This window comes from Bacillus arachidis (assembly GCF_030285945.1).
In the GTDB taxonomy this organism is placed as follows: Bacteria; Bacillota; Bacilli; order Bacillales; family Bacillaceae_G; genus Bacillus_A; species Bacillus_A arachidis.
Genome location: NZ_CP127376.1, coordinates 1385755 through 1616440 on the forward strand (window position 1 = coordinate 1385755; position 230686 = coordinate 1616440).

Here is a 230686-nt window from a genome sequence, read left to right on the forward strand (position 1 = left end):
ACTAGAGTTTTATTCATGGCCAGGAAATGTAAGAGAATTGCAGAATATGATTGAACGTTTAGTAGTATCTGCAGATGATTCAGTCATTGATGCTGAATTTGTTAGTAAATTCCTTAATCCTGGATATGATTTTAAAAAATCAAAACCAGTGATCACAAGGGTTTTGCCATTACAAGAAGCACTGCATTCTGTAGAAGAACAATTAATTTTACTTGCAATGAAGCAGTATAAAACGACAACAAAGGCAGCAAAAGCTCTTGGGATAAGCCAGTCTTCTGTAAGTCGTAAATATCAAAAAATCATGAATGAAAAGGAAATAGCAATTGATACAATTTCATATTTTTAAAGGGGAAAGGGGGAGTCTACATAGACTACCCCTTCTCTTTGGTGTAATTATGCGAAATATCATAACCTATGCAAATATGCATAATTTTGTGTAGGTTATTTAAGGAAATCATCAATTTTTGTATGGTTGCTTCGTATTTTAAATATTGGCACAATTCTTGCTTATATAATATATGAATGATTTACAAAGGGGGACTATATACAGTGCTAGATTTAAAAATGTATCTAAACGGTGAATGGAGAGATTCTAGTAATCAAGAGAAAAGATCGATTATTAACCCTGCGAATGGCAAGGTTATCGCATATGCACCTGAAGGAACAATCGAGGATGCAAAATACGCGATTGAAGTGGCACGAGCTACTTTTGATAGCGGAATTTGGTCAGAAACATCCGCTGCGGAAAGAGCATCTTATTTATTTAAAATAGCAGATGAAATTGATAAAAATTTAAAAGAACTTGCGCAACTTGAAACAATGGACAATGGAAAAACATATCGAGAGGCAGAAGGAGATATTGGAGATGCGGCAGCCTGTTTCCGCTATTATGCGGGGCTTATTACAAAACCAGACGGACAAACGTATCATGTAGCTGATCCGATGCAAGCTATGGTAGTGAGAGAGCCAGTTGGTGTTTGTGGTTTAATAGTTCCTTGGAATTATCCGTTACTAATGAGTGTTTGGAAAATTGCACCTGCTTTAGCAGCTGGAAACACAATTGTATTTAAGCCTTCTGAGGTTACACCAATCACTGCAACAAAATTATTTGAAATAATGGAAAAAGTAGAATTGCCAAAAGGTGTTGCCAATATGGTAATGGGAGCTGGAACAATAGTAGGAAATGAGATTGCAGCAAGTAATAAAGTTGATATGATTTCTTTTACAGGTGGAACAAAAACAGGAAAGCACATTATGAGAACAGCGGCAGATAATATGAAGAAGATTTCGTTAGAACTTGGTGGGAAATCTCCAAATATTATTTTTGCAGATGCAGATTTTGAAACAGCTGTTGATTATGCTCTGTTTGGTATTTATGCAGGTACTGGACAAGTATGTTCAGCAGGATCAAGGATTCTTGTAGAAGAAAGCGTTTACGATAAATTTGTTAATTGTTTTGTAGAACGAGCGAACCAAATTAATGTTGGACCTGGTGATAATCCGGAATCAGAGATGGGGCCACTTGTAAGTCAAGAGCATATGGAAAAAGTATTACGCTATATAGAGATTGGAAAAGATGAAGGAGCAGAAATTGCTTGCGGAGGAAAGCGTATAATGGCGGATGGGAAAGGTGACGGTTTCTTTATTGAACCAACGGCCTTTGTCAATGTGAAACCTGATATGCGTATTGTACAGGAAGAAATTTTTGGACCGGTTGTAGTAATCCAGAAGTTTAAGAATGAACAAGAAGCGATTGAGCTAGCAAATGGTACAGATTACGGCTTAGCCGGAGGTGTATTTACAGTTGATGGTGCCAAAGCGATGCGTGTAATCCGCAAGCTTCGCGCAGGAATTACGTGGATTAATAGTTATCACCCAACATACAACGAAGCACCTTGGGGTGGGTATAAGCAAAGTGGTATCGGTCGTAGTTTAGGAACGTTTGGTTTAGAGGAATTTCAAGAAATTAAGCAGATTAATATAAATCTAGAAGTAGAACCAATTGGTTGGTTTGCAAATAAAAAAACTATAGAGGTGAAATAGATGGGAACGAATGTGAAAAGTAAATCAAATGAGCAAGATGTGAACAATACAAGTGTAAATGAGTATATTACGAAAGTACTGCAATTAATTGAAAAAGATAAAGTGTCCGAGGAAGAAGCAAGCTGGATTACAAAAGAAACGGTAGATGGGTTCCGTGAACATGTAAACCCAGGCTTCCTTGCATATAGAAAAACGGTAACAAAAGATGGACAGTTCGCGGCAGTAGAATGGTCTGATGAAGGGTCTTGCTTCATGGATATCAATGGTAAAAAATATATTGATTGTTTAGGTGGATTCGGGATTTATAATGTTGGACACCGTAATCCAAAAGTGGTAAAGGCTGTAACGGATCAATTAAAGCGTCAAGCATTGCATAGTCAAGACTTATTAGATCCACTTCGTGCAATTCTTGCAAAGATTTTAGCGGATATTACACCGGGAGATTTGAAATATGCATTCTTTACAAATAGCGGGACAGAAAGTGTAGAGGCAGCATTAAAACTAGCAAAAATGTATAGTGAGCGAACAACTTTTATTGCAACAACGCGCGCCTTCCATGGTAAGAGCCTTGGTTCATTATCTGGAACAGCAAAAGGAATGTTCCGTAAGCCGTTCTTACCATTAATTCCAGGCTTCCGTCACGTTCCATTTGGTGATATCGAGATGATGAGAAAAACATTTGAAACGTGTGCTTTAGTAGGAGAAGATGTTGCAGCTGTTATCTTAGAACCAATTCAAGGCGAGGGTGGTATTATTTTACCTCCAGAAAACTACTTGAAACAAGTAAGAGAACTTTGTGATGAATTCGGATCACTACTTATTTTTGATGAAGTACAAACTGGAATGGGACGCACTGGGAAAATGTTTGCTGCGGAATTATACGATGTAGTACCAGATATTATTTGTCTTGCGAAAGCATTTGGCGGAGGGGTAATGCCAGCAGGTGCAATTGTGGCGAAAGAAAAAGTATTTAAAAGTTGGTTTGATAATCCATTCATGCATACAACAACGTTTGGTGGGAACCCACTTGCATGTGCAGCTGCAATCGCAACCATTCATGTGTTATTGGAAGATAAATTACCAGAACGAGCTGCGGAAGTTGGAGAGTATTTCTTAAATGGATTGAAAAAAGCAGCGGAAGGACATGAGGACAAAGTTTTTGAAATTCGTGGTCAAGGCTTAATGATTGGGATTGAATTCCATAAAGATGAAATTGGCTATGAAGTATCGAAGGCAATGTTTGATCAAGGTATTCTTGTTGCCGGAACACTAATTAACTCAAAAACAATTCGTATTGAGCCATCGCTAACAATTAGTTATGAAGAAGTAGATACAGTAATCAATGCATTTAAATCCGTGTTATCACAAGTGAAAGCACAATAATTCTTTTACACAATAACTTTTAAATACAAGCCAGTAAAACCACCATGCCGCTTTTCTTTCTAATTGGTTTTACTGGTTTTTACTATAGGAGGATAAGGAGTGGAAGGAGCACTACAAGGGATTACAATTATTGATTTATCTCGGGTTCTTGCTGGTCCTTTTTGTACGATGATTCTTGGTGATTTAGGAGCCAAAGTGATAAAAGTTGAAAATGTAGGAAATGGTGATGATACGAGAGGGTGGGGGCCCCCTTTTGTAGGAGGAGAAAGTGCGTATTTTCTTTGTGCAAATCGTAATAAAGAATCTATTACATTAAATTTAAAATCAGAAATGGGAAAGGAAGTTTTGACAAAGCTTATTTCTCATGCGGATATCGTTGTGCAAAATTTTAAGCCTGGAACACTTGAGCGAATGGGACTTGGGTATGAAGTATTAAAAAAGATGAGGGAAGATATTATTCTCGCCTCTATTAGTGGATTTGGTCAAAGTGGTCCTACTTCCCAACTTCCTGGCTATGATTATATGATTCAAGCAATGAGTGGACTTATGAGCATAACCGGAGGTAGAGATGAAGAGCCTGCAAAAGTAGGGGTTGCCATTTCAGATGTACTCACAGGGCTTTTTACGTGTATCGGAATTTTAGCCGCTTTGCAGCACCGAAATAGAACGGGAGAAGGACAAGAAATTGATATTTCATTATTTGATTCACAGTTAGCAGCATTAGTAAATGTAGCGAGCAATTATTTATGTACAGGTGAATTACCAGAGAGACTGGGCAATCAGCATCCGAATATTGTTCCGTATCAAGTATTTGAAGCGGAGGATGGTGATCTTGTTGTTGCGGTCGGAAACGATGAGCAGTTTTATAAGTTCTGTTTGTTGTTAGGTAGACAAGATTTATCCAGCCTAGAACGTTATAAAACAAATGCAAGCCGTCTTCAGCATAAAGATGAGCTCGTCAATATGATTGCAAATGAAATGAAGAAGAAAAAGAAAAAAGAATGGAAACAACTTTTGGATGAAGCGGGGATTCCAAATGGACCAATCCTCAATGTGAAAGAAGCGCTAGAAACAGAGCAGGCAGTGGCGCGAGGTATGACAATTCATATGGACCATCCGACAATCGAAAACCTTAAACTTGTAGGTTCACCACTAAAGCTTTCAAAGTCACCAGTTCAGATGCAGAAACATCCGCCACTCCATGGGGAACATACAGAAAAGATTTTGCAAAGCCTTGGATATTCACAGGAAATCATTATGGAAATGACAAAAAATCAATACATATAAGGAGGCAGTACAAATGAATTTTTCATTAACAGAAGAACAACAAAGTGTTAGAAAAGTAGTGAGATCGTTTGTGGATAATGAAATTATTCCATACATTAAAGAATGGGATGAAAAAGGACATTTTGAACAAAAAATCTTGAAGCGTTTAGCAGAATTACAATTTATGGGCGTTTGTATCCCAGAACAATATGGCGGAGTGGGCATGGACTATAATACACTAGCTATTATTTGTGAAGAATTAGAACGTGGTGATACTGCTTTTCGTACAGCTGTATCTGTACATACGGGGCTAAATAGCATGACACTTCTTCAATGGGGAACAGAAGAGCAGAAACAAAAGTATCTTGTTCCACAAGCGAAAGGTGAAAAGATTGGGGCGTTCGGTTTAACGGAACCAAATGCAGGATCGGATGTCGTTGCTATGCAGACTACAGCAGTAAAACAAGGCGGTTACTACGTATTAAATGGATCTAAAACATGGATTTCGTTATGTGATGTTGCAGATCACTTCTTAATATTTGCAAAAACAAATCCGGAATTGAAGCACCGAGGTATTTCTTGTTTTATTGTAGAACGAACATTTCCAGGAGTATCAACAAAAGCAATAAAAGGAAAGCTTGGTATTAGAGCTGGAAATACAGGTGAAGTGTTTTTAGATGATGTAAAAGTACCGATAGAGAATCTCCTTGGAGAAGAAGGGGAAGGATTTAAAATTGCTATGTCTTCATTAGATAACGGACGCTTTACAGTAGCTGCAGGTGCATGTGGACTTATTCAAGCAAGTCTGGAAGCAAGTGTAAAGTATTGTGAAGAGCGTCAAACATTCGGAAAAGAAATTGGAAAACATCAGCTTGTACAACAAATGATTGCGAAAATGTCTGCAAATCTTGAAATATCACGTTTATTGGTTTATAAAGCAGGGTGGTTGAAAAACGAAGGGAAACGTAATACGCGTGAAACGTCTTTAGCAAAATGGATCGCTTGTGACGCTGCATTTGAAGCGGCAAATGATGCAGTGCAGGTGCACGGGGCATATGGATATTCAAATGAATTTCCAGTAGAACGATATTTACGAAATGCAAAGGCTCCAGTTATTTACGAAGGAACACGTGAGATTCATACCATTATGCAAGCGGAATACGCACTTGGTTATCGCTCTGATAAGGAACTTCGTAATATGTTACCGAAGTGGCCTTTTGAAGAAAGTGAGGCAGAAATGGTAACGAAATAAAATAGGAAGGCAGTGCAACGAAGGTTGCACTGCCTTTTTTGTTATCTTTTCAACTTACAAGTATTTACATATATTTTGTCTTAGTGTACTATTTAACTAGTACACTAAGACAAAAGGAGGGGGGAAATGAAAATTGAGTTTTCTCCTAACATACCGATTTATATTCAGGTGATGGAATACATAAAAAAAGAAATTGTAACAGGTCATTTATTACCTGGTGAAAAAATTCCTTCTGTACGCGAATTAGCGAGTGAGTTACAAGTCAATCCAAATACAATTCAGCGTACATTTCAAGAACTAGAGAGAGAAGGTATCGTTGTAACACGCAGAGGAATGGGAAGATATGTAACGAGCGAAGGAGAGAAAATTATGGAGCTGCGCAAAGGTATGGCGAAAGAGTTGCTTCATTCTTTTATAAATGGAATGGATAATTTAGGATTTTCAGAAGAGGAAATTCTCTCGATTCTTCGTTCTTCATTGGAAGAGAAAAGGGAGGAGAAATGATGATGAACTTGCTCGAAATTAAGGGATTATGGAAGCGATATGGGTTAAAGGCAGTCATTCGCGATGTAAATCTAGTGATTACAGAAGGGAAAATCATTGGTCTTGTTGGCGATAACGGCAGTGGTAAGACAACATTATTAAAAATGATTGCAGGTTTGCAGCATCCTTCAGAAGGGAATATCAAAATTGCAAGAGAGAATGTAGGCTTAGAAACAAAAAAAATTGTTTCATTTATGCCAGATCGACCAGTATTTGATGAATGGATGACTGTAAAGGATGCTTTATTTTTCTATCGTGACTTTTATCCAGATTTTGATATTCAAAAGGCGGTTGATAAGGTCGCTGAATTTAAAATACCGCTGGAGGAAAAAATTACAGCTTTGTCAAAAGGAATGGTTGAAAAACTGCAGCTTATTTTAACATTTTCAAGAAAAGCGAAACTATATATATTAGATGAACCGCTTGGCGGGATTGATCCTGTTTCACGGGAGCATGTGCTAGAACTTATTTTGCAGTTTTATCGTGAGGATAGTACGATTTTAATTTCTACTCATTTAATTGGTGAAATTGAAAATATTTTTGATGAAGTTATTTTTTTGAAGGATGGAGAGATTGTACTACATGAGAATGTAGAAGAACTTCGTTTTAAAAGAGGGAAAGCGGTGACTGAATTGTTTAAGGATGTGTTTGGAAAATGAGTCAAACCCTTCGATATTTATACAATTGTAATAAAAAGAAGATATGGGCGATTTATTTTGGATTTATTACTATTTCATTAATTCTATTATTTAATATGAAGGGATGTACGGGAGTAAGGTTTTCAAGTAGACAAGATATAACATTAATCATATTTATATTCTTATTTTGTATAACTGCATTTTCTATCTTCTTACTAGCGCTTTCTTCTTTCCGACAAATAGTAAGAGGCTCTATGATTTGGTATGCAGCAATTCCATCAAAGAAATATATATACGCGAATTTGTTATTATTTGTAATCATGTTTAGCTTGTTGTCTTTAATAGGAATTGCTTTTTTACATTTTCTTTCCATAAACATATATGGGAATAAAGCAAATGGAGAGGTACAGCAAGCCATTAGTAGCTTATACAATTATGGCTTATTACACCACCTGTTCTCCCTCTTCTTATGGATTATAGATTTAGTAAGTACATTAGTTTCTCTGTATTTCATAATCATAGTTGTAAAACTATTTAATTTGAAATCTTCATTAAATAAAATGTTATTTATCATTTTATTTGTTGTTTTCGGTGGAATTCAGTTTTTTATAACTAATATGATAGATAAAATAAATATATATGTGTTTTCGATAAAAAATGTTGGGGTAATAGATAAAAATGGCTTTTTTGAAACATCTTTTTATTTGAGTGATACTTCAAATATTTCTTATCTAATTTTTAATTTATTATCAATTTATTTATTGGTGGTAATAACAAGTCATATCATCGATAAAAAACTAGAAGTCTAAAGGGGGAACAATCATTGGGAAACGTAGTAGTAAAATTAGAGAATGTCCATAAAAAAATAGGGAAAAACGAAATTATTCGTGGTCTTTCGTTTGAGGTATGTGAAGGGGAAGTATACGGATTTCTTGGTCCAAATGGGAGTGGGAAAACGACGACAATTCGGATGATGACCGGTCTTATTGCAATGACAGAAGGAGATATTACAATTTGTGGTCATAGCATTCGTACAGAACGTGAGAAGGCGTTAGAGCACATTGGGGCTATTGTCGAAAATCCGGAATTATATGATTATATGACAGGGATGCAAAATGTAAAGCATTTTGCGAATATGGCAATTAAGCCGATTAGTAAAGAACGTATTACTGAAATTGTAAAACTTGTGGAGTTAGAGCATGCCATTCATAAAAAGGTAAAGACATATTCACTTGGAATGAAGCAACGTCTTGGAATTGCGCAAGCACTTCTTCATAATCCGAAAGTTCTTATCCTAGATGAACCAACAAACGGATTAGATCCAGCTGGTATTCGTCAAATTCGTGATTATTTACAACGATTAGCGAAAGAGGAAAATATCGCTGTCATCGTATCGAGTCATTTATTAAGCGAGATTGAACTGATGTGTGATCGTGTTGTTATCATTAAGAATGGTCAATTTGTACAAGCATATAACTTACATGAACAAGCGAAGAATGATGAAACGGTTGCTGTAACTTTTGAGGTGAATCAGATTCAGCGTGCAAATGAAGTGATTAAAGGTAAAGTGCAAGAAAATGTTGTTGTTGTCTCCGTAATGAAAGAAGAAATTCCGCAGATTGTGAAACAACTTGTGCATTTGGATATTCTCGTATATGGCGTTACAGTGCAAAATAAAACGTTAGAAGATGAGTTCTTAGCGATTACCGGGGGAGTGAAAGCATAATGTTAAAATTAATTCAAAATGAATTATTAAAGTTACATGCGAAAAAAGGGATGTATATATTGATAGGTGTGATTGCTACGTTAGAAATCCTTGGTGCTTTTGTAATGGTGAAATGGGGGGAAGCGAAAGATCTTAAAGGAACCTATCTAGATTATGCGATGACAGATACAGGTATAGTTATTTTATTTGTAACAATCTTTGGTATTACCATTGCATCGCGAACGATTACTGATGAATTCCAAAAAGGGACAATTAAGCAGCTGTTAATTCGCCCAAGAAAAAGGATTATGATTTTATTTTCTAAATATGTTTCGGTTTTATTAACGATGCTTTTTGTTATCGTTACAGGTACCTTAATTACAATGGTTATGGGTGCAATCGTTATGGATGGTGGTAAAACAGAATTAACGCTAGGGGTATTGTTTAAAGCGCTCTCATATAAACTTGTGTCTCCATTCTTCTTTGCAACACTTTCCTTCTTCTTGGCAAATGTTTTTCGAAAATCAGTATTACCATTAATCATTGCACTGTTTCTATTCTTCTTGCAAGGAGCAATTAGCATGATGCTCATGATGTTTGTTAAAGGAGTAGCTAAGTTTGTTGTATTCTCGCATTTAGATTTAAGTATATATGATGGTAATAAACTAATTAGCGGTGGTGCTACACCACCATTTACAGAATTCACTTTTACAACATCATTACTGCTCGTACTTGCTTATTTTGTAGTGTTACTTGTTTCATCAAGCGTACTATTTCAAAAACGTGATGTATTATAAACTTCTAATATATAGGAGCAGGTAAATGGAATCAATGTAATGTTTGTTACGACAACAGGTGCATAATCCTCTTTATTCCTATTATAATAATATATTTTGGGAAAATAGGTATAAAAAAACGACATTTAACATTAAAACAGAAAATCTGATAAAGAAGAAATTCCGAAAAACAGATTTCGTATTATGTAGTTTAATAGATATATTATGTAAGAGTAAACTGAGAAAAATAGGAAGAATTTTGATGATATTCATATTACAATGTAACTATGAATATCATCTTGGGGGTGTTTTATATTCAGTACGCATTTTCACGTATACGACTTCGGAGTTTTTTTGCATGGATGATTTTAGGGATGTTAGTAACGGTGCTGCCGCTGGACATTATGGGAGCTTCAGATAGTGTCATGGATGTTGCGGTGCAAATTTCGGTGTTTTTTGTATTTCCACTATTATGGTTATATTTTAAAACAAGAAAAAACAATATTATATTTACTAGTTTCTTTGATAAATCTTCACGATTAAACTGGAAGTTGATTGTAATTGCCACTGCAATGGGAATGATTTTTTCATTCGGTGTATCTTTTATTCAATTTTACATACTAGCACATATTTTTCCTAATTTCTTGGTTGATATGTTGAACGATAATGGTGTGATTGATATGAGCAGTATTTCCACACAGATATTCGGTTTCATTTCAGCATGTATTTTTGCACCAATCATGGAAGAAGTCATTTTTCGAGGTTTCTTCTTACAGCGTATGACGTTTAAATGGGGAATAAAACGAGCTGTGATTGTGTCCTCTCTTATTTTTGGTTTAGGTCATTTTGATATCGTTGGTGCTTTTGTATTCGGTGTTGTGATGTGCCTTCTTTACATTAAAACGAAAAATATATGGACGAATATTGCTGTTCATGCATTGAATAATTGTATTGCAACCACCATCCAATTAACTAGTGGAGAAGGAACAGACGATGCTATTTCGATTGCTGAATTACAAGGACAAAGTAATTTATGGATTGGACTTATTGTGATTCTTATCAGTTTACTATGGTTAGTACCATTTATTCGAAAAAATTGGCGAACTGTAAAAGAAGTAGGAGTACCGTCTCTTCGTTTCATCAATGAAGATAAGGCCTCTATACCATTACAGAAAAATGAAACATATAGTCAAGTCATTGTAACAGATCGACTCATGGCGGTAGAATTGCCGGATGAAGCCGTGAATCAGTTAGCACTAGAACAGAATGATTATGTAACGGTTACGGTAGAGGATAATCAAATTATTATAAGAAAAGCAAAATAGTAATAAAAGTATGAGAAACGAAAAGGCAGCTCTCCAATATTACTAAGGAGAGCTACTATTTTAATGGATAACAATTTCAACGTGAAAGTTGTTACCGTTTTTTACATATTTAATATCTGTGACTGTACGAACTGTTTTTAAAATTTCCACCTTTTCCCCAATTCGAGGGATGGTGGGAACATTGTCCCAAATGCCAAGTAGATCATCTACTTGAGTTGTTTTTTCGTAAAACCAAATTTTCAATGTAATGCCCCTTTCTCGAATATTATGCATTTTAATACATAATAAATCATTTTTATTCTTTTTGTAAGGGGTTTTTTATGGAATTTTGAATAAAAATTAATTTTATTCTTCTGGAAAAATGTGTTCGATGTCAGGAGTAAGGGATACTTCTGATAATACGATATGAGAAACGGTTGTTGCATATGAAGAAACAGCATTAATAAATTCTTCAAGTTCAACTAATGACGGGACAGAAATTTTAACGATATAACAAAGGCTTCCTGTTACGCGATAGCAAAAGCTTGCGGATGGATACGATTGAATAAATTGTTGCATGCGCGTTGTATCACCATTTTTTAAGGTTATTTCTAAAATACAGTCTAAAACGAGTCCAGCTTTTTTATAATCAATATCAATTGTATACTTTTGAATGACGCCTTCACTCTCTAATTTACGAACACGTTCTGCAGTAGAAGGTGCGGATAAATTTACTCGTTTTGATAATTCCCGCATAGAGAGACGACTATCATTATATAATTCATTTAAAATTTTACGATCAATACGATCTAATTGCATTTGTAAATATACCTCCAATAAACTAATAATTTTTGTAAAGAAAATATATAAATTAAGATTCATATGAAATGTAAAACGGGTCCATTTTATTTTACAATAAAATAGAAAGGAATAGGGGGAGAAATGATGGAGAGAATTTCATTATCAGATGCAGGAGAAACAAAGTTTCAAAAATTATTAGGGCATAGCCCAGCTATATTACAATCTTGGAGTACACTTGAAAGTACTTTATATGAAAAGGGAAGTCTTTCTGAAGAGTTAAAGGAGCAAGTACGGAGAACACTTGCGTTTGGAAATGAATGTATGTATTGTATGGCAAAGGGAAAACCAGATGATGTACAAAAAATAGAGGAGATTAGCACCGCTGTTACTTTTGCATATGTATTTGTACATAATCGTTCAGCGATAGATGATAAGATGTTTGATGTGTTAAAACAGTATTGGAGTGAGGTAGAGATTGTAGAACTCTGTGCATATATTTGCTTTATTACAGCTTCACAACAACTTGGATTTTTATTTCAATTACAGCCAGGAGAATAGGAGGAGAAGTAGTGAATCAACCAGCACTAATTATAATTGATGTACAAAAAGCGTTTAATCTCTCGTACTGGGGAGAGCGAAATAACCCTTTAGCAGAAGAAAATATGAAGCGTTTATTAGAAGAGTGGAGAAGAAGGAGGCTACCAATATTTCATATTCAGCATGTGAATAAAGAAAATGTAGAGTCGATGTTTTATCTAAGTGCAGAAACCGTTCACTTTAAAGAAGAAGTCCAGCCATTACCAGGTGAAATTGTTATTCAAAAGAGTGTGAACAGTGCATTCATTGGAACTGATTTAGAAAAGCAATTAAACGAAAAAAACTGCGAGTCGATTGTTATTGTTGGATTAACGACGAATCACTGTGTCGAGACAACAACTCGGATGGCTGGAAACTTAGGATTTTCAACGTACTTAGTAAGTGATGCGACAGCTACATTTAACCGAAAAGGACCAGATGGAGTAAAATATTGTGCTGACGAAATTCATAATATGACACTAGTGAATCTGCATGAAGAGTTTGCTACTATTATTACAACATTGGAGACAGTAGAGAAGATAAGGTTGAGTCAGTTAAATTGATACTATTTTAATAAAATATTTGAATAATTATGTAGAAAAAAATAAGAATATTTTGTATAATCAAAGTACAATTATTTTGAAACAGGGGTGGCAGCATATGGAGCAAATTCCAGTAAAGAAAATAGAAACAGTACTTGTTTTAGCAGAAGAGGATAAACAAAAACAAAAGGAATTTTATGAATTGTTGCTAACAACTCATTTTTATGTTGCTGGATCTATAGAGGCGGATGATTCTGCATCAGAAGGAACACTTCGTTTGCGTTATTTCCAAGGAGAGGGTAGATGGATTGTACCATTCTTTACACAATTAGAATTTGTGAAAGAAGTGTTGCCGGAAGAAACGCCCCTTATTACGATACGTGGAAAAGAATTGTTTGAAAATCTAGATAAAGAAGCAACAGCGGTATTGAATGTTGGTACGGAGATTAGTAAAACATTTATTCCAGAAGAAATTGCGGATATAGCATCTGGAATAATTTTCAATTATTATCAATAAAAGAGTAAGTGTTGACATTACTTTTTTGCAATTAACACAGCATAAAAAAAAGGAAAAGCGGTACATACTTTTCCTTTTTTTGTGTAAATAAAAAATTGCATCGAACACTTCTATTTATCGCAATATTGGTCAGTAACAAGGCTAATAATTAATGAAGGGGAAGAAAAACATTACGGATTAAAAGTTCATTTTATATGCATGTTACACCAGAAGGAATAGAAAATGTATTTTTTTCCGTATTTATTGTAGCAGTCACACCGAGTGGTATTCCGACATTTGGTTGTACATGCCCAATAGGAAGACCGAATAATACAGGAATATTGTATGGTGCGAGATAGTCATACAATATGTTTTGTAATGATAGGGACTGCTTTGAGGTAATACAGTTATGGCAGCTTGTGAATACAATCCCTGCACACTCATTCAATTTTCCTGCTAAATGTAATTGGTTGAACATGCGATCAATACGATACGGCTCTTCTCCAACATCTTCAAGTAATACAATTTTATTTGCTGTATAGATTTCATAGGATGTACCTAGTGTACTTACCAATACGGTTAAATTGCCTCCAGTTAATGGTGCAGAAACAATGCAGGTAGATGTGGCATTGATACATTCTGCTGCTTGTAAAATAGTAGAATACGGATGGAATAGTTGATTGAAAGAGGAGAATGAGAGAGAATCAATTCCTCTGCCTAACTCCTCAATCATCGGTCCATGGAAGGTAACAAGTCCTGTATATTGTGAAAAAGCAATATGCAAAGAAGTAATATCGCTATACCCCCAAAAAATTTTGGGGGTATTTTGAATGAGTTCATATTGAATATAAGGGAGAAGACGACCGCTCCCATATCCACCTCTTGCGCAAAAAACAGCTTTCACTTTAGGGTTTGCAAATGCTTCGTGTATATCATGAAGGCGGATTGCATTATTTCCAGCTAGATAGCCGTATTTCTCGTAAACACTTTGGCCAATTATTACGGATAGACCCATTTTTTCCAATACTTTTTTTCCTGTAAGGACCTGTTCTATTACTGGTGGTCCTGCTGGAGCAATAATCATTACCGTATCGCCTTGTTGTAAGGCAGTTGGTTGAATCATGTAAATCTCCTCCTTCACTTTCAATATATTCGTTTATAGCCAGTTCAATCCTATTAAAAGAAGGAAAAACTTGTTGAAACAAGAAGGTATAAGAGGGGATAGGAAGGGAGAAGAATGATGTTTACAAGCAGAGTAACTGATATATTACAAATAAAATATCCAATTATTCAAGCGGGCATGGCGGGAGCAATTACGACACCAGAACTTGTTGCGGCTGTAAGTAATAGTGGGGGATTAGGAACACTTGGGGCTGGCTATATGAGTCCAGAACAAATTCGTCAATCTATTTATAAAATACGAGAGTTAACAGATAAGCCGTTCGCAGTCAATCTGTTGCTTACGAAGGAAATACAAATTGAAGAAGAAAAAGTACAAACAGCTAGAATTTTATTAGAGTCGATACGAAAAGAATTAGATATTGATGAGTATAATCAACCCTTGCAACTTCCGAAAAGTTATAAAGAACAACTACAAGTGTTAAGGGAAGAAAAAGTTCCAGTTGTCAGCTTTGCATTTCACACGTTAGAACAAGAGGAAATGGCATTATTGAAGAAAGAGAACATAAAGATAATTGGCACAGCTACAAATGTAGCAGAAGCGAAGGTGCTTGCTGAATTAGAGGTAGATGTAATTGTTGGACAAGGTAGCGAAGCTGGGGGACACCGTGGGACATTTATTGGAAATGAGCAAGATTCTATGATTGGTACATTTGCATTAATTCCACAAATGGTAGCCGCAGTACCACATATCCCAATTATAGCGGCAGGTGGTATTATGAATGGACAAGGTGTTGTTGCAGCTTATGTATTAGGTGCAGAAGGCGTTCAAATGGGATCTGCCTTTTTAACAAGCGAAGAGAGTATTACACACGATGTGCATAAAGAAGCAGTATTTCAAAGTACAGATACAAGTACAACTGTAACAAGGGCATTTTCTGGGAAATACGCAAGAGGTATTCGAAATATATTTATAGATCGGCATGAGGGAAAAGAAGGCGGTCTCCCCATGTATCCAGTGCAAAATGTATTAACTTCGAAAATACGTCAAGAAGCAGCAAAACAAAATAAAGGGGAATATATGTCACTTTGGGCTGGACAAGCTTCCTCATTAGCAAGAAAAGACTCAGCAGAGCAAATTGTTAAACAGGTGATTGAAGAAGTAGAAGTAACGGTAAACAAATTGCAAGATGCATACACAAAAAGACCACTTGAATAAATCAAGCGGTCTTTTTGTTAGTTTGCTTTATAAAATTGCTGGATGGCTTGGTCGATGTATACCCAACCTTTCCAGCCTAAGTGCATATGATCTTTTAAGAAGTACTTGTCATACTCATGGTTTGAGAAGTCAGCAATTGGATAGCCAGCTTGCTGAATTTGCTCATGAACTTTCTTATAGTATAATTCGCGTCGTTCTTTCGGGAATCCAGCATAATCATACCAAGGACCTTTTACAGGAACAGAAATGAAGAGTGGTTTTGCACCGGATTGTTTTAATAAATCAAGCGCAATTTGTAAATCTTCATATTCTGGAGAGTTTTCATAAGAATCATGTTTTAAGTAACCTTTGCGTTGTTTCAATTTCTGTTTAATTTTGCTATTGAAATAACCATCCTCGATACCATATTCATTTGATTGAGATTCTAATTTACCAGTTTGATCTGCCTGTTTACGTACTTCTTCCCAGTTCATTTGTTTCAATGAAGGATCAAGCTTTTCTTTATGCGGTTTAATATCGAACATTGCTGTAAATATGTCCTTACGATCTAATATATTGCGGTAAAGATAAGCGAAAGGTTTCGCAGCAATTGCTTTTATTTGATGCTTCGTATCATCATAGACAATACCTTCTAAAGATGTTTTTAATAGCGTTTCTTTCTTTACAATTTCAAAGTTCAATAAACGCTTTGCAATCTTCTTTTTCATTTCAGGCTTTAAATCATTGTTAAAAATGAGGTGGTAGCCTTGTTGTTTTGAAAAGTTAGGTGCAAAGTGTGTTTCATCAATTCCCTGTGGTACAAACCACTGTGGTGAAAGGACAAAAATCATTTTTTTATCTTTTAATTGATCCATTGTAGATGCAAAGTTTAGCACATGGACAAGGTCCTGTGTTCCGCCACGACCAAGAAGGAATGGCGTGAATCCTGCGGGTTTTACTTTAAAGTAATTGGATGGGTGAAAAGCATCCATTCTTGCAAATTCCGATGAACCATACATCGGAAGGTATTTCGGATCTTCTAACATTTTTTGCTGTAAAACCATACTTTGTATTTTCTCTGGTTTTAGAGAAGTTGCCGCTTCCTCTACTTTTTTATCACTTACAAGTGGAAGGAGAAAGCGTGTTGGAATAAGTAAGAATACAGCAAAAAGGGCCAATGCTAAGAGCATCGGTCCAAAAGTTGCTTTTTTCATCGGATTTCTTCCAATTTTTTGATAATCATGTTTGGTGTTGCCCACTCATCACGATCAAAATCAGAAATAGATACTTCGATATCTAGACGTTCTTGGAATTCTACTAATAAAGATACTGTACCGAAAGAATCAAGGATACCTTCTTCAAATAATTGTACATCTGGATTTTCTTTTACAATATCATTTTCACAAACTTCTTCTAAAATATCTAATACTTGATCTTTAAATTCTGCCATTTTTAAAATCTCCTTTATATCCGAAATATATTATGTGTAACTTCTTAGCTGTAAGAAAAGAAGTTATTCATTAAAAGTATCTGTTAAGGTGACCAGAGAAGATTAGGAAACCGAAACATACGAAATGGAACGTAATTACAATTGCAAGGACATGCATGAATTTATTATTTGGCCAAAACTTATGCTTTTTGTTTTTTCGTTCAAAAATATCAAACAAAATAAACAGAGCTGCATGATATAGGCCGTAAATAATGTATTGATATACATGTTCACCTAAAATGTGCCATACGCCCATAATGAAAAAGTTTAAGAATGCGCCGATATATGAAATCGTATATCGATTTTTAATTAACTTTTTCTTTGTTGCAAAAAAGACAAAGCGCATATAAATAAAGTCACGGAACCAGAAAGATAGGCTCATGTGCCAACGGTTCCAGAAATCTTTAATGTTGCGACTGATGAACGGTTTATTAAAGTTTTCTGGCGTTTTAATACCCATCATATAACTTACACCGATTACGAATGCACTATAACCAGCAAAATCGAAGAATAGGTATAAACTATAACTATACATATAAATAACATTAGATAAAAACGTATCTTGATTTGCAAATACTGCATCAACAAAATGCTTCTGTAGTAAATAAGCAATTATAAATTTATACAGAAACCCTTGGAAAATACGGTTCATCCCTGTGTATAGTAACTGTTGATATTCTTCAGCACTTGGCGGTTTTTGAATATCCTTTTGGAATCTTCGATAACGATCGATAGGTCCAGTTGAGATCGCTGGGAAGAACAGAACGAATTCCCAGAAGTTAAAGAATGTGAATTCTTTAATTAAACCATCACGAACTTCAAACACCATTTGTACGGCCCTAAATGTCACATAAGACATACCAAGGAAAACAATGAACTTTAGTTCAGGTACGAATGGTGCGATTTTTGCTAACACTAGTGGCAAAATCGATAAAATAACAGCCATGCAAAACATGAACGTATTATTATTTTGTTTTCGTAATAGTAAATAGCCTTTAATCAGGATGTATTGCCAAATGATAAATACTGCCAACATCAACGCTTGCTTTGGTTTATCAGAGAAGATAATTGCAAGCATAACTAATGTTAGAACAGCATTATATTTGCGCAACATTTTACCTTTTAATCCAGCTATAATAGTAGGTATTAATAAAATGCCCACTATGGCGAAAAAATAAAATGATCCGTATGCGGTCATGCTGTAACCTCACTCAATAATTTTTTGCGATCTACCTTTCCATTTGGTGTCATTGGAATAGAAGATTGATACATGAATTTTCTTGGAATCATGTAATTTGGTAATCGCTCATTGAGTTCTTTTTTGATTGCAGATGTTAATTTGAATTCTTTTTCAAATGAATGCTCTCCTGGAACAACAACCGCTAATAAGTAATCGTATTTCTCACCTTTTTTAATGGGAATTACGACAGCTCCTTCTACATAAGAGCAACCGCGAAGGTGATGTTCGATTTCTTCTAATTCCATTCGATAACCATGTAATTTAATTTGGAAATCAAGACGACCATTATAGAAAAGAAGACCATTTTCTACATAGCCAGCATCACCTGTTTTGTAGGCACGTTCGCCATCAATAACCGTGAATGCTTTGTCTGTTAATTCAGGGCTTCCTAAATATCCAACACTTACGCTTGGACCAACGATTACGATTTCACCTTTCTCACCATCTGGCGCAATCGTACCATCTTCTTGCATAATAAGAATACGGCAATCAGATTTACAATAGCCAACTGGAAGTGATTGATAGGTATCAACGACTTCTTGTGTAACATGAATACCTGTTACAGCTACAGTTGCTTCTGTTGGACCGTACGTATTCATAATTGTTGCTTTTGGGAAACGTTCAATTAGTTTTCTTGCGACGTCATTTGATAATACTTCACCGCAGAATAAGAATGTTTTCATGTTTGGTAGCATACTTTCAGAGAAAGATGGCTCCATTAAACACATTTCTGCAAAAGATGGTGTGGATGTCCATACTTGTACATCAGATTGTTCTAAAGAAGCAAACAAGTCTTTTGGACGTGCAATCATATCTTTATCAATTGCCCAAAGCGTACCACCTGTTACTAACGATGGATAAACATCCATCACAGATAAATCGAATGAGAAAGGTGCTTGGTTTAAGAAAACTTGCCCTGTTTGTAAGTTGAAATCTTCGACCGCCCATTTTGTAAAACTTACAAGACAATTATACGTAATTTGTACACCTTTTGGATTACCTGTGCTCCCTGATGTGTAAATAATGTAGAAGTTTTCATCATCTTTTACCGCATGAGTAAGGTTTGGTGTTTCTCCTTTATGAGTAAAGAGAATATCTTTTAAGTCGTTTTCAGATATGATGCGAACTGGTAAATCAGTTACTGTTACTTCTACCGGTGATAGAAGTAATTTCGCACCAGAACTTTCAGCAATACGTTGTACACGATCAGCTGGAATAGATAAATCTACTGGAATGTAAGCATGTCCAGCTTTGACACACCCTAAAAAGCTAGTGATCATCTCTGGCTGCATATGGCCATAAACCATAATTGGTGAGCGATCATCAGCATACTCAGAAGAAATCCAATGGGCTAGTGCATCGGAGTCTTCCTTTAATTGTCTGTACGTAATTTTCGCATCTCGCCAAACGAAAGCGGTTTGGTCTGGAGTTTCAACTGCCCACTTTTCGATTTGTTCTAATAACTTCATAACGTTCCCACCCTAAAATTCATTGTAAATAAATGTGCTTGTGTTCGTATCATGGAAACCATACAACCAAAGCAAAGCAAATAAAATTGCAAGGTAATAAAAAGTTTTTGCAAACCATTGTGTGAGTGGTCGAGACCATATCTCTTTTAATCTTTCCATGTCTTTCCCTCTCTTATGAAATAGTAACTGTATGTAGATATCATATCCTACATTGTTGTGAAAAAAACAAAATTCCACATTTTAGGTAAATATAAGACAAAAAGGCTCTTTTTTGATAGTAGCACTAAATACTAAAAAAGAAAATCCCTAACTTAGCAATTATATTACATTCTATATGAATTTGTAATGGATTTGTCTTTTTTTAAATAAGCAGGGAATAAATAAAGCGTTTTTATAAATGAAAATCTTACAAGAAAATTGAATTATCACAGTGAAATAAGAAATGTGAACAATAAAAAAGGAGGTCGTCAGGAATGGAGCGTGTGAATAAAGGATGGCCGACATACGTGTCAGAGGAAAATATTATAAAGTGGCGGAGGCATCTTCACCAATTTCCTGAGCTATCATTCTATGAAGAAAAAACTTCACAATTTATATATGATACATTGTGTTCATTTTCAGCTTTCGAGGTGACAAGACCGACGCCATACAGTGTGATGGCAAAGAAAAAAGGGCATAAGACTGGAAAAGTTGTAGCAATTCGTGCAGATATGGATGCATTGCCAATTCAGGAAGAGACGTATAAAGCATACGCATCACTTACTCCAGGAGTTATGCATGCATGTGGGCATGATGCCCATACTGCTATTTTATTAGGCACAGCAGAAGCAATAGGGAACATGGATGAGGAGTGGGAAGGAGAAATTCGCCTTTTATTTCAGCATGCTGAAGAAGTGTATCCTGGCGGGGGACAGGAAATGGTGAAAGCAGGTGTCATGAACGGGGTAGATTATATTATCGGTTTGCATGTTATGTCTGGATTAGAAACGGGAAAGATTGGGATTGTATATGGACCGATGATGGCTGCCCCCGATGTATTTACAATAGAGGTAAAAGGAAGAGGAGGGCATGCTGCTAGGCCAGAAGAAACGGTAGATCCGATAGCAGTTGGTGCACAAATTATTACGAATTTACAGCATATTGTCTCTAGAAATACAGGTGCTTTTATGCAAAGAGTTGTTTCAATAACACAATTTCATGGGGGAACAGCGGATAATATTGTTCCTGATACAGCATATTTGATGGGCACAGTTCGCTCTTTCGATCAAGCATTGAGAAAAGAAGCAGAGGAGAGGATTGAGCAAATTGCTAAGGGAATTACAGAGGCACATGGTGCAACGTATACGTACGCATATCGTTATGGATATGACCCGGTAATCAATGATGCGTTTATTACAAAAATAGTAGAAGAAAGCGCGATAGAGTTGTTTGGAAAAGAGAGAATTGTAAAACTTGCTCCTTCAATGGGAGGAGAAGATTTCTCTGCATATTTAAAAGAAGCACCAGGCTGCTTTATTAAATTAGGAACTGGAAATGAGAAAACAAACACTTGTTATCCCCACCATCATCCAAAATTTGATGTGGATGAATCAGCTTTAATTAGTGGGGCAGAGCTATTTTTACGGGCGACAATGAATTTACTAAAAACTTAAAAATAAAAAAGGGCAACTGCAATTACTGCAGTTGCTTCTATTTCTTTCCGTTAGAGAGGGCTGAGAAAGAACTATGCTCATTTATAGTATATGAACTGTTACCGGACAAGCTTGTACTTTTTCATTATTTTTTCAAAAAAAACATTGACTTTGATAATCGTTTTCAATTAATCTAAATGCATAGTTGGAATTGATAATTATTATCAATTAATTAACAGGCGGTAGAATGGATGAGAGAAATGAAATAATATTCCGCTTTCGACAATGGGAAATGAAAGATAAAGATATAGTATGGCAACGGCGAATAATCCGTGCTGAATATGTAGATGAGAAAAACAAATAACACAGAAAAAATAGATATAATCAAGGGAGAGAGCCAGTTGGGTAAATGTGTAATGATTTTTGCAAGTATGAGTGGAAATACAGAGGAAATGGCTGATCATATAGCTGGAGCCATTCGGGAAACAGGAAATGAAATCGAAGTCATTGACATTATGACGACGCCAGAGGCTTTTATATTAGAAGAATATGATGGAATCATTTTAGGAGCATACACGTGGGGAGACGGTGAACTTCCTGATGATTTCTTAGATTTTTATGATGAAATGGAAGAAATTCATTTAACTGGTAAAAAAGCAGCGGTATTTGGATCTTGTGACTCTGCTTATCCGAAATACGGAGCAGCTGTTGACATTTTAGAAGAAAAATTACGAGAGCGCGGTGCTGAAGTTGTAATGGAAGGGCTAAAAATAGAATTAACGCCAGAAGATGAGGATGTAGAGAAATGTCTTCAGTTTGGTGCTGAATTCATAAAACACCTTTTTTAATGGCGAGAGGGAGATGAAGATGGGTGCAGGGGAAAATATCAATTAAAACGATGACAGATTATCATTTATATGATTTTATGCGTTGTCCGCATAAGTTTTATTTTCGCCATATAAAAAGAAGAGAACCTTCTTCATTTGAATGGCAACAAATGGTTCAAGCGATTGTAAATCAAATTATTATTGATTACTACACATCACCCGTAGAAAAACAAACAACAATGCTTCTGTTAGAACGATTAGAGAGACATTGGGGGAATGTGCGTATTGATATGTTTTCTTCTAAAGCGGAATATTATATTGTTCTCGCAAAGTTAACGGACCATTTACTACAGTTTGTGAAGAATGACGCAAGTAAAATACCACCTTTATTTTTATATGAGAAGTTACAAACCTATATGGAAGAGCTAGGGGTGCATATTTCATTAACGTTTGAAGTGGGGGAATGGTCTACAAAATCGTTTGTAATTAAAAAGTATGTTGTTGATGCAAATGAAGAGATGCTAGCTCTTTTTCAAAAGCTTACAGCAGTGTTTAGTTACAAAGCCTTTGGAATTCTTGCTGAAAGAATTGAAATTGTTAATTTAATAGAAGGAACTAGGTATGAATATGTTCCAAAAGAGAGATATTGTGGACGGAATGAAGGATTTATATCGAATGAAAGAGATATTACAGCAACCGGAGCTGTACACAGAACGTACAGTTCGTTCTGAATGTATTGGATGTGCTCTTCGTAATGAATGTAAAGTAGACGAGGTACAACATCTACCAGTTCGAAAAAATTCTATATTTCATTAAAAAAGGGTGCAAAATTGCATCCCTTTTTTGTTATTGACATGAAAAGCTTTTCATCATTTACGGTATAGATGTAGGGGAACTTGTGAAGGGAGAAATGATCAATGAAAAATGAAGCGAGAGTATTTCAGTGGTTACAAGAACAACAGGCTCCTTTTTGGATCCAATTGCAGATTTTGCAGGCGTTTCAAATGTATAAATTAATTATAGAAATGGATAAAAAATTAATAATCTATGAGGAAAAGGCGAATAGGGAAAGAAATGAATTCATTCCCTAAAGTATAGTTTGTAAATGTCTTCGATTTTTCTGTACCTCTTGTTCATTATTTGTTTCAAAGCTGTAAACAAGTTTATGGAGTAATGGGCTATATTGATAAAATTGCATGACACGCCTAAAGAAAGTTGAATCATGGTGGGGAGTGAGAGCACAGTATTGTTTATAGATGTCATTTGTAAATTTACTACCAAAATCACTATATAATCCAGCAAAGTCAAAGGCAGGATCTCCAATTTGAGCATCACCAAAATCGATAATACCAGCAATGCTTCTTTTCTCCTCATCAAATAAAATGTGATGATGTGTAAAGTCAGCATGGATCATTGCTTTTTGGAAAACAGATGCATGCATAAGTTCAAAAAAATCCTCAAATAAACAATCAAAAGCTTTTCTTTCTAACGATGTAAGTGTGTGTGCAAGATAATCGTGTAATTTCGTTTGAATCTCTCGCCAATATGAGATAGGCTTCTCGATATCAAACTCCCATTTTATAGCATGTTCTATTGGGATAGTATGTAAAGAAGCAAGAAAGGTAGCAAGTTGTGTGATTACTGTTTCACGTTCTTTTACAGTTAATCTTTCTATTGTTTTTACTGTTAGTGGTTCTCCGTGAATGAGTTTATAGTAACTACAAAATGGAATTAAATCTGATTTGTTTTTATATAAAACATGGTAGTTAGGAACTTCTACCTCTTGTAATGATTGAGAAAGTCTCTTGCACAGCTCTTTTTCGCGAGGTATTCGCCATGCATACTGGGGATTACGTGGAAAACGAAAGAGCCATTCCTTGTTAATAATAATGGCTACATTATCCCAGCCATTATCATTTTGTTCATAAGAGTGTATGGTGATACTTGGTAGCGCTTGTTCTATATGTGTCCTGTAAGAGTACATATAACTTTCCTCATTTCTCTCCTTGATTCGTTCGTTTTATTTTATAATAACAGAATTTTCTTTCTTTGTGATAAGATAATATAAATGATGGAATAGAGAGGGTATATGATGCGAAAGAAAAACAAAAAGATGGCAATGTGGATATTGTTCGTTTGTGTTTTGTTTTTAGGAATGTATAAAATTCAAGCTTTTGCGAAATTTAAGCAGAAAAGTGAGTATCAGATATCTGAGGAATTAAAGAGAAAAGAAGTAAAACAGCTAACTTTTGATGAAAAGAAAAAGATCGGTGAGTATTTTATTACAGCACAATTATCTGTTTTTGCGATTCAGGATAAAGAGGAGATAAAAAAGATAGGGATGGAAATATTTTCGGAAGATCATATAGAGAGCGGTTATGGACAATTAATGAGAAATTATTATCCAAATCGTTTTCATACTTTAGAGTATAAATTTTCTAATGAAGAAATATGTGAAGAATCTGATGAAAGTTTTACTTACCGTGCCATAGCTTATGTTTCAGGTATTGAGAATGGTAAGAGAGATGAAATGAGTTTAAACTATGAAATGAAGATTGTAAAAGAAAAGCATACATTCAAGATCGCAGAGCAGCGGCAATATGTAGAATGAAACATCCTCAGAAACTGAGGATGTTTTCGGTTTTTACAGTATTCTAAAAGAAGTCTCTTTCCTTAAACACTTGCAAGAAAGGGGACATTCATAGGTTCTCGTTTTGTTGTCCAATTTCTTTTTTGGCGATTTCTAGATTGCCTTGTTCGACTTGCTTATGCACATTTACAGAATCACCAGCATAACCTTTTTGTGTTTTTACAACTCTTTTAGAGAAAGTTGAGGATTGCTTTGTCATAATATAGTTCTCCCTTCATTAAAAGTAGACAAAAATAATAAGTACAAGTAATATTGCTCCGAAAATACCAATTCCAATTAAAAACGAAGTGGAAGTGTTTTTATATTGAGGTGGCTCATGAATATCTTGCCTATATCCAGGTGAGATTTCAGGAGCAAATTCTTCATCATAGAGCTGCTGTTTTTTCTTTTCATCCATAGATTTACACCTTTCTTTTTCATTATGTTACACGTTTAAAGAGGAACTATGCATGATGAAAAAAGTCGCTACGATTAGCGACTTTTTTGTGATGTATATTTATGTTGTACTTGAAAGAGACGAACAAGAAGAAAGGTAGCGCCAAATGCTAGCCCTATAATAAGACCAATCCAATAACCTTTAGCTGCCCAAGAGGTATAGGTTGCTAATATATAACCGAGTGGCAGACCGATGATCCAGTAGGCAATTAGTGTCATTATTAAAGCAACATTTACATCTTTATAACCACGGAGAGCACCTTGCACGGGAGTAGCGATTGCATCGGAAATTTGAAATAAAATCGCAAAAATAAGGAACTCTTTTGCTAAATCATGAACAGCAATATCTGTTGTATAAATAGATGCAATTTGATCGTCAAAGAAAAAGAGTAGAATAGAATATAATAAGGCAAAAGTGAGCGCCAAACTAATTCCGATAAAACTGTATTGCTTTGCATTTTCAGAGCGGTTTGCTCCAACTTCAAAGCCAACTGTAATTGTCAGGGCCATCGCTAAACTTAAAGGTGTCATATATAGAAGCGAAGCAAAGTTCATCGCCGCTTGATGTGCAGCAATTGTTGTTGTACTAAAATTACTCATCATAAGTGTAACGGCGGCGAAAATGCTCGTTTCAAAAAAGATGGCAAACCCGATAGGTACTCCAAGCTTTAATAATTCTTTCCAACTTGAAAGAGAAAGGAGGTATAAGCGCCTAAAGATACCGAAAGATGCAAATGGTTCTTTCGTACTGATAATAATAATGGTAATAAATAAAATGCACCAATATGTTGCGGTAGAAGCAATTGCTGCACCAACGCCTCCTAGTTTCGGAAAGCCAAAATTCCCAAAAATAAATACATAATTTAAAATGACGTTAATCGGTAAGGAAAGTAATGTAATCATCATCGTTGTACGTGTTTTCCCTAATGCATCAATAAATCCACGCAATACAGTATAGACAAATAAAGGAATGATACCAATTGCAATAATACTTAAAAATTGAGAAGCGATGTGTTCAACCGGCGGTTCTAAATGCATGCCTTTTAAAATGGGTGAAACGGCAAAGAAGCCGATGAGAATAACGAGTAAACTTACTCCAATTGCTAAATATACGGCTTGTATTACGATATGAGGAACAGCTTTTTTTTGTTTTGAGCCAACAAGCTGAGCAATAATAGGAGTAGTAGCCATTAAGATTCCTGTTAGTCCAGTACTAATCGGAATCCATACGCTTGTTCCAATTGCAACCCCGGCTAAATCAGTAGCGCTTGCGTGTCCGGACATTGTAGTATCAAAAAAGCTCATTGCAAATAAAGACATTTGCGTTATAAAAATCGGGAAAAATAGTAATACAAATTGTTTTATTTTTTGTAAGAATGAATGTGTTTCTTTCATAAAAGCTCCTTTCTACGCGAGACCAAACTCTTTCTATCATACAATTTAATAAGAAAATAGAAAAGAAATACACATATGTGAACGTATTGTTATATTTTGAACGGTTGAAAAAAAAGATGCACTTTGAAAATGGATGAGGTATTATGATAAGGTGTGAAAAAAGTATATATAAGGTATTAAGGAGGCACTATCCGTGGCTGATTGGTTAATTGGTTTAATCATGGGAGCTGTTGAAGGGTTAACGGAGTTTTTACCCGTTTCATCAACAGGACACATGATTTTAACAGGACATTTAATAGGGTTTGATGATGATAGAGCAAAAGTATTTGAAGTTGTCATCCAATTGGGATCGATTTTAGCAGTTGTTGTTGTATTTTGGAAACGTTTATGGTCATTAGTTGGAATTGGAAAGGTAACACAAGGGCCATCTTTAAATTTATTACATATCATTATCGGTATGATTCCAGCAGGTGTACTAGGTGTTTTATTCCATAGTAAAATTAAAGAAGTTTTATTTGGACCAGGACCCGTTGTTGTCAGTTTAATCGTTGGTGGTATTTTAATGATTGTGGCTGAGAAGTTTTCACGACCAAGTACAGCAAAGACATTGGACGAGATTACGTATAAACAAGCATTCACAATTGGCATGTTCCAATGTTTAGCGTTATGGCCAGGATTTTCACGTTCTGGATCTACAATAAGTGGTGGATTATTAGCTCGTGTATCTCATACAGCAGCAGCTGAATATACATTTATTTTAGCGGTACCGATGATGGTTGCAGCATCAGGATTAGATTTAATTAAAAGCTGGGACGTATTAAGTTCAGCAGATATCACATTATTTGCAACTGGTTTTATTACAGCTTTCCTTGTAGCAATGCTTGCGATTGTTTCATTCTTAAAATTATTAGCTCGTGTAAAGTTAACACCATTTGCTTATTATCGTTTTGTGTTAGCTGCGGTGTTCTATTATTTCTTTATTATGTAATAAAAAAAACTGCCATTGGCAGTTTTTTTATTTTACAATTTTTTCGATCATACTATCCATCACATGTGCCCAAAGTGATGTGTCATCAGCTAATGTAGCGCGGAAATTCGCATACATTTCTTTCTGTTTTTCTTCAAATTGTGGATCGTCTTTTTCAGGTAATGTAGCACGCATAGAAGTAACTAATTCTTGTACTTTTGGAGCGCGTGGTCCCCAAACAGCTTGTTCCTTTCCATCCTTATCAATAAAAATAAAGATTGGAATGGCACGTGCTGTTCCATTCGTTAAATATTGATCCATTAGTTCTAAATTTTCATCACGGATGAGTAATTTCATTTCAATATTGGAAACCTCACAAATACGTTTCATAACAGGTACGCAAAGAAGGGCGTCTCCGCACCAATCAGCGGTTAGTACAATAACGCGCCAGCCGTCATTTTGGCGTTCTTCTAAAACAGGAAGTAATTCGTTTGGAATTAAAAAGTTATTATAAATATGTAGTAATTCATATTGATTCACAGTCATGTTATTTACGTATGTATTAAAGGATATACCTTTATTGGCCCATTGTTGTAATGTCATATGTAACACCCCTTCAATATATTTTGCTTTTATTGTATCAATTTTTATAGAGAAAAGCTTGTAATCTTACTCTTTCTTTTTGTTATCAGTAGGCCATAATTTATCTAACATAAAAAAGACAAGGACAATGAGCAGTTCAGCTCTATTTGAAATTGTAATGCTTTCCATCCAATCATCTGCAGTGTGAATAACGAGCCAATCAAGTGAGATTTCGATGATAGAAAGCAGAAAAAAGGTGAGCCATTTTGGCATTTGTTTCAGTATTGGTTGTAAAAGTGCTTTAAAAAATAACATAAAAAAATGACTAACGCCATCCAAAAATAGGAGTAAAATAAAAAAGAAAAATAGTGCAGTTCGTGATGTATATTCAACACCGATGAGGCGAAAAACTCCAACATGTATAAAGAAGATAAGGGAAAAAACAATCATTATAAGAAGGGTAATACTACTAATAGCAATCGTTTTATCTTTGCTATTTAAATCTGAAAACTTCTCTTTATCTAGATTCATACTACACCTCCAAATAATTCGGGTTGCGGGATGGAAAATATTTCATAATCCATTATAGCATGAATATTTAATAAGAAACCAAAACAAAAAGGGGTGCGATTTATCGCATCCCTTTTTGTGGCTGATGTGAGCTTCAGCATGTTAGAAAAGCAACCTGTATCATTTATTTCCAAATGGATATTAAACGATACGTACTTTGATAAATAAAGAATAATTTTAACGGTGTCAATATGTATATAGATGAATTGTATAGGAAAAAAGGTGACAAAATGTAAAATATGAGGTAATATAATTCATAAAGTTTTTATTTAACTATATGAATTAAAAGGAGATGTAAGCGGTGTCTCATAATCGTGAACAATTAATGGAGGATCTATCTGCAAATGTTTTCGCTATGTTTCGTTCATTGCGTAATGATATCGGAAAAATTTTTGGAGATTACATACCATGGAATGAGTTTCTCGTACTCCGTATATTAAATCGTAATGAAAAAGAAATGGTTTCTCGTGTAGCAAATGAACTACATGTATCAAACAGTCATATTACAGCTGTTACAGAAAAGTTAATTCATAAAGGTTTTGTGACGCGTTCACGTTCTACATCTGATCGTCGAGTTGTATATTTGGAAATTACGGAACAAGGAAAAGAGTTAGTTGAAAAAATGGAATTGGCAAAAAAGCAGTATTTAAAAGAAAGGTTTTCAGCACTATCTGAAGAAGAAATGCATGTAATGGTATCTATTTCAAAAAAACTTATATAGAAAAAGCCATATGAATTATAGCTAATAGAGGATCCTTCCATGTTTTGGGCAGGATTTTTTTATTTAATCGGTGAGTGCCTCAACAACCATTGATTATCAGACTTCACTAGTCGGGATAAAATGAAAAGTTGAAACTTGTTATATAGAAGCACGCTATGAGTATGATTATGAGAAGAAAGCCATACTAACAATAATGGAAGAAGAAAGGGGGGGCAAGATGACGAATCGCAATGGGAGTCAAGGAAGTGGAAACCAAGGTTCACCGAAAACAGGACAGTTCCAACAAGAGTTTAGTTCTGAGTTTTCAACTGGTAATGATAATAAAGGGAAAGAATATCGTTCGAAAAAAGGAAGTAAATCAAAAAAGGAGTGAGGATTCTCACTCCTTTTTTTGTTCGGAAATTTGAATTGTATTTTAAGGTAAAAAATAGGCCATCTTGTCGGTACAAGATGGCCAGGGAAGGGGACAATTTATGTCAATTTTAATTGGGTATGGAAAGCTGTTCAAGACACTGGGGAATGCCTCGTTATTAGGGAGGAACAGCTTTGATAGTTATAATATAAATGATAGATGTGACTTCAATGTGAATCTGAAGTGAAAGGTATGAGGATTTTAAAATAATTGTTTCATATTTTTTGATAAATAGAAGAAGGATAGAAAGTAGTTAGGTAATCTATAGATGAATAATTTGTCGTTAATGGATAAGGGGATTATTTAGTAGTAGGTGATAAAAAATAGGCCATCTTGTCGGTACAAGATGGCCAGGGAAGGGGACAATTTATGTCAATTTTAATTAGGGATGGAAAGCTGTTCGAGACACTGGGGAATGTCTCATTATTAGGGAGGAACAGCTTCGATAGTTATAATATAAAAGATAGATGTGACTTCAATGTGAACTTGAAGTGAAAGGTATGGGGAATTTAAAATAATTGTTTTATATTTTTTTGATAAATAGAAGAAGGATAGAAGGTAGTTAGGTAATCTATAGATGAATAATTTGTCGTTAATGGATAAGGGGATTATTTAGTAGTAGGTGATAAAAAAATAGACCATCTCGTTCATACAAGATGGTCAGGGAAGGGGACAATTTATGTCAATTTTAATTAGGGATAGAAAGCTGTTCGAGACACTGGGGAATGTCTCATTATTAGGGAGGAACAGCTTCGATAGTTATAATATAAAAGATAGATGTGATTTCAATGTGAACTTGGAGTGAAAGATAAGGGGATTTCAGAGGTATGTTTAATTTTTTTTGAATGATAGATGGAGAATAAAAAAGTAGTTAGGTATTCTCTTAGAAAAAAGTAAGGATTATCATGAGCATATTTAGGCAGAATGAGAGTGAAGAACGAGAATGATTGTAAAACTCTGTTTTAGTAAGATGGTTCTAATAGGTAGAATGGGTGCGTTAAGTGAATGAATACTTGTTATACTGCCTGTGAAAATAAAAGTTGAAATCTATGGAAAAAAGGATTATGCTCAACTATATTATGAGGGTATAAAGATTAATCCGCACTAATGAGTTCACTCTAAAAGTATGAGGAATTGAAAAAGTTAGGTGGAGAATTACTTTCTATGAGATTTTGTTCAAGTGAAATAAGCTATCAGTCTACGGATAGATGTTTTACTTTATTAAGGGAGTTAGTGATATGGAAGCAACAAAAAAACAAGGATTTTATAATCGTCTTATACGATTAAGTCCGCCGCAAATTTTAGCAATGGGCTTTTTTTGTTTAATTGTTGTCGGGGGAATGTTATTGAAACTACCATTCGCGACAAAAGAATCAATTAGTTGGGTGGATGCGTTTTTTACAGCAACATCGGCAGCGACAGTAACGGGGTTAGGAGTTGTAGATACTGCTAGTACTTTTACAACATTTGGCCAAATTATCATTATGTTATTAATTCAAACAGGTGGACTGGGATTAATGACAATTGCAATTTTAATTGTTTGGGTACTAGGAAAGAAAATTGGACTTCGCCACCGATTATTAATTGGAGAGGCATTTAATCAAACGAATATAGGTGGGCTTGTAAAGTTAGTGAAGCGAGTCTTTATTTTTTCTATTTGTATTGAGTTAGTGGGAGTTGTTTTTCTATCCATTCGATTTATTCCAGAATTCGGTTTTGGTAAAGGTTTATATTATAGTATCTTTCATGTTATCGCCTCGTACAATAATGCGGGATTTGCCTTATGGCCAGATAATTTAACAAGATATGTAGGGGATCCTATTATTAATATTGGGATCTGTTCTTTAATCGTTATAGGTGGTTTAGGATTTACTGTATTAATTGATATATGGTATAGCCGTAGTTTTCGGAAACTATCACTTCATTCGAAAATTATGATTATCGGAACAGTAGCGCTTAATGTTATTGCGATGATTGTAATTTTTATATTGGAGTATAACAATGTGGAAACATTAGGACCTTTATCTTTAAATGAGAAGTTATGGGCCTCATTCTTCCAAGGAATTACACCAAGGACTGCAGGGTTTAATACAGTTGACTATGGAGGAATGGAAGAGTCATCCATACTGTTTACAATGATTTTAATGTTTATAGGTGCAGGAAGTGTTTCAACAGGTGGAGGAATTAAGTTAACGACTTTTGTAATTTTAATTACATCGGTTATTTCCTTTTTTAGAAAGAAGGAAGACTTTGTTTTATTCCAGCGTACAATCAGAATGGCAACGGTAACAAGAGCGTTAGCGATTGTGGTTGCTAGTCAAATTCTTATTTTTACAGCAGTATTTTTATTAATGCTTACAGAAAACTTTAGTTTTATTCAACTTTTATTCGAAACAATTTCAGCGTTTGGGACAGTTGGATTAACGATGGGAATTACTGCTAAATTATCAGCTGTTGGAAAATGTATCATCATGTTTGTTATGTTTTGTGGATTAATTGGTCCGTTAACGCTTGTATTTTCACTGGCGCGACCAGCGAAGCAAAAAATTCGATATCCATCAGAAGATGTTTTCACAGGATAAGGTATCTCGCTAAAAGCGAGATACCTTCTTTCTTTAAAAGAGTGAGAAAAATAAACCAATAATTGCAGCTCGGAATATGAGAGCGACAATTGCAGCAATACCACCGATAATAGCTGCGATACTACCGGTTACAGTAGCACCACGATTATAGGCGTAAATGCCAAGTAAAACGGAAACAAGTCCAAAAAGTGTCGGGAATGTAAAGAGAGATAATACGGCAAGAGCAAGTGCGATGAAACCAGCTGTTGAACCCGCTGTTTTTGACTTTACTTCATCTTTATCGTTATAGTTGACATGCTGAGGGGCAACCTCTGCCGCGTACTCTTCTTTATAGTCCCCTTCTTCAGTTCTATGTTGTTCATCAAATTTATCAGTCAAAGCAATGTCTCCTTTCATAACAAGGTTCATTAGTAGTATGTATATCTTTTTCTTTTTTTATCCCGTAAGAAATAGATAGTCGATTTACATTTCGCTTAATCAAGTTGAAGAAAGTTGATAATAGAGCAGTGTTGTTTATGAATTGTAAAACTTGGTATGAGTTTCTCTATTTTGGAAAGCATAAAAAAGAATTAAGAGGAAAAAGGTGGTTGAAATGATGGAACATCCAATTGAAAATTTAATGAAAACCGCAATGACAAATTTAAAAGAGATGGTTGATGTAAATACAATTGTCGGAAGTCCTGTTTCAACAGCGGACGGACATGTTGTTTTAACTGTCTCAAAAGTTGCTTTTGGGTTTGGGGCAGGGGGTAGTGATTTTAAAGGAGAAAGGTCTATAGGAAAAAGTGTGACTGGACAAGGACAGCAAAAAGAGTTGAAACAAGGGCACCCGTTTGGAGGCGGAAGTGGTGCAGGAGTTTCAATTGACCCGGTTGCGTTTTTAGTAGTAGGATCTGGTGGTGTGCAAGTGTTACATTTACATAGTGGTACACATTTGATTGAAAAGGCTTTGAATGCGGTTCCAAGTACAGTGGATAAGTTTGTAAATGGTCGTTAAAAAGTAAAGTTGCATTTTTTAGGAATTGTGATATATTAGAAAAAGTGTGCTTCAGGATAATGAATATAATTGAAATGTAAATATATATGATTTATAAAATAAGGGAGAGGTAGTTATGATTAACATCAAGAATTTTACCGTCGGTTTATGTATGTTAGTAAGCGGATTTGTTGTGTATGTAGTAAAAGAAAAGGCTCCATTCTAAAACAGACAGATTACGATGTCTGTTTTTATTTTGTTAAAATAAATATTGACGAATTTATTATGAAGTGTTAAAATTACATTTCGTGTCTCGGTTACAGCTAGTATATATTGGATATTTTTTATAAATGCGACATGAAAAATTCGCGAAGGATCGGGTAATTTTACCAACAACTTTTGTGAATAAACCCAAAAAGTTGTATTTGTAAGCTTATACACATACTAGTGTATCAAGGAGCGGTCAGAGGAACCGTGTTGATGAGAGAGAGGTAGGGCTTTCATCCAGTATATGTTACTTTCCCGTTAGGTGAATATAAAAAGAAAAGTCTCCTTGAATAGGAGACTTTTCTTTTTATAAATTTTTGCATTTTGTAGTCATATCATTTTTTAAAGTCGACTTTCGACTTGTTGACAAATTTCATCAGTTGTTAAGCCACTTGCTTCAATGACAGATCCTTTCATCGTTACATTACTAATTCCCATCACATTAGAATCTTGTCCAGTTACAACACAACAATCACAGTTTTGCGCATCGTTTTCAGATTGCAGTGAAATAACTTCATGTCCTTGTTGTTTCAATGCTTGTTGAACATCTGTTAATGAATTTTCAACACCAATTTTCGCCATTTCCTTCACCTCCTACCATCTAGTAATATGCACTGTTTTTTGGAAAATATTTATGTTTGTAAGAAAAAGATGGTAGAAAAAGGAGAGCTGCTTGCGGTAGCAAGATCCCCCACCTTGAGACGTAGAAGTAGGTAGGGGATAATTGTCTATAAAAGCACGATCAGTGCTCCTTGAAGTTTTAATCATATATTAGTCGTTGTACACACCTGTAAGCATTTGACTGACGAACTGATCATTTAATTGATCTTGAGCAGAAGCATCATTGGATTGAATATCAATTGAGGCGATGAAGTTGTTATTTTGTTTTTCATTTGGATACACCTCTACGTAATTGTCGAATTTACAAAAACCTTTCGTATCCATTAAATCAAATAGTTGTAACATTTCTACTACCTCTTGTCTTGTTCCTTTAATTTGTACACACGCCATATTATTTTCCTCCTTCATTTGACAATTTGTTTTTTTAAAATAGGCTTATGAAAGCTGCGTGAAAAATATGATTGTTACTTTTATACAATTTTATTTTGAATGTATTCCTCCTTTTTAATTAAAAGTCGTTTTTATTGCCGAATATATGAAATCGGACGTCCGTTTATTGAATACAATAGATTCGCATTATTTGACAAAAATCCTTCTTCTAAACAAATATTTTTTTTGATGAAAAATGACGAAAAAAATTTTTGACATTTTGTAAACGTTAACAATGTTGATAAATCAATATAAATGAGCATGTCTATAAATTAAAAATTTAAAATTTTCTAAAAATTATCTTGATTTATTTAAAAAGGAGAGTAAACTAGGAAACAATAAAAAATTCACAGAACATAGGAGGCGCTTTTAAGTGAATGAGCAATGGATTTTCTTAAATGGAGAATTTGTTCCAAAAGACGAAGCAAAAGTTTCAGTATATGATCATGGTTATTTATATGGCGATGGGGTGTTTGAAGGGATTCGTGTCTACAGTGGCAATGTCTTTAGACTTAAAGAACATCTTATTCGTTTATATGAGTCAGCAAAATCCATTATGTTGGAAATTCCATATACGTTAGATGAAGTGATAGATATTGTTGTTGAGACGATTCGTCAAAATAAGCTATCTAACGGATACATTCGTTTAGTTGTATCACGAGGTGCTGGGAACCTTGGATTAGATCCTGATTCTTGCTCGAAACCGAATGTAGTCGTAATTGCGGAACAGTTATCACTATTTCCGTCGGAATATTACGAAAAAGGAATACCGGTTGTGACAGTTGCCACACGTCGAAATCGTCCAGATGTATTAACACCGCAAGTAAAGTCTTTAAACTATTTAAATAATATTTTAGTTCGAATTGAAGCGAAGCTTGCTGGTGTACAAGAAGCCCTTATGTTAAATGAACAAGGTTATGTTGCAGAAGGATCTGGTGATAATGTGTTCATTGTAAAAGGCAATAAATTAATTACACCACCAAGTTCTGCAGGGGCATTAGAAGGTATTACAAGAAATTCCATTTTAGAAATTGGAGAAAAACTCGGGTATGACGTAAGAGAAGAATTATTTACAAGACACGATGTATATGTAGCAGATGAAGTATTTTTAACAGGAACTGCTGCTGAAGTTATTGCAGTGACAACAGTTGACGGAAGAACGATTGGGGACGGAAAAACGGGTCCGCATACAAATTGTTTATTAGAAGAGTTTCGTAAATTAGTTATAGAAGATGGAGAGAAAGTTTACGAAGAAAATAAAGTTTAATGATAGCAGTGTAATAAATGATAAATTTGTAAAGCGTTGATAGGGAGGAGTAGTTGATTGTGAAGCCTCACAGAGAGTCGGTGGTTGCTGGAAACCGATGGTTCACGTCGACGAACATCGCCTTTGAGTGCTAAACTGAAGCGTTTGCCTAGGTTTAGACGGTAGCTCCGTTATTAGCTAGACTCATTCCCTGAGTCACTGAGGCAAGAAGTATTCTTGCGAAGAAGGGTGGTACCGCGAAATCTTTCGTCCCTTCAGCACATAGCTGGAGTGTGGACGTAGGATTTTTTTATTGTAAAAAAACAATTTTAAAGGAGGTTCATAAGAAAAATGCCTTCAAAAACGGAAGATAAAATGGCAACTGGTGCACAACTATTGTTAGAAGCGTTAGGAAAGGAAGACGTAGAAGTTATTTTTGGTTATCCAGGAGGTGCTGTTCTACCGCTCTATGATGCAATATATGATTGCGAAATTCCTCATATTTTAACAAGACATGAACAAGGAGCGATTCATGCAGCTGAGGGGTATGCACGAGTTACAGGAAAACCTGGTGTTGTTATTGCGACAAGTGGTCCTGGTGCGACAAATGTAATTACGGGTCTTGCAGATGCAATGATTGACTCATTACCGCTTGTTGTTTTCACTGGTCAAGTAGCTACAACGCTGATTGGAAGTGATGCTTTCCAAGAAGCGGATATTATGGGGCTTACAATGCCAGTAACAAAACATAATTATCAAGTGCGCAGGGCATCAGATTTACCAAGAATTATTAAAGAGGCCTTTCATATTGCGAAAACAGGTCGACCAGGACCGGTAGTTATCGATCTTCCTAAAAACATGGTAGTAGAAAAAGGAGAGCGATGTAGTAACGTACAAATGGATTTGCCAGGATATCAACCAAACTATGAACCTAATTTATTGCAAATTAACAAATTATTACAAGCGATTGATGTTGCTGAGAAGCCGTTGATTTTAGCTGGAGCAGGCGTATTGCATGCAAAAGCTGCACAAGAATTAACAGATTTTGCACAAATGTATCGTATACCTGTGGTTCATACACTTCTTGGATTAGGTGGATTTCCTCCTCATGATGAGTTGTTTCTAGGAATGGGAGGGATGCACGGTTCGTATACAGCAAACATGGCGTTATATGAGTGTGATTTACTCATAAATCTCGGTGCGAGATTCGATGATCGTCTCACAGGAAATCTGGAATATTTTGCGAAAGAGGCTATAGTCGCACATATTGATATTGATCCAGCAGAAATTGGAAAGAATGTCCCTACAGAAATTCCGATTGTAGCAAGTGCAAAGCATGCTTTGGAGGCACTTCTTGTTTCTAAAGGGAAAAAAGAGAATCATAGTGCATGGTTATCACTTTTGAAAAGTAGAAAAGAACAATATCCTTTTTCTTACGATCAAGATTCTGATGAGATTAAACCACAATCGGCAATTGATATGCTATACGAAATCACAAAAGGAAAGGCGATTATTACAACAGATGTTGGACAGCACCAAATGTGGGCAGCTCAATATTATCCGCTTAAAGATCCAGATAAGTGGGTAACATCTGGAGGGCTTGGGACGATGGGATTTGGATTTCCAGCTGCTATTGGTGCACAAATTGCAAAGCCAAATGAGTTAGTTGTTGCAATTGTTGGGGATGCTGGTTTTCAAATGACATTACAAGAATTAGGTGTATTAAAAGAACATTCCTTGCCGGTTAAAGTTTTGATTTTAAATAATGAAGCTTTAGGCATGGTAAGACAATGGCAAGATGAATTTTATAATCAAAGATATTCTCATTCTTTGCTTTCTTGTCAACCGGATTTTGTAGCACTTGCACAGGCGTATGGGCTAAAAGGGATTCGCATTGAAAATCCATTATTAGCAAAGGAACAGTTAAAAGAGGCAATTGCTTTACAAGAACCAGTTGTAATTGATTGCAGGGTACTACAGTCCGAAAAAGTGATGCCGATGGTTGCTCCTGGAAAAGGGGTTCATCAAATGGAGGGGGTGGAAAAGTGATGAAAAGGATTGTTACGGCAACCGTTCGAAATCAAAGCGGCGTATTAAACCGAATTACCGGTGTTATGACGAGGAGGCATTTTAATATTGAAAGTATTTCTGTTGGGCATACAGAATCGTCTGATATTTCACGGATGACATTTGTTGTTCATGTTGAAAGCGAACAACAAGTGGAACAGCTCATTAAGCAACTGCATAAACAAATCGATGTGTTAAAAGTATCTGATATAACGGAAGAGGCGATGATTGCAAGGGAACTGGCTCTCATTAAAGTAGCAACAACAAGTGTATCAAGAGCCGAATTGTATAGCTTAATTGAACCGTTTCGAGCCACTGTAATAGATATTGGAAAGGATTCCATCGTGGTGCAAGTAACAGGTACACAAGAAAAGGTAGAAGCGTTAATTGAGCTCTTGCGCCCATATGGCTTAAAAGAAATTGCAAGAACAGGTGTCACAGCATTCACGCGTAGCATGAAAAAACAAGATAAACAAATTATGTTAATTCAGTAATCATTTAAATATAGGGGGAGAAAGAATATGGCAAAAGTTTATTATGAGAAAGATGTAGCAGTAAATGTATTAAAGGGAAAGAAAGTAGCAATTGTTGGATATGGATCACAAGGTCATGCTCATGCACAAAACTTACGTGATAACAATTTTGAAGTAGTAGTTGGATTAAGGCCAGGAAAGTCATGGGAAAAGGCGGAAGGGGATGGCTTTGCTGTATATTCAGTGGCAGAGGCAACAAAGTTTGCGGATGTAGTAATGATTCTATTACCTGATGAACTACAGCCAGAGGTATATGAAGCAGAAATCGAACCGAATTTACAAGCTGGAAATTCACTCGTGTTTGCACATGGGTTTAACGTTCATTTTAATCAAATTACACCACCAGAAGATGTAGATGTCTTTCTAGTTGCACCAAAAGGGCCAGGGCATTTAGTACGTCGTACATTTACCGAAGGCGGAGCAGTTCCGGCATTATTTGCTGTATATCAAGACGCAACAGGAGCAGCAACTGAAAAAGCATTATCCTATGCAGATGGAATCGGAGCAACGAGGGCTGGAGTATTAGAAACGACATTTAAAGAAGAAACAGAAACAGATTTATTTGGAGAACAGGCTGTACTTTGCGGAGGGGTTACTGCACTTGTAAAGGCAGGATTTGAAACATTAGTAGATGCTGGTTATCAACCAGAACTTGCCTATTTCGAATGTTTACATGAACTAAAGCTTATTGTTGATCTTATGTATGAAGGTGGACTTGAAAATATGAGATATTCTGTTTCTGATACAGCGCAGTGGGGGGATTTTGTATCAGGGCCACGTATTGTAACAGAACATACGAAGAAAGCGATGGATGAAGTGTTGAAAGAAATTCAAGATGGCACATTCGCAAGAGGATGGATTGCAGAGCATAAAGCAGGAAGACCACATTTCCATGCAACGAACGCTAAGGAGAATGGACATCAAATTGAGGTTGTTGGACGTAAATTACGTGAAATGATGCCGTTTGTACAACCGAAAGTAAAGGCGGAGGTTAAATAATATGAAACAGATTTTGTTCATGGATACGACGCTTCGTGATGGCGAACAATCACCCGGAGTCAATTTAAATGAACAAGAAAAGTTACAGATTGCCAAACAGTTAGAAAAACTAGGAATCAATGTGATGGAAGCAGGATTTGCAGCAGCTTCTGAAGGTGATTTTCGCTCAGTAAAACGTATTGCAGAAACGATTCAAAACGCTTCCGTTATGAGTCTAGCAAGAGCGAGGGAAAGTGATATTCAAAGAGCATATGAAGCTTTAAAACATGCAGCATCTCCAAGGTTACACGTCTTTTTGGCAACGAGTGATATTCATATGAAATATAAGCTTTGTATGTCAAAAGAAGATGTATTAGATAGTATTCATCGCTCTGTAACTTTAGGGAAATCGTTATTTCCCACAGTACAATTTTCAGCAGAAGATGCAACGAGAACGGCTCGTGCATTTTTAGCAGAAGCTGTGGAAGTTGCGATTCGTGCTGGAGCGGATGTTGTTAATATTCCGGATACAGTTGGTTATACCAATCCAGAAGAATACTACTCTCTTTTTAAATACTTACAAGAGTCCGTTCCTTCTTATGAAAAAGCTATTTTCTCTTGCCATTGCCATGACGATCTTGGAATGGCGGTAGCAAATTCATTAGCGGCGATTGAAGGCGGGGCCCTCCAAATAGAGGGAACAATTAATGGAATTGGAGAGCGCGCAGGTAATGCAGCTTTAGAAGAGGTAGCGGTAGCTTTGCATATTCGAAAAGACTATTATGAAGCCGATCCTTCTATGGTATTGAAAGAGATTAAGGCAACAAGTACATTAGTGAGTCGTTTAACAGGAATGGTTGTACCGAAAAATAAAGCGATTGTTGGAGCGAATGCGTTTGCTCATGAATCAGGTATTCATCAAGATGGTGTATTAAAAGAAGTAACGACATATGAAATTATTGAACCAGAGCTCATTGGTGAAGCGCAAAATTTGTTTGTACTTGGAAAGCATTCTGGTCGCCATGCGTTTACTGAAAAAATGAAGGAACTTGGCTATGAGTTTACGGAAGCAGAGCGAGATATAGCATTCAGCGCATTTAAGAGATTAGCGGATCGAAAAAAAGAGATTACAGAAGAAGATTTACGTGCATTAGTACTGGGAGAAACAGCATTTTCAACCCAGCAGTATAAAATTAAACAATTACAAGTACATTTTGTATCAAATAGTACGCAATGTGCAACAGTTGCACTAACAGATGAGGCAGGTAATGTGTACGAAGATGCAGCAACAGGAGCAGGGAGTATTGAAGCGATTTACAATGCAATTCAAAGGATTTTGGGACTTGAGTGTGAGTTAGCTGATTATCGCATTCAATCTATTACACAAGGTCAAGATGCACTTGCTCATGTTCATGTTGAATTGAAAGAAGGAACTCATCAAGTTACAGGTTTTGGTGTGGCGCAAGATGTATTAGAAGCATCAGCTAGAGCTTATGTACATGCAGCTGGAAAGTTACAGGCTTTGTTATTGCTTGCAAAGTAATGTTTGATAAGTGGGGGAATACCCCCCACTTCACTTAATTAAATTCAGAATAATCAGTAAAAACAAAAAGGGGTGCTGATCATTGGAAAAACGTATTGTTTGCTTAGCGGGTGATGGTGTTGGACCAGAAATTATGGAGAGTGCGAAGGAAGTACTGCACATGATAGAAAGGTTATATGGTCACCATTTTTATTTACAAGATGAACAATTTGGAGGAGCTGCGATTGATTCGTTTGGGCAACCATTGCCACCTCGAACATTAGCGGCATGTTTAGCAAGTGATGCGGTATTACTAGGTTCGGTTGGCGGACCGCGCTGGGACGACGCGAAAGAAAGACCGGAAAAAGGATTGCTTGCACTTCGAAAAGGGCTTGGTGTATTTGCTAATGTTCGTCCTGTCACTGTAGATGCAGCGACTGCTCATTTATCTCCATTGAAGGCTGCTGATAAGGTGGATTTTGTTGTTGTTCGTGAATTAACGGGTGGTATTTATTTCTCTTTTCCAAAAGAAAGAACAGAAGAAGTAGCTACAGATACGCTTACTTATCATCGTCATGAAATTGAGCGCATTGTTTCTTACGCTTTTCAATTAGCGAGTAAACGTCGTAAAAAAGTTACTTCTATTGATAAAGCAAATGTTTTAGAGTCGAGTAAACTTTGGAGGGAAGTAACAAAAGAAGTGGCACTTCGCTATCCTAATATTGAACTTGAACATATTTTAGTAGATGCAGCGGCTATGGAATTGATTCGCAACCCAGGCAGGTTTGATGTTGTTGTAACAGAAAATTTATTTGGTGATATTTTAAGTGATGAGGCCTCTGTATTAGCTGGGTCACTAGGGATGCTTCCTTCGGCAGGTCACGCAGAGAATGGGCCTTCACTTTATGAACCAATTCATGGATCAGCACCAGACATTGCAGGGAAGAATAAAGTGAATCCAATTGCGATGATGCGTTCAGTTGCGATGATGCTTGGACAGTCTTTTGAACTAAGAAGAGAGGGAGAAGCGATTGAAGAAGCAATTTCTTCAGTTCTTCGCTCTGGGAAATGTACAGTTGATATCGGCGGAAATGAAACAACAACTTCGTTTACAAAGGCTGTACTTCAAGAAATGGAAGAACAAGCGTTAGTAGGGAGAGGAAGATAATGGCTAAAAGGTTACTGGATAAGTTGTGGGAGAGACATGTTGTTGCGACAAATGAAAATGGATTAGATTTATTATATATCGATCTTCATCTCGTACATGAAGTAACATCGCCGCAAGCGTTTGAAGGCTTGCGGCTCGCAAATCGGAACGTTCGGAGGCCGGATTTAACATTTGCAACGATGGATCATAATATTCCAACAAAGGATGTTTGGAACATTACGGATCGTATTGCTAAGCAACAATTAGATACACTTCGTGAAAATTGTAAGCAATTTAATATTCCATTAGCGGATATTGATGATGAAAATCAAGGGATTGTTCATGTTATTGGACCGGAACTGGGACTTACACAACCGGGAAAGACCATTGTATGTGGTGATAGTCATACGGCAACACATGGAGCCTTTGGAGCGTTGTCATTTGGAATTGGTACAAGTGAAGTTGAACATGTATTAGCGACGCAAACATTATGGCAGCGAAAGCCAAAGGCAATGGGGATTGAATTAAAGGGGAAATTGCCTAAAGGAGTATACGCAAAAGATATTATTTTACACCTCCTAGCTATGCATGGGATAGCAGTTGGAACGGGATATGTGATGGAGTTTTACGGAGAAACAATTGTAAATATGGAAATGGAAGAGCGAATGACGCTTTGTAACATGGCAATCGAGGGCGGAGCAAAAGCAGGAATTATTGCGCCAGATGAAAAAACATTTGCTTATGTAAAAGGACGTGAGTATGCACCGGAAGAATTTGATTTGGCAGTAGCAAAGTGGAAGGAACTTTATACTGAGCCAGATGCAATATACGATACTTATATTTCAGTAGATGTTGCTAAACTAGTACCATATGTAACATGGGGAACAAATCCAAGTATGGGTATGCGTATTGATGAGAAGCTTCCAGAAACACATGATAAAAATGATGAACGAGCTTTAGCGTATATGGGGCTTCAGCCGGGACAGAGTGTATTTGATATTCCTGTTCAGCATGTATTTATTGGTTCTTGCACAAATTCTCGTTTATCAGATTTAGAAATCGCCGCGGCTGTTGTGAAGGGAAAAAAGGTAAAAGAAGGGGTACGAGCGCTTGTTGTACCAGGGTCTAAAAGAGTACGAAAAGCAGCAATGGAAAAAGGATTGCACCGTATATTTGAAGAGGCGGGATTTGAATGGAGAGAACCTGGGTGTTCTATGTGTCTTGGGATGAATCCAGACCAAGTGCCTGAAGGAGAACATTGTGCATCTACTTCCAATCGGAATTTTGAAGGACGGCAAGGGAAGGGTGCAAGAACACATTTAGTCAGTCCTGCTATGGCAGCCGCCGCAGCACTTTATGGTCATTTCGTTGATGTAAGAAAGGAGAGTTATGATGGAGCCGTTTCGTATTCATAAAGGTACTGTTGCCGTACTAATGAACGATAATATTGATACAGATCAAATTATTCCAAAACAATATTTAAAGAGGATTGAACGAACGGGTTTTGGGCAATTTTTATTTGATGAATGGCGTTATGGGAATGACAGGCAAGAGAATCCAGATTTTCCATTAAATGCACCTGAGCGAAAAGGTGCAAGTATACTCATTACAGGTGAAAATTTTGGCTGTGGTTCATCACGAGAACATGCGCCATGGGCACTCGCTGACTATGGATTTCGTGTTATTGTTGCGGGGGGATTTGCAGATATTTTTTATATGAATTGTACGAAAAATGGCATGCTGCCAATCGTTATGGAAAAAGAAATGCGTGAAAAGCTAGCAGCTGTTGATCCAAGAGATGTCATCGAAGTTGATCTAGAGAATGAAGTGATTACAACCTCGCTACATCGTTTTCATTTTACAATTGAAAACATGTGGAAAGAAAAATTATTAAATGGTTTAGATGAAATCGGAATCACACTTCAATATGAGCAACGAATTCAAGAATATGAACGAAATACAGCTCGCTAATTTGTTTAGCGAGCTGTAATAAAATATAAACAAGGTTTGAATTTTGTTTACATTCTGAATTTTGTGTTATATACTATGTGAAAATAAGAGGAGAAAGGGAGTAAGGATAATGTTTACATTACAATCTATTAATATGCTTACACAACTACATCATCATACATAAACCCTTGAACCTAGCGTGAACAACGTGTAGGTACAAGGGTTAGTCCCGTTGTACCTACACCCTATGAAAGGGCCTTGTAGGTATTTTTTCTACAAGGCCCTTTTTATTTTGTTCATGATTGCTATGGTGGGCATATATTAAAAGGGGAAATTTACTGATGAGAGCTTAAAGGAGTGTGAATCGGTATGACAAAATGGAAGCGAGCAAATCCAGATGGAACAAGAGATTATGTATTTGAAGAGTGTACGCTAATAGAAGAAGTTGAACAAAAATTACGACGTACTTTTTTAGAAAGAGGCTATGAGGAAATCCGAACGCCTACGATTGAATTTTATGATGTCTTTTCTTTTCGGAATCGTCCGATAGATGAAGAGAAAATGTATAAGTTCTTTGACCAGCAAGGACGCATTATCGTGTTAAGACCTGATATGACAATCCCACTTGCAAGAGTAATAGGAACTCATGGTGAGGAAGCACCAGTGAAATTAACATATAGTGGGAATGTGTTTCGAGCGAACGAGTCGCTAGCTGGAAAATACAATGAAATCATTCAAACAGGTATTGAAATAATTGGGATAGATAATATACGTGCTGAAATTGAATGTATCGTAAGCGCAATTCACGCTCTTCAAGCTGTGGGGATTCAATCTTTTACAATAGAATTAGGGCAAGTTCAGTTATACAAGTGTATCGTTAAAAAGCTGTCATTTGGAGAAGAGGAGGAGTCGCTTTTACGTACGTATATTGAAAGTAAAAATTATGCAGAACTATCCCGTTTTTTACAAGAAAGGAACTTAGATCGACGTGATGAAACTGTACAGTTACTTGAAAAGTTACCAAGATTATTCGGAAAACTTGAAGTAATTGAAGAAGCGGAAAAACTTGCTTCGAATTATGAGATGAAGCAAGCGATTGCGCGGGTTAAAGAAATTTATAAAACGATTGAAAAATTAGGATATGCTTCGTATATCTCGATTGACCTTGGAATGATTCAACATTTGCATTATTATACAGGAATTATTTTTAGAGGATATATATATGATGTTGGAGGAGAAATCGTTAGTGGCGGAAGATATGATGAATTGCTTGGTAATTTTGGGGAACCGATGCCAGCAGTTGGATTGGCTGTACAAGTAAATCAAATTGTCCGGATATTACAAGAACAGCAAAAACAATTCAAACGAAAAAAATTAGATATGATCATTCATTATTCTTTGGATCGGATAGCAGAAGCAGAAAGACTATGTGGTTTACTTCAGAAAGATGGTTGGAAAGTGGAGTTATCTATGTTTGAGAATTTGCAAGATACATTTCAGTTTGCGAAGAAGAATGGGATTACAAAAGTGATTGAAGCGACTGGAAAAGCATTAGTGGAATATATGTGGAAAGAAAAATGGGTGATACAGAAAGAAGGAGAGACTTCATGCGTAACATTCAAATTGCGTTAACGAAAGGAAGATTGGAGGAACATACTATCCCGCTTTTTGAAAAAATCGGTATAGATTGTTCGGAGCTGAAAGATAAAGGAAGAAGACTTGTTTTTCAAAGTGAAAATGCTAATATTTCGTTCATTCTTGTTAAAGCGGTTGATGTTGCAACATATGTAGAACATGGTGTTGCAGACATAGGTATTGTTGGAAAAGATATTTTAATGGAATATGAGAAAGATATATATGAAATGGTTGATTTAGAAGTAGGATGTTGTAAGTTTTGTGTCGCTTCTATTCCGACATATAATCCGAAAGGCTATCGAAAAAAGAGAATTGCTACAAAATATCCGCATATTACTTCCGGTTATTTTCGAGATAAGGGAGAAGATGTAGAAATTATTAAAATAGAAGGTTCAGTAGAAATCGCTCCACTTCTTGGATTAGCAGATGCGATTGTTGATATTGTAGAGACGGGAAAAACATTACAAGAAAATGGATTGATTGTATTTGAAGAAATGTATTCAATATCAGCTCGCATGATTGTAAATAAAGCTGCTTTAAAAACAAAAAAAGACGAAATATTCAATATTATAAATAAAATGGAGCGTGTCATCACTGCAGATAAATAAGGGGGACTCTGGGTGGAAGTAATATCTGAAAACTACACGGAAGCGTTGAAGAGAATAAAACAGTTAAGAGAACAAGCTAATATAATAGAAGAAACTGTACAGATACGCGTAAGGGAAATTGTTGAGGGTGTGAGAAAAGGGAAAGATGAGGCGCTATTTTCTTATACAAAAACTTTTGATGGAATTGAATTACAAAAATTACGTGTTGCAAAAGAAGAAGTTGAAAAAGCGAGTAAATATGTGGAATCTTCATTTCTAGAAGCATTGCAATGCGCAAAGGAAAACATCATCTCTTACCATGAAAAACAAAAAAGACAATCCTTTTTAGATTGTGAAAATGAGGGTGTGATTCGTGGGCAACTGATTAGACCATTGCAAACAGTTGGTGTATATGTACCAGGAGGAACTGCATCGTATCCGTCATCTGTACTTATGAATGTATTACCTGCTAAAATTGCCGGTGTTCAGAAGGTTGTAATGGTAACACCGCCAGGGAAAGCGGGAATAGATCCACATATTTTAGCAGCTGCTGAAATTGCCGGTATAGATGAAATCTATACAGTAGGTGGTGCACAAGCGATAGGAGCATTAGCATATGGGACAGAATCGATTCCGAAAGTTGATAAAATTGTCGGTCCAGGGAATATATATGTGGCTCTTGCAAAACGTGAGGTATTTGGAGTTGTTCATATCGATATGATTGCTGGACCATCTGAGATCGTTGTAATTGCTGACAAAACTGGAAATGCGTCTTTTATCGCAGCGGACTTATTATCTCAAGCTGAGCATGATGTGAGAGCAACTGCGATTTGTATTACAACTTGTGTAGAACTTGCTAAAGAGATAGAAAGAGAAATAAAGCAGCAACTTCGGGAATTGCCAAGAAGTGAAATAGCTTGTGAATCAATAGAAAGGAACGGAGCAATTCTCGTTGTTCCTTCGCTAGAGCACGCGTTTCAATTGTCTAATGAAATAGCACCGGAGCATTTAGAGTTGCACATAAAAGAGCCGATGAACGCTTTGGCATATATTCAGCATGCGGGTTCGATTTTTATTGGTCCGTATGCACCAGAGCCACTTGGAGATTATTTTGCAGGACCCAATCATGTACTGCCAACAAGCGGAACGGCGCGTTTCTTTTCACCGTTATCGGTTGATGATTTTGTGAAAAAATCGAGCTTTGTATCCTATACAAAAGAAGCGTTACAAAACGTTCAACATCATATTACAACGCTCGCTGATAAAGAGGGACTACACGCGCATGCAAGAGCAATACAAATTCGATTTGAGGAGGAGAAATAATGCGTGAGGCAAGTCAAGTACGAGGAACGACAGAAACAAAAATCAAACTGAGTTTACAACTAGATGAAAGTACAAATGTTGCGATTCAAACAGGTGTGGGGTTTTTTGATCATATGTTAACTTTGTTTGCAAGACATGGACGATTTGGTTTGCAAATCGAAGCAGAAGGTGATGTGTTTGTTGACGCTCATCATACTGTTGAAGATGTTGGTATTGTACTTGGAAATTGTTTGAAAGAGGCACTGCAAAATAAAGAAGGGATTAATCGTTACGGAGCGGCATATGTACCAATGGATGAAGCATTAGGCTTTGTAGCAATTGATATAAGCGGAAGGTCTTATCTTGTCTTTCAAGGTGAATTGAAAAATCCTAAGTTAGGAGATTTTGATACAGAGCTGACAGAGGAGTTTTTTAGAGCGGTTGCCCACGCTGCCAATATCACACTACATGCTCGAATATTATATGGAAGTAATACCCATCACAAAATTGAAGCATTATTTAAAGCGTTTGGACGTGCACTGCGTGAAGCGGTGGACAAAAATGACAAAATTGTTGGGGTAAACTCTACGAAAGGACTGTTGTAATTGATTGCAATTGTAGATTATGGAATGGGGAATATTCGCAGTGTTGAACAGGCGTTAACACGTATTGGGGCTAAGCATATTGTAACAGATGATAAAGAGAAGATATTACAAAGTGACGGTGTGATCTTACCAGGAGTTGGAGCTTTTCCAAAAGCAATGATTGCTTTGCAGGAAAAAGATCTCGTTTCAGTAATTCAAGAAATTGGAGCACAAGGAAAACCACTACTTGGTATTTGTTTAGGGATGCAGATTTTATTTGAAGAAAGTGAAGAAATAGAGAGAACAAAAGGATTAGGTTTGTTGCCAGGAGTAGTTCGAAAGCTGAAAGTCCCTTATAAGATACCGCATATGGGCTGGAATCAATTAAAGAAGAAACGGGAAATGGAGCTGTGGAATGGAGTAGAAAATGGTTCATTTGTGTATTATGTTCATTCCTATTATGTAGATTGTCCAAGTGAGGTTGTATGTGGTAGTAGTGACTATAAGATTGATATTCCAGGGATTGTTGCGAAAGGGAATATATTTGGAGCGCAGTTTCACCCTGAAAAAAGCGGTGATATCGGAATACAAATGTTAAGAAACTTTAAAGGAGTGGTAGAATCATGGAAATCTTCCCAGCTATCGATTTAAAACAAGGGCGGTGTGTTAGGCTTTATCAAGGAGAATTTAATAAGGAAAAAGTTATGAATGAAAATCCAGTTGCTCAAGCATTATTATTTGAAAAATTAGGTGCAAGAACATTACACATTGTTGATTTAGACGGGGCGGTTGCAGGTCAATCAATGAATCTTTCTGTAATTGAGGATATATGTAAAGCAGTTCGAATTCCGGTTCAAGTAGGCGGAGGAATACGCTCTCTTAAAACGATTGAAAAGTTACTGTCAGTAGGAGTAGAAAAAGTTATTTTAGGAACGGCAGCATTGTATGATCGTCCTTTTTTAGAAGAAGCAGTTCGTTTATATGGAGAAAATATTATTGTTGGTATTGATGCGAAAAATGGTTTTGTTGCAACGAGAGGCTGGTTAGATGTGTCTGAAATTTCTTATATTGACCTTGCGAAGAAAATGGAAAGTGCCGGCGTGCAAACAATCATTTTTACAGATATTGCAAAAGATGGTACGTTAGAGGGTCCGAACTTCGAGCAATTGCAATTACTACAGAAAGCGGTGGCGATCCGTATTGTTGCATCAGGCGGCGTATGCTCATTGCAAGATATACAGAAGTTAAACGATATGAATGTCTATGGCGTTATTATCGGAAAAGCGTTATATGAAAAAACAATTGATTTAGAAGAGGCATTGCAGGTGACAAAGATATGTTAACGAAGCGAATCATTCCATGTTTAGATGTGAAAGATGGCCGTGTTGTAAAGGGTGTGAATTTTGTAGGATTACAAGATGTTGGTGATCCTGTTGAAATAGCTGATTTGTATAATAAAGCAGGTGCAGATGAAATTGTTTTTTTAGATATTACGGCGACGCATGAGGGGAGAAAAACAATTATAGATGTTGTAGAGAGAGCGGCGTCAAAGGTGTTTATTCCGCTTACAGTTGGGGGTGGGATTTCCACTATTCAAGATATGTATGCCCTGCTAAGAGCAGGTGCGGACAAAGTTTCACTTAACTCAGCGGCAGTACGAAATCCAAAATTAGTTGGGGAAGGAGCCGAACATTTTGGTTCCCAATGTATTGTTGTCGCAATTGATGCAAGGGAAGTAAAAGAAAATAAATGGAACGTATATGTAAATGGTGGACGGATTGATACAGGAATTGATGCTGTACAATGGGCAAAGCAGGTAGAACAGTTAGGGGCTGGCGAGATTTTACTTACGAGTATGGATGCAGATGGGACGAAGGATGGCTATGATATTCGTTTGACTAAAACAATTTCAGAAGCTGTTTCGCTTCCAGTTATTGCATCAGGAGGATGTGGAAGCGCGGAACATATTGTAAAGGTGTTTCAAAAAACATCGGTAAATGCAGCATTAGCAGCCTCTATTTTTCACTATGGTGAGGCAACAGTGCAAGAGGTGAAGCAAAAATTACAAGAAGCGAAAATTGAGGTGAGAATATGACGCCTGATTTCTCAAAGGGATTGTTGCCAGCTATTGTGGTAGAAGAAGAAACAAAAGAAGTTTTGATGTTAGCATATATGAATGAAGAAGCATATAAAAAAACGTTAGAGACGAAGAAAACATGGTTTTATTCACGCTCGCGGCAAGCGTTATGGAATAAAGGAGAAACGTCTGGGCACATGCAGTATGTTCAATCTCTGTATTTAGATTGTGATCAAGATTCGATTGTAATTATGGTTAAGCAAGTAGGACCAGCTTGTCATACAGGAGAGAAAACATGCTTTCATTATAAAATCATATAGGGGGATCTGAGGATGGAAGACGTACTGAAGTCTTTATATGAAACTATTGAGCAGCGTAAAGAAAGTCCAATTTCGGAATCATATACAAGTTATTTATTTACAAAAGGTGAAGATAAGATTTTAAAAAAAATAGGGGAAGAGTGTATAGAAGTTGTGATCGCTGCAAAAAACGATGATAAAGAAGAACTTATAAAAGAAATGGTCGATGTGATTTATCACTGCTTTGTTTTACTAGCCACAAAAAATATTCCATTAGAAGATGTGTTAGAAGAAGTGAAAGAGAGACAAGGAAAGCTCTCAAAAACAGGGGAACGAAAAGAAATTGATACATTATAAGGGGGGAAGAGTATGAAAGTAGATTATCACCTTCATTTAGAAGAAGGTCCGTATTCAATAGGATGGTTGGCGAGAATAAATGAATCGCTAGAACATTTTCAACCACTCAAAGAAGAAAAGCACTCTATTGAATGGCTCATGAAAACACAAGAACGTTTGCAAAAGCGTGTGCAAGACGGTCCGTTTACAGCGGAATGGATTGATTTATATTTAGAAGAAGCGCTGCAAAAAGGAATAAAAGAAGTGGGGATTGTTGATCATCTCTATCGCTTTTATGAGGCAAAAGAGTATTACGAAAAATATGTAGACATTAGTGATTCAAAGCTCGGTCGACTGCAGAAAGAATGGCTAGATCAAGTGCGGGTAGCTTCCATTTCTGATTTTACAAAAGCAATTCAAGAGGCAAAGGAGCGTTGGAGAAAAAGAGGAGTAGTGCTGCGCCTTGGGATTGAAGCTGATTATTTTATTGATGGAGAGAGAGAGCTAGAAGATTTGTTAGCATTAGGAGATTGGGATTATGTAATTGGTTCTGTCCATTTTATTGATGGATGGGGATTTGATAACCCGGATACGAAAGAATATTTCGAAAATCATCAGCTAAATACATTGTATGGTGCCTTTTTTACAACAGTAGAAAAGGCAGTTCGTTCGAGATTATTTGATATTGTAGCGCACCTTGATAATATAAAAGTATTTAATTATCGATTAGATGAAAATGTACAGATTCCATATTACGAAAGAATTGCTAAGGCATTAATAGAAACAAATACAGCAACGGAAGTAAATGCTGGATTATATTATCGTTATCCTGTTCGAGAGATGTGTCCAAGTCCGCTTTATTTACAAGCGTTAGCGCAGCATAAAGTACCGATTACTCTTTCATCAGATGCTCATTACCCAAATGACTTAGGAAATTATATCCGGGAAAATGTGAAAACATTACGTAATCATGGTATTTCTCATGTTGCTACATTTGAAAAACGGGTGAGGAAGATGAAGCTGCTTGAAGAAGAATCGGTAACTGTTTCAAAGTAAAAATGATTTTGTGATGAAAACCTTTCTTTTTGCTCAAAATAAAAAAGAATGATAAAGGAGGGTTTGAAATGACAAAACAAAACAACAAACAGAACATGAAAGTGACGAATCAAAGTTATGCTTCCAAAACGAACGAGGAAGTTGATTCTGTAGTGCAAGAACAAATTAGTGATACGGTAGCAGAAGGAACGATTGATGTAAAGCTTGGAAAACAATCTAGTGAAGAGCAATAAATAAAAGAGGAGATATCGATCTCCTCTTTTATTATGTGGAAAAGTGTCAGTTTTCGGAACTGTAATCAAATTTCTTGGCTTTTTTGATATAGATTTCTTACAATAAAATATAAAGGAGTTTTCATTTTTAAATAGAAGAGGTGCTTATTAGTGGCGAAAATATTAGTGGCAGGAAAAATTCCAGAAATCGGACTACAATTATTACAAAATCATGATGTGGAAATGTATGATAAGGAAGGATTAATTAGTGTAGAGGAACTAGCAGAACGAGTAAAGGAAAAAGATGCACTGTTAAGTTTACTTTCAACAAAGGTAACAAAGGAAGTAATTGATGTAGCACCTGATTTGAAAATCATTGCCAACTATGGTGCAGGTTACGATAATATCGATTATATGTATGCTGCAGAAAAAGGAATTACAGTTACAAATACACCAAAAGTTTCAACAGAAGCAACAGCAGAGTTAACATTTGCCCTTCTCTTAGCAGCTGCAAGACGAATTCCAGAAGGAGATACATTATGTCGTACTGTAGGATTTAATGGCTGGGCACCACTCTTTTTCCTAGGCCGAGAAGTATATGGGAAAACAATTGGAATCATCGGCCTTGGTGAAATTGGAAAAGCAGTTGCGAAACGTGCAAAAGCATTTGGAATGAATGTGATTTATACAGGCCCAAACCGTAAGGATGAGGCAGAAAGTGAATTAGAAGCAATATATGTAACATTAGAAGAACTATTACAAACAGCAGACTTTATTACAATTAATTGTGCGTATAATCCAAGTCTTCATCATATGATTGATGAAGAACAATTTAAAATGATGAAGAAAACAGCATATATCATAAATGCAGCACGTGGTCCAATTATGAATGAACTAGCGCTTGCTCATGCGTTAGAGACAAATGAAATTGAAGGGGCGGCTCTTGATGTATTTGAGTTTGAACCGAAAATTACAGAGAGATTAAAGGGGCTGAAAAATGTTGTTCTTACTCCGCATGTTGGAAACGCAACGTTTGAAACACGTGACGCTATGGCTGAAATGGCAGTACGTAACATTTTAGCTGTATTAGAAGGAGAGGAACCATTAACACCTGTGAAACAAAAAGTATTAGTTACAAAATAGCAAGAACCCTTCCGAATTCGGAAGGGTTCTTGCTATTTTTCTTTATTTGCTCGTTTTTTATGAGATGGCCTTTGTCTAAGAAATTGAGATAACATAAACAAAATATAAAGTGGAATAGCAATGAATAGAAATACTGAAATGTTGCCAAAACTCGTTTTATACATTGTATAAATACTACCAATTAAAAATAGCGTAACAATAATGCTGTAACGTGGAATTGGTACATCTTTTAAACTTGGGATTCGAATGCGACTTACCATTAAAAATGCAAACGTTACAAATACCGTAATGAGGACGATTTTTGGAATGGTATTTGAAAACAATGTTAAGAAGGCAACAAGTCCTCCTGCTGCAGTAATAGGAACACCAGTGAAATACTTCATAGAAGTAGAGGATGGCGTTACATTGAACCTTGCTAAGCGATATGCTCCGAATAGGGGGAATAGTCCTGCTATGTATAGTCCGATAATTCCGTAATTGGAAAAGGAGGTGTAGTACATTAAAACCGCAGGCGCAGCACCGAATGTTACAACATCTGCTAGTGAATCAAGTTCTTTTCCCATTTGTGAATCAACACGCAATAAACGAGCAACCCGACCATCAAGACTATCTAACATCATCCCGATTAGTACTAAAATAGCAGCTGGTTTATAATACCCTAAAGATGCATAGCCGATTGATAAAAATCCACTGTATAAATTTCCGAGCGTAAATAAGTTTGGAATTGCTGCTCTATACAAAATCTGATCCCTTGCTTTCTGTAATAAATTCTTAATTAGTGTATGAAAGTTTACTTATTTTATCATAACATAAATTTCTTTCGACGTACGAAAAAATTCCCATTTTGTGAAAGATTTCATAACGTGAAACCCTCATTTAGCTTAATGGTGGGATTCGATAAAGTGAGGGTTGAGCTAAGGGAGAGAGAGGGGTGCTAGATAAGATCGTCATGTTTATGAAAGAGTAAAGATTTAATTAAGAAAAAAGAAACCTCAAGTTGTTATCATTTGAGGTTTCTTTGAAATTTATTCAAATTTAGTTATCATTGATCCTGTTTTATATGTATTGTTAGGATCAAATCGTAATAAATCTCCATATATAAGTTTATCGGAATAATTTAATTCTGTTTTTGCTTTTTCAATATATGGCTGGCAAATTGCTGAATCAATAGGTTCACCTGTGCTTTTTTTATAGCACATATTTTTTGTATAAACATAATCGTTTGTTACGAAGCTACCATCACGCATAATCATAAGTGGATCTTCATTTTTTATAAATAAATCAGTACCAAATTCAATGGATTGGTTTGTTTTGATACCAAGTAAATGGAGCAATGTTGGTTTTAAATCGATTTGTCCAGATACTTTGGAAATGATTTTTCCTTCTTGACCAGGAACGTGAATAATAAGTGGTACACGTTGCAGCTGCATTGAATCAAATGGAGTTATGGATTCTTTACCGAGAAACTGTGCCATCGCAGTATTATGGTTTTCAGAAATACCATAATGATCTCCATAAATAACTATAACTGAATTATCATATAGCCCCTCTTCTTTTAATCGATTGATAAATAGTTTAAGAGCTTCGTCTGTATAGCGAACGGTTGGGAAATAACGATTGAATACACCACTCTCAGAATTATACTCATTAATATATTGATCTTCTGGATTTAAAAGAAATGGGAAATGATTTGTTAATGTAATAAATTTTGTGTAAAACGGTTGTGGCAAGGATTTAAGCTTTGAAATCGATTGTTCAAAGAACTCTTTATCTTTTAGTCCCCAACCAACAGACATTTGTTCTGTTCCTGTATAATCATTGAGGTTAAAATAACGATCGTATCCGAGTGCTGGATACATTACATCCCGATTCCAAAAGGTTTTATCATTTGAATGGAATACAGCGGAATAATATCCGTATTTTTTTAACTGTTCAGGAGTTGCTGTGTATTCATTTTTTGCATGCGTAAAGAATACAGAGCCGCGGTCTAATGGGTATAATGAATTTTCTACAATAAATTCGGCATCGGATGTTTTTCCTTGTCCAGTTTGATGATAAAAGTTATCGAAGTAATAACTATCTTTTATAAATTGATTTAAAAATGGAGTAATTTCTTTTCCATTTATTTTTTTGTTGATAACAAAATTTTGTGTGGATTCCATTGAAATTAAAATGACGTTCTTTCCTTTTGCAGCCCCGAATAAATTTTTATCAACTTGTTTATCTTTTGAATTCACATAGTTTTTAATTTCAGAAAAACCGTCTCCACTTGCAAATACACGCTCTGCAGAAGATTTAGACTGAAGTGTAATGTCAAATAGGTGATACGTGTATAAACCTAGATTTTTCACAACAGTTTGACGATCAAAAGAGTGTGAAAATAACTGTGGCTTATGAATGACAGAAACAATAACTTGCAATGCTAATAGAGCTGTTACACCACTAAAAAAGGTTCGTTTTTCAGAGCGGGACAGTGGTGTGTTATCACAAAAGTTCGGGAACTTACGTGAAATAAAAATTAAGATCATCGCATCTGCAAATAGAAGTAATGTTTTGTACGTAAATAGTTCTTTAATACTTGTTCCTAAATCAGCCATGTTATTTGTTTGGAATAGAACAGGAAATGTGACAAAGTCATTATAAAATCCATAAAACATTGCATTTCCAAATAAAATAAATGACAGCAAAAAGCTTATTCCAATAATAATTCGATTTCGATATTTTGATGCTAATAAAGCTAGACCAAAAAATAAAAGCAATGAAGCAATTGGATTAAACAAAAGCATCATTTCTTCGAAGAAGCTATCAATTTTAATATCGAAGGCTAGCTTGTACACAATATATGTTTTGATCCATAATAAAACGACTGCAACAAGTGCAAATCGTAATTTTGGGAACAAATGTTGTAACATAATATACTCCTCTCCTATACTTATGACAGTTATAGTGATTGTACCTTACTGAATAGAAGTTTCACTATATATACGAACAGCCCTATATGATTATGATTATTATACTATGTGTACTATTATACGAGAACAAAGCGGATTGTGGATGATTTTTGTAATAATCGAGTAGAAAAAGAGAAGTGGGAGAAAATAAAATGAAACTTTAATTCATGGATGCTGATCCATTGATTAAAATAATGGGATGAAAACGTTGCGTAAGGATATGGAGGTTGTAATGAAAAAGTTACTTTGTTTAGCGTTATGTAGTGTTTTTATATTATTTTCTTCTCCAGCAGCGATTGCGGCACAATATGATGTACCTTTAATGGAGGATGCACTCTATTCTGTATTGTTTCCAAAAATAAATGCTGCGATTGAAAAGAATTATGGAAAACTAAAGCCATATGATTGTCCCAAAATCGTGAGTTTAAAAAAAATTTATAGTGGTACATATGTATTTCAAGCTGTAATTGAAGTGACAAAATATGAAGTTAAAAGGGGAAAGGTGCTTCCGCCATTTGAAAAAATAAGAATTACGTTTGATAATGATGAGGGAGAATGGACTGTGAAAAAAATAGATATAAAGCGCTTGCCGAATGATACGAAATTAAATTGTAAAAAATTAATGTAAAAAATTGTTTGACAAATAAATTATTCGTTTGGTATTGTTAATACCAATATAAGCTGTTTGAAAATTAAATAGTATTACCTCATCTACTCTCAAAGGTAGAGGCCGCGATAGGAAAGAGTAAGCTATGGGAGATTTAGTGGAATCTGTGATCATAGATTGAAAGGGACTATTGCCGAAATATAAGATTGACCACATCATTCATATATTGGGACTACATTGAATAAATGTAGTACTGTCATAAAATTTTATTTTATGGAGAGCTATTTGGAGATGTTGATGCGGTTTCTTATTTGAGAAGATAACAACTCGTTTATTTTTTCATGATATATGATTCCTAATAAGAAACGCGTGTGAACATTGTTCCGCGCGTTTTTTGTTTATCCAAAAGCGTGCTGCAATGAATAGAAGACTGGGGTTATAAGTTGTAGAGGGAATAAGGGAGGAATTCAAATGTATTTACACGGCACAAGCCGAATCAATGAGCAAGGACACTTAGAAATTGGAGGATGCGATACAACGCAACTAGCTAAACAATATGGAACACCACTTTATGTATACGATGAGGCTTCTATTCGTGAAAAATGTCACGCGTTTCATCGTGCTTTCCAGGAAAGTGGATTCTCTTATCAAGTAGCGTATGCAAGTAAAGCGTTCTTGTGCATGGAGATGTGCCGAGTAGCTCGTGAAGAAAATATGTCGTTAGATGTTGTTTCTGGCGGTGAATTGTATACTGCTCTGCAGGCGGGCTTTCCTGCATCGCGCATTCATTTTCATGGTAATAATAAGACGGAAGAAGAAATCATAATGGCACTACAAGCAGATATTGGATGCTTTGTAGTAGACAATTTCTTTGAAATGGAAGTATTACATGATTTAGCACAGCAGTATGGAAAAATTGTAAATATATTAATTCGAGTTACACCTGGGGTAGAGGCACATACGCATGAATATATTACAACAGGGCAAGATGATTCGAAATTTGGTTTTGGGGTTTCTACTGGCCAGGCAATGCAGGCAATTCAAATAGCGTTAGGAAAATCAAATTATAATGTGTTAGGCATTCATTCGCATATTGGGTCACAAATTTTTGAAACAGCAGGATTTGTTCGGGCGATTGAAGTATTGTATAACTTTTTAGAAGAAATAAGAGAACAGACTGGTTATGTTGTAACGGTGTTAAACGTCGGTGGAGGTTTTGGGATTCGATATACGGAAGCTGATACACCACTTACACTTGAAACATATGTGCATGCTGTCACTGATGCAGTGAGAGAACAATTTACACGAAATAATTATCCCCTTCCTGAAATATGGATTGAACCAGGTCGTAGTATCGTTGGGGATACGGGAACAACAATTTATACAGTAGGAGCTGTAAAAAATATTCCTGGTATTCGTAAATATGTGTCAGTCGATGGTGGAATGACAGATAATTTAAGACCAGCTTTATATGGAGCGCGTTATGAGGCGATGTTAGCAAATCGAGGGAAAGCAGCGGCTGAAGAAGTTGTTTCGATTGCTGGAAAGTGTTGTGAGAGTGGGGATATGCTTATTTGGGATATAGAATTGCCGCAAGTTGCTCCAGGAGATCTGTTAGCAATTTCTTGTACAGGAGCATATGGATATTCTATGGCGAACAATTATAATCGCATTCGTAGACCAGCTGTAGTATTTGCAAAAGATGGAGCGTCGCAAGTTGTTGTTGAACGTGAAACATATGAAAATATAATTGGGAACGATCGCATACACATAAAAGAGCTTGTGTAATCAATAAGAAGGAGTTGCTTAGACTGAGCAACTCCTTTAAAAAAGAAAAAATATAAAATATATCGGAAAACTAGGATTGAAAAAAATCAGAATTATGATAAAATACAGATACAAAGCTTATCAAGAGAAGCGGAGGGAACTGGCCCTACGAAGCTCAGCAACCTGCTTATGAAAGCAAGGTGCTAAGTCCAGCAAAATGGCATCCATTTTGAAAGATAAGGTAAAATATATTACCGAACAGTCTTTTCGAAATGGAAAAGATTTTTTTTATGAATAAAAAGGGGGGCTGTTCGTGGGAGTACGTGGACATTTTGACGAAGTAGCTGAGAAAATTCAAACGATGCTTGCAGGTATGAAATATGGTTCCATTACAATTGTTGTGCAAGATGGAAAAGTGATTCAGCTTGAGAAAAGTGAAAAAGTACGCTTAAAGTAAAAAGCGCTGACTAGAAAAACTAGAGGCGGTTTTAATCTATTTTATTAGGTTAAAACCGTCTTTTTGTGTTATAGGGGGAAATAACATGCTGACGTATGAAACGTGGAAAGAGGATTTCGTTTCTTTTTCTGAGGAAGATGAAACGAAGGGAGCATTACAAGTATTAGAATGGGCTTATAAACATTATGAGGATGATATTGTATACGCATGTAGCTTTGGTGTAGAGGGGATGGTGTTACTACATCTTATAAATCAAGTAAATCCATCTGCAAACGTTGTATTTTTGGATACAAACGTTCATTTTCAAGAAACATACGATTTAATTAAGCGAGTGCGCGAAAGGTTTCCAAATCTCAAAATTACTGAAAAACAACCCTCGCTAACGCTTGAAGAGCAAGCAAAGGAGCATGGGGATAATCTGTGGGAGCATAATCCCAATCTTTGTTGTAAATTAAGAAAAGTTTTACCGCTGGAAGAGTCTTTATCAAGTGGGAAATCTTGGATATCAGGACTAAGAAGGGAACAATCTGAAACACGTAAACATACAAGATTTATCAATCAAGATCATCGCTTTCAATCTATTAAAATTTGTCCACTCATTCATTGGACGTGGAAGGAAGTGTGGCGTTACGTATTTAAGCATCATTTACCGTATAATCCGCTGCACGACGTTGGGTATCCAAGTATAGGTTGTGAAAAATGTACATTGCCTATTGGAGAAGGAGCAGATTCCAGGGACGGACGATGGGCTGGAAAGTCGAAAACGGAATGTGGCCTTCATTATCAATAAGAATTTAAGCACTTTTAAATATATGTGAAAGAGGCGGACAGGAAAATGAGTAAAACAAACATATTAGTAAATCGCTTTGATGAATCCTATGAAATCAAGGGAGTTACAAAAGAAATTGAATTAGACCAAATGGCTTTAAGTGATTTAGAGCTTCTTGCAGTAGGTGGTTATAGCCCCCTTACAGGATTTTTAGGGAAAGAGGATTATCAATCTGTAATAGAAACAATGCGCCTAGTAAACGGGAGTGTATGGAGTATCCCTATCACACTACCAATAACGGAAGCAAAGGCGAAGCAATTAAAAATTGGTGAAGAGGTTCGTCTTGTCAAAGAGGGAATCACGTATGGTTCCATTCAAATAGAAGATATTTTTACACCGGATAAAGAGCAAGAAGCGTTGCTTGTCTATAAAACCACTGATATTGCCCATCCAGGTGTGAAAAAATTATATGATAGACCGAATATTTATGTTGGAGGAACAATCACGCTTGTAAAGCGTTTTAAAAATGATAAGTTTGCTTCTTATCACTTAGATCCAAGCGAAACTCGTGCAGAATTTAAAAAGCGAGGTTGGAAAACGGTAGTAGGTTTTCAAACAAGAAACCCTGTCCACCGTGCACATGAGTATATTCAAAAGTCTGCACTGGAAATTGTAGACGGCTTATTTTTGAATCCGCTTGTTGGTGAAACGAAATCAGATGATATTCCAGCTGATGTGCGTATGGAAAGTTATGAAGTGCTGTTGAAAAATTATTATCCGAGTGATCGTGTCTTTTTAAGTGTTTTTCCAGCGGCAATGCGTTATGCGGGACCACGTGAAGCGATATTTCATGCGCTAGTTAGAAAAAACTTTGGCTGTACACACTTTATTGTCGGACGTGATCATGCGGGGGTAGGTAATTATTATGGCACGTACGAAGCGCAAGAGATTTTTGCGAACTTTACAGTAGATGAGATAGGGATTACACCACTCTTTTTTGAACATAGTTTTTACTGTACCAAATGTGAAGCGATGGCTTCTACGAAAACGTGTCCACATAGTAAAGATGACCATGTTATTTTATCTGGTACAAAAGTACGAGAGATGTTACGAAATAGAGAAATTCCGCCAAGTACATTTAGCCGTAAAGAGGTGATAGAAATATTAATTCGTGGTTTGCAAAAAGAAGTCGTTACAAAATAAGGAGAGAGTAAGATGGGAAGAAATATTACTTGGCATACAGCATCTGTTTCAAAAAAAGAAAGACGGAAGAAAAGTGATCACCACAGTTTTGTGCTCTGGTTCACTGGATTATCAGCTTCTGGAAAATCAACAGTAGCCAATGTGGTTGCTAGGAAGTTGTTCGAAAGAAATATAGGGAATTATGTGCTCGATGGCGATAATATTCGTCATGGTTTAAATAAAGATTTGGGCTTTTCCGAAAGTGATCGGACAGAAAACATTCGTCGTATTGGTGAAGTGGCGAAGTTATTTGTAGATCAAGGGACAATTGTATTAACAGCATTTATTTCACCATTCCGAGTGGATCGTCAGCAAGTACGCGATATTCTTGAAACGGACGAATTTATCGAAGTGTTTGTAAAGTGTCCAATAGAAGAATGTGAGAAACGTGATCCGAAAGGACTCTATAAAAAAGCGAGGCAAGGCGATATTAAGCAATTTACTGGTATTGATTCGCCGTATGAGGAGCCTGTAGAGGCAGAAGTGGTAGTAGAAACACATCTTTATTCAATCGAACAATGTGCAGAACAAATTATTGGTTACTTACAAGAGCGTAGCTTTATATAGGGGGAATAAAAATGAGTTATGAAAAAGTGTGGGCAAACAATGAAAAGTTAAATGCTACAGAGAAAAAGAAATTAGAAAAAGACGGGTTAGAAATTTTTAAAGCGATTCCGTATTATGCTGAACATGGATTTGATTCTATTCCAAAAGAAGAATGGGATTCATTTAAATGGGCGGGGTTATATTTACAGCGGCCAAAAGAAGCGGGATATTTTATGATGCGCGTGAATATTCCTTCTGGTATTTTAACGAATGAACAAGTGGAGGTATTGGCTTCGATTGCGGAAGATTATGGTCGTGATGTTCTGGATATTACTACAAGGCAGGCGATCCAATTCCATTGGCTTGAAATTGGTCAAATACCAGATATTTTTGACCGATTAGAAAAAGTAGGATTATCATCAGCTGGAGCTTGCGGTGATATTACAAGAAATATCATTGGGAATCCTCTTGCTGGTATTGATGGTGACGAATTATTTGATACAGCACCAATTGTAAAAGAAGTGTATGAGTTCTTCCAACATAATGAAGAATTCTCGAATTTACCTCGGAAATTTAAAATGTCAATCAGCACAAATGTATATAATGCAGCAAATGCTGAAATTAACTGTGCTGCCTTTATTCCAGCTACAAAAGAGATTGATGGAAAAACAGTGGAAGGATTTCATTTACGAGTAGGCGGAGGATTATCTGCCCGTCCGTATTTAGCGCAAGAGCTAGATTTGTTCATCCTTCCTGAGCAAGTGAAAACAGTGGCGATTGCAATTGCTACAGTTTTCCGTGATTTCGGATATCGTGAAAAACGACATTTAGCACGTTTGAAATTCTTAGTTGCCGATTGGGGACCGGAAAAATTTAAAGCCAAATTATTAGAATATACAGGGCCTTTACATGATAAAGGAAAAGATGCTTTAAAAGGGTGGAACGCGGGTTATTTCTACGGTGTTCATAAGCAAAAACAAGGTGATTTATCATACGTTGGTTTTAACGTACCTGTTGGACGTTTACATTCTGAGGAGTTCTTTGAAATTGCTAGAATTGCGAAGCAGTACGGAAATGGCGAGATTCGTACATGTAATTCTCAAAATTTCATCATTCCGAATATTCCGAAAGAAAATGTGGAGGGACTGTTAAAAGAACCTTTATTTGAATCTATTTCTGCAAGTCCAAAATCTTTCATAGGATATGCAGTATCGTGTACAGGGATTGAATATTGTAACCTTGCATTAGTGGAAACGAAAGAAAGACTACGTAATATTGCAGATTATTTAGATACGCAGCTTGTTTTAGATGTTCCGGTTCGTATTCATATGGTAGGGTGTCCAAATTCATGTGGGCAAAGACAAATTGCAGACATTGGTTTGCAAGGGGTGAAATTGAAAACGAAAGAAAAAGGAATTGTGGAAGCGTTTGAAATTTATGTAGGTGGTACGTTATTAGATGGTGGCGTCTATAACCAAAAATTAAAAGGGAAAATTGATGGGGAAGACCTTCCAAATGTTCTTGTATCATTTTTAACATATTTTAAAGAGTATAAACTGCCAGCTGAAACATTTTATGAGTTTGTTGGACGCATTGGTATAGAAGATTTACAATCCGCGTTAAATGTTATTTTAGAAGAAGTGATTGCATCATAGGGGGGAGGACAATATGGATTTATATCGTTTTGAAGCAGTATTGGAAAATGGTGTTATTCCTGTAGTAGTTGTTGCACAAAGTGAAGAACAGGCATTTAGACTTGTGGAAGTAGAATTAGAGAAGTATTTTTTACCGCTGCCAGAAGTTAAGGAAATCTCTCTATATGAAAAAAAGAAAATTCGAAAAGGGGCAGCATTTGTCATTCATGAGCAAGAGACGTTGTAATACAAAATATTGGAAAGTTGGTAGGAAACGAGTGGGAATCCCCCTTTGTTCTTTATAGTCATGACGTAAATGTCAGTAAATCAAAATGGGTATATATTGTAACTTCCATTCGTAATAGGGATGGAAGTTTCACTTTATAGTAGAAATGAGGAGAGATGATGGGAAAAGTATATATTGTTGGCGCAGGGCCGGGAGATCCAGATTTAATTTCTGTAAAAGGAGTTAAGTGTATCAAGCAAGCAGATGTCATTTTATATGATCGTCTTGTGAATAAAGAATTACTTTCTTATGCAAAGCCAAATGCAGATTTAATATATTGCGGGAAGCTCCCAAACTATCACACGATGAAACAAGAAACAATTCATGCGTTTCTTGTTAAATATGCGAAAAAAGGGAAAATTGTAACGCGCTTAAAAGGTGGGGATCCATTTGTATTTGGAAGAGGGGGAGAAGAAGCAGAAGCATTAGCGAAGCAAGGTATTCCATTTGAAATTGTACCTGGTATTACAGCTGGGATTGCTGCTTCAGCATATGCAGGTATTCCTGTTACTCATCGAGACGCGAGCGCGAGTTTTGCTGTTGTGACAGGGCATCGAAAAGATGGTGCTGAAGAAGAAGTGAAGTGGGAAAACTTAGCGAAAGGTGTTGACACGCTTGCTGTTTATATGGGAGTAAGTAATCTTCCTTATATATGTGAACAACTTTTGAAACATGGAAAAGAGGAAGATACACCTGTTGCTATTGTGGAGTGGGGAACTACATCATCTCAGCGAACTATTACAGGAACGTTGGGAACAATTGTAACGATTGCCGGAAATGAGCAGATTCAAAATCCGAGTATGATTGTGATTGGGGAAGTTGTTCGTTTTCGTGAAAAAATTCATTGGTTTGAACAACAGGCTGATATTACGTATCCAGTAAGCGGAGTGTTATAAAATGAAAGCTGTATTATATATATGCCATGGAAGTAGGCTCCGAGAGGCGAAAGAGGAAGCGATAGATTTTGTTTCTTCTTGTATGAATCGTGTGTCAGCTCCTATTCAAGAGCTGTGCTTTTTAGAGTTAACAAGGCCTTCTATTTCAGAAGGGTTTGCCGCTTGTGTAAGAAGAGGAGCAACAGAAGTTGTTGTTGTTCCTGTTTTTTTATTAGCAGCAGGGCATGTGAAAGAAGATATTCCAAATGAATTGAAAAAACTGCAAAATAAATATCCGCACATTGCAATTACTTACGGAAATCCGTTTGGTGTTTCAGAACCCCTTGTATCAGCTACGTACGAGGGAAGTGGCATTAAAGTTTCTGAAAGCGAAGTGACCTTATTACTTGTCGCAAGAGGAAGTAGTGATCCTAGGGCATTAGAAGATATGAAACGTATTGCTTCTTTGTTTGAAAAAGAAGAGAAAGTTAAAAAGGTAGAAGTATGTTATTTAGCTGCAGCAGAACCGCGATTTGAAGAAAAGTTAAAAGAAGTTGTAAAACGAGCTAATGAGAACATCGTCGTTCTTCCTTATTTATTATTTACAGGATTGCTAATGAAACATATTGAACGAGAAGTTCGCAATTATAGTTATTTGAATATATATGTAAGTCCTTATTTGGGAAGAAATCATGTGTTTCAAGAGGTATTGATCCAAAAGACGGAAGAAATTTTAAGGGGAGATGAACGTGTATCCACTTACAGTTCGAATTACAAATAAACGAGTTATTGTCATTGGTGGTGGACGAGTAGCGTCATATAAAATAGCTCCTTTACTAAAAGAAGGAGCGGATATAGTTGTAGTGAGTCATGATTTAGATCCGAGCTTAGTGAAGCTTGTAGAATCAAAGCAAATTCGTTGGTTTCAAAAGGACTATGAAAAAAGTGATTTAGAAGATGCATTTTTAGTAGTAGCAGCTACAAGTGATGCGATATTAAATGAACATATTGCACAAGATGCATCATTAAACCAGCTTGTTAATGTAATTACTAACCCTGAAAGTGGAAATGTTCATTTTCCAGCGACTATTCATCGAGGGAAGCTCAATGTTGCTGTTTCTACTGGAGGTGCAAGTCCAAAACTTGCGAAAAAAATTCGAGATGATATTGCGGAAAAATATGATGAGGTGTATGAAGGGTACCTTGATTTTTTATATGAGGCGAGAATGAAGGTGAAGAAATTGTCTCTAGAAAAAAGAAGACAGCACATTTTATTACAAGAAGTGTTGAAGTCTGAGTACATTCAAAATCCGCAAAAAAGGGAAAGATTTTTACAAGAGTTAGATGAAAGGGTATATAAAAGAATAGATTAAATACTTCTTTACAAATATAGCAATCTACTCTATAATCACTAGTAACTTCAATATATGAAATCGATGAGCAAGAAGAGTACGTATATTTGATGCGTTCAGAGAGCTGGGATAAGGTGTGAGCCCGGTACGATAAAATATACAGAATGGGCTTGCGAGAGGTATGCTGAACATTTTAGTAGGCAGCCCGGGTTCCGCCGTTAAAAGGATAGGGTATCGGATGTTTCCTGTACCTGAACAAGTGGGATTGTTTAATCCAATTGAGGTGGTACCACGGTATTCTATTACATATATCGTCCTCTACATGCATAGTAGCGTGTAGGGGACTTTTTTATTTTCTAAAGGAGGTGTGCGAGTATGAAATGAAAGTGTATAATTAATAAAAGTGTAAATATTCAGAAAAGGGGATTTTATCATGAAAGAAACACAGCAATGGACTTCGAAAATAGGTTTTGTACTCGCAGCAGCCGGAGCCGCAGTAGGACTTGGAGCGATATGGAAATTTCCATACGTTGCAGGTAATGGTGGAGGAGGAGCATTTTTCCTAGTCTTCTTATTATTAACTTTGTTTATTGGTATGCCTCTTCTTATAGCCGAGTTTGTTATAGGTCGTAGTACACAAAAAGAAGCGGTTACTGCATATAAATTGTTAGTACCAAATAGTAAATTATATCCATGGATTGGTCGTATGGGCGTTGTTACTTGTTTTAGTGTATTATCCTTTTATAGCGTCGTAGGTGGATGGATTTTATTATATCTATATTATAGTGTGACAGGGGATTTTTGGAGCGGGGCAGTTGAATATGGAAAATTGTTTGAACAAACAATTTCGAATCCTGCTAGTGCAGTAGGCGCTCAGCTGATCTTTATGCTTTGTACTATTTTCGTTGTAAGTAAAGGTGTAGAAAAAGGAATCGAAAAAGCAAGTAAGTATATGATGCCGCTATTATTTATTTTGTTTATTGCTATTATTATCCGTTCTCTTACACTTGATGGCGCATGGGCCGGGGTAGAGTTTTTCTTAAAACCTGATTTTTCAAAGTTAACAGCAGATACGATTTTATATGCGATGGGACAATCTTTCTTCTCGTTAACGGTAGGAGCCTCTGTGATGGTAACGTATAGTTCGTACTTAAAGAAGGAGGAGCATTTAGCGAAATCAGCAACATCCATCGTAAGTTTAACTGTTTTTATTACAGTACTTGCAGGTTTAGCGATTTTCCCGGCGATCTTTGCGTTGGGGGTTAAACCAACAGAAGGACCGGGATTACTGTTTATCGTTCTTCCTGCTGTATTTGCGAAAATACCATTCGGACAATTTTTCTTTATTATGTTTTTAATTTTATTCTTCTTTGCAACTTTAACTTCTGCAATCTCGATGCTTGAAATTGTTGTCGCGTCTGTAGCGAAAGATAATGAGAAGAAACGTCCTTCAGCATCATTTATTATCGGATTACTCATTTTTGCCGTTGGAATTCCATGTGCTCTATCATTTGGTGTTATGAGTGATGTGAAAATCTTTGGAAAAACATTTTTTGACTTAGTAGATTTTACGGTAAGTAATGTATTGCTGCCGTTAGGAGTACTAGCGATTTCATTGTTTGTGCCAAATAAAATGAGTAAAGATTTATTAATGAAGGAGTTAGAAGTTACAGAAACAAAAGGAAAAACATTATTTAACGTGTGGTTTTTCTTGTTACGCTATATTATTCCAGTAACAGTAGTAATTGTATTTTTGAATGCAATTGGAGTGTTTAAAATGTTTACAAAATAAAAAGGCGAGGGGGATTCCCTGCCTTTTTATTTTATCCCGCTATTCGCGGACAGTAATACTCTCGTTGGTTAAAGTTTCACTTTATTGTGATGTAGATGTTTGTAATAAACGAGTATATGTCTTATAAGCTGTAGCAATTGATATAACGGAACCAATTAAAAATAGGATCGCACTACCAAGCGTAAATAATCGGCCAACATATGTTTCTTTGGCTTCTTGTAGTTCTGCTTGTTGTTCTATATTCATGTGTATCCCCCCAGATGAATAGGCATTTTGTTTTAGTTTATGTAAAATGCCTATAAAGTGTTAAAAACAAAGGGGCTTATAATAAAGAATATAATTTGGACATAAATAAAAAAACTCGGTATGAACCGAGTTTTTTTATTTATAATCCAATATAAGGAGAAGGATCAACGGCATTTGTTTTACCTACATTCCATTCACCGATATGAAGTTCGAAATGTAAATGCTGTCCGAAAGATTGGCCAGTGTTTCCCATAAATCCTAATTGTTCGCCTTGCTTTACAGTTTGTCCGTTCGATACAGAACGACTGCTCATATGAGCGTATACTGTTGTATAAGTTTTACCATTGATACGATGTGATAAATACACGACATTTCCGTAACTGGATGACATCTCGGAACGAATGACAACGCCATCAGCAGCTGCAATAATTGGAACTGTTCCGGAAGCAGCGATATCAATTCCTTTATGGTTATCTAAAGAACGTGCGCCGAATCCAGATGTTTTTGAACCGGCTGCTGGCTTAATAAATCCACCTTTGTTTGTATCTTGTGGTGTTGGAGCAGCTTCTGAAGATGTAGTAGCTTGTTTCCGAGCTTCCTCTACCTTACGTGCCTCTTCAGCTTTCCGAGCTTCTTCTGCGCGTTTTTCTTCTTCAATCGCCTTTTGAACAGCTTGACGCTGATTTTCTAAAATACTTTTTGATTCTTCTAATCCTTCAATCTCAGAATCTACTTTTGATACTTTGGTATGTAAATCGTTAATAAGTGTCTGTTGTTCTTGTTGGTTTTTCTGAAGTTCTTGTTGTTTTTGCTCCAATTGTTGCTCGGATTCTTTTAGTTGTTGTTCTATTTTTTCAACGGCCTCTTTTTCTGCCTTTACAGTTTCTTGATCAGTTGTTTGCTTTTTTACGATGTCTGTGTCGTTATTTAAAATTAAACTAACGGAATACACATTATCGACAAGGTCGGCAAAATTGTTTGAGTTCATCAATACTTCAGTTATGATGTTTGTTCGTGGTTTCTCTTGCATAGATTGTAGTCGTTGTTTAATGACATCTTGGCGAGTGTCAATATTAGTTTGTAATTGCTCAATATGTTTCTTTTTTTCAGCAATTGTTTGTTGTGTTTTACTAATTTCTTTTTTTGTATCGTTTAATTCAGTTTCGTTTTTATTAATAGAAGTCGTTAAATCATCGATTTTTTTCTGTAATTCTTGTATTTCTTTTTCAATTTGTTCTTTCTCTGCTGATTTGTCCTGTAATTCTTGTTGATTGCCTTCTAACTCGGCTTGAATATTAGATAATTTATCTTGACTTGTTTCTGCATATGCTGGTGATAGCAAAGGAGAAACAAAAATAGTCCCTGCGGCTAAAACGCTGAAAGCTGCAAATTTCTTCTTCATTGTTGTCTAGCTCCCTTCTCTATGAATGTATATATCATAAGGAGAAGAAGAGTGTCTATTGTTGTAATCATAATGTAAAGGAAATTTTATAAAATTGCTAAGATTTGTCGGAATTTAGCATGATTTGGAGGAGTTTGTCATCAGTTTGAAACTATGTAACGGGATCCCAAATCGGATTTTAAAATTTTTGTGATGTGAAACGAGTGAGAAATGTTGGCATTTTTCATAATGAAATCGTTTTTTTGAAACCTATAAATCATCAGTGAGGAATCGTTCTCATGTTAGGTTTTCTGACATGGGTTTTGTTTTTGTCAAGAAAATTATTTGTATTCATGCAAAGTTATTTTGTTGTCAGATTTAATTTTATGATTTATCATTTTAAACAGGGACAAATGTAGTGAATTGTCGAATAATATGTAATACTCTTAATTTCACTGTTTCATAACAAACGAGAAAAATAGAGTAAAAGCATCTAAGAAGGGGGTTGCAGCAAGTATGAAAAGAATTGGACTTGCATGGCAAATTTTAATAGGTCTTGCGCTGGGTATTGCGGTAGGGGCGATTTTTTATGGCAATACAGCAGTTGTAGGATACTTACAACCAATTGGTGATATTTTCATTCGATTAATTAAAATGATTGTTGTACCAATTGTCGTAGCGAGCATCGTTGTTGGTGTTGCTGGCGTAGGTGATGTAAAGAAGCTTGGACGATTAGGTGGAAAAACAATTATTTATTTTGAAATCATTACAACAATTGCAATCGTTGTAGGCCTACTGGTAGCGAATATTTTCCAACCAGGACAAGGCGTAGATATGAGCAAATTAACAAAGACAGATATTTCTAAATATACACACACGACAGAACAAGTACAGAGTCACTCTTTTGCAGATACATTTGTAAACATTGTTCCGACAAATATTGTGAAATCTCTAGCTGATGGTGATATGCTTGCTATCATTTTCTTCTCTGTACTATTTGGTTTAGGCGTTGCAGCAATTGGTGAAAGAGGAAGACCAGTTCTTCAATTTTTCCAAGGTGTGGCAGATGCGATGTTTTATGTAACGAACCAAGTTATGAAATTTGCACCGTTTGGTGTATTTGCTTTAATTGGTGTTACAGTTTCTACATTTGGTCTATCGTCATTAATCCCATTAGGGAAATTGCTCATTGTCGTATATGGAGCAATGATTTTCTTCGTTGTCGTTGTATTAGGCTTGACAGCGAAAATATTCGGAATTAATATTTTCCAATTCTTCAAGATTTTGAAAGATGAACTTATTTTAGCGTATTCTACTGCAAGTTCAGAAACGGTTTTACCGAAAATTATGGAGAAAATGGAGAAGTTTGGTTGTCCAAAAGCAATTACTTCTTTCGTTATTCCGACAGGTTATTCGTTTAACTTAGATGGATCTACATTATATCAAGCAATTGCAGCAATTTTCTTAGCGCAAATGTATGGTATTGATTTATCAATTTCGCAGCAAATTACATTATTGCTTGTATTAATGGTGACATCTAAAGGGATTGCGGGTGTACCAGGCGTATCATTCGTTGTATTGTTAGCAACACTTGGCACAGTAGGTATTCCGCCGGAAGGCTTAGCATTTATCGCAGGTATTGACCGTATTTTAGATATGGCTCGTACAGCAGTTAACGTAGTTGGTAACTCTTTAGCAGCTGTTGTTATGTCTAAGTGGGAAGGTCAATATGATGAAGCAAAAGGACAAGCTTATCTAAAAGAACTTTCAGAGAAGCGAGCAGCTTAATTGGTAATGAATAAAGCCCTCACAATAGAGTGAGGGCTTTTCTGCATAGAGAATGGAGAGGGAATAATGAAAAGAAAGTATGGGGATGGTTCTTCTTGGAATCGGTTAATAGAGAAAACATATGAAGTAAAGGCAATAGAGCAAGGTATGTTAGGTATATTGCGTATACAAAAGGTAAAAGAGCCGAGCTATAAGAAATATAATGATCGAGAGCTTTGTATTGTAGATGCAGGTTATACGTGGGTGCAGTATTTTATAAACGATAAGAACTTTGCCATCACAGCTATGTTAAATGAAAAAAGGGAATTAGTGCAGTATTATATTGATGTGGCTAAAGAATATAAAATAGATGAGCGAGGTATGCCATATTTTGATGATTTATATTTGGATGTAGTGTTATTACCTAATGGGGATATATATTTGCTTGATGAAGACGAATTAGAAGAGGCATATAGAGATGGAGATATTTCTAAAGAGGAATATAATGAATCGGTGGATACAGCAAAATGGCTTATCGAAGTAATTGAAAAAGAAAAATTCCCTTGGATTACAATTTTAGAAAAAGAAATTCAAAAATTAAAATGAATATTTTTCGTTTGTAATGCTTGATTTATTCGTACTTTTGTATAAATATCAAAAAATACCAACTATTTTTATACAAATAATAATTGACTTTTGATTAGTAAGCGGGTAAAGTTAGGGAAGAAATTATTATTAAAAAATAAAATATGAAACCTTCTTATAAAGAGAGGCGGAGGGACTGGCCCTACGATGCCTCGGCAGCGGACTCACGATAGAGTGCTGTGCCAAATCCAGCAAGCATGTGCTTGAAAGATGAGGAGAGTGTTTCTTATAGATGTATAAGACCTCTTCTCTTTGGAAGAGGTCTTTTGTTATTGGATAGAAAAGGTTTAGAATTAGGGGAGAGATGTTATTTTGAAACAAACGAGAGGAAATGGCTTAGCATTATTACCACTTGGAATATTTTTAGCACTATTTATTGGTTCTGGAATCATTACAGGTGATTTTTATAAATTGCCGATACTAGTAGCGATTTTAATTGCTGTAGGAATTGCATTAGCGATGAATAGAAAAGAAAGTTTTACAGCAAAAGTAGAACGGTTTGCCAAAGGGGCTGGTAATCCGGATATTATGATTATGGTGTTAATCTTTGTACTTGCAGGTGCGTTTTCTGAAACAGCAAAAGGAATGGGTGGAGTTGATTCTACAGTTAATTTAGCGCTGTCTATTTTACCGCAAGGATTTATCGTTGCTGGAATTTTTGTTATAGGGTCCTTTATTTCATTAGCAATGGGAACTTCAATGGGAACGATTGCTGCATTAGCACCAATTGCAGTCGGTATTAGCCAACAAACAGATATTTCTATTGCACTAGTAATGGCAACAGTTGTTGGCGGAGCGATGTTTGGTGATAATTTATCATTTATTTCTGATACAACAATTGCAGCGGTTCGCTCGCAAGGTACGGAAATGAAGGATAAGTTTAAAACAAACTTTTTAATTGTATTACCAGCTGCTGTTATTACCATCGTATTATTGGTTGTGCTTACACTTGGAAATGATACAGAAATAAAAGCTCATGCATTCGATTGGGTGAAAATTTTACCGTATGCGGGTGTGTTAATAACCGCGTTACTTGGTTGGAATGTACTTATTGTATTAACGGGCGGAACGGTTTTATCAGGTATTATTGGTCTTATTGATGGGAGTTACACATTGGCAAGCTTCTTTAAAAGTGTAACAACAGGAATTAATGGTATGATGGAGCTAGTACTTTTATCGATTTTAATCGGAGGAATGGTTGAAATTATTCAATATAATGGTGGTATTCAGTATTTAATGGACGTATTAACACGTAATATTCGTTCGAAAAAAGGTGCTGAATTTGGAATTGCTGGTTTAGTAAGCATGACAAATATGTGCACAGCGAATAACACGATTTCTATCATATTTACTGGCCCTCTTGCAAAAAACATTGCGGATCAATATGAAATTGATCCACGAAAATCAGCAAGTGTATTGGATCTTTTCTCATGTTGTATACAAGGGTTGATTCCGTATGGTGCTCAAATGTTAACGGCAGCAGGATTTGCAGCATTGTCACCGGTTGAATTGTTACCATATGCGTTTTATCCAATTTTGGTTGGGGTTTGTGGTGTGATTTCTATCCTAATAGGCTTTCCGCGATTTTCAAAAGTAGCAGAAAAAAAGCAATATCATAAAACAGCTTGACCTTAATGTGAATCGTATAGAATATAAAAACGCTCAGCCAATAAATGCTGGGCGTTTTTTGTTACTTATAAATCCTTCTTTAAATAGTAATGCTTATAGTCTCTTCCAACATTATCAAGAATACCAAATTCTTGATAACCGTGCTTTTTATAAAAGTCTAAGGCTTGAAAGCTTAAAGTATCAACTTTTATAAAATCACAACTTCTCTCTAAAGCAATTTTTTCTACTTCTAACAACAATTTGGATCCATATCCTAATTTGCGGATGTCTTCGTCAATCAAAAGAGTATGAATCTCTAACCAGTTCCAGCAAACTTCACCTAATAGTCCCCCGCGGACCTTGTCATTTTCATCTTTAAGAAATAAATGAATTTCTGAGTATCTTCCTCTTAAATCTGGTGGGAAATGTTTTAAATTATATTCGTAAAGAGCATTGTTGATATAGTTTTTATCGGCAGTATTCATTTCTTTTACAATATGAAAATTCATAATATAAGTCTCCCTTTATTTGGATATAGCCTTCTTCCTCATTTTAACATGTTTTCCAAAGGTAATTTCTAAAAATTTTGATTTTGTGTAAACTTCACTATATTTAACTTTAAAGTGAATATTATCATTCAAAGTGGCAAAAAAGTCTTTGTTTATATATATATATATATATATGAGATTTGTAAAGGGCTGAATGCGACTCAGTCTTAAGTCCGAGATGAAAACGGTTCTTAAGCTCGTTATGGAAAAACGAAAAAATAGTTAAGATAAGAGTATCAAATCGAAGGGAGGCAAGCACAAGATGAAACAATTTCTAGCGTTTATCGCAGCTGGTATTTTGGCTTTAATTGCTCTTGGAAGTCTTGCTGGTATAGTAGGATTCGCAATTGGAGCAGGAATTGTGTATTGGAGCTATAAATCATTTGTGCGGGCACAATCATTTTTTGGGAAATTAGCTTGGGGTATTGGTGGTTTAATCGGCTTGTCAATCGCCCTATCTCATTCACCGGCATTAATCGGTATTGCGGCATTAGTAGTTCTATACTACGGATACCGTGAGTGGAAAAAAGAAAAACATGTAGTAGTTGATTCTGCTTCAGAAGGTTCTAAACCATATAGTAACTTTGAAGATGAATGGAATAAGTTAATGAAAAACTAATATAAAACAACTTAAATCATAAAATAAAAGAGAGGAAGATTTATAATGAAACAATCTTTATTCGGACGTGTACGCGATGCAATTTTAGCAGATTTTCATAATGTATTAGATGAGAAAGAAAGAAAGAATCCAATCGCTATGTTAAACCAATATTTACGCGATAGTGAGCGTGAAGTAACAAAAATTGAAAAGTTAATCCAACGTCATAAAACATTAAAATCTAACTTTGCTCGTGAACTTGAACAGGCTCGTTACTTCGTAAATAAGAGATCAAAGCAAGCTGTAATTGCGCAAGAAGCAGGAGAAATGCAATTGCATGAACGTGCATTAGAAGAAGTAGCATACTACGAAGGGCAAGTAGCTCGACTAGAAGAAATGTATGCAGGTGTAGTGGAGCAAATTGATGAATTAGAACGCCGTCTTTCTGAAATGAAAAATAAGCTAAAAGAAATGAATGCAAAGCGTATGGAATTAATGGCACGCGAAAATATGGCTCATGCGAACCGTCGTATGAATACAGCTCTTCATAAAATGGATGAGAATAATCCGTTCTTACGATTTGAAGAAATTGAAGATCACATTCGTGATTTAGAGCTTCGTATGAATGAGGATCATGAGCGTGATACATTTGATATGAAAATTGCAAAACTTGAACGCGAAATGAAAGAAAAAAATGAAGTATCTTTAGACAAAGAAGTAATAAAATAATTGTAGTATATTATAAAATGAGCTTATGATATAGTGGTAGAAGAAAAGGTGTTGGAAAGCAATACCTTTTTCTTCTATTTATATGTAACAAGGAGGGGGGAGCTGAAATGAAGAAACAATTTTCAAAAACACAATTATTGGGGATGCTCCTCATCGTATTTGGATTTGGTCTTTTTCTTGATATGGTTCTCGGACATTTTGAACCAGGGGCCCTTATTTTTGCGTTTATTATGATTATGTTCGGAAGGCATTATCGGAAAAAGAATCGTTATGTGAGAGGGAATGTGTTTTTATTTGTTGGGGGGATTGTTTTTTTATTCTTCCTGTTTTCATCAGCGGCCTTCGTGCTAGTTGTATTTGCTTGCATAGCTTTTATTGGTTATCAACTTATTCAAGGACAGCAGAAACCAAAAACTATACAAGTTGAAATTAAGGAAAAAGGATATATAGATGAAGAAAAACAAATCTATCGCACAGAACCATACCTTAAGAATATAATGGTTGGTAACATAAGAATGATGGACCATATTTATGAGTTAGAAGATATTAATGTCCAGTACGGAGTCGGTGATGTTGAAATTGATTTGACAACGGCAATGATTCCCGAAGGAGAAACGGTCATTGTTATTCGTGGTGTTATTGGGAACATTCGTTTATATGTTCCGTATGATATCGAACTATCTTTAAACCATTCTGTCATCATGGGAAGAGTTTCGCTTCCGGGGCATGAAGAAACAGGTTTTAATCGAAATGTGACGTTTAGGACAGAACAGTACAAAGAAACTCCTCGCCGAATTAAAATTATTTCTTCGCTTGTCGTAGGCGATACGGAAGTGAGGAAAGTATAATGAAAAAGCAAGGAAATATTTCATGGATGTACATTCGTTATTCTATGTTATCTTCTGTTAGTATTGCACTTATTTGTACAGTTGTATATGTATGGAAAAGCGGACAGGATGTATATGATTTATTATGGAAAGAATCCATTGCTTCTGTTCCAATCGGCTTGTTAATTATAAGTACAAGTCTTCTTATGGGTGGAATTGTAGGATATGCGATTGGTTATTATATGCAGCAGCGTATTCAAGGCTTGAATACTTTCTTGTTTGAAGTAGAGCGTGGGAACTTTCCAAAGGATGTTTCGTTTACTGCAGAAGATGAATTTCATGAAGTAGAGCGAAAAGTAATTGCGCTTGCTCGAAGATTAGAGGAACAAGCTGGGTTATTTCAAAAGGTAACGAATGAACGAGCTCATTGGAATGAAGAAATGAGACAAGAAGCGATTTCTCAGGAAAGGCATCGACTAGCAAGGGAACTGCATGATTCAGTGAGTCAGCAGCTTTTTGCAATGTCTATGATGATGTCAGCGATTAATGAACAAGTAGATCATATGCCAGAAACAACGAAAAAACAATTACAACTTGTAGAAAATATGGTTGTCAATGCGCAATCGGAAATGAGAGCATTACTTCTTCATTTACGTCCTGTACAACTTGAAGGTAAAAAGTTAACAGAGGGTATAGAGGAGTTGTTAACAGAACTTTCTAGAAAACAACATATGAAAATTGAATGGTTGATTGAACCGATTCAATTAAAAAAAGGTGTAGAAGATCATTTATTCCGTATTGTACAAGAGGCATTGTCTAATACATTACGACATGCCAAAGCGAAGAAAACGGAGGTACGCCTTCGCCAAATTGATCAATATGCGATTTTGAAAATCATTGATGATGGTGTTGGATTTGAAGTAGGTGTCAATAAAGCTGGATCATATGGTCTAAGGTCCATTCAAGAGCGTGTTCATGAAATTGGTGGAACATTAAAGGTGCTAAGTTTTCCGAATAAAGGTACACAAATTGAAGTGAAAGTACCAATTATGATAGAGAGAGAGGAAGAGTAGCATGATTAAAGTATTGCTTGTTGATGATCATGAAATGGTGCGGATGGGTGTATCAGCATATTTATCCACTCAGCCGGATATTGAAGTTGTTGGGGAAGCTGAAAATGGAAGAAAAGGTTCAGAATTAGCATTAGCATTAAAGCCAGATATTATTTTAATGGACCTTGTTATGGATGAAATGGATGGTGTGGAGGCAACGCGTACGATTATTCAAGAATGGCCAGAAGCAAAAATTGTTGTCGTGACAAGCTTTTTAGACGATGAAAAACTATATCCTGTCATTGAAGCAGGGGCAACGAGCTATTTATTAAAAACATCAAGAGCGAGCGATATCGCAGATGCAGTACGAGCGACTTATGATGGAGAAACAGTACTTGAGCCGAAAGTTACTGGAAAAATGATGTCTCGTATGCGTCAAAAGAAAGAACAGCCACTTCATGAAGATTTAACGGAACGAGAGTTTGAAATCTTATTATTAATTGCAGAAGGAAAAAGTAATCAAGAAATAGCAGATGAGCTATTTATTGCACTAAAAACTGTGAAGACACATGTAAGTAATATATTAAATAAATTGAATGTAAGTGATCGTACGCAGGCGGTTATTTATGCTTTTAGACATCAGTTAACGAAATAAGATGGAGCTTCCACTGGATATGACTGGTTTCATTAGTGGAAGTTTTTTATCTTATGATTGGTGGGCAGAAAGATCTCCACTTCCCACCGATTAAAGTTTCACTTTATTGACGAATTCATTTGAAAGCGCTATCATTTGATTAGAAACGAGTAAAAAAGAAAAGTTAGGAAATTACGTGAATGTATTGCAAGCACTTAAGGAACAATATGATATTGTAAAAGTGGAAACAGTTGATACGAACATTGAGTATTATACAAAAGCATATAAAATAAGTAGTTTCAATCATACGTCTTATCAAATAAAAAAAACTCCCGTTTAAGGGAGTTTTTTTTATTTACCCGCGATACCACCCTAGTTCATACATATAGAAATACATTTATATGTATGAGGCTTTGCAACGTACAACATGATACGTGTTCTTCGTAACGGGGGACGACAGGTAAGAACTTGCTACATCGTTCGGTTCTACTTCTTAGAGATGATTTTCGGTTACGCACTGAGCATTGCCTTTCAGCAAGATGCCTACTCTTTGGGGAACAGCTGTATAACGTACACGTTCTCGTCGATGAATTTTGTTTAAGTATTCTGAAAGGACTTTCATATGTCTTATTTATAAAGTCAATATGTTTTTTGAATAGAATTTTGAGGAATTGTATCAATATGAGAAATGGAACGAATATAATTTGCAAAAGCTTCTTGATCTGTCGGGCCTTCTATACGATTTCTTCCTGATTTGAAAGTTATAAATTTATCTCCTCCGTTTGCTAAAAAAGAGTTGGCCACAACAGAGTATGTTTGATTATCTTGCAGAGGAGTTCCATTTTCTAATGAAATAGATTGGATTAAATTATTTTTCCAGCTATAACGAAGGCCAGAAATTTGTAGCATGCGAGTTTCTTCTTTCCATTGTTCTTGCAAGACGTTTCGAATTTCTTTTCCTGACAACTCCATCTTGATTAATGGGTTACCGAATGGTTGTATGAGGAAGGCATCTTCCCACGTAATTGTTCCTTTTTGTAAATCGTGCCGAATGCTCCCGGGATTTACAAAAGCAATATCCGTTTGCATAGTTTGACGTTGAGCTATAGCAAGAAGGGCGCCTAATTTTGATTCGCCATGTTCGTTTCGATCACGGGTTAATTCGTAGGTTGCTATTCCTAATTGTTCTTCTATTTTAGAATGGATTTTCTCATATAAGAATCTATCCATTTTCTTATATGAGAATCAGGAGAAAGCGTATTTTGGTAGACTGGGACAATAGTTGCATCTTTTCTTATAATGTCTTTGGTTTTACGATTTAATGTAACAGTGACGTTTGAAAAAGCTTTTCCATATGAATAAGCTTGCACAAGGAGTTTCCCGTTTACGTTTCCATTTACATAAGAATGAGTATGTCCACCAAAGATAATATCGACGTCAGTATCTAGGTTATTTGCTAAATTAACTAGAGCTCCAGTGGTATTATCACCGGTTGTATTACCACCAAGATGAGCAAGAATTATAAATGCATGAATGCCTTTCTTTTGTAGTTGATGTACATAGGAATTAATGGAAGTAGCTTCATCCAAAAAGAGGACAGAAGACATATTGGTATGCATTGTTAGAAATGGAGTATCTTTTGTGACGACACCAATGAATGCAATGGGAATACCATCGATCCATTTAATTGTATAGGGAGGAAAGAGTGCCTTTTTTGTTTTACTATCTAAAGCATTTGCACATACATAGGGGAATGAACTGCCTGAAAACGAATTTATTTGTGCAGTAGATTCACCACTAATGAGTTGCTGCAGAGCAACTGGTCCTCTATCAAATTCATGGTTTCCAATTGTACCAACATCAACTTGAAGCTTATTTAAAAATTCCATCGTTGGTTCATCATGAAACAGTGCCGAAATCGGAGGACTCCCGCCAATCATATCTCCTGTATGAACAAGTAAGGTGTTGGGGTTTTTATCGCGGTAGGATTGAATGTAGGCGGATATGTAATCGGCGCGTCCTACAGCTTTACCATGCAATGTTGAAGTGGTATTTAATTGGCCGTGCAAATCATTGAGGCCAAGGATTTGCACGGATATGTCGGTAGGTAGAGAAGGAGAGAATAGCACGGGAAAAATCAGTTTGATAAGAAAGGGGAATAATATGAAATAGTTCATATTGACACTCCTCTATTAAACATATTTTAGGATGTGGAAGTTTCACTTTATTGTATGAGGAGTGAAAGGGAATCTTTTGTAAAAAAATCGTAAAGTATAGAGGGAATGTAAATTTTTTGAGAAATATGACAATTGAGATGGAAAGGCAGGAATCTTTTTTATCAATAGCGAATAATACTACAATCCACTTACGGAAAAGAACAGACCAAAAAGAGGTGACGGAAATGCTTGCGATGGGTATATTGTTTGGAATTGTAGTAATTTGTGGTTTCATATGGTTATATTATTCGCGTTCGTTTAAACAAGCAGAAGTGTTGCTCTTTCAAAAAGGAAGTTTGTTGACCAATCAATCTAGATATTTAGTGTGTCCAAAGTGTGGAAGTGCACAGGCTAGAAGTGGAGGATATCAAGAGTGTTGCAAAATTAGGTTATGAAAGGAGAAAGCCTCACAAAATTATGTGAGGCTTTCTTAAGATTTTGTGGCACTCCAAATGGTCCAACGATCTTGTTCGACAATGGGAGCTATGTTGTGTAGCTCAGAGCGGATATGGTGGAGTAATTGAGAAAGTTCTTCGTCTGTTAATTCGTATAAAATAGATCGGCCTGTCCGTGGTGATAAATCTTGTAGTAATGTTTCAATGGAATCATGGATTTTTCGAACTTCCCAAATTGTTTGAAGGGGAAGTGGATGCATACCGTTTTGTGTAATTAATTGCTGTATATAGGTTGCTTTTGGTCTTCGCTTTTCCTCTATTGGAATGAGCTTAGGATAGATGGAGAAGAAATACCCACGAATATGTTCTGGGCTTCCTAGAATTATACAATCTTCAATGGTACGATCTTGAAGAATAAGCATGCCATTTTTCTTTAAGATACGTGAGGCCTCTTGTAAAAACTTTGGGACGTCTTGTAAATGATGAACAACAGCACGAGAAATTACAATATCAAAAGTTTCATTAGCAAATGGCATATGGTGGGCATCACCGTGAATGAATGAGATGTTTTGGATGGAAGCGCAATTTTCTATTGCTGCTTGTAGCATTTTTTTTGAGAAATCGAAACCAACGACATTGCTAGCTCCCATGAGAGCCAGTTCTTTCGTATAAATACCACCACCGCATCCAATATCAATTATGCTTTTACCTTTTACATCAATTATATTTTGGATTATTTCACACCAAGAAATATCTGCTTTTCGTGTGGCATAAGTGTACTTATTATTGGCATCATGAAAATTAATGGACATGTAAAAGCCTCCTTTCGTGTATAGTATATCTCATTTCATCATACATAGCGTTTTTGTTTCATTTTCAAGGACAATAAGCTTTTCTTATTGTTCTATATAGGAGGGCGCGGAGTGAGTAAAAAATATTTGCTAATTATATTCATTTTTTTATTAGCATCGTGTAGTCAGTTTGAACAAAAAAAGGAGAAAAAACAAGTAGAAAAGACGGTGAATTCTGTGCAGGAAAGTATACAAGTAACAGTTATACAAAAAGGAAAGCTCGAGAAGGTTTTAAGCCAAGAGGAAGCAAAAGAAGTAGTGGAGATTATTAATAAGGCTGAGAAACAACAAATAACAGGGAGTTTTGGAGAGCCAGAGTATGAAATACAAGTTGAGAAAAATGGAAAGAAGAAAACATATCGTGCATGGTTAAGAGGAGAAGATCGACGTGGTTGGTTACAAGATGAAAAGGATACGTATATGCTCACAAAATCTGATACAGAACAACTGTTATCTATACTTCCGACTGTGCCTGAATCAACAAGTGATGATACGAAAGTAAATACATTAACAGAAGTGACAAAAAAGGATTTACAAATTACTGCTTTTCACATTAAAACAAATGAAAAAAGCATAAATTATAAAGTATTTTATACGATTTCGGATTCTTTATATAAAACGTTGGAAAAAGATAGGGAGTACTATTTTCAATTGACGTTTCCTTCTAAAGTACAACAAGTGATTGGAAAGAAAACAAGTGAAATCATGCAAGGTGAGAAAGTGAAAGAGGGGTATAAACAATATGAAGTGAGTATCGTTGTACCAGTAGAGCATGTATCAACTTCTCAAATAAAAGCATTAGAAACTTATTACGATGAGTATGATTTACAAGTATTAAATTACAAAAAAGAAAAAGTAGGAGCGTTTCAAAATATTATTCAGATTGTAAAAGATTATGGTGAAAAAATGAATTTGCAAAGATAGCTAAACTCTTTCCTAGGAAATGAAAAATAGAGTGAACTAAAAGGTTCACTCTATTATTTTGTTTTTGCAGAGGGTTCGTTCATTGATTTTCGTGTAATAAGATAGGAAATCATAAGAGCAGAAAGGACAATAAGAGTGATAAACAAATGATTGGGTAACCAATCTAATAATAGTAAATAGCCAACTGTATAAAAAATTAGTGTTGAGGCTAAAAAGGATAAAGTGCCAATCATGAGAGATTGTAATGACATTTTATGTCTACCTCCTTCCGTTATTTTTCTGTTCTCAAGCAATCAATCTTAGTATTGTATTGAAGAAAAAGAAGAATAACTGCTTGGAACATATTCTTTTCTTATTTTTGGCTAATTTTGGATTATATAAACGTCATTTCTGATAAAAGAAAAAATATGACATACATAGAAAGAGGGAGAGATAGGAATCATCTAGTGTAGAGGTTTCAAAAACGAGAACCGTTTTTAAAAGATATAATACGGAAATAAAAAAGAAGCAGATAAAACAAGATGTAAGGCGAAGTTTAAGGTTTGAAAAAGGGGATAGAAGTCAGGAAGAGTGAATACGTCGTTTATGCTCATCGTGTTTACCACGACTTAATAGTATTATAAACAAATATACAGGTGAAACAAATATATGGGAATATACTGAGTTTGGGAACGGAAAAGGTATACAAGTAATCGAATAATCTCTTCAAGCCTAGTCTTAAGTTAGGTAATTTTGGTTAGTTTGTTTTCTTTTAGGAAAGATAGGATGGGATATAAAGCAAAAATTTGTTTGGTTTAGCAGAAAATAACAGGATAAATCTAAATCGTTCATACATTTTTCACAAAAACACCGTGTTTATAGTGATTAAAATCACAACATCCAGTGAACATTTCATTTACACTAACAATAGTTAAAGAAATAAAGGAGTAGGATACAATGTTAAGTGCAAAAACAATTGAAAGTGTAAAATCAACAGTACCATTATTACAAGAAAAAGGCGTTGAAATTACGACACGTTTTTATCAAATTATGTTCTCGGAACATCCGGAATTATTAAATATTTTTAACCATACAAATCAGAAAAAAGGAAGACAGCAACAGGCGTTAGCAAGTGCAGTGTATGCAGCCGCTGCATATATTGATAATTTAGAAGCTATTATTCCTGCTGTAAAACAAATTGGTCATAAGCATAGAAGTTTAGGAATTAAAGCAGAACACTACCCAATCGTCGGAAAATGTTTATTACAAGCGATTAAAGAGGTAGCAAATGCGCCACAAGAAGTGTTAGATGCTTGGGGAGAAGCGTATGGTGTAATTGCTGATGCATTTATTAGTATCGAAGCAGAAATGTATGATGAAGCGGCAAAAAAAGAAGGCGGTTGGAAAGATTTCCGTAACTTTGTTGTTGTGAAAAAAGAGAAAGAGAGCGACGTAATTACATCGTTTTATTTCAAACCAGAAGATGGTGGAGAATTGTCAACATTCTTACCTGGTCAATATGTAACGATTCAATTAAATATAGAAGGTGAAACATATACACATAATCGTCAGTATAGCTTATCAAACGCTCCTGGAAAAGGCTACTATCGTATTAGTGTGAAACGAGAAACAGCTGCAGAAACACCTGATGGAAAGGTATCTAATTATTTACACGATCATGTTCAAGAGGGAGATATCTTGCCACTAAGTGCACCGGCGGGGGATTTTGTATTAAATATGGATTCAAATTTACCGATTGTGTTAATCAGTGGCGGCGTTGGTATTACGCCGATGATGAGTATGTTAAATACATTAATTGAGCGAGATTCGAACCGCAAGGTATACTTTATTCACGCAGCATTAAATAGCAAAGTGCATGCGATGAAAGAACATGTGCAGCAAGTAGAGAACGACCATGAACAAGTAGAAGTATACACTTGCTATTCTTCACCAACAGAACAAGATTTACAAGCGAAAAACTTTGATAAAGAAGGTTTCATTGATTTAGATTGGTTACAATCAATTATTCCTACAAATAAAGCGGACTTTTATTTCTGTGGCCCGGTACCATTTATGAAGCATATTAATAAGGATTTAGTAGAATGGGGCGTTTCACCTGAACACATTCATTATGAATTTTTTGGGCCGGCAGCAAGTTTATCATAAGGCAAACAAAAAACGAGGTGTTAGTTCCCCTCGTTTTTTACTTGTTCTCGTAACAAGCGATTTACTGTTTCACGACGTACACCGATTAGTTGTCCGATTTCTGTTTGTGTTAATATTTCATAGATTGGAATTTCCCCTAAATATAGTGAGAACCACTCTTGTAAACGGTAGAGACGTTCTTTCGGAGAAACAGTTGTTAATTGATCGATTCGCTGCTGCATCATTCGTAATTTTGTTTGTAGTTGCATGGCGATATCAGCGTATAATTCTGGATTCTCCTGTAGTTTTTCGTACCATGTATTACATACAATGGGCTGGACCTCTGTTTTAATTAAAGCAATTGCTGTACCATGATACTCCTTTGGTGAAATTAAAGAATGGTGAGGGATTGTCTCACCTGGAACAATAATGTTAAATAAAAATGGTGTTCCGTCTTCTTGTAATCGAATAACTTTTAATAGTCCCGTTTTAATAAAATATAAGGGACCTTCTTCACCTTGACGAAATAATGTATCCCCTTTATGTAGAATCAATGTTAGCACCTCATTTAATCATTTCTATTCGTTCATTGTACCCGATTTATAGTCTGTTTGTATTAAAAAATAGATGAATAAAAGAAGATAAGCTTACAAAACAGCAATTTAATTGACGGAATGTATGCTATTACAGTAGTATACTATTTAGTGTGTAATAGTACTAGCAATAAATACGCTGTAGGGGGTTTACTATATTGTTAGATGCGAAAATGACTGATATGAAAATTCCAGCTAATGCTGTAATACATGTGGAAGAGATGAAAGGTGGAGTCGTTCTATCAGTTGAAATAGATGGTCAAATTATCTATACAATGGCTTATGATGAAGAAACGGATAGCTACGCTGAATTGTATGATAGGAATGATAAACGAGCACGTCAAGTACATGAAGATTTTATGGGATGGTCACTCCTTCACTAAAAAGATGTCAATATGACATCTTTTTTTGTTGAATCGATAGATTATATAAGCAGATGCAATAAACTGATAAAATTTGTAATAATTGCTTTTACATTGTTAGCGCTTTGTAACAGCACACCCTCTGTTTTTTCGCTATCATAAAGGTAATAGTCACAGCTATAGAAGTGGAGTGATCAACTTGGGTAAATTGCATATTTCAAATTTGACGTTGTTGTGTATGTGTACGGTATTATGTTTTATTTTTGGGGTGTTTTTGTATTCCTGCGTATAAAAAAACGCATTCTAAAAAGAACGCGTTACAAAAAAGAAATGATAATTAATCTAGTTCCAAGAATAATTAATGTGACACGCAATAATTTGATAATCGCATTACCGCTTAATTTTGTATTGATGAAAGCTCCAATTTTCCCGCCAATCCAAGCGCCTGGAATAAGAATCAATGCATAAATCCAGCTAACATTGCCAAGAGAAATATGAGTCATAGAACTTACGATTGCTGATAAAAAGACAATAAACATGGAAGTTGCGACAGCAATTTGTGCAGGGAATGCAAAAAGAAGCATCATCGCTGGAACGAGTAATGCACCGCCACCAATGCCAAATAATCCAGATATAAAACCAACTACAAATGCGATAATAATCGAAAGAAACGGTGGGAATTGATAATGAACGGTGTTACCTTCAGCATCTGTGAAAGATCGTTTAATAACATTTGCATTTGAGAGGGAAAGAGGTTTCAATTTATCGCGTAACATGAGAAGGATAGATACGAAAATAAGGAAAATTCCAAAGTATAATGAGAAAGAATCCTGATTCAAAAATTTGTTTGCCCACGATCCAATAATACCTCCAGGGCCGCTCCCTATAAATAAAATAAGTCCACTTTTATAATCTACTCGCTTATGTTTCATATAAGTAAGAGTAGAGGAGAGACCAGTGAAAACTACGGTCACCATTGATGTACCAACTGCGAGTTGTGGTGATAAACTATGCAACCCAATCAGTAAGGGGACGATAATAATTCCTCCACCAAGTCCTACTAAACTTCCGACTGTTCCTGCGATTAATCCAATGAAAAGTAACATGATGTATTCCAAAATTGCCAACTCCTCTGTATCACTAATACAACATTTATTATACATGCTTTTTGAAAAGAAATAAGATTGTTCACAAAAAAGTCGCCTTCCTAGAAAAATAAGGAAGGCGACTTTGTATTAGAAAATAAAATGTAATAGGTAATAGAATAAGGCTGCTAATGAAGCAGAAATTGGAAGTGTAATTACCCATGTAATTAACATACGTTGCGCAGTTCCCCATTTTACACCTTTTACACGATGGGAAGCACCTACCCCTAAAATAGAAGAAGAGATAACGTGCGTTGTACTAACTGGCAAATGAATAAATGTAGCACCAAAAATAACAAGTGATGATGATAAATCGGCAGCTACCCCATTTACAGGACGAATTTTCATAATTTGTCCACCAACAGTTTTAATAATTTTCCATCCACCGACAGAAGTACCAAGACCCATTGCAAGAGCACATGAGAACTGAACCCAGAAAGGAATATCTCCAGAACTATGAAGGCCATTTGTCATTAAGGCCATTGTAATAATACCCATTGCTTTTTGAGCATCGTTTGTACCATGTGTATAAGCTTGTAGTGCGGCTGTAAACACTTGGAATAAACGGAAGTTTTGATTCGTTTTCGTTAAATTAAAGTTTTTAAAGACAACTTTAAAAATACTATATACGATAAACCCAATAACAAATGCAACGATTGGCGAAATAATTAAAGCTTCAAGAATTTTAATAAATCCTTTGAAATTAATTGAACTTAATCCAGCAGCAGCAATTGCAGCACCTGCGATTGCACCAATAATTGCATGCGAAGAACTACTTGGGATTCCATAGTACCAAGTAATTAAGTTCCAAGCAATTGCAGCAAGCAGAGCGGCTAAAATAACATATGATCCATGTTCTAAAGCAAATGGGTCAACAATGTCTTTTGTAATTGTTTTTGCTACACCTGTAAATGTCATTGCACCTAAAAAGTTCATAATAGCTGCCATAATTATAGCTTGTCTCGGCTTTAATGCCTTCGTTGAAACAGCCGTTGCAATCGCGTTTGCTGTGTCGTGAAATCCGTTAATAAAGTCGAAAGCTAAAGCACAAATGACTATTAAAACAGTCAATATCAAGAGTGTATCCATGATCAAACTCCTTATGCGTTCTTCATAATAATTGTTTCTAATACGTTTGCAACGCTTTGACAGCTATCAGCTACTTCTTCTAGCTCTTCATAGATCTCTTTGAATTGAATGATCTTAATTGGATCTTTTTCACGAGAGAATAAGTTCTTAATAGCATGGCGACGGATATCATCACACTGTGATTCGTAATCCTTAATTTTAATTGCATTTGTGCGAATATCCACTAATTTCTTATTCGACATAAGTTCAACGGAATTTGCAATCTCAATTGCACATTGATTAATTGCCTCCACAAATTTAATCATGTATTCATCTGCTTCTGTAATAGAATACATTTCGAATAAACCTGCACTGTGGTCTAATCCATCAAGTACATCATCCATGCTCATCGCAAGTTGCAGGATGTCTTCACGTTCAATAGGAGTAATAAACGCTTTGTTTAGCTCCATAATGATTTCGTGAATAAATGAGTCACCTTTTGACTCGTATTCTTTCATGCGCATAGAAAATTCTTTTAGATCGCTGGCATTTCTAATTTTATACTCCACGAAAAATTGCGCGCCTTCTTTTAAATTTTCGGAAACATTCATTAACATTTCGGAAAATTTATCTTTTTTAGATTTAAAGACCATTATTGTTACCCCCACGAAAAGTAATATATGTAAAATATATTGGCTAGTCAATTCTAACAAAAAACTGTCGTTTTTTAAAACATTTTATCGAAAAGTTTACAAAAACTTAACATAACTCACATTGATGTATTAATAATATTAATAATCAATAATGAATATCTTACTTGTAGAATGTCCTTTTCTTGTAAAAAGTATGAATGTAAAAGAAATGCTTTACACTTGAGGAACTAATACGTTATTATAATAAATTCAAAAAGAGGACATTTTTTCCTTTTTTAATCGAAAGTGTAAACTAATGGAGGAAGTGAATAAATGAAATTGAACAACACTCATTTCAAGAAAATGCTTGAGTGGTTCAACAAGAGGAAGAAATTGCGCAACATATTATTAATTTTTTTCAGTTTTTTTGTTACCCTATTTATTGCAGTAAATATAATGATCTCCATTCAAGACATATCTGCATTAAAACAAGCTGTTCCGCAGCCGACACTTATTTATGATGCTAATAAAGAAGTGGCAGCAAAGTTATCTTCTTCCAAGGCGGAAGGAATCAAAAGAAAAGATATTCCTGATATTATGATTCAAGCAGTTGTAGCAGTAGAGGATAAAGAATTTTTTAGCCATCATGGTATTGACTATAGTGGGATTATGAGTGCCTTGTTAAAAAATATTACTGCTGGAGAAGTAGTAGCTGGTGGGAGTACAATTACACAACAGCTTGCGAAAAATGTATTTTTAACACAAGAACGTACATTTTCACGGAAGTTTAAAGAATATTTTTTAACAAAAAAGATAGAGCGTACGTATACAAAAGATGAAATTATTGAGATGTATATGAATCAAATTTATTTTGGTGAAGGAGCTTGGGGTGTAAAAAAAGCGGCTAAATCATATTTCAATAAAGAAGTAAAGGATTTAACAATAGCAGAAGCTGCGACAATTGCAGGGTTAATTAAGGGGCCATCAATTTATTCACCATATAAAAATTTTAATAAATCAATCGAAAGACGTAACGTTGTTTTAGCATTAATGAAAGAGCAAGGATATATTTCAGAAGAACAGTACAGCAATGAGAAAGAAAAGGGCCTTGTATTACGCCGTGGCGTTGATGATAAGTATAAGGGCAAATACTCACAATATGTAGATTACATTGTCAGAGAAGCGATGGAGAAATATGAATTGACACAAAATGAAATTTTAGCTGGTGGATATCGTATTTATACAGAACTTGATCCGAAAAAACAACAAGCAGTGGAAGATGTTGTGAATAATGATAGTTATTTTCAAGGGAGTAATGCTGATCAACTTATGCAAACGGGCATTGTTCTGATGGATCCGAAAACTGGTGGTGTACCCGCACTAGTTGGCGGGAGGGGAACGTATCAATTTTTACAATTTAATCATGCAACACAATTAAAAAGACAGCCTGGCTCGACATTAAAGCCTCTCGCAGTATATGTACCTGCATTAGAACAGGGATATGAAGTATATGATGTTTTAAAGGACGAGCCACTTCATATAAAGGATTATACGCCTCAAAATAGTGATCATACTTTTCATGGCGATGTGACAATGTATGAAGCAATTGCTAAGTCTTATAATGTTTCAGCAGTTTGGTTGTTAGAACAAATTGGATTAGACAAAGGGTTGAAGTCATTAGAACGTTTTGGTATTCCATTGCAAGAGGAAGATCGTACCCTTCCTATTGCTTTAGGGGGAATGCATACGGGAACTTCACCATTCATAATGGCTCAAGCTTATGCAACTTTTGCAAATGATGGAGTACAAGTTGAAGGGCATGCAATTCGTGAAATACAGAATGCTGAAGGAGAAATAGTAGGAAAGTGGTATAAAAAAGAAACACGTGTAACAAGTGAAGAGGTTGCTCAAAAAATGACGTATTTATTAAAAGGCGTTGTTGAAAAAGGAACAGGTGAAAAAGCAAAGGTAAAAAATATAGATACGGCTGGTAAAACAGGAACTACTCAGCTTGTAGACGGTCCGAGTAGCGGAGCGAAAGACTCATGGTTTGTTGGTTATACACCTGACCTTGTCGGTGCAATTTGGGTAGGGTATGATAAAACGGATAGAGAGCACTATATTCCAGGCGGTAGTCAAATTACAACAACAATGTTTCGAGATATTATGAAAAAAGCTGATGCCAACCCTAGTCAAAAAGCATTTCAATTATCACTAATATCAGAGACTGACTATGCAAAACAATTAAAGAAAATTGAAGAAGAAAAAAGAAGAAAAGAGGAAGAAAAAAAGCGTCAAGAACAACAAAAAGAGTGGATTGATAAAGTAAAAGAGTGGATTCCATTTTTGTAAGAATAAAAAGAGACGAATGATTATTATATTCGTCTCTTTTTTATATGAATTGAAAAATTTTTTCAGCGGATGTATTTACTGTTCAGTGAGGCGAATAATGACGTTAGAATGGGATTGTGAATTATAAAAAATTGAAATTGTTCCTTTGCTAATTGGCTCAAAAGGTAAGTCATCTTCATATTTTCCAGTATTTTTATTGTGAATGGATAATGTAATTTCATCGATTTTTTGGTTATTATATTGTTCTTTAATTCTTTTTGCAATCTGATTCAGGTCATGATGGGAAGAAGCTTCTGTAATAATCATTCCTTTAATAACTCTTTTTTCTTTAGATAAAGAAGATGAGAGAGGTACTATATTTTGGTTTGCGTATAGCAGTTCGTATGAAGCAATGTTACTGTTTTCTGCTGCTTTTGATGCAGAGGTGCATTCTAAAGTCAAAAAGAGTCCTGAACATAAAATTATACATGACATAAGGACGATCCCAAAGCGTATTGACGATAAGGTGTTCATTTTCATCCCTCTTTCATATCATTGTCTTTGTTCTCTATCATACAGAAGAAGCGTTAAGGTAGAGTAAATTTGAAGTAAAGAAACGTAAAGAAGGACATCTAACATTTAAGATGGGAAGAATAGCCTCGAGTTCATTCTTACCGGAGTGTGTTGAGTTTGGAATGAAAGAAGAGACATTGAACTCATTAAGTTTTGTGGTATTTCTATATGAAAGAGGAAAAAATATAGAACACATGTGGACTAAGAGATTGAGTAGTGAAGAACTTGGGGCATGTGAAAAAAACATAAAATTGTATATTTCGAATATATTTACGTAGTTATATCAGTGGGGCTTTATCCCCACTGATTCTTTTTTAGAAGATGCTATAAGCCCGCTTCTTTTTGTGCCAATGGAATTGAGATGATAAATGTTGTTCCATTTTCATTACTAGAAACTTTTAGAGTTCCATTGTGATTTTGAATGATTTTTTTTGTTACTGATAATCCGAGGCCAGTTCCGGTATCTTTTGTAGAAAAGAATGGATCAAATATATATTCTTGAATCGATGAAGGAATACCAAATCCATTGTCTTGGAAAGTGACGCGAGCAAAATTATCCAAACGATGACTAGTGATTTGAATGGATAAAGGTCTATCACTTTTTGCATCCACAGCATTTTGGAATAAGTTTAGGAAAACTTGAACGAGCTCATATCGATCAATATTCACTAATATGTTTTCTAAATCGGAAGATAAATTATATTCAATAGAAATGTTATGCAAAAATACTTCACTAGCTAGTAGCTGTTGGATATATTCACGTAAAAAAGTATTGATGGGAAATGGTTCTCTTTTAAATTCGTGTGCTTTTGAAATAGATAAAAATTTAGTGATGATACTATTTGCGCGATCTAATTCAGGAATGAGCAGATTTTGAAAGAGTTCTTTATTAGAAGGTGAAACGCTTTCTTGTAAAAATTGTAAATAACCACGTACTGTTGTAAGTGGATTACGAACTTCGTGTGCAATTCCAGCTGCAATTCGACCAGCTAATGCAAGTTTTTCAGCATCACGCTCGGTATTTAAATAATGAAAAACACTGATAACACGGAAAATTTCTCCATTATAATCACGAATAATGCGATTGTTTATAATACCATAGTTTAAGTCTAATACTTCTTCATTGTAAATTTCTTGCCCGCTGTGTAATGTTTCTAAAGCTTTAATTTTTTCTTCTGGTAAGTTTAATAACTTTTGGATTGGTTCACCAATTATATCATTTCGTAATACGCCAAGATCGTCTGCTGCAGATTGGTTGCATAATGTAATGATACCTTTATTGTCAATGAAAGTGACATGATGTGAAAATGCATCAAAAATATGAACAAAGTACTTTTCAAGTTGCTCAAATAGAAATAAGGAATCGCAAGTTAGTACAAGATTTGATTCTATATCTTCTTTTGGGATGTGATGAATGAAATGAGAAGTTCCTTTTTTATGTAATTGTAAACCTAGTTGTGAATTTTCGTATGTGAAATGATGGGGTAATTGATTTACCAACTGTTCATAAAACTGCACTTTTTTTTCTAATTCTTTTATTTGATTTTCATGAGATAAAGTAGTATCCTCTTGAATCATAAATAAATAACTCCTCAATTTAAAAATTCTTCCATCTAGTATATCATATTTTTATAAGGATGCTCTTGAGGAAAGCTGAAACTTTTTTAGCAGGCTGAACTATTTGTTTTCGTTAATTCAGTATGTATGGATTGACAAAAATAGGATAAGGAGGGATAAGGGTGATTTCTATTGGATTAACAGGATGGGGAGATCACGATTCTTTATATACGGATTCCTATGGAAATAGAAATAAATTGCGAACATATAGTGAGTATTTTCCCATTGTAGAAGTAGATAGTTCGTTCTATGCGATGCAACCAGTTAAGAATTATATGAAATGGGCCGGAGAAACACCAAAAGATTTTTCATTTGTTGTCAAAGCCTATCAGGGGATGACAGGACATATGCAGGGAGAGATTCCATTCTCTAATTTCGATGAGATGTTTGAAATATTTAGACAATCTATTGTTCCGCTTCAAGAGGCACATAAATTAAAGGCGATATTATTTCAATATCCACCTTGGTTTGATTGTCAGAAGAAAAATGTCGATTTACTCCGTTATACAAAAGAAAAAATGGAAGGATTACCGTGTGCTATAGAGTTCCGAAATCAAACATGGTTTAATCCACATATGCATGATAAAACATTACAATTTTTAGAGCAGGAAAAGTGGATCCATACGATTTGTGATGAACCACAAGCTGGAATTGGTTCAGTTCCAATTGTATTAGAAGCGACTCATTCTGAAGTGACATTAATACGCTTTCATGGCCGCAATTTTCATGGATGGCTTGATAAAGGAGAAAATTGGCGAGCTGTGCGTTGTTTATATCGTTATAATAAAAAAGAGTTAGAAGAATGGGTAGAAAGGTTACAGGTATTGCAGAAAAAGACGAAGAACATATATGTGTTATTTAATAATAATTCCGGCGGGGATGCTGCTGATAATGCAAAACAGCTTATGACGATGATGCACATTACATACGGCGAACCAAAACCGGAACAACTCAATTTATTTGAATAAAATTAAAAAAGAAAAACACTGTACAAACAGGGGGAATGTACAGTGTTTTTCTATATGAAAAAGAGGGGTAACAATGTTACTGAGCGTTTGTTTGATTCATCAATTGTTGGCTTCGTAATAAATGATAATGGTTATCATTATCATTGTCAATACTTTTCTTAATATTTTTTGTGGAAAATTTAAAGTTTACAAAAAATTAATTTAATAATATAATGAAAACGTTTATTTGATAATAATTATCAATGTTAATTAAGGGAGCGGGAATGAATGAAAAAGCCATGGAAAGTCATGACGACAGTTGCTGTTGTTTCTTCACTTCTACTATCAGTAGGGTGTGCAGGAAAAAAAGAAGAAACGTCAAAAGAAAAAAATACATATCGTATACCAGTAACTGATTATTCGTTTGATACAGCAGCAAATATGTTTGCATATACGGAATTTGAATTGTCTGGGGAACCATTAGCAGAAGGACTTGGATTAGATTTAGACATATTGGATGCACAAAAACGAAATAAACCAACGAAATTTGATTACATGGCTGGAATTGAATCTTATGAGTACTCAGAAGAAGCAATGTATGAGGTTGTTGAGAAATCCGGTCTTGGACTGCATTTACTGCACGCACCAATTGTACAAAAAATGACAAAAGCAGAAAATAAAGATGTTCCTACTTGGTTAGAGAGTCGATTTTATACATTAGCTGATAGTGTAGGGTATCCACGTAAAGAAATATTTACAAATATGTACCCGACATTTATGGAATATGCTGGCGGTGATCCGCATTATACACAAAAGGTGGATACTTCTGTATATGCAGAAAACGATGATAAAACATATGTACCAGCGTACCAAATGGATTTTAAAACATTACGCTGGGATCGTACGAAAATGAATAAAACGTTAACACCAGCAGCGTACGGTTCAACGTTTTTAAAACAAACATTATGGGCTGGGGACTTTTTAGGTGGTTTCCATACATTAGATAAAGATGAAGAGTTAGAGGCAACATCAAGCACACAAGATAAAGATGCAAATATTCGCCTTGGAAAAAGTAGTGCAGATGGTATGCAAGGAGTGATTTTAACAGAAGAAATTTGGAATAAGCTTGCATATATTCGTGATGGATTATTTTATGATGCGAATGCAAAACAATTAACGAGCGGAATTGGAAGTAAATATAATCCAGATAACGGTCTTGTTTATTTACCACATGAGATTAAAGTAAATGAAGAAGAAAAAGGCGGAATTGCAAAAGCTGGCGGATTAGAAGTGAAAGATGCACGCAGTATGCTTCGTGATCAGTGGATGATGTTATGGCCAACAGCAGAATTTTTCGGAATGACGGATCAACGTCCCGATAATAAAAATGTAAATCCAGCCTTCCAAGCGACATTCGATGGTGCGCCATTTGCCAAAGCGGTAGCAGAAAATACAGATTTTGATGTAGTGAATGATGTAAAAGCAGATGACCCATATTCTTTAAATCGTGATGTAATGCTACATGTATTTAAAAATATTGAAGCGATGCACTACAATAAAGAAACAGGAGCATTTGTTGCGGAGCATAGCGGAACAGAGCAAGGAAAACGAATTGATACATTTGATGCAAGTTATATGGTAGAAGCACTTCGTATGTTCCAGCGTGCGATTGATGGAATGCCAGTGGGATATGCCAGTGGTGCAGAGGCACAAGGGTTACAAACAGAAGAAGGAAAACGTGCACTTACTATGATTAAGACACAAGCAGACTTCTTGTTAAAAAATATGAAAACAAAAGATGGTTTCATAGCAAATGGCTATACAATCGGTAAAGGGGTAGATGAGGAACCTGTAACACTAGAAGCACAACTAGGAGCAATTCGGGGGTTAACAGCGGCCTTTCTAGCAACGAAAGATGAAACGTATCGCGTGGAAGCACGTAAACTATATGATTTAGTTGATCGTAAAATGTGGAATAAAGAAGCACGTGCATATGAAACGAAAAAAGGTGAAATGAAATATACACCATATACAGCTGGTAGCGTATCAGCAGTTTTACGCGTTGCATTACAAAACTTAAGTAACACAGATGCAGATAAAACGAAATATGATTCATTGGAACAAAAAGTAATTACTTCTCGTTATGTTGATTTTTATGAGCAAGTAATCAATGGACCATCATTAAAAGAAGGAATGCAAACAAGTGAATTTTGGGATACTGGAGATGTTTATATAAAAGGAAAGCTTGGAAATGCTGATAAGGATAACGTACCGCAAATTCAAGCTGGGCATGGTAAGAATGGTATTGCTCCGGTTCTTGTAAATGTTGAAGTGAAAAAAGAGAAATAAGAAAAACAAGAAAAAGCAATTCATGGTAGTATTAAGACCGAACAAGTGTAGAAACTTGTTCGGTTTTTGTGAAGTAAGGGTGTAGTAAGATGATACATTCATTGATGAGATTTTATAGACTAGTATCCACCAGTTTAATTGTCAATTTTTAAGTGGTAGGAATGTTGTCTAATGAGGGATAAGAAGGAAGGGTCAGATGATGAAGCGCTTGTTTATTGCGGTTGTGTTGCTTCTATGCATTGGGGTGTTTACGAGTTGCGAAGTGAAAATGTCAGGAAAAGAAGTAAAACGCGACGAAGCTGTTCATAGTAATAATATTATAGTAAGCAAAGATGGAAAATGGATTTATACTGCAAATATTGATGTAAATACTGTAACGGTGACAGATGTAAAAAGTAGAAAAGTAGTATCGGAGATTCCAGTTGGAAAAGAACCGAGACAATTAACAATAAGTCCAGATGAAAAGACATTATATGTTTCTTGTATGTATGATAATAAGATAGATGTTGTATCATTAGAAAAGAAAAAAGTGATTGATCGAATTGTAACAGAAATAGAGCCATTTGGTATTGTTACAAATCCAGATGGGACAAAGTTGTACGTATCAAATTTCCGTTCAGGGAATGTATCAGTTATTGATATTGATAAGAAAAAAACAATTCAAAATATTCAAATTGGCGACCGTCCACGAACGTTAGCGATGACAAAAGACGGGAAAAAATTGTATGTGCCACATTATTTAGAGGGGAAAATTAGTGTTGTAGATACAGAGAGTAATAAAGTAAAGAAAGTAATTACGCTTGCTCCTTCCCCAGACAAAGAAGACCATAAAAAGAGTCAAGGGGTTCCCAATACATTAGAGCAATTTGTAATTGCACCAGATGGTAAGACAGCTTGGGTGCCACACATGCTGACGAATACCGATACACCAATTCAATTTGAGGAAACTGTGTTTCCAGCTGTTTCAATTATCGATTTAGAAAAAGATGAAGAAGTTACAAAACAACGTAAGCAATTATTTGAAGCGATGAATGTGAAAGATACAAAGAATGAAACAATGATTGTGTCTAATCCATACGATGTAGTTTTTAATGAAAAAGGGACGAAAGTATTTGTTGTTATGTCAGGTAGTGAAGATCTTGTCATGTTTGATCTAACTCGCGGTGGCAATGCGACACAAATTGTAAGACGCATTCCAGGAAGTAACCCGCGGGGGATTATTTTACTTCCAAAAGAAAACACGTTGGCTGTTCATAATGCAATGAGTCATGACCTGGCATTTCTACAAACAGGTGGCGATGATTCATACGCAAAGGTGAAAGCTGATAAGAAGACAGTTAAATTAATTGAAAAAGATTCTTTACCAAAACTAGTACGCGAAGGGAAAGAAATTTTTTATAGTGCAAATAGTGATAAGTATGCAACAACAATAACCGGAAACAACTGGATGAGTTGTGTGACGTGTCATAGTGATGGAGAAATTAATGGGTTATCATTGATGACACCAAAAGGCAAACGAAATGTACCAAGTAATGTTTTAACTACTCAAACAGGTTTATTTATGTGGGATGGATCACGTGATGATTTCACAGATTATATTCATACTGTACAAGGTGAAATGGGGGGGATGATGGAATTGGATCCAGGAAAAGAGATTCCAAAAGATGCCCAGCATATGTATGATGCGCTGCAGGCATTTTTAGATGATCCTAATTCATTCCCAGTACCAAAGAGCCCGTATCGTCAAGCTGATGGCTCGTTAACTCCTACGGCCAAAGACGGAGAGCAATTGTTTAAAGGAAAGGCAAATTGCTTAACATGCCACGGCGGAGAGAATTTGACCAATAGTACAAAAGCGATAGATGAAAATGGAAAGTTGACAACGAATAATACAAATTTCCTTTATAATATTGGAACTGCGAATGAAACAGATACAGGCTATGAGGGTGACGCACGCGGTAGTTTTCAAAATAAGCGGCAAAAAGGATTTTTTGATCCACCAACACTTCGTGGTGTAGGGGCAACAGCACCATATTTACATGATGGTAGTGCAAAAACAATTGAGGAAGCAGTAGAGAAGCATCAATATGAAGAAAAGCCGCAGTTATCTAAACAGGAAGTTCATGCAATTGCAGAATATGTAAAAGCGATTCAATAGAAAAAGAACAGCTTAGCGCTGTTCTTTTTCATTTACATATTGTTGTAAATCAAATGGAGTTATTTCTTGAATAAACTCTCTTGAGATAAGTGATTGAACAAGAGTGCTTTCTGAAATTGTAGCACCTGTTTTCTTTTGATATGCTTGTTTTAATAAGCCGAGTTTTTCTGCTGTTTCTTTTGGTAATTCAATTGTTAGTGTGTTCATAATTTCTCCCCCTTATTACTAGAGTACCACTACGAAATAAGAGAAACAAGAAAAGAGAAAATGAAACATAAAAAAGGTTACCAAGTTTAAAGTTGGCAACCTTTTTTATGTATAAGAACCATGTTTGTTTTTATGCAATACCGATATATTTTAAAGTTTTTGATGGGGTACTGTGATCAAAGAAGTGTTGTAAGAATGCAATATCAACACCAGATTTGTATGCACAATATCCCCAAGTTTTTCGCAGTGTATGTGAGCTAATCCCTTCTAAACCAACTTCTTTTGCAGCTTTGTTTAAAATATACCATGCATGCTGTCTTGTAATGGATTTTGTTCCTTTTTGCGATTTTAATAATGGTTCATTTCGCTTCCATATTTTACGCTCTCTCATATAATCTTCGATTGCATGCTGTAAATCTTCATTTACAGCAAACCATTTATGTTTTTTTACTTTTTCATTGTAAAATAAAATGGAGTGACGAACATTTTCATTTTCATCGATGACATCACCGACTTTTAATTGTAAAATCTCACTTACTTTTAGACCGGAATTTACAGCTAGTACGAATAGTAAGCCATCACGTTTCGAAGATTGTAAAAGTATATTTTTGATTTTTTCTAATTGTGTTTCGTTTTGAATAGGTTGTCCTGCTTGTTTCATTTCACGCACTCTCCTCTGTTATGTGTGTAAAGGAAAGGATTAACTTGTTTATAACTATAAAGGGAGAGTGTGAATTTCATGTGAACTCCTGGTGAAGTTAAGACAAATTATTTGACTTCTTTTATTTTTTGTAAATCAAAATAAAAAACGACGCTATCATTAGTATTATACACACCGTATTCAGCATGATGAAGTTCTAAGATGTTTTTTACGATTGATAGACCAAGTCCAGTTCCTCCAGTATGGCGGCTACGGGAAGCATCTAGACGATAGAAGCGATCCCATATTTTTTCTAAACTTTCATTTGGGATTGGATTACCAGTGTTTTCAATTTCCACTTTTACTTTTTCTTCATTTTCTATGATGCGAATACGAATCTCTTTACCATCAGGTGTATAGCGAATTGCGTTACTGAGTAAATTTACAACAACTTGCTCAATTCGATTGCGATTTGCTTCAACATGTATAGAAGGATTTGCATCAATTTCTACTTGTAAGTGTTTTTCCTCCATACTAAATAATAGCTTTGTATACACTTGGTGAACAAGTTCACCGATTGAAAAAGTATTCATTTCTAGTTTATACGTACCAGATTCTAGTTTTGCTAATTCTAACATTTCGACGATGAGTCGATTCATGTTTTCTGTTTCCTCTAAAATCACATCTGTATAGTAAGTAGTATCTTTGCTGACACCATCTTTAATTCCTTCAGCAAAGCTTCTAATCACACTAAGTGGCGTTTTTAATTCATGAGATACACCAGAAATGAATTCTTTTCTCGTCTTTTCTAATTGACGTTCTCGCTCGATGTCTTGCTGTAATTTTGTATTTGCAACGTTTAATCGATCTATTCGATCTTTTAGGTTTACGGATAACGTATTAATACTACTAGATAAACCAGCGATTTCATCATCCGCTGAAACAGGTAATTTTTCACTGAAATCGAAGTTAGCCATTTTTTTGGTCACTCGATTTATTTTAATAAGCGGTTTGACAATCATCTTTGAATAATAAAAAGATAATAAAATAATAACGAGAAATACGATAATTAATGCATAGACATAATAATCTTTTAAAACAAGCATTGCTTCATTTACAGGTTGTAAGGAGGTCGTTGCAAAAGCAAATTCTTTAATTTTACCGTTTTCCATGACTGGCTTTACAAAAATTTGGCTTTTTCCATTCTCCTCTTCTCCGATTGTAAATGTTGTCAATTCATTGGAATTGGTTTTACCTAGTATTACAGATAATTCCCAATGTTGAATCCCTTGTAATGTCTCTAAATTATTTGCGAGACGAAGGTCGTTTTTAGAAGGAAGATGTATTTTTGATACAATTCCTTCAAATGTATGAATGCCAAGTCTTGTGTCTTTTGCGTATTTGTTTTTCTTAGCGTTTGTCCAATCAATATTGAATAATTTAAAGTCAGAAATGATATTATCATTTTTCCATGAATTATAACGAGTCGTAATCGTTACCGGTATAATTACGTCTTTTTTTAAAATTCCATCTATGAGAATAACATCATTATTTTTTAACTGTAAATTCATAAACTTGGTATATTCATCAATTGTTAAAATATTGTTGAGTGGAATGGAATACGTTTTATTGGATTTATCGACAATCTCAATATAGTAATTATTTTCATCTTTTATAATTCCATTTGGATCTAATAAAACGACATCAGCGTTTGTTTTTTCGTGAAAGTCTTGTTTGAGCTTCCTTATTTCCTCAAATGTCCTGTCACTTTTTTCATAATTTGATAAAAACTTTTCAAAAGCAGTTTGAACGGTTTGAACTTTTTTATTAATATAAAATTTTTCTAAAAACAACGATTGCCCAAGGAAAAAAAGGAGGAAGGTAACAGTAAATAATGTTGATGTTAATAAAAATAGTTTAAAGACAATACTTCTCTTTTTCACTTCTTCACCTCACAAAAGAATACTCGTATAAATATTTTCTTTAGTATAACAAACGAAAAAAGAAAGAAGAGACTAAAAATCTGTCTCTCTTTGAAGCAGTTTTTTTAAAAAAGTCATATAAAGTAATTCTTTAATTTAGAAAATGACAAAAAAGAACTCGCCAGACGTATGACAAGTTCTTTTTGCATTATTATTGAATCGCCGCGTCTAAAGCAATTTCAATCATTTCGTTAAATGTAGTTTGACGTTCTTCAGATGTTGTTTCTTCTCCAGTGAAGATGTGGTCACTTACTGTTAATACAGATAATGCATTTACACCGTATTTCGCCGCTAATGTATAAAGTGCAGTTGTTTCCATTTCTACAGCTAATACGCCGTATTCACCAAGTTTTTTTACCATGTCCATGCTCTCACGGTAGAACACATCTGCTGTTAAAACATTACCAACGCGAACGTGTAATCCCTTTTCTGTTCCAGCATCATATGCTTTCTTTAAAAGATCGAAGTTTGCAGCTGGTGCAAAGTCAAATCCAGGGAATGTTAAACGATTCATGTTAGAGTCTGTACAAGCCGTCATTGCAATAATTACGTCGCGAACTTTTACATCTTTTTGAATCGCACCACATGTACCTACGCGAATTAAGTTTTTCACTCCATAGCTTTGGATTAATTCGTTAACATAAATAGAAATAGAAGGTACACCCATGCCTGTTCCTTGAACAGAGACAGGTTTCCCTTTGTAAGTTCCCGTGAATCCTAACATACCACGTACATTGTTATAGCAAGTTACATCTTCTAGAAATGTTTCTGCGATATATTTTGCACGTAATGGATCACCAGGTAGTAAAATAGACTCAGCAATTTCACCCTGTGTTGCTTCAATATGAACGCTCATAAAAATCCTCCTTGTTATGTATCGATATAAATCAACATCATTTGCATTATATACTAGGAATTCTATCAAGTGAACTAATCGCCACGCTAATGCGTAAAGTTGGGAGTTTCTCAGTTCCAAGCCGAAAGTAACCTTTTATCTGCTTAAGCGCTACTTTCCGTAGTCTCTACGGTAGATAACTGACGATTGGAGATTCTTTCTGGTGCCTGGATTATTTCACGAGTAGAAGCGTTCGCTTTTTTTCGCATTTTATTTGTCCACTTAACTGTATATAATCAATTGTCAAAGAACACTTCATAATTAGAGTATAACAATAAAAGATATGCTTTGCTACGTAAAAAGTCAATACATCCTCCGTCTATTTGTTTGGATAATGCACCTTCACATGAGTTACAGAAGAAGACTTTAAGTTTGTTGAAAAATTTTACTTGTTTGTAGTATATAAGATACCCTATTTTCAATAATTGGCTATGTAATTTGCAATTTGGCGATATTTTTCTTCTAATAGGAACTTTATTGTATTTCATAGAGGATTTTTATAAAAAAAATAGAATGAATTTTTTTATAATATTCTGTTCAGAAAGATAGTTGTATGAATTGCGTCACGATTTATAAAATAGTATGGCAGGTGATTGTTTGAAAAATCTTGTCATTGGGCTAATTGCTTTACTACTTATTGTAGCTGGTGGATTCTACATGCAAAAGTATAAAGGAACGAAAGAAACAGCAGGAGACATTCGAGAAGTAAAATGGGATATAAAAAATGGAGAGGGAACTGAAAAGGTAGATATTACATTTCAATTGTTTAATAAGAATAACAACGAAATTCGTGGAGTAAATGATCGTATTCGGGCTATTATTGTAGATGAGCAGTTAAAGGGAATTCAGCACATTAAACCTGCATTTGCTGGAAATGGCTCTTATAAGCTATCGGCAAGTGGAGCGAAAGGTAAAGCTTATACGGTTTTCTTATATGAGGATCATAGTAAAACAGAACAGTCCTTTTCTAAGAAAAATTTTGGGGGAGAGGAAAAAGAGAAGAAACAAAAGGATTTAATAGAAGACACAGTACTTACAAAAAAAATTGGTGACTACCAAATGTCACTTTTATTTGAAGCGTTACACCCAAATGAAGCTGCTACACTGACATTTCAGCTGCAAATGAAAAAAGGAGAAAGTGTGAAATTTAGTTCAGGTACTGGAGAAAATGCTGCACTTTATATCGTAGATGAAAAACGTGAACATTTCTTATATGCATTCCCTGTAAATGAAGAAGAGCAACTGCAATATCGTATTACATTTCCAGAAGAAGGGACATATAAAATGTGGGGCACATTTTATATAAATGGAAAAAAGTATGAAAAGGAATTTATAATAAGAGTTCAGAAACGAAAAAACAGCTAGTATCTCTAGCTGTTTTTTCGTTTTCCTATTAATTTTGTTACGGCAAGCATTGTAATTGGTAAGGAATGATTTTTTCGGAATGCTAAATATTTCCCACTCCAAGTTGGTTTGTATTTCTCTTTAAAATGTCGTAATCCACTAAAGCTATACGTATAACGAACATTATTGAAAATTGCTGCAGCGACACGTTCAGACCAAAAGGATTGTGTAGATAAACCAACATTAGAAAGTGGAGCCATACCAATGTTAAAGGAATGATAATCGTTTTCTTTTGCCCATTGGAATAAATGGATAAAGATTGTATCCATAATCCCTCCAGGTGCATCAGGGTAATAGCGCATTAAATCAACAGAAAGTTTACCAGGTTGGTAAACGGGCATAAACGTTGTAAATGCAATGATTTTTCCCTCAGTATCAGATAAAGTTGCAATAGGGGCACGATTTATATACTCACGATCAAAGTATCCAAGAGAAAAGCCCTTTTCTTTTTTTCCTCCAAGCCAAGCGTCTGAAACTATTTTTAATTCCTCATATAACTCATCTGAAAATGGTGGTTGATGGATGGAAAATGTATAACCTTCCCGTTCAAAACGGTTAAAAGTTGCACGTAATCCAGCACGTTTTTTCCCTGATATAGTAAACGTATTTAAATCAACAACAGCCTCTTCACCAAGTTTAAAGAAGTTATAGCCAAAATCATGATATAAGCTCATCCATTTGCTTTCAATTTGATAGAAAACGCAAATATATCCGAATCGATCTGCTTCAGCTAAAAATTCTTGTAGTACTATGCGGAATGAAGACGGATCCCCAATTGGATCGCCAAGTACAACAAGTCTTTTCCCTGTTGTTGAAAATAAAAGAAGTGCTTTTCCATCACTACTAAAGAAGAATTGCTTGTCTCCTAGAAAACCGAGGTGACTTAGTACATTTCCGCCATATTCATCTAAGAAGTTTTGCAAACGTTTATCGCTTGCTGGTTGCCCAGGAAATACACTACGGTACCGATTCGCGATAAGGGAAGCAATGAGTAAAAAGGTTGGAACAAAGAAAGCAGCTGCAAGTGCACTTCGCTTTACTTGTGTAATGTTACGAACGACAAAATCAGGTTTGAAAGCTTCTTTTGCTCCTGCAAATAGGATACCTAAATTTTTATATAAGTATAATGTTAGCAGTAAAAATATAAATACTTTTACTACATCAGAAAGTGAAACTTCCATTTTCTCACGCACAAATCTTTTGCGAAGCATATATAATACGGCAAGTACGATTAGTAAAATAAAAGTCTCTTCAATGTCGATTCCTTTTAGCGTATTAAAAATGGCTGCTCCAATTAAAGAAATAATCGTCATATAGTAGGAACGTTTTGTCCCATAATAAATACCTCTTGATAGAATAAGGAGTAGAATTCCAAATGTTAATGATAAGCTAAAAGAAAATTGAATGAGATATTTTGGAGCTAAAATATGTAATGCATGAGCACGATTTACACTCGTCGGTAAAATGGTTGATAAGATAACCATTAAGCCAGCAAAAACTGTTAAAGCAGCGGATGCCCATGAGCCTAGCTTTCCTAAAAAATCACGTTGCAATGTCCAAATGACACCCGTTGTTTCCAGGGCAGGTGCAATAAATGGTTTATCTTCAATCTTTTTTAGAGCAGCTCCAGTCATTTCGAAAGCCGCAAAAATTAAACCGAGGCAAAATGGTAAAATATAGTATACAAGTCGGTATAATAACATGGCAGGTAAAAGTACGCCTGTATCAATACCATATTGACCCATCCCAGATAGAAAGACAAGGTCAAATGAACCGAGACCACCTGGTACAAGACTGACCACCCCTGCTAATGCAGCAATAACATAAACACCTAAAAACTTTCGGAAATCAATGTCAATTCCAAATAAAATTAAAATAACATACATGACGATGCCGGCAGAAACCCATTCCATTAACGAAACAAGTGAATATAGAACGGTTGGATTCTTTTCCTTTGTTTCTTCTTGTCCTTCTATGTGTTGCTTTTTTCGATTTTTAATTTTGGAGAACCCAATATAAAGCGGTACAAAAAGAGCAAAAAAGATGAGGACAGGCCATAGCCAAGGTTTTTCATGTAATATAAAGGTTGTATCTAGTATTCCTATAAGACCGAGGAATGAGAGAAGGGATAATCCATTTATAAAAGCAGTTGTCATCCAAGCAATGCTTTTGATAAGTTTACCATTCTCTTTTACGTGAGGGCGATATAACATTGTCCGTATACCTGCTCCAACAAGTCCACCAAAACCGATAAATCCATTTAAGGTGTTAGCAATCCAAGAAACACGGAAGATCTTTTGAACAGGCACATCTGCTTTTAAATAGCGGAGCATAACAAAGTCATAAAAGAACATTGTTGAAACAGCAAATGCACCGAGCGTAATAGCTAAAAAGACTCCTCCAGTCGGAATGTTTTTAATTGTTTCAATTGCTTCTTGAAATGAAATACCTGACAATTCTTTCTTAGCTTGAAAGAATACAATTGTCAAGACAACAAATGGGAAAATGATTTTTCCAATTTGTAAGAAACGTTTCCACGAAAACGACATAAATACAACTCTCCTTGCATAAGAAAACTGAGACAATATTCTTATTATGACAAACTTCATGGAAAATAAAAAGGTAAATTGCAGGATATATAAACTATTTTTTATATAAATATAAAAAATAGTTTATATTTTTTACTAAGAATGAATAACGGATTGAAATTTGTTTATTCAGAAAAATAAGTTAAAATGAAACAAAATAAGGAAGAGAGGGAAAGTGGATGGTTATTATAGGTTACGCAGGCTATGAGCTAGAAAAAGCACAACCTAATACATCAGAAGATTTCTTTAATCGATCTGAAGTAACGTATATTTTGGGTGAACAAGAAAAAACATTTTCTGTCTTATATGTGCGTTATTTTGAAGAAATTTTGCAAGAAATTACTCCGTTTGAAGGAAATCCAGTTTTTAAAATAGAAGAACAAGACATATATTTACGTGATATCGTTGCTTTAGCTTGCTTTATTAAGAATAAAGAACTTCGTGGACAAAAGCGTGTATATATTAATGGAATAGAGGAGTTTCAAAAATATTTTGATGATGAAACAGTGGTAAAAGTACAAGACATAATGATTCAGTTACATAAAAATAAAAAAGTAGAAATAGCGTAAAATGGCAAAGGAGAGAAAAGGATATGTCTAATTCAATGGTTGAAAATCAAACGCATCAAGTTTCTGAATTTTTAGAAGAAGTTGTTGATTTAATGACGGATTTTGTTAATTATCATACATTACCTTCTTTATTAGAAGAGTCACCAGAAGGGAATAAACATTATTATGAAGGTTTATTATCATCATTAAGACGACTCCTTGTATTTTGTGAAGAAGGCTTGGATGCGTGTCTTGTTTTATTGAGTAGTCAACCATTTCGAAAAATGGCTGCCGAGAAAACATTATATAAAATTTATCATCAAGTAATTGCTGAATTCTTTTCACCAAAAAGTGATCAGTGGTATGAAAATAGTCGGTCGGCATATACAGGGAAAAATTCCATTGCATTTCAACAAGTACCACCTCGCTCAATTGAAAAAGTAATGCAAGAATTAGAAAGTAAGTTCCAAACAATGCGTGAGGAGCTGGAATATTACGAAACGGACTATCAAACAAAGATGTTACACAAGTATTAGTATAAGATTGGAAGAAAATTATTTTTATTAGGTGGGAGAGAGGATTTGGCCATGGATAGAGGCGGTCAGATCCTTTTTCAGCCTTATCCGAAGTGAGAACAAAAGAAGAACATCAGTAGGGCTTTCTTTTTATCTACATAGCAGTGATTTGCAGGTAGAAAGCATTTCTGAATTGACGAACTGATAGAAAATTATTTTTTAGATGGGGGTTGGGCTGAACGTAAACATTCGATTGGTGAGGGTTGATTAAGGTTTTTATTTACATAAGTATTAGAGAATGCTAAAAGAAGCTAGCGAAAGACTAGCTTCTTTTACTTTTTTGTACGGTATATACAATGCGGACGCTGAATATAGTTAAAGTGGATAGCGTTGAGGGGGTGTCGTATGAATCAGCAAGAGGTATTTACGGATTACTTTTATGAAGTAGAAAGTTGGTGTGAAAGTGTGTTACATGTATTAGATAGTCGTGCAACTGAAGTGTATGACGTCCATATGCTTGCTTATAAAATTCAAACGCTGCTAGATCGTATGAAAGAAAATGAGTATGAAACAGATGCTGAATTACTGTATGAGATAAGTGATGATGTGGAACATATTCAAAATCATTTACAAGAAGTATTTATGCAAGAAAGTGAACAATATGAATTGCATGAAAGAACGTATGCTGAACGATCTGTTCCAATAGGGGGTCACACGCTTCCGCCACTACCCTATCCATACAATGCACTAGAACCATATATTTCTCGAGAAATTATGATGTTACATCATGATAAACATCATCGGAGTTATGTGGAAGGGCTGAATAAAGCGGAAAAAATGATGGAAGAAGCAAGGAAAACAAACCAATTTGATTTAATAAAGCATTGGGAAAGAGAAGCGGCTTTTCACGGTTCAGGCCATTATTTACACACGATATTTTGGAATAACATGAAAAAAGATGGGGGCGGAGGTCCAAGAGGGGCATTATCTCGAGAAATCGAGAATAATTTTGGAAGCTTTTTACGTTTTCAGAAGCACTTTACAGAAGCTGCATCGAAGGTAGAAGGATCTGGGTGGGCTATTCTTGTATGGGTTCCTCGTGCGGGAAGGTTAGAAATTCTACAAAGTACCCTTCATCAATTATTCACACAGTGGGATACAATACCGTTACTTGTGCTTGATGTATGGGAACACGCATATTACTTGCAGTACCAAAATCGAAAAGATGAGTACATTAAAAATTGGTGGAATGTTGTAAATTGGCCGGATGTGGAAAAGCGCTATGAAAGTGCAAAACAGCTTGAGTGGACACCGTATTAGACGCATATTTGTGCGTCTTTTTTTGCTGGTAAAAAAGAATATTTCGTTCATATTTTAAAGGGCCAAGCATACACTTGTACAAAAAGTGTCAAAAGGACGTGGTGGGGAATATGAGACGAATTTGGATTGTAATTGCACTTGTTTTAATGGGTGCAAGTATTATACCGGTTCATACATATGCACAAATGAATGATGTAAGCGCCCATAATGCCGTATTGATGGAAGAACATTCAGGACGTGTTTTATATGGAAAGCTAGAACATGAACCACAAAAGATTGCTAGCATTACAAAAATTATGACTGCCTTACTTGCTGCTGAATCAGGAAGAATGAAAGAGGCTGTACCTATTAGCGATAAGGCTGTTCGAGTAGAGGGTTCGGCCATTTATTTAAAACCTGGAAATAAAGTACCGTTAGAGGATTTAGTGTATGGCCTAATGCTTCGTTCAGGTAATGATGCGGCACAAGCAATTGCTGAAAATGTTGGAGGGAGTATAGAAGGATTTGTTTATTTGATGAATGAAAAAGCGGAACAAATCGGAATGAAAGATACACATTTTTCAAATCCACATGGTTTAGATGGGGATGGTACGCACTTTTCATCTGCATATGATATGGCGCTTTTAACACGTTATGCAATGGGAAATGAAACGTTTCGGAAAATTTTCGGAACAAAAACATATCAATCGAAAGCATGGGATTATCCATGGAAAAACAAGCATAAACTTGTAACTTCTTATTATGAATTTGCAACAGGAGGAAAGACGGGATTTACAAAGAAAGCTGGTCGTACACTTGTTACAACAGCTTCGAAAGATGGTTTAGACTTAATTGTAGTGACGCTTAATGCATCTAATGATTGGGACGACCATATGTCGTTATTTAATCAAGGATTTGAACAGTACGAGTTAACGAAAGTTCTAGGAAAAGGGGCGCTTCCTGGACTACAGGAAAAGAAATATATAAATCATGTTTATATAAAAAATGATTTCTCAGTGCCGCTAAGGAAAGAGGAGAAGAAGCAAGTTAGGCTAGAGCTTGAACTTGATAGAAATGCAACATTAGTAGATGGAGAAAAAGTGGGTAAGACAATTGTGTATATTAATGAAGAGAAAGTAGGAGAGCGTAACTTATTTTATAGCAAGCGCAAGTTGGTTGCTACAACCGGGGTATATTGGAATGACGTGAGAGAAATCTTTTCTCATATGTTAGGTGTTGGAACAGATGGTTAACATCGTATGGGTAGCAATGGCGGTTATTGGGATCATATATGCGATGGTGAACGGTACGATGGAGGAAGTAAATAAAGCGGTCTTTGAAGGGGCGAAAGATGCGGTAACAATTTGTATTGGGCTGATTAGTGTTTTAGTCTTTTGGCTAGGTTTAATGAAGATTGCTGAAGAGGCTGGCTTATTAAAGAAATTGGTTTCGTTTTTTATGCCAGTTGTAAAGAGACTATTTCCAGAAATACCAAAGGATCATCCCTCGATGGGATTTATTTTATCAAATATGATGGCAAACTTTTTTGGACTAGGAAATGCAGCGACACCACTTGGTATTAAGGCTATGGAACAGCTCAAGGAATTAAATGGAGGAAAGGATTCTGCAAGCCGTTCTATGGTAACGTTTCTGGCGTTAAATACATCTGCCATTACATTAATCCCAACTACTGTAATTTCAATTCGGATGACGTATGAATCGGCAAACCCGACAGAAATTGTTGGGGTTACGTTTATCGCACAAGTATTATCGATGATTGGAGCGATTTGGATTGACCGCTATTTTTACCGAAGACGGAGTAGAAAGGGGCGGAAAAAGTGAGCGTTGTGAATACAATTTCATTATGGGTGATTCCGTGTGTTATTGGTTTTATTTTATTATATGGAACGATAAAAAAAGTTCCAACGTACGAATCGTTTGTAGAAGGTGGAAAAGAAGGGATTCAAATTGCTGTCTCTATTCTACCATTTATGGTAGGAATGCTTGTATCTATTTCTATTTTTAGATCATCAGGTGCACTAGATGCGATGATATCAGTAATGAAGCCGATGTTAGATATGATTCATGTACCAGCAGAAATTGTCCCGCTCGCACTTATACGCCCGATTTCTGGGTCGGCCGGTCTAAGTATTACGACAGATTTAATCGCTACATATGGACCGGATTCATTTATTGGAAGGTTAGCGTCTACGATGCAAGGTAGCACAGATACAACATTTTATATTTTAACGGTATATTTCGGCGCTGTTGGAATTCGTAAAATGGGAGATGCATTAAAGGTTGGATTATTTGCAGATTTAATAGGTATCATTTGTTCAATCGTATTTGTTTCCCTATTGTTTCGTTAAACCTATTCATTTTTTGCTTTCATTCGCTTATAATACGTATACGACCACTATTAAGGTGTAGCTTAATAGTGGTTTTTTTGTGGGGTGTTTTTGACAAAATAATGAACTTTTGTTGTAAGCAGTGAGTAGCAGGTAAACAATAATAAAGGATAAAAGTAGCATTTGACCTTTAAAAGTTTGCACTATAGCTATGTGGTTTACGGTGGAAGAGGAAAAACGCTGTAAACCTTAGGCGGTTGCCAACTCTTTCTAATGAAGGTAAGATAAATTTGAGGTGAATTAAGGAAATGGAACGATTACAAAAAGTGATTGCGCAAGCTGGAATTGCGTCAAGAAGAAAAGCTGAAGAACTTATTCAGCAAGGAAAAGTGAAAGTTAACGGTAAAGTAGTGTCTGAGTTAGGAACGAAGGTAACTCCTCAAGATAAAGTAGAAGTAAATAATATCCCTCTTGAAAAAGAAGAACCGATTTATTTCTTACTATATAAACCAACTGGTGTTATTTCGAGTGTATCAGATGACAAAGGAAGAAAAGTTGTCACAGACTTTTTCCCTGAAATTACGCAACGTCTATTCCCAATTGGTCGTTTAGATTATGATACGTCTGGCGTACTCCTTATGACAAACGATGGAGAGTTTGCAAATATATTAATGCATCCGAAATATAAAGTTGAGAAAACATACGTTGCGAAGGTGAAAGGTCCATTAACAGGAGAGAAAATTCGCATGTTAGAAAAAGGTGTTGTATTAGAAGATGGAAAGACAGCGCCAGCACGTGTGAAAATCCTTTCTTGGGATAAACGTAAAGAGATGGCAATTGTGCAATTAACAATCCATGAAGGACGTAATCGTCAAGTTCGTCGCATGTTTGAAGCGCTTGGCTGTAAAGTAATGAAATTAAAACGTGAACGTTATGCTTTCTTAGAAGCAGGAAGCCTACGCCCAGGTGATGCAAGAGAGCTATCACCTCATGAAGTGAAACAATTACGTGCGCTTGCCTCTACAAAACCGAGATAAGCGATAAAGTGAAACTCCCATCCGTGGGGTACTTTATATCCCTCGGATGGTTAATTAAATCGCCCGTTTTGGTGAGTGGTTATGGCAACATAAATACTAAAGTGAACGAAGGACAAGTCATTAGTTACAGAAATTGTTTACATATAAATTCATCAAAGAGAGGAGAGAGAGTATGAAGAAGAATCGCTTAATATTCCGTATTTTCATTTTGCTTATTTTGAGCGTGGCGGTAGGATTTACACTCTATCAAGGTTTTTTTGTTGATAAGGAAAAAATGCAAATCGGGAAACAAGCGCCTAACTTTGTTGTTTCAGATTTAGAAGGAAAGAAAATCGAGTTACATGATCTAAAGGGAAAAGGTGTGTTTTTAAACTTTTGGGGAACATGGTGCAAACCGTGTGAAAAAGAGATGCCTTATATGAATGAGTTATACCCTAAATATAAAGAAAAGGGCGTTGAAATCATTGCATTAGATGCCGATGAAACGAATATTGCAGTGAAAAATTTTGTGAATCAATATGGATTAAAGTTCCCTGTTGCAATTGATAAAGGGCAAGAAATAATCGGTACATATGGCGTTGGGCCACTCCCGACAACATTTTTAATTGATAAAGAAGGAAATGTAATCGAGAAAATTACTGGTACGCAAACGAAGGAGCAAATGGAGGAATACTTAAAGAAAATTACTCCTTAATAAAGAAAGTTTTTATATAATGTGATAGTAAGTTTGATAGATGAAGGTGCTTTGCTTCGTCTTAGCGCCTGCTTTGAAAATTCTGAGTATTGAGGTAACTTATGCTTTGACGGTACAATAGAAACAAGAGGCGGTGAGGATGTTGGAACAAATTAAGTGTGAATGTGGGCACGTAAATCCAATAGGCACAATTTTTTGTGAAGCTTGTGGGAAACCTTTTGAAAACAAAGAAGGTACAAGATTATTAGATATGCGATATGAGGGGAGTGCTAGGCGCTCTATTACTCATACAAAAACGATAGTCGATAAAGTTTGGAGTTTTTTTTCTTCTGTCAAAGTAGGGGTATGGCTCATTGTTATCACTCTGTTAGCATCAGCAGTTGGAACTATATTTCCACAAGAAATGTACATACCTCCGGGTGTTACGCCGAGTGAATATTATGAACAGGAATATGGTTTTCTAGGACAACTATATTACCAATTAGGCTTTAATAAGTTATATAGCTCATGGTGGTATATGATTTTAATTGCTTCAATTGGTGTATCACTTGTGATATGTAGTTTAGATCGAGTAATTCCACTTTATAAAGCTTTAAAAAAGCAGGGAGTAAAAAGACACCCAAGTTTTTTAAAGAGACAAAGGTTGTATGGGACAGGTTCTCCGAAAGAGGGGGATCTAGAACAGCTTCAAACTAATTTAAAGAAGAGAAATTATAATGTAAGAGTCGAAGGCGAAAATATTTTAGCGGAAAAAGGAAGATTTTCTCGTTGGGGTCCATATGTGAATCATATTGGTCTTATTATTTTTTTATTTGGAGCAATGCTACGATTTCTTCCAAGTATGTATGTGGATGAATCGCTATGGCTACGTGATGGAGAAACAAAAGAAATACCAGGAACAGATGGGAAATATTATTTGAAGAATGAAAAGTTTATAAAAGAGGTTTATGACAAAGGTAAAGATGATAAAGTATTCAATGATGCAATTGATCGTGTAGGCGATAAAATGATTGCTAAAAACTATCAAACAAATGCCGTATTATATAAAACGGTAGGAGAAAATGTTGCAGGGCAGAAACCAAAGTTAGAAAAGGTAAAAGAAAGTGAAATTAGAGTAAATGAACCACTCAAATTTGATCAGTTTGCTATATACCAACTTGATTTTAAAGAGAATGAGTTTAGTAGCATGTCGTTTACTCTGCAGAAAAAAGATAATAATCAAAAGCGGGGACCTATTAAAGTTAACTTAGAAAATCCAAAAGAAACCTATGATTTAGGGGATGGATATTCTATAAAATTATTAAGTTATTTTCCTGATTTTTATTTTGATGAGAATGGTCAGCCAAATACAAAAACAAAGATTCCAAACAACCCAGCTTTCGTTTTTAAAATGTTTACACCAGAGACGCCAGAAGGAGAAGTGAGTTTTGTAGGTATACAACAAAATATAGAACCTGAAGGAAATAATCAATATAAAATGACCTTTGCAGGAGTAGAAATGAGAAATGCAACAGGGCTTATCGTAAGAAAAGATTTGACACTGTGGATTCTTGGGGTTGGCGGATTTATCTTCATGATTGGTGTGATTCAAGGAATGTATTGGAATCATCGTCGTATCTGGATACAACGTGTTAAAGATGAATGGTGGATTGCTGGCCACACAAATAAAAATTGGTTTGGCTTGCGGAAAGATATTGAAAAAGTACTTGAAGGAACAACAATTCCACAACCATACGACAAAGTAAATGATCAAAAAATTAGTTAAGGTGGGGAGAATATATGGTGCAAATAAGTAGTAATTTCCTATTTGCTGCTTTCATCTTGTATTTAATTGCAACACTGTTCTTCGGGGGAGCAATTAAAGAAAAAGGCCGGAAGTGGGCGAATATAGGTATAACGATAACAATTTTAGGATTTGCCGCTCAGATTGTATACTTTGTAACGAGATGGATCGCTTCAGGGCATGCGCCAGTAAGTAATTTCTTTGAGTTTGGTACATTCTTCGGCATGATGCTTGTTGGTGCTTTTATTGTTATGTATTTCATGTATCGTGTAAGTATAGTGGGATTATTCGCTTTACCAGTGGCACTTTTATTAATCGCATATGCAAGTATGTTTCCGAGAGAAATTTCACCGCTTATTCCGTCGTTGAAAAGTAACTGGCTACATATTCATGTAACAACAGCGGCAGCTGGACAAGCTATTTTAGCAATTAGTTTTATTACAGGTGTCATGTATCTGCTTAAAAATGTAGATCAGTCAAAAAGGACTAAACGAACATTTTGGCTAGAAACAGTTGTGTTTACGCTCGTTTGTACTGTCGGGTTCATAGCGATAACAACAGTTTATTCGGCAACGAAATATGAAGCGACGTTTCAATGGGTGGATAAAAATGAACAAAAAGCCGAGATGAAATATAACCTTCCTGCGCTTGTTGGACCTCATGAAGGGAAGTTAATAACTACCGGAAAACTTGAACCTATCGCAGAAATGCCAGCTATCATTAATGCAAAGAAATTAAATACAGTAATCTGGTCACTACTTATTGGGACGGGATTATATATTGTATTAAGATTAATTTTACGAAAAAGAGTATCAGCCGCACTTCAGCCAGTGGTTAAAAATGTTAACAGTGATTTGCTTGATGAAATTGGATACCGATCTATTGCAATTGGATTCCCAGTCTTTACGTTAGGAGCCTTAATTTTTGCAATGATTTGGGCGCAAATTGCATGGACGCGCTTTTGGGGATGGGATCCAAAAGAGGTATGGGCACTCATTACATGGCTCTTTTACGCTGCTGTTTTACATTTACGGTTATCTAAAGGTTGGCATGGCGAAAAATCGGCATGGCTTGCAGTAATTGGATTTGCTATTATCATGTTTAACTTTATAGCCGTGAATTTAATCATTGCTGGTTTACACTCATATGCGTAAGGTATTATCTCTATTTTAGAAGAGACATACTGTTTAGTTGCACATGATAAAATAGGAAAGTGGTTGTCACTTTCCTATTTTATTTTTGTCAATTTCTTTTCTTTTTTGAGAAAAACATGGCAAAATAAAGGTTGGTTTTGTAAAATGATGTCGAGGCCTAAATGCCCTGGTCAAAAAAAATACATATTTTTGGAAAAGAAATGAACAAACTTTATTATTCTTGTGAAGTATAATTGTTAAAGTGGAAATTTAACACTTTAGAATTGTCTATTATGAGATAAGAGTAAAAACAGTATTATATTGTAGAAAGGTAGGTGTGAACCGTTGTCATGTTTTTGAGGCAGCGGGAAACAATGGAAAATGAACCGAGAATTTTAATTGTGGATGACGAAGATCGTATTCGTCGTTTATTGAAAATGTATTTAGAAAGAGAACAATATACAATCGATGAGGCTGATAATGGTGATACAGCTTTAGAAAAAGCATTACAAAATGACTATGATTTAATCTTATTAGATATCATGATGCCTGGAATAGATGGAATTGAAGTGTGTAAAGGGATTCGTGAGAAAAAAGCAACACCAATTATTATGCTTACAGCTAAAGGTGAAGAAGTAAACAGGGTGCAAGGATTTGAAGTTGGCTCGGATGATTATATCGTAAAGCCGTTTAGTCCACGCGAAGTGGTTCTTCGTGTAAAAGCGGTCCTGCGACGTTCTGTGCCAACAACATTCTTTACACAAGATACAACAACAAAAGATGTTATTGTATTCCCGCATTTAACAATTGATAACGATGCACATCGCGTTACAGCTGATGGTGATGAAGTCAATTTAACACCAAAAGAATATGAATTGTTACTATTTTTAGCGAAGGCTCCTGATAAAGTATTTGATCGTGAGCAATTGTTAAAAGAGGTATGGCAATATGAATTCTTTGGAGATTTACGTACAGTAGATACGCATGTAAAGCGTTTACGAGAAAAATTAAGTAAAAAATCATCTGATGCAGCAAAAATGATCGTAACTGTATGGGGTGTTGGTTATAAGTTTGAGGTTGTGAACGACTGATGCTTTGGAGAAGTGTAGTAGGAAAGCTATGGATGACAATATTGCTTCTTGTTTCATTTGTTCTAGGTTTTGTTTCCATTTTGCTTTCACAGTTTTTTGATAATTACTATATTGAAATGAGTGAAACAAGGCTTACAAAAGTAGCGACAAGCGTTTCGGAATTAATTGAAGAAGGTGCAGACGAAAAGACGATTGAGAATATCGCATATAAGTTTGCCGATCCACTCTCCCGTATTATTGTTGTGAAAGAGGATCGTGAAGCTTCTTCTTCACCGAAACAAGAAGGATTAGTAGATCTTACAATAGAGGACTTGAAAAAAGATAAAGATTTGGCTGCAGTTTTTATAGATAAAAAAGAAAATAAAGAAAAAATAAAAAAAATGTCTGATAACAAAACGAATAAAAATTCCGAAAATGATATTATGATTGTTGGCAAACCACTGCAATCATCAAAGCATAGTGCGGTGTTCGTGTATCAGTCATTGCAAGTTCCGAAACAAGGTATGGAAAAAGCGACAGATTTTATTTTTCTATCAGCGGGAATTGCAATTATTTTAACAACGTTCTTTGCATTTTTCTTATCGACACGAATCACAGCCCCACTTCGTAAAATGCGTGAAGTGGCGTTTGAAGTAGCGCGTGGGAAATTTGATACGAAAGCCCCTATGGTTTCACAAGATGAAATAGGGGAGCTAGCAACGGCCTTAAATCAAATGGGGAAACAATTAAAGTTTAATATTAATGCACTGCAGCAAGAAAAAGAGCAACTTTCTAGTATTTTAAGTAGTATGGCTGACGGGGTTGTAACGCTGAATCAAGAGGGTGAGGTTGTTGTTATCAATCCGCCGGCAGAACATTTTTTACAAGTTTGGCAAGAAGAAAAAGAATTAGAATTAAGTAGGAATTTACCACCTGAACTTGTAGAGTTGTTCCACCTTGTAGTAGAAAGTGAGCAACAGCAAGTTATTGAAATTAACTTACAAAAGGGTAATTACGTTGTCCTTATGACACCGCTATATAATCAAACGAAAATTCGTGGTGCTGTGGCGGTACTTCGAGATATGACAGAAGAACGTCGTCTTGAAAAAATGCGTAAAGATTTTATTGCGAACGTGTCTCATGAATTGCGCACACCGATGGTTATGCTACAAGGGTATAGTGAGGCAATCTTAGATGATGTTGTTCAGTCGAAAGAAGAAATAAACGAGTTTGTACAAATTATTTATGATGAGTCCGTTCGTTTAGGTCGTCTTGTGAATGAACTTTTAGATTTAGCCCGAATGGAAAGTGGTCATGTAGAGCTGCATATATCTGAAGTGGATATTCATCCATTTGTTGAGAAAATTGGGCGGAAATTTCAAGGGATTGCGCAGGATAAAGAAGTGCAGTTAACGGTTGAGTTCCGTAATCCAATTGTAGAGCATCCGTTTGATCCAGATCGTATGGAACAAGTATTAACAAACTTAATTGATAATGCGATTAGACATACAAATGCAGGTGGTCATGTTAAGCTTGTAATTGATACGAAAAATAATGGTTTAGTCTTTGAAGTACAAGATTCAGGTGCTGGTATTCCGAAAGAAGATATTCCGTTCTTGTTTGATCGTTTCTATAAAGCTGATAAAGCAAGAACACGTGGGAAAACAGGTGGGACTGGTCTAGGTCTTGCGATTGCTAAAAACATTGTTCAAGGTCATGATGGGAAAATCTCTATATCAAGTACCGTTGGAGAAGGGACAACATTCTCCGTATATTTACCAGGTCAATCAATATAAATGATATTGTTATGAGTGAATATTGAAGTTCTAGTATTTTTTATTCTTTTTGAGTTTATAATATTTTCTCAATGGAATGAAGAATATTAGAGCTTTTTGTTTTATTGTGCTATTTGTAGATGATAGTCTCTTTATGAAAGTTGATTGAAGGATACATAGAATAAAGAATAAATCCATGTTGATTTGCTGGCATATCAGTCGCGGCTATGAAAATAAAAGGAGATTATTACTTATTTACTCCTGTTGTTTCACATGGCATGGTGCTGAAAAAAGGATTTGACCGTTTCTATACAGGTCGGATGCTCTCTTCCATCAAAAAGAAAGGTTTAGGTCGTTTTTTCAATGTATACTTGCATTTGTGATGGAATAAAAGTTGAAAAGAGAGGTGTAGAATATTTGAAACTATATACAAAAACAGGAGATAAAGGACAAACGAGTATTATTGGTGGGCGAGTTGATAAAGATCATATTCGTGTAGAAGCATATGGAACCATTGATGAGGCGAACTCTTATATTGGATATGCGATGACTATGATTCAAGAAGAACGCTTTCAAGACATATGTGATGAGCTTGAAAAGATTCAGCATGAGTTGTTTGATTGCGGTGGGGATTTAGCAATTGTACAGCAAAAAATACCGTATACAGTAACGGAAGAGATGGTGGTGTATTTAGAAGAACGAATTGATCGCTACATAGAAGAGGCTCCGCCACTAGAGCGTTTTATTTTGCCCGGCGGGAGCCCGGCATCCGCCATGATTCATGTTGCACGTACAGTAACGAGAAGAGCTGAGCGTCATATTGTATCGTTAGGAAAGCAAGAAGAAATAAATGAAATTGTATTGCGATATGTTAATCGATTATCCGATTATCTATTTGCAATTGCTAGAGTGATAAACGCCCGACTTAATGTGAACGACGTCGAATATAAACGAAGTGCAATTGTTTTTCGTAGTAAGGAAGAGGAGGAAGTGGAGTAATTCACTTTCTTTTTTTGTATACTTTTTTCCGAGATATACAACAATAGAGAAAGTGTGACGGTTATTAAAAAATGGAGGATGTATATGAAAGGCTTAAAAATCGTGGTACTTGTCTTTGGATTGTTTTTTAGTTCTCAAGCATATGCTTATGCCGAGGATGGGAGATGGATATGGCCTGTAGACGGAAGAATTAGTGACTATTTTGGAACAAGAAATGGAAAACACTATGGTATTGATATAGCAGCTTCAATCGGTACGCCGGTTGCAGCGATTCGAGGTGGAACGGTAACAAAATCCTATTTTTCCAATAGTTATGGACATGTAGTGTTTATTAAACATGGAGAATATGAGGCTGTGTACGCTCATCTAAATAAGAGATATGTATTTCAAGGAGATCAGATTGCAAGAGGTGAGATAATTGGTGAAGTGGGAAACACAGGTGAATCACGCGGGGCACATCTGCATTTAGAAGTTCATAAAGGTACTTGGACATTTGGGAAAAGAAACGCAATGAATCCATTGCTTGTTTTAAATGAAGAAAGAGATCAAGTAGCCTCAGTATCAATGTATATTGTACAAAAAGGGGATACATTGGTCAGTATCGCACGGAAGTTTGGCATGACTGTTCATGAGATAAAAGTGAAAAACACACTGCAACAAGATAAAATTTATCCAAATCAAAAGTTATATATGAATTAAAAAAGAGCTAGCAAAACTAGCTCCTTTTTTACCAAAAAATAAAGACACATATAAATCCGGAAATGACTAAATAGCTATAATAATAAAAGACCTTTGTCCTCGTTTTTTCCTTCGTTCGAAATAATACAATAGTTGGTTCGATTAGTCCAATTGTAAAGCAAAGTAGACCAAGGAGCATACAACCGATAGAAAAAGAATACAAGGCAACTTGTATTTTGTGGAATGGAATAATCCATTTTAATAAAAATGCAATAAGTACGGTATAACATATGCTACCAATGTATTTGTTTAAAGTTGTATTAGAACGAAAACCAGGAAGCTTTTTCAAAAAGGATCGGGAAACAACTTCTGTCTGTAAAGAAGTATGCTCTTCTATTATTTTTTGTGCTTCTTTTCCTTTATGAAAGAGAGAAAGAATCCAATTACGCTTTCCTTGGAAAATAAATTGCGATGTTGTTAAATAGTGATCAATTTTCACTTTATCCCAACTGCTCCATGGATGACGCTCACATAGCTTTAGTTTACTTTCTGTTGTTTTATCATACTGATAAACACTAATTCCTTCTTCATCAAAAGTAGCATAGTATGTTTCTCTTGAAAGTGCGCCTAAATCAATTGGACAGTAGAAAAGTAACTCCTTTTTTAAATAAAAGTATTCTTTTCTAAGGTTTTTTTTCATCGTTTCTTGAATAGAGTGTCTTTTTTCTTTTTTCATGACATTTCCTCCGTATTAAGAAAATGCTCTTATCTTAACAATTCAACATCTTATCATTTTTCTGTATAGATGACTAGGGAGTAGCGTAGGAAAAAGTCGGATTGTAAAAAATATGGTTTAAGTTGTCAAATAATTCGACGGATGCTTTATCCTAAAATTTGTAGGCAGTAAGGCTCGATTGGTAAGGGTTAATAATCAGTAGGATGAAGAATAAACCTACTGAGTAAATTCTCACTTTATATGGTCTTCAAAATAAAAAATACACTTACTATTTGTAAGTTATAAACGTTTTTGTTCACAATTGTATGATGTTGTTGTATAATAGTGAAGAAAATAGAATATCGGTCTATCTTCGGGGCAGGGTGAAAATCCCGACCGGCGGTGATGAACAGTTGTTTTTCGTTCTAAGCCCGCGAGCCGTTAAGGCAGGATTTGGTGAGATTCCAAAGCCGACAGTACAGTCTGGATGGGAGAAGATGGAGGTTCAAGCGTTCAAAAAAGATAGTTCTTTGAACGTCTGTTTGATGTGCCTAAAAATTCTCCCTTTGTGTAAAACACAAAGGGTTTTTTCATGAGATGAAAAAATAGGCATAGCAGAACCTTTCCACTTTCCATGAGATGATCGATGGAAAAGGAGAGAGAAGGATGAAACAAAAAAACAGTGTAGTACAAATGGTGAGCGTAGCAATGCTTAGTAGTATTGCATACTTACTTATAATGTTGGATTTCCCATTTCCAGGACTTCCGCCGTTTTTAAAAATTGACTTTAGTGATGTGCCAGCTTTAATTGCAGCGATTATTTTTAGTCCGATTGCAGGTGTAATTGTAGAAGCAATAAAAAATATTCTTCACTACGGAATTCAGGGGAGTTTAACGGGGGTTCCAGTTGGAGAAATAGCGAACTTTATTGCGGGATGTTTATTTATTGGACCAGCAGCTTTCTTATTCCGAAAGTATCGTACAGTAAAAAGCTTAACAACAGGGTTAATGTTAGGGACGGTTACAATGGCGGTAATTATGAGTGTGTTAAATTATTTTATCATTTTACCAGCTTACACTTGGTTTTTAAATCAGCCTGCTATGTCTAGTAGTGGTATGCGACAAATGATTGTAGCGGCAATTCTACCATTTAATTTAATTAAGGGAATTGTTGTAACAGTTGTATTTGTAGCACTGTTTTCACGTTTGAAAGTGTGGGTATTTGCAAAAATGAAAAATGCATAGAAACTTTAGCCATCAGCGGGAGCGTACCGCTGATGGTCTTTTTATTTGTGAGTTAGATGAATAACAAAAAATCCCCCTCATTTTATGAGGGGGGATTTTTTGAAGTTAATAAAAAGACTATTCGAATTTTAAAGCGTCGCCATCGAATGATTCGTCAGCAACTTTAATTGAGTCAGTTGGGCAACCTTCAAATGCGTCCATCATGTCATCAATTAATACATCTGGAATTTCAACGATACCTTGGTTATCATCTAATGTTACAAATGCAATACCTTCATCATCGTAGTCATAAATATCTGGTGCAGCAGCTCCACAAGCTCCGCATGCGATGCAAGTGTCTTTATCAACGATTGTATATTTTGCCATATTTTTTTCCCTCCTGATAATATGTATGTGAAAATAGTCGCCATAAAAATTATAACCTTATTGTAAAACGGTTTTTCGAACTTTTCAACATAAAATTATAATGATAATGCTTATCAATTAGAGTGTCAACTTATTTTTGATTTATTTCACAAGATTTTCAAAATGCCTAAATGGTGTACAGTTTGATACAATAGACAATATAAAGTAAAGCTTCCATCAATGGAAGCTTTTCATCCCTAGCTGATGGGGAACCTTCACCAATTAGGCTGTTACTGTCAGCGCATAACAAGATAAATGTAATTGAAAGGTGGAAGCGGTGATGCAGTTACAATATACTTTATTGTATTGTATAAAACAATTAGATGGTGAACGAACTGTTTCTTCCATTTATCACCTTTTAAAAGGAAAACGTTCTTCACAAACGTTACAAGACGGAAATATATTTCACATTTCTTTTTTATTTGGAATATACAAATCATTACAACGTTCTGATTATGATCAGGAAATTGAAAATGTATTACATAAGGGCTGGATCCAAATTGTAAATGAAAATACATACATATTAACTAATGCTGGGAAGAACCAACTAGGAATTTTGGGAAAAACACTTCCTTTTCCGCAGTATTTACACGGTTTGAACTATGGAGATATTGGTGAAATCTTTTGGAAACGACTTTCATTAATTATCCAAACTGTGTCAAACTTACAACAACAGAATGCGAAATTTCTTCCAATTCAACAAGATACAGAGGTAATGATGTGGGTCAAGCAGTTTCTCACCAAGATACCATATGCAAGAAGTAAACTTGCGGAAGGTTTATGGAAAGAGGTACATATGCTGTTGAAAGATACCTTGCCAATAGAAGCAACAATTTTTACATATCGACTAACAGGATATGAACGAATTGGATATACAGTAAAACAACTTGCAGAAATTACAAACCAAGATGTATTTCGTGTATATCTTTTATTTTGGGGTACCATTCATTTCTTTATTCAATCCGTTCGAGATAATGAAAAAGATTTTCCATTATTAACAAAGATTATTTCTTATCCGAATGAAAGGGCAGATTTGTTTAGTTTATCAACAAAGAAAACATATCAGCTTTGGAGACAAGGGCGTTCTTTAGACGAGATTGCAACAATTAGAAATTTAAAGGTTGCAACAATAGAAGATCATTTTGTTGAAATTGCATTAAGAGAAAGAGACTTTTCTATTGAAATATTTATGGAAAAAAATAAAATCAAGCATGTACAGCGCATTATTGAGACATTGCAAACACGTAAGTTACGTGTATTAAAGCAAGCTGTAGGAGAAGAGATTTCTTATTTTGAGATCCGTCTTGTGTTAGCGCAAATGGAGGTTGTAAATGAGTCTTGAGGATTATCTGTATAAGTGGTTTGGTTATAGCGAATTTCGGCCTGGGCAGAAAGAAGTGATTGCAGATTTATTGCAAGGAAAAGATGTTGTAGCGATGCTTCCAACTGGAAGAGGAAAATCAATGTGTTACCAGCTGCCTGGTCTGATGCAAGATGGAACAGTACTAATTGTTTCTCCATTACTGTCCTTAATGGAAGATCAGGTAGCACAGCTGAAATATGTAGTAAAGAATCATGTGATTGCGCTTAATAGTTTTCGCACATTAAACGAAAAAAAGGAAGCGCTAAGGAAATTATCTACTTATAAATTTGTCTTTGTCTCACCTGAAATGTTGCAATCTGAAGTAATAGTAAGAGAACTAAGAAGGATTCATATTTCGCTATTTGTCGTAGATGAAGCACATTGTATTTCCCAATGGGGTTATGATTTTCGAACGGACTATAAAAAACTAGATCAAGTTATAGTGGCTATTGGACATCCTCCGGTATTAGCATTAACAGCTACTGCAACAAAAGAAGTATTACAAGATATTATAAAAACTTTAAAACTTACGAATGTAGCAGAGCATTTGTATTCGATTGATCGCCCCAATATTGCAATGGAAGTACAATTTGTACAAACGATAGAGGAAAAAAAGGAAGCACTTCTCACTCAAGTGATTAATTTACAAGGACCAGGAATCATTTATTGCTCTAGCAGGGCTTGGACGGAGCGCTTAACAGAATATTTAGGGAGTAAAGGTATAGCGGATGTTGCATTTTATCATGGTGGAATGGAACATGAAGAGCGAATGCTAATTCAACAGCAATTTATGAATGATCAACTGCAACTTGTTATATGTACAAGTGCATTTGGTATGGGGGTAAACAAGCCAAATACAAGGTATATTATTCATTTTCATTATCCAACAAATATTGCTTCTTATTTGCAAGAGATTGGTAGGGCGGGAAGAGATGAAGAGGCCAGTATTGCGATTCTACTTTGTAGTCCAATGGATCATGATCTACCAGTTTCTATTATTGAGGATGAATTACCAAATAAACAGCAAATTCAATTTTTGTTTTCCTTACTACAAGAAAAGATGTACCAAACGAAAGTCTTGCCAATAGAAGATGTGAAAGAAATTTGTTATAATGCTGCAAGGTTTAGCGAACAACATTGGCGTTTTGTACGATATCATTTAGAAAAGATGAAAATCATACAAGGGAAGAAGCTCATTATGGAATCCTTGTCAGATGAGATAATGAAAAGATTAATGTTAGAAGTGGAAGGGCGTCTTCGGAATAAATATAGTCAATTAGAAAATATGAAATCCTGGATACAGTTTAAAGGGTGTAGACGAGAAAAAATGCTACAGCAATTTGGTTATAGGAAGGAATTTGAGATAAAAAACTGTTGTGACTATTGTGGTATTTCAAAAGAAGAGTATAAAAAAAGACGAGCAAGACAACCAATTTTCGACTATAATTGGGAAGCAGAGTTACAGTTGCTCTTTGGTATGAGAGAACGGAGGAATGATGAACATTCAAAGGCGTAGTATTGAAGACATAGGTCCGAAAGAAATACGGCTTAATCTCTATATAACACAATTAATAATTATAGGTGTTGGCTGCGCGTTGGCCTATATACTATTTCCAAATAGGAATGAATTTTATGATTTGTGGAAATGGGATCCTGTTTCCATTTTCGTAATAGGCAGTGTGGTTGCAGGCGGTGTTGTCCTACTTGATTATATTGCAATGCAAATACTACCAGAATCCTGGTTTGATGATGGTGGAATTAATGATCGAATGTTCAAAGGAATTTCTGTAATACAATTATTCGTTATTACGTTTGTTATTGGCTTTGCTGAAGAGTTTTTATTTCGAGGGGTATTGCAGACTCATTTTGGACTTGTAATTGCAAGTGTTATTTTTGCTGTGTTACATGTTCGGTATGTGAAGAAGCCATTTTTATTTTGCTTTGTATGTATGATCAGTTTTGTGTTTGGGTATGTGTTTCAATGGACAGGAAATTTGTTTATAACAATCTTTGCACATTTTCTTGTTGATTTTATAATGGGTCTTCAATTAAGGAGATAAATGGAAGGTGGGGTGAACAGCATGAGAAAACAAATTCCTGATTTTGAAGAAGAACTTGAAGAAACGTTAGAAGACGAGCAGACGGAAGAAGGTTTACCGCCGCGAAGTGAAATTCATCAAAATAAAGAAAAGAAAAAATCTAAATTTAAGATTAACCATTTTTTTGTTCGGGTTTTAACATTTCTATTTATTTTATTGCCACTTAGTATTTTATGGTATACGGATAAGTATATCGAGGTAAAAAGTGCAAAAGAGAATAATGCCCCTGGAAAAAATGCATTTGATGTGATTTTTTTCGATTCAAATAAACATGGAGAAGGAGAAAAGAAGCACTCAGAAAAATTTGAAACGCATATTGTAAAGAAAGGCGAGACATTCGAAAGTATTGGGAAACAGTATTTTCCGAATAAAGATGGGGCTACAATCATTAAAAATTATAATAATATACAAGATAATCAGTTAGAAGTGGGAAAAGAATTAAAAATTCCTATTAAAGAAAAGAACGGGAAAGAATAGAGGTAAAACAGTTTTAATATGAGTGAATTGAAAAAATGAATGAAGCATTCAATTTTATAGCAATATGATTTAAAGAGATTCTATTACATTTTGTTGAGAGGGAAGTATATGGTATGGATTTTAGGTGGTATGTTCATATGTATAGGCTTTATTTGTCTTTTTATGATGTATAGAGAAGCATTACGTGATACATTGCTAGAACACACTTTATCATTTATGAATTTCCCAGAAAGCTTTGGAAAAGTTAGGATATTCTTTATTTCAGACATTCATAGGAGAGTTGTTTCTCCTTCTTTAATTGAAAATGTAAAAGGAAAAGCTGATCTTGTTATTATTGGTGGGGATTTAGCAGAGAAAGGTGTATCGTTATCACAAATTGCGGCTAATGTTCAAACGTTAAGTGAAATTGGTCCCGTATATTTTGTATGGGGAAATAACGATTATGAAATTGACTATCATGAATTAGATGCGTTATTACTAGAACATGGTGTCAAAATTTTAGATAATACAAGAGTACTATTTGAATCAGATTGTGGCGACAAGCTTTGTCTATTAGGAGTGGATGATGTTGGATTAGAAAGGGATCGTTTAGACTTGGCGCTAGCAGATTGTCAAGAAAATGGCTTTCGTATTCTTATTAGCCACAATCCTGATATTGTGAACAAAATGTCTGGACAAGAACAAATTTCGCTCGTATTAAGTGGTCATACACATGGAGGACAAATTCGTATATTTCATTCTAAACGTTATTTAAAAGGTGGTGTGTATGAGTATCCGAATACAACTTTGTTTGTGAGTAACGGATATGGAACGACATTTATACCGCTACGTTTTCGGGCTCCATCTCAAACGCACTTAATTACGTTGCAAGGGGAAATTAGGAGATGCTCGGTTTAAAGGATAGAACATACGCCAACTTTAAAAGGGAAATATAAAAGTTGTTTCGAATATGCACGGAATTCAGCCAAGTACGCTGTGAGCTTGGGAGAGGTCATATCATATTATCGGTCAAGCAGTCCAGCTATCAGAGAACAATCGGTTGCAAAATCATAATTTAGTTGAGATGGCGTACAGTCAAGAAGTGTTTTTAGTAGACGATATCCTACAGTATTTGCTAGAATTTGATGAAATACATGCCCGTGAATTATTAAACGAGGCATTTGTTATTTATACAATAAAAAATGAAATAGGTGGTTAAAACTGTCGGAATAGTTGTTCGAAAAGAACCATCTATTTTCTATTTCATATAATAAAAATTAGATACAATGGTTACGTAGGGAGGTTACAAGATGAGGCTGGAACGTTTGAATTATAATAAAATCAAAATTTTCATAACGTTTGATGATTTATCTGAGCGAGGGTTGACGAAGGAGGATTTGTGGAAAAATGCTCCAAAAGTGCAACAGTTATTTCGCGATATGATGCAAGAAGCAAATAAAGAACTTGGGTTTGAAGCAGATGGTCCAATTGCAGTTGAAGTATTTTCTTTACAGGCGCAAGGAATGGTTGTGATTGTTACAAAAGAAAATCATGAAACAGATACAGAAGATGAGTTTAGTGATGAGTATATTGAGATGCAAGTAACTCTAGATGAGAGTGAACATATATTATATGAATTTGCAACGTTTGAAGATGTGATTACTTTGGCAAAACGTTTGTATCATCTCGGAGTAACCGGAGGCAAACTTTACACATGGGATGGACGTTTTTATCTTTGGATGGAAGAGGAAACACCATTATTAAAGGCAGATATCATTGCGATTTTAGCGGAATATGGTAATTCTTCAACGGTGACAATTTATCGCATTATGGAATATGGAAAAGAGTTAATGGATTCTCAAGCAATTCAGCAAATATACAAGTATTTTGTCTCAAAACAAAACCTCAGCTAATATAAATAGCTTGAGGTTTTATTAGTATTTTGTGATATTGGAGAGACTAAAATACAGTATGGTATAAAAAACATTTAAATATTTAAGTATTTTACTTTTCTAAAAGCAATAAAAGGACTATAATAATAGTGAAAACGCTTGCAACAAAAAATAGTTTGTATACATTTGTTAGCGTTTTCTATTGCATTCCAAATTTAACGGTGTATACTAGGCAATGAAGGTTTACTAAACAAGTGAAATTACAGGGGGTTTACTTACTATGGTAGCCGAAAAGGGAGCTCAAACACAAACACAACAGAGGGAACAACATTTTGAATTATTAAATTCAACACAAATTGTTATTAATGAAGCCCTAGAAAAGTTGGGTTATCCAAACGAGGTATATGAATTACTTAAAGAACCAATTCGTATGATGACAGTGAAAATTCCAGTTCGTATGGATGACGGGACTGTTAAAATATTTACAGGATATCGCGCGCAGCACAATGATGCTGTTGGTCCAACGAAAGGTGGAATTCGCTTCCATCCAAACGTAACAGAAAACGAAGTGAAAGCACTTTCTATTTGGATGAGTTTAAAATGTGGTATTGTAGATTTACCATACGGTGGAGGTAAAGGTGGTATCGTTTGTGATCCGCGAGAAATGTCTTTCCGTGAATTAGAAAGATTAAGTCGTGGGTATGTACGAGCAATTAGCCAGATTGTTGGTCCAACAAAAGATATTCCTGCTCCAGATGTATTTACAAACTCGCAAATTATGGCATGGATGATGGATGAATATAGCCGCATCGATGAATTTAATTCACCTGGATTTATTACAGGTAAACCGCTTGTATTAGGTGGATCTCATGGGCGTGAAACAGCGACTGCGAAAGGTGTAACAATCTGTATTCGCGAAGCTGCGAAAAAACGTGGCATCGAAATTAAGGGCGCTCGCGTTGTTGTTCAAGGATTTGGGAACGCGGGTAGTTTCCTAGCTAAATTTATGCATGATGCTGGTGCGAAAGTAATTGCAATTTCTGATGCTTACGGTGCATTACATGATCCAAATGGATTGGACATCGACTACTTGCTAGATCGCCGCGACAGCTTCGGAACGGTAACGAAATTGTTTAATAATACAATTTCAAACAAAGAGCTGTTAGAACTTGATTGTGATATTTTAGTTCCAGCTGCAATTGAGAACCAAATTACAGAAGAGAACGCTGCAGATATTAAAGCGAAAATTGTTGTAGAAGCAGCAAATGGTCCAACTACATTAGAAGCAACTAAGATTTTAACAGAACGTGGTATTTTACTTGTTCCTGACGTATTAGCAAGTGCTGGTGGTGTTACTGTATCATACTTCGAATGGGTACAAAATAACCAAGGTTACTACTGGTCAGAAGAAGAAGTAGAACAACGTTTAGAAAAAGTAATGGTAAGATCATTCGATTCTATTTATGAAACATCACAAGTTCGTAAAGTGAACATGCGTTTAGCAGCGTATATGGTTGGTGTACGCAAAATGGCAGAAGCTAGCCGCTTTAGAGGTTGGGTATAATAGAACAGAAAGTTTAGAGAGAACGTGGTTTCCTTTTGAGGGAACCACGTTTTTTATTGAAATATATAATAGGGATTAAAATATTATTTTCAAAATGGATGTACGATTATAAAAAATAAAAAAGAACACTTGTTCCTACAGAACATTTGTGCTATAATTCCCTTAGATAAACAAAACGGAAACAAAATAAGGAGAGATAAATAATGAAAATGATAGCAGACCAAAGACTTATGATGCCAACAGATGTTATGAAACGGGTAGAGGTTTTACGAAAAAAAGATGTGAAACGTTCATCTTTGTTACAATCTGTGAATAAATTTTTCGGTTTAGATACTAAAGAAGATCGTGTTTGGTTTTATGGGTTTTATGGAACAGCTGTAAGTATTTTATTATTTATGGTGTTTACTTCAAACATTTTTGATTTTCTCTTTGCGTAAAGAAATGTGCTATATAGATATTGAGGTCGAATACATATATAAGGAAGAAAGGTAATTTTCTAGAGCGGAGTTGATAGACATGGTTATGTTCCCTATAGAGCGGAATTATATTGGGTACGGAAGCTCACGGCCAGGAATTCGCCTTTCGAAGGTGAAATTTATTGTAAGTCATGATACGGGGAATCCTGGGAGCAACGCGATAGGAAATCGTGATTACTTTAACGAAGTACAACCAAAGGCATCGGCGCATACTTTTGTAGATGATAGGACTATTTTAGAAATTATCCCAATTGATGAGGTAGCGTATCACGTAAGATATAGTGTACCAACGGATAATGATTTGTTTGGTTATGATGCGAACAAAGCAGCGATTGGTGTTGAAATGTGTTATGGGGGTAATGTTAATTTTTGGGATTCTTACACGCGGTTTACATGGTACCATGCCTATTTATGTCATACATTCAATCTAAATCCTAAAAAGGATATTGTATCTCATAAAACACTTGATCCTACGAGAAAAATTGATCCAGAAAATGTATTAGGGCAACAAGGAATAAGTTTTAGACAGTTTTTAGCGGACGTCTATCGAATGTACGTATCGTATAGATGACAAATATATGAAAAATGAATACAATGAAGATAGGTGCCTACTGCTGAAAGTAGGTTTTTTCTTGTTTTATAATAAATAGAGATTGAAGCAGAAGACTAGGAGTGAACCGGGTATGCAAAAAGAAACAGCTATTATAATCGGGGGCGGACCGTGTGGATTAGCAGCAGCGATTTCACTGCAGCAAGAGGGAATCAATCCACTAGTAATTGAAAAAGGAAATATTGTGAATGCAATTTATCATTATCCAACTCACCAAACTTTTTTTTCTTCTAGTGAAAAACTAGAAATTGGTGATGTTGCTTTTATTACAGAAAATCGTAAGCCAGTTCGTAATCAAGCGCTTGCTTATTATCGCGAAGTGGTAAAGCGTAAAGGAGTACGGGTAAATGCCTTTGAACGCGTAGAACAAGTGCGAAAAGATGGGAACTTTTTTAGAGTAAATACGACGAAGCGTGATGGGAACAAGGAGATATATACCGCAAAATATATTGTAGTGGCAACAGGGTATTATGATAATCCAAACTATATGAACGTTCCTGGAGAAAACTTAGATAAAGTTTCCCATTATTTTAAAGAGGCGCATCCATATTTTGATCGTGATGTAGTTGTAATAGGAGGGAAAAACTCAAGTATAGATGCAGCGCTAGAACTTGTAAAAGCTGGAGCGCGTGTAACGGTGTTGTATCGTGGGGGGGAATATTCACCGAGTATTAAGCCGTGGATATTACCTGAATTTGAAGCATTAGTACGTAATGGTACAATTCAAATGCAGTTCCATGCTCACGTGAAAGAAATTACCGAACATACACTTACGTATACAAGTAAAGGAGAGGCATTTACAATTCAAAATGATTTTGTATTTGCGATGACGGGATACCACCCAGATCATAGTTTCCTAACAAAAATGGGAGTAGAAATTGATAAAGAAACAGGGCGTCCGATATTTACAGAAGAAACAATGGAAACGAATGTTGAGAATATCTTTATTGCGGGTGTTATTGCAGCTGGCAATAATGCAAATGAAATTTTTATTGAGAATGGAAGATTTCATGGTGGAGCAATTACACAAACAGTTGTATCAAGAGAACAAAAATAAGCTGTCGAATTTGAAGTGACCCCTAAAAGTTAGACACGGTTATTTCATTAGGCAGCTTGATAAAAGTGAGTCCGGTATTGCACCGGGCTCATTTTTAATTTTGCCTTTATCCGTTTCGTATTATAGTAATCTATATATTTTTCTAATTCTATTTTAAAATGCTCTACACTTTCAAACTCTTTTATGTAGAGGAATTCCGACTTCATGATCCCAAAGAAATTCTCCATTACTGCGTTGTCGTAACAGTTTCCTTTTCGAGACATACTCTGCACAATACCTCTTGATTCAAGTGTACGGACATATTGTTTCATTTGATAATGCCACCCTTGATCTGAATGCATCAGTAGCTGGTGATTTTCAGGTAAACGTTCTAATGCTTTCTCTAACATTTCTGAAACAAGTGAATACGTCGGTCTAGAGCCAATTGTATATGTAATAATTTCACTGTTATACAAGTCTAATACAGGTGATAAATAAAGTTTCTCTCCAAACAATTTAAACTCTGTGATGTCTGTTACCCATTTTTGATTCGGGGCATTTGCATTAAAATTGCGCTCTAAAATATTTGGTGCAATTTTACCGAATTTCCCCTTATAAGACTTATATTTTTTCATACGCACAACACACTTTAATCCAAGCTCTTTCATAATGCGCTGAACCTTCTTGTGATTCACTTTCTGACCACGATTCGTTAACTCATCACGAATGCGACGGTAGCCATAAAGCCCTTCATTTTCCTCATAAATCGCTTTAATCTCAGCTTTCAAATCGGTATCTAGATCCGGACGATTCATTTTCTTCACTAAATCATAATACGTGCTTCGTGGAATATCAGCTAGCTCCACGAGTGCCTTCACCGAATATTTATGCCTTAATTCATAGACTACTTGCGCTTTGTCCTGTTTAGTGACTTTTCCTTGTTTTGAACTAAGGCATTCAACTTTTTTAAGTACTCATTTTCCATTTCAAGCTGTTTAATACGTGCTTCAAGTGCTTCGACTGATCCTTCAACTGGTGCTTGTCTTGATTGTTTATTTGACACTTTTTTCATGGATGGACGCCCCTTTTTCTTTGATTGAAGGGCATCAATTCCTTGTGTTTCGAGTTGTTTTTTCCAAACAATAATCGTTGAAGGGGCAGGAATGTTAAAGATAGCTGCCGTTTCAATTAAGGACGTACCGTTTTCAATCATAAAATTTAGTACGTCTAGTTTAAATTGTTGTGTGTAATTTGTATACCGTTTTAGGAAAGCTTCCACACCATTCTGCTTATATTGGTTTACCCAATTCAAAATTACTGTGTCTCTTATGCCGATCGCTTTACCAATTTCTCGATAACTTTCATTTCCGTTCAAATAACGTAGAACGATGTGTATTTTTTCATCAGCCGTAAATTTAGCCATAGAAAAACTGCACCTCCAATTGTTAGATTATGTGTCTAACAATTGGGGTGCAGTTCAATTTCGACAGCTTATTTTTTAATCCTGCATAAACATTTGTTGGATTTTGTCTTTAGAATGAGTACATTCTAAAGCAACAAGTAGTTTAATACGAGCTTTTTGGGCGTTTAAACCATATGTGAAAACAATACCCATATCTTTTAACTGTTTTCCCCCACCCTCATAGGAATATACATCTTGGACAATTCCGTTAAAGCATCGGGAAACAAGAACAATTGGAATTCCTTTATTTATTAAGCGTTGCAAACTAGAGAGCGTTCGTGGTGGTAAATTACCTTGACCAAGTGCTTCAATTATGATCCCATCTACCGGTAGGCTTTCAATTGCTGTTAATAATGTATCATCCATACCAGCGTAAGCTTTTAACACAACGACATTTTTAGAAACTTGTCCGACTTCGTATGTTTCATGATGTACGAGAGCGTGATGGAAGACAACCCCGCGCTTTGTCACCATACCGATTGGTCCGTATTGAGGGCTTTGGAATGTTGCGACATTACTTGTATGTGTTTTTGTTACATTTGTTGCACAGTGGATTTCGTCGTTCAACACGACAAGAACACCTTTTCCAAGTGCTTCGCTACTACTTGCAACCTTTACAGCGGATAAAAAGTTATATAAACCGTCAGCGCCTAATTCGTTGCTAGAGCGCATTGCCCCCGTTACAACAATTGGAATGTTCGCTTGTACAGTTAAATCTAAAAAATATGCAGTCTCTTCTAATGTATCTGTACCATGTGTAATGACAACACCATGGATGTCTTCATTTTTTACTCTTTCGTCAATGATGACTTGTAATTGTAACATCTCACTAGGAGTCATATGAGGTGATGGAAGATGAAAGACATCTTCAACAATTAAATCAATATTACCCTCTAAATCAGGAATGAACTTTAAAAGAGGATTTTGTTTTCCAGGTTGTACAACCCCAGTTTCTTTATCTTCTTCCATTGCAATTGTTCCACCTGTGTGTAAAACTAGGATTTTTTTCAATGTTTATACCCCTTTCTAGTCGAAAAATACATTAAGAACATACCATGTTTTTGCTAGATTCGACAATGGAAATGTATAAAAGTTTGTATTAAAAATGAAAATAAAGTTAGCTACTTTATATTTGAGATATATAGAAGTGAGAGGATTTTTAGTTTTGTATTGTAGGTTGTTGAAATGAATAAAAAAATGAGAAGAGGACATTTTTTGAAAAAAATTGAGGAAGTTCTAATTCGTATAGTATTAGTTCAATTTATTTGTCTTTGCATTATTCAATTGCTTTTTATGCAAGAATCTACAGTGAAATATTTATCGAAAATTGTTTATTATGAAGGTGTTGTAGATAAAGGTATAACGAATGTTTTACAAGTGAATAAGTAGTTTTCATTTTCTTCTAGTAAGGATTGTGCTACAATAATTGAGGATTTAATCGACATGAAACAAGCGCAGAGAAGCAGGGGATTTGTACCTGCTTTTCATTTTGTTTTACAAGTGAAAAAATGAGGTGTTACAATGGATAAACGAATTTCAATTGCGATAGATGGTCCAGCGGCTGCTGGAAAGAGTACAGTTGCAAAGATTGTTGCGAAAGAACTTTCTTATGTGTATATTGACACAGGTGCAATGTATCGTACACTTACATACGCTGCTCTTCAGCAAAATGTAGATATTGAGAATGAAGAAAGTTTAATGGAAGTTTTAAAAAATGTAAATATAGAGTTTCAACAAGGTGAAAATACACAGCTAGTTTTCTTAAACAACCAGGATGTATCCGACGCGATTCGTACACCGGACGTAACAAATCGCGTATCAATTGTTGCTAAGCATCGTCTTGTTCGTGAAGAGATGGTACGTCGTCAACAAGCTCTAGCAGAAAAGGGCGGCGTAGTAATGGACGGGCGTGATATTGGTACGCATGTGCTACCTAATGCGGAAGTGAAAATTTTTATGCTTGCTTCTGTTCAAGAAAGAGCGGAGCGGAGACATCTTGAAAACACGAAGAAAGGTTTCGCTTCTAGTTTAGAGCAACTGAAAAAAGAGATTGCTGAGCGCGATAAGTTGGATTCAGAGCGTGAAGTTTCTCCACTGAAAAAAGCGGATGATGCATTGGAATTAGATACAACTTCTTTATCAATTGAAGAAGTTGTCCGAGAAATCATGGATATTGTTTCTGTAGCATTTGCAAAATAAAGAAAGGGGGAATCCTCTTTCTTTTTTATTTTGAAAATATCAGTATAGTGAGACGCTTTCCTTGACAAATAAGTCAATTTGTAAGAAGTTAGTAAAAGAAGAGGAACTGTCAGAATATATTCGCTATTTTATTTTAAAACATACTTTATTCAAGGTGATTTTGCTGTATACTATTTATATAGGTTACTATATCTTCTATAAAGTGTAGGATAAACAATAGATTGTTGCATGTATTAGAAGCGAGTATATGCTAAAACATTCTTATAACATGCAAATGAAAGCATTTGTTTTCATTTCGTATATACATAAAAAAGCTTTGTCAATTCTGTAGGGAGGTATTTCCATGGTAGAGAAAATGAATGAAGAAGTTATGGATTCAAAAGTATTACAAGTGGGTGACGTTGTTACGGGTTCTGTAACAAAGGTTGAAGAAAAACAAGTTCTTGTAAATGTTGGATACAAAACAGATGGCGTTATTCCGATTAGTGAATTAGCTAACGTTCATATTGAAAAAGCGAGCGATGTTGTAGAATTAGACCAAACTCTGGAATTAAAAGTTATTAAATTAGAAGATGATGATCTTGTGTTATCGAAACGTGCTATTGATGCAGAAAAAGCATGGGTAGAGTTGCAAGAGAAATTCACTTCAGGTGAAGTGTTTGATGTTACTGTGAAAGATATTGTGAATGGTGGTTTAGTTGTGGACCTTGGTGTCCGTGGATTTATTCCAGCTTCACTTGTAGAAATGCACTATGTAGAAGATTTTACTGATTATAAAGGAAAAACATTAGCGGTGAAAATCGTTGAATTAGATCGTGAAAAGAATCGTGTTATTCTTTCACATAAAGCAGTTGTCGAACAAGAATTAGATTCGAAGAAAAAAGAAGCAATTTCTTCTTTAAAAGAGGGGGACGTTGTGGAAGGTACAGTTCAACGATTAACTGACTTCGGTGCTTTTGTGAATGTTGGTGGCGTAGATGGTTTGGTACACATTTCACAAATTTCTCATGATCGTGTTGCACAGCCTTCTGATGTGTTAACACAAGGACAAGGTGTTAAAGTTAAAGTGTTATCAGTTGATGCAGATACGCAGCGTATTTCTTTATCGATTAAAGCAGCACAGCCAGGACCTTGGGAAAACGTTTCTGCTGAAGTTAAAGCAGGTGATATTCGAGAAGGTGTAGTGAAGAGAATTGTTACATTCGGTGCTTTCGTTGAAATTTTACCAGGTGTAGAAGGCCTTGTGCATGTATCACAAATTGCAAATCGTCATGTGAAAAACCCAAATGAAGTACTGGAAATGGGACAACAAGTGAAAGTGAAAGTACTTGAAGTGCATGCGGCAGAAAAACGAATTTCTTTAAGTATAAAAGAAGCTATTGAAGAAAATAATGAAACAGAAGATTATAGCCAATATGAGCCGACTTCTGAATCTGCAACTTTCCAATTTAGTGATATTATTGGTGAACAACTGAAAAAATTAAAAAAATAAAGAGGGATACAAGTGGTAAGGGCGAAACGAAAATTAGAACATATTGAATATGCTCTTTCCACCGGACAGTCTCGTATACATGGCTTTCATGACATTGCTTTTGTCCATCAAAGCTTGCCAAATTCAAGTTATGAAAGCATTACATTTGAAACAAAAATCGGCGAACTTTCATTAAGTTCGCCGATTTTTATCAATGCAATGACTGGTGGTGGGGGAGATCGCACATTACATATTAATGAGCAGTTAGCACACGTGGCAAAGTATCACAATCTTACGATGGCTGTTGGTTCTCAAATGGCTGCTTTAAAAGATGAAACAGAAGCCTCCTCTTATCGAATTGTTCGAAAGGTGAATCCAAATGGAATCATTTTTGCAAATTTGGGTAGTGAAGCAAGCGTTGAGCAGGCGAGGCGTGCAGTTGATATGATTGAAGCAAATGCGTTGCAAATACATTTGAATGTCATTCAAGAATTAACGATGCCAGAAGGCGACCGAGATTTTACAGGCGTATTGGAGCGAATTGAAAAAATCGTAATAAGTTCACCGGTTCCAGTTATAGTAAAAGAAGTAGGGTTTGGTATGAGTAAAGAAACGGTACAACAACTAGTTAATGTTGGCGTTACAGCTGTAGATATTGGTGGTTATGGTGGCACAAACTTTGCCGCAGTTGAAAATGAACGAAGGCAGCGAATGCTTTCTTATTTTAATGATTGGGGCATTCAGGTGGCTACCTCAATAATAGAAGCGTCCTCTACAAATAACACCCTCTCCCTTATTGCATCTGGTGGTATACAAACGGCACTTGATGTAGCAAAAGCAATCGCGCTAGGTGCGCAAGCGACGGCTTTTGCTGGTTATTTTTTACGTATATTAATGAATGATGGTGTAGACAAGTTAATCGAAGAAATAGAACTTTTACATACAGATTTACAATTTATTATGACGGCCCTTGGAGCGAGAACGATTTCGGAGCTTCAGCGAGTGCCACTTATTGTGAAAGGTGATACGTATCATTGGTTAGCACAACGTGGAATTGATACTACATGTTATAGTCAGAGATAATACACTCTTACATCAGGATTTTTCCATGGGCTATTTGTTAATTATAAGGTGAAATAATTAATATATACACGAAACTTCGAGTTTCTAATCGTGTAGAAGCAATTAAGAAAGCGATGGAAATTGGTTTAATAACATAATGAACTTTGAGACGATGAAATGAAAAAACAGCCAACATTGGCTGTTTTTTCATTTCATTTTGTTTAATGCTGATTTTGTTTACGAGCTTGTTCTGGTGTATCAAGACCAGTTGCACCAGGATATTGCAATGATTGGTCACGATCTGATTCAACACGGCGTGATTGTTTTAACTTCTTTTCTTGGCGGTCTTTTCCCATTGTTGTATACACCTCCTTAATAGAAAGTGTTGCTGTTATAAGAAAAACTATGCAAAAAGAAGAAAAGGATTAGTTTTCATAAAAAGTTCCCATAATGGAAATGATAGGAGGGAAAAATATGGAGGGAAGTTATTTTTATTTCGTAGCATGGATGGGTTGGATTGTTACAACATTTTTTTTGAGAAAAGATGAAATTCGTTGGAAAGTCAGTGCTGTTATATTAATGTTTATTATTTGTTCCCAGATAACCGTATCTATTGCTTCTTTCACTATATCAGTAAATGCTCTTATACTTGGTGTTATTTCTTTTTTGGGGGTTGCCCTATATTCTATATGGAAAAAAATGTATGCTTTATTGTCGGCACTTATTATTGCTATGTTATACACGAGTTTTCATTTATTAGAGGTGTACGACCCGATTTGGATTGTTATTGATCGAACCTTTATGTTAAGTGGTACTCTTGTGTATGCATCGATTTTATTACATAGAGATCGTTTATTGCGTCTATGTTCCTTGTATGCCGGAGCGCTACAAGGAGAAATATTGGTAACATTTATTTTTCGCAGGCTTCATTTTCCATACGAATTTGGTAGTTTGACATTTTTTGATATCATTGCTGTTTCTACGCTACTTGTAATGCTGATGTTTTATATCGTAAAAATATCGGCGTATAGAGGACTGTTTAGGAAAAAACATGTAAAAGAAAGGCAAGGGTAATACATGACTGAATATACATCAGCCATTTTATGTGGCGTCATAGCTGGAACGCTAACACGAATTTTGATGCTTCGTACAGATACGAGGCAGTATCCGACACGTTTACATGGAAAAATCATTCACGTTGCTATGGGGCTAATTGCAGCAGCTTTAGGAGCGATTGCTATTCCGTCTATTTTGAAGAAGGACTTTTCAGCAATCACCTTTTTGACGTTAGCTGCGTCTCAATTTCGAGATGTTCGAAATATGGAAAGGAATACGCTGCAGCAATTAGATGGATATGAGCTTGTACCACGTGGAAATACGTATATTGAGGGGATAGCCCTTGTGTTTGAAAGTCGCAACTATTTAGCGATGTTAACAGCGTTTGTGACAACATTTACATATATAGGATTTCATTCATGGATTGCTGGTGTAGTTGCTGGCTTAGTGGGATTCTTTATTGCAAAAACATTGATGTCTGGTAAAAGGTTACGTGATCTTGTAGACATTGAACATGCTCCTCTCCGTTTTGAAGGAGCAGGACTATATATTGATAATATTTATATTATGAATATTGGATTGCCAGCAAGACAAGAAGAAATTATGAAGTATGGAATGGGCTTTATTTTAAAGCCTAAGTCTATTGACGCAAGGGTAACGATTTCCAATCTTGGACAACGACAAGCAATCTTGCATGATGTTTCGGTTGCATTAGGCGTATTTAGAGATTCTGGAACTCCAGCGTTAGTCCCATTGGCTAAACGTGATTTAGAAGATGGAAGGGTAGGGTTATTTGTACTCCCACAAGACCAAGATGTAAAAAAAGCGATTGCAGTAATAGGAAGTGTGCCAACGTTAGAAAGTGCTGTTCACATGTCATCAGAGGCCCCGAAAGGAAGGGGAGATATGAGATGAGGTTAGAAAGTTATATTCTTGCTGTAATTACAACAACGCCAGAAAAGTTCGCTGGTGGAGCGCCTTTATTTATGTGTGATTCAAAAGAAGAAATGGAATTTGTAGCAAATAATTTAGAAGCGATTTTAGACGGCATTGCACACCGCCTACAAGAGAATGTATATATTATTGTGAAACATTAGTAACGTGTGATATAATATGAGGTGTTTTGATACGATGAGAAATATTCTGGAATGCAAATCCCTTCTTGCACAAAGAAGGGTTTTTTACATAATAAACAGAAGCAAGTTGAAAGGATGAAATGATATGCCGAAACCAGTAGTGGCAATAGTAGGACGCCCGAACGTAGGGAAATCTACTATTTTCAATAGAATTGTTGGAGAGAGAGTTTCAATTGTAGAAGATATCCCAGGGGTAACGAGAGATCGTATTTACAGTGCGGGAGAATGGTTAAATCATGAATTTAACATTATAGATACAGGTGGAATTGATATTGGAGATGAGCCGTTTTTGACACAAATTCGTCAACAAGCAGAAGTTGCGATTGATGAAGCGGATGTTATCATTTTTATGACAAATGGCCGCGATGGTGTAACAGCTGCGGATGAAGAAGTAGCAAAGATTTTATATCGTTCTAAAAAGCCGGTTGTACTAGCGGTGAATAAAGTTGATAATCCAGAGATGCGTAATGATATTTATGATTTCTATGCATTAGGATTTGGTGAACCATTCCCAATTTCAGGTACACATGGATTAGGTTTAGGTGATTTATTAGACGAAGCAGCAAATCATTTTCCAAAAATTGAAGAGGAAGCATATGATGACGATACAATTCGTTTCTCGCTAATTGGTCGCCCAAACGTAGGGAAATCTTCACTAGTAAATGCATTGCTTGGTCAAGAGCGTGTAATCGTAAGTAATGTAGCAGGAACAACACGTGATGCTGTCGATACACCATATAGTAAAGATGGCCAAGATTACGTTATCATTGATACAGCTGGTATGCGTAAAAAGGGAAAAGTATACGAGAGCACTGAAAAATATAGTGTACTTCGTGCACTAAGAGCGATTGAACGCTCTGACGTTGTCTTAGTTGTTTTAGACGGCGAAGAAGGAATTATTGAGCAAGATAAAAAAATTGCTGGCTATGCACATGATTCAGGACGAGCTGTTATTATCGTTGTGAATAAATGGGATGCAGTTAAAAAAGACGAAAAGACAATGAAAGCATTTGAAGAAAATATTCGTGCGCATTTCCAATTCTTGGATTATGCACCGATCGTATTCTTATCTGCGAAAACGAAAAAACGTACACAGACATTATTACCAGTTATTAATGAAGTCAATGAAAGTCATAGCATTCGCGTACAAACGAATGTACTAAATGATGTAATTATGGATGCGGTGGCAATGAATCCAACACCAACACATAATGGTAGTCGCTTGAAAATTTTCTATGCAACACAAGTTGCAGTGAAACCACCAACATTTGTTGTGTTTGTAAATGATCCAGAACTAATGCATTTTTCATATGAACGTTTCTTGAAAAATCGTTTGCGTGAGTCGTTTGGCTTCGTAGGAACGCCAATCCGAATTATTTCTAGAGCAAGAGACTAATGGAGAGGATGTGATTTTATGAAAAAAATCACAGTAGTAGGAGCAGGTAGCTGGGGAACAGCGTTAGCGATGGTATTAGCTGACAATGGTCATGATGTACGTATTTGGGGGAATCGTTCAGAGCTTATGGATGAAATTAATATGAAACATGAGAATAGTCGATACCTTCCAGGAATTACATTGCCAAGCACAATCGTAGCCTACTCTTCTTTAGAGGAATCGTTAGTAGATGTAGATACGGTACTTTTAGTTGTACCGACGAAAGCTTATCGCGAAGTATTAAGAAATATGAAAGATATTGTTTCACAGCCAATTACTTGGATTCATGCAAGTAAAGGAATTGAACCAGGTACTTCAAAACGTATTTCAGAAATGATTGAAGAAGAAATTCCAGCGCATCTTATTCGTGATGTTGTTGTTTTATCAGGGCCAAGCCACGCGGAAGAAGTAGGGCTTCGTCAAGCGACGACGGTGACTGCTGCTGCGAAGCGAATGGAAGCGGCTGAAGAAGTACAAGATTTATTTATGAATAGTTATTTCCGAGTGTATACGAATCCTGATATTGTTGGAGTAGAGCTCGGTGGAGCGTTAAAGAATATTATCGCATTAGCCGCTGGTATAACAGATGGCCTTGGGTTAGGTGATAATGCAAAAGCCGCTCTTATGACGCGTGGCTTAACGGAAATTGCCCGTTTAGGAAGAAAGATGGGTGGTAATCCGTTAACATTTGCTGGTTTAACAGGAATGGGTGACTTGATTGTAACTTGTACAAGCGTGCATAGCCGAAATTGGCGTGCAGGGAATATGCTTGGAAAAGGATATTCATTAGAAGAAGTACTCGATAGTATGGGTATGGTAGTTGAAGGTGTACGAACAACGAAAGCGGCATACGAAATGGCTGAGAAAATGGAAGTTGAAATGCCGATTACGTCAGTTTTATATGATGTACTATTCAATGGGAATAATGTGAAAGATGCAGTAGGATCATTGATGGGACGTGTTCGTAAACACGAAGTTGAAGCGATACCTGATTTATTATAGGTAAAAGCTGTATACGTGCAGAAAAGCGCGTATACAGCTTTTTGTTTTTCTGGGTCTTTTCACCATTTGTTTCTTTTTGCATACGATGGATTGTAACTTGAAGAGAGGGTGAAGGGAATGGATAATAACATTTTCAGTAATATTGAGAAAGAAGCAAAAGTAAATAAAGACGATATTTTTAAATTAGCGTCATCTGTACAAAATGCAAATTTACGCGATGAGAAAGTACTACGTCAATTAATCCATCAAGTCGCAGTAATGGCAGGGCGAGAGGTACCAAAAGAACAAGAAGATCAAATTGTAAAAGCGATTATTAATAATAACATGCCGACAGACTTTAGCTCGTTAAGTAAAATGTTTAAAAAATAAAGTATGGGAAACAAAGGGCTTAAGGATTGCATACGATAGCTATGAAGAAACGGGGTTAGAGCTGTTTGTGGGCATATTTGGTCAACCGAGGCGAAGGGGATATATTCGCTTCGGTTTTATTTTTGTTTTTTTACGATTGGCTGTGAGCGGTAATATTTTGTCTTAAAGCTTAACTGAAAGTAAAGGAGTGAGAGAAAAAGGGATTTTCATTAATGGAAGCTTACTTTTATTGATTGTATAGAAATCTATTTTGATTTTTAGATATACAAGTTACTGCTACGAAAAATAAAAGGTGGCCCGTACTCATATACTCTCTTTGCCTTTATATGGCATGGGACTGCTCTCTCCCACCTAAAAAAGAATGGTCTTATATTATTTTTCTATTTGTTTAAAATTTTTAATTTGTTAAAATAATATAAAAATAGATTAATAATTAAGGGGTGTACATATGTCTGAAGGACTTATCAAAATGTGGTTTTCTTTAGGGGCTATGGGGTTTATGTTTATTGCTGTGGTTTTCATTTTATTAAGCAGACATAAAATGAAGAATAAAATTTTGAAAGGGATTACAGCGAGTATTGCCTATACACTTATGATTGTATCCGGGATTGTTATTTTCCTTGTAGTGTTTAGTGGACCGGTTGAACAATAAGAATGAATCATCACCACTCTTTGTTTTCAAATAGATTGTGAGGAGGTAGGTGCAGATGTGTAAACAAATTTTAATGGATGTGAGTGAGAAAATAAAGGATGGATTGTCTGTGAAAAAAACTTATATTATTTTAATATTTTGTTGTATAAGCCTTTTATCGGGGTGTATGTATCCTAAAGAAAATTTGAAACAAAATGCTGTCCCTTATGAAGATCAATTGCAAGCTGTTCAAAAGGCAGTTAATACATATAAGGAACAAAATAGTGGTTTATTACCAATCAAAACACGGGATATGAACACACCGATTTATCAAAAATACCCCATTGATTTTCAAAAAATTGCACCACGTTATATACAAGAAGCGCCTGGGAATGCGTATGAAAGTGGTGGGGTGTATCAATACGTATTAGTAGATGTAGAAACAAATCCAACAGTGAAGTTACTTGATGTCAGAATGGCGGAACAAATACGAGATGTTCAGTTGAAGTTGCAAATGTATCGCGATGATCATCAATATCCTCCTTTTAAAAAGGTGATTGCAGATGGTGTTTATGAACTGGATTTCAAAAAAATGGGATATAAAGATGTACCACAAGTAAAAAGTCCATATTCTGGAAAGGGATTACCGCTTGTAATCAATGAAAAAGGAGAGATTTTTGTTGATTACCGAATGGATTTATATGAAATATTACAAAAAAATGGAGAAGAAATGAAAGAGGGAGAAGATATTCGGGATATGCTTTTAAAAGATACACCATTTGTGCCTGCATACTCTTTACCGTATACAGTAAAAAACGGAGAACCAATTTTTTTTAAATGATAAGTCATGAACCTTTCTTTTAGCGAATAAATTCTAGAAGAAAGGTTTTTTTCATGTAATACAACTTATGATGAAAACAAAAAGTTTCTTTTTAAATAGTCATATGAATTTAGGACAAAATCATATGATATATTGTCCGCACTTCTAGAATCCTTTATAGGATAGGAAACATCAATGAAAGGTATTGTTTCTGAATACAAACTTGTATTATTCCCAAAAAATTCGAGGGAGGGAATCAATTGGAAAAGGTCGATATTTTTAAAGATATTGCTGAGCGCACAGGCGGTGATATTTATTTAGGGGTTGTAGGAGCTGTTCGAACAGGGAAATCAACATTTATTAAAAAATTTATGGAGCTTGTTGTTATTCCGAATATCGAAAATGATTCAGATCGTCAGAGAGCACAAGATGAATTACCTCAAAGTGCCGCTGGACGTACAATTATGACAACAGAACCGAAATTTGTTCCAAACCAAGCGGTTTCCATCCATGTTGATGATGGTCTTGAAGTAAATATTCGATTAGTAGATTGTGTAGGTTATACGGTTCCTGGAGCGAAAGGCTATGAAGATGAGAATGGCCCACGAATGATTAATACACCGTGGTATGAAGAGCCTATCCCGTTTCATGAGGCTGCTGAAATTGGAACGCGTAAAGTAATTCAAGAGCATTCTACTATTGGGGTTGTCATTACAACTGATGGAACGATTGGAGAAATTCCGAGAAGGGATTATATAGAAGCAGAAGAACGTGTTATCAATGAGTTAAAAGAAGTAGGTAAACCGTTTATCATGATTATTAATACAGTACAGCCATATCATCCAGATACAGAACAGTTGCGCCAGAGTTTATCAGAAGAGCATGATATTCCTGTACTAGCAATGAGTGTGGAGAGTTTACGAGAAACAGATGTTTACAATGTACTTCGTGAAGCTTTATTTGAATTCCCTGTTTTGGAAGTGAATGTGAATCTTCCAAGTTGGGTCATGGTGTTAAATGAAGGGCATTGGTTACGCCAAAGTTATCAAGAAGCTGTTCAAGAGACGGTTAAAGATATAAAACGCCTGCGGGATGTAGACCGCGTTGTCTGGCAGTTTAGTCAATATGAGTTTATTGATCGGGCGAGCCTAGCTGGGATTGATATGGGGCAAGGTGTTGCGGAAATTGATTTATACGCACCGGATGAACTGTACGATCAAATATTAAAAGAAGTTGTAGGAGTAGAAATTAGAGGGAAAGACCATTTGTTAAAGCTTATGCTTGATCTTTCTCATGCAAAAACGGAGTATGATCAAGTTTCAGATGCTTTAAGAATGGTCAAACAAACAGGATATGGTGTGGCTGCGCCCGCCTTGGCTGATATGAGTCTAGATGAACCGGAAATAATTCGTCATGGATCGCGATTTGGTGTGAAATTAAAGGCAGTTGCACCGTCTATTCATATGATTAAAGTAGATGTTGAATCCACATTTGAACCAATTATTGGTACTGAAAAGCAAAGTGAAGAGCTTGTTCGCTACTTAATGCAAGATTTTGAGGATGACCCGCTTTCTATATGGAATTCTGATATCTTTGGACGTTCGCTTAGTTCAATTGTCCGAGAAGGGATTCAAGCAAAATTGTCTTTAATGCCTGAAAATGCACGTTATAAATTAAAAGAAACGCTAGAAAGAATTATCAACGAAGGATCTGGCGGATTAATTGCTATTATTTTATAAACAAAAGCTCCCTGCTGGCAGGGGGCTTTTGTTTTTTTATTTCGCTATTTGCAGGTGGTAGGATGCTTACGGTAAGGTTCAAAGAAAAGAGAGGAAGGAAGATAGATGGGAAGGTAACGATTCGTAAATACTTGATTCATGAGGAGAGTTTTACTTTGTAGGGGAATAGATAGAAATAGACATTATCTAATACTTTGTAGCATATTGTCAAGTTTCATCGTTTTTTCACATTTTCGCGGTAACAATTTCTTTAAAAATATTGAATTATACAGGAGAATCGTATAATATAGGCGTTGATAATGATTTATCTACATCTTTGTAGTATAGAATTTGTAAAAATTGCCTACAAATGAAAGTAAGACTCATTTTATGATCATTATACAGTCTTATCTTTGGGAGGAGGTGAATGGCATGAACAAGACAGATTTAATCAATGCTGTTGCAGAAGCAAGTTCCCTTTCTAAAAAGGACGCAACAAAAGCAGTTGACGCTGTTTTTGATTCTATCTTAGAAGCTTTAAAACAAGGTGATAAAGTACAATTGATCGGATTCGGTAACTTCGAAGTTCGTGAGCGTGCGGCTCGTAAAGGACGTAACCCACAAACTGGTGAGGAAATTGAAATCGCTGCAAGTAAAGTACCTGCATTCAAACCTGGTAAAGCGTTAAAAGATGCGGTTAAATAATCCTTACATATTAACAGGGAAGAAGAGTTTCCTTTTTGGGAACTCTTCTTTTTGCTTTTAAAATCATAAATATGCTAGAATGTGTTCGTATCACTTTTAGGTTTTTCGGGAGGGTTAAGCGGATGGCAAAAGTTAACTTAGAACAAATCGAGCAAGCAGTGCGTCTTATTCTAGAAGCAATTGGAGATGATCCAAATCGTGAAGGAGTACTTGATACGCCGAAACGTGTTGCGAAAATGTATGCAGAAGTATTTTCAGGTATGCATGAAGATCCAAAGGAACATTTGCACAAAGTGTTCGGAGAAGATCACGAGGAGCTTGTATTAGTAAAAGATATTCCATTCTATTCGATGTGTGAGCACCATCTTGTTCCGTTTTACGGAGTTGCTCATGTTGCATATATTCCACGTGGTGGAAAAGTAACAGGTTTAAGTAAATTAGCTCGTACTGTAGATACAATTGCACGTCGTCCACAACTTCAAGAGCGTATTACGTCAACGGTCGCTAATTCTATTATGGAAGTACTAGAACCTCATGGTGTGATGGTAGTTGTTGAAGCGGAGCATATGTGCATGACAATGCGCGGCGTGAAAAAGCCGGGTGCAAAAACGGTAACTACAGCAGTGCGCGGTGTGTTAGAAAATGATGCAGCGGCACGTAGCGAAATTTTGTCTTTTATTAAGACAAAGTAAAGGAAAGCGGGAAACTGCTTTTCTTTTTTATTTATATTATTTTATTTTAATAAGAGTTTCCTGTCGATGTAGGCTATTTGTAAGAAGAAATATCAGTATCAAAAAAAGAGATTAGGTGGAGAACTACTGCTTGTAAAATTTAAATGTTTGTAATGAAGTAGATAGAAAGGAAACCTTCACTTTAATGTGAGTTTATTAAGGAAATATAGTCTTTAAACAAGGGTTATATTTTTTTATGATTGTTCAAAAATTTATAGGTGAATGAAATTTTGTTTTTTTATGCGTATCGCACAAATAGAATTCTAAATTGTAGTTTGTTTTGATTCCCTAAGTTTTGGTTATAGAAAATAGAGTGTATGTGTTATAATAGGTTTTATGAATTAGAAAACAAGGGTGATTTTTTGTGTGTGACATCTACGGAGGGTATGCGGATATAAAGGAGCAGTTGTTATCAAAGCTGCGCCATCCTTATTTTATAAACTATATTGAAGAACCATTTATTGATGAAGAAAAGGTAGTACTTTTATATGCTGCTTTAAAAAGTGCAAATTTACATAAAGACCAAATCGATCACTATGTTGTGACGATTATGCTTGTACAAATCGCTCTTGATACACATGAAAAAGTATCAAACAAGGCAGATGAAGAAACAAGTGGATTCCATAAGCGTCGTCAGCTTACAGTACTTGCAGGTGATTACTATAGTGGATTGTATTATTATTTACTTTCAATGAATTGTGATATTGTATTAATTCGTGCGCTTGCTGAGGGGATTAAAGAAATTAATGAACATAAAATTATGTTATATCAGAGAGCATATGAAACAGTAGATGAAGTAGTTAAAAGTGTTATGACCATTGAATCGGCACTTTTACAAAAAACGTGTGATCATTTTCATTTATCACATTGGAAACCGTTTATAGCGTATATGCTAGGGAATAATCGTCTTCAAAAAGAGTATCAATTGCATGCTGAAAGAAAAAATACACCTGTTTTTCAAGCAGTTCAAGCAGTGTTGTCAAATGATGACAAAAATGTGGAAGCTGTCTTTACAGAGTGGATGGAAGAAATGAATGAACAAGAAAAAATATTTCTACAAAGTCATAAAGAAATTGATGAGGTAGTTTCTACTTTAAAAGATAAACTGAAAACATAAGCAACTTTATATTGGAAGAAGGGTAAGCGCATGCAACAATCAAAAGAAGAAAGAGTACATGACGTATTTGAAAAAATCTCTGATAAATACGATGTAATGAACTCAGTTATAAGTTTTCAAAGGCATAAAGCATGGCGAAAAGAAACGATGCGAATTATGGATGTGCAGTTAGGAAGCAAGGCGTTAGATGTGTGTTGTGGAACTGCTGATTGGACAATTGCACTTGCTGATGCGGTTGGAACGACTGGGAAAGTATATGGATTAGACTTCAGTGAAAATATGCTATCTGTTGGGAAAGAGAAAGTTGAAGCTTTAAATTTAAAACAGGTAGAACTTATGCATGGGAATGCAATGGAACTTCCATTTGAAGATAATACATTTGATTATGTAACAATTGGCTTTGGTCTTCGTAATGTTCCTGATTATATGCATGTACTAAAAGAAATGACTCGAGTAGTAAAACCAGGCGGCAAAGTAATTTGTTTAGAAACATCTCAACCAACAATGATTGGTTTTCGTCAGATGTACATTTTGTATTTCAAATATATTATGCCGTTGTTTGGTAAAATGTTTGCGAAAAGCTATAAGGAATATTCATGGCTTCAGGAGTCTGCTAGCACATTCCCTGGGATGAAAGAATTAGGGAAGATGTTTGAATCTGCAGGGCTTGAGCATGTACAAGTGAAACCATTTACCTTTGGTGTAGCAGCTATGCACTTAGGATTCAAACCAAAATCAAAATAGAAAAAAGACGTTTTTAGGTTAAGGTGAACAATATGAAGTTACAACTTATGTACTCTTTTTTACGATCCGATATTGATGTAATAGAAAAAGAATTAAAAAAGGTTGTTGCCTCAGAGCAACAACTAATAGAAGATGCGGCATTACAGCTTATCGAAGCTGGTGGTAAACGAATTCGTCCTGTTTTTGTGCTTCTTGCAGGCAAGTTTGGAGACTACAAGTTAGATGCAATTAAACATGTTGCAGTTGCTTTAGAGCTCATTCATATGGCTTCTCTTGTTCATGATGATGTAATTGACGCAGCATTCTTACGAAGAAGTAGTGCAACCGTAAATGCAAAATGGGGAGACCGTATTGCAATGTATACGGGAGATTATTTGTTTGCAAAGTCTCTTGAGTGTATTACAAATTTAGAAGTTCCTAAAGCACATCAGGCATTATCGTATACAATTTTGGAAGTATGTAAAGGTGAAATCGAACAAATTAAGGATAAATATAATTATAATCAAAATTTAAGAACATATTTACGACGGATTAAGAGAAAGACAGCATTGTTGATTGCGGCTAGTTGTCAGTTGGGAGCTATTGCTTCTGGTGCGAGCCGTGATACAGTAAATCGTTTGTTTTGGTATGGTTATTTTGTTGGTATGTCTTATCAAATTATTGATGATATTTTAGACTTCGTTTCAACAGAAGAAAAATTAGGAAAACCTGCTGGTGGAGATTTGTTGCAAGGGAATATTACACTCCCAGTTTTGTATGCAATGGAAGATCCAAAGCTTCGCGCGAAAATAGTTTCTGTGCATGAAAATACAACTGCAAGTGAGATGAAAGAAATTATTCATGATATTAAAACAAGCTCAGCAATCGATCGGGCATTTGCATTTAGTGAACGTTATTTACATAAAGCATTAGAGGTAATAAAACCATTGCCACGTGGACAAGCAAAATATGCTTTGCAAAATGTTGCAAAGTATATTGGGAAACGAAAATTTTAATGACTTTCTTTTATAAATAAAATAATCTCTCTATTTCAAAACTATTGCACAATTGTGACAAGGGTGATAATATGTGTGTGGGGATATACAATTACATACATAATTCAGAAGTGGAGAGATTTTTTATGGAAAAAACATTTCTAATGGTAAAACCAGATGGTGTACAACGTGCCTTCATTGGGGAAATTGTAGCTCGTTTTGAGAAAAAGGGCTTTCAATTAGTTGGTGCGAAATTAATGCAAGTTACTCCAGAAATTGCAGGAGAACATTACGCTGAGCACAAAGAAAGACCTTTCTTTGGTGAATTAGTAGATTTTATTACATCTGGTCCTGTTTTTGCAATGGTATGGCAAGGTGAAGGTGTAGTAGATACTGCTCGTAATATGATGGGTAAAACAAGACCTCATGAAGCGGCACCAGGTACAATTCGTGGCGATTTTGGTGTAACAGTTGCGAAAAATATTATCCATGGTTCTGATTCTCTAGAAAGTGCAGAACGTGAGATTGGTATTTTCTTTAAAGAAGAAGAATTAGTAGACTACTCAAAATTAATGAATCAATGGATTTACTAATTATTTTAAAATAATTTGTAAACGCTTTAATTACTGTGGTAACAGTGGAAAGTGCAAGGGGAGTGTGAATACTCCTCTTGCACTTTTTTAGTTTCAAATAGTTACGAAGTAAAGGTTGGTATGATATATTGATACATAAAGTGGAACTTCTATAAATGAAGAATAACTTTGGAACAACTATACAAATTGAAAAAACGATATAAACTTTTTCTTTTTTAGGAAGAGATCATCGGGCCATGCATAAAAGCGGTCAGAGCCTCTTCCCGCCCGTTAATGTGGGATAAAAGAATTACAAGAAAAGGGGGAATAACCGATGCGATATATTACAGCTGGTGAATCTCATGGTCCGCAACTTACGACAATTTTGGAAGGTATTCCAGCAGGGTTACCTTTAGTACCAGATGATATAAATGAAGAATTAGCAAGAAGGCAGAAAGGTTACGGACGTGGCAGACGCATGCAAATTGAAAAAGATCAAGTGCAAATAGTTAGTGGTGTCAGACATGGTCATACGCTTGGTTCTCCCATTACACTCGTTGTTGAAAATCGAGATTTTACTCATTGGACAAAGATTATGGGAGTAGATCCGTTAACTGAACAAGAAGAAAAAGAGATGAAGAGACAAATTACAAGACCGAGACCTGGTCATGCTGATTTAAATGGTGCAATTAAATATGGACACCGTGATATGAGAAATGTACTTGAACGTTCTTCAGCACGTGAAACAACGGTTCGAGTTGCAGCGGGAGCTGTTGCAAAAAAACTTTTAGCAGAACTAGGTGTAAAAGTTGCTGGACATGTAATTGAAATTGGTGGTGTGCAAGCAGAAAAGTTTACATACGAATCAATAGAACAACTAAAAGAAATTACAGAAGCATCTCCTGTTCGTTGTTTAGATGAGGAATCGTCTGAAAAGATGATGCAGGCAATTGATGATGCAAAAGCAAGTGGAGATTCAATTGGTGGGGTTGTAGAAGTAATTGTAGAAGGAATGCCAATTGGAGTAGGGAGTTATGTACATTATGATCGAAAACTCGATGCGAAATTAGCAGCAGCAGTAATGAGTATAAATGCTTTTAAAGGTGTGGAAATTGGTATTGGATTTGAAGCAGCACATAAGCCAGGGAGTCAAGTACACGATGAAATTCTTTGGGATAAAGAAAAAGGATATACGAGACGAACGAATCATGCAGGTGGATTAGAAGGTGGCATGACAACAGGAATGCCGGTTGTTGTTCGCGGTGTCATGAAACCAATTCCAACTCTATATAAACCGCTTCAGAGTGTTGATATTGATACAAAAGAATCTTTTTCAGCGAGTATTGAACGATCTGATAGCTGTGCTGTACCGGCAGCTAGCGTTGTGGCAGAAGCAGTTGTTGCATGGGAATTAGCAGCGGCTTTAGTAGAACAATTTGGAGCAGATCGTATGGATTGTATTCGTGAAAATATAAAGAAACATAATGAATATGCGAGGGAGTTTTAATGGAAAAAATACATATTCAAACACAGTCTAAAGAGTATGATGTATATGTCGGAAAAGATGCGCTGTCACATTTGACAACGCTTGTTCGAAATATGAAACCAATTGTTTCTAATATCATGGTCATTTCTGATGAATCTGTCGCATCATTCCATTTAGAAGCAGTTATGAATGCATTACAAGTAGAAAAACATGTTTTTTCATTTATTGTTCCAAGTGGAGAGAAAGAAAAATCATTTGAAAATTTTTATGCGGCTCATACATCAGCACTTGAAAATGTGATGGATCGACATTCTCTAGTTGTTGCACTTGGAGGAGGAATGATTGGTGATTTAGCTGGTTTTGTTGCGGCTACATTTATGCGCGGTATTCGCTTTATTCAAGTTCCGACAACTTTACTGGCACATGACAGCGCAGTTGGTGGAAAAGTTGCCATTAACCATCCGCTAGGGAAAAATATGATTGGAGCGTTTCATCAACCAGAAGCAGTTTTGTATCATACTCCATTTCTAAATTCATTACCGGAAAAAGAGTGGCGTTCAGGGTTTGCTGAAGTAATTAAACATGCCTTTATCGGTGATGTTGAATTGTATCATTGGTTACAGCGGGAAGTAAAAGGATTAGAAGATATACGGGATGAAAAATTAATTTATATATTAAAGCGAGCAATTCCTGTAAAAGCGAATATTGTAGCACAAGATGAAACGGAAAAAGGTGTACGTGCTCATTTGAATTTTGGACATACATTAGGACATGCTCTTGAAAAAGAGATGGGGTATGGAAAAATTACACATGGTGATGGAGTAGCGATTGGTATGTTATTCGCTATATTTTTAAGTGAACAAATTTACAAGGTAGACCTTGGTTATAAAGAAATACAGCGTTGGTTTTCTCAGTATGGTTATCCGCATATGCCAAAGAACCTACATATAGAACGTCTTGTGCAAGTAATGAAGCAAGATAAAAAAGCGAACGCAGGAACAATTCGTATGGTACTTATGCAGGAATATGGGGTAGTGAATGTCGTATCTATTTCTGATGAGACTGTTCATACTGCATTAGAAGCATTTCAAAGAGATGCGGAATCCATTTGATTTGTGTAATTTGCGGCGCAATTACAGGTAAGGGTCGTGTAGTTGAGGAGATATTGACTGTAGAAGAGCGTTTAATGAAAAGAATAAAAAATGATAATGGAACCCTATCCCGCTGATACTGTATCGATGGCTGACATAAATGCATGTTTTCTGGCATCGTGAAGACGCTTGGAAGGCTTTACTTATGTATGAGTGATGTATGTAAAAGACATAGATACATCGAATGCTTTATAGAAATGTATTCGTATGATGACAGTCATGACAAAAAAGTTGCAGCATGAAGTAGAGCATATGTATTGTGAAAAGGCGATTGTATTACGGTCTGATCTAGTAAATGACAGGGGGAACTAAAATGAGAGTAAAAGAGCAATTGTTAACTTTGAAAGCGTATGTGCCTGGTAAAAACATTGAAGAAGTAAAAAGAGAGTATGGGTTATCTAAAATTGTAAAATTAGCATCTAATGAAAACCCGTTTGGTTGTTCAAAACGTGTAGGAGAAGCGTTAGCTGCATTAAGTACACAATCCGCTCTGTATCCAGATGGAGCAGCGTTTGAACTTCGTGAAAAAGTAGCTGCACACCTTCATGTGAAACCAGAACAACTTTTATTCGGTAGTGGTTTAGATGAAGTGATTCAAATGGTTAGTCGCGCCTTATTACAAAAAGGTACAAATGTTGTGATGGCAAACCCAACATTTTCACAATATCATCACCATGCTGTAATTGAAGGGGCAGAGGTTCGTGAAGTGCCGCTTAAGGATGGTATTCATGACTTGGATGCGATGCTAAAGGAAATTGATGAAAAAACGCAAATCGTATGGATTTGTAATCCGAATAACCCGACAGGAACATATGTAGAAAAACAAAAATTACTTTCATTTTTAGAGGCAGTTCCCAAAACTGCCCTTGTTATTATGGATGAAGCATACTATGAATACGCAGGAGCGGAAGACTATCCTCAAACATTGCCGCTTCTTGAAAAATATGAAAACCTCATGGTGTTACGTACATTTTCAAAAGCATATGGTTTAGCTGCTTTTCGTATTGGATATGCTGTGGGGAATGAAAAACTTATACAGCAATTAGAAGTAGCAAGATTACCATTTAATACTTCATCTATTGCGCAAGCAGTTGGTTTGGCAGCGGTAGAAGATCAAGAATTTTTACAAGAATGTGTGAAACGAAATGCTGAAGGGCTAAATCAATATTATACGTTCTGTCAGGAGTACGACGTTTTTTACTATCCATCACAAACAAATTTCATCCTCTTAGATCTTGGGATCCCTGGTAATGAAGCATTTGAAAGATTAATGCAAAAAGGGTATATAGTTCGTTCAGGTGCTGCGTTTGGATTGCCAGATGGTATTCGTATTACTGTTGGTTTAAAAGAAGAGAATGATGAGATTATTGGATTGCTTACGGAACTTGTGAAAGAGCAGAAAAAGAAAGAAGAAACATATTCTTAAGAAAAGTCACGGCTCCTCATTATAGGAGTCGTTTTCTTTTAGACCATATTTGCGCGATGAAGACGGAAAGCAGTACAATAAAGATATGTACATATAAATTGAAAAACTGACATAAAATCTAATCTTTAGGTGAGGGAGAGGATTCGGCCGTGCATGGAACCGATCAGTGTCTTTTTTAGCCATGTGCTAAGGGAAGATCAAGAGAGTAAAAGAGTATGGATCACCTTTTGCTCTTTATAACAACTTATATGTTAGAAAATCAACATGAATATATAGAGATGATATAGGTGTACAAAAGTATATATTATTTGTAATAGAGGTGATAAAAAATGAGGAGAATCATGAGGCGGAAGAATGGTTTGAATGGCACAATTGCTGTACCTGGAGATAAATCAATTTCGCACCGTGCTGTGATGTTTGGAGCTATAGCAGTGGGTACAACAAAAATTTCAAATTTTTTATTAGGAGAAGACTGTTTAAGTACGATTGCTTGCTTTCAAAAATTAGGCGTAATGATTGAACAAGATGGTAACGATGTCAATGTATATGGAAAAGGATTAGCTGGATTACAGGAACCAAAAGAGGTACTAGATGTAGGTAATTCAGGAACCACCATTCGTCTTATGCTCGGTATTTTAGCAAATACTCCTTTCCATTGCACTATCATTGGCGATGAATCTATTGGAAAACGTCCTATGAAACGTGTTACGGCCCCTCTTCGCGAAATGAATGCACAAATTGACGGAAGGGAAGAGGGACAATATACGCCCTTGTCGATACGTGGAGGAAATATAAAAGGTATACACTATCATTCTCCTGTAGCAAGCGCGCAAGTGAAATCAGCGGTTTTACTTGCTGGTTTACAAGGAGAAGGGATAACATCAGTAACCGAACCGCTACAATCACGTGATCATACGGAGCGAATGCTACGGGCATTTGGATGTAAAGTAGATGTGAATAGTCGAACAGTTTCATTACAAGGTGGTCAATCGCTTACGGGATTGGAAATTGAGGTTCCAGGTGATATTTCTTCAGCAGCCTTTTTCTTAGTAGCGGGTGCAATTGTACCGAATAGTAAACTTGTATTGAAAAATGTTGGTTTAAATCCAACAAGAACAGGGATTCTAGATGTGTTATCAGAGATGGGAGCGCGTATTTCAACTCACAATGTTCGAAATGAAGAGTTTGAACCATGTGGAGATATTACAATTGAAACTTCTGAGTTGAAAGGAATGGAAATTGGCGGTTCACTTATTCCAAGATTAATTGATGAAATTCCTATTATTGCCTTACTGGCGACACAAGCGATAGGGACAACAATTATTAAAGATGCTGAGGAGTTAAAAGTAAAAGAAACGAATCGTATTGATACAGTTGTGTATGAGCTTCAAAAACTGGGAGTGAAAATTGAAGCGACTTCAGATGGCATGATTATTAATGGAAATCAGAAATTACAAGGAAATATTGTTGATAGTCATGGAGACCATCGCATTGGTATGATGCTTGCAATTGCGTCCTGTATAGCAGAAGGCGAAGTGCAAATTGAAAATGGTAATGCAGTCGCGGTATCCTATCCGGAATTTTTTGATCAGTTAGAATCTCTGTGAAGCAAAAGAATCTTTTCAGTTGGGAAAGATTCTTTGCTGTTTCCTTTTAGTTGCGTACGTGGTGACAGTTGTTTATTATTAATGAACAGAAGAGAATATTATAAGAGTTAAAGGAGAAATTTATGCAAAAGTTTGAACAAGCTGTTTCTTACATTGAAAACGGTGAAGCGGAAAAAGGATTAGAACTATTAAAAGAATTGGTAAAACAAGGGACGGACGAAGAAAAATATGATATCGCCCGTTACTATCATACACTTGGATTTATTGATGAAGCGTTAGCTATTACAGAAGACCTACGTTTGTTATATCCCGAAGAAAGCGAGTTTACAATATTTTTAGCAGAATTATACATTGATTTAGATAAAGAAGACGAGGCGATCGAAGTACTTCATGATATTCCTGAAGATGATGAACTATATGTTCAATCTCTATTACTTGTTGCAGATTTATTTCAAATGCAGGGCTTCGATGATGTTGCGGAACAAAAACTATTAAAAGCAAAAGAAATGATGCCAGAAGAGCCTGTTATTACTTTTGGATTAGCAGAACTCTATAGCAGTAAAGGTGAAGAGCAAAAAGCGATTGCCTATTATGAGTCATTACTTGCTGAGCATAAAGTAATGGGAGGCGTTGTGATTGCTCTTCGTTTAGCTGAAACGTTAAGTGCAATTGGAAACTGGGAAGAAGCTATTACGTATTATGAAGAAGGGCTAGAAGAGCAGAAAGATATTCATTCTTTATTCGGCTATGCATTTACACTTTATCAAGGCGAAGAGTATCAAAGAGCAATAGGGGCCTGGAAAGAATTAAAAGAATTAGATCCAGAATATGCTTCTTTATATATGTATTTAGCTAAATGTTATGAAAAAGAAGGGATGCTTCAAGAAAGCTATGAAACACTTCATGAAGGAATTAAAATTGATGAATTATCCGTACCTCTTTATGTAGAACTTGCAAATATTGCAGCAAAGATAGGAAAGCTAGCAGAAGCAGAAGAATTGCTTCAAAAAGCATTACAGCTTGATCCGGGACATTTAGGTGCGATATTAAAATATGCATATATCTTAAAAGAACAAGAAAAATATGAAGAACTAATTGCTGCTGTAGAAAATGCAATGGATAGTGGAGAGCAGGATACACAATTACTTTGGGATCTGGCATTTGCGAAAAAACAATTAGAAATGTATTCTGATGCATTAAAACACTATGAGAGTGCATATACTTCTTTTAAGAATCATCCAGATTTCTTGGAAGAGTACGGTTATTTCCTGTTAGAAGAAGGCCTACGAAAAGAGGCAAAAGAAGTATTTACACGCTTACTACAACTGGACCCGACACAAATTCACATCGAAGAATTGCTATATAATTTAGAGGATTTTTCATAAGTTGGAAGGAAAGTGCATGCTGCTTCTTGAATCTAAATAAAAAAAGAAAGACAGAGGAGGGACTAAGCGCTATGAATACCCCTGTTTCTGTAAACGAGAAGAAGGATTTTGTAAAGTGGTTTTTAAACAATTACCAACTGAAACAGCGTGAATGTGTATGGATTTTAAATTATTTAATGAGTCATGATCAATTAATGCACAAAGTCCACTTCGTAGAACATGCAAAATACTGTCCTCGTGGTTTAGTGATGTCAGCAAATTGTGTAAAAGATACACCGTTTCACTTCTTTAAACAAAATGTTATGACGACGGATGCAGAAAAATCGTTTCATGACATCCGTTTAAATCGAGATGAGGACATTTATATTCAGCTTAATTTTAAATCATCGTTCCAAAATGCAAATTATGTAGCAGTATTAGAAGAAAATCCGTACTTACCAAAGCATATTGAAGTAAATGAAAAAGATCGTTTACTTGCGGAACGATTTTTAGAAGAGAGTGTATTTTCATTTCGAAGAGACCGACTTTTAAAGCAAATTGATGAAGCGCTCGACAATCAGGATAAGGAAACTTTTTGTAAGTTAACCGAGGAATTAAAAAGCTTATAAGGAATAATTTTTTTATTTAATTTTGACAAATTTCCGACTACTTAAAGAAAAACTACCTATATTAGGTAGTTTTTCTTTTTTTACCCGTTTTAGTATGGTTTAATAGATATAAAGTGAAAGTTCTGTCATTTAGATTAAAATAACAAGTAAAGGAGGGAATTATGATGAAATGGGTTGTAAAAGATGCGGAGCAATTTGAACAAGCTAGGGAGTATGTGGATACTGGTATTATACCCCTTCTTTCTATTTCCGTAGCAAAAGAAATGAAGGGGATTGTAGAGCAAGGAGAATTTATTCAAACTTTAAGTATAGAATTAGAAAGAGAATATAAAGGAAGAGTACTCTTACTACCTCCTTTTACTTATTTAGCGGAGCAACAAAAGAAAGAGCAAGCGCGATTGCAAGAGTGGGCAAGCCATTTACAAGACCAAGGACTGAAACATATTGCGTATGTTACCAGTGATTTGGGATGGAAAGAGGCTGAAGATATGCTACCAGGTCATTTGTTTTGGTTACCATCTCTATCGTTAGAACAATTTAGTGATCAAGCGAAAAGAGAAGTAATTCAGGCACATGTAAAAAATATAATGTCTCTATTGACTGAAAAATGGGAAAATAAATAATAAACAGATAGTTCTTATGATTATGAGTAGTATGATATTGACCTGTGCATGTGGGTATTATATCATGAAAGTGTCCTATTTTTTATTTTTTATACTGGTTTGTCACGAGGGGACAATTTCTGATAGAGGGGGGAAATTTTCGTGAGCGAGAAAGAACATCGTGTGTCAAGAAGACAGTTTTTAAACTACACGCTTACAGGTGTAGGGGGGTTTATGGCAGCTGGTATTTTAATGCCGATGACGCGTTTTGCACTTGATCCGGTTTTAAGGAAAGAGGCGGGGGGAGAGATGGTTCCTGTTGCACAAGTTAAAGAGATTACAACAGAACCAAAACGCTTTGACTTTAAGGTAAAGCAGGTTGATGGTTGGTACAAGTCCGAAGAACCTAAATCTGCTTGGGTGCACAAAGATGAAAGCGGAGACATTGTAGCGTTTTCGCCAGTGTGTAAACATTTGGGGTGCACGGTTAACTGGAATTCGGATAAGTCGCATCCTAATCAATTTTTTTGTCCGTGTCACGGAGGACGTTACACAAAAGATGGCATAAACATAAAAGGAACGCCGCCTCTTGCTCCACTTGATGTGTATGAATCTAAAGTGAAGGATGGAACGCTTTATTTAGGAAAAGCAAAGCCAAGAGGGGGTGCGAAATAGATGTTAAATAAAATTTATGATTGGGTGGACGAGCGGCTAGATATTACACCGATATGGCGTGATATTGCAGACCATGAAGTACCCGAACATGTAAATCCGGCGCATCATTTTTCTGCATTCGTCTACTGCTTTGGGGGACTTACGTTTTTTGTTACTGTAATTCAAATTTTGTCAGGAATGTTTTTAACAATGTATTATGTACCTGATATTAAAAATGCTTGGGAATCAGTTTATTATTTACAAAATGAAGTTGCATATGGGCAAATTGTTCGTGGCATGCATCATTGGGGTGCCAGTCTGGTAATTGTAATGATGTTTTTACATACACTTAGGGTTTTCTTCCAAGGTGCATATAAGAAACCTCGTGAATTAAACTGGATTGTCGGTGTTCTTATTTTCTTTGTTATGCTAGGTCTTGGTTTTACTGGATATTTATTACCATGGGATATGAAAGCACTATTTGCAACAAAAGTAGGGATTCAAATTGCGGAGCAAACACCGCTTATCGGTCCTTATATTAAAACATTACTTGCTGGTCACTCCGAAATTGTCGGGGCTCAAACATTAACTCGCTTCTTTGCTATTCACGTCTTCTTCTTACCAGCAGCACTTCTAGGTCTAATGGCCTTCCACTTCATCATGATTCGCAAACAAGGTATTTCTGGTCCGCTATAAGAGATTGCTAATTTGAAAGAATAGAAGAAAAACTGAATTAAAGGAGGGAGATTATGCATCGCGGTAAAGGGATGAAGTTTGTGGGAGATTCACGAGTACCTGTAGCACGTAAACCGAATATCCCAAAAGATTATTCTGAATATCCAGGGAAAACAGAAGCTTTTTGGCCGAACTTCTTGTTAAAAGAATGGATGGTTGGTGCGGTTTTTTTAATCGGTTATTTATGTTTAACAGTGGCGCATCCGTCACCACTTGAGAGAATGGCGGATCCTACAGATGCAGGGTATATACCACTTCCAGACTGGTACTTCTTATTTTTATATCAATTGTTAAAATATTCATACGCATCAGGCTCATATACTGTAATCGGTGCATTTATTATGCCAGGAATTGCGTTTGGAGCATTGTTATTGGCTCCATTTCTCGATCGAGGCCCTGAAAGACGTCCGTTGAAGCGTCCAGTGGCAACTGGATTTATGCTATTAGCGATAGCTTCCATCATCTTTTTAACATGGGAGTCTGTGGCACATCATGACTGGGAAGCTGCAAAAAAACAGGGTGCAATTGTTAAAACGACACAGGTGGATAAAAATGATGATGGTTATAAATTAATGCAAAAAAATACATGTTTAACATGTCATGGTGATAACTTACAAGGGGGTGCAGCAGCACCAGCATTACAAAACTTAACGTTAAAACCAGAAGAAATTGCAAAGATTGCGAAAGATGGAAAAGGTGCAATGCCTAAAGGGGTATTTAAAGGTACGGATGAAGAAGCGAAGAAACTTTCAGAATTTATTGCAAAGTATAATAAGAAATAAGTGAAGGCTGACTACAATTTTTTGTAGTCAGCTTTTCTATTTAGAAGAGGAAGTTTGTTATAATATATATACATTTTGTTTTTCAATTTAAAAGTGTCTGCTATGAAGAACAAAAGGTAATCGCTATTTATTTTCTCGTTGTGTTTCTCACTTGGCATGAGGTAAAGGATCTGACCACTACTATGCATGAACGGATGCTCTCTCCTACTTAAAAGGACTGGTTTTTATAAAGAATTACTATATTTGAAAGGTGTTGTACATATAGATTGGCTTATTTGTATGCATTATTAAGACAGCGTTCAGTTTTAATATTTTTACTTATTATTAATATTCTAGGAACAATATTTGGTTTTGTTTGGTATGGAGAACAACTGATGGAAACTTCAATGATATTCTGGCCATTTGTTCCGGATAGCCCTATCGCAAGTTTATTTTTTGTAATCGTGTTATTTGCATTTTTAAGAAATAAAAATTGGGGACTAATAGAAGCGTTAGCAATCGTTTCGTTAATGAAATATGGTATTTGGGCTGTTGTTGTAAATGGTATTATGTTTATGGTTCAGGGCGATCTTGGGTTTATGGGCTATATGTTGGTATTTTCTCATTTTGCAATGGCCGTGCAAGGTTTATTGTATGCTCCGTTTTACCGTATTAAAAAGTGGCATTTTGTTGTAGCGAGTATATGGACATTACATAATGATGTAATCGACTATTTATTTTGGCAAATGCCGAGATATGGTATTATGCATTTGTTTGTTGAACAGATTGGTTATTTTACATTTTGGCTAAGTATTGTTGTACTAGCTATTACATATTATTATTGTTTGAGAAGGAATCGAAAGCAGTTTTTGTTATGAATTTAAATGAGGAATTGGGGGAAATGAATGAATGCAAATAAGATAGGACCAAGAGTGCTGGATAGCTGTATAAATTCTATTGTCTCATACTGTATCGCATTTTTTATTTTTGCTGCTGCAACTACAATTGTTGTATATGGAAAATGGATATATTATGCAGATATACATTTTTTAAATATACCAGATTTAGCAAATATGACAGAGTCTGAAATTAAGAGAAACTATGATGTGCTGATTACATATCTTTCTCCTTTTTATCAAGGATCATTACAGTTTCCTACACTGGATATGTCAACAAGCGGAAGAATTCATTTTGTTGATGTGAAAAATATTTTAGTGAAAATTCAATACGGAATGTGCATGGCGCTCGGTATTGTTTTATTGGGTGGGTGGTACTTATTACGAAAAAGAAAGGTGAAGTTTTTATTACATGGTGCAATTTTGACTATTATATTTCCGATTGCGCTTACTTTACCCATTGCCATTAATTTTGAAAAGAGCTTTGTACTATTTCATAAACTTCTTTTTACTAATGATTATTGGCAGTTTGATAGTGAAACGGATCCGGTTATTTTAATGCTACCAGAACAGTTTTTTATGCATGCAGCATGTGTTATTTTATTATTGATTTTATGTGGTAGTGCGATTTGTTATTTTATGTATCGTTATTTACGAAAAAAGAGTAAAACTTCAATGAAGAATCTTTATTCATAAAGTAAAACTTTCATTAGTCGAGAGTTCATCCCTTAACAATTAACATAAAATATTTTTCAACCTTGTTCTGTTCTATTCTTGTCCACCTTAACATATTTTGTACTAGTAGTTATAGGGGGGACCGGGATGAAAAGAGTCTTAATTGGAATGATAGCATTTCTGATTATATTGTTTCCAGTACGCATATATGCTGAAAAATGGAATGAGTTAACGGTACTACTAGATGATTCATTACAACTTGTAAAACAGGAAGAATATGAGAAAGCAACGCAAGTATTGCGAAGTTTTTCAGAGCGATTTGTATTACGAGAGAACACAAAGGAAAATAAACTAACACCTATGCATTTTCGGATAATTTCTTTAGCATATGACAAGGCACAGCAATCGCTTGGAGAAGAAAGTGTAGATCGTCAAATAAAAATAGATGATGTATTAGCATTACAACTGGCGGTAGATGCGGAGGTATCTAAGTATCAACCGCTTTGGATAGAACGAGAAGGACGTGTTATGGGGGCTTTTGCTAAAGTTGAAAAAACACTTCAAGCAGGAGATAATGAAGGTTTCCAACAATCGTTAAATACATTTCTTCGTGAATTTGATGTGATTTATCCAAGTTTAATGATTGCATTGCCAGAAAATCAATCGCAGCGTGTAAATGCGCATTTATCGTATTTGGATGAATTTCGTAATGTTATGTTAAAAAATAAAAGTGGACAAACGCAATTAGGGATTATAAAAGAAGATTTACAAAAAATATTCCAAACAGCAAAGAAAGATGAAGTGGATTCGTCTCTCATATGGTTTATGACAATTACAGGTGGGATCATTTTGTTTACATTAACATACGTTGGCTGGAGAAAATATAAGGGAGAGAAAGCAAAACGTACCAGCGGGATGCATTCTAAAAATCGATAATATTACGAATATAGACAAGGATTGTAAGGTTTCTTTATTGACAATGTGTAAAGAAGAAAATAGAATGGAAAGTACTAAATAATTAAGACTTCACTGGAGGTTCATGATGTTTTATTTAATTTACTTCGCGATCATTATGATCATACCGTTGTATGCACAGTCTAAAGTACGTAGTGCTTACAGTAAGTATTCGCAAGTGTATTCAACATCCGGTATGACAGGAGCGGAAGTGGCTCGGAAAATTTTAGATGAGAATGGATTATACAATGTAGCTGTAGAAGAAACACCAGGTCATTTATCAGATCATTATGACCCAACAGCAAAGACCGTTCGTTTATCAACGGATAACTATTATGGTCATTCTGTTGCGGGAACAGCGGTAGCGGCTCATGAAGTAGGACATGCGATTCAAGATGCAAAAGATTATAACTTTATGCGTGTTCGTCATTCATTAGTGCCTATGGCGAATTTTGGATCAAATATGTCATGGATTTTTATCTTAATTGGTATGTTTGCACAAATGACTGGTTTATTGTTACTAGGGATTATTTTAATGGCTGCAGGTGTACTGTTTCAACTTGTTACATTACCAGTTGAATTTGATGCATCCAAACGTGCAATGCAGCAAATTGAAGCTCTTGGAATTGTATCGACAGATGAATATGGGCAAGCTCGTAAAGTATTAAACGCAGCAGCATTAACATATGTGGCAGCAGCAGCAGTTGCAGTATTTGAATTGCTTCGTCTAGTGTTAGTATATACGGGTATGCAACGTAGTGACGATTAAAGGCTATCAATTTTGATAGTCTTTTTTATTATGCTTGGATTTTAGGGAAATTTGGTAACTCAAACTTAACTGTTGGAACGAATTCTAATGTGAATTTTTGTAGAGATGAAATTCATCTTTATAGAATAAGAAGATGGAAATTTTTTTACTAGGTTTAATTTCATTTGTTTTTTTGTTCTACGTGTAATTCGGTAATAGAATTCTAGAGAGAAAGTTATAATAAGAATAGGTAGAATGATTAAGATTAAAGGTGATGAGTATGCAATATCCAGCTTCATTAGTGATGCATGTGAAAGAGCGTAGTGTTAACTATGCCGTAGAGGGATTTATAAGTGGACAAGGTCCTGAAAAGCCGAAATTGATGCTTGTTGGAGAAGCACCTGGAGAAACTGAAATTCATAATGGTATTCCATTTAGTGGAAGAGCAGGAGAGCAGTTAATGGTTTTTTTAGAACATATTGGTTTAAAAAGAGAAGAAGTATATATTACAAGTGCTGTTCGTAGTCGGCCTTATACATGGAGAGAGAAAAGAGAGCGGAGCGGGCAAATTATTCAGAAGAAATACAATCGAACTCCTAATCAGAGAGAAGTACTTGCACATGCTCCTTTGTTAGATTATGAGATAGAGCATGTGCAAGCGCCGGTTATTGTCACACTTGGAAATATTGCACTAAAGCGTTTAGTGGGATCAGGTAAAAAGATTACTGATGTTCATGGGGAATTATTACAACAACCAGTGCGGAAATTGAAAAATAATCAAAGCACAGATTTTGTATGGACTGAGCAAGTGTATAATATTTTTCCGACATTTCATCCAGCTTCAATTTTTTATAATAGAAGCTTATTGGAATTAATTTATGCTGATTTAGAAAAGTTGAGGGAGTATATAAAGTAGAATTGTAAAACGCCTAGAAAAGCTTATTTGGACTTGAAAGCTTTTCTAGGTACACATATGGGTTTATGCTTGAAGAATTCATGTAGTTAATTATGTAACGGGTTTTTATTCTCATCTAGTGTAAATCCTTCACCAACTACATCATGTACATCGCTTACTGCAACAAATGCATGAGGATCCACAGAAGTGATAATATTTTTTAATTTTACGATTTCATTTTTTGCAACAACACAATAAAGGACATTTCGTTCAATCTTTGTATAGGAACCAACAGCTTTTAAAAAGGTAGCCCCGCGCTCCATTTCGGATAGAATTTTGGCTGCGATTTCGTCATTTTTGTCAGAAATAATGGTTGCTCCTTTCGCTGCATATGCCCCTTCTTGCATAAAATCAATCACCTTCGCTCCGATAAAGACAGCAACTAACGTATACATGCCTTCGCGATAAGATAAGTATGTGAGAATTGAGATGACAATGACAACAGCGTCAAACATAAACATCGTTTTTCCCATGCTCCAGCCAATATATTTATGTGCTAATCGCGCAATAATATCGACACCGCCAGTTGTCCCGCCGTATTTAAATATAATTCCGAGGCCAATGCCAATAAAGGCACCTGCGAACAATGCAGCTAACGTCATATCGTTTTGCAAATTTAAATGTAAATTTAATGATTCATAGCGTTGGAAAATCCAAAGAAATAAAGAAACACTAAATGTTCCGATTAATGTATATAAGAAAGTTGTTCGTCCTAGTAACTTCCAACCGACGAAAAAGAGAGGGATGTTTAAGAGTAAATTTGTATATGATGGATCAAGTGAAAATAGAAAATAAAGTAATAACGTAATTCCTGTAAAGCCACCTTCTGCTAAGTGATTTTCAATATTAATATTTACGATGCCAAAAGAGAAGATAGCGGAACCAATCAAAATAAATATAATGTTTTGAATCTTCAAGTTAGTTTTCATGTCGTAAGCCCCCTAATATGTAATTGTTACTTTGCTCCGCTAAAACGATAAAATACAGAAAATAGTTTTACTTTGCCCTGCGCCAACGGCTGGTAGGAGATAAAGCTAAGAATGGGCGGACCATCCGTAGGAGCCAGATTGGTTAGGGCTAATCTTTTGCAAGAAGAGCGTTTGCGAAAGAAAGTTTCACTTTATTATAGTCTATCCAAAAATACGTGGCAAATAGGGGGAAGAGGAATAATATTTGTCAAATCGCCATGAATTGGCTAACATGAAAGAGGAAGGATTAGAGGTGAACAATATGGAACAAAAAACGATGAAAGATATGCAGAAAGAAGTTGATGCATATATTAGTCAATTTAAAGAAGGTTATTTCAGTCCGCTTGCAATGATGGCACGTTTGACAGAAGAAATGGGTGAACTTGCAAGAGAAGTGAATCACTATTACGGTGAAAAACCGAAGAAAACGACTGAAAAAGCTCGAACAATTGAAGAGGAACTTGGAGATGTATTATTTGTTATGATCTGTATGGCAAATAGCTTACATATTGATTTAGAAACAGCACATAACATTGTAATGAATAAATTTAATATACGTGATAAAGATCGCTGGACACGTATTGAAGAGGGAGAGAAAGAGTAATGAAAGATATTAAAGTAATTATTGCTGGACCAAGAGGACGCATGGGATATGAAGCTGTACTTCTAATGGAGAGAACGCCACATTTTCAATTAGTAGCAGCAGTTGATTATAAACATGGTGGTGACAAAATTTCAAATCTTCCAGGAATGCCAGCATTAGATGCCCCAATCTATGCGGACTTACATACTTGTTTAAATGAAGTAGAAGCGGATGTATTGCTAGATTTAACGACACCAGAAATCGGAAAAAAACACGTTACACTTGCTGTTGAACATGGTCTTCGTTCTGTTATCGGTACGACAGGGTTTACAGAAGAAGAACTTCAACATTTAACAGATACTGCGAAAGAAAAACAAGTAGGTACAATTATTGCTCCAAACTTTGCAGTTGGTGCAGTACTTATGATGAAGTTTTCGCAAATGGCAGCGAAATATTTCCAAGATGTTGAAGTGATTGAATTACATCATGATCAAAAACTAGATGCTCCTTCGGGAACAGCTGTAAAAACAGTAGACTTAATCCGTCAAAATCGTGAACCAAAACAACAAGGTCATCCAAATGAAACAGAACAATTAAAAGGAGCACGTGGTGCGAATGTAGATGGGATTCACATTCATAGCGTACGTTTACCAGGCCTTATTGCGCATCAAGAAGTATTGTTTGGTGGAGATGGACAGATGTTAACGGTTCGTCATGATTCATTCAATCGAGCATCATTTATGTCTGGAGTAAAATTATCTATCGAAACAGTAATGAATCTTGATCATCTTGTATATGGATTAGAGAATATCATCGACTAAAGGGGAGAAAACGGATGAAGATTGCCTTAATCGCACACGACAAAAAGAAGGATGATATGGTTTCGTTCGCATACGCATATAAACCAATCTTTGAACAACATGAACTTTTTGCAACAGGAACAACAGGTCTTCGTATTATGGAAGCGACAGGTTTAGAAGTTACAAGATATCAATCTGGTCCTCTTGGTGGTGACCAGGAGATTGGTGCAATGATTGCAAAAAATGATTTAGATATGGTGATTTTCTTCCGAGATCCATTAACAGCACAACCACATGAACCGGATGTAAATGCGTTGCTTCGTTTATGTGATGTATATGCAATTCCGCTTGCAACGAACATGGCAAGTGCAGAAATGTTAATGCACGCATTAGATCGAGGGGATTTGGACTACCGAAAGTTAAGAAAATGAGGGGAACAATTATGAGTGGATTACATATATTAGCGTTTGGTGCCCATGCCGATGATGTTGAAATCGGCATGGCAGGCACCATTGCAAAATATACGAAACAAGGATATCAAGTTGGCATCTGTGATTTAACAGAGGCTGATTTATCTTCAAACGGAACGGTCGAATTAAGAAAAAAAGAGGCCCAGACAGCTGCTCGTATTATGGGAGTAGAAACGCGGATTAATTTAGCAATGCCGGACCGTGGTTTGTATATGAAAGAAGAATATATACGGGAAATCGTAAAGATTATTCGTACATATAAACCGACGCTAATTTTTGCACCATATTATGAAGATCGTCACCCAGATCATGCGAATTGTGCAAAACTTGTGGAAGAAGCGGTATTTTCAGCGGGTGTTCGTAAATATATGCCAGAAATTCCGCCACACCGTGCGCAATCTTTTTATTATTATATGATTAATGGTTTTCATAAACCTAATTTCTGTATAGATATTAGTAAGCAGCTTTCTGAAAAGATAGCAGCGTTAGAAGCGTATGAAAGTCAGTTTGCAACTGGAAGTGATGGGGTTAAGACACCTTTAACGGAAGGGTATGTTGAAACGATTATTGCTCGTGAGAAAATGTTTGGAAAAGAAGTTGGAGTTATGTATGCTGAAGGATTTATGAGTAAAAAGCCAGTTTTATTACATGCTGATTTAATAGGGGGATGTAAATGAAATTGAAAATAGGTATAACATGTTATCCTTCTGTGGGTGGTTCAGGAGTTGTGGGTACGGAACTTGGAAAGCAATTGGCTGAACGAGGTCATGAAATTCACTTTATTACCTCTGGAGTTCCATTCCGATTAAATAAAGTATATCCAAACATTTATTTTCATGAAGTAACGGTAAATCAATATTCTGTCTTTCAATATCCACCTTACGATTTAGCATTAGCAAGTAAAATGGCAGAGGTGGCGCAGAGAGAAAACTTGGATATTTTACATGTGCACTACGCAATACCACATGCAATTTGTGCATACTTAGCGAAGCAGATGATTGGAGACGATATTAAAATCGTTACGACGTTACATGGAACTGATATTACTGTACTTGGTTCAGACCCTTCTCTAAATAATTTAATACGGTTTGGTATTGAGCGATCTGATGCTGTTACAGCTGTATCTCACTCGTTAATTCAAGAAACAAATGAGCTTGTAAAGCCAAATAAAGAAATTCAGACTGTATATAATTTTATTGATGAGCGTGTCTATTTTAAGAGAGATATGTCCCAACTAAAAAAAGAGTATGGCATACGTGAAGGTGAAAAGGTATTAATTCATATTTCGAATTTTCGTAAGGTCAAGCGTGTACAAGATGTTGTCCAGTCATTTGCTAACATTGTAAAAGAAGTGGATGCGAAATTATTACTTGTTGGTGATGGACCAGAATTTTGTACAATTGTACAGTTGGTGAAAAGCTTACATATTGAAGAACATGTTTTGTTTTTAGGAAAACAGGATAATGTTGCAGAGCTTCTTGCCATGAGTGACTTAATGTTACTTTTATCGGAAAAAGAAAGCTTTGGTCTTGTTTTACTAGAAGCAATGGCTTGTGGTGTGCCATGTATTGGAACACGGGTTGGGGGCATTCCAGAGGTTATTAAACATGGTGAAACGGGATATATATGCAAAGTTGGTGATACGTTAGGCATAGCAAAACAAGCAATACAACTACTTAAGAATAAAGAGCTTCATCAAAATATGGCAGAACAAGCGATGGCAGCTGTATATGAGCAATTTCGTTCAGGAAAAATTGTTTCACAATATGAGAAGATTTATTATGACATACTAAGGGATGACAAACATGAAACGATTTAAGCAGGCTGCAGAGATTATTGAAATATTAAACCGACATGGACATGAGGCGTATTTCGTTGGTGGAAGTGTTCGGGATTTTATTATTGGTAGACCAATTGGTGATATTGATATTGCAACATCGGCTTTACCAGAAGAAGTAATGAATCTATTTTCGCGTCATGTTCCTGTCGGTCTTGAGCACGGTACTGTTATTGTTTTACAAGAAGGAGTTCCTTATGAAGTGACGACCTTTCGAACAGAAAGCGAATATGAGGATTTTCGACGACCAAGCAGTGTTCAATTTGTGCGTTCATTAGAAGAGGACTTGCAGAGACGTGATTTTACAATGAATGCAATTGCGATGACAGAACAGGGAAAAATCATTGATTTATTTGGTGGGCAAGAGGCGATTAAAACGAAAGAAATTATAACTGTAGGAGATGCATCTTCTCGTTTTCAAGAAGATGCACTACGTATGATGCGTGGTATTCGCTTTGTTAGTACTTTAGGCTTCTCTTTAGAGGAACAAACGAAGCATGCGATTGAAAAGTATGGACATTTGTTGGAACATATAGCGATTGAAAGAATTACGGTTGAGTTTGAAAAGTTGTTGACAGGTACATATTGTGTAAAGGGGCTTCAAAAACTAGTAGAGACAAAATTATTTACGCATTTACCGTATTTACAAATGTCAGAAGAGAGAATTTTAAAAGCTGCGCAATATAAATGGGATTCTTTTGAAACGGAAATTGAGGCGTGGGCATTTTTCCTATATTGTATTGGTGAAGAACATCCATCAGTTTTCTTACGTCAATGGAAATTTTCAAATAAAAAAATAAAAGATATTGTAGCTGTTATATTAGCAATCCGTTCTAGAAAAACAAAGTCTTGGGATGCAGTCTTTCTATACAAAACAGGTTTGCAGACTGCTTTAATGGCTGAAAGAGTATATCAAGCTATTATAGAAAAATATGATATGTCTTCTGTAAATCAAGTGCAGTCATTATTTAATTCATTATCTATCCATAATCGTCAGGAAATGAAAGTAAGTGGTAATGATTTATTAGGTTGGACAGAAAAAAAGCCGGGACCATGGGTGGCAGAAGTGTTGCAAAGAATTGAAGAAGAAATTTTACAAGAACGATTAGAAAATGAGAAAGAAAAAATAAGGGAGTGGCTACACGGATGCAATCTACTATAAGAAAACAATTATTACAAGTTTTTTCTGAAGCAGATGGCGAATTTGTATCTGGTCAAATAATTAGTGACAAGCTTGGCTGCTCAAGAACCGCTGTTTGGAAACATATGGAGGATCTTCGAAGTGAAGGGTATGAACTAGAAGCTGTACGCCGCCTTGGCTATCGGATTGCTAGTAAACCAGATAAAGTAACAGCGAATGAAATTCAATTAGGCTTACAGACGGAATTTATAGGGAGAACGGTTTATTTTGAAGAATCTGTAGAGTCTACGCAGCATATTGCAGCAAAACTTGCTTATGAAGGTGCAGCAGAAGGGACGATTGTTGTGGCGGAAGAACAAACGGCAGGGCGCGGTCGTTTGAGTAGAAAATGGCATTCACCAAAAGGGACAGGAATTTGGATGAGTATCATTTTGCGTCCGGCTATTCCAGTTCATCATGCGCCTCAACTTACACTATTAGCAGCTGTTAGTGTAGCTCAAGCGATTGAAAAATGTGCAGGTGTACATGTTGGAATTAAATGGCCTAACGATATTTTAATACAAGGTAAAAAGGCTGTTGGTATTTTAACAGAGATGCAGGCTGATCCAGATAAAATTAACGCTGTTATTATGGGAATAGGCATTAATGCAAACCAGGGGCAAGAGCATTTTGCTGATGAGATTAAGCAAATCGCAACCTCTTTAGCGATTGAATCAGGTAAACCAATTGTTCGAGCGGAGCTTATGCAACAGATCTTTTTACAAATGGAGAAGTTATATCAAGAATATGTAACGAATGGTTTTTCGGTTATTAAACTTCTTTGGGAAAGTTATGCGATAAGTATAGGAAAAGAGATTACGGCTCGAACGATGAAAGATACGATTACAGGTATCGCAAGAGGAATTACAGCAGATGGTGTACTTATGTTAGAAGATGATAAAGGGCAGATTCATCATATTCATTCTGCGGATATAGAAATTAAGTGAAGAGAAGTTCCAATTTGGGAGCTTCTTTTTATTTGTATATTTGCGGGGTAGGAATCAAATTGTGGATAACGGTTAATTGGTATTTTGAAAATTTCACATACTGTAATAAAATAGAAAATTATTTTTTCAAAAAAATGTAGTAATTTTATTTCTTTGTTTGCTATAATTAGTTCGAATATGGGCAGTATCTGAGTGAACTGCACCGTTATTTCAAGTGATGAAGAAAAATAATTTGGATTCTGCCTTGATCCAACAACGGACTGGGACAGAGGGATGAATTTTGCCGACTAACACAACCCTTCTGCTCTTTTGTGGCCAGAGGGGTTTTTTATATGATTTCGGTCATCTCCTCTCTCCTGAAATAAAGGAGGAGTAATTTTTGAAAACGACAACAGATTTTTTGAAAATGAAAGAGAAAGGTGAGCCGATTACGATGCTTACTGCGTATGATTATCCATCTGCTAAGCTTTCAGAAGAAGCTGAAGTCGATATGATTTTAGTAGGGGATTCTCTTGGAATGGTTGTACTTGGATACGATTCAACGATTCCAGTAACTGTAGATGATATGATTCATCATACGAAAGCGGTGCGCCGTGGAGCTAAGGACACTTTTATTGTAACGGATATGCCGTTTATGTCTTACCATGTATCTTTGCAAGAAACAATGCATAATGCACGTCGTATTATTCAAGAGAGCGGAGCACATGCAGTGAAAGTGGAAGGGGCTGATGAGGTAGTATCAATCATTCGCTTCTTAACGAATGCAGGAATTCCTGTTGTATCCCATCTTGGTTTAACACCTCAATCTGTGGGGGTATTAGGTGGTTATAAAGTGCAAGGAAAAGATGCGGAAAGTGCAAAGAAATTGTTAGAAGATGCGAAGAGGTGTGAAGAAGCTGGTGCGATGGCAATCGTTTTAGAATGCGTACCAATGCAATTAGCAGAGCTTGTATCACAGCAACTGACAATTCCTACAATAGGCATTGGTGCAGGGAGCAAAGTAGACGGCCAAGTGCTTGTTTATCACGATCTCATTACGTATGGAGTGGAGCGTGTTCCAAAATTTGTGAAGCAATATACGTCTGTTCAGGAAGAAATTGTACGCGGGATCTCACAATATGTTGCTGAAGTAAAAGCAAGACAATTTCCTGAAGAAAAACATTCATTCACAATGAAAGAGGAAGAGTGCTTAGCGTTATACGGAGGGAAACAGTAATGAAAATTATAACAACAGTGCAAGAGATGCAGAGAATTGCCAGTGAAATTCGTGCAAGTGGGAAAGAAAGTGGATTTGTTCCAACGATGGGATATTTACATGAAGGGCATGCTACTTTATTACGTCAAGCACGAGAAGAGAATGAAGTGGTTATTTTAAGTGTATTTGTAAATCCATTGCAGTTTGGACCGAATGAAGATTTGGATCGCTATCCTCGGGACATTGTTAGGGATGAGAAGGTAGCAAAAGAAGCTGGAGTCGATTATTTATTTTATCCGAGTGTGGAAGAAATGTACCCAGCAGAACAGACTACAAAAGTTGAGGTTGTAAAGCGGACAGACGTGTTATGCGGTAAGCAACGACCAGTTCATTTTTCTGGTGTTGCGACTGTATTGATGAAGCTATTTAATATTACAATGCCGAATCGTGCCTATTTTGGTATGAAAGACGCACAGCAAGTTGCTGTTATTGAAGGGTTTGTACGTGATTTTAATATTCCAATTACAATTGTACCTGTTGATATTGTTAGGGAAGAAGACGGATTAGCAAGAAGTTCTCGCAATGTATATTTATCGGAGAAAGAGCGCGAGGAAGCGCCGCATTTATATCGTAGCTTATGTATAGCGAAGGAGCGGATTGAAGAGGGAGAGCGTAATCCACAAGTGGTTACAAACCTCGTGAAAGAATACATTGAAAAAAATACACAAGGTACTGTTGATTATGCAGATCTATATACGTATCCAGCTTTGACAGAGTTAGAGGTAATTCAAGGACGTATTATTCTTGCAATTGCAGTGAAATTTGAAAATGCACGATTAATTGACAATATAACATTAACAGTTAAATAAGGGGGATCATCTATGTTTCGCACAATGATGAGAGCGAAGTTACACCGCGCGACTGTAACGGAAGCAAATTTAAATTATGTAGGTAGTATTACAATTGATGAAGACTTAATGGATGCAGTCGAGATTGTAGAAAATGAAAAAGTACAAATTGTAAATAATAACAACGGAGCTCGCTTAGAGACGTATGTGATTAAAGGAGAACGTGGAAGCGGCGTTGTTTGTTTAAATGGTGCAGCTGCAAGGCTTGTACAACCTGGAGATAAAGTTATTATTATTTGCTACGGCCTCGTAGCGGCAGAAGAAGTATATAAGCAAGCACCAAAAATTGCGGTGTTAGATGATAACAATCAAATTATTGAAATGTTAGGTGCTGAAAAAGCTGGCACGATTTTATAAAGTAGAATTTTAATTAGTCGGGGACTTCATCCTCACCGATTGAGAGAAACAAAAGAAAAGTTATTCCTTATGGAATAGCTTTTTTATTTTGAAATGAAATCATTTCATTTTGTACATCTTTTCATTAAGATGATATAAAACGTGGTATAGTAACAATATATGAATTTTTATTGTTTGAAAGGGTAAGAAATTGAGGTGTTACATATGAGTAAGCGTTATGTCGTTGTCGATTTAGAGACGACAGGGAACTCCTGGAAAGATGGGAAGGACAGAATTACACAAATTGCAGCTGTTGTAGTAGAAGATGGAGAAATACTGGAAATTTTTTCGTCTTTTGTTAACCCGAAGAGAGAGATTCCCCCATTTATTACAGAATTAACAGGGATTGATGAAAATCTTGTGAAACAAGCCCCGCTATTTTGCGATATTGCGCCAATGGTAGCTGAACTATTACATGGTGCTTATTTTGTTGCACATAACGTTCACTTTGATTGGAATTTTTTGAAGGAAGAATTAAAGCAGGCTGGATATGGAGAAGTAAACTGCCCAAAAATTGATACGGTTGAATTGGCACAAATTTTATTGCCGACAGCTGATAGCTATAAATTGCGCGATTTAGCAAAAAAACATGAATTGGAACACGATCAACCGCATCGTGCGGATAGCGATGCTCTTGTGACAGCAGAATTATTTTTACAATTTCTAAATCAATTAGAAAAACTCCCCCTTGTCACATTACAATCTTTTTATGAGCTAAGCGATGTATTACAAAGTGATATAGCGAATATCATTTCAGAAAATATTTTAAATAAAGTGATGCTTGGTACAGAAGAGGCAAATGAGTACGAAGTATACCGAAATATTGCGCTGCGAAAACGAAATTATGCATTAGAAATGGGTGATGATTGTTCATCTAAATTTGATGCTTTTTTATACAAGTCAATGGAACAACTTGAATTAAAGATGCCAACTTTTGAAAAAAGGGAAAGTCAACAGCGAATGATGAAGGAAATATATACAGCGTTAAGAGATTCTCGTTTTTCATTAATTGAAGCTGGTACGGGTACAGGTAAGACACTTGCTTATTTGCTTCCAAGTATTTATTTTGCAAAGAAAAAAGAAGAGCCAGTTATTATTAGTACGCAAACGGTACAATTGCAACAACAAATGATCGAAAATGAAATTCCTTTATTGCAAAGTATACTACCATTTCCATTCGAAGTGGCTCTCTTAAAAGGAAGGAAACACTACCTTTGTTTACATAAATTTGAATATGCATTGCAAGAAGAAGAGAAGAACTATGATGCTGCGCTTACGAAAGCAAAAATTTTAGTATGGTTACTGCAAACAGAGACTGGTGATCGTGATGAGCTTAATATCCCAGAGGGTGGGAAGTTACTGTGGGATCGTATATGTAGTGACACGTATAGTCCAGGTGGAATGCAAAGCAATTGGTTTAGTCGCTGTTTTTATCAACGTGCAAAAAATAAAGCGTTGTTCGCAGATATTGTTATTACAAATCATGCATTACTATTTCAAGACTTTATTAGCGAAGATCCATTGTTGGGATCATGTGAATATATTATTTTTGATGAAGCTCATCATATTGAAGAAACAGCGACTCGGACACTTGGAGACCAGTTTTCATGCATGTATTTTCAATTGATCTTATCACGATTAGGTACGTTAGAAACAGATGATGTACTATCAAAGGTGTATGAATTGGTGGGAAAATCTAAAAATTCACCACGATCAACTTTTCGGATGTTAAGTCATAGGTTGAAAGAAATTAAATTTGATGCGGATGAATTATTTCAAATGTTACGTACATTTATATTTCAGCAAACACAGCAAGAACAAGGGGCAAATAATATACCACTTATTTATCGATATAATGCGGATCAAGAGGATGGAAAGCTATGGAGGAGTATAGTCGAGTTAACTAATCGCTTCGTATACGAGTTGAGAAAAATACTTACTGTGCTAGATAAACAAGCGGATATATTACAAAGTAAAATTGAATGGGAGATACATGTTGTTACAGGTGAATTTATGCATTTACTTGAAATATTGCGCAAAATGACCGACTCATTACAATTGCTTATACTAGAAAAAACAGCATATGTGACATGGATGGAAACAGAAACGAAAGGTACGATTCATTCCACTGTGTTATATGCACAACCTGTCCATATAGGCGAAAGATTTGCGGATGAGTTCTTAACAAAAAAGAGAAGCGTTATTTTTACTTCGGCGACTTTGACAGTTAATAATACATTTGATTATATGCAGGAACAACTTGGCTTATATGACTTTGCACCAGATACATTAACAGTTTCATCGCCATTTCATTATGAGGAGCAAGTGAAATTAATGGTTCCTACTGATGTCCCTCTTATTAAGGAAGTAAGCGAGGATACGTATATAAGAGAAGTATCCTATCATATTACGAAGATTGCTAAAGCGACAAATGGAAGGATGCTCGTATTATTTACATCATATGAAATGTTAAAGAAAACATATACAAACTTAAAACAAGCGGAGGAATTAGAAGATTTTGTATTACTAACACAAAGTGTTCATAATCGTAGTCGAAGTCGTTTAGTTCGGAAGTTTCAAGAGTTTGATAAATCAATTTTGTTAGGAACAAGTAGTTTTTGGGAAGGGATTGATATTCCTGGAGATGCATTAAGCTGTCTCGTTATTGTTCGATTACCATTTACACCGCCTCATCAGCCGATGATGGAAGCTAAAAGCGAATGGTTGAAAAATAAAGGGGAAGATGTATTTACGAAGTTGGCACTTCCGCAAGCGATTCTTCGTTTTAAACAAGGATTTGGCCGATTAATTCGTACAACGACGGATACTGGAACGGTGTTTGTGTTAGACCGTCGTTTAACTAATTCTTTCTATGGAAAAAGGTTTATGCAATCTATTCCGAATGTTCCTCTTTATGAAGGGACATTAGAACAACTATTAGAGCACTTAGAACAATAATGCCGAAACAAGGAAACTTTAGTTAGTAGGAGTTTCTTCATTCTATACTGGTTCTTCGTTTTTACAAATGGTTTTTAGACGAAAAGTGTACCCTTGTCTAAGTATTATTCCTAGAGGTAGGAAAGATTACGATCCATAAGTAGTGGAATAAATAAAAATATGCCTGAAGTACGATGTACTTCAGGCATGAAATGTGGGTAGGAGGAAATTTATTTTTTCTTACTTCTTGTATACAAATGTTTCGGTTTTCAATTTGAAACCTTTTTTTGCTGAACATGTCCTGCTATAATAGATGGGTGATGAAGCAGGGGTTGTAAAGAATGTACTCTTATTGTAACCGCATTGCGTTCTTCTATAATTAGAAATTTTTGTGTAACGGAGGAGTTTTCATGGAAAAGAAAATCGAAGTGCTATCAACGACGCGTATTAAATATTCGTCTGACTTATATAAAATCGTTGATAGTTTAAATCGCACTTTAAAAGAGCAAGACCTCATGTTCGGATTGGCATTAGACGAAAACGAAAAAGAAACAGCAGTATTTACGATATACAGAACGTAGTGATACAATGAAAAAGTGGATCTTTGCCATCATTATCGTTATCGTTGCCGTTGGGCTATATGGGGTGCATGTTTATAATGCGACAATGGAAAAGAAAATTCCGAAAGAGTCAAAAGTCGTAGAGATTGCGAAAGAAAAAGGAAAACTTTCAGAGGTAAAAACCGTTGACTATTATAATGGAAAATCTTCATATACAGTCGTACAAGGTTTAAATGAAAAAAGAGAACAAACTATCGTTTGGGTACCTGAGAAAGAAGGAAATGTTCTAGTACGAAAAAAGAACGAAGGCATTTCTGAAAAGAAAGCTTTACAGATTGTGGCTAGTGACCGTAAGCCAAAAGAATTTGTAAAGGCAAAATTAGGTGCTGAAAACGATGTTCCGTTGTGGGAAATTACATATATTGATCAAGAAGGTCGTTATACGTATTATTATCTAGAATTTCAAGATGGGAAATATGCTGGATATTACAGCATTGAAAAATAGATGCAGGGGGAACCACAAATGAAATTAGCAAAGCGAGTAGCTGCCTTAACACCGTCTTCAACTTTAGAAATTACAGCAAAGGCACAAGCATTAAAAGCCGAGGGGCATGATGTAATAGGATTAGGTGCAGGGGAACCTGACTTTAATACACCAGAACATATTATGAATGCCGCACATCAAGCAATGCTAGAAGGACATACAAAATATACACCAACTGGTGGATTAGCTACATTAAAACAAGAAATTGCGAAGAAATTTAGTCGTGATCAAGGATTATCCTATGATCCTACTGAGATTATCGTATGTAATGGAGCAAAACATGCACTTTATACGTTGTTTCAAGTGTTACTTGATGAAGAAGACGAAGTTATCATTCCGACTCCTTATTGGGTAAGTTATCCAGAACAAGTAAAGCTTGCTGGTGGTAAACCGGTTTATGTAGAAGGCTTAGAAGACAATCAGTATAAAATTACGCCAGAGCAGCTGCGCGGGGCAATTACAGAGAAAACGAAAGCTGTTATTATTAATTCGCCGAGCAATCCAACAGGGATGATTTACAGTAAGGAAGAATTACAGCAGCTTGGAGAAGTATGTTTAGAACACGATATCTTAATCGTTTCTGATGAGATTTATGAGAAATTGATTTATGGTGGAATCGAGTATACATCTATTGCTCAGCTTTCTAATGCATTAAAGGAACAAACACTTATTATTAATGGTGTATCAAAATCGCACTCTATGACAGGATGGCGCATTGGCTATGCAGCAGGAAATAAGCAGCTTATTAAAGCGATGACAAACTTAGCAAGTCATAGTACGTCAAACCCTACTTCAATTGCTCAATACGGTGCAATTGCTGCGTATGCTGGATCGCAAGAGCCTGTAGAGATGATGCGTCAAGCATTCGAAGAACGATTAAACATTATTTATGATAAATTAATTCAAATTCCCGGTTTCACTTGTATTAAACCACAAGGTGCATTTTATTTATTCCCGAACGTAAAAGAAGCTGTAGCGCTAGCTGGATATGAAACAGTTGATGAATGGGCAAAAGCGTTATTAGAAGAAGAGAAAGTCGCTCTTGTTCCAGGAACAGGATTTGGCGCACCAAACAATGTTCGTTTATCCTATGCAACATCTCTTGAACAATTAGAGAAAGCGTTAGAGCGAATTAATACGTTTATGAGAAGTAAAGTACAGGCTTAAAAAGTTACTTATGTTCATTTTTATCACATAAGTAACTTTGAGCAAATGAAAATGACCTCCCTATCTATTCTATAGGGAGGTTTTTTGACGAATTGTGGTAAAAGGAAATCATAACAGGTGTGTTATACTAGAAAGCGAGGTGTATGGTTATGAAGAAAAAAATGATGTTACAATGGTTTGAACAAGGCAGCATCGCAATTCCGAAATTACTTATGATGCATTATAGAAAATTAGGTTTAAATGAGATGGAATTTATGGTTGTACTCCATGTCCATACCTTTTTAGAGTCGGGGAATTCTTTTCCAACCCCTTCAGAGATTGCAGAACGAATGACAATAACAGAAATGAAATGTATGGAGATCATTCAAGCATTAATTCAAAAAGGTTTTTTAGCCTTAGAAGGTAGTCAAAAATCTGAAGCGATGATGTGCGAAAGTTATTCCTTACAACCGCTTTGGGAAAAGATCTTGCATTTTTTAATGAACGAGACAATAGAAGAAGAAAAAGAAGAACAAAAGCAACTCCAAGTAAATTTATATACAATTTTTGAACGTGAATTTGGTAGACCGTTATCGCCTTTTGAATGTGAAACATTAGCGATGTGGCAAGATCAGGATCAACATCATCCGAATTTAATTCAAGCAGCTCTTCGAGAATCTGTAATGAGTGGAAAACTTAATTTTCGATATATTGATCGCATTCTCTTTGAGTGGAAAAAGAACGGAATTAAGACGGTTGATCAAGCGCAAGATCAAGGACGAAAATTTAGAGCGAATCAACAACGATCGCAGCAAGTAACGAAACAAGAGACGAAATATACAGGGAAAGTCCCCTTTTATAATTGGTTGGAGCAGTGATATAGGAGGAAAGGTATGTTAAACAAGACACAAATTCGTTACTGTTTAGATACAATGGCAGAAATGTATCCAGAAGCACATTGTGAATTAAATCATGACAATCCATTTGAACTTGTAATTGCGGTTGCATTATCTGCACAATGTACAGATGTCCTTGTAAATAAAGTAACGAAAAGCTTATTTCAAAAATATAAGACACCCCAAGATTATCTAAATGTATCTTTAGAAGAATTACAACAGGATATCCGTTCGATCGGATTGTATCGGAACAAAGCGAAAAATATTCAAAAGTTATGCCGAATGTTGCTTGAAGACTATAATGGAGAGGTACCCCAAGATCGTGATGAACTAACAAAACTACCAGGAGTCGGTAGAAAAACTGCAAATGTAGTTGTTTCTGTAGCATTTGATATCCCAGCTATCGCTGTTGATACACATGTGGAACGGGTAAGTAAACGCTTGGCTATTTGCCGTTGGAAAGATTCTGTGCTAGAGGTAGAGAAAACGTTAATGAAGAAAGTTCCAATGGAAGAGTGGGGGGTTACGCATCACCGCATGATTTTCTTTGGACGTTATCATTGCAAAGCACAGCGACCGCAATGCGAAGTATGTCCGCTACTAGAAGTGTGCCGTGAAGGTAAGAAGCGAACGAAAGGAAAATAAAAAGATGGAACAAGTCGTACAAATACCAGATGAATTTCGATGCACTCCTTTTTTTGAAGGGAATATAGACAAGATTGTATATTGTTCAGAGCAAACTTTTGAAGAACTGTTACAAAGTACTTATTTTTTATTTGATATTGAAAAACAATACGAGCCATGGAATGGAATTGATAAGAGTATTCCAATTGTATTAGATGTATGGAAAAGTAAGCAAGAGGATATAGCTAGATTGTTTCGAAATAGAAAGCGAAAAGAAGCGAAAGGTCCCATGATTCAATTTATCGCTCATGTATTATCAGTTTTATACTGGTTAAATGGAAAACCCGTACCAGGGCTGAAAGATATGTGTAGAGAAATTGAAGAGCTAAATATAAAACCTGTTAATTTTATGGAACGATATTTATATATGATAGAGCAACCAAATCATTATCATTCATATATTCAATTAACGCAGCTGTATCTAGAAATAGAAAAACTATATGCGAAAAAAATTATAACAAAAAAGAAGTCACCGTCTCAATAGAGAAAGGTGACTTCTTTTTTATATTATGGTGCTGGATTAACATTTTCTGCTGAAGGAACATCTCCACCACCTGTTGGTTGATCTGGTTTTGGCTTGTTGGCTTCTTCTTCAGCCTTTTTCTTAGCTTCTTCTTCAGCCTTTTTCTTAGCTTCTTCTTCAGCTTTTTTCTTAGCTTCGTCCTCAGCCTTTTTCTTCAGCTCGTCTTCAGCTTTTTTCTTAGCTTCATCCTCAGCTTTTTTATTGACTTCTTCTAATTTTTTCTGCTCATCTTGCTTTTTCTTAGCTTCATCCTCAGCCTTTTTCTTCAGCTCATCTTCAGCTTTTTTCTTAGCTTCGTCTTCAGCTTTCTTCTTAGCATCTTCACTCTCGCCAGGAACAGTAAAGGATACACCAGCCGCATTGCTTGTGCCTGTTCCTTTTTTGGCTACTACTGAGAAGCTGTAAGTTACACCTGGTTTCACTCCGCTAAGTGAAGCTTTTGTGCCGCTTACGGAGAGACCGCCACTAGAACCATCAGTCGCTTTATAGCTTGCGGAGTATGATTCAGCATCTGAAGGACCGGACCAGCTTAGTGAAATCGTATTAGATGCTGCGTCATAAGATGGCGTTACACCAGTCGGTGGATCTACTTTGATCTGCTTAACAGCATCCTTTTTCGCACCTTTCACATAGAGTTCGTCATTTAAACGTTCTACAGAAGAAGGTTGCTCAAAACGAGATGAATCTGTTGCGAACTTACTCATCATTTCTTTGAAAATTTGTTGGGCTATTCGGACCGAAGGTGATTTATCTGGAATATAGTTTTCTTCAGAATCTCTTTCATACCCTGTCCATACCGACATCGTATATTGCGGTGAATAACCTGCAAACCAACTATCTCTGTTAGCACTTTCTGGAATATTATATTTTTTTAATGTATCTGGATCAAAGTTTTGTGTTCCTGTTTTACCAGCAACGTCAATTCCTGATACATAAGCTGTTGGACCTGTACCACCAGAACCTGGTTTTACAACATCACGAAGAACATCCGTAATCATAAATGCTGTGTAGTCTTTCATTACTCGTTCTTCTTTTGGTTTAAAGCTTTTCTCTTTTCCATCAGGAAAGACAACTTTTGTTACGAAATGTGGCTTGTTATAATTTCCTTCGTTACCATAGGCGGCATATGCACCAGCTACTTGTAATGGAGAAGCGGTGTTACTACCAATTGCTGTTGATTCGTATACTGTGTTGTCCTTGAAAGTCATTCCAAGTCCTTCAGCAAATGCTTTTGATTTGTCTAATCCAACTGCTTGTGCTGTTTTTAAAGCAGGGATGTTTAATGATTTTTTCAATGCTTCACGTAACGATACGTCACCTTTATAGCTGTTTGTAGCATTTCGGATTTTTTTACCGTTAGAATACGTATATTCTGAGTCATTTAATTGATGGTATGTAGACCATTGCATATATTCAATAGCAGGACCGTAGTCAAAGATTGGCTTCATAGTTGAACCTACTTGGCGCTGCATATCAACGGCCATATTATGTCCTTTAAATGCTGCTTTATTTTCTTTACGGCCAGCACCAATTGCACGAACTTCACCATTTTTTGTATCCATAAATACGAAAGCACCTTGGAAACGATCATTTGGATAGTTAATAATATCTCCATCTAGTAATTGGTCAGCGTATTCTTGTGCTTTTGTATCAATTGTTGTATAGATCTGTAATCCGTCAGATCCAATATTTACATCGGGCATTTCTTTTTCGATTTCTTTTACAGCCGCGTCGATAAATGCTTGATAAGGCATTTCGGTTACTTCTTTAGATGGAAGAAGCCCTTCTGTTACTGGGATTTTTATCGCTTCATCCATTTCTTGTTTTGAAATAAAGCCATGTCGATTCATTAATGATAAGACTGTATTACGACGTTTTGTTGCTCGGTCGATATTTTCTTTTTTTGTTGGATCATACATATTAGGACCTTGCGGTAATCCAGCAAGCATCGCAGCTTCATGTAATTTTAGATCCTTTAACTCTTTCCCGTAATAATTTTGTGCTGCCGTTGCAACACCATAAGAGCGATTGCCAAGGTTGATTTTGTTTAAATACATTTCTAAAATTTCATGTTTGGAATATTGTTGCTCTAATTTATAAGCTAGATACCATTCCTGTACTTTACGTTTTGATGTTTTTTCCATCGTTAGAAAATAGTTTTTAATTACTTGTTGGGTAATTGTACTACCACCTTGAGAACCAAAACCACCTGTGACATTTTCAAGAATTGCTTTTCCTGTACGTTTAAAGTCGATTCCATCATGTTGATAGAAGCGAGCATCTTCTGTCGCTAGGAATGCACTTTCTACTACTTTCGGAACTTGATCATAAGTGATATTCGTTCGTTTTTCGGCACCATATTCATAAATGAAGTTCTTGTCTTTATCATAAAATTTAGTTGATAGTGGGTTGACAAGTTTAGCTTTATCTAGCTTTGGAGCATCCTTTACCATTATAAAAAAGGCGGAAACTCCAGCTATAAGACCAACAATGCCAAGAAGTAGGCAGCCAATTAAAAATTTCTTGAAAAAGGAACCTTTCTTCTTTGGTTTCTCCGTTTTGTTTGTTTCTTGTTTTTGATGTTGTGCATGTTTTCGTTCTGTACGAGAACGATAATTCTCTGACATTATACTTTCTCCTACCTTTCATTTTCTCCCCAAAAGTCGAAAAAAGAGCCTTATTGTTGACTCTATCACGAAAAATAAACCATGTCTAGTACACGAATATAATCAATTCGAGGATGATAACCGCATGATAACAAGTATCCGTGCTCTTCGATTTCTTGTTTCTTAATCGATTTACGTCCACCAGCATCTTGGCGATTCCAAAATGAAATGACATGTTTTGCATCTAGTAAATAAAATTCATCATAAAGTGTAAATTTAATAATAACAAATGCAATTCCGTTATGAGCCATTACTTGTTCCATATGCTTAATTTGATGAAGATGAAAATTTTGCAGCGGGAAACTTGTTTTATTTTTTGTCTCTTTTGCTTCGAAGTCGATATATTTTCCTCTATATACACCATTGTAGTCTGTTGTAGAAGGCTGTTTAAAATAAGCTTCTTTCACAACAGCAGCACTTCGAGCGGGATAATCCACTTTTACAATTTGAAGAGGGGTGGGTTTTTTATGTATACAGGCAATATTATGAGTTAAATAATATTGATTTGTTTCATTTAATTCCTCTTCAAGAGACATACCTCTATTGCTATAAGTATGCTTTTTAAATTGTGTTTTTTGAGGTTGCAATGCTTGATTATACCTTTTTCCGTTTGGATAACGAATGGTCATAGTTTGTCCACTCCAACTTACATAGAATCACTTACAAAGGTGATTATATCAAAAAAAACAAAAAAGATGCGATTTTTTTCAAGAGAGATGTGGTGATTCATATATGCTCATGCAGAATGAGTATGAGAAAATAAATAGAGAGCGTAGTAGAATAGCTTGTTCAATGGAAGAGAAGTACTTAATAACGCATATTAAACAGCAGACAGCTCTAGCGAATATTGATAATATTTCACGTACACATACTTATCAAGAATATTATTTAAGAAATAAAGAAATCCGGTGGTCATTTTTGGCGAGTATGGTTTCGAGAAACGCTGGGTGGAATATAACAGATCTAGGGGGGGAATACTATGCGAATGTTTTATCTGAAAGAATGAGAAAGCAATTGTTCCTTACTTATGAAAGTGCAAATTGGCTTATTTTTTCAGATGCATACCCACAATTGTTGTTATATGAGTATAGTAAAAAAATGAATAGACCACTTTTTCATTTATCACAGTTTTTTAATATATCCATTTTTATGGAGAAGGAATGGAAAGATTTTTGGAATAAAAGAGATTGCATACGTCTTATTACAGCACTTGTTATTAATGAACAAAATAAGATTCAAAAACCGATTATTGAACACCCATATTTTCAAAAATACGTATTTCAAACTTTACTGTTTAAATTTCAAGAGCTCTTTCATTTCAATGCTGTAATTTTTCCGACAACAAAAGGAAAGCTATATGGTTTTTCGGTTTATCAATTTGAAGAATTACAAAAACGGATAGAATTGGGAAAAAAATTGGCGTGGTTATTATTTCACCCTAAATATGAAGTGTTATTTTATGATTTTTCTTTGCGAACATTTCCTACAGGATCGAGAGTGGATTACGAGCAGTATTTTACAAATCCAAAAGAAAAAGATACACCCCGGTTAAGAGATGCTTTTCCAGTTGTTCTGCATCAAAATAGCTTAGAGAAAGATTGGTTTCATACAAAAATGAATATTGAGCCGTTATTTTTGTTCCAGGAACCGAAAGAAGAAATAGATATTACAGAATGGTTTCTACAAAAACAACATCAAATACATATTTTTTCTGCCTTGAATAGCTTTTTTAAAAGGAATAATGACTTCATGATATAATAGGAAAAGTCCCACTCTCTTATAGGGAGGTGGGACTACTTGATTACATAAATGAATCGACATTTTTTATACAAAGGTACGAAAAATTAAAGAAGCTAGGTGAAAGGAGAAGCCACACCATTTAAATTTCACTTTATCCCGCTATTCATGGGCATTCATACTCCCGCCTTAATATTTAGCGGAAGCAAAGGAGCTAGATGGAAGATAAGTTGCCCGTGAAGATAAGAGCTACTAACCAATAGGGAATGAATCCCTCAAATTGATTATTGTTTCGCTTTATGTAGCAGGAAAGTTCGGGCCATCTAGCTTCGGATTTCCAGTTTCAGGTTTATTTTGTTGTTTGTTTTGTTTTTTCTTCTTCTCATTTTTATTTTTAACCATTGTAAACACCTCCCTTTTGTATTGTTACCATTTCTATAAAACCCATACAAACCGATTTCTTTGCCGAATATCAACTAGTTTTGTCAGTCGTGCAGGAGTGATAAGGGAATCGTCGAAATAACAGGACAAAGGAAAAGCAAAGAAGGAGGCGTTTTATAAATGGCGATGGTTCAGAAGGAAAATGTAATGAAAAAAATGGATCAAATGTTAAGTGCTCTTGATTTGCTGGAAATGAATGTCTCACTTAGAGTTAATCATTCTTTAAAAGATAAACGTGAAGATATATGTAATAGAGGAGAAGTAACCGAGATGCACATTCAACATATGGAGGATAAATTATTACATCACGAAGAAAAAGGGAGTTGGCTCCAAACGTTTCAAAATGTCATAGTAAGCGCATAAGAGGGTGGAAATAAATTGGATTATGAAACATTAATGCAGTCTTCAATGAAATTAATACAGTACAATGATGAAACAATTATAAAAAAAAGAGCAGAAAAAGAGTTTGATTTTTATCAGGATATGAAGCCTTTTGTGGATATGGTTGATCGGGAGTTAGAAGTGTGGAAAGAATTAGCTTATCAATGGATAAAACATGAAAAGCCTAATTATATACATGTGCAACAAATTGATCAAGTATATGAGAATTTACAAAATAATGCACTGCAATGTTTTGTAAATAAGGGAAAAGGTAAGCGATTTTATGAAACACATCAGGCGATTTTATATACATTGCAAAATATAGTAGAACAATGTAAATGACAAGAGGGGAAACCCTCTTGTTTTTATGATTCTACAGTTGTATGTGTGGGTTTCGCCCCATTTATTTCTAATTCACGTATTAATACTCGATATTCTGAGATGCAGATTTTTCCTTCTAAGTAGTGATGTCTAGCAAAATCAAGCAACTCATTCATATCTTCTGTAGCGTACCCCTTTTTCTGAGTGAAAGCCTGTTTTAAATCCCCTAATTTCATGTTGATTCCTCCCCTATGAGAATCTTCCTCGCTAATATCGTAACATGAAAAGGCTTACTTTCTTATTTTTTTAAAAATTTAAACTTCCGACAAAAACAGACATTTATCAGGTTACACATTTTATTTTATAGGTACATATTCTATAGGTAGAAACTTAGTTAGAGGAGGGAGAATACATGTTTCAACAACCAAATGCATATACGCAGCAACATGCATATACGCAGCAAAATGTATATACACACCCCAATGCTTATCAATATAATGAGGATACATATTTACGTTATAATATGTATCCATTCGCTCCTAATTACGGAAATCAAATGAATTATTATCAGCCATTTGAAGTATCTTTTATGAATCAGCAACCACAGTCTTATACGAATCAACAATCTGATGCACAACAGCAACCACAGTCTTATACGAATCAACAATTTGATGTACCGCAGCAACCACAGCCATATACGAATCAACAATCTTATGTACCACAGCAACCACAGCCATATACAAATCAACAATTTGATGCACAACAGCAACCACAGTCATATACAAATCAACAATTTTATGTACCACAGCAACCCCAATCCTTTATGAATCAACCATCAATGTTTTACCCGCCAAAACAGCCTTTTCAACCATATCCAACGATGAACAAACAAAAACAACAACAGCCAAGTCAATTTTCTAGTTTCGTATCTCAATTTAAGACCGCAGATGGTAACTATGATGTGAATAAAATGATGAATACAGCTGGTCAAATGATGAATGCAATGAATCAGGTCACTGGGATTGTAAAACAAGTTGGAGGCTTTTTTGCTAAAGGGTGATAGTTGTGTGTCCAAGTTATCGTATGTAAACAGCTGTCATATAGACAAATTTCCATTAAATAAATGGGTATATATAACAAGCGGCTTTTATCTCTTTCTCATATTGTAAAGTGTAGTCAGATTTTTTATGAGAGAGGAGAGAAAAAACTATGTATCATTGTCATCCTTGTTTTGGAGGGCATAAACCTGTAGGACCTATTGGACCTGTAGGACCTGTTTGCACAACACCTCCTGTCATTCATCCAACAAAACAATGTGTAACGAACACTTTTTCCACAACAGTGGTACCACATATTCACCCAACTCATACAACACATGTTCATCATCAACAAGTTAAAAATCAACATTTCTTCCCGCAAACATTTTCAAATGTGAATGTTGTAGAACCTGTTGCTCCAGGGTTCGGAGGAGGCTTTGGACCAGGATCACAAGTATCTCCATTTGGACCAGGGTCACAAGTATCTCCATTTGGGCCAGGATCACAAGTATCTCCATTTGGGCCAGGATCACAAGTATCTCCATTTGGACCAGGACCACAAGTATCTCCATTCGGACCAGGGCCAAATGTAGGGCCACAAGTATCTCCATTTGGACCAGGGCCAAATGTAGGACCAAATGTAGGTGGAATGTTTAAAAAGTAAATGTTATGTTAGAACTAGCAAAATGCTAGTTCTTTTTTTATTGGAGTGTTGACATGAAAGTTGTTGCGGTGACAGGATATAAACCATTTGAACTTGGGATATTTAAGGATGATCATCCAGGTGTTATTTGTATAAAAAAAGCATTGCATCGTAAGTTACTTGCTTTTATAGAAGAGGGATTGGAGTGGGTTATTATTAGTGGGCAGTTAGGAGTAGAGTTATGGACAGCTGAAGTTGTCTTTGACTTGCAGCTAGAATATCCTGATTTAAAGCTTGCTGTGTTTACTCCTTTTTTAGAACAAGAGGAAAATTGGAAAGAAGGAAACCGAGAACTGTACGAGTTTATTCTAGGACAAGCAGATCATGTGGATAGCATTACGAAAAGAAAATATGAAAGCCCAGAACAGTTTCGATTAAAAAATCAATTTTTTATTGAAAAAAGTGATGCCCTTTTAGCTGTGTATGACGAAGAAAAACCAGGAAGTCCTAAATACATCGTAGAAGTAGCAAAGAAAAGAGGAGAAATAGAAAATTATCACAGTTATTTCATTCTTTTTTCTGATTTACAAGATATAATAGAAGAGGAACAGTGGAATAATGCAGAGTAATATGTAATATAGCTCACGTATATTTGATTGACAAAAGACGTAGTTTCTGAAAAAATTTAGTTAATGAAAGTTTTGGTAAAAATTTGAGGTGAAGAAAATGATTTCGGATAAAATTAAATTAACAGCGAAAGATATTTTGGAAAAAGAATTTAAAACGGGTATGAGAGGTTACCAGCAAGAAGAAGTAGATAAGTTTCTTGATATGATTATTAAAGATTATGAAGCGTTTCATAAGGAACTTGAGCAATTACAACAACAAAACGTTCGTCTGAAACGTGAATTAGAAGAGCAGAAAGTAGCGGTAGCACAAGCACCGCAACAACCTGCTCCAACACCGGTTGCACAACCTGTATACAACAATACGAATACAGATATCTTAAAGCGTTTATCTAATCTGGAAAAAGCTGTATTTGGAAGTAAGTTATACGAGTAATCTAGGGATGGAAAAAGATTGAAGCATTTTACATATAAAAAAGCATTGCAAAATCTTTTTGTTTCCACTATACTAATGTTTGTCATAACGTTTGGGTAATCGCTGCAACGCCAACGTTGTAGAGGAAAGTCCATGCTCGCACGACCTGAGATGGTCGTAGTGTTCGTGCCTAGCCAATTCATAAGCTAGGGTATTCTGGCTGCAAGGCTGGATTAACGGCAGGGAAAAAACCTAAGTCCTTTTGGATATGGTTTGACTACCTTTAAAGTGCCACAGTGACGAAGTCCTTGAAGAAATGATAGGAGTGGAACGAGGTAAACCCCACGAGCGAGAAACCCAAATAATGGTAGGGGAATCTTTTCCAAGGAAATGAACGATGGAAAAGGACAGACTTGATAGTCTGTAGATAGATGATTGCCACCGGAGTACGAGGCGTGGGCCGTTTGTAGTACAAAGGAACAGAACATGGCTTACAGAACGTTATGAACCAATTATGGAATGACTCAGCTCTCCTTTGTAAGAGGAGGGCTTTTTATTTGTATGAAGTTATAACTAGTGAGTTAAAATGGTTAATAAGAACATACTTCGTAATATTTAATAATTAATAGAAAAAACTGTTAATTATTGTTGATTATACATAAGAGGTGAATGCAAATGGGAAAAGTTACTTTAATTGCAACAGCAGCAATGGGTATCGAAGCTTTAGTTGCACGAGAAGTTCGCGATCTTGGTTATGAGTGCCAAGTAGAAAACGGGAAAGTAACGTTTGAAGCGGATGCGAAAGCGATTTGTCGTACGAATTTATGGTTGCGTACTGCAGATCGTGTAAAAATTAAAGTTGGTGAGTTTAAGGCGACAACTTTTGATGAGTTGTTTGAAAAGACAAAAGCATTAAATTGGGGAGATTATATTCCTGAAAATGGTGAGTTTCCTGTTATCGGAAAATCAATAAAATCAACATTATTTAGTGTTCCAGATTGTCAACGTATAGTGAAAAAAGCTGTTGTTGAAAAATTAAAATCAACTTATAGACGTACAACTTGGTTTGAAGAAGATGGACCGTTATTCCGCATTGAGATTGCAATGCTAAAAGATGTTGCAACATTGACAATTGATGCAAGTGGCGTTGGACTTCATAAGCGTGGATACCGTGTGGATCAAGGGGAAGCACCTTTGAAAGAAACACTAGCTGCATCTTTAATTAAACTGACAAATTGGAAACCAGATCGTCCGTTTGTCGATCCGTTTTGTGGTTCGGGAACAATTCCAATCGAAGCGGCACTAATTGGACAAAATATTGCTCCTGGTTTTAATCGTGAGTTTGCATCTGATGAATGGGGCTGGATTGGTAAGCAAAATTGGAAAGAAGCACGTCAAGAAGTAGAAGATTTAGCAAATTATGATCAGCCATTACAAATTATCGGATCAGATATTGATCACCGGATGATAAGAGTTGCGCAAGATAACGCGGATGAAGTTGGATTAGGTGATTTAATTTCCTTTAAACAAATGCAAGTAAAAGATTTCACGACAAAAGAGGAATATGGCTATGTTGTAACGAATCCTCCATACGGAGAACGTTTAAGTGAAAAAGCACTTGTTGAAAAATTATATAAAGAAATGGGAGAAGTATTCCGCCCGTTAGATACTTGGTCGCTATATTTATTAACGAGCTATGAAGCATTTGAAAAATGTTATGGACAAGATGCATCGAAAAAGCGTAAGTTATTTAACGGCTTTATTCGTACAGATTATTACCAGTACTTTGGGAAACGCCCACCTCGTAATTCATAGTATAAAACCTCTTTTCTGCGCATATACTGGCTATTATGTAATGTGCAAAAGGAGGAATCATTATGGACGGGTTCCAATTGTCAATGATTCAAAAAGCGATTCATCGTACGTATGATGAACTCGGAAAAGAACTCGATTTTCAAGGTGCAGTAGCAGATGAAATTCAAAGAGCGCAGGAAGAATATTTATCTGCGTTATCACATGAAACATTAATTGATAAGCGTTATTTAAAGTCATTAATAGAGTGAAAAAAGTTTTCCTTTATATAAAGGAAAACTTTTTTCACGCATTTCTATGTATTACAACAGGGGAAAGCAACTGCTATTTCTAAATAGCAGTTGCTATATCTTTTTATAGAAAAACTTTTTGGTTGGAGGCTGAGGATGTTTACTGAGAAGAGATTACCATTTGAAGTAGGGAAACAAGATAATTTTTATGATAAGTTGAATGAGTGGATTGGAGATGTGTTTTACGACATCCTCCCGGAAAAAGGTTTTGAAGAACGCGATGAACAAATTTTTATGGCATTTCAATTAGAACGCGCGTTTCAAGAGAAAAAAGTAATGTTCGCAGAAGCGGGTGTAGGAACGGGTAAAACGATTGTATATCTTTTATATGCAATTTGTTATGCGCGTTATACAGGAAAGCCAGCTATTATTGCTTGTGCAGACGAAACGCTAATTGAGCAGCTTGTGAAAGAAGAAGGAGACATTGCGAAATTATCAGAAGCATTAGGGTTATCTGTTGATGTACGTCTAGCGAAATCAATGGATAATTATTTATGTTTACGTAAACTTGAAGATGTAATGAGTGGACGAGCTCCAGAGGTAATTGAAGATCTATATTATGAATTACCTCAGTTTGTATTTGATCATGGAACGATGCAAAACTTTACGCATTACGGTGATCGAAAAGAGTTTCCGCTATTAAATGACGAAGAATGGTCAAAAGTATCCTGGGATTATTTCCAAGATTGTTTCACATGTGATTCTCGTCATCGTTGTGGTCAAACGCTCTCTCGTGAACACTACCGTAAAGCAGCAGATTTAATTATTTGTTCTCAAGATTTCTATATGGATCATATTTGGACATATGATGCTCGTAAGCGTGAAGGACAAATGCCACTTTTACCAGAAAGTAGCTGTGTTGTCTTTGATGAAGGACATCTTGTTGAGTATGCAGCGCAAAAAGCACTAACTTACCGTTTAAAACAAACGATGATGGAACAACTCTTAACAAGATTATTACAAAATGATATTCGCGAAGAGTTTGCTCATTTAGTTGAAGAAACAATTTGGCAAACAGAGCGATTCTTTGATGTTTTACAAGAGAATAAAAAAGAAATTGCTGGTTCAGATCGTCTAGAAATAACTGTGACAGAAAAAGTAACTGCTGAGGCGAAACGACTCTATGCGAAAATCGCGGAAGTCGGTGATGCATTAGTATTTGAAAGTGAAATGTATACAGTAAACACATACGATTTAAATATCGTTGACGAGCACTTAGATGTACTAGAACATTCACTTCGTCTTTTCATGCATGAGAAAAATGTAATTACATGGGGAGAAGAAGGCGATGGTGCATTCACGTTAGTTATTATGCCACGTGCAGTAGAAGAAGTACTACAGGAGAAAGTATTCTCGAAAAAAATTCCGTATATTTTCTCTTCTGCTACACTATCTGAAAATGATTCGTTTGCATTTACAGCAAATAGTTTAGGTGTAAAAGATTATTTATCATTCTCAGTAGCTTCTCCATTTGACTATGAAGAGCAAATGAAAGTGTACTTACCATCGTATAACCAGGAAAATGAATGGGAACGAAAATGTCAGTATACGCTTGAAAACATTCAAAAAACAAATGGACGTACGCTTGTATTATTCCGTACAACAGGGGAGCTTGCAGCGTTCAAAGAATATGTGAATAAAGAGCAAATGTCTGTTCCATTCTTATATGAAGGAGACCAAGAAATTAGTCAGCTTGTTTCACGTTTCCAAAATGAAGAAGAGACTGTACTTTGTGCGGTTCACTTATGGGAAGGTTTAGATATTCCAGGTTCTTCACTATCACATGTGATTATTTGGTCACTTCCATTCCCTCCGAACGATCCTGTGTTTGAAGCGAAACGTAAGCACGTTAATGATCCGTTTTGGGATGTAGATGTACCGTATATGATTTTACGTCTTCGTCAAGGAATTGGACGCTTAATTCGTACAAGTGAAGATGAAGGTGTTATTTCGTTATTCTTATCAGAAGATGAAAATGAAAAAGTTATAGAAGTTGTAAAAAAAGTACTTCCAGTAGAAGGTAAAGTATTGTAAAAGCTTGGCATTTGCTGAGCTTTTTTTCTTTTTAGCAGAAAAGGACTTTATATCTTTATGTCGAAATATAGGTGAGATAGAAAAAGGAGGCAATACAATATGACGATCGCTACATATGAAATTGAAAAAGAATTTTTAGCATACGTGAAAAAGATAGAAAATTATGGAGAAGCATTGAGTCTGATATTTTGGGATCTGCGTACAGGTGCGCCGAAGAAAGGTGTGGATCAGCGCTCTGAGGTAATAGGGATGCTTTCGTCAGAGGTGTTTTCATTATCGACTTCTGATGAGATGGGAAGATACTTAAAAGAATTAGAACAGTTAATTGCAGATAATAAAATTTCTGAAACAACGAAGAAAATTGTAGAAGAATGCCGTAAAGAATATGATCGAAATAAAAAAATTCCACAGGCCGAGTATGAAGAGTTTGTCAAATTACAAGCAAAATCGGAAAGTGTTTGGGGAGAAGCACGTGAAAAATCTAATTTTGAAATGTTCCGACCATACTTAGAAAAAATTGTTGAATATAAGAAGAAATTTATTGCATATTGGGGTTATGACACTTATAAATATAATACGCTTTTAGACATGTATGAGCCAGGAGTTAAAGTAGAAGTATTAGACCATGTGTTTGGACAACTACGTGAGCGGATTGTTCCGCTTGTAAAAGAAATTGCTGACTCAAATAAAAAATTAAAAACAAATGCTTTATTTGAGCATTTCTCAAAAGAACAACAAAAGAATTTCACTTTAGAGTTACTAAAACAATTAAATTATAATTTCGAAGCTGGCCGTCTAGACGAAACAATACATCCCTTCGAAATTACATTAAATAGAGGGGATGTTCGCATTACGACTCGTTATGACGAGAAGGATTTCCGGATGGCAGTTTTCGGAACAATTCATGAATGTGGACATGCTGTATATGAACAAAATATCTCAGAAGAATTAGAAGGAACGCCACTTTGCAGTGGTACGTCGATGGGAATCCACGAATCGCAATCACTATTCTTTGAAAACTTTATTGGGCGTAATAAATCGTTCTGGAAGAAAAATTATGATGTATTGAAACAATTTAGCGATGGGCAGTTTGAAAATATGTCTGTAGATGAATTTTATGATGCTATTAATGAATCAAAACCTTCCTTTATACGTATTGAGGCAGATGAACTCACATATCCGCTTCACGTTATGGTTCGTTATGAACTGGAGAAGGAATTATTTGATGGAACATTGGAAGTAAAGGACTTGCCGGCGGCGTGGAATGATAAAATGGAAAGTTATTTAGGTATCCGTCCAGAAACGGATGCACAAGGTGTGCTGCAAGATGTACATTGGTCAGATGGATCGTTTGGCTACTTCCCATCTTATGCGCTTGGTTATATGTACGCAGCGCAATTTAAACATAAGATGCTAGAAGAAATTCCTAACTTCGATGCATTGCTAGAAGAAGGAAATGTGACACCAATTCGTGAATGGCTTACAAAAAATATTCACCAGTATGGTAAAACAAAAAAACCATTACAAATATTAGAAGATATAACAGGTGAAGGGCTAAATGCGAATTATTTAGCTGATTATTTAGAGGCGAAATATAAAGAGATTTATGGGTTATAAAAAAGAGAAGGAGCTGCTTTTATATGCAGCTTCTTTTTATGAATTAACATTTTACTGTATATGTGCGTTACTTAAGGAGGGGGAAAAGTGAATTATACTTTTGAAGTGATGACACAAGATCAGGCAGAGGATATTGCATACAATTGGCATTATGAAGGGGAATATTCTTTTTATGACTTGGAAGCAGATCAAGAAGATTTAGCTGAGTTTTTAGACCCTAACATACGCGAAGAAACCACATTTGCTGTTAGTGAGAATAATAAGCTTGTTGGTTTTTTTAGTTTTCATAAAATAGATATACATACAGTAGATATTGGCCTTGGAATGAAACCGAGTATAACAGGAAATGGGTTAGGAGCAGATTTTGTACAGGCTGGCTTAGTGTTTTGTAAGGGGAAATACAAACCGCGGTATATCACATTATCAGTGGCAACATTTAATCAAAGGGCAATTAATGTTTATAAGAAAGCAGGATTTGAAGCAGTTGGAACTATTATTCAAGAGACAAATGGAAGTCGCTTTGAATTTTTAAAAATGATGTATGTGACTTTATGTCCATCAAGATAAAATAGTTTTGAAACGATTTGTTTAGTAGTGATATATGTTTTTTTATGGATTCTATCGTATGTAAAAAATACATTTTTTTGAAATTTAGGGGGGATGAAAGTGGGTTGTTTTGATAATTTCGATTTTAATAACTTTTGGGATGACAGCGAATATGCAAGAGATGAATATATTTCTGAATATCCTACAGATGAAATGATTTCTAAACTAGAAAATGAATTAGGATATAAGCTACCTGAATCTTATATTTGGTTAATGAAGAAGTATAATGGGGGAATTCCGATAAACGATTGTTTTCCTACAGATATTCCTACAAGTTGGGCAGAGGATCATGTTGCTATAACTGGTATTTATGGTATTGGATATAAAAAAAGTTCTTCATTAGGTGGAGAATTTGGTAGTGAATTTTGGATTGAAGAATGGGGATATCCTGAAATAGGAGTAGCTATTTGTGATTGTCCCTCGGCCGGACACGATATGATATTTCTTGATTATAGGGAGTGCGGCCCAAAAGGAGAGCCTTGTGTTGTGCATATCGATCAAGAATATGATTATAAAATTACATGGTTAGCAAAAGACTTTGAGAGTTTTATTAGAGGGCTTGTAAATGGAGAAGTTTATGATGATAGCGAACAAATCAAGGAAGAATATTTAGAAATGGCGAAGAATGCAAAGTTTTCACCGGATTTATTAGAAATTTCCGCAGATATAGATGAGATACCGGAACTTGAAAGAAAAATTAGAACGCTTTCTACTGAAATAATTGAAGAGAAAGGGCACTTTTCACTTCATGCTGATGAAAAGTCAATGCTACTATATGATTTGCAATTCTGGTTATATACTCGCCAGTTTAAAAAAGTTTCGAAAGAAAAATATTTTGAAGATTATTCTCAAATTATGGCATGTGCTGGCAAACGGGGAGAGTATATCTTCAGTTGTGGCGGATATGCACCCGCGTTTATAGAGGATTGGTTAGAGCAACGTATACAAGAAAAAGTAATTGTAAATAAAAATGGAGAAATATGCTTTACTTCAGAAGCTACAAGGTCGGTAATCAAAAAAATGAATACAATATGATTTTTTATTATAGGAGACTAGCCAGATTGTTCGATTTTATGAAAAAGCAAGAGTAGGAGAAGGGGTATGGAGGACATTAATAGATTTTTGAATAACTTTTCAAAATTTAATTCAGATGAATATGTGATGAATTACTATGAATTTGTTATTCTAGCATCAAATAAAGATGAAGATATTAAAAATTTATTCGAAAAGTTTCCAGATGTATATAAAGTTGAGTTGATAAAATTAAATAAATGGAAGGAAGCATTTTTGAGGGAATACCCTAGTAGTGAAATATATTGGTTTGGGAAGTTTCCAGAAGGATATGAATTAAATGGCCTTACACCAAAACAATATTTAATAGAACTTTTATTAGAGGAATTTAAACAAGAACCAGATGAGGTTTATTTAGTTCAAGTAGAACCAAATGGTTATTATGCTTGTAGCTCAGAAGAATACATTTTTAAAACAGAGAAAGGAATATATTTATTAAGCCTGCAGGTGCATGATTAAATAGCTATTCTCGAAATAAAGCAGAGGGTATTTCCCTCTGCTTTTCACTTACCATAATTTAAAGCCTTTCGAACCAGGCGGAGCATTTTGAATCATATCGATAAAAGGAATCGTATAGGCAAATAAGATTAACAAAGCTGTAATACCAATCCATAGTTTCCAGTTGTCAAAAACCATCGGTGTCCGTTCAGAGGCATCCGCTACTTCACCGATTGGGAACTCTGTTCGACCTTTTGGTGCAAAGAAGACAAGATCTAAATAAATAATAATCGCTATTACAATTCCAACAAATAAAATCGCTCCTCCGACTGCTTGCGCAATTTGATAGGGAATCCATTCAAGTGCTTGTTGTGAATTTCCATATGTAGAAAATGCAGAGCGACGAGGTGCTCCGAGTAGTCCAGCAAAGTGCATACCAGCAGACATAAAGAACATACCGATAGCCCACACGCAAGTTTGGATGATAGCAAGGCGGTTCATTTCTTTTGTCATGACGCGTCCTGTTAAATGTGGAACGAGCCAATAACCAATTCCAAAGAACGTTAATACAACGGAAGTTGCTAGTGTTAAATGGAAATGTCCAGTTACCCATACAGTGTTATGAACAACTTGATTGAGTTGGTTACTTGCATTAACAAGACCGCCGGCACCAGCTGGTATGAACATAAGCATACCGACGAATGGGGCGAAAAATCTAGCATCTCCCCATGGAAGCATACGAAGCCATCCAAATAGTCCAGTAGCCCCTTTAGAACGGCCGAACTGTTCAAAGGTTGCAAATAAAGAGAAGGCCGTCATTAAAGATGGAATAACAACCATAAATGTTAAGACAACTTGTAAGTATTTCCACTCTGGGTCAATACCTGGTTCAGTTAATTGATGGTGGAATCCTACAGGCATAGAAAATAGTAAAAATAGAATAAATGACAACCGAGCTAGTGAATCACTGAAAATTTTACCACCAATAATTTTCGGTATAATGACATACCAAGCCATATAAGCGGGAAGAAGCCAAAAATAAACGAGTGGATGACCGAAGTACCAAAATAGTGTTCGGCTGACCAAAACATCGATTTTATCAACCAAACCTAAGCTCCATGGAATAAATTGAATAAGTGCTGCAGCTGCAACGCCAAGAGTTGCAACAAGCCATAGCGCCATTGTCACAACAGCCATAAAGCTTAACAGAGGACCTATCTTTCCTTTGTTGTGTTTTTTCCATGTACGATACTGAGCAAACATTGCAAAGCCGCTGAACCAACTTCCAACAATAACTAGGGTAAGTCCGATATAAAATCCAGGGTGTGCTTTTAATGGAGCATAAAATGTATAGAGTACAGTAGCTTTATTGAGTAGAATAAAAATAGCGGTGATTGTTGTCCCTATTGTCATAAGCCAAAAACCAATCCAGCCTGTTTTTCGAACACCTTTTGATAGGACACCCGTTGTTTTACTCATACAAGCAAATAAGAAGCCAATAATGAAGAACGTTGTTAATACAAGTCCGAGTAAAACGCCATGTGTTGTTAATATTTGATAGTAGCCAATCCCAGCAGGTAAATTGAATTTACCTGAACGAACGAGAACTTGCAGTAAGCCACATAATCCACCTAGAAAAAGAGCAATAAATGCTACATGTATATGAGCCATAGCTAATTTTGCATCTCGTTTACTTATTTTATCTTGCAGTGCAATCATTTTTCTGTCACCTCCACTTTTGCGCTCATCATATGATGGCCAGTACCACAATACTCATTACAAACAATTAAATACTCTCCAGCTTTTTGAAATACTTGTGAAGCTGTGCTTACATAACCAGGCTCAATCATCATATTGACGTTTGTACCTGCGATTTCAAACCCATGTACAACATCTTTTGTCGCAACAACAAAATCTACTTTTGCACCTTTTGGTACTTTAATTGTATTAGGTGTAAAAGAAAAAGCTTGTGAGACAATCGTAACTTGATAATGATTTTTTCCAACTTGTTTCACACCGGGTTGATCAAATGGTGCGGTTGCATGAACTTTTTCTGGGTCAATTGTAGTTAAACAACTCGGTGGTTTGTTTCCCATATAAAAAGCACTAATTCCTAAAATAGCCAAAAATACGAACAGTGAGCCGACACCGAAAATGAGCCAAATTTTTTCGTATTTATGTAAGTGCATATCCCCATCTCTCCTTTAAAAAACAATGTGTTATAAACGATTGACAAAAATTTGATAGACGCTAAACCAAGTGAAAATAATGAAAAATCCAACAAAAAAAACAGAGATTAATGTACCTTTTAATGAATTTTTTTCATTACTTTCGGATTGTTGCTGATGCAGTTTATGCTCACCCATGATACCCCTCCTTGGATAAATGAAATCTTACAATTTCATAATACAAAAAATTTAGACAATTTCATCACGTCCGAATATGCTTTCAAAAAGTGTTCATTAATACAATAAAAACTATGTCTATGATGAGAACTTATAAAGCCGCGAATTCTTATATATTTTGGGATATTAATTTGTGAAAAAAATGTGAAATGAAGGCTCTTTTGAAATGGTTGAGAAGGGGGTGTAGGATTGAACTTGGAAAATTTATATCAAGGGGAGTATAAAGTGTATGGATAGAGGGGGAATAATAGCAATTACATAAGATGGGCTAGTTATTTTATGAGCCCATAGTAGAAAAATACAAGATGTAAGAGGTTTCAAAACTCGAACGAAAAAGATATTTCTATCAAATTTGTACGTGTTTTTTCCTGGAAATGCTTTTCAAAATAAAAAAAGTGCGTTATAATCCTTCTATAAAATAAATAGGTTAGCTACACTCATATAATCGCGGGGATATGGCCTGCAAGTTTCTACCGAAGTACCGTAAATACTTCGACTATGAGTGAGGACGAATATATTGCTGGTATAGCATTCTTTTTTGCGAAGCTCTAAAAGCGCGTCTCTCACTTGTAACGGGTGGTAGCGGCTTTTAGAGTTTTTTTATTGCATAAGAGGGGGAACAAACATGAAAGTATTACAAGAAAAGATTTTAAATGAAGGAACGGTTTTATCTGGTGATGTATTAAAAGTAGATGCATTTTTAAATCATCAAATTGATCCAGTACTTATGCAAGAAATTGGAAAAGAGTTTGCGCAGCGTTTTAAAGAAGAGAACATTACAAAAATCGTGACGATTGAATCTTCAGGAATTGCGCCGGCAGTTATGGCAGCTTTAGAGCTTGGTGTAAAATTAATCTTTGCAAGAAAGCGTAAATCGTTAACGTTACAAGATAATATGTATGTTGCGAAAGTATACTCATTTACAAAACAAGAAACGAATGAGATTTCATTATCTAGAAATCATATCAATGAAAGTGATCGTGTATTAATCATTGATGACTTTTTAGCAAACGGTCAGGCAGCCTTAGGCTTAATGAGTTTAATTGAACAGGCTGGTGCAAGTATTGCTGGAATTGGAATTGTAATTGAAAAAGCATTTCAAGATGGAGGAAAGAAACTACGTGAGAGCGGTGTTCGTGTAGAATCACTTGCAGAAATTGCATCACTTGATAACGGTACTGTTACATTTGTTCAGCATGAGACTGCGGAGGTGAAATAGTCATGAAGCAACACCCATTTAAAATCGCATCCCTTGGCATTCAGCATATGCTTGCGATGTATGCAGGAGCAATAATTGTTCCGCTTATTGTCGGCGGGGGACTTGGCTTAAATCAACAAGAATTAACATACTTAGTATCCATCGATTTATTAATGTGTGGTGTCGCAACGATTTTACAAGCTTTATCGAATCGTTTTTTTGGAATTGGCCTTCCTGTTGTACTCGGTTGTACATTTACAGCGGTGGGACCGATGATCGCTATCGGTAAACAATACGGAGTTTCTTCTATATATGGAGCAATTATTGCAGCGGGATTATTTGTTGTTGTTTTTGCAAAGCTATTTGGAAAGCTTGTGAAACTGTTCCCGCCTGTTGTAACGGGTTCTGTCGTTACAGTGATTGGAGTTACATTAGTTCCAGCAGCTATTAATGACATGGCCGGGGGAGTTGGAAGTAAAGATTTTGGTAGTCTTGAAAATTTAGCATTAGCATTTGGTGTATTACTATTTATTATACTCATGTACCGCTTTTTTGATGGTTTTATCCGTTCTATTTCGATATTATTAGGGCTTTTATTTGGTACAATTATTGCAGCATTTATGGGAAAGGTGGGCTTCCAAGCTGTTGGCGAAGCAGACTGGTTTCACGGTATTCAGCCGTTTTACTTTGGCACACCAACATTTGAATTAACGCCGGTTATTACGATGATTCTTGTTGCTTGCGTTGGGATTGTGGAAGCAACTGGTGTGTATTTTGCCTTATCGGATATTTGTAATAAAAAGATCGGTGAAAAAGATTTAACTAAAGGTTACCGTGCTGAAGGGTTAGCGATGGTCCTAGGTGGTATTTTTAATGCATTTCCATATACGACTTATTCTCAAAACGTAGGTCTTGTCCAATTAACAGGGGTACGTAATCGCGTTATCATTTATACATGCGGTGGTATGCTAATCGTTCTTGGTTTTATTCCTAAGATTGCAGCGATTACAACAATTATTCCGAAGCCAGTGCTTGGTGGTGCTATGCTAGCGATGTTTGGTATGGTTATGGCATACGGTATTAAAATGCTAAGCAGTGTAGATTTTGCAAAACAAGAAAATTTATTAATTGTAGCATGCTCTGTTGGTATTGGACTTGGGGTAACAGTCGTTCCAACGTTATTCTCTCAGCTTCCAGAAAGCGTTCGTATTTTAACAGATAACGGAATTGTACTTGGAAGTGCGTCAGCTGTACTTTTAAATATTGTATTTAATATGGTTCCGCAGCGCAAAGCGAAAACAAAAGAAGAGCAAGTTCCCATGCAAAGTGCTGTAAGAGAGGCATAAGTAAAAAGCAAGGTTCTCATTGAGAAACCTTGCTTTTCTTTTTTAGTGGCATCAATTTCCCATACGTACCTAGGCGCCAAATATATTCAAGTGGACCGTACTGATAATGAGAGAGCCACCAGCGACTAATAAAGATTTGTATTGTATAAAAACCGATACAAAACAGTGGACCTATCCATAATGGAACCGGTAAGGAATTTTTGAAAACTAGACCAAATACAACGAGTGTGATAATTGTATGCGAAATGTAATTCGTTAGAGCCATACGTCCTACAAATTGAAATGGTCGTAATAACTTTTGCCATCTTTCCTTCTGTAATAAACGCATCAGTGTGAAAATGTAGAATATAAATAAAGTTTTACCACTAAACATCGTAAAACCACTCATGTAGATTGGTTCATAAGGTTGTTTTGTTACAAAGTAACGGATCATAAAGAACCACATTGGAAGTGTTAAGATAAACATAATCATTTGCCATTTTTTTAGCTTTGAATCTAATTCTTTTGTTCGGCGGAACATGTCTTTTTTGCCAGCATATAAGCCGAGTAAGAACAATCCAACTGTTTCTGGTAGAATTGTAATATTTAACCAGATTGATTCGGAATAAAAGGCGTGAAAGCGATCTTGTACTTGTAACCTCCAGTTTTCTAAAGGCATAATTGGTAGGGATGATGTTAATTCTTCTATTGGCACAAACGCAATTATGACACTGGTTACTAATATGAAAAGTTGGAAAAGAGTTAATAGAATGAATGAACATACCAAAATGGTGTGTGGTTGTCTTTTATAAAATAATAACAAGAAAAATCCTGAGATTGCATAAGTATGTAAAATATCACCATCCCATAAAAGGACGTAATGTAAGAAGCCGAATAATAATAAAATGAGGAGTCGACGAATGAATAATATTTTTGGATGAGCTGTTTTTGCTTCAGCACGCTGCATAAAAATGAAAAAGCCTAGTCCGAACAAAAAGGAAAAAATAGTATAAAATTTCGTTTGAATAAACATGTCATAAAACAAACGAACATAACTGTCTATTCCTTCGTAACTGCCTGTAATATCACGAGAGTCAACACCAGCAATAACAGGCCAGTTAACAAGAAAAATACCAAATACAGCAACCCCTCTAATAATATCAATCGAATGAATCCTCTCGCTTTGTGAAATGTTTTGCACCATTTTTTTCCTCCTTTAGGTAAATCTCTTTTATTATACAAAATGTAAAGGAATGGAGATAGAGGTGTTCCTAAATTTTGGAACTGTTAAGATGTTTATAATGAGATATAATAAAGTTGCACAACAAGTTGTTCACTCCTTTAAAACAGGTAGTAAAGAAGTTCCTTGTTTTCAAGGAACTTCTTTTTTAGAAAATAATATTGATAATGATTCTCTTTAATGATAAAATGTACTCAAAAGTGATAATCATTATCAAAAAAAGGTTGGTGTGCTAAATATGGTATATGCATTTGTTGCAGGAACAGTTGCTGTGTATGCTATTGTTACAAAATATGTGTTAAATGAAGTCGGAGCAACAAAATGAACAAACTTACATAGAATCCCTTTCATCTGTTAAAAAGAATGAAAGGGATTTTTTATTTTTAATGAGAATATCCTGAAAATTTAGTATGATAATAGGGTAAATACATCATGGAATAAAGGGGAACAAGGGGATGACAAACATAGTACAGACAAACAGTATACAAAAACTTGTTTGTTTTTATGAAGAATGGCAGAAGCACGGCGACATTGAAAATAGCTTGAAGTTATTTGAAGTAATTCAAAAATATAAACAAGAGCAACTTATGATTGCTTTTTGTGGTCACTTTTCTGCTGGGAAATCGACAATGATGAATCACTTATATAAAGCTCAGTTATTGCCAACAAGTCCGATTCCGACAAGCGCGAATGTTGTTAAAATTGAAAAGGGACAGGACCGTGTTGTTGTGACAGTGAAATCTGGAGAGCATTATGAATATGATGGTGCATACTCAGCGGAGGAATTGAAGCAACTTTGTAAAAATGGTGATGAAATAATTGGTGTTCATATTTATCGAAATGATGCACCGATTCCTGATGGCGTTATGCTTGTTGATACACCTGGAATTGATTCGACAGATGATGCACATCAATTAGCAACAGAATCAACGCTCCATCTTGCAGATGTTATTTTTTACATGATGGACTATAATCATGTGCAGTCTGAAGTGAACTTGCAATTTGTGAAAGAATTGAAGCAGCGTAATAAAACGGTTTATCTTGTTATCAACCAAATCGATAAGCATAAAGAAAGAGAGTTATCATTTGAGAGTTATACGAAAAGTGTGAGCCAATCTTTTTCTAACTGGGATATTGAAGTAGACGGCATTTTTTATACTTCTTTACGAATGATGAACCATTCGCATAATGAAATACAACGATTAGAGGGATTGCTTTCTTCTATTATGAAAGAGCGTGAGCAGTATGTGAAAAATGGTATGGAAAGGGAAACAGAATACTTATTACAAGAGCATTTTTCATTCGTTCTTTCAGAAAATGAAAAACAATTAATGCCCTATCAAAAAGAATTAGCATCACCTCTGCCGCTCGAAGATGTGACGGAAAAGAAAGAAGAGCTTATTGAAAATAAACGACGCGTGGCTGGTAAAGAATCGGACGTGAAAAATGAATTTATTAAAGGTTTGCAAGCGATATTAGATAACGCTTACTTAATGCCGTTTGAAATGAGAGAGCTAGCAAATCAATATTTAGAAACGAAACTAACAAAATTTAAAGTTGGTTTGCTATTTGCAAAAGGAAAAACAGAGCAAGAGAAACAAAGGCGTCTAGATGCATTTTATTCAGCACTAGGGAAGACCGTTGAGACACAGATTGATTTTCATGTGAAAGAATTTATTGTAGCTTTCTTAAAAGATGAAGAGATGTTTACAGAAGAAGTCGGAAAAGAGATATATGCACTGCAAATTTCTTTTGACCCTGAATTATTAGCAGAAACCATTAAACAAGGTGCAGGATTTACAGGAGATTACTTACTTCTTTATACAGCTGATGTTGCGAATGAGTTAAAGAAAAGATACTTTCTGAAAGCACAGCAAGTTTTCGAAAAAAGTACGAGCGTTTTACAGCAAAAGATGAAGAATGAGATTGCTCATATTGAACAAGAAATTGAGCAATATACTATGTTACAGACAGCAAAAGAAACAAAATTACAATACATTAAAGCGTATGATGAATACGAGAATTACTTACAAGGCATTTGGGCAGGTCATGTATCTGTACCAGATGGATTGCAAATAGAAGAAGTATTACAAGGTAAGAAACAGGTTGTAAATGAGAAGTTTAGATTACAAGAACAAGAGATACAAGACGAGAGCATTTCTTATCATGAAGAAAATATCAAAACAACAGCAACATTAAATATTCAACGTATATTAGAACAAGTAAAAGGTGCGGAAACGATATTAGAACCTCTGCAGGCACTGCAACACTTGCATCAAGAAGTTGTTGGGAAAAGAAAACGTGTTGAAACGAAACAATTTACAGTAGCGCTATTTGGAGCGTTTAGTGCAGGTAAATCATCATTTGCAAATGCATTGCTTGGTGAAAATGTACTCCCAGTGTCTCCAAATCCGACAACGGCGACGATTAATCAAATTTTACCGATTACAGAAGAAAAGCCTCACGGTACAGTAGTTGTTCAATTTAAATCAGAGCAAGCGTTATTAGAAGATATGAAAGCTGTTTATAAATTGTTTCATTATGAAATTGAGACATTTGAAGAAGCGTTATCACAAATAGATATGATTTTGAAATATCCATCACCAAGTGGAAAACAAAAAACAACGTTTAGTTTTTTACGTGCGGTGCAGAGGGGATATCAGGCAGTTTCTAATAACTTGGGGAAACAAGTACAAGTTACGTTAGAAGAATTCTCTAATTATGTAGCGAATGAAGAGAAATCATGTTTTGTTGAATATATGGAATTGTACTATGATTGTGCTTTAACGAGACAAGGAGTCGCTCTTGTTGATACACCAGGAGCAGATTCTATTAATGCTCGCCATACGGATGTTGCATTCCAATATATTAAAAATGCTGATGCGATTTTATTTGTAACGTATTACAATCATGTCTTTTCAAGGGCGGATCGTGAATTTTTAATTCAGCTTGGCCGCGTGAAAGATACATTTGCGCTTGATAAAATGTTCTTCTTAATTAATGCGGCAGACTTAGCGCAATCTCAAGATGAGTTGGAAATGGTGAAAGGATATATTGCAGATCAACTCCTACAGTATGGTATTCGCAATCCACGTCTCTTTGCAATTTCAAGCTTATGTGCACTTGAGGAGAAACAAGGAAAGAGTATTGCAAAAGAAAAGTATGGTATTTTGGAAAATTCGGGGATTGCAAAGTTTGAAGAATCATTCACATCCTTTATGATGAAGGATTTAATGCTTGTATCTGTCCATTCTTTATATAACGCATTGCAAAGCGCAGATCAGCTTCTGGCAAATATGATACAAGGAGCAAAGCAAGGAAATGATGAAAAAGAAAAACAAATAAAAAAATATGAAGCAGAACGTGAGCAGCTACTTCATATTATTTCATCGTATAGTGTACTTGCAGAAGAGCAAGCAATGCAAAATGAAGTGAAAGAACTGTTATATTATGTGGAGCAACGTCTATTTTTACGTTATAACGATGTATTTACTGAATTTATTAACCCAGCATCCCTTCGAACAGATGGAAATGTGAAAATGAAACTGCAAGAATGTCTCATGGAACTTGTAGCCTTTATTCAGCATGATTTATTACAGGAAATGCGAGCAACATCACTACGTCTTGAAAAATGGATCGATGAAGCGATGCAACGTGCAAGGAATGAAATCGCGGTGAAATGTAAGTTGGAAAATGAATCTATTTCTATGAATGGGACAGCAGATTACGAATACCAAATTATTACGCATAAAGAGCCGTTTCCTACTATAGAAATAAAACATTTTAAAAAGGCATTATCTCATTTCAAAAATGAGAAAAGCTTCTTTGAAAAAAATGATAAAGCAGCAATGCAGGAAGATACAAAGGAATCACTTGAGCCCGTCGTATCTCAATATGTAGCTGATGAAGAAGAGATATTTATCCAGCACTATAAACAAGAATGGGAATTGAAATGGGATGCATTCAAAAAAGTCATGCAGGAAGATGTTAAGCAGTATTATGCAAGTGTATTATTTGCTTTAGCGGAAACAATCGATGTAGCGCTATATGAACAAAGTAAGGAACAATTGCGGAAACAGTTAACAGCAATCGAAAAGGAAATTCATATTTGAAAAGCTCTATGAAAAAAAGATTCGTTCAATTTTCTTTTGCAGTACAGCATCCAATGATTTTACGAATCCTGCAAATTCATCTGTAGAAATCATATGGGTAAGAACCAAGCGTCTGCCATCTGGTGTTTCACCGCATAAGACGAACGAAGAAAACTCATATGTTTTTCCATCTACAACTAATTTTGGGTGGGAATATGTTCCGTTTTTCTTTTTCTTTCCATCAATCGAGATGACGTTGCACTTTTTCTCATTGTTGTCCATGGTGAATCCCTCCTTTGTATTACTTATGGTAGACAAGGAGGGTTTAGAACAAGAGGGAAAGGGGAAATTTTATGGAGATTGTAATAGAGCACATATCTAAAGAGATAGCACCGAAATCATTGCTATTGCTCGCCGATCCAAGTGATGTGCAAATTCATGCATATTTGCAGCGCGGCCTTATCCATGTTGCGAAAGTGGCAGGAAAGGTTATAGGTGTATATGTATTGCTTGAGACAAGACCACAAACAATGGAAATTATGAATATCGCTGTTTCTGAAGAAGTACAAGGAAAAGGGATTGGAAAACAATTATTACAGCACGCAATTATAACTGCCAAAGAAAAACACATGCATAATCTTGAAGTAGGGACAGGGAATTCTAGTATTTCACAGCTTGCTTTCTATCAAAAATGTGGTTTTCGTATTTTTTCTATTGATTTTGATTACTTTTCGAAGCATTATGAAGAAGAGATTATTGAAAATGGAATTGTATGCCGAGATATGATTCGGCTTACAATGGAACTCTAATCATTTTTTTATGAAGTTATTTGGCAAGAAAATATAAATTATTTAGGGGGAAGAGAAGATGGAAGTACATAAAGCAATTACAGCACATTCTCGTAAACAAAATGAAATTGTGACAACATTTTTACAGCTAGAAGCACAGCGTGAAGCAGCAATTGAAGCGGCAGTAGCACTCGCATCAAATGGAAAACATTTCTCAGTAGATGCGATTAATATGGTAACGAAACAAATTAATAACCTTGCTAAACGAGGTGTTGCACCACAACGTAAAATTGTAACAGAAGATATGGTTATGGAGTATGTAGGTCGCCTGCAAGAGAAAGAAGGTCGTTAAGTATGATTGTTACAGTCGAATGGTTACGTGATCATATAGAAGATGAACATGTCCGCATAGTCGATTGTCGTTTTGACTTGGCTAATCCAAATTGGGGAAGAGAACAGTATGAAAAAGAACATATTCCTCATGCGCTATATTTTGATTTGAATCTTGATTTATCCAGTTCTATTACGGAGCATGGCGGTCGTCATCCACTTCCAGATATCCAGGATTTTGCTGAAAAGCTTTCTCAAGCTGGTATTGATGAACATACGACAGTAGTTGCATATGACAGTCAAGCAGGTGCAATGGCTTCGCGTTTATGGTGGCTATTAACATATGTAGGGCATCAAAAAACATATTTGTTAAATGGTGGTTTTCCTGCTTGGAAAGAACAAAATTTATCTACAACAGCAGAAGCTCCAACTATTGAACGGAAAAAATTCATACCGAATGTACAAGATAACATGCTGGTAACGATGGAAGATGTGAAAGAAAAAATTCGTACAAATGCAGATGTTACGTTAATTGATTCGAGAGAGCCAAGACGTTATGCTGGTGTCGAAGAACTTGTTGATCCTAAAGCTGGTCACATTCCGACAGCAGAAAATTATTTTTGGAAAGATGGAATCACGGCGGAAGGTCAGTTCAAAAATAAAAATGAGCAAGAAGAACGGTTCCATCATCTTAATAAAGAGAAAGAAACAATTGTCTATTGTGGATCTGGTGTAACAGCATGTCCGAATATATTAGCGTTACAAACAGCTGGTTTTCGTAATGTGAAGTTATATGCTGGAAGCTGGAGTGATTGGATTTCTTATCCAGAAAACCAAATTGTAAAAGAAGGACAGTAACCTCTTGCATGTAAAAATATTTTGTATTAAAATAAGGTCACAAGTAAGAAATTACTTCAAAACATTACATTTTACACATTGCATGCAATGTGATAAGATAGCGACAAGTAAATAAAACATCCTGCGGTGTACGTAACTTATTTATGTCTAAAACCGATGTTAGTTATACGGAAGCTCAATATTTAGTGACCATCATCAAGCCTTCCTTGTGGAGGAAGATGTAAGGTAGCTGTGAGGGCATCCACCTGCGAGTAGCGGGTTTTTGGACATTTACGAGTGACGGCACGTGCGGGGGTCTTATTTCAACTAACATTAACTAAAATTCCTACGGTGTACGTAGCTTATGTATGTCTTAAACCAATGAGTATAATACGGAAGTTCAATATCTAAATGTAAACAGCATGCCATCTTTTTAAGAAGGAAGCTGAAAGCATTTATGAGAACATCCACCTGTGAGAGCAGGTTTATGGACATCTAGAGAGAACGGCATGTGTGGGGCTATATAAAAAACCTTACGTTTTATACGTAAGGTTTTTTTGTTGTAGGAGCCCTTTTTCGGTATGTTAGAAATGATTGCAATTTCATTGTGTGGAAAGCATAAAAATAGTAGAAATCAAATAGACTCCAAATGGTGGGAATTCATTTGATTGTTCCCCCGCATTAACTGTCCGTAACAGCCTGATTCGTGGGGGCTGATAATCAGTGGCCCTACGAATTAAAGTTTCACTTTATCTGTGTTCACCTGTGAAATTTCCATAATAAACATAACATTTTCGATCTTCATCAATCTCTCTGGAGTCTAGGGTGAATTCCATAAATATTCCGTCTTTTTGAATGTACAAAATATCTGAATGGAGATACGTTACAATCTCGTCATGGTTCCATACATCTTTACTTTCTATTAAAATCGAATTTTCTCTTAGTAGTTCTCTAATCTCAAAACCTATATGGGAATATGTGGGTTCTGAAGGGTCGTTGAAAAACGTTTCTTTTTGCACATATAATACTGCTGTTCCATCGGGATCCATCGAGGTCGCTGTTACGACGTATGTATCTCCTTCTTTAACAAAGTACTCACAGGTCATCCTTGCGACAGCTTCAGACACAGAAATATCGGCATAGTTCCATAGGGCAGGATATTGTTTCGCTTCATCATTGAGTCGATATTCTAACCGCACTTGTAACCCCTCTTTCTTTTTCTTCTACTTTATCATGAATTCTTTTATAATAAAAATATAATATATAAAGGGGCGTTGGAAAGTGACAAAAACCAAATGGTTAGTAACGGGTGTTCTTACATCTTTAATGGCTGGTACTTTATCTGGCTGTACAAAAGATCTCCCTTCAAAACCAAAAGATAAGAGTTGTGCAGATTGGGATTGGGATGATGAACTTGGCGTGTGGCGATGCGATGACAGCCATTCAAGTCATCATGGGGGTTATTATTACGGTGGTAGATATTATCAAAATAAATCAACTTTCAAAAATTCTGCTGAATTTAAGTCCTATCAAGCTTCGTCCAATTTTAAAGGGGGAATTGGAAGCGGTTCAAAGGGCGGATCCGGAGGTTAAATTATGTCGCTTTACATAAAGAAACGAAGTGAGTTTTATTCAAGGTTCTCTCACTTTTGGTCCGACTTATACGGGAGTGAATATAGTCTTTTTCATGTTTTTGAAATAACAGAACAAACAATCCAAAATTTGCAATTAGCAACGGAACGAATGGGAAAAGTATTTTTTAAGACTGCTAGGCTGCTTCGGACCTTGTCTGACGCTCAGCTTCTTGAACTTGGTTTTCCTTCTTCCAGTCTGCCTTTTATTAGAATGAAATCTCTATTTCCTGAATCTATTATTTCACGGTTTGATTTTGCGATGACAGATACTGGTATCAAAATGCTTGAGTTTAATAGCGATACTCCGACTTTTATTCTGGAATGCTTTCAAATGAATGGGGAGGTCTGCAAAGAATTAGAGTATCATGACCCAAACAACAAACAGGAACGTCTTCTCTCTTCTGGTATCACAAAAGCTGTGATGGAAGCGGTTAAAGGGATAGAAAGACCAAACGTTGTCTTTACAGCCCATCATGAACATATAGAAGATTGGAATACAACTCGGTATTTGAGTCAGCTATGTCAGGTTAGCAACAAAGTGGTGTCAATGTCAGAACTCAGAATTACTGAAGATGCTTTACTTGACGGAGATGGTGTACCAATTGATGTTTTGTATCGCCAGACATATCCTATTGAACACTTAGTTGAGGACCAAGATCCTAACACTGGAGATCTTGTAGGGATCGAATTACTGCAGCTTGTAAAGGAAGGAAAGCTTTTTATTATAAATCCGATTTCATCTTTTCTACTGCAGCCGAAATCGGTTCAATGTATCATTTGGGGATTAGCGGAGGCAGGTGCTTTTTATACAAATGAGGAACAACAATGGATTAAAGAATATATGCTTCCTACTTACCTAGAAGCAGATCTGTTTTTAGGGAAAAGTTCTTTTGTTCAAAAACCTTCGTTCGGTAGAGAAGGCGACACGGTTACAATTCGTGATAAAGACACTAATATTGTTAATCAAAATTCATATCAAACGTATAAAAAAGAGCTTCCTATATTTCAAAAATATTTAAAGCTTCCAGTTGTTTCTCTTGAGACTGAAAAGGGGATCGAGGAGCTGTCGTATGTGTTTGGATCATTTTTAATTGCTGGGAAGCCAAGTAGTATTGGTATACGTGCTGGTGAAAAAATTACGGGGAATGAATCATATTATTTACCTGTAGGAATTAAAAAGGAGGATTAGAAATGATAAATTTCTTACTTTATTTAGCAGTTACAATCGGTCTTTTATGTATTGGTCTTTTTCTTATGGAAGTGACAACAAAAGTGAAGGAATTTTCATTAATGGCTAAAGGGAATAAAGCAGCAAGCTATGCACTTGGAGGAAGACTTCTTGGGCTTGCAATTGTTTTGTATTCTACGGCTGCTCATTCTGTTTCATTAATGGATATGGTTTTATGGGGAGCGATTGGAGTATTAGCGCAAATTATTGTGTTTTATTTAGCTGAATGGCTTACACCGCGTTTTAATATCAACCAAAGCATCGAAGAAGATAACCAGGCTGTTGGACTTTTCCTTATGTTTTTATCAATTTCTATCGGAATCGTGATTGCTGGGTGTTTAACATATTGAAAAACCTTAAACAATTAGTATTAGAATAAGTGTATTTCTGTCCTGAATCATTTTCTAGGAAATACTTGTCGTAATAAGGAAAAAGTTTGAATTCAAAGTGTTGACATCTATTTTAAATAGGAGTAACATTTTCTATGTAATAAAAATAAGTCTCTGTTAGGTGAGGCTCCTGTATAGAGAAATGCTACTGCCCAAAAATGTCGAGAGACGCCAATGGGTCAACAGGAATGATCGAATTAAGGTTTTTCTTAACGTAGCTGGTAACGTACCTATGCTATACAGTGCTAAAACTCGGCGAGGGAGAGGTTCGCGGATTTCTATGTTGATTAGGAATCGCTTATTTATGTATGTAATGACCTTTACTCGCTTATGAGTAGAGGTCTTTTTATAAACAAGCTGTGATTATAAGTACTAACTAAAAAATGAAAAGGGAGGTGAGGAGCATGTCAAATTCTGACTCGGTTCCGTTACCCATATACTTCGAAACAAAAATATATGATGTAGGCAGGAAACGACTTGTTCCTCCCTCTATATTTATCATAAGATAACGTTCAGCTAGTTATGAGCTGAAATAAGGATGAGCTGAACGTGGCACACTTTAACAAGCTATAGAGAAATATGAGTGGTTAAAGTGAGATAAATTGAGAAACAAAGCGTTTCTTCCTATGTTGTAAAGGAGGAGACGGTAATATGTTATATGTAAATAAAATTGTGGGTAACATGTCACATAAACAAAGCAAAAAAATGTTGAAAGAACAATCTCTATTAAAACAAAATAAAGATTTGTTAATTGAAATTGCAACTAGAGATGTCAAATCTGTATTTGCTTATTTTAAAACAACAAGAGATGGTCTTTCAATGAAAGAAGCACAGAAGCGTATTCATGTGTACGGGAAAAATGAATTATCTTCAAAACGAGCAATTTTTTCTGATGTAATGATGAAATTAAGCGAAATGATTCCTGGTTTTGCAAAGCAACGTGTTCATAATTACAATCAGTGCGAGATTGTAACAGTTACTGTTTCTAGGGTAGAAGGATATACATCTGTAGGTCAGAATAGTGAATCAAAAATAATGAAACTTCCAGTTGAAGAGCTAGTTCCAGGGGACATGGTTTTTCTGTCAGCAGGTGATATAGTTCCAGCTGATGTACGTATTATATATGCAGAAGATTTGTTAGTAAATGAATCGGTGTTAACAGGAAAAGAAGCAAATGTAGAGAAATTTGAAAGCTGTTATCATCTTGAACGCAAACGTTTTATTCCATTAAAACGAATGAAAGACTACAATCCAATTCAACTTGAAAATGTATGTTTTAAAGGCACGCATATCGTGAATGGAACTGCGAAGGCTGTAGTCGTTTCAACAGGTAAAAATACGTATTCTGGATTGCTCCACACATGCTGTAGTCAAACATCTTGAGCTGTTAATGGTGCTAAATAAATGAAAACATTGTATAATGGATAAAGTTGAACAAAAACGTAGAATGGTAATCTATTTATATAACCTTACGAGATAACGTGAGGTTATTATTTTTTGTTAGTAGGAGAGGAATTATGAAAAAAGTATTGTTAGTTGACGGTATGGCACTATTATTTCGTGCTTTTTACGCAACAAGTGTTTATGGACAATTTATGAAGAGAAAAGACGGTATCCCAACAAATGGGATTCATGGTTATATGAAACATTTATTAACAGCAACCCAAGCAATTGAACCGACGCATATTGTAACGTGCTGGGATATGGGAAGTACGACATTCCGAACGGAATCGTTCTCAAATTATAAAGCAAACCGTGCAGCGCCACCAGAAGAATTGATTCCGCAATTTGATTTAGTACAAGAGATGACTTCACAGTTATCTATTCCTGTAATTGGAATGAAGGGCTATGAAGCTGATGACTGTATTGGTACGTTAGCAAAAGAATACGCTAGTGAGGCGGAAGTATATATTTTAACAGGTGATACAGATTTATTACAGCTTGTTGATACAAATGTTACCGTAATGCTTCTTCGTAAAGGAATCGGAAACTATGAATATTATACGCCAGAGAAGATTATGGAAGAAAAAGGCGTAGAGCCTTGGCAAATCGTTCATGCGAAAGCATTTATGGGAGACACGAGTGATAACTACCCAGGTGTAAAAGGAATTGGTGAGAAGACAGCGTATAAATTGATTCAAGAACATGGTACAGTAGCGGCAGTACTAGAAAATATAGCGTCATTGACGAAAGCACAGCGTACAAAAATTGAAAATGATTTGGAAAACTTAAATATATCATTACAATTGGCAAGAATTCATTGTGAAGTTCCAATTTCCTGTTTGTTAGAGGAAGGTTTGCATACAATTGATGAAGAGAAAGTACGTTTTGTTTGTGGAGAAATGAACTGGGGAAGACCCGAAATGTTTATAAATATGTTATAAAAAAGAAATGCTTTATACTATAAATAACGTCTAATCAAGTATATGTTGATTAGACGTTATTTTTTATGTAACTTCTTTCAATTGATGGAGTTGTCAGAAAAAATACTTAGTTTTCATCTGGAATTCAAACAGATTTCACATGAATCTTTTATTATAAAACTATACAGATAATCACTTATCTTTTATATAAATAATCCTTTGATAAGTTATTTGTAATAGTGAAGGAGGAAAAAATTATGCGAAAGAAAATAAGAAAATCCTTTAAACAATTATTGATAGAGAATAAACAATTATTATTAAGTGATAAAGAGAATTTAAGAGAAATAGAGGAAAAGATTGAAAAGAGGCATGTATCGTATCGTGTATCAAGTAACTGAATAAGATAATAAAATTATGTAAAACCCCTTTCTTTATGAGAAGGGGTTTTATATATTGATCATACTTAAGAGCAGGGTTGTAAGTATAGAAAGAAGGAGAAAGTTTGGGTAACTGAATAGGAGGGAGAGTAACCTCATTCTTTGAGTATCAACAAAAAAGAAAAGAATAATAAATAAAAAATTCAAGTTACTAAGACAACAGAAATGGTTTCGAGAGAGTTATGGTTCTGCTGTTATGTTCCAATCAGGGGCGTTGGTTGTAAAGTGAGAGATGTAGAAAAAGTCCATTTGTATGTAGAGCATAAAGAAGAGTTTGAAAGAATGAAAGCAGAAGGTAATTACAAATTCAGGTTTCTTTAGACATAAGTTTATTAAGCTAGTAGTAAAAAGGTTCTCCTTTTATAGGTGAGCTTTTTTTATTAAAGTACGAACTTCCTCCTTTGAAAAAAAGGTTTTTAAAGAGCAAATACTGTATATAGTTATTATTTACGTCTAAAAAATTGTTAGCTAAGGGGGAATGAATAACAATGAAAATGGTTACTGAAGGGGACCTATTATGGAAGCCATCACAACAACAAATAGAAAAATCAGGTATCAGTCTCTTTATGAAATGGCTTAAACAAGAGAAGGATTTATCTTTTGGCAATCAGAGTGAATTATGGAAATGGTCTGTTGAAGAACTTGAAATGTTCTGGGAAAATATTTGGAATTATTGCCAAGTCAAATCTAGCACACCATATAATCAAGTTTTGGAATCAAGAAAGATGCCCGGGGCAAAATGGTTCACAGGTGCTACTTTAAATTATGCGGAACATGTTTTTCGAAATGTAAGAGGAAATAAGCCAGCAGTAATTTTTCAATCAGAAACCACTCGGAGAACAGAAATAAGCTGGAAAGAACTTCAGAAAAAGACAGCGATGGTGGCAAATTCTCTAAAGGAATTAGGGGTTAAACAAGGAGATCGTGTAGTTGCTTATATGCCTAACATTCCTGAAACAGTAATTGCTTTTTTAGCATGTGCCAGTATTGGAGCCATTTGGTCCAGCTGTTCTCCTGATTTCGGGACAAATACTGTTATTGATCGATTTAAACAAATTGAACCGACAATTTTATTTGCGGTTGACGGATATTCTTATAATGGTAAAATTCAGAATAGAATAACAAATGTCTCGGAGATTCAATCGAGTCTACCTACTTTAAAACAGACTGTTTTAATCCCTTATGTTAGCAGTAATGACTCTGAATTGAATAATCGTACAATGTATTGGAAGGATCTATTGCGAGGAGATTGTGAGCTTGTTTTCGAAAAGGTTCCATTTGAACATCCTCTTTGGATTTTATTTTCTTCTGGAACAACAGGGTTGCCAAAACCGATTGTACAAAGTCAAGGTGGAATACTATTAGAACAGCTTAAAACATTATTAGTTGAACAAGGTGTGAATCAAGATGATGTGTTCTTTTGGTTTACAACGACAGGATGGATGATGTGGAATCTTTTAGTGGGGGGACTGTTAACTGGAGGTACAATTGTTTTATATGATGGCAGTCCATCTTATCCGAGTATACATATATTATGGGATTTTGCAGAAGAAGTTGGTGTTACTTTCTTTGGTACAAGTGCTGGTTTCCTAAGTGCATGTATGAAATTCGGGGTTAAGCCAAAAGAAAGACATCGTTTCTCTAGGTTAAAGGCTATTTGTTCAACTGGTTCACCTTTATCGGTAGAAGGATTCTTGTGGATATATGAGAATGTGAAAAGAGATGTGTGGCTTGTTTCAACTAGTGGAGGGACCGATGTATGTACGGCATTTGTTGGTGGTTCGCCTATATTGCCTGTTTACGCTGGAGAAATACAAGCACGTTCTTTAGGAGCCCACGTACAATCATTTGATGATGAGGGAAATTCAGTTATTAATGAAGTTGGGGAATTGGTTATAATGGCACCAATGCCATCGATGCCCGTTTATTTCTGGGGAGATGACAAGAATAAACGTTATTTTGAAAGTTATTTTGAGATGTATCCAGGGATTTGGCGACATGGTGATTGGATTAAATTTGATGATAAAGGAAGCTGTGTTATTTTCGGACGATCAGACTCTACGATCAATCGGCTAGGTGTACGTCTAGGGACGAGCGAAATTTATCGTATAGTTGAGTCGCTAGATGCTATTATGGAGAGTCTAGTAGTGGATTTAGAGCTCCTTGGACGTCAATCATTTATGCCACTTTTCGTCGTGTTAAAACCTGAAGTAAATATGAGTGATAATCTAAAAGAAGCGATAAAAGCCGAAATAAAACAAAAAGTTTCACCACGTTTTGTACCTGACGAAATTTACGTAGTAGAGCAAATTCCGAAAACATTGAGTGGAAAGAAATTAGAAGTTCCAATTCGAAAAATTTTATTAGGGTTTCCGGCAGAAAAGGTAGTCAATCAAGGTTCCATGGCCAACCCTGAATCATTAAGCTTTTTTATGGATTTAGCACAAATTATTAATAAGCAAGAATAATAGAGCTCTTTCCTATTTATCCCGCATTAACGGGCAGTAAGACCCCCATCTCAAGATTCAGAGAGAAACAAGGAAGGTAGGTGGGGGATCAACTTCCTGTAAAAGCCCGATTGGTTCAACTAATAATCAGTGGGGGATGAAGAAAATCCCCACTGATTAAAGTTTTCCTTTATTAAGCGAGCAATCTTTATGGAATATAGTAGGAGGGTAGATAGTGATTACAATAGAGAGAATTGAGGAAAAAGATATCCCGCATCTTATACATTTATCCGAATTAGTTGGATGGGATTATAGTTTAGAAGAAATCAAAACAATTTTCCAATCAGGAATTGTATATGGTGGGAAGAATATGAAAGGTGAATGTATTGCCAGTGCAGCTATTATCTTATATGGAGAGAAGTTAGCTTCTATTGGCATGGTCATTGTACATCCGCAGTATAAAGGAAAAGGGATTGGCAGAAGAATAACAGAGGCTTGTATAAGAAATGTTTCAGAAAAGACATCGATTATGCTTATTGCTACAGAAGAGGGAAAACCTTTATATGAAAAAATAGGTTTCCAAGCGGTTAGTCATGTTTCGAAATATATATGCAATCAATATGTATTTCCTAGAGGCTACGATAGAAATGAGAAACATATTTTTATAGAGTATGATAAGGGAGATAGTAATGGAATTGTGAAGTTAGATGAAGCTGCGCTCGGGGTAAATAGACGCAATTTTATACAGAGAAGAATTGAACAATCTGAACAATGTGTGGTTGTAAAAGACAAAGAAAATAATATTGTAGGATATGGAATGAGCGTGCAAACTCCAGAAAATAGAATTATAGGACCGATTGTTGCGCCGAGTGATAATATCGCAACTACAATTGTTCATCATTTGGCAAAAGACTATAAGGGAAGACTTAGAATTGATGTACCAGAAGGAAAAGAACTTTTTATGAAAGTGCTCGAGACAGCTGGATTTCAAAAGGTAAATCAACCACCAGTTATGATGAAAAACAGCACTCAATTTTTGGAACGAAATGGTGGATTATATGGCATTGCTGCGCAGATATTCGGTTGAAAAAAGATTCCTTTTAAAAAAGGAATCTTTTTTATTTATAAATGCGATTTTTTCTACTCACGGTATTGATCATGAATAGGAGAAAATAAATCTTCCTCGACATCTCTCACAACAGAAAAATGATCCACATTATAATGACCATGTAGTGTTTTATTATGATGGTCAATAATTTGCTTGGCTGATAAAATCGTAGAATCATTTGTGGAATGACCGTTTTTGATTAAAGTGACGTCAAATCCCTGTACAGTTGCTGTTCTAACGGCGGTATCAATACAATGTTCGGTTTTGCAACCACCGATAACAAGATGGCCAATTTCTTTTTCTCTTAAAATCGTATGTAAAGAGGTGTTATAAAATGAATTGGTTGCTTGTTTGTCTATGATTTGTGCTGCATGAGGTACTTTAATTTCCTCATGTATTTGAAAGCCTTTCCCCACACCCGAAGCAACATCAGTATCTCTGACGAAAATAATAAAAGCATTGGATTGAATTGCTTTTTGAATGGCTATATTTATGTTCGTTAATAATTGATCTTTATGAAATACTGCAGATTCTTGTTCGTTACCATCAATCAGTTCTTGTTGAGAATCAATAATTAATAGAGCTTGTTTCATTACATTTCTCCTTTTTATCTCGTTATTTGTGAGTAATGATCTTTTGGTCTCAATGTTCAGAATATATCAAGAGAGACAGGTGCGGAATGAAGAAAATTCCCGCCAAATAAAGTTACACTTTATTTATTTCTTGATGCGGTAGATGAATCCTTTTTATATAGGGGATTATTTCATTTTCTTTATCTTCACATCATGTAACACCTTACAATATAACCAAGGTGAGGGAAAGAAAGTGAAAATTAGCGAATCATCTAATGTTGTTTTTATCTATTCTCAAGAAGCCTGAAAACCTGTATGATAGGAAGTGGAGAATTTTTTGGTAGGTGGGAACAGCATGCAAACAGTACAAGATTATCTTTCATTTTTACATACAAAAGGATTTAAATTATCAGAGGATGCACAAGGGTTTATTATGTTTGGTCAAGGGTATACGGGTGCATCTGATGGGCTTGTGAATGCAGCAATTGAGGCAACAATTAAACATCAATTGCAATTTGATGGCAGTTATTTTATCGCTTTATTAGAGCGTTTGAGGGAAGAGAAAATTACTGATAAAAAAAGCGCAAAGGCTTTTATGCGGACGTTACAAGCATAACATCACGCAGCCTGCGCTTCTTTTTTTGCTTTTGAAGGAAGTTCAACGAAGATCATACCTAAGAAAATACAGAGACAACCAAGTACTGCGGGAATAGAAAGCTGTTCGTTTGCGACAAGAACACCTGTTAAGGCAGCAAAGACAGGTTCCATTGCGAAAATAATGGCAACTCTCGTTGGAGAAGTATGTTTTTGCGCAGCTGTTTGAATAAAAAAAGCGATGGATGTTGCGAATAGGGATGTTGCAAGTAGAGCAAATAAAAAAGCGGAATTCGTCCATAAAGAGATTGAAAATAACTTTTCCCAGTCCTCGAATAAAAAAGCACAAATGGAAGAAAAAATTCCAACAGACAATACTTGGGATGTGCTCAATAATAAAGGGGATATCTTTTTAGAAAAGACCCCGTTGATGAGAATATGCGCTGCAAAGGCAATTGCACAGCCGAGAACGAGTATATCACCAATATTTAATTGAAAAGAATCACCAGCGGTTAGTAAATATAGACCCGCTGTTGCAGTAATAATGCCAAGTATGATAAAAGGTGTAGCTTTTTGTTTTAAAAAAACAAACGAAAGAATGGGAACCATAACAATACTGAGTCCAGTTAAAAATCCAGCTTTAGAAGAAGTAGTATAGAGTAATCCAAATGTTTGCAATAAATAACCGACAAATAAGAAAAATCCGACAATTAAACCAGCAATGCTACTATACTGAATTTCTTGTTTTGAAGTTTGTTTCGAGAATATAAATTGGACAAATAATAAAATGATTCCAGCAAGTAAAAAGCGAACACCATTAAAAGTAAATGGTCCAACAAATGACATTGCATTTTGAACGACAACAAACGTGGCCCCCCAAATAAAGGAGACAAATAATAAAGCGAGAGGAGCAATCCAACCTTTTTTCACATTAAAACCTCCATTAATTTTTTAAAATGGCTTTTCTTGCTAATTCATCGGCAACTTTGTTTTGACTACTAGGAATCCACTTTATAAAGAAAAGATCAAATTTATTTATGTACTGTAGTGCTTCTTCTAAAAGTGGTGCGTATATTTTGTTCTTTGCATACTCTTTTTCCACAGCACGCTCAACAAGCTGTGAATCTGTACGAAAAGAGACAATGTTATAATTATGTTCTGTGCAATATTTTAATGCAGCGAGTAATGCATGGTACTCAGCTTCATGGTTGGACATGGTTCCAAGTGGTAGTGATAGTTGCACAGGTGGCTGAACACCTTTAATAAAAACTCCAGCACCAGAAGGACCGGGATTTCCTTTTGATGCACCATCAATATATACTTCAATCAAAATTGAATACCTCCATTATTATATAGCATTCGTTGATAGTAATCCCTCACCTAATTGTAAAGATGAGGGATAGAATATGAAAAAAGGCACTTTATCCAATTGTAATGCTGTAGCGGCATGTAAATGTTTCATTTGCTTGTAAGGGTTGTACGCCTTTTTTCTCTTTGAAATCTTTTGCTGGTTCTACTTCGTCAGCAATCCCATACCAAGGTTCGATACATAAGAAAGGAGCGTCAGTACCTGATGTCCAAACACCAACGAATGGGAAACCTTCAAATGCTACTTTGACAAATTTATTATGTTTATGAGAGCGAATAGAAATTTCATTTGTATTCATATTTTCAAAAATAAGGGCGTCATTTTTGAATAAATCGTATGTAAGTGGTAATTCTGTCTTATTTTCAACAACCAATTGTTTTTCTTTTGATAGAAATGGTCCTTTTAAAACGCTTGTTTCTAAATGTTCAGGGCCATTAAATGATAAATGGTAGTCTGTAAATGATTCACCTTCTATTAAAGGACAATTGAACCCTGGATGTGCTCCGATAGAAAATAACATTTCTTTTGAAGTAGGGTTAATCACTTCATAAGTAACATGTATATTTTGCTCGTCTAGTTCATAAGAAACATACAACTCAAATTCATACGGATATTTTTGTAAAGTTTCTTGATTATTAGTAACTACATAAGTAATTTTTGTTTCACTTTGCTCTTTTACCGAGAATATAAGGTCGCGAGCGAACCCGTGTTGTGTTAATGAATAAGGCTTACCATCTACATAATATGCATTGTCCACTAATCTACCGACAATTGGGAATAAAATTGGTGCACGGCGCCCCCAATATTTAGGATCTCCTTGCCATAAATATTCTGTATTGTCTTCTTTTAAGCGAACGCTCTCTAGTTCAGCACCTTTTTCAGAGATGGAAACGATCACTTTTTCATTTTGAATTATTGCTGTCATGAAGTGAAACCTCCTAAACCTTTCATATACTTTATTATACGCGGTCTATAAGGGAAAGGATAGTAAATGATAGGAATCTATTGACGAATGGTTGACTATTGCGTACAATGTAAATTTGCTGTTTAAAAACGAATCACGTGGTTCGGGACCATCCCACGTAAAAAAACTAAGGAGATTTTGTCATGAAAATAAAAACTATAGTTGGTAATGGTATTTTAGCAGCGTTATATATTGCTGTTTCTGCACTTATTCAGCCATTTGGCTTTACGAATGTACAATTTCGTATTTCGGAAATGTTTAATCATCTCGTGGTATTTAATAAGAAATCAATTTATGGAATTGTCTTAGGTGTATTTTTAACAAATCTCTTTTTCTCACCTATGATTGGGTATGATTTAGTATTTGGAGTAGGACAATCCATTCTTGCACTTCTCGCTACGATTATTTCTATGCGTTTTATTAAGGGTGTTTGGGCTCGTATGATTTTTAATACAGTTATCTTTACAGTTACAATGTTTATGATAGCGATAGAACTTCACCTTGCATTTGAACTGCCATTTTTATTTACATGGCTTACATGTGCAGCGGGTGAATTTGTGGTAATGGCTATTGGTATGCCTGTTATGTATTGGATTAATAAACGAGTACAATTTGAAAAAGTGATGTAAAGAATAAACAAAGAGGCTGAACCAAATCGGAATGATTGGGTAGCCTCTTTATTTATATATAAATAAGTACTTTTGATTCATTACACTAAAATTAATTTACGGGTAGTAAGAGTTAACAAGGGTGAAGGTGAAAATTACCAGTAAAGTAAATGAGATTCAGAAAAAGATAGCATTTGTTGGATTAGGAACTTTAACGATTGTGATATTATTAAGTATTTTTTCTTATTATAAAATAACTAAATATTCATTTTTTGATCGAGGCTCATTAAAGTTTCACTATATAAAGGAGCATCCTATTTAAAAATTTATGGGTGGAGAGTAAGAATGTTCCAGCTTAAATTTAAGGTAGTAATCTAATTTAATTTTAGTTAAGGGGGCTATTCACAATATGAATTGATTCATTCGCATACAATACAGTGACTCTTGGTAAAATATAATAAAATAAAAATACGAATTCTTATATAAGGGGAAATTAACATGAAATATAAAATATGTTGGGTGTATAAAACAAAATCGAATCTTCAAACAGAATTAATAACAGATTATATGAACATAGAAGAGGCACTTCAATTTGCAACTGATTTTGAGAAAACTGGAAGAGTAAAGCAACTATTGTTTTATGATGAAATGGGAGCGGAATGGACGCTTAAAGAGATGAATAAGCTCGGTAAACAAATAGAAGAGGAGCCACAAGATATTCGTATTTACTTTGATGGGGGATATGATCTGCAAACGAAAGAGGCTGGAATTGGTATTTGTATTTATTATAAAAAAGGTCAGAAGGTGTATCGAGTTCGTCGAAATGCATATATAGACGGCATATATGATAATAATGAAGCGGAATATGCAGCGTTATTATATGGAATGAATGTACTAGAGGAATTAGGAATCAAATATGAACCGGTTACACTACATGGTGATTCTCAAGTCGTACTTCAGCAACTAGCTGGAGAATGGCCGTGCTACGATGAACATTTGAATCATTACTTAGATCAGATTGAACAAAAAGCAAAGAAGATGAAATTAAAGCTTGTCTGTGAACCAGTGTCAAGGAAACAGAATAAAGAAGCACATCAATTGGCCACGCAAGCATTAGAAGGAACAGCAATCGATAGCCATAAAGAAATATTGGAATAGAGAGGTGCAGGGGTGAATAAGAAGCAGCTCATTACAGAAGTAAATGATTTGTTAGAAACATACTGTGAAGGATGTTTTTTACAGGAACACTATCGAAAGTCACATAGTAAATACTATGCCCATTCTTTTTGTATTCGGCAGTGTACTGTCGGAGAAAAGTTAAAAGCATATGGAGATCAATTATCGTAAAAAGCATCCAGAGGTATCTCTGGATGCTTATTTAATGTTTCGCTTCTTTCAATTGATGTTCGCATAGACTTAATTTTTTTTCTTCATTCATTAAAAAAGGTTCGTCTAAATCTGTCGCAACAGATTTCATTGTTTCAAGCTGAGAACGTGCAGATTCGACTGCAATTGTCGCATGTTGTAATGACTCGGGATCCATTGTAATTGTTGCAGAGCCTACCATTTTTTGCGCTGTTTCTACGCGGAATTTTACTTCTTCAAAATCATTCACATGTGAGCTCACTATCATCAATTCCTCCTTTGTATTCTGTCGCATTTCACATAGTTTTTACCCTGCAAAAAGGAAATATACAAAGGAATAACAAAGGAGGTTACCAAGTAAGGTAACCCCCTTTTATATGTTGGATTAAAGTTTTACTACGTTAGCAGCTTGAGGTCCACGGTTTCCTTCAACGATGTCGAAAGATACTTCTTGACCTTCTTCTAAAGATTTGTAGCCTTCGTCTTGAATAGCTGTGAAATGTACGAATACATCATCAGCGCCTTCAATCTCGATAAATCCAAAGCCTTTTTCATTGTTGAACCATTTTACTTTTCCTTGCATGTTACAATTCCCCCTAAAAAACGATTACTTTTTCATTTAGTAAAGTTCATTTGAAATATTCGCGAATTCATAAAAATAAAAAAATTATATTATCGAATATTCTGCTAAATGATAGTTTTAATATACATGAAATGGTAGATTTTAGTCAAGTAAGCGGTTTTAAGTTTTTGTATTTTTAAATAATTTTTTACGCAAGTTTTTTTATGGTATAGGACAAGCTCTTTTTCTAATATGTTTAAGTGAGTACTGTACATAATGAGGTGAGAGAATGAATCAGTCTTATTTATTGGATAATGAAGGAATGAAAACGAGGAAGGATATACCAATATGGGTTTCTGAGGAATTTGGAAATTTTTCTAATGTTGTATTGGATCCATCGTTTCCTTGTTATTTTGGTTTAACAGCCTTAAAGAAGAATGAACTTCGCTACTCATTCTTGTCTCATGATGATTGGAATCATTTACCACAAACGATGTGTTCTTTTTTGGAGTTGATGAACGAACGACCTGTTGTAAGAAGAGGTTTTTTTCTATTTGTAGAACCGGAATATGAAGAACGATCACTTGAGTATTATCGTTCTTACTTTTGGAAAGTGCTACAATATTTACATGAAGCAGATGAACAGCCATGGCCTGAAAGAATCCCAGAAAATCCAGATCATTACTTATGGGAATTTTCATTTGGTGGGGAGCCTATGTTTGCTTTTGGAAACGCTCCTGCTTATGAACAAAGAAAAACGCGACATTTAGGAAATTCACTCATTATAGGATTTCAGCCGCGAATTATATTTGACGGTTTAGAAGGAGATCGGCCCAAAGGTGCTTATTCGCGGCAAATGGTCAGAGAACGGGTGGAAAAATGGGATCAATTGCCGAAACATCCGAATATCAGTCATTATGGTGACCCAGAGCATCGTGAGTGGAAGCAATATTTTATTGGAGACGATATTCAACCGATTACAGGTAAATGTCCATTTCATCATAAAATAGAGAAGTGAAAGCCGCCTATGGACGGCTTTTTTGCATATTTTGGATAAAAAAGGACATTTTAATGGTGTATATTTTTTGAAAAAGATAGTCTATATTTTGTCGTGTTTTCATTAGCTAATATAAAAGGAGTAGGAAAGGATAGAACTATGTTTGGAGCGATTATACAACAAATTGTACTAGGTATTTCATTGGCTGCACCAGTAGGACCGATTAATATTGAAATGTTAAAAAGAGGGATTGAACGTGGGTTTTGGCACGCCTGGCTTGTTGGAATAGGGGGCATGAGTGCAGATGTTTTATTTATGCTTCTTATTTACTTTGGATTGTCTTCTGTATTTATGTATACATATGTACAGGCATTTATGTATTGTATAGGTTTTTTCTTACTGTTTTATTTAGGATTTCAAAGTGTAAAACAAGGAATTTTACATTCAAATATGGAATATAATCAAGAAGAGGTAGGAGGACTTCATCAATCCTATATGGCAGGTTTTTTCATTGCGGTATCTAATCCATTAAATCTTGTCTTTTGGTTTGGTGTATATGGAAGTACGCTTAGTTCACTGCTTACGAAAGTCACAAAGCAGGAGGCGTTTTTATATAGCCTTTGCATCATTGGTGGTATTATTTTGTGGAATTTAAATATCGCTTTTTCTGTTCATTTTGGACGAACTCTACTTAAGCCAAAGGCACTCGGTTATATTACATTGGGAGCTGGTTTCATTTTAGTCGGGTACTCGATTCACTTTGCTTATAAAGCCTTACAGTTGTTCATATAAGACCGAAGGGGAGATTTTTATGTATCGCACCACAGTTAATGGAAAAGAAATTATCATTACATTAGCGCCAAAGATTAGAAAAGAAATAACGGATAGGAACCCTTTATATGAGGCTGTTCTTCAAACTGTTGAAAGATTACTTCAAACAAAGCAATTAACATTTGCTGTAAATCATGAAGTGTTGGGACTTATAATTGGAGAAGTGCAGAGAGGAGAAGTAACTGTCTTTGCAGTTGAAAATATTATACCGAAACAAAATATATTTGGTTCGAATGATTTTTTCTCTACAATAGAGCAACGAGCTAATTTATAATATAAAGAGAGTAACATAGATAAGATAGAAAGGGTCGTAACGATATGTTACGGCTGTTTTTTCGAAGAAAGGGGATAGGATGAATGAAAAGAGTATGGAAGGAGTTTTTTTTACAACATGATATTATCATTATGCTTGGGGTAATGATTCTTTTTATCATTATTTTGCAAATGCAATTATTTACAGGAATAGCGGGTATATCATGTCTTGCTGGTATCATTTTTTATACAGTGAATGAATATGTTACGCATCGATTTTTATTTCATATGAAGCCTCCAAAAAATCCATTTTTACTGAAAATGTTAAAGAGATTACATTATGACCATCATGTGTATCCTGATGATTTAAAATTATTATTTTTACCAGCTTGGTATAGTCTGCCAGGGTTTGCGATTTATTTGTTCATTCTATATGGGATCACAAAAGATGTAACGATTACACTCTCATTTGGAATAGGAATGATTATAATGTTACTTGTTTATGAATGGAAACATTATATAGCACATAGACCAATTCGTCCGTTGACTCGTTTTGGTAGATGGTTAAAAAAAACACATATTTTGCATCATTATAAAAATGAAAATTATTGGTTTGGTGTGTCGAATCCAGTGTATGATTTTTTATTTGGTACGTATAAAAATGGAAAAGATGTTGAATTAAGTAGGACGGCACGAAACTTAGAAAAAGAGAAAAATAAGGAAGTAGTGCGATGAGCGCTACTTCTTTATTTTGCAAAAATATATTAAGAAATTAGAAAAATATGCCGAAAAATGTCTATCGAAAAATCTTTGCAGAGGAGAAGAGATTGTCTAAAATAAATATAAAGTTTCTGAATATTTGTGAAATTTATATTTTTGTAGAGGAGAGGGAGAATTTTATTTAAAGAATGAAGGAGAGGGGAGAGAGCGAATGAAACGAGATAGTTCGGCACGTAAGTTACAAGGGGAGGTAAATTATACAGAAGTCGTTCAATCAGAAGAATTTCAATTATTGCTAGAAAAGAAGCGGAAATTTATTGTTCCGATGAGTATTTTCTTTTTAAGCTTTTTTATTGCATTGCCGATTTTAACTTCTTATTCAAAGGTATTAAATACACCAGTATTTGGTGATGTGACATGGGCTTGGGTTTTTGCTTTTGCACAATTTGTTATGACGTGGGCGTTATGTATGATCTATAGCAAAAAAGCAGAATCGTTCGACGAGACTTCACAAAAGATTCTTCAAGATATACAAAAAGGGAGGGGATAAACTTGAATACAACGGCGTTTGCACTATTTTTGATTATCGTCCTTGGTACGCTCGTCATTACATACTATGCATCGAAAAAGACGAAAAATGCGAATGAGTTTTATACGGCAGGAGGAGGCTTGACTGGGTGGCAAAATGGTCTGGCCATTGCGGGGGATTATATGTCAGCTGCTTCTTTTCTTGGAATTGCAGGGGCAATTGCATTAACTGGATTTGATGGGTTCTTTTATAGCATAGGCTTTCTTGTTGCTTATTTAGTTGTATTATATCTTGTTGCCGAACCACTTAGAAACTTAGGGAAATATACATTAGCTGATATGATTGCAGCTCGTTTTGATGCGAAAAAGGTACGCGGAGTTGCAGCTTTAAATACGATGACAATTTCAATTTTCTATATGATTGCACAACTTGTGGGAGCAGGAGCACTTATTAAATTATTATTAGGAATAGAATATACGACATCTGTTTTAATCGTTGGGACGTTAATGACGGTATATGTAATTTTTGGAGGTATGACAGCGACGAGTTGGGTACAAATTGTCAAAGCTGTTTTACTAATGGCAGGAACATTTGTTATTTCAGTAATCGTATTTGCAAAATTTAATTTTAGCGTGACAGAAATGTTTGCGCAGATGAAAACCGCAACACCTCTAAAGGAAGCTTTTTTAAATCCAGGTGTGAAATATAAGGATGGTTTAGATACGCTTTCTTTAAATTTAGGTCTTGTTCTTGGGACAGCTGGTTTACCTCATATTCTTGTTCGTTTTTTCACTGTTCGTGATGCTAAAACAGCACGTCAGTCTGTTGTATATGCAACATGGTTAATCGGTGCATTTTATATTATGACGATTTTCCTAGGCTTTGGTGCAGCTGCATTTGTAGGGAATGCTGCGATTATTCAAGCAAACCCAGCTGGTAATATGGCAGCACCTTTATTAGCAAAAGCACTTGGTGGAGATTTCTTATTTGCTTTCGTTTCTGCAATTGCATTTGCAACGATTTTAGCTGTTGTGGCAGGTCTTGTATTAACAGCAGCTTCTGCATTTGCACATGATTTTTATAATGAGATCATTCGTAAAGGTAAAGCAACAGAAAAAGAACAAGTATCAATGGCGCGCTATGCTTCAATTGGGGTAGCGGTATTATCTATAATTTTAGCGCTATTTGCTCAAACATTAAACGTTGCATTCCTTGTGTCGTTAGCGTTTGCCGTTGCTGCAAGTGCGAACTTACCGGTTATTTTGTTTACAATTTATTGGAAGCGTTTTAATACAACAGGAGCGATTTGTGGAA

General features: G+C 35.7%; 247 protein-coding genes, 3 other RNA genes, 3 pseudogenes, 7 riboswitches and 2 other annotated features (2 of these 262 running past the window's edge). Of the genes and pseudogenes, 195 read left to right on the plus strand and 58 right to left on the minus strand.

Annotation, left to right across the window (positions count from 1 at the left end; all coding sequences use genetic code 11):
• The 11 genes from QRY57_RS08530 to QRY57_RS08580 form a co-directional block, all read left to right on the plus strand.
• Positions 1–346 carry the 3' portion of a sigma 54-interacting transcriptional regulator gene (locus tag QRY57_RS08530; protein ID WP_286017184.1) on the plus strand. 1784 nt of this gene lie to the left of the window's left edge, so the window shows 346 of its 2130 coding nt (coding positions 1785–2130); its start codon lies beyond the left edge, outside the window; its stop codon occupies positions 344–346.
• A 203-nt stretch (positions 347–549) separates the two neighbouring features.
• Entirely contained in the window at positions 550–2043 is a 1494-nt protein-coding gene (locus tag QRY57_RS08535; protein ID WP_286017185.1) for an aldehyde dehydrogenase family protein, read from the plus strand.
• Positions 2044–3426, plus strand: a complete 1383-nt coding sequence (locus QRY57_RS08540) for a putrescine aminotransferase (RefSeq protein WP_026591341.1) — start codon at positions 2044–2046, stop codon at positions 3424–3426.
• Positions 3427–3525: 99 nt separating this feature from the next.
• A complete protein-coding gene (locus tag QRY57_RS08545) occupies positions 3526–4713 on the plus strand; it encodes a CaiB/BaiF CoA transferase family protein (RefSeq protein ID WP_286017186.1) in 1188 nt (395 codons plus the stop codon).
• A 13-nt stretch (positions 4714–4726) separates the two neighbouring features.
• Entirely contained in the window at positions 4727–5944 is a 1218-nt protein-coding gene (locus tag QRY57_RS08550; RefSeq protein ID WP_286017187.1) for an acyl-CoA dehydrogenase family protein, read from the plus strand.
• 126 nt (positions 5945–6070) lie between these two features.
• Positions 6071–6448, plus strand: coding sequence for a GntR family transcriptional regulator (locus QRY57_RS08555; protein ID WP_026591338.1), 378 nt, complete (start codon positions 6071–6073; stop codon positions 6446–6448).
• Entirely contained in the window at positions 6448–7146 is a 699-nt protein-coding gene (locus QRY57_RS08560) for an ABC transporter ATP-binding protein (protein WP_286017826.1), read from the plus strand. The genes QRY57_RS08555 and QRY57_RS08560 overlap by 1 nt, the downstream gene beginning before the upstream one ends.
• Positions 7143–7934, plus strand: coding sequence for an ABC transporter permease (locus QRY57_RS08565; RefSeq protein ID WP_286017188.1), 792 nt, complete (start codon positions 7143–7145; stop codon positions 7932–7934). Before QRY57_RS08560 ends, QRY57_RS08565 begins: the two co-directional genes overlap by 4 nt.
• Before the next feature lie 14 nt (positions 7935–7948).
• Positions 7949–8851 carry an ABC transporter ATP-binding protein gene (locus tag QRY57_RS08570; RefSeq protein WP_208016754.1) on the plus strand — a complete coding sequence of 301 codons (903 nt, stop codon included), beginning with the start codon at positions 7949–7951 and terminating at the stop codon, positions 8849–8851.
• The gene (locus tag QRY57_RS08575) at positions 8851–9627 is read left to right on the plus strand and encodes an ABC transporter permease (RefSeq protein ID WP_090690926.1); all 777 of its coding nucleotides are present in this window, start codon (positions 8851–8853) and stop codon (positions 9625–9627) included. The genes QRY57_RS08570 and QRY57_RS08575 overlap by 1 nt, the downstream gene beginning before the upstream one ends.
• 293 nt (positions 9628–9920) lie before the next feature.
• Positions 9921–10931, plus strand: coding sequence for a CPBP family intramembrane glutamic endopeptidase (locus tag QRY57_RS08580; protein WP_090691217.1), 1011 nt, complete (start codon positions 9921–9923; stop codon positions 10929–10931).
• Positions 10932–10991: 60 nt separating this feature from the next.
• Here the strand turns inward: QRY57_RS08580 and QRY57_RS08585 are convergent, their stop codons facing one another.
• Both QRY57_RS08585 and QRY57_RS08590 read right to left on the minus strand, forming a co-directional pair.
• The gene (locus tag QRY57_RS08585; protein WP_026591332.1) at positions 10992–11174 is read right to left on the minus strand and encodes a DUF3913 family protein; all 183 of its coding nucleotides are present in this window, start codon (positions 11172–11174) and stop codon (positions 10992–10994) included.
• Positions 11175–11276: 102 nt separating this feature from the next.
• The gene (locus QRY57_RS08590) at positions 11277–11729 is read right to left on the minus strand and encodes an Lrp/AsnC family transcriptional regulator (RefSeq protein ID WP_286017189.1); all 453 of its coding nucleotides are present in this window, start codon (positions 11727–11729) and stop codon (positions 11277–11279) included.
• A 123-nt stretch (positions 11730–11852) separates the two neighbouring features.
• On the opposite strand from QRY57_RS08590, the gene QRY57_RS08595 reads away from it, so the two are divergent.
• The 3 genes from QRY57_RS08595 to QRY57_RS08605 all read left to right on the plus strand — a co-directional run bounded on the left by QRY57_RS08595 (position 11853) and on the right by QRY57_RS08605 (position 13346).
• Positions 11853–12269: a carboxymuconolactone decarboxylase family protein gene (locus QRY57_RS08595; protein WP_286017190.1), complete on the plus strand. Its 417-nt coding sequence runs from the start codon at positions 11853–11855 to the stop codon at positions 12267–12269.
• A complete protein-coding gene (locus tag QRY57_RS08600) occupies positions 12266–12850 on the plus strand; it encodes a cysteine hydrolase family protein (RefSeq protein ID WP_286017827.1) in 585 nt (194 codons plus the stop codon). The genes QRY57_RS08595 and QRY57_RS08600 overlap by 4 nt, the downstream gene beginning before the upstream one ends.
• A gap of 97 nt (positions 12851–12947) precedes the next feature.
• Complete coding sequence (locus QRY57_RS08605) at positions 12948–13346, plus strand: SseB family protein (protein ID WP_286017191.1); 399 nt, start codon at positions 12948–12950, stop codon at positions 13344–13346.
• Between the two features lie 190 nt (positions 13347–13536).
• Here the strand turns inward: QRY57_RS08605 and QRY57_RS08610 are convergent, their stop codons facing one another.
• Positions 13537–14448: a S66 peptidase family protein gene (locus tag QRY57_RS08610; RefSeq protein WP_286017192.1), complete on the minus strand. Its 912-nt coding sequence runs from the start codon at positions 14446–14448 to the stop codon at positions 13537–13539.
• Between the two features lie 117 nt (positions 14449–14565).
• Between QRY57_RS08610 and QRY57_RS08615 the strand changes: the two genes are divergently transcribed.
• Positions 14566–15663: an NAD(P)H-dependent flavin oxidoreductase gene (locus QRY57_RS08615; protein ID WP_286017828.1), complete on the plus strand. Its 1098-nt coding sequence runs from the start codon at positions 14566–14568 to the stop codon at positions 15661–15663.
• Between the two features lie 17 nt (positions 15664–15680).
• Here the strand turns inward: QRY57_RS08615 and dltD are convergent, their stop codons facing one another.
• The 5 genes from dltD to QRY57_RS08640 all read right to left on the minus strand — a co-directional run bounded on the left by dltD (position 15681) and on the right by QRY57_RS08640 (position 19999).
• Positions 15681–16856 (minus strand): D-alanyl-lipoteichoic acid biosynthesis protein DltD, encoded by a 1176-nt coding sequence (dltD, locus tag QRY57_RS08620; RefSeq protein WP_286017193.1) that lies wholly within the window; start codon positions 16854–16856, stop codon positions 15681–15683.
• Entirely contained in the window at positions 16853–17092 is a 240-nt protein-coding gene (dltC, locus tag QRY57_RS08625; protein ID WP_003196126.1) for a D-alanine--poly(phosphoribitol) ligase subunit DltC, read from the minus strand. Before dltC ends, dltD begins: the two co-directional genes overlap by 4 nt.
• A 70-nt stretch (positions 17093–17162) precedes the next feature.
• Positions 17163–18329, minus strand: a complete 1167-nt coding sequence (dltB, locus tag QRY57_RS08630; RefSeq protein WP_026591324.1) for a D-alanyl-lipoteichoic acid biosynthesis protein DltB — start codon at positions 18327–18329, stop codon at positions 17163–17165.
• On the minus strand, positions 18326–19840 hold the full coding sequence (dltA, locus tag QRY57_RS08635; protein WP_286017194.1) for a D-alanine--poly(phosphoribitol) ligase subunit DltA: 1515 nt from the start codon (positions 19838–19840) through the stop codon (positions 18326–18328). The genes dltB and dltA overlap by 4 nt, the downstream gene beginning before the upstream one ends.
• A gap of 12 nt (positions 19841–19852) precedes the next feature.
• A complete protein-coding gene (locus QRY57_RS08640; RefSeq protein ID WP_003206349.1) occupies positions 19853–19999 on the minus strand; it encodes a teichoic acid D-Ala incorporation-associated protein DltX in 147 nt (48 codons plus the stop codon).
• 314 nt (positions 20000–20313) lie between these two features.
• Between QRY57_RS08640 and QRY57_RS08645 the strand changes: the two genes are divergently transcribed.
• The 4 genes and pseudogenes from QRY57_RS08645 (at position 20314) to QRY57_RS08660 (ending at position 23389) form a co-directional block, all read left to right on the plus strand.
• On the plus strand, positions 20314–21492 hold the full coding sequence (locus QRY57_RS08645) for an amidohydrolase (RefSeq protein ID WP_432804067.1): 1179 nt from the start codon (positions 20314–20316) through the stop codon (positions 21490–21492).
• Between the two features lie 380 nt (positions 21493–21872).
• Positions 21873–22319, plus strand: coding sequence for a flavodoxin (locus QRY57_RS08650; RefSeq protein ID WP_286017195.1), 447 nt, complete (start codon positions 21873–21875; stop codon positions 22317–22319).
• Positions 22320–22342: 23 nt separating this feature from the next.
• Positions 22343–23114 (plus strand): annotated as a pseudogene (locus tag QRY57_RS08655) (hypothetical protein).
• A gap of 101 nt (positions 23115–23215) precedes the next feature.
• Positions 23216–23389: a hypothetical protein gene (locus QRY57_RS08660; RefSeq protein ID WP_026591319.1), complete on the plus strand. Its 174-nt coding sequence runs from the start codon at positions 23216–23218 to the stop codon at positions 23387–23389.
• Here the strand turns inward: QRY57_RS08660 and QRY57_RS08665 are convergent.
• The gene (locus QRY57_RS08665) at positions 23386–24282 is read right to left on the minus strand and encodes an aminoglycoside phosphotransferase family protein (RefSeq protein WP_286017196.1); all 897 of its coding nucleotides are present in this window, start codon (positions 24280–24282) and stop codon (positions 23386–23388) included. The two genes, QRY57_RS08660 and QRY57_RS08665, sit on opposite strands and share 4 nt — an antisense overlap.
• A 105-nt stretch (positions 24283–24387) precedes the next feature.
• Between QRY57_RS08665 and QRY57_RS08670 the strand changes: the two genes are divergently transcribed.
• On the plus strand, positions 24388–24909 hold the full coding sequence (locus QRY57_RS08670) for a biotin transporter BioY (RefSeq protein WP_286017197.1): 522 nt from the start codon (positions 24388–24390) through the stop codon (positions 24907–24909).
• Positions 24910–24997: 88 nt separating this feature from the next.
• On the opposite strand, the gene QRY57_RS08675 is transcribed toward QRY57_RS08670, so the two are convergent.
• The 3 genes from QRY57_RS08675 to QRY57_RS08685 all read right to left on the minus strand — a co-directional run bounded on the left by QRY57_RS08675 (position 24998) and on the right by QRY57_RS08685 (position 26778).
• Positions 24998–25147, minus strand: a complete 150-nt coding sequence (locus tag QRY57_RS08675) for a hypothetical protein (RefSeq protein WP_208016765.1) — start codon at positions 25145–25147, stop codon at positions 24998–25000.
• An 18-nt stretch (positions 25148–25165) separates the two neighbouring features.
• Entirely contained in the window at positions 25166–25345 is a 180-nt protein-coding gene (locus QRY57_RS08680) for a hypothetical protein (RefSeq protein WP_026591315.1), read from the minus strand.
• 74 nt (positions 25346–25419) lie between these two features.
• Complete coding sequence (locus QRY57_RS08685) at positions 25420–26778, minus strand: MATE family efflux transporter (protein ID WP_286017198.1); 1359 nt, start codon at positions 26776–26778, stop codon at positions 25420–25422.
• Between the two features lie 193 nt (positions 26779–26971).
• Here QRY57_RS08685 and bacA point away from each other — a divergent pair, with 193 nt between their 5' ends.
• Positions 26972–27766, plus strand: coding sequence for an undecaprenyl-diphosphate phosphatase (gene bacA / locus QRY57_RS08690; protein WP_026591313.1), 795 nt, complete (start codon positions 26972–26974; stop codon positions 27764–27766).
• A 27-nt stretch (positions 27767–27793) separates the two neighbouring features.
• On the opposite strand, the gene QRY57_RS08695 is transcribed toward bacA, so the two are convergent.
• Positions 27794–28348, minus strand: coding sequence for a thioredoxin family protein (locus QRY57_RS08695; protein WP_026591312.1), 555 nt, complete (start codon positions 28346–28348; stop codon positions 27794–27796).
• Positions 28349–28414: 66 nt separating this feature from the next.
• Complete coding sequence (locus tag QRY57_RS08700) at positions 28415–28858, minus strand: YrvL family regulatory protein (RefSeq protein ID WP_286017199.1); 444 nt, start codon at positions 28856–28858, stop codon at positions 28415–28417.
• 340 nt (positions 28859–29198) lie between these two features.
• Here QRY57_RS08700 and QRY57_RS08705 point away from each other — a divergent pair, with 340 nt between their 5' ends.
• From QRY57_RS08705 to QRY57_RS08715, 3 genes are all read left to right on the plus strand, one after another.
• A complete protein-coding gene (locus QRY57_RS08705) occupies positions 29199–29618 on the plus strand; it encodes a MarR family winged helix-turn-helix transcriptional regulator (protein ID WP_026591310.1) in 420 nt (139 codons plus the stop codon).
• A 217-nt stretch (positions 29619–29835) separates the two neighbouring features.
• Positions 29836–29991: a hypothetical protein gene (locus tag QRY57_RS08710; protein ID WP_026591309.1), complete on the plus strand. Its 156-nt coding sequence runs from the start codon at positions 29836–29838 to the stop codon at positions 29989–29991.
• Positions 29992–31268: 1277 nt separating this feature from the next.
• The gene (locus QRY57_RS08715) at positions 31269–32612 is read left to right on the plus strand and encodes a TrkH family potassium uptake protein (RefSeq protein ID WP_026591308.1); all 1344 of its coding nucleotides are present in this window, start codon (positions 31269–31271) and stop codon (positions 32610–32612) included.
• A 33-nt stretch (positions 32613–32645) separates the two neighbouring features.
• Here QRY57_RS08715 and QRY57_RS08720 read toward each other — a convergent pair whose 3' ends face one another.
• Positions 32646–33008 carry an imidazole glycerol phosphate synthase gene (locus QRY57_RS08720; RefSeq protein WP_286017200.1) on the minus strand — a complete coding sequence of 121 codons (363 nt, stop codon included), beginning with the start codon at positions 33006–33008 and terminating at the stop codon, positions 32646–32648.
• A gap of 199 nt (positions 33009–33207) precedes the next feature.
• Between QRY57_RS08720 and ytfJ the strand changes: the two genes are divergently transcribed.
• Positions 33208–33609 (plus strand): GerW family sporulation protein, encoded by a 402-nt coding sequence (ytfJ, locus tag QRY57_RS08725; RefSeq protein ID WP_026591306.1) that lies wholly within the window; start codon positions 33208–33210, stop codon positions 33607–33609.
• Positions 33610–33724: 115 nt separating this feature from the next.
• Positions 33725–33814: a hypothetical protein gene (locus QRY57_RS08730; protein WP_000608217.1), complete on the plus strand. Its 90-nt coding sequence runs from the start codon at positions 33725–33727 to the stop codon at positions 33812–33814.
• Positions 33815–34197: 383 nt separating this feature from the next.
• Here the strand turns inward: QRY57_RS08730 and QRY57_RS08735 are convergent, their stop codons facing one another.
• On the minus strand, positions 34198–34437 hold the full coding sequence (locus QRY57_RS08735) for a YkuS family protein (RefSeq protein ID WP_026591305.1): 240 nt from the start codon (positions 34435–34437) through the stop codon (positions 34198–34200).
• A 189-nt stretch (positions 34438–34626) separates the two neighbouring features.
• On the minus strand, positions 34627–34866 hold the full coding sequence (locus QRY57_RS08740; protein WP_026591304.1) for a DUF3911 family protein: 240 nt from the start codon (positions 34864–34866) through the stop codon (positions 34627–34629).
• Positions 34867–35278: 412 nt separating this feature from the next.
• Between QRY57_RS08740 and ilvE the strand changes: the two genes are divergently transcribed.
• The 20 genes from ilvE (at position 35279) to QRY57_RS08840 (ending at position 53579) form a co-directional block, all read left to right on the plus strand.
• Complete coding sequence (gene ilvE, locus QRY57_RS08745; protein ID WP_286017201.1) at positions 35279–36172, plus strand: branched-chain-amino-acid transaminase; 894 nt, start codon at positions 35279–35281, stop codon at positions 36170–36172.
• A 27-nt stretch (positions 36173–36199) separates the two neighbouring features.
• Positions 36200–36429 (plus strand) — a binding site (T-box leader).
• Positions 36430–36502: 73 nt separating this feature from the next.
• Positions 36503–38200, plus strand: a complete 1698-nt coding sequence (gene ilvB / locus QRY57_RS08750) for an acetolactate synthase large subunit (protein WP_090690969.1) — start codon at positions 36503–36505, stop codon at positions 38198–38200.
• Positions 38200–38712, plus strand: a complete 513-nt coding sequence (ilvN, locus tag QRY57_RS08755; RefSeq protein ID WP_026591301.1) for an acetolactate synthase small subunit — start codon at positions 38200–38202, stop codon at positions 38710–38712. The genes ilvB and ilvN overlap by 1 nt, the downstream gene beginning before the upstream one ends.
• A 27-nt stretch (positions 38713–38739) precedes the next feature.
• Entirely contained in the window at positions 38740–39750 is a 1011-nt protein-coding gene (gene ilvC, locus QRY57_RS08760) for a ketol-acid reductoisomerase (RefSeq protein WP_026591300.1), read from the plus strand.
• 1 nt (position 39751) lies between these two features.
• Positions 39752–41272, plus strand: a complete 1521-nt coding sequence (locus QRY57_RS08765) for a 2-isopropylmalate synthase (RefSeq protein WP_286017202.1) — start codon at positions 39752–39754, stop codon at positions 41270–41272.
• Between the two features lie 82 nt (positions 41273–41354).
• Positions 41355–42419 carry a 3-isopropylmalate dehydrogenase gene (leuB, locus tag QRY57_RS08770; RefSeq protein ID WP_286017203.1) on the plus strand — a complete coding sequence of 355 codons (1065 nt, stop codon included), beginning with the start codon at positions 41355–41357 and terminating at the stop codon, positions 42417–42419.
• Positions 42419–43813 (plus strand): 3-isopropylmalate dehydratase large subunit, encoded by a 1395-nt coding sequence (leuC, locus tag QRY57_RS08775; RefSeq protein WP_286017204.1) that lies wholly within the window; start codon positions 42419–42421, stop codon positions 43811–43813. Before leuB ends, leuC begins: the two co-directional genes overlap by 1 nt.
• Positions 43791–44369 carry a 3-isopropylmalate dehydratase small subunit gene (gene leuD / locus QRY57_RS08780; RefSeq protein WP_286017830.1) on the plus strand — a complete coding sequence of 193 codons (579 nt, stop codon included), beginning with the start codon at positions 43791–43793 and terminating at the stop codon, positions 44367–44369. The genes leuC and leuD overlap by 23 nt, the downstream gene beginning before the upstream one ends.
• A 348-nt stretch (positions 44370–44717) precedes the next feature.
• A complete protein-coding gene (hisZ, locus tag QRY57_RS08785) occupies positions 44718–45980 on the plus strand; it encodes an ATP phosphoribosyltransferase regulatory subunit (RefSeq protein WP_026591295.1) in 1263 nt (420 codons plus the stop codon).
• Complete coding sequence (gene hisG, locus QRY57_RS08790) at positions 45956–46591, plus strand: ATP phosphoribosyltransferase (RefSeq protein WP_090690984.1); 636 nt, start codon at positions 45956–45958, stop codon at positions 46589–46591. The genes hisZ and hisG overlap by 25 nt, the downstream gene beginning before the upstream one ends.
• 12 nt (positions 46592–46603) lie before the next feature.
• On the plus strand, positions 46604–47893 hold the full coding sequence (gene hisD, locus QRY57_RS08795; RefSeq protein ID WP_286017205.1) for a histidinol dehydrogenase: 1290 nt from the start codon (positions 46604–46606) through the stop codon (positions 47891–47893).
• Positions 47893–48477: an imidazoleglycerol-phosphate dehydratase HisB gene (gene hisB, locus QRY57_RS08800; protein ID WP_090690987.1), complete on the plus strand. Its 585-nt coding sequence runs from the start codon at positions 47893–47895 to the stop codon at positions 48475–48477. Before hisD ends, hisB begins: the two co-directional genes overlap by 1 nt.
• Entirely contained in the window at positions 48478–49107 is a 630-nt protein-coding gene (gene hisH, locus QRY57_RS08805) for an imidazole glycerol phosphate synthase subunit HisH (RefSeq protein ID WP_090690991.1), read from the plus strand.
• On the plus strand, positions 49080–49799 hold the full coding sequence (gene hisA, locus QRY57_RS08810) for a 1-(5-phosphoribosyl)-5-[(5-phosphoribosylamino)methylideneamino]imidazole-4-carboxamide isomerase (protein WP_026591290.1): 720 nt from the start codon (positions 49080–49082) through the stop codon (positions 49797–49799). The genes hisH and hisA overlap by 28 nt, the downstream gene beginning before the upstream one ends.
• Positions 49793–50551, plus strand: a complete 759-nt coding sequence (gene hisF / locus QRY57_RS08815; protein ID WP_286017206.1) for an imidazole glycerol phosphate synthase subunit HisF — start codon at positions 49793–49795, stop codon at positions 50549–50551. The genes hisA and hisF overlap by 7 nt, the downstream gene beginning before the upstream one ends.
• Complete coding sequence (gene hisI, locus QRY57_RS08820; RefSeq protein ID WP_026591288.1) at positions 50548–50853, plus strand: phosphoribosyl-AMP cyclohydrolase; 306 nt, start codon at positions 50548–50550, stop codon at positions 50851–50853. The genes hisF and hisI overlap by 4 nt, the downstream gene beginning before the upstream one ends.
• Before the next feature lie 12 nt (positions 50854–50865).
• Positions 50866–51189: a phosphoribosyl-ATP diphosphatase gene (gene hisE, locus QRY57_RS08825; protein WP_090690997.1), complete on the plus strand. Its 324-nt coding sequence runs from the start codon at positions 50866–50868 to the stop codon at positions 51187–51189.
• A gap of 12 nt (positions 51190–51201) precedes the next feature.
• Positions 51202–52224 (plus strand): histidinol phosphate phosphatase domain-containing protein, encoded by a 1023-nt coding sequence (locus QRY57_RS08830; RefSeq protein ID WP_026591286.1) that lies wholly within the window; start codon positions 51202–51204, stop codon positions 52222–52224.
• Between the two features lie 68 nt (positions 52225–52292).
• Positions 52293–52457, plus strand: a complete 165-nt coding sequence (locus QRY57_RS08835) for a DUF4025 domain-containing protein (protein WP_286017207.1) — start codon at positions 52293–52295, stop codon at positions 52455–52457.
• Between the two features lie 150 nt (positions 52458–52607).
• A complete protein-coding gene (locus tag QRY57_RS08840) occupies positions 52608–53579 on the plus strand; it encodes an NAD(P)-dependent oxidoreductase (protein ID WP_090691002.1) in 972 nt (323 codons plus the stop codon).
• Positions 53580–53611: 32 nt separating this feature from the next.
• On the opposite strand, the gene pssA is transcribed toward QRY57_RS08840, so the two are convergent.
• On the minus strand, positions 53612–54319 hold the full coding sequence (gene pssA, locus QRY57_RS08845; RefSeq protein ID WP_026591284.1) for a CDP-diacylglycerol--serine O-phosphatidyltransferase: 708 nt from the start codon (positions 54317–54319) through the stop codon (positions 53612–53614).
• A 285-nt stretch (positions 54320–54604) separates the two neighbouring features.
• Positions 54605–56491, minus strand: a complete 1887-nt coding sequence (locus tag QRY57_RS08850) for an LTA synthase family protein (protein WP_286017208.1) — start codon at positions 56489–56491, stop codon at positions 54605–54607.
• Between the two features lie 271 nt (positions 56492–56762).
• Here QRY57_RS08850 and QRY57_RS08855 point away from each other — a divergent pair, with 271 nt between their 5' ends.
• The 12 genes from QRY57_RS08855 to QRY57_RS08910 all read left to right on the plus strand — a co-directional run bounded on the left by QRY57_RS08855 (position 56763) and on the right by QRY57_RS08910 (position 67857).
• Positions 56763–57158, plus strand: coding sequence for a DUF3888 domain-containing protein (locus tag QRY57_RS08855; RefSeq protein WP_026591282.1), 396 nt, complete (start codon positions 56763–56765; stop codon positions 57156–57158).
• An 88-nt stretch (positions 57159–57246) separates the two neighbouring features.
• Positions 57247–57429, plus strand: a riboswitch (Lysine riboswitch).
• A gap of 179 nt (positions 57430–57608) precedes the next feature.
• Positions 57609–58925: a diaminopimelate decarboxylase gene (lysA, locus tag QRY57_RS08860; RefSeq protein WP_286017209.1), complete on the plus strand. Its 1317-nt coding sequence runs from the start codon at positions 57609–57611 to the stop codon at positions 58923–58925.
• Between the two features lie 114 nt (positions 58926–59039).
• A riboswitch (SAM riboswitch) is annotated at positions 59040–59147 on the plus strand.
• Positions 59148–59217: 70 nt separating this feature from the next.
• Entirely contained in the window at positions 59218–59361 is a 144-nt protein-coding gene (locus tag QRY57_RS08865; protein WP_081810990.1) for a YezD family protein, read from the plus strand.
• An 85-nt stretch (positions 59362–59446) separates the two neighbouring features.
• The gene (locus QRY57_RS08870; protein ID WP_286017210.1) at positions 59447–60151 is read left to right on the plus strand and encodes a phosphoadenylyl-sulfate reductase; all 705 of its coding nucleotides are present in this window, start codon (positions 59447–59449) and stop codon (positions 60149–60151) included.
• A gap of 45 nt (positions 60152–60196) precedes the next feature.
• The gene (gene sat, locus QRY57_RS08875; protein WP_286017211.1) at positions 60197–61333 is read left to right on the plus strand and encodes a sulfate adenylyltransferase; all 1137 of its coding nucleotides are present in this window, start codon (positions 60197–60199) and stop codon (positions 61331–61333) included.
• A 12-nt stretch (positions 61334–61345) separates the two neighbouring features.
• Positions 61346–61939: an adenylyl-sulfate kinase gene (gene cysC, locus QRY57_RS08880; RefSeq protein WP_090691010.1), complete on the plus strand. Its 594-nt coding sequence runs from the start codon at positions 61346–61348 to the stop codon at positions 61937–61939.
• Positions 61940–61950: 11 nt separating this feature from the next.
• Positions 61951–63573, plus strand: coding sequence for a nitrite/sulfite reductase (locus QRY57_RS08885; protein WP_286017212.1), 1623 nt, complete (start codon positions 61951–61953; stop codon positions 63571–63573).
• Between the two features lie 13 nt (positions 63574–63586).
• Positions 63587–63799 carry a DUF3906 family protein gene (locus QRY57_RS08890; protein ID WP_090691014.1) on the plus strand — a complete coding sequence of 71 codons (213 nt, stop codon included), beginning with the start codon at positions 63587–63589 and terminating at the stop codon, positions 63797–63799.
• Positions 63800–63957: 158 nt separating this feature from the next.
• On the plus strand, positions 63958–64734 hold the full coding sequence (gene cobA, locus QRY57_RS08895; RefSeq protein ID WP_208016981.1) for a uroporphyrinogen-III C-methyltransferase: 777 nt from the start codon (positions 63958–63960) through the stop codon (positions 64732–64734).
• A 1-nt stretch (position 64735) separates the two neighbouring features.
• A complete protein-coding gene (locus QRY57_RS08900; RefSeq protein ID WP_286017213.1) occupies positions 64736–65494 on the plus strand; it encodes a sirohydrochlorin chelatase in 759 nt (252 codons plus the stop codon).
• Complete coding sequence (locus tag QRY57_RS08905) at positions 65463–66086, plus strand: NAD(P)-binding protein (RefSeq protein ID WP_208016787.1); 624 nt, start codon at positions 65463–65465, stop codon at positions 66084–66086. The genes QRY57_RS08900 and QRY57_RS08905 overlap by 32 nt, the downstream gene beginning before the upstream one ends.
• Positions 66087–66140: 54 nt before the next feature.
• Positions 66141–66387 (plus strand) — a binding site (T-box leader).
• A gap of 111 nt (positions 66388–66498) precedes the next feature.
• Positions 66499–67857: a sodium-dependent transporter gene (locus QRY57_RS08910; RefSeq protein WP_139265533.1), complete on the plus strand. Its 1359-nt coding sequence runs from the start codon at positions 66499–66501 to the stop codon at positions 67855–67857.
• Positions 67858–67938: 81 nt separating this feature from the next.
• On the opposite strand, the gene QRY57_RS08915 is transcribed toward QRY57_RS08910, so the two are convergent.
• Positions 67939–68103, minus strand: a complete 165-nt coding sequence (locus QRY57_RS08915) for a hypothetical protein (RefSeq protein WP_170833661.1) — start codon at positions 68101–68103, stop codon at positions 67939–67941.
• Positions 68104–68242: 139 nt separating this feature from the next.
• Complete coding sequence (locus QRY57_RS08920) at positions 68243–69505, minus strand: murein hydrolase activator EnvC family protein (RefSeq protein WP_286017214.1); 1263 nt, start codon at positions 69503–69505, stop codon at positions 68243–68245.
• A 495-nt stretch (positions 69506–70000) separates the two neighbouring features.
• On the opposite strand from QRY57_RS08920, the gene gltP reads away from it, so the two are divergent.
• From gltP to QRY57_RS08935, 3 genes are all read left to right on the plus strand, one after another.
• Positions 70001–71272, plus strand: a complete 1272-nt coding sequence (gltP, locus tag QRY57_RS08925; protein ID WP_286017215.1) for a glutamate/aspartate:proton symporter GltP — start codon at positions 70001–70003, stop codon at positions 71270–71272.
• Between the two features lie 66 nt (positions 71273–71338).
• Positions 71339–71857: a ribonuclease FAU-1 family protein gene (locus tag QRY57_RS08930; RefSeq protein WP_090691021.1), complete on the plus strand. Its 519-nt coding sequence runs from the start codon at positions 71339–71341 to the stop codon at positions 71855–71857.
• A gap of 151 nt (positions 71858–72008) precedes the next feature.
• Positions 72009–72113: riboswitch (SAM riboswitch) on the plus strand.
• 95 nt (positions 72114–72208) lie between these two features.
• A complete protein-coding gene (locus QRY57_RS08935; RefSeq protein WP_286017216.1) occupies positions 72209–73525 on the plus strand; it encodes a Na+/H+ antiporter NhaC family protein in 1317 nt (438 codons plus the stop codon).
• A 65-nt stretch (positions 73526–73590) separates the two neighbouring features.
• Here QRY57_RS08935 and QRY57_RS08940 read toward each other — a convergent pair whose 3' ends face one another.
• Complete coding sequence (locus QRY57_RS08940) at positions 73591–74013, minus strand: GNAT family N-acetyltransferase (protein ID WP_026591267.1); 423 nt, start codon at positions 74011–74013, stop codon at positions 73591–73593.
• Between the two features lie 301 nt (positions 74014–74314).
• Here QRY57_RS08940 and QRY57_RS08945 point away from each other — a divergent pair, with 301 nt between their 5' ends.
• The 6 genes from QRY57_RS08945 to QRY57_RS08970 all read left to right on the plus strand — a co-directional run bounded on the left by QRY57_RS08945 (position 74315) and on the right by QRY57_RS08970 (position 78232).
• Positions 74315–74671 (plus strand): lmo0954 family membrane protein, encoded by a 357-nt coding sequence (locus QRY57_RS08945; RefSeq protein WP_026591266.1) that lies wholly within the window; start codon positions 74315–74317, stop codon positions 74669–74671.
• Positions 74672–74716: 45 nt separating this feature from the next.
• Positions 74717–75379, plus strand: coding sequence for a PspA/IM30 family protein (locus QRY57_RS08950; RefSeq protein WP_026591265.1), 663 nt, complete (start codon positions 74717–74719; stop codon positions 75377–75379).
• 107 nt (positions 75380–75486) lie between these two features.
• Entirely contained in the window at positions 75487–76227 is a 741-nt protein-coding gene (liaF, locus tag QRY57_RS08955) for a cell wall-active antibiotics response protein LiaF (protein ID WP_090691029.1), read from the plus strand.
• Positions 76227–77279 carry a sensor histidine kinase gene (locus QRY57_RS08960; RefSeq protein WP_026591263.1) on the plus strand — a complete coding sequence of 351 codons (1053 nt, stop codon included), beginning with the start codon at positions 76227–76229 and terminating at the stop codon, positions 77277–77279. The genes liaF and QRY57_RS08960 overlap by 1 nt, the downstream gene beginning before the upstream one ends.
• Before the next feature lies 1 nt (position 77280).
• Positions 77281–77913: a response regulator gene (locus QRY57_RS08965; protein WP_090691031.1), complete on the plus strand. Its 633-nt coding sequence runs from the start codon at positions 77281–77283 to the stop codon at positions 77911–77913.
• A gap of 175 nt (positions 77914–78088) precedes the next feature.
• Positions 78089–78232 carry a DUF3992 domain-containing protein gene (locus QRY57_RS08970; protein WP_432804068.1) on the plus strand — a complete coding sequence of 48 codons (144 nt, stop codon included), beginning with the start codon at positions 78089–78091 and terminating at the stop codon, positions 78230–78232.
• A 299-nt stretch (positions 78233–78531) separates the two neighbouring features.
• Here QRY57_RS08970 and QRY57_RS08975 read toward each other — a convergent pair whose 3' ends face one another.
• Both QRY57_RS08975 and QRY57_RS08980 read right to left on the minus strand, forming a co-directional pair.
• Positions 78532–79122 (minus strand): 5'-nucleotidase C-terminal domain-containing protein, encoded by a 591-nt coding sequence (locus QRY57_RS08975; RefSeq protein WP_286017217.1) that lies wholly within the window; start codon positions 79120–79122, stop codon positions 78532–78534.
• Positions 79083–80069 (minus strand): metallophosphoesterase, encoded by a 987-nt coding sequence (locus tag QRY57_RS08980; protein WP_286017218.1) that lies wholly within the window; start codon positions 80067–80069, stop codon positions 79083–79085. Before QRY57_RS08980 ends, QRY57_RS08975 begins: the two co-directional genes overlap by 40 nt.
• 224 nt (positions 80070–80293) lie before the next feature.
• Between QRY57_RS08980 and QRY57_RS08985 the strand changes: the two genes are divergently transcribed.
• Positions 80294–80503: a hypothetical protein gene (locus tag QRY57_RS08985; protein WP_026591260.1), complete on the plus strand. Its 210-nt coding sequence runs from the start codon at positions 80294–80296 to the stop codon at positions 80501–80503.
• Positions 80504–80538: 35 nt separating this feature from the next.
• Here QRY57_RS08985 and QRY57_RS08990 read toward each other — a convergent pair whose 3' ends face one another.
• A complete protein-coding gene (locus tag QRY57_RS08990) occupies positions 80539–81315 on the minus strand; it encodes a class I SAM-dependent methyltransferase (RefSeq protein WP_286017219.1) in 777 nt (258 codons plus the stop codon).
• 111 nt (positions 81316–81426) lie between these two features.
• Between QRY57_RS08990 and QRY57_RS08995 the strand changes: the two genes are divergently transcribed.
• On the plus strand, positions 81427–82278 hold the full coding sequence (locus QRY57_RS08995; protein ID WP_286017220.1) for a YhfM domain-containing protein: 852 nt from the start codon (positions 81427–81429) through the stop codon (positions 82276–82278).
• 53 nt (positions 82279–82331) lie between these two features.
• Here QRY57_RS08995 and QRY57_RS09000 read toward each other — a convergent pair whose 3' ends face one another.
• Complete coding sequence (locus tag QRY57_RS09000; RefSeq protein ID WP_286017221.1) at positions 82332–82529, minus strand: hypothetical protein; 198 nt, start codon at positions 82527–82529, stop codon at positions 82332–82334.
• 204 nt (positions 82530–82733) lie between these two features.
• Here QRY57_RS09000 and QRY57_RS09005 point away from each other — a divergent pair.
• Both QRY57_RS09005 and hmpA read left to right on the plus strand, forming a co-directional pair.
• Positions 82734–82978: pseudogene (locus tag QRY57_RS09005) on the plus strand (hypothetical protein); the annotation flags it as partial.
• A 236-nt stretch (positions 82979–83214) separates the two neighbouring features.
• A complete protein-coding gene (gene hmpA / locus QRY57_RS09010) occupies positions 83215–84423 on the plus strand; it encodes an NO-inducible flavohemoprotein (protein WP_286017222.1) in 1209 nt (402 codons plus the stop codon).
• A gap of 20 nt (positions 84424–84443) precedes the next feature.
• Here hmpA and QRY57_RS09015 read toward each other — a convergent pair whose 3' ends face one another.
• Complete coding sequence (locus QRY57_RS09015; protein ID WP_090691047.1) at positions 84444–84956, minus strand: Crp/Fnr family transcriptional regulator; 513 nt, start codon at positions 84954–84956, stop codon at positions 84444–84446.
• A 197-nt stretch (positions 84957–85153) separates the two neighbouring features.
• Between QRY57_RS09015 and QRY57_RS09020 the strand changes: the two genes are divergently transcribed.
• Complete coding sequence (locus tag QRY57_RS09020) at positions 85154–85378, plus strand: hypothetical protein (RefSeq protein WP_003196257.1); 225 nt, start codon at positions 85154–85156, stop codon at positions 85376–85378.
• 296 nt (positions 85379–85674) lie between these two features.
• Here QRY57_RS09020 and QRY57_RS09025 read toward each other — a convergent pair whose 3' ends face one another.
• From QRY57_RS09025 to QRY57_RS09035, 3 genes are all read right to left on the minus strand, one after another.
• Positions 85675–86475, minus strand: a complete 801-nt coding sequence (locus QRY57_RS09025) for a sulfite exporter TauE/SafE family protein (RefSeq protein ID WP_026591254.1) — start codon at positions 86473–86475, stop codon at positions 85675–85677.
• Positions 86476–86592: 117 nt separating this feature from the next.
• Positions 86593–87591 carry an inorganic phosphate transporter gene (locus QRY57_RS09030; RefSeq protein WP_026591253.1) on the minus strand — a complete coding sequence of 333 codons (999 nt, stop codon included), beginning with the start codon at positions 87589–87591 and terminating at the stop codon, positions 86593–86595.
• A gap of 11 nt (positions 87592–87602) precedes the next feature.
• On the minus strand, positions 87603–88223 hold the full coding sequence (locus QRY57_RS09035) for a DUF47 domain-containing protein (RefSeq protein WP_286017223.1): 621 nt from the start codon (positions 88221–88223) through the stop codon (positions 87603–87605).
• 312 nt (positions 88224–88535) lie between these two features.
• On the opposite strand from QRY57_RS09035, the gene QRY57_RS09040 reads away from it, so the two are divergent.
• The gene (locus tag QRY57_RS09040) at positions 88536–90554 is read left to right on the plus strand and encodes a transglycosylase domain-containing protein (RefSeq protein ID WP_286017224.1); all 2019 of its coding nucleotides are present in this window, start codon (positions 88536–88538) and stop codon (positions 90552–90554) included.
• Between the two features lie 75 nt (positions 90555–90629).
• On the opposite strand, the gene QRY57_RS09045 is transcribed toward QRY57_RS09040, so the two are convergent.
• Together QRY57_RS09045 and QRY57_RS09050 are read right to left on the minus strand one after the other, a co-directional pair.
• Positions 90630–91067, minus strand: a complete 438-nt coding sequence (locus QRY57_RS09045) for a hypothetical protein (RefSeq protein WP_286017225.1) — start codon at positions 91065–91067, stop codon at positions 90630–90632.
• Positions 91068–91430: 363 nt separating this feature from the next.
• On the minus strand, positions 91431–92684 hold the full coding sequence (locus tag QRY57_RS09050) for an ATP-binding protein (protein WP_286017226.1): 1254 nt from the start codon (positions 92682–92684) through the stop codon (positions 91431–91433).
• 161 nt (positions 92685–92845) lie between these two features.
• Between QRY57_RS09050 and QRY57_RS09055 the strand changes: the two genes are divergently transcribed.
• The 3 genes from QRY57_RS09055 to QRY57_RS09065 all read left to right on the plus strand — a co-directional run bounded on the left by QRY57_RS09055 (position 92846) and on the right by QRY57_RS09065 (position 98177).
• Positions 92846–93691 (plus strand): DUF72 domain-containing protein, encoded by an 846-nt coding sequence (locus QRY57_RS09055; protein WP_286017227.1) that lies wholly within the window; start codon positions 92846–92848, stop codon positions 93689–93691.
• 267 nt (positions 93692–93958) lie between these two features.
• Positions 93959–96019 carry a hypothetical protein gene (locus tag QRY57_RS09060; RefSeq protein ID WP_286017228.1) on the plus strand — a complete coding sequence of 687 codons (2061 nt, stop codon included), beginning with the start codon at positions 93959–93961 and terminating at the stop codon, positions 96017–96019.
• Positions 96020–96215: 196 nt separating this feature from the next.
• Complete coding sequence (locus QRY57_RS09065; RefSeq protein ID WP_286017229.1) at positions 96216–98177, plus strand: beta-propeller fold lactonase family protein; 1962 nt, start codon at positions 96216–96218, stop codon at positions 98175–98177.
• Positions 98178–98189: 12 nt separating this feature from the next.
• Here QRY57_RS09065 and QRY57_RS09070 read toward each other — a convergent pair whose 3' ends face one another.
• From QRY57_RS09070 to deoD, 4 genes are all read right to left on the minus strand, one after another.
• Positions 98190–98384: a DUF3924 family protein gene (locus QRY57_RS09070; protein WP_026591246.1), complete on the minus strand. Its 195-nt coding sequence runs from the start codon at positions 98382–98384 to the stop codon at positions 98190–98192.
• A gap of 130 nt (positions 98385–98514) precedes the next feature.
• Entirely contained in the window at positions 98515–99045 is a 531-nt protein-coding gene (locus QRY57_RS09075) for a tyrosine-type recombinase/integrase (RefSeq protein ID WP_026591245.1), read from the minus strand.
• A gap of 107 nt (positions 99046–99152) precedes the next feature.
• Entirely contained in the window at positions 99153–100967 is a 1815-nt protein-coding gene (locus tag QRY57_RS09080) for a sensor histidine kinase (protein WP_026591244.1), read from the minus strand.
• A 190-nt stretch (positions 100968–101157) separates the two neighbouring features.
• Complete coding sequence (gene deoD, locus QRY57_RS09085; RefSeq protein ID WP_286017230.1) at positions 101158–101862, minus strand: purine-nucleoside phosphorylase; 705 nt, start codon at positions 101860–101862, stop codon at positions 101158–101160.
• A gap of 621 nt (positions 101863–102483) precedes the next feature.
• Between deoD and QRY57_RS09090 the strand changes: the two genes are divergently transcribed.
• Positions 102484–103266 carry a DUF8832 domain-containing protein gene (locus QRY57_RS09090; protein ID WP_286017231.1) on the plus strand — a complete coding sequence of 261 codons (783 nt, stop codon included), beginning with the start codon at positions 102484–102486 and terminating at the stop codon, positions 103264–103266.
• A 5-nt stretch (positions 103267–103271) separates the two neighbouring features.
• Here QRY57_RS09090 and mprF read toward each other — a convergent pair whose 3' ends face one another.
• Positions 103272–105854, minus strand: a complete 2583-nt coding sequence (mprF, locus tag QRY57_RS09095) for a bifunctional lysylphosphatidylglycerol flippase/synthetase MprF (RefSeq protein ID WP_286017232.1) — start codon at positions 105852–105854, stop codon at positions 103272–103274.
• A gap of 218 nt (positions 105855–106072) precedes the next feature.
• Here mprF and QRY57_RS09100 point away from each other — a divergent pair, with 218 nt between their 5' ends.
• From QRY57_RS09100 to QRY57_RS09165, 14 genes are all read left to right on the plus strand, one after another.
• On the plus strand, positions 106073–106462 hold the full coding sequence (locus tag QRY57_RS09100) for a hypothetical protein (protein ID WP_026591240.1): 390 nt from the start codon (positions 106073–106075) through the stop codon (positions 106460–106462).
• 23 nt (positions 106463–106485) lie between these two features.
• The gene (locus tag QRY57_RS09105) at positions 106486–106977 is read left to right on the plus strand and encodes a DUF3907 family protein (protein ID WP_286017233.1); all 492 of its coding nucleotides are present in this window, start codon (positions 106486–106488) and stop codon (positions 106975–106977) included.
• Between the two features lie 384 nt (positions 106978–107361).
• Complete coding sequence (locus QRY57_RS09110; RefSeq protein WP_286017234.1) at positions 107362–108276, plus strand: superoxide dismutase; 915 nt, start codon at positions 107362–107364, stop codon at positions 108274–108276.
• Between the two features lie 110 nt (positions 108277–108386).
• Entirely contained in the window at positions 108387–109508 is a 1122-nt protein-coding gene (locus tag QRY57_RS09115; RefSeq protein WP_286017235.1) for a D-alanyl-D-alanine carboxypeptidase family protein, read from the plus strand.
• Positions 109501–110097, plus strand: coding sequence for a spore maturation protein SpmA (spmA, locus tag QRY57_RS09120; RefSeq protein ID WP_286017236.1), 597 nt, complete (start codon positions 109501–109503; stop codon positions 110095–110097). The genes QRY57_RS09115 and spmA overlap by 8 nt, the downstream gene beginning before the upstream one ends.
• Complete coding sequence (spmB, locus tag QRY57_RS09125) at positions 110094–110624, plus strand: spore maturation protein SpmB (RefSeq protein ID WP_090691068.1); 531 nt, start codon at positions 110094–110096, stop codon at positions 110622–110624. Before spmA ends, spmB begins: the two co-directional genes overlap by 4 nt.
• A gap of 287 nt (positions 110625–110911) precedes the next feature.
• Positions 110912–111640, plus strand: coding sequence for a 23S rRNA pseudouridine(2605) synthase RluB (gene rluB / locus QRY57_RS09130; RefSeq protein ID WP_026591234.1), 729 nt, complete (start codon positions 110912–110914; stop codon positions 111638–111640).
• A 172-nt stretch (positions 111641–111812) separates the two neighbouring features.
• Positions 111813–112334: a thiol-disulfide oxidoreductase ResA gene (resA, locus tag QRY57_RS09135; RefSeq protein WP_026591233.1), complete on the plus strand. Its 522-nt coding sequence runs from the start codon at positions 111813–111815 to the stop codon at positions 112332–112334.
• A 139-nt stretch (positions 112335–112473) separates the two neighbouring features.
• Entirely contained in the window at positions 112474–114099 is a 1626-nt protein-coding gene (locus QRY57_RS09140) for a cytochrome c biogenesis ResB family protein (RefSeq protein WP_026591232.1), read from the plus strand.
• A 14-nt stretch (positions 114100–114113) separates the two neighbouring features.
• On the plus strand, positions 114114–115271 hold the full coding sequence (gene ccsB / locus QRY57_RS09145) for a c-type cytochrome biogenesis protein CcsB (protein WP_090691071.1): 1158 nt from the start codon (positions 114114–114116) through the stop codon (positions 115269–115271).
• A 353-nt stretch (positions 115272–115624) separates the two neighbouring features.
• Complete coding sequence (resD, locus tag QRY57_RS09150) at positions 115625–116341, plus strand: DNA-binding response regulator ResD (protein WP_026591230.1); 717 nt, start codon at positions 115625–115627, stop codon at positions 116339–116341.
• Complete coding sequence (locus tag QRY57_RS09155; protein WP_090691074.1) at positions 116341–118116, plus strand: ATP-binding protein; 1776 nt, start codon at positions 116341–116343, stop codon at positions 118114–118116. The genes resD and QRY57_RS09155 overlap by 1 nt, the downstream gene beginning before the upstream one ends.
• 396 nt (positions 118117–118512) lie before the next feature.
• Positions 118513–119094 carry a cob(I)yrinic acid a,c-diamide adenosyltransferase gene (locus QRY57_RS09160; RefSeq protein WP_286017237.1) on the plus strand — a complete coding sequence of 194 codons (582 nt, stop codon included), beginning with the start codon at positions 118513–118515 and terminating at the stop codon, positions 119092–119094.
• A gap of 84 nt (positions 119095–119178) precedes the next feature.
• Complete coding sequence (locus QRY57_RS09165) at positions 119179–119793, plus strand: peptidoglycan DD-metalloendopeptidase family protein (RefSeq protein WP_286017238.1); 615 nt, start codon at positions 119179–119181, stop codon at positions 119791–119793.
• A 28-nt stretch (positions 119794–119821) separates the two neighbouring features.
• Here the strand turns inward: QRY57_RS09165 and QRY57_RS09170 are convergent, their stop codons facing one another.
• The gene (locus QRY57_RS09170; protein WP_286017239.1) at positions 119822–120508 is read right to left on the minus strand and encodes a hypothetical protein; all 687 of its coding nucleotides are present in this window, start codon (positions 120506–120508) and stop codon (positions 119822–119824) included.
• Between the two features lie 344 nt (positions 120509–120852).
• Positions 120853–120990, plus strand: a riboswitch (FMN riboswitch).
• A 163-nt stretch (positions 120991–121153) separates the two neighbouring features.
• Here QRY57_RS09170 and QRY57_RS09175 point away from each other — a divergent pair.
• Complete coding sequence (locus QRY57_RS09175) at positions 121154–121732, plus strand: ECF transporter S component (RefSeq protein ID WP_026591225.1); 579 nt, start codon at positions 121154–121156, stop codon at positions 121730–121732.
• 117 nt (positions 121733–121849) lie between these two features.
• Here the strand turns inward: QRY57_RS09175 and QRY57_RS09180 are convergent, their stop codons facing one another.
• A complete protein-coding gene (locus QRY57_RS09180; protein ID WP_003206564.1) occupies positions 121850–122098 on the minus strand; it encodes a ferredoxin in 249 nt (82 codons plus the stop codon).
• A 319-nt stretch (positions 122099–122417) separates the two neighbouring features.
• Here QRY57_RS09180 and QRY57_RS09185 point away from each other — a divergent pair, with 319 nt between their 5' ends.
• The 11 genes from QRY57_RS09185 to QRY57_RS09235 all read left to right on the plus strand — a co-directional run bounded on the left by QRY57_RS09185 (position 122418) and on the right by QRY57_RS09235 (position 131654).
• Positions 122418–123479, plus strand: coding sequence for a YpbB family protein (locus QRY57_RS09185; RefSeq protein ID WP_286017240.1), 1062 nt, complete (start codon positions 122418–122420; stop codon positions 123477–123479).
• Positions 123469–125016 (plus strand): RecQ family ATP-dependent DNA helicase, encoded by a 1548-nt coding sequence (locus QRY57_RS09190; protein WP_286017241.1) that lies wholly within the window; start codon positions 123469–123471, stop codon positions 125014–125016. Before QRY57_RS09185 ends, QRY57_RS09190 begins: the two co-directional genes overlap by 11 nt.
• Positions 124997–125560 carry a CPBP family intramembrane glutamic endopeptidase gene (locus QRY57_RS09195; protein WP_286017831.1) on the plus strand — a complete coding sequence of 188 codons (564 nt, stop codon included), beginning with the start codon at positions 124997–124999 and terminating at the stop codon, positions 125558–125560. Before QRY57_RS09190 ends, QRY57_RS09195 begins: the two co-directional genes overlap by 20 nt.
• A 21-nt stretch (positions 125561–125581) precedes the next feature.
• A complete protein-coding gene (locus QRY57_RS09200; RefSeq protein WP_286017242.1) occupies positions 125582–126076 on the plus strand; it encodes a LysM peptidoglycan-binding domain-containing protein in 495 nt (164 codons plus the stop codon).
• A 108-nt stretch (positions 126077–126184) separates the two neighbouring features.
• Entirely contained in the window at positions 126185–126973 is a 789-nt protein-coding gene (locus QRY57_RS09205; protein ID WP_208016812.1) for a metallophosphoesterase, read from the plus strand.
• A 142-nt stretch (positions 126974–127115) separates the two neighbouring features.
• Positions 127116–127274, plus strand: coding sequence for a hypothetical protein (locus QRY57_RS27115; RefSeq protein WP_432804069.1), 159 nt, complete (start codon positions 127116–127118; stop codon positions 127272–127274).
• Positions 127275–127365: 91 nt separating this feature from the next.
• Positions 127366–127968 carry a genetic competence negative regulator gene (locus QRY57_RS09215; protein ID WP_286017243.1) on the plus strand — a complete coding sequence of 201 codons (603 nt, stop codon included), beginning with the start codon at positions 127366–127368 and terminating at the stop codon, positions 127966–127968.
• Between the two features lie 259 nt (positions 127969–128227).
• Positions 128228–129511, plus strand: coding sequence for an NAD-specific glutamate dehydrogenase (gene gudB, locus QRY57_RS09220; protein ID WP_026591218.1), 1284 nt, complete (start codon positions 128228–128230; stop codon positions 129509–129511).
• A gap of 200 nt (positions 129512–129711) precedes the next feature.
• The gene (locus tag QRY57_RS09225) at positions 129712–129948 is read left to right on the plus strand and encodes a DUF3961 domain-containing protein (RefSeq protein ID WP_170833663.1); all 237 of its coding nucleotides are present in this window, start codon (positions 129712–129714) and stop codon (positions 129946–129948) included.
• 79 nt (positions 129949–130027) lie between these two features.
• A complete protein-coding gene (locus QRY57_RS09230) occupies positions 130028–130558 on the plus strand; it encodes a peptidoglycan recognition protein family protein (protein WP_090691097.1) in 531 nt (176 codons plus the stop codon).
• Positions 130559–130670: 112 nt separating this feature from the next.
• Positions 130671–131654, plus strand: a complete 984-nt coding sequence (locus QRY57_RS09235; protein ID WP_286017244.1) for a YpdA family putative bacillithiol disulfide reductase — start codon at positions 130671–130673, stop codon at positions 131652–131654.
• Positions 131655–131701: 47 nt separating this feature from the next.
• Here the strand turns inward: QRY57_RS09235 and QRY57_RS09240 are convergent.
• Positions 131702–133056 (minus strand): IS3 family transposase gene (locus QRY57_RS09240; protein WP_286017245.1). Its coding sequence is split into 2 segments (ribosomal slippage): positions 131702–132603 and positions 132603–133056, totalling 1356 coding nucleotides; the frame shifts between segments, so codons are not numbered across the junction.
• A 75-nt stretch (positions 133057–133131) separates the two neighbouring features.
• A complete protein-coding gene (locus QRY57_RS09245; protein ID WP_208016814.1) occupies positions 133132–134106 on the minus strand; it encodes an asparaginase in 975 nt (324 codons plus the stop codon).
• 204 nt (positions 134107–134310) lie between these two features.
• On the opposite strand from QRY57_RS09245, the gene QRY57_RS09250 reads away from it, so the two are divergent.
• The 4 genes from QRY57_RS09250 (at position 134311) to fni (ending at position 137848) form a co-directional block, all read left to right on the plus strand.
• Entirely contained in the window at positions 134311–134484 is a 174-nt protein-coding gene (locus QRY57_RS09250; protein WP_286017246.1) for a DUF5359 family protein, read from the plus strand.
• Positions 134485–134616: 132 nt separating this feature from the next.
• Entirely contained in the window at positions 134617–135294 is a 678-nt protein-coding gene (gene cmk, locus QRY57_RS09255; protein ID WP_090691106.1) for a (d)CMP kinase, read from the plus strand.
• A gap of 343 nt (positions 135295–135637) precedes the next feature.
• Positions 135638–136786: a 30S ribosomal protein S1 gene (gene rpsA, locus QRY57_RS09260; protein ID WP_208016815.1), complete on the plus strand. Its 1149-nt coding sequence runs from the start codon at positions 135638–135640 to the stop codon at positions 136784–136786.
• 12 nt (positions 136787–136798) lie between these two features.
• Positions 136799–137848, plus strand: a complete 1050-nt coding sequence (gene fni / locus QRY57_RS09265; protein WP_286017247.1) for a type 2 isopentenyl-diphosphate Delta-isomerase — start codon at positions 136799–136801, stop codon at positions 137846–137848.
• A gap of 200 nt (positions 137849–138048) precedes the next feature.
• Here the strand turns inward: fni and QRY57_RS09270 are convergent, their stop codons facing one another.
• On the minus strand, positions 138049–138183 hold the full coding sequence (locus tag QRY57_RS09270) for a YpzI family protein (protein ID WP_003206535.1): 135 nt from the start codon (positions 138181–138183) through the stop codon (positions 138049–138051).
• Positions 138184–138301: 118 nt separating this feature from the next.
• Here QRY57_RS09270 and QRY57_RS09275 point away from each other — a divergent pair.
• The 30 genes and pseudogenes from QRY57_RS09275 (at position 138302) to QRY57_RS09420 (ending at position 165441) form a co-directional block, all read left to right on the plus strand.
• A pseudogene (locus tag QRY57_RS09275) lies at positions 138302–138912 on the plus strand (YphA family membrane protein).
• On the plus strand, positions 138905–139798 hold the full coding sequence (locus QRY57_RS09280; RefSeq protein ID WP_026591209.1) for a YIEGIA family protein: 894 nt from the start codon (positions 138905–138907) through the stop codon (positions 139796–139798). Before QRY57_RS09275 ends, QRY57_RS09280 begins: the two are co-directional and overlap by 8 nt.
• Complete coding sequence (locus QRY57_RS09285) at positions 139795–139980, plus strand: capping complex subunit for YIEGIA (protein WP_026591208.1); 186 nt, start codon at positions 139795–139797, stop codon at positions 139978–139980. The genes QRY57_RS09280 and QRY57_RS09285 overlap by 4 nt, the downstream gene beginning before the upstream one ends.
• Before the next feature lie 124 nt (positions 139981–140104).
• Positions 140105–141415, plus strand: coding sequence for a ribosome biogenesis GTPase Der (gene der / locus QRY57_RS09290; RefSeq protein ID WP_026591207.1), 1311 nt, complete (start codon positions 140105–140107; stop codon positions 141413–141415).
• 18 nt (positions 141416–141433) lie between these two features.
• Positions 141434–142456: an NAD(P)H-dependent glycerol-3-phosphate dehydrogenase gene (locus QRY57_RS09295; protein ID WP_026591206.1), complete on the plus strand. Its 1023-nt coding sequence runs from the start codon at positions 141434–141436 to the stop codon at positions 142454–142456.
• Between the two features lie 117 nt (positions 142457–142573).
• Positions 142574–142825, plus strand: a complete 252-nt coding sequence (locus tag QRY57_RS09300) for a stage VI sporulation protein F (RefSeq protein WP_026591205.1) — start codon at positions 142574–142576, stop codon at positions 142823–142825.
• Positions 142826–143273: 448 nt separating this feature from the next.
• On the plus strand, positions 143274–143477 hold the full coding sequence (locus QRY57_RS09305) for a DUF2768 domain-containing protein (protein WP_026591204.1): 204 nt from the start codon (positions 143274–143276) through the stop codon (positions 143475–143477).
• A 109-nt stretch (positions 143478–143586) separates the two neighbouring features.
• Complete coding sequence (locus QRY57_RS09310) at positions 143587–144297, plus strand: YphF family lipoprotein (protein WP_026591203.1); 711 nt, start codon at positions 143587–143589, stop codon at positions 144295–144297.
• Between the two features lie 239 nt (positions 144298–144536).
• Positions 144537–146015, plus strand: coding sequence for a stage IV sporulation protein A (gene spoIVA, locus QRY57_RS09315; RefSeq protein WP_026591202.1), 1479 nt, complete (start codon positions 144537–144539; stop codon positions 146013–146015).
• A gap of 411 nt (positions 146016–146426) precedes the next feature.
• Complete coding sequence (locus tag QRY57_RS09320) at positions 146427–146699, plus strand: HU family DNA-binding protein (RefSeq protein WP_001043860.1); 273 nt, start codon at positions 146427–146429, stop codon at positions 146697–146699.
• A gap of 122 nt (positions 146700–146821) precedes the next feature.
• Positions 146822–147391 carry a GTP cyclohydrolase I FolE gene (gene folE / locus QRY57_RS09325; protein WP_026591201.1) on the plus strand — a complete coding sequence of 190 codons (570 nt, stop codon included), beginning with the start codon at positions 146822–146824 and terminating at the stop codon, positions 147389–147391.
• Between the two features lie 403 nt (positions 147392–147794).
• Positions 147795–148547 carry a heptaprenyl diphosphate synthase component 1 gene (locus QRY57_RS09330; RefSeq protein ID WP_286017248.1) on the plus strand — a complete coding sequence of 251 codons (753 nt, stop codon included), beginning with the start codon at positions 147795–147797 and terminating at the stop codon, positions 148545–148547.
• A gap of 30 nt (positions 148548–148577) precedes the next feature.
• A complete protein-coding gene (locus tag QRY57_RS09335) occupies positions 148578–149291 on the plus strand; it encodes a demethylmenaquinone methyltransferase (protein ID WP_026591199.1) in 714 nt (237 codons plus the stop codon).
• 32 nt (positions 149292–149323) lie between these two features.
• Positions 149324–150286 carry a heptaprenyl diphosphate synthase component II gene (gene hepT, locus QRY57_RS09340; protein WP_286017249.1) on the plus strand — a complete coding sequence of 321 codons (963 nt, stop codon included), beginning with the start codon at positions 149324–149326 and terminating at the stop codon, positions 150284–150286.
• A gap of 125 nt (positions 150287–150411) precedes the next feature.
• Positions 150412–150858, plus strand: coding sequence for a nucleoside-diphosphate kinase (gene ndk / locus QRY57_RS09345; RefSeq protein ID WP_000415880.1), 447 nt, complete (start codon positions 150412–150414; stop codon positions 150856–150858).
• A gap of 313 nt (positions 150859–151171) precedes the next feature.
• Entirely contained in the window at positions 151172–152344 is a 1173-nt protein-coding gene (gene aroC / locus QRY57_RS09350; protein WP_286017250.1) for a chorismate synthase, read from the plus strand.
• The gene (gene aroB / locus QRY57_RS09355) at positions 152344–153435 is read left to right on the plus strand and encodes a 3-dehydroquinate synthase (protein ID WP_026591196.1); all 1092 of its coding nucleotides are present in this window, start codon (positions 152344–152346) and stop codon (positions 153433–153435) included. The genes aroC and aroB overlap by 1 nt, the downstream gene beginning before the upstream one ends.
• 352 nt (positions 153436–153787) lie before the next feature.
• A complete protein-coding gene (gene hisC / locus QRY57_RS09360; protein WP_286017251.1) occupies positions 153788–154900 on the plus strand; it encodes a histidinol-phosphate transaminase in 1113 nt (370 codons plus the stop codon).
• 329 nt (positions 154901–155229) lie between these two features.
• Positions 155230–156507, plus strand: a complete 1278-nt coding sequence (gene aroA, locus QRY57_RS09365) for a 3-phosphoshikimate 1-carboxyvinyltransferase (protein ID WP_286017252.1) — start codon at positions 155230–155232, stop codon at positions 156505–156507.
• A gap of 122 nt (positions 156508–156629) precedes the next feature.
• Positions 156630–157892 carry a tetratricopeptide repeat protein gene (locus tag QRY57_RS09370; protein ID WP_208016824.1) on the plus strand — a complete coding sequence of 421 codons (1263 nt, stop codon included), beginning with the start codon at positions 156630–156632 and terminating at the stop codon, positions 157890–157892.
• 71 nt (positions 157893–157963) lie between these two features.
• Positions 157964–158500 carry a ReoY family proteolytic degradation factor gene (locus QRY57_RS09375; RefSeq protein ID WP_026591192.1) on the plus strand — a complete coding sequence of 179 codons (537 nt, stop codon included), beginning with the start codon at positions 157964–157966 and terminating at the stop codon, positions 158498–158500.
• A gap of 161 nt (positions 158501–158661) precedes the next feature.
• Complete coding sequence (locus QRY57_RS09380) at positions 158662–159123, plus strand: YpiF family protein (protein WP_286017253.1); 462 nt, start codon at positions 158662–158664, stop codon at positions 159121–159123.
• A gap of 141 nt (positions 159124–159264) precedes the next feature.
• Positions 159265–159777: a menaquinol-cytochrome c reductase iron-sulfur subunit gene (gene qcrA / locus QRY57_RS09385; protein ID WP_026591190.1), complete on the plus strand. Its 513-nt coding sequence runs from the start codon at positions 159265–159267 to the stop codon at positions 159775–159777.
• A complete protein-coding gene (gene qcrB, locus QRY57_RS09390) occupies positions 159778–160452 on the plus strand; it encodes a menaquinol-cytochrome c reductase cytochrome b subunit (RefSeq protein ID WP_000932700.1) in 675 nt (224 codons plus the stop codon).
• Between the two features lie 53 nt (positions 160453–160505).
• Positions 160506–161273: a menaquinol-cytochrome c reductase cytochrome b/c subunit gene (qcrC, locus tag QRY57_RS09395; protein ID WP_286017254.1), complete on the plus strand. Its 768-nt coding sequence runs from the start codon at positions 160506–160508 to the stop codon at positions 161271–161273.
• A 266-nt stretch (positions 161274–161539) separates the two neighbouring features.
• Entirely contained in the window at positions 161540–162130 is a 591-nt protein-coding gene (lhaT, locus tag QRY57_RS09400; RefSeq protein WP_286017255.1) for a lipoprotein heptaprenylglyceryl N-acetyltransferase LhaT, read from the plus strand.
• Between the two features lie 27 nt (positions 162131–162157).
• Positions 162158–162844 carry a lipoprotein intramolecular transacylase Lit gene (gene lit, locus QRY57_RS09405; protein WP_026591187.1) on the plus strand — a complete coding sequence of 229 codons (687 nt, stop codon included), beginning with the start codon at positions 162158–162160 and terminating at the stop codon, positions 162842–162844.
• A 126-nt stretch (positions 162845–162970) separates the two neighbouring features.
• Positions 162971–163759: a sporulation protein YpjB gene (ypjB, locus tag QRY57_RS09410; RefSeq protein ID WP_286017256.1), complete on the plus strand. Its 789-nt coding sequence runs from the start codon at positions 162971–162973 to the stop codon at positions 163757–163759.
• A 103-nt stretch (positions 163760–163862) separates the two neighbouring features.
• The gene (locus QRY57_RS09415) at positions 163863–164546 is read left to right on the plus strand and encodes a zinc metallopeptidase (protein WP_208016826.1); all 684 of its coding nucleotides are present in this window, start codon (positions 163863–163865) and stop codon (positions 164544–164546) included.
• Between the two features lie 253 nt (positions 164547–164799).
• Entirely contained in the window at positions 164800–165441 is a 642-nt protein-coding gene (locus QRY57_RS09420; protein WP_026591184.1) for a uracil-DNA glycosylase, read from the plus strand.
• An 86-nt stretch (positions 165442–165527) separates the two neighbouring features.
• Here QRY57_RS09420 and QRY57_RS09425 read toward each other — a convergent pair whose 3' ends face one another.
• On the minus strand, positions 165528–166409 hold the full coding sequence (locus tag QRY57_RS09425) for a YitT family protein (protein WP_026591183.1): 882 nt from the start codon (positions 166407–166409) through the stop codon (positions 165528–165530).
• 301 nt (positions 166410–166710) lie between these two features.
• Here QRY57_RS09425 and QRY57_RS09430 point away from each other — a divergent pair, with 301 nt between their 5' ends.
• The 17 genes from QRY57_RS09430 to QRY57_RS09510 all read left to right on the plus strand — a co-directional run bounded on the left by QRY57_RS09430 (position 166711) and on the right by QRY57_RS09510 (position 182015).
• Positions 166711–167052: a nucleotide pyrophosphohydrolase gene (locus tag QRY57_RS09430; RefSeq protein ID WP_051588565.1), complete on the plus strand. Its 342-nt coding sequence runs from the start codon at positions 166711–166713 to the stop codon at positions 167050–167052.
• Positions 167052–167852: a 4-hydroxy-tetrahydrodipicolinate reductase gene (gene dapB, locus QRY57_RS09435; protein WP_026591181.1), complete on the plus strand. Its 801-nt coding sequence runs from the start codon at positions 167052–167054 to the stop codon at positions 167850–167852. Before QRY57_RS09430 ends, dapB begins: the two co-directional genes overlap by 1 nt.
• A gap of 14 nt (positions 167853–167866) precedes the next feature.
• Positions 167867–168262 (plus strand): methylglyoxal synthase, encoded by a 396-nt coding sequence (gene mgsA / locus QRY57_RS09440; RefSeq protein WP_026591180.1) that lies wholly within the window; start codon positions 167867–167869, stop codon positions 168260–168262.
• An 11-nt stretch (positions 168263–168273) separates the two neighbouring features.
• Positions 168274–168978, plus strand: a complete 705-nt coding sequence (gene bshB1 / locus QRY57_RS09445; RefSeq protein ID WP_286017257.1) for a bacillithiol biosynthesis deacetylase BshB1 — start codon at positions 168274–168276, stop codon at positions 168976–168978.
• On the plus strand, positions 168975–170120 hold the full coding sequence (gene bshA, locus QRY57_RS09450) for an N-acetyl-alpha-D-glucosaminyl L-malate synthase BshA (RefSeq protein WP_286017258.1): 1146 nt from the start codon (positions 168975–168977) through the stop codon (positions 170118–170120). The genes bshB1 and bshA overlap by 4 nt, the downstream gene beginning before the upstream one ends.
• Positions 170107–171300 (plus strand): CCA tRNA nucleotidyltransferase, encoded by a 1194-nt coding sequence (locus QRY57_RS09455; RefSeq protein ID WP_286017259.1) that lies wholly within the window; start codon positions 170107–170109, stop codon positions 171298–171300. Before bshA ends, QRY57_RS09455 begins: the two co-directional genes overlap by 14 nt.
• Complete coding sequence (locus QRY57_RS09460; RefSeq protein WP_286017260.1) at positions 171285–172265, plus strand: biotin--[acetyl-CoA-carboxylase] ligase; 981 nt, start codon at positions 171285–171287, stop codon at positions 172263–172265. The genes QRY57_RS09455 and QRY57_RS09460 overlap by 16 nt, the downstream gene beginning before the upstream one ends.
• Before the next feature lie 379 nt (positions 172266–172644).
• Positions 172645–173481 (plus strand): 3-methyl-2-oxobutanoate hydroxymethyltransferase, encoded by an 837-nt coding sequence (gene panB / locus QRY57_RS09465; protein WP_090691146.1) that lies wholly within the window; start codon positions 172645–172647, stop codon positions 173479–173481.
• The gene (gene panC, locus QRY57_RS09470) at positions 173481–174329 is read left to right on the plus strand and encodes a pantoate--beta-alanine ligase (protein ID WP_286017261.1); all 849 of its coding nucleotides are present in this window, start codon (positions 173481–173483) and stop codon (positions 174327–174329) included. Before panB ends, panC begins: the two co-directional genes overlap by 1 nt.
• A 12-nt stretch (positions 174330–174341) precedes the next feature.
• Positions 174342–174725, plus strand: a complete 384-nt coding sequence (gene panD, locus QRY57_RS09475) for an aspartate 1-decarboxylase (protein WP_026591173.1) — start codon at positions 174342–174344, stop codon at positions 174723–174725.
• Between the two features lie 204 nt (positions 174726–174929).
• The gene (dinG, locus tag QRY57_RS09480; RefSeq protein WP_286017262.1) at positions 174930–177722 is read left to right on the plus strand and encodes an ATP-dependent DNA helicase DinG; all 2793 of its coding nucleotides are present in this window, start codon (positions 174930–174932) and stop codon (positions 177720–177722) included.
• Between the two features lie 389 nt (positions 177723–178111).
• On the plus strand, positions 178112–178282 hold the full coding sequence (locus QRY57_RS09485; protein ID WP_000412180.1) for a YpmA family protein: 171 nt from the start codon (positions 178112–178114) through the stop codon (positions 178280–178282).
• A 7-nt stretch (positions 178283–178289) separates the two neighbouring features.
• Positions 178290–178766: a cell wall elongation regulator TseB-like domain-containing protein gene (locus tag QRY57_RS09490; protein ID WP_208016835.1), complete on the plus strand. Its 477-nt coding sequence runs from the start codon at positions 178290–178292 to the stop codon at positions 178764–178766.
• Positions 178767–178784: 18 nt separating this feature from the next.
• Complete coding sequence (aspB, locus tag QRY57_RS09495) at positions 178785–179972, plus strand: aspartate transaminase AspB (protein ID WP_286017263.1); 1188 nt, start codon at positions 178785–178787, stop codon at positions 179970–179972.
• Positions 179973–180121: 149 nt separating this feature from the next.
• Positions 180122–180829 (plus strand): DNA replication protein DnaD, encoded by a 708-nt coding sequence (gene dnaD / locus QRY57_RS09500; protein WP_026591169.1) that lies wholly within the window; start codon positions 180122–180124, stop codon positions 180827–180829.
• Between the two features lie 15 nt (positions 180830–180844).
• Positions 180845–181492, plus strand: coding sequence for an endonuclease III (nth, locus tag QRY57_RS09505; RefSeq protein WP_026591168.1), 648 nt, complete (start codon positions 180845–180847; stop codon positions 181490–181492).
• A gap of 4 nt (positions 181493–181496) precedes the next feature.
• On the plus strand, positions 181497–182015 hold the full coding sequence (locus QRY57_RS09510) for a YpoC family protein (protein ID WP_286017264.1): 519 nt from the start codon (positions 181497–181499) through the stop codon (positions 182013–182015).
• Between the two features lie 23 nt (positions 182016–182038).
• Here the strand turns inward: QRY57_RS09510 and QRY57_RS09515 are convergent, their stop codons facing one another.
• Both QRY57_RS09515 and recU read right to left on the minus strand, forming a co-directional pair.
• Positions 182039–184681, minus strand: coding sequence for a PBP1A family penicillin-binding protein (locus QRY57_RS09515; protein WP_286017265.1), 2643 nt, complete (start codon positions 184679–184681; stop codon positions 182039–182041).
• A 65-nt stretch (positions 184682–184746) separates the two neighbouring features.
• On the minus strand, positions 184747–185349 hold the full coding sequence (gene recU, locus QRY57_RS09520; RefSeq protein WP_026591165.1) for a Holliday junction resolvase RecU: 603 nt from the start codon (positions 185347–185349) through the stop codon (positions 184747–184749).
• Between the two features lie 103 nt (positions 185350–185452).
• Between recU and QRY57_RS09525 the strand changes: the two genes are divergently transcribed.
• The 3 genes from QRY57_RS09525 (at position 185453) to QRY57_RS09535 (ending at position 187621) form a co-directional block, all read left to right on the plus strand.
• Entirely contained in the window at positions 185453–186478 is a 1026-nt protein-coding gene (locus QRY57_RS09525; RefSeq protein ID WP_286017266.1) for a DUF2515 domain-containing protein, read from the plus strand.
• A 540-nt stretch (positions 186479–187018) separates the two neighbouring features.
• On the plus strand, positions 187019–187261 hold the full coding sequence (locus QRY57_RS09530) for a hypothetical protein (RefSeq protein ID WP_208016839.1): 243 nt from the start codon (positions 187019–187021) through the stop codon (positions 187259–187261).
• A gap of 15 nt (positions 187262–187276) precedes the next feature.
• Entirely contained in the window at positions 187277–187621 is a 345-nt protein-coding gene (locus tag QRY57_RS09535; RefSeq protein WP_286017267.1) for a YppE family protein, read from the plus strand.
• A 23-nt stretch (positions 187622–187644) separates the two neighbouring features.
• Here QRY57_RS09535 and QRY57_RS09540 read toward each other — a convergent pair whose 3' ends face one another.
• Positions 187645–187836, minus strand: coding sequence for a YppF family protein (locus QRY57_RS09540; RefSeq protein WP_026591161.1), 192 nt, complete (start codon positions 187834–187836; stop codon positions 187645–187647).
• Between the two features lie 176 nt (positions 187837–188012).
• Here QRY57_RS09540 and QRY57_RS09545 point away from each other — a divergent pair, with 176 nt between their 5' ends.
• The 12 genes from QRY57_RS09545 to QRY57_RS09600 all read left to right on the plus strand — a co-directional run bounded on the left by QRY57_RS09545 (position 188013) and on the right by QRY57_RS09600 (position 198210).
• Positions 188013–188660: a YppG family protein gene (locus QRY57_RS09545; RefSeq protein WP_286017268.1), complete on the plus strand. Its 648-nt coding sequence runs from the start codon at positions 188013–188015 to the stop codon at positions 188658–188660.
• Between the two features lie 149 nt (positions 188661–188809).
• A complete protein-coding gene (locus QRY57_RS09550; protein WP_286017269.1) occupies positions 188810–189301 on the plus strand; it encodes a CotD family spore coat protein in 492 nt (163 codons plus the stop codon).
• 53 nt (positions 189302–189354) lie between these two features.
• Positions 189355–189909, plus strand: a complete 555-nt coding sequence (locus QRY57_RS09555) for an SLOG family protein (RefSeq protein WP_208016843.1) — start codon at positions 189355–189357, stop codon at positions 189907–189909.
• Between the two features lie 97 nt (positions 189910–190006).
• Positions 190007–190342, plus strand: coding sequence for a cell division regulator GpsB (gene gpsB, locus QRY57_RS09560; RefSeq protein ID WP_026591157.1), 336 nt, complete (start codon positions 190007–190009; stop codon positions 190340–190342).
• Between the two features lie 87 nt (positions 190343–190429).
• Positions 190430–190820: RNase P RNA component class B (rnpB, locus tag QRY57_RS09565), an RNA gene on the plus strand.
• Positions 190821–190996: 176 nt separating this feature from the next.
• On the plus strand, positions 190997–192136 hold the full coding sequence (locus QRY57_RS09570) for a THUMP domain-containing class I SAM-dependent RNA methyltransferase (protein ID WP_286017270.1): 1140 nt from the start codon (positions 190997–190999) through the stop codon (positions 192134–192136).
• Between the two features lie 62 nt (positions 192137–192198).
• Positions 192199–192384, plus strand: a complete 186-nt coding sequence (locus tag QRY57_RS09575; RefSeq protein WP_208016845.1) for a DUF3921 domain-containing protein — start codon at positions 192199–192201, stop codon at positions 192382–192384.
• 135 nt (positions 192385–192519) lie between these two features.
• A complete protein-coding gene (locus QRY57_RS09580; RefSeq protein ID WP_286017271.1) occupies positions 192520–194457 on the plus strand; it encodes an ATP-dependent DNA helicase in 1938 nt (645 codons plus the stop codon).
• Between the two features lie 99 nt (positions 194458–194556).
• Positions 194557–196074, plus strand: a complete 1518-nt coding sequence (locus QRY57_RS09585; RefSeq protein WP_286017272.1) for a carboxypeptidase M32 — start codon at positions 194557–194559, stop codon at positions 196072–196074.
• Between the two features lie 87 nt (positions 196075–196161).
• Positions 196162–196641, plus strand: coding sequence for a GNAT family N-acetyltransferase (locus tag QRY57_RS09590; RefSeq protein WP_286017273.1), 480 nt, complete (start codon positions 196162–196164; stop codon positions 196639–196641).
• Between the two features lie 99 nt (positions 196642–196740).
• Entirely contained in the window at positions 196741–197715 is a 975-nt protein-coding gene (locus QRY57_RS09595; RefSeq protein ID WP_286017274.1) for an SMI1/KNR4 family protein, read from the plus strand.
• 66 nt (positions 197716–197781) lie between these two features.
• A complete protein-coding gene (locus tag QRY57_RS09600; RefSeq protein ID WP_286017275.1) occupies positions 197782–198210 on the plus strand; it encodes a hypothetical protein in 429 nt (142 codons plus the stop codon).
• Between the two features lie 48 nt (positions 198211–198258).
• On the opposite strand, the gene QRY57_RS09605 is transcribed toward QRY57_RS09600, so the two are convergent.
• Genes QRY57_RS09605 through QRY57_RS09615 form a run of 3 tightly spaced genes read right to left on the minus strand, consistent with a single transcriptional unit; the run spans position 198259 to position 200555 of the window.
• Positions 198259–199908 (minus strand): b(o/a)3-type cytochrome-c oxidase subunit 1, encoded by a 1650-nt coding sequence (locus QRY57_RS09605; protein ID WP_286017276.1) that lies wholly within the window; start codon positions 199906–199908, stop codon positions 198259–198261.
• A complete protein-coding gene (locus tag QRY57_RS09610; protein WP_026591148.1) occupies positions 199905–200378 on the minus strand; it encodes a cytochrome c oxidase subunit II in 474 nt (157 codons plus the stop codon). The genes QRY57_RS09605 and QRY57_RS09610 overlap by 4 nt, the downstream gene beginning before the upstream one ends.
• A 30-nt stretch (positions 200379–200408) precedes the next feature.
• Positions 200409–200555, minus strand: a complete 147-nt coding sequence (locus tag QRY57_RS09615; protein ID WP_090691183.1) for a cytochrome c oxidase subunit 2A — start codon at positions 200553–200555, stop codon at positions 200409–200411.
• 456 nt (positions 200556–201011) lie between these two features.
• A riboswitch (purine riboswitch) is annotated at positions 201012–201113 on the plus strand.
• A 106-nt stretch (positions 201114–201219) separates the two neighbouring features.
• On the opposite strand from QRY57_RS09615, the gene QRY57_RS09620 reads away from it, so the two are divergent.
• Both QRY57_RS09620 and pbuX read left to right on the plus strand, forming a co-directional pair.
• Complete coding sequence (locus QRY57_RS09620) at positions 201220–201813, plus strand: xanthine phosphoribosyltransferase (protein ID WP_286017277.1); 594 nt, start codon at positions 201220–201222, stop codon at positions 201811–201813.
• A gap of 2 nt (positions 201814–201815) precedes the next feature.
• Positions 201816–203138 (plus strand): xanthine permease PbuX, encoded by a 1323-nt coding sequence (pbuX, locus tag QRY57_RS09625; protein WP_286017278.1) that lies wholly within the window; start codon positions 201816–201818, stop codon positions 203136–203138.
• Between the two features lie 16 nt (positions 203139–203154).
• Here pbuX and QRY57_RS09630 read toward each other — a convergent pair whose 3' ends face one another.
• A complete protein-coding gene (locus tag QRY57_RS09630) occupies positions 203155–204321 on the minus strand; it encodes a DUF418 domain-containing protein (RefSeq protein ID WP_286017279.1) in 1167 nt (388 codons plus the stop codon).
• 491 nt (positions 204322–204812) lie between these two features.
• Between QRY57_RS09630 and QRY57_RS09635 the strand changes: the two genes are divergently transcribed.
• On the plus strand, positions 204813–208469 hold the full coding sequence (locus QRY57_RS09635; protein ID WP_286017280.1) for a dynamin family protein: 3657 nt from the start codon (positions 204813–204815) through the stop codon (positions 208467–208469).
• 6 nt (positions 208470–208475) lie between these two features.
• Here QRY57_RS09635 and QRY57_RS09640 read toward each other — a convergent pair whose 3' ends face one another.
• Entirely contained in the window at positions 208476–208730 is a 255-nt protein-coding gene (locus tag QRY57_RS09640) for a DUF3931 domain-containing protein (RefSeq protein WP_000369734.1), read from the minus strand.
• A gap of 71 nt (positions 208731–208801) precedes the next feature.
• Here QRY57_RS09640 and QRY57_RS09645 point away from each other — a divergent pair, with 71 nt between their 5' ends.
• The 5 genes from QRY57_RS09645 to ssrS (QRY57_RS09665) all read left to right on the plus strand — a co-directional run bounded on the left by QRY57_RS09645 (position 208802) and on the right by ssrS (QRY57_RS09665) (position 210927).
• A complete protein-coding gene (locus QRY57_RS09645; protein WP_026591810.1) occupies positions 208802–209257 on the plus strand; it encodes a GNAT family N-acetyltransferase in 456 nt (151 codons plus the stop codon).
• 58 nt (positions 209258–209315) lie between these two features.
• Entirely contained in the window at positions 209316–209588 is a 273-nt protein-coding gene (locus QRY57_RS09650; protein ID WP_090692404.1) for a DUF2533 family protein, read from the plus strand.
• A gap of 2 nt (positions 209589–209590) precedes the next feature.
• Entirely contained in the window at positions 209591–210424 is an 834-nt protein-coding gene (locus tag QRY57_RS09655; protein WP_286017281.1) for a sulfurtransferase, read from the plus strand.
• A 115-nt stretch (positions 210425–210539) separates the two neighbouring features.
• Positions 210540–210722, plus strand: a non-coding RNA gene (ssrS, locus tag QRY57_RS09660) — 6S RNA.
• A 21-nt stretch (positions 210723–210743) separates the two neighbouring features.
• Positions 210744–210927: non-coding RNA, 6S RNA (gene ssrS, locus QRY57_RS09665), on the plus strand.
• Positions 210928–211152: 225 nt separating this feature from the next.
• Here the strand turns inward: ssrS (QRY57_RS09665) and QRY57_RS09670 are convergent.
• On the minus strand, positions 211153–211602 hold the full coding sequence (locus QRY57_RS09670; RefSeq protein WP_286017282.1) for a hypothetical protein: 450 nt from the start codon (positions 211600–211602) through the stop codon (positions 211153–211155).
• Positions 211603–211684: 82 nt separating this feature from the next.
• Between QRY57_RS09670 and QRY57_RS09675 the strand changes: the two genes are divergently transcribed.
• The 8 genes from QRY57_RS09675 to QRY57_RS09710 all read left to right on the plus strand — a co-directional run bounded on the left by QRY57_RS09675 (position 211685) and on the right by QRY57_RS09710 (position 219988).
• Positions 211685–211996, plus strand: a complete 312-nt coding sequence (locus QRY57_RS09675) for a hypothetical protein (RefSeq protein WP_026591806.1) — start codon at positions 211685–211687, stop codon at positions 211994–211996.
• A 3-nt stretch (positions 211997–211999) separates the two neighbouring features.
• A complete protein-coding gene (locus QRY57_RS09680; protein WP_286017283.1) occupies positions 212000–213226 on the plus strand; it encodes a glutathionylspermidine synthase family protein in 1227 nt (408 codons plus the stop codon).
• A gap of 2 nt (positions 213227–213228) precedes the next feature.
• The gene (locus QRY57_RS09685; RefSeq protein WP_026591804.1) at positions 213229–213615 is read left to right on the plus strand and encodes a DUF350 domain-containing protein; all 387 of its coding nucleotides are present in this window, start codon (positions 213229–213231) and stop codon (positions 213613–213615) included.
• A gap of 145 nt (positions 213616–213760) precedes the next feature.
• Positions 213761–213924: riboswitch (M-box (ykoK) riboswitch) on the plus strand.
• Positions 213925–214305: 381 nt separating this feature from the next.
• On the plus strand, positions 214306–215037 hold the full coding sequence (locus QRY57_RS09690) for a P-type ATPase actuator domain-containing protein (RefSeq protein WP_090692393.1): 732 nt from the start codon (positions 214306–214308) through the stop codon (positions 215035–215037).
• Positions 215038–215171: 134 nt separating this feature from the next.
• Positions 215172–216038, plus strand: coding sequence for a 5'-3' exonuclease (locus tag QRY57_RS09695; protein ID WP_286017284.1), 867 nt, complete (start codon positions 215172–215174; stop codon positions 216036–216038).
• 236 nt (positions 216039–216274) lie between these two features.
• Complete coding sequence (locus QRY57_RS09700; RefSeq protein WP_081811017.1) at positions 216275–216415, plus strand: FbpB family small basic protein; 141 nt, start codon at positions 216275–216277, stop codon at positions 216413–216415.
• 527 nt (positions 216416–216942) lie between these two features.
• On the plus strand, positions 216943–218922 hold the full coding sequence (locus QRY57_RS09705) for an acetoacetate--CoA ligase (protein WP_286017285.1): 1980 nt from the start codon (positions 216943–216945) through the stop codon (positions 218920–218922).
• Between the two features lie 214 nt (positions 218923–219136).
• Complete coding sequence (locus QRY57_RS09710) at positions 219137–219988, plus strand: GNAT family N-acetyltransferase (protein WP_286017286.1); 852 nt, start codon at positions 219137–219139, stop codon at positions 219986–219988.
• Positions 219989–220041: 53 nt separating this feature from the next.
• Here the strand turns inward: QRY57_RS09710 and QRY57_RS09715 are convergent, their stop codons facing one another.
• Entirely contained in the window at positions 220042–220602 is a 561-nt protein-coding gene (locus tag QRY57_RS09715; protein WP_286017287.1) for an isochorismatase family protein, read from the minus strand.
• Positions 220603–220936: 334 nt separating this feature from the next.
• Between QRY57_RS09715 and QRY57_RS09720 the strand changes: the two genes are divergently transcribed.
• Positions 220937–221197: a DUF6123 family protein gene (locus QRY57_RS09720; RefSeq protein WP_026591799.1), complete on the plus strand. Its 261-nt coding sequence runs from the start codon at positions 220937–220939 to the stop codon at positions 221195–221197.
• Positions 221198–221199: 2 nt separating this feature from the next.
• Here QRY57_RS09720 and QRY57_RS09725 read toward each other — a convergent pair whose 3' ends face one another.
• The 3 genes from QRY57_RS09725 to QRY57_RS09735 form a co-directional block, all read right to left on the minus strand.
• Entirely contained in the window at positions 221200–222105 is a 906-nt protein-coding gene (locus QRY57_RS09725) for a DMT family transporter (protein WP_090692374.1), read from the minus strand.
• A 13-nt stretch (positions 222106–222118) separates the two neighbouring features.
• Positions 222119–222505, minus strand: coding sequence for a reverse transcriptase-like protein (locus QRY57_RS09730; RefSeq protein WP_090692371.1), 387 nt, complete (start codon positions 222503–222505; stop codon positions 222119–222121).
• Between the two features lie 91 nt (positions 222506–222596).
• On the minus strand, positions 222597–223469 hold the full coding sequence (locus QRY57_RS09735) for an aldose 1-epimerase family protein (protein ID WP_286017288.1): 873 nt from the start codon (positions 223467–223469) through the stop codon (positions 222597–222599).
• 131 nt (positions 223470–223600) lie between these two features.
• Positions 223601–223645: riboswitch (PreQ1 riboswitch) on the plus strand.
• A 6-nt stretch (positions 223646–223651) separates the two neighbouring features.
• Between QRY57_RS09735 and QRY57_RS09740 the strand changes: the two genes are divergently transcribed.
• From QRY57_RS09740 to QRY57_RS09750, 3 genes are all read left to right on the plus strand, one after another.
• Positions 223652–224137 carry a QueT transporter family protein gene (locus QRY57_RS09740; protein WP_026591795.1) on the plus strand — a complete coding sequence of 162 codons (486 nt, stop codon included), beginning with the start codon at positions 223652–223654 and terminating at the stop codon, positions 224135–224137.
• Between the two features lie 477 nt (positions 224138–224614).
• Positions 224615–225274, plus strand: coding sequence for a ribonuclease H family protein (locus tag QRY57_RS09745; protein WP_090692364.1), 660 nt, complete (start codon positions 224615–224617; stop codon positions 225272–225274).
• Between the two features lie 12 nt (positions 225275–225286).
• Positions 225287–225463 (plus strand): zinc-finger domain-containing protein, encoded by a 177-nt coding sequence (locus QRY57_RS09750; protein WP_286017289.1) that lies wholly within the window; start codon positions 225287–225289, stop codon positions 225461–225463.
• A gap of 31 nt (positions 225464–225494) precedes the next feature.
• Here QRY57_RS09750 and QRY57_RS09755 read toward each other — a convergent pair whose 3' ends face one another.
• Together QRY57_RS09755 and cspD are read right to left on the minus strand one after the other, a co-directional pair.
• Complete coding sequence (locus QRY57_RS09755) at positions 225495–225743, minus strand: DUF2564 family protein (RefSeq protein WP_026591793.1); 249 nt, start codon at positions 225741–225743, stop codon at positions 225495–225497.
• A 123-nt stretch (positions 225744–225866) separates the two neighbouring features.
• Entirely contained in the window at positions 225867–226064 is a 198-nt protein-coding gene (cspD, locus tag QRY57_RS09760; protein WP_026591792.1) for a cold-shock protein CspD, read from the minus strand.
• Positions 226065–226332: 268 nt separating this feature from the next.
• On the opposite strand from cspD, the gene QRY57_RS09765 reads away from it, so the two are divergent.
• From QRY57_RS09765 to QRY57_RS09790, 6 genes are all read left to right on the plus strand, one after another.
• On the plus strand, positions 226333–227061 hold the full coding sequence (locus tag QRY57_RS09765) for a YqcI/YcgG family protein (protein ID WP_208016866.1): 729 nt from the start codon (positions 226333–226335) through the stop codon (positions 227059–227061).
• Between the two features lie 138 nt (positions 227062–227199).
• Positions 227200–227832, plus strand: coding sequence for a LysE family transporter (locus tag QRY57_RS09770; RefSeq protein ID WP_026591790.1), 633 nt, complete (start codon positions 227200–227202; stop codon positions 227830–227832).
• Positions 227833–227851: 19 nt separating this feature from the next.
• On the plus strand, positions 227852–228145 hold the full coding sequence (locus QRY57_RS09775; protein WP_090692350.1) for a cytoplasmic protein: 294 nt from the start codon (positions 227852–227854) through the stop codon (positions 228143–228145).
• 83 nt (positions 228146–228228) lie between these two features.
• Entirely contained in the window at positions 228229–228858 is a 630-nt protein-coding gene (locus QRY57_RS09780; protein ID WP_286017290.1) for a sterol desaturase family protein, read from the plus strand.
• A 196-nt stretch (positions 228859–229054) separates the two neighbouring features.
• On the plus strand, positions 229055–229393 hold the full coding sequence (locus QRY57_RS09785) for a DUF485 domain-containing protein (RefSeq protein WP_026591787.1): 339 nt from the start codon (positions 229055–229057) through the stop codon (positions 229391–229393).
• Between the two features lie 2 nt (positions 229394–229395).
• Positions 229396–230686 carry the 5' portion of a solute symporter family protein gene (locus QRY57_RS09790; RefSeq protein ID WP_286017291.1) on the plus strand. The gene runs 260 nt beyond the window's last position, so 1291 of the gene's 1551 nt are visible here — the first part of the coding sequence; it begins with the start codon at positions 229396–229398; its stop codon lies beyond the right edge, outside the window.

Coding starts and splice junctions, on each gene's coding strand:
- QRY57_RS08540 (WP_026591341.1), top strand. CDS start 2,044: ATGGGAACGAATGTGAAAAGTAAATCAAATGAGCAAGATGTGAACAAT.
- QRY57_RS08550 (WP_286017187.1), top strand. CDS start 4,727: ATGAATTTTTCATTAACAGAAGAACAACAAAGTGTTAGAAAAGTAGTG.
- QRY57_RS08555 (WP_026591338.1), top strand. CDS start 6,071: ATGAAAATTGAGTTTTCTCCTAACATACCGATTTATATTCAGGTGATG.
- QRY57_RS08560 (WP_286017826.1), top strand. CDS start 6,448: ATGATGAACTTGCTCGAAATTAAGGGATTATGGAAGCGATATGGGTTA.
- QRY57_RS08565 (WP_286017188.1), top strand. CDS start 7,143: ATGAGTCAAACCCTTCGATATTTATACAATTGTAATAAAAAGAAGATA.
- QRY57_RS08575 (WP_090690926.1), top strand. CDS start 8,851: ATGTTAAAATTAATTCAAAATGAATTATTAAAGTTACATGCGAAAAAA.
- QRY57_RS08590 (WP_286017189.1), bottom strand. CDS start 11,729: ATGCAATTAGATCGTATTGATCGTAAAATTTTAAATGAATTATATAAT.
- QRY57_RS08595 (WP_286017190.1), top strand. CDS start 11,853: ATGATGGAGAGAATTTCATTATCAGATGCAGGAGAAACAAAGTTTCAA.
- QRY57_RS08605 (WP_286017191.1), top strand. CDS start 12,948: ATGGAGCAAATTCCAGTAAAGAAAATAGAAACAGTACTTGTTTTAGCA.
- QRY57_RS08610 (WP_286017192.1), bottom strand. CDS start 14,448: ATGATTCAACCAACTGCCTTACAACAAGGCGATACGGTAATGATTATT.
- QRY57_RS08615 (WP_286017828.1), top strand. CDS start 14,566: ATGTTTACAAGCAGAGTAACTGATATATTACAAATAAAATATCCAATT.
- dltD (WP_286017193.1), bottom strand. CDS start 16,856: ATGAAAAAAGCAACTTTTGGACCGATGCTCTTAGCATTGGCCCTTTTT.
- dltC (WP_003196126.1), bottom strand. CDS start 17,092: ATGGCAGAATTTAAAGATCAAGTATTAGATATTTTAGAAGAAGTTTGT.
- dltB (WP_026591324.1), bottom strand. CDS start 18,329: ATGACCGCATACGGATCATTTTATTTTTTCGCCATAGTGGGCATTTTA.
- dltA (WP_286017194.1), bottom strand. CDS start 19,840: ATGAAGTTATTAGAACAAATCGAAAAGTGGGCAGTTGAAACTCCAGAC.
- QRY57_RS08640 (WP_003206349.1), bottom strand. CDS start 19,999: ATGGAAAGATTAAAAGAGATATGGTCTCGACCACTCACACAATGGTTT.
- QRY57_RS08645 (WP_432804067.1), top strand. CDS start 20,314: ATGGAGCGTGTGAATAAAGGATGGCCGACATACGTGTCAGAGGAAAAT.
- QRY57_RS08660 (WP_026591319.1), top strand. CDS start 23,216: ATGAAAAATGAAGCGAGAGTATTTCAGTGGTTACAAGAACAACAGGCT.
- QRY57_RS08665 (WP_286017196.1), bottom strand. CDS start 24,282: ATGTACTCTTACAGGACACATATAGAACAAGCGCTACCAAGTATCACC.
- QRY57_RS08670 (WP_286017197.1), top strand. CDS start 24,388: ATGATGCGAAAGAAAAACAAAAAGATGGCAATGTGGATATTGTTCGTT.
- QRY57_RS08675 (WP_208016765.1), bottom strand. CDS start 25,147: ATGACAAAGCAATCCTCAACTTTCTCTAAAAGAGTTGTAAAAACACAA.
- QRY57_RS08680 (WP_026591315.1), bottom strand. CDS start 25,345: ATGGATGAAAAGAAAAAACAGCAGCTCTATGATGAAGAATTTGCTCCT.
- QRY57_RS08685 (WP_286017198.1), bottom strand. CDS start 26,778: ATGAAAGAAACACATTCATTCTTACAAAAAATAAAACAATTTGTATTA.
- QRY57_RS08695 (WP_026591312.1), bottom strand. CDS start 28,348: ATGACATTACAACAATGGGCCAATAAAGGTATATCCTTTAATACATAC.
- QRY57_RS08700 (WP_286017199.1), bottom strand. CDS start 28,858: ATGAATCTAGATAAAGAGAAGTTTTCAGATTTAAATAGCAAAGATAAA.
- QRY57_RS08710 (WP_026591309.1), top strand. CDS start 29,836: ATGACGAATCGCAATGGGAGTCAAGGAAGTGGAAACCAAGGTTCACCG.
- QRY57_RS08715 (WP_026591308.1), top strand. CDS start 31,269: ATGGAAGCAACAAAAAAACAAGGATTTTATAATCGTCTTATACGATTA.
- QRY57_RS08720 (WP_286017200.1), bottom strand. CDS start 33,008: ATGAAAGGAGACATTGCTTTGACTGATAAATTTGATGAACAACATAGA.
- ytfJ (WP_026591306.1), top strand. CDS start 33,208: ATGGAACATCCAATTGAAAATTTAATGAAAACCGCAATGACAAATTTA.
- QRY57_RS08730 (WP_000608217.1), top strand. CDS start 33,725: ATGATTAACATCAAGAATTTTACCGTCGGTTTATGTATGTTAGTAAGC.
- QRY57_RS08735 (WP_026591305.1), bottom strand. CDS start 34,437: ATGGCGAAAATTGGTGTTGAAAATTCATTAACAGATGTTCAACAAGCA.
- QRY57_RS08740 (WP_026591304.1), bottom strand. CDS start 34,866: ATGGCGTGTGTACAAATTAAAGGAACAAGACAAGAGGTAGTAGAAATG.
- ilvB (WP_090690969.1), top strand. CDS start 36,503: ATGCCTTCAAAAACGGAAGATAAAATGGCAACTGGTGCACAACTATTG.
- ilvN (WP_026591301.1), top strand. CDS start 38,200: ATGAAAAGGATTGTTACGGCAACCGTTCGAAATCAAAGCGGCGTATTA.
- ilvC (WP_026591300.1), top strand. CDS start 38,740: ATGGCAAAAGTTTATTATGAGAAAGATGTAGCAGTAAATGTATTAAAG.
- QRY57_RS08765 (WP_286017202.1), top strand. CDS start 39,752: ATGAAACAGATTTTGTTCATGGATACGACGCTTCGTGATGGCGAACAA.
- leuC (WP_286017204.1), top strand. CDS start 42,419: ATGGCTAAAAGGTTACTGGATAAGTTGTGGGAGAGACATGTTGTTGCG.
- leuD (WP_286017830.1), top strand. CDS start 43,791: ATGGAGCCGTTTCGTATTCATAAAGGTACTGTTGCCGTACTAATGAAC.
- hisZ (WP_026591295.1), top strand. CDS start 44,718: ATGACAAAATGGAAGCGAGCAAATCCAGATGGAACAAGAGATTATGTA.
- hisG (WP_090690984.1), top strand. CDS start 45,956: ATGCGTAACATTCAAATTGCGTTAACGAAAGGAAGATTGGAGGAACAT.
- hisB (WP_090690987.1), top strand. CDS start 47,893: ATGCGTGAGGCAAGTCAAGTACGAGGAACGACAGAAACAAAAATCAAA.
- hisA (WP_026591290.1), top strand. CDS start 49,080: ATGGAAATCTTCCCAGCTATCGATTTAAAACAAGGGCGGTGTGTTAGG.
- hisF (WP_286017206.1), top strand. CDS start 49,793: ATGTTAACGAAGCGAATCATTCCATGTTTAGATGTGAAAGATGGCCGT.
- hisI (WP_026591288.1), top strand. CDS start 50,548: ATGACGCCTGATTTCTCAAAGGGATTGTTGCCAGCTATTGTGGTAGAA.
- hisE (WP_090690997.1), top strand. CDS start 50,866: ATGGAAGACGTACTGAAGTCTTTATATGAAACTATTGAGCAGCGTAAA.
- QRY57_RS08830 (WP_026591286.1), top strand. CDS start 51,202: ATGAAAGTAGATTATCACCTTCATTTAGAAGAAGGTCCGTATTCAATA.
- QRY57_RS08835 (WP_286017207.1), top strand. CDS start 52,293: ATGACAAAACAAAACAACAAACAGAACATGAAAGTGACGAATCAAAGT.
- QRY57_RS08850 (WP_286017208.1), bottom strand. CDS start 56,491: ATGTTACAACATTTGTTCCCAAAATTACGATTTGCACTTGTTGCAGTC.
- QRY57_RS08855 (WP_026591282.1), top strand. CDS start 56,763: ATGAAAAAGTTACTTTGTTTAGCGTTATGTAGTGTTTTTATATTATTT.
- lysA (WP_286017209.1), top strand. CDS start 57,609: ATGTATTTACACGGCACAAGCCGAATCAATGAGCAAGGACACTTAGAA.
- QRY57_RS08870 (WP_286017210.1), top strand. CDS start 59,447: ATGCTGACGTATGAAACGTGGAAAGAGGATTTCGTTTCTTTTTCTGAG.
- sat (WP_286017211.1), top strand. CDS start 60,197: ATGAGTAAAACAAACATATTAGTAAATCGCTTTGATGAATCCTATGAA.
- cysC (WP_090691010.1), top strand. CDS start 61,346: ATGGGAAGAAATATTACTTGGCATACAGCATCTGTTTCAAAAAAAGAA.
- QRY57_RS08885 (WP_286017212.1), top strand. CDS start 61,951: ATGAGTTATGAAAAAGTGTGGGCAAACAATGAAAAGTTAAATGCTACA.
- QRY57_RS08890 (WP_090691014.1), top strand. CDS start 63,587: ATGGATTTATATCGTTTTGAAGCAGTATTGGAAAATGGTGTTATTCCT.
- cobA (WP_208016981.1), top strand. CDS start 63,958: ATGGGAAAAGTATATATTGTTGGCGCAGGGCCGGGAGATCCAGATTTA.
- QRY57_RS08900 (WP_286017213.1), top strand. CDS start 64,736: ATGAAAGCTGTATTATATATATGCCATGGAAGTAGGCTCCGAGAGGCG.
- QRY57_RS08910 (WP_139265533.1), top strand. CDS start 66,499: ATGAAAGAAACACAGCAATGGACTTCGAAAATAGGTTTTGTACTCGCA.
- QRY57_RS08915 (WP_170833661.1), bottom strand. CDS start 68,103: ATGAATATAGAACAACAAGCAGAACTACAAGAAGCCAAAGAAACATAT.
- QRY57_RS08920 (WP_286017214.1), bottom strand. CDS start 69,505: ATGAAGAAGAAATTTGCAGCTTTCAGCGTTTTAGCCGCAGGGACTATT.
- gltP (WP_286017215.1), top strand. CDS start 70,001: ATGAAAAGAATTGGACTTGCATGGCAAATTTTAATAGGTCTTGCGCTG.
- QRY57_RS08930 (WP_090691021.1), top strand. CDS start 71,339: ATGAAAAGAAAGTATGGGGATGGTTCTTCTTGGAATCGGTTAATAGAG.
- QRY57_RS08940 (WP_026591267.1), bottom strand. CDS start 74,013: ATGAATTTTCATATTGTAAAAGAAATGAATACTGCCGATAAAAACTAT.
- QRY57_RS08945 (WP_026591266.1), top strand. CDS start 74,315: ATGAAACAATTTCTAGCGTTTATCGCAGCTGGTATTTTGGCTTTAATT.
- QRY57_RS08950 (WP_026591265.1), top strand. CDS start 74,717: ATGAAACAATCTTTATTCGGACGTGTACGCGATGCAATTTTAGCAGAT.
- liaF (WP_090691029.1), top strand. CDS start 75,487: ATGAAGAAACAATTTTCAAAAACACAATTATTGGGGATGCTCCTCATC.
- QRY57_RS08960 (WP_026591263.1), top strand. CDS start 76,227: ATGAAAAAGCAAGGAAATATTTCATGGATGTACATTCGTTATTCTATG.
- QRY57_RS08965 (WP_090691031.1), top strand. CDS start 77,281: ATGATTAAAGTATTGCTTGTTGATGATCATGAAATGGTGCGGATGGGT.
- QRY57_RS08975 (WP_286017217.1), bottom strand. CDS start 79,122: ATGGATAGATTCTTATATGAGAAAATCCATTCTAAAATAGAAGAACAA.
- QRY57_RS08980 (WP_286017218.1), bottom strand. CDS start 80,069: ATGAACTATTTCATATTATTCCCCTTTCTTATCAAACTGATTTTTCCC.
- QRY57_RS08985 (WP_026591260.1), top strand. CDS start 80,294: ATGCTTGCGATGGGTATATTGTTTGGAATTGTAGTAATTTGTGGTTTC.
- QRY57_RS08990 (WP_286017219.1), bottom strand. CDS start 81,315: ATGTCCATTAATTTTCATGATGCCAATAATAAGTACACTTATGCCACA.
- QRY57_RS09000 (WP_286017221.1), bottom strand. CDS start 82,529: ATGTCATTACAATCTCTCATGATTGGCACTTTATCCTTTTTAGCCTCA.
- hmpA (WP_286017222.1), top strand. CDS start 83,215: ATGTTAAGTGCAAAAACAATTGAAAGTGTAAAATCAACAGTACCATTA.
- QRY57_RS09030 (WP_026591253.1), bottom strand. CDS start 87,591: ATGGATACACTCTTGATATTGACTGTTTTAATAGTCATTTGTGCTTTA.
- QRY57_RS09035 (WP_286017223.1), bottom strand. CDS start 88,223: ATGGTCTTTAAATCTAAAAAAGATAAATTTTCCGAAATGTTAATGAAT.
- QRY57_RS09040 (WP_286017224.1), top strand. CDS start 88,536: ATGAAATTGAACAACACTCATTTCAAGAAAATGCTTGAGTGGTTCAAC.
- QRY57_RS09045 (WP_286017225.1), bottom strand. CDS start 91,067: ATGAACACCTTATCGTCAATACGCTTTGGGATCGTCCTTATGTCATGT.
- QRY57_RS09050 (WP_286017226.1), bottom strand. CDS start 92,684: ATGATTCAAGAGGATACTACTTTATCTCATGAAAATCAAATAAAAGAA.
- QRY57_RS09060 (WP_286017228.1), top strand. CDS start 93,959: ATGAAAAAGCCATGGAAAGTCATGACGACAGTTGCTGTTGTTTCTTCA.
- QRY57_RS09065 (WP_286017229.1), top strand. CDS start 96,216: ATGATGAAGCGCTTGTTTATTGCGGTTGTGTTGCTTCTATGCATTGGG.
- QRY57_RS09070 (WP_026591246.1), bottom strand. CDS start 98,384: ATGAACACACTAACAATTGAATTACCAAAAGAAACAGCAGAAAAACTC.
- QRY57_RS09075 (WP_026591245.1), bottom strand. CDS start 99,045: ATGAAACAAGCAGGACAACCTATTCAAAACGAAACACAATTAGAAAAA.
- deoD (WP_286017230.1), bottom strand. CDS start 101,862: ATGAGCGTTCATATTGAAGCAACACAGGGTGAAATTGCTGAGTCTATT.
- QRY57_RS09090 (WP_286017231.1), top strand. CDS start 102,484: ATGGCAGGTGATTGTTTGAAAAATCTTGTCATTGGGCTAATTGCTTTA.
- mprF (WP_286017232.1), bottom strand. CDS start 105,854: ATGTCGTTTTCGTGGAAACGTTTCTTACAAATTGGAAAAATCATTTTC.
- QRY57_RS09100 (WP_026591240.1), top strand. CDS start 106,073: ATGGTTATTATAGGTTACGCAGGCTATGAGCTAGAAAAAGCACAACCT.
- QRY57_RS09105 (WP_286017233.1), top strand. CDS start 106,486: ATGTCTAATTCAATGGTTGAAAATCAAACGCATCAAGTTTCTGAATTT.
- QRY57_RS09110 (WP_286017234.1), top strand. CDS start 107,362: ATGAATCAGCAAGAGGTATTTACGGATTACTTTTATGAAGTAGAAAGT.
- QRY57_RS09115 (WP_286017235.1), top strand. CDS start 108,387: ATGAGACGAATTTGGATTGTAATTGCACTTGTTTTAATGGGTGCAAGT.
- spmA (WP_286017236.1), top strand. CDS start 109,501: ATGGTTAACATCGTATGGGTAGCAATGGCGGTTATTGGGATCATATAT.
- rluB (WP_026591234.1), top strand. CDS start 110,912: ATGGAACGATTACAAAAAGTGATTGCGCAAGCTGGAATTGCGTCAAGA.
- resA (WP_026591233.1), top strand. CDS start 111,813: ATGAAGAAGAATCGCTTAATATTCCGTATTTTCATTTTGCTTATTTTG.
- QRY57_RS09140 (WP_026591232.1), top strand. CDS start 112,474: ATGTTGGAACAAATTAAGTGTGAATGTGGGCACGTAAATCCAATAGGC.
- ccsB (WP_090691071.1), top strand. CDS start 114,114: ATGGTGCAAATAAGTAGTAATTTCCTATTTGCTGCTTTCATCTTGTAT.
- resD (WP_026591230.1), top strand. CDS start 115,625: ATGGAAAATGAACCGAGAATTTTAATTGTGGATGACGAAGATCGTATT.
- QRY57_RS09155 (WP_090691074.1), top strand. CDS start 116,341: ATGCTTTGGAGAAGTGTAGTAGGAAAGCTATGGATGACAATATTGCTT.
- QRY57_RS09165 (WP_286017238.1), top strand. CDS start 119,179: ATGAAAGGCTTAAAAATCGTGGTACTTGTCTTTGGATTGTTTTTTAGT.
- QRY57_RS09170 (WP_286017239.1), bottom strand. CDS start 120,508: ATGAAAAAAGAAAAAAGACACTCTATTCAAGAAACGATGAAAAAAAAC.
- QRY57_RS09175 (WP_026591225.1), top strand. CDS start 121,154: ATGAAACAAAAAAACAGTGTAGTACAAATGGTGAGCGTAGCAATGCTT.
- QRY57_RS09180 (WP_003206564.1), bottom strand. CDS start 122,098: ATGGCAAAATATACAATCGTTGATAAAGACACTTGCATCGCATGCGGA.
- QRY57_RS09185 (WP_286017240.1), top strand. CDS start 122,418: ATGCAGTTACAATATACTTTATTGTATTGTATAAAACAATTAGATGGT.
- QRY57_RS09190 (WP_286017241.1), top strand. CDS start 123,469: ATGAGTCTTGAGGATTATCTGTATAAGTGGTTTGGTTATAGCGAATTT.
- QRY57_RS09195 (WP_286017831.1), top strand. CDS start 124,997: ATGAACATTCAAAGGCGTAGTATTGAAGACATAGGTCCGAAAGAAATA.
- QRY57_RS09200 (WP_286017242.1), top strand. CDS start 125,582: ATGAGAAAACAAATTCCTGATTTTGAAGAAGAACTTGAAGAAACGTTA.
- QRY57_RS09205 (WP_208016812.1), top strand. CDS start 126,185: ATGGTATGGATTTTAGGTGGTATGTTCATATGTATAGGCTTTATTTGT.
- QRY57_RS09215 (WP_286017243.1), top strand. CDS start 127,366: ATGAGGCTGGAACGTTTGAATTATAATAAAATCAAAATTTTCATAACG.
- gudB (WP_026591218.1), top strand. CDS start 128,228: ATGGTAGCCGAAAAGGGAGCTCAAACACAAACACAACAGAGGGAACAA.
- QRY57_RS09230 (WP_090691097.1), top strand. CDS start 130,028: ATGGTTATGTTCCCTATAGAGCGGAATTATATTGGGTACGGAAGCTCA.
- QRY57_RS09235 (WP_286017244.1), top strand. CDS start 130,671: ATGCAAAAAGAAACAGCTATTATAATCGGGGGCGGACCGTGTGGATTA.
- cmk (WP_090691106.1), top strand. CDS start 134,617: ATGGATAAACGAATTTCAATTGCGATAGATGGTCCAGCGGCTGCTGGA.
- rpsA (WP_208016815.1), top strand. CDS start 135,638: ATGGTAGAGAAAATGAATGAAGAAGTTATGGATTCAAAAGTATTACAA.
- QRY57_RS09270 (WP_003206535.1), bottom strand. CDS start 138,183: ATGGGAAAAGACCGCCAAGAAAAGAAGTTAAAACAATCACGCCGTGTT.
- QRY57_RS09280 (WP_026591209.1), top strand. CDS start 138,905: ATGACTGAATATACATCAGCCATTTTATGTGGCGTCATAGCTGGAACG.
- QRY57_RS09285 (WP_026591208.1), top strand. CDS start 139,795: ATGAGGTTAGAAAGTTATATTCTTGCTGTAATTACAACAACGCCAGAA.
- der (WP_026591207.1), top strand. CDS start 140,105: ATGCCGAAACCAGTAGTGGCAATAGTAGGACGCCCGAACGTAGGGAAA.
- QRY57_RS09295 (WP_026591206.1), top strand. CDS start 141,434: ATGAAAAAAATCACAGTAGTAGGAGCAGGTAGCTGGGGAACAGCGTTA.
- QRY57_RS09300 (WP_026591205.1), top strand. CDS start 142,574: ATGGATAATAACATTTTCAGTAATATTGAGAAAGAAGCAAAAGTAAAT.
- QRY57_RS09305 (WP_026591204.1), top strand. CDS start 143,274: ATGTCTGAAGGACTTATCAAAATGTGGTTTTCTTTAGGGGCTATGGGG.
- QRY57_RS09320 (WP_001043860.1), top strand. CDS start 146,427: ATGAACAAGACAGATTTAATCAATGCTGTTGCAGAAGCAAGTTCCCTT.
- folE (WP_026591201.1), top strand. CDS start 146,822: ATGGCAAAAGTTAACTTAGAACAAATCGAGCAAGCAGTGCGTCTTATT.
- QRY57_RS09335 (WP_026591199.1), top strand. CDS start 148,578: ATGCAACAATCAAAAGAAGAAAGAGTACATGACGTATTTGAAAAAATC.
- hepT (WP_286017249.1), top strand. CDS start 149,324: ATGAAGTTACAACTTATGTACTCTTTTTTACGATCCGATATTGATGTA.
- ndk (WP_000415880.1), top strand. CDS start 150,412: ATGGAAAAAACATTTCTAATGGTAAAACCAGATGGTGTACAACGTGCC.
- aroC (WP_286017250.1), top strand. CDS start 151,172: ATGCGATATATTACAGCTGGTGAATCTCATGGTCCGCAACTTACGACA.
- aroB (WP_026591196.1), top strand. CDS start 152,344: ATGGAAAAAATACATATTCAAACACAGTCTAAAGAGTATGATGTATAT.
- hisC (WP_286017251.1), top strand. CDS start 153,788: ATGAGAGTAAAAGAGCAATTGTTAACTTTGAAAGCGTATGTGCCTGGT.
- aroA (WP_286017252.1), top strand. CDS start 155,230: ATGAGGAGAATCATGAGGCGGAAGAATGGTTTGAATGGCACAATTGCT.
- QRY57_RS09370 (WP_208016824.1), top strand. CDS start 156,630: ATGCAAAAGTTTGAACAAGCTGTTTCTTACATTGAAAACGGTGAAGCG.
- QRY57_RS09375 (WP_026591192.1), top strand. CDS start 157,964: ATGAATACCCCTGTTTCTGTAAACGAGAAGAAGGATTTTGTAAAGTGG.
- QRY57_RS09380 (WP_286017253.1), top strand. CDS start 158,662: ATGATGAAATGGGTTGTAAAAGATGCGGAGCAATTTGAACAAGCTAGG.
- qcrB (WP_000932700.1), top strand. CDS start 159,778: ATGTTAAATAAAATTTATGATTGGGTGGACGAGCGGCTAGATATTACA.
- qcrC (WP_286017254.1), top strand. CDS start 160,506: ATGCATCGCGGTAAAGGGATGAAGTTTGTGGGAGATTCACGAGTACCT.
- lit (WP_026591187.1), top strand. CDS start 162,158: ATGAATGCAAATAAGATAGGACCAAGAGTGCTGGATAGCTGTATAAAT.
- ypjB (WP_286017256.1), top strand. CDS start 162,971: ATGAAAAGAGTCTTAATTGGAATGATAGCATTTCTGATTATATTGTTT.
- QRY57_RS09415 (WP_208016826.1), top strand. CDS start 163,863: ATGATGTTTTATTTAATTTACTTCGCGATCATTATGATCATACCGTTG.
- QRY57_RS09420 (WP_026591184.1), top strand. CDS start 164,800: ATGAGTATGCAATATCCAGCTTCATTAGTGATGCATGTGAAAGAGCGT.
- QRY57_RS09425 (WP_026591183.1), bottom strand. CDS start 166,409: ATGAAAACTAACTTGAAGATTCAAAACATTATATTTATTTTGATTGGT.
- QRY57_RS09430 (WP_051588565.1), top strand. CDS start 166,711: ATGGAACAAAAAACGATGAAAGATATGCAGAAAGAAGTTGATGCATAT.
- dapB (WP_026591181.1), top strand. CDS start 167,052: ATGAAAGATATTAAAGTAATTATTGCTGGACCAAGAGGACGCATGGGA.
- mgsA (WP_026591180.1), top strand. CDS start 167,867: ATGAAGATTGCCTTAATCGCACACGACAAAAAGAAGGATGATATGGTT.
- bshB1 (WP_286017257.1), top strand. CDS start 168,274: ATGAGTGGATTACATATATTAGCGTTTGGTGCCCATGCCGATGATGTT.
- bshA (WP_286017258.1), top strand. CDS start 168,975: ATGAAATTGAAAATAGGTATAACATGTTATCCTTCTGTGGGTGGTTCA.
- QRY57_RS09455 (WP_286017259.1), top strand. CDS start 170,107: ATGAAACGATTTAAGCAGGCTGCAGAGATTATTGAAATATTAAACCGA.
- QRY57_RS09460 (WP_286017260.1), top strand. CDS start 171,285: ATGCAATCTACTATAAGAAAACAATTATTACAAGTTTTTTCTGAAGCA.
- panC (WP_286017261.1), top strand. CDS start 173,481: ATGAAAATTATAACAACAGTGCAAGAGATGCAGAGAATTGCCAGTGAA.
- panD (WP_026591173.1), top strand. CDS start 174,342: ATGTTTCGCACAATGATGAGAGCGAAGTTACACCGCGCGACTGTAACG.
- dinG (WP_286017262.1), top strand. CDS start 174,930: ATGAGTAAGCGTTATGTCGTTGTCGATTTAGAGACGACAGGGAACTCC.
- QRY57_RS09485 (WP_000412180.1), top strand. CDS start 178,112: ATGGAAAAGAAAATCGAAGTGCTATCAACGACGCGTATTAAATATTCG.
- QRY57_RS09490 (WP_208016835.1), top strand. CDS start 178,290: ATGAAAAAGTGGATCTTTGCCATCATTATCGTTATCGTTGCCGTTGGG.
- aspB (WP_286017263.1), top strand. CDS start 178,785: ATGAAATTAGCAAAGCGAGTAGCTGCCTTAACACCGTCTTCAACTTTA.
- dnaD (WP_026591169.1), top strand. CDS start 180,122: ATGAAGAAAAAAATGATGTTACAATGGTTTGAACAAGGCAGCATCGCA.
- nth (WP_026591168.1), top strand. CDS start 180,845: ATGTTAAACAAGACACAAATTCGTTACTGTTTAGATACAATGGCAGAA.
- QRY57_RS09510 (WP_286017264.1), top strand. CDS start 181,497: ATGGAACAAGTCGTACAAATACCAGATGAATTTCGATGCACTCCTTTT.
- QRY57_RS09515 (WP_286017265.1), bottom strand. CDS start 184,681: ATGTCAGAGAATTATCGTTCTCGTACAGAACGAAAACATGCACAACAT.
- recU (WP_026591165.1), bottom strand. CDS start 185,349: ATGACCATTCGTTATCCAAACGGAAAAAGGTATAATCAAGCATTGCAA.
- QRY57_RS09525 (WP_286017266.1), top strand. CDS start 185,453: ATGCTCATGCAGAATGAGTATGAGAAAATAAATAGAGAGCGTAGTAGA.
- QRY57_RS09530 (WP_208016839.1), top strand. CDS start 187,019: ATGGCGATGGTTCAGAAGGAAAATGTAATGAAAAAAATGGATCAAATG.
- QRY57_RS09540 (WP_026591161.1), bottom strand. CDS start 187,836: ATGAAATTAGGGGATTTAAAACAGGCTTTCACTCAGAAAAAGGGGTAC.
- QRY57_RS09545 (WP_286017268.1), top strand. CDS start 188,013: ATGTTTCAACAACCAAATGCATATACGCAGCAACATGCATATACGCAG.
- QRY57_RS09550 (WP_286017269.1), top strand. CDS start 188,810: ATGTATCATTGTCATCCTTGTTTTGGAGGGCATAAACCTGTAGGACCT.
- QRY57_RS09555 (WP_208016843.1), top strand. CDS start 189,355: ATGAAAGTTGTTGCGGTGACAGGATATAAACCATTTGAACTTGGGATA.
- gpsB (WP_026591157.1), top strand. CDS start 190,007: ATGATTTCGGATAAAATTAAATTAACAGCGAAAGATATTTTGGAAAAA.
- QRY57_RS09570 (WP_286017270.1), top strand. CDS start 190,997: ATGGGAAAAGTTACTTTAATTGCAACAGCAGCAATGGGTATCGAAGCT.
- QRY57_RS09575 (WP_208016845.1), top strand. CDS start 192,199: ATGGACGGGTTCCAATTGTCAATGATTCAAAAAGCGATTCATCGTACG.
- QRY57_RS09580 (WP_286017271.1), top strand. CDS start 192,520: ATGTTTACTGAGAAGAGATTACCATTTGAAGTAGGGAAACAAGATAAT.
- QRY57_RS09585 (WP_286017272.1), top strand. CDS start 194,557: ATGACGATCGCTACATATGAAATTGAAAAAGAATTTTTAGCATACGTG.
- QRY57_RS09600 (WP_286017275.1), top strand. CDS start 197,782: ATGGAGGACATTAATAGATTTTTGAATAACTTTTCAAAATTTAATTCA.
- QRY57_RS09605 (WP_286017276.1), bottom strand. CDS start 199,908: ATGATTGCACTGCAAGATAAAATAAGTAAACGAGATGCAAAATTAGCT.
- QRY57_RS09610 (WP_026591148.1), bottom strand. CDS start 200,378: ATGCACTTACATAAATACGAAAAAATTTGGCTCATTTTCGGTGTCGGC.
- QRY57_RS09615 (WP_090691183.1), bottom strand. CDS start 200,555: ATGGGTGAGCATAAACTGCATCAGCAACAATCCGAAAGTAATGAAAAA.
- QRY57_RS09620 (WP_286017277.1), top strand. CDS start 201,220: ATGAAAGTATTACAAGAAAAGATTTTAAATGAAGGAACGGTTTTATCT.
- pbuX (WP_286017278.1), top strand. CDS start 201,816: ATGAAGCAACACCCATTTAAAATCGCATCCCTTGGCATTCAGCATATG.
- QRY57_RS09630 (WP_286017279.1), bottom strand. CDS start 204,321: ATGGTGCAAAACATTTCACAAAGCGAGAGGATTCATTCGATTGATATT.
- QRY57_RS09635 (WP_286017280.1), top strand. CDS start 204,813: ATGACAAACATAGTACAGACAAACAGTATACAAAAACTTGTTTGTTTT.
- QRY57_RS09640 (WP_000369734.1), bottom strand. CDS start 208,730: ATGGACAACAATGAGAAAAAGTGCAACGTCATCTCGATTGATGGAAAG.
- QRY57_RS09645 (WP_026591810.1), top strand. CDS start 208,802: ATGGAGATTGTAATAGAGCACATATCTAAAGAGATAGCACCGAAATCA.
- QRY57_RS09650 (WP_090692404.1), top strand. CDS start 209,316: ATGGAAGTACATAAAGCAATTACAGCACATTCTCGTAAACAAAATGAA.
- QRY57_RS09655 (WP_286017281.1), top strand. CDS start 209,591: ATGATTGTTACAGTCGAATGGTTACGTGATCATATAGAAGATGAACAT.
- QRY57_RS09680 (WP_286017283.1), top strand. CDS start 212,000: ATGTCGCTTTACATAAAGAAACGAAGTGAGTTTTATTCAAGGTTCTCT.
- QRY57_RS09685 (WP_026591804.1), top strand. CDS start 213,229: ATGATAAATTTCTTACTTTATTTAGCAGTTACAATCGGTCTTTTATGT.
- QRY57_RS09690 (WP_090692393.1), top strand. CDS start 214,306: ATGTTATATGTAAATAAAATTGTGGGTAACATGTCACATAAACAAAGC.
- QRY57_RS09695 (WP_286017284.1), top strand. CDS start 215,172: ATGAAAAAAGTATTGTTAGTTGACGGTATGGCACTATTATTTCGTGCT.
- QRY57_RS09700 (WP_081811017.1), top strand. CDS start 216,275: ATGCGAAAGAAAATAAGAAAATCCTTTAAACAATTATTGATAGAGAAT.
- QRY57_RS09705 (WP_286017285.1), top strand. CDS start 216,943: ATGAAAATGGTTACTGAAGGGGACCTATTATGGAAGCCATCACAACAA.
- QRY57_RS09715 (WP_286017287.1), bottom strand. CDS start 220,602: ATGAAACAAGCTCTATTAATTATTGATTCTCAACAAGAACTGATTGAT.
- QRY57_RS09720 (WP_026591799.1), top strand. CDS start 220,937: ATGCAAACAGTACAAGATTATCTTTCATTTTTACATACAAAAGGATTT.
- QRY57_RS09735 (WP_286017288.1), bottom strand. CDS start 223,469: ATGACAGCAATAATTCAAAATGAAAAAGTGATCGTTTCCATCTCTGAA.
- QRY57_RS09740 (WP_026591795.1), top strand. CDS start 223,652: ATGAAAATAAAAACTATAGTTGGTAATGGTATTTTAGCAGCGTTATAT.
- QRY57_RS09745 (WP_090692364.1), top strand. CDS start 224,615: ATGAAATATAAAATATGTTGGGTGTATAAAACAAAATCGAATCTTCAA.
- cspD (WP_026591792.1), bottom strand. CDS start 226,064: ATGCAAGGAAAAGTAAAATGGTTCAACAATGAAAAAGGCTTTGGATTT.
- QRY57_RS09765 (WP_208016866.1), top strand. CDS start 226,333: ATGAATCAGTCTTATTTATTGGATAATGAAGGAATGAAAACGAGGAAG.
- QRY57_RS09770 (WP_026591790.1), top strand. CDS start 227,200: ATGTTTGGAGCGATTATACAACAAATTGTACTAGGTATTTCATTGGCT.
- QRY57_RS09775 (WP_090692350.1), top strand. CDS start 227,852: ATGTATCGCACCACAGTTAATGGAAAAGAAATTATCATTACATTAGCG.
- QRY57_RS09780 (WP_286017290.1), top strand. CDS start 228,229: ATGAAAAGAGTATGGAAGGAGTTTTTTTTACAACATGATATTATCATT.
- QRY57_RS09785 (WP_026591787.1), top strand. CDS start 229,055: ATGAAACGAGATAGTTCGGCACGTAAGTTACAAGGGGAGGTAAATTAT.